The organism is Lysinibacillus mangiferihumi (assembly GCF_003049665.1).
GTDB lineage: Bacteria > Bacillota > Bacilli > Bacillales_A > Planococcaceae > Lysinibacillus > Lysinibacillus mangiferihumi.
Window position 1 is genome coordinate 1 of sequence record NZ_PYWM01000001.1, and the last position, 230686, is coordinate 230686.

Genomic DNA, 230686 nt, shown 5'->3' on the forward strand with positions numbered 1-230686 from the left:
ACAACATTAAATCCATTGATATTCGAAGAAAAATTGAGCAAGGGGTAATTTAAATGTCAATTGAAGATGAAATTTTAGCTAATCCAGTGTTACGAGAGATTCAAAATTCACTAGAATTACAGACTGCAAAAGGTTTAGCAAAATACGGTACAACGGTCAATCCGATGGATTACACAACAATTGAATGGATTGAGCACGCATTACAAGAGTCGATGGACAAAATTGTTTATTTGACAGTACTAAAACAGAAGTTGGAGGAAATGCAGAATGCGAGAGATTAAGTTTAGAATATGGTGCAAACAAAATGAATCAATGCAAAGAGTTTCAAAAATTGGATTTGACGAGGGTAAGTTATGGTACGTATTAGATGAGGACCACGAAACCCAACCGCCATATTTCGAGGATGATGATGATTGGGTGTTAATGCAATACACAGGCTTAAAGGACAAGAACGGCAAGGAGATTTATGAGGGTGATATTTTAAAAACTCCTTCAGTAAGTGGAAAAGGAGACATTATAACAACTATAGAGTGGAATGAATTTAGTTGGAAAGAGAAATTAATTTATTCACCTATTCACCAATTTTACGAGTATTTTGATTTCTCGGATGAAACTGGTGAAGATTCCGAAGTAATCGGCAATATTTACGAAAACCCCGAACTACTGGAGGAATCACAAAATGAATCTAAATAAATTTCAAGAGTTGTCAAAACGAACAATGCCATTACAAGGTGAGCCGAAAAACCATATTCATAAAGAACATGGCATAACTAATTATGCTTTAGGCTTGATTGGTGAGTGTGTCGAGGTATTGAGTGCTGCTAATGATCGTGAAGCAATTCTAAAGGAAATTGGTGATGTATCGCATTACGCATTTGGACTTTTAACCTTCCTAGGAGAAATATACGAACCACTTGCTAATTATACTGTGGAAGGCACAAAAGAAAGCATAATCAATAAAATCATTATCCTATCCGGTGAGATTTCAGAACAAGTAAAGAAATTCGTGTTTCATCGTCATGAATTAAATTCAAGTAAGATGATATTAGCATTAAAAATGTTAATTCAAAACTTGGTTGCATTAGCTGGATTTTACGATTCATCACTAGAACAAATTTGCAAAATGAACATTGATAAATTGAAATTGCGTTATCCAGATAAATTTAATGTTGAGGATAGTAAAAAGCGTGTTGATACGGTGCAGTAGAAAGATATTTTAATCTTGCTGGAAAGAGAAGTGATTTAATTGCCAACTGTTAAACGAGTTATTGAAGAATTACAGAAATTAAAAGAAGAATACGATAATTTGCGAGTGAACATTGCAGATGATTTCAATGACGATTGGATTGATAAAGCCTTAGTTAAAGTTGAAAAATTAAAAGAGTTACGGAAAGCGATTGAACAAATGGAGAACTTAAAAGTACAAGTATCAAACAATTAGTCATTATTACTGAAAAACAAACAAGGTAGGTGCTGCACATGCCTACGTTATTGCGTAGTAAAGCACAAAATGCCATTTATAAATTGTGGAGGGCATATGAGTAAATTATCAGCAGTACAAAATAAAACTATCGAAGAATATTGGTCAAGTTTAGATGAACTCAAAAAGCAGTTGCGCTATCGTGAATGGGAATTATTAAATGCACACCAAGAAACAGATACGAATATTGGTGGTGGCAAATCTAATCGTATTTCTGACACAACAGGTAATAAAGCTATTATTCTTGCAGAAGATAAAAACTATCAGCATTTAAAAAATGTTATTACAACACTAGAACAACTTTACAAAGAATTAGATCATGATCAAAAAACAATTGTGGACATGCGATATTTCGATAAACAAGAAGCATATGAATGGTCCCATGTAGCTGATAAATTATATATGTCAGTCCAACGGGTATTGCGTAAGAGAAATATGCTGATTGATGAAACTGCTAGAAGATTGGGGTGGGTGTGAGTGATTATATTAATCTCGTTATATCTGATAAGAATGGTAGCGACATATTTTATTTTACGTAAGATTTATATAAAAAGACCTCATATGGTAGGTGGTATTGATATTTTATTTTGTTCAATACCTTTTGTTGGAGTATTTATTTTAAGTACATTACTTCCATTTGTCTTTGATGTATCAACGAAATCTCGAATGTTGGATTTAATTTTCTTCGTAAAGAGATAGCGTAATTGTGCCATATAGCGAATTACGCAAAAATCTGTAGTAAATTGATATTGTGATAAGTTTTCAAAAGCGCACGGAAATGCGTTAAAAAATATTGCTTACAATAATAAACACGTTCGCTTGTACGTGTGTTGCTAAAAACAAGCATTCAACTTAATAAGACGATTGCGGAGTCGTCAACACTATGGAGAGGCTACTATATTGGTAGTCTCTTTTTATGAGAATAATGTATCTCCTATGTATGCAACAGCAAATAAAAACGCCAAAGCAATAATGATTGTTATAATAGGTACTATAATTTTGTTTCGAATAAATTGCATGATATCACTCCTATTAATTAGTTGAGTTTTTATTATGCATCAAATTTCTTATAATGACAATACATTCCATTTACTCTATCATTGTAGGTAGATGGGAGGTTTTTTTATGACAGATACAGAAGAAAAACTTATTCAAATTATTCAAGATATGTCTGAAGAAGAAGTTAAGGCTAAATTTACTGAATTAATGTGGAACTATTATAGAATTAAAAACAGTCCATATTCTGAAGAAGAATGTATGAATGATTATGTAAGTATGTATAAAACTACTATTTTAAGAAAACTAAAAGGTAAGTAATTTTACGATAGGTCACATCTAACAAGGTGTGGCTTTTTATTATCAAAATTATATTAGTGCTATCTATTTCCATTTCATTTACAATTGTAGGTGGATGGGAGGTGTAGAAAATATGGGTACTATAAGCTTTTTTGTCACTGGTCCTAATGAGACTTTGCAAGATAAAATCGATGAAATTGTAAAAGAGCACGAAAGACTTAACCCAAAACACAAGGTTGTTTTGAAAATCTTGGAGTCAACAACTGAAGGTTGTGCGTTTGGTACAACTCAACATGTGTACAGTTTAGATTTGATACATGTTGACGATTTGAAAGAAGAATAATACATAAAAGTCGCACTCACTACGAGTTGTGGCTTTTTATTATGCCTTGAGAGGTGGTGTACGAATGGCTAAATCATTGTTATGGATTTATGTAATATTGAACGTAGTTGTTAATATGATGGGAGTTTACCAAGGTTATGAACGTGATGTCTTCTCGATTACATCGGTGTGGATAGCCATTGCTGTTATTGCAGTATGTGAGTCAATTGAAAAGGTAAAGAGTAAATGAATTGTGGAGGGCAGAGAGAAAATGAAATATAAACATAAAGCTATATGTTTAGTGTGTGGTCATAACGATATGGTATTTCATGATAGCAAAGATGATTATCAAGAAGTACGTGTTTGTCCAAAATGTAACGGTGCGTATGTAGATATTTGGAAGAAACATAAATATTTAAACGATACAAATAATCAAATCGAAATTACAATGACCAACCCAAATGAACCACCAAAGATAATACTTAACGGCAAGAAGATTAAAGGAATCGTTAGTCTTGAATATAAATTTGATACACGCACTGATGAAACATATGGTCAACATAACTTTTCTGTTCAATATTGCGATAAGGATACTATGACCATTAGAACAGCTAAAGTGCAAACGATAATGGAGGGATGAACAATGGGAAGTGTTAGAGGAATCACTATTGAATTAGGATTCAATGACAAATCTAAATTAAAGCTACGAGCAATCGCAAAGCATGTTGGTGCGTTGGCGGATGAGTTAGATGCTATTGATAAAAAACAACCATGTGAAAGGTGTGGTTCTTATTATGGCTATGTGCAAAAATATTTTCATGGCGATGAGGTTGTTAGTCAACAATATCGATGTCATGAATGTTTAGCAGAGTATGAACTACCAACACGATTAGAAGGTACTGACTAACAACAATGCAAGAATACAAATCAATTGAACAAAAGCGTAAGTTCTATGACAGTAGTGACTGGAAACAAATGCGTGCTGAAGTAAGGAAACGAGACAACAAGGAATGCCAAGAATGTAAACGTAATGGTCTTGTTCAAATCGATGATGCAAACCAATTAAACAATGATGGCACACGAAAGAAGATTCAACTTGTAGTCCATCACATCAAAGAACTAGAAGACCATCCAGACTTAGCACTCGATATTAACAATCTTGAAACACTTTGTGTCGATTGCCACAATCGCATTCATGGTCGAGTGTTCAGTAAACCAAACAAATGGAGAGATGATGAGAAATGGTAATACCCCCGGGTCAAAAAGTTTGCGATTTTTTAAATCATGGGCACCGGGGAGGGGGTGTTCTGTCCAGATTTTTTTAATATAGCTATTTCCACGCGAGAGGGGGGAGGGGGTTAAATTATGGATTTAGAAAAATTGAAAGCACAGCTGATGAGTCGAATCGATACAGACGATTTACTCGAAGTGAAAAAAGTGGAGCGGTATATTGAACTGCTTAAACTTGATTCGCAATGTGATGAAGTCTTAGCGCGCGATGGCTCAACCGTCACTATTGAAAATGGAAAACAACGATTCGTTAAAAGTCATCCGGCCATGACTGATAAAACAAAAATAAACACGCAATTAATCGCTTTGGAGAAGTCATTTAACTTTGTCGATGAAGGATTGCCCCCTGCTGCATCAACTGTGGAAGGTAAAAGCAAAGAAGAATACTCGGAAGATGATTTAATTTGATTAGTAATAAGTATGTGGATGAATATATCCAACTTTATGAATCTGGACAAATCAAACTGAATAAAGAACGAATCATGTTGATTGAATATTTGCGAGAGCATGTATTAAGTCGAGATGATTTATATTTTGATGACGATATGATTGAAAAATGTATCCGATTCGGTGAGAAGTGGTATTTCCCTTTACAACCGTTTCAGAAATTTTTAATCGCATTCGTCTTTTTATTTTTCAAAAAGAATGACCGTGTGTTTTATCGAAAGCATTTATGGATGCTTGGTCGTGGTGGTGGTAAGAATGGTTTGATTTCAGTTGTTACCCATTTCTTGATTGGACCGCATCATGGTATTAGAGAATACAACGTTTCGATTGTAGCCAACAGTGAAGAACAAGCAAAAACATCCTTTGATGAAACCTACAATGTCATTGGACGGAACAGCATTTTAAAATCAATGTTTTATCGAACAAAAGAAAAGATTACAAGTAATAAAACTGATTCGATATTAAAGTTCCGTACTTCCAACGGTGAAACAAAAGATGGTTTACGTGATGGTGCTGTTGTATTTGATGAAATCCACCAATTTGAGAGCAATAAAGATGTTCGTGTTCATATTTCAGGGCTAGGTAAAAAGAAAAACCCACGCGAATTCTACATTGGTACAGATGGTTATGTACGCGATGGATTTTTAGATGGTCAAAAATCTAAGGCTCTTAAAGTATTAAAAGGTGAAGCACGGCCAAATGCATTGTTTCCCTTCATCTGCAAATTGGATGAGGAAAAAGAAGTTGATGATATTGAGAGCTGGGAAAAAGCAAATCCGATGCTTTGTCATCCACGAAGTGAATATGCTCAAGGGCTATTCGATACGATTTATGAAGAGTATGAGGATTTAGAAGATGATCCTACAAATCGTGAGGAGTTCATGACAAAGCGTATGAACTGTCCTGTGACCGATTTAGAGCGTTCTGTTGCTAAGTGGGAAGAAATACTAGCAACTAATAGAGAGATGCCTAATTTACACGGTAGAGAGGCTATAGGAGCCATTGACTTTGCAAGTATACGAGACTTCGCAGCATGTGGTTTGTTATTCCGTGAGAACAGTGATTACGTTTGGAAAACTCATTCTTATGCCAGAAAAGAGTTTGTTGATAAATACTACAGCTACAGCAAAAAACAAGATGCTGAAATGGCTGGCAAACGTAAATTTGCACCTATTAGAGAATGGGAAGAACAAGGTCTTTTATCAGTTGTGGAAGGCGAAACGATTGACCCAAATTTAGTTGTATCCTGGTTTGTTGAAATGCGAAATTATTACGACATCAAAAAAATAATCGGTGATAATTTCCGAATGGAAGTGTTAAAGCCTTTATTTGAAGCAGAAGGATTTGAAGTTGAGATTATTCGTAATCCGCGGGCCATCCACAGTTTATTAGCTCCACGAATCGAGCTTGCTTTTGCCAATCGTCAAATTATATTTGGGGACAATCCTCTAATGCGTTGGTACACAAACAATGTGCTAGTTGTTATCAAAAAAGATGGCAATAAAGAGTATCAAAAGAAAGAGCCTATACGTAGGAAAACAGATGGCTTCCAAGCATTTGTACATGCCATATATCGAGCTGATGAAGTAGCCGGAACGGATATAGGTAGCTCATTGGATGCACTTAACGCATTGAATTTCTAGAGAGGGGGTGAAAGCATGGGATGGTTACAGGATGTGCTCAATAAAAATAAAGAAATTGGCAAGATGTTTGATGAATTTGATTTCTTTGGTATTGAAACAAGCCAACGAGCTTATTTAAAAAAGATAGCTTTAGAAACCTGCATTAACTTTATTGGCAGGACTATTTCACAGTCCGATTTTCGGTTTTTGAAGGATGGCAAAAGACAATTAGATGATTGGCATTATCTTCTTAATATAAGACCTAATACAGATCAAAGTGCTTCAGACTTTTGGCAAGATTTCGTTTATAAATTGCTTCATGAAAATGAAGTGTTGGTTATTCTAACTGACAATAATGATTTATTAATAGCAGATAGCTTTGATCGAATAGAGTATGCAATTTATCCAGACATTTTTAAAAGCGTGACAGTAAAGGATTACACATTCCAACGATCTTTTAATATGGATGAGGTTATCCATATTAGTTACAACAATGAAAAGTTGACAAAGTTCATGAATGGCATGTTTGAAGATTATACAAATCTATTTAGCCGTATGATTGAAACCAATATGTTTGCAAATCAAATTCGCGCAACTGCCGAAATGGATTCCACTCAAAAACTTGATGATGAAAATTTAGGTAAATTGCAGAATTTCATTAACAAACTATTTGGTGCCTTTCGACAGAACGCTTTTGCGATTGTACCTAAGCTAAAAGGTTTTAACTATGAAGAAATTGTTGATGGTTCAAATGGTGGTAGGTCTGTTGAAGAATTATCAAAGGTTAAACGTGATCTGATTGATGACGTTGCTAACATTCTAGGCATTCCTACATCTTTAGTTCATGGAGATATGGCTGAATTTGAAACAGCTATTAAAGCATACATCAAATTTTGTATTGCTCCTTTAGTCAAAAAAATCGAAGATGAGCTCAATGCAAAGCTAATTGATAAAAAGGAATTCTTAAAAGGCTCCAGGATAGAAGTAAAGGGTGTCACAGAAACGAGTGTAATCGAAAACTCCGAAGCTGTAGACAAATTAGTTGCTTCAGGGGCATTTACTCGAAATGAGGTGCGTGAATTGTTTGGGGCTGAACGTTCTGATGATCCAGAGTTAGATAAATTTGTTATTACGAAGAACTATCAATCTACTGATGCAGTTGAAGGAGGTGAAAATGAATGAGAGGAATGACTAAAGAAGATTTCTTTAAAATGTTTAAGAATCAATCTTATGTTAATCAGTTAAAAGAAATCCCACAAAAATTTAATGCGGTTCATAATGAAGAAACAAATACTAGTGAAATCACTATCTATGGTGTAATCGGTTCTTCATGGTGGAATGATAGCTTTTCTGCTAGTGATATTGATCAGGCAATTAAAGATGCAGGTACCAATGACATTATTATCAACTTAAACAGTCCTGGTGGTGATGCGTTTGATGGTATTTCTATTTTTAATCGCTTGAAACGTCATCAAGGAAAGGTGACGATCCACGTTGATGGTTGGGCATGTTCGGCAGCGTCTGTAATTGCAATGGCAGCAGATGAATTAATTATGGAACTAGGCTCAATGTTTATGATTCATGAAGCCAGCAACATAATTTGGGGCACTAAAACTGCCATGCGAAAAGAAGCTGATGTACTTGAAGAATTAGAAGAAGGCATTATTGATATTTACATGACAAAAGCGAATGTAAGTAGAGAAGAAATTCGACAGAAGGTCGATGCTGAAACTTGGTTTAGTGCTAAAAAAGCAGTAGAAATTGGTTTTGCTACTAAAGCTGAAGGTACCGTAGAGGATCCTGTCGAGCCAACCAATTCAATTGAACAGAAACAACAAATCATGAATGAATTGAAAAATATTTTAAAACCAAATAATCAAACGCAAGAGCCTGTTCCTACTTCTGCCACATCATCAACTGTGGATAGCCAGAAGAAGCGAAAAAGGTTCTTTTAATTTACAAAAAAACGGAGGTAATCATAAATGGTTATTAAATTAAATGGAAAAATGGAAAATTACAAAGAAAAACTAAATGCATATATGACAGTTCGTGATGACGAAAATTCAACACAGAACCAAATCGACAATGCTTTTACTGATGCTATGAATGCATTGGCTGAAGATTTAACAGTTGAAATTAAAAATCAAGCTGTAAGTGAAGCAGCGAATAAAAGTTTAGACTCTCAAATTCTACTATCACGTGGAAATGATGTTTTAACATCAGAAGAAAAGAAATTCTTCAATGCAGTAGTTCAAGACGGTGGTTTTAAAGACGAAACAATCTTACCAGAAACAACTCAAGAACGTGTATTTCAAGATTTAACGAAAGCTCATCCTTTACTAGATGCAATTGGTATTCAAGATTTAGGCGCAGCAACTAAATTTATTTATTCTGATCCAACAAAGGCTTACGCATGGAAAGAACTATTTGGTGAAATCACTGGGCAAGTAAATACAGCGTTCCGTGAAGAAAAAATTACTCAATTAAAACTAACTGCTTTTGCAGCTATTCCAAATGATATGTTGGAACTGGGACCAGAATGGGTTGAGCGTTATGTTCGTGAATTATTAGTAGAATCATATTCAGTAGGCTTAGAGTATGGCTATGTAAATGGTCGTGGTTCAGCTCATAGTGAGCCGGTTGGATTAATGAAAAATGTTGATGCAAATACAGGTGCTGTAACTGACAAGACATCATCAGGCACATTAACATTTGCTCCATCACAATATGGTGAAACAGTTACAGGTGAGCTTTACAATGTTGTAAAAGCTTTATCTACAAATGAAAAAGGTGAATCACGAAAAGTAATGAACAAAATCGTGATGGTTGTAAATCCAGTCGATGCAATTGGTGTACAATTCCGAAACACAATTCAAACAGCTAATGGACAATGGGTAACTTCATTACCTTATAACATCCAAACTGTTGAGTCGGAAGAGGTTCCAGTAGGAAAAGCACTATTCTTTATCAAAGGAGAGTACATTGCTGCAGTAGCTGGTGGTTATAAACTTAAAAAATTCGACCAAACATTAGCTATTGAAGATGCGACTTTGTATACAATCAAACGTTTTGCAAACGGCCGTCCGCGTGATAACAAAACAGCTTTAGTATACGACTTGGATATTAAATTCACTGCTAGTGCACCAGAGACTCCTTAATTAAAGGGGTCTTAATTCTTTATGAGGAGGGATAGAATGGCACAACATAAAGTGGTTCGCCGTTTTAAGGAATTAAAACATGAAGGACATATTTATGAGGTTGGTGATAATTATCCTGTGGAGGGCAAGAAGGCGACTAAAGCACGACTTGAAGAATTATCGACCACAAAGAATAAATATCAAAAAATATTCATTGAGGAAGTCACAGAAACTCCTAAAGATAAGGAGTGATGAATGTGGATGTTATTACGCAAAAAATCATAGAAGAGTTCAAACTACGAATGCGTTTAGGTGATGATGAAGACGACAATTTGAAGCGCATATTAAAGGCATCTCACGATGATTTACAGCGCATTTGTGGTGACTATGATATTAACACTCATGAAGTCTTTAAAGAGCTTGTATTCGAGCGTTCTCGCTATGTTTACAATGATGCACTTGAATACTTCCACAACAATTTTCTAACGCAATTAAACAACCTTAACATTGCAAAAGCACTTGAAAGTAGTGAAGTCGATGAAACAGTTTAAATACAACGAAAACAATCACAGCGGTTTGTATCGTCATCGAATTTTAATACGAAAACGTACTTTGACTACAGATGAATTGCTACAAGAAATCGAAACGTTTGAGGACTACGGAAGCTATTGGGCCATGATTAAAACGCTAAAAGGTAGCGAAATAATGGATGCCGGAAGAGAGCAAACAAAAGTCGAGAAGCGTTATGTGTTAAAGTATGCAAAATCACTAGATGAATTTATTGATAGTGAGCATACGAGTTTTGAAGTGATCCAGAATGGTGTTGTGTACGATGTTAAAAGTGCGCTTAATGATGATGACATGAACATTACTGTCACAATTGTTGTAGAAGGGCGGTCATCAAATGGCAACAAATATAAATAACCTTGCTGCTGAAATTAATCGCACTTTAAGAAACTATGCTCATGGTGTTGGAGAAGATATAGAAAAGGTTGCTGAAAAAGTAGCTAAAGAAGGCGCACAACAACTTAAAGCACGTTCTCCAGTTGGAGTAAGACATCGTTATGCTAAAGGTTGGAAAGCTAAAAAGATAGGTAAACAATGGGTCGTCCACAATATTGAATATCAGCTTACTCATTTACTTGAAAAAGGCCATGCAAAAGTTAGTGGAGGTCGTGTTCCAGCAAAAGTGCATATAGCACCAGTTGAGGATGAAATGATTGATGAATTTGTTCAAGGAGTAGAGGAGGCGATACGAGGGTGACATTAACAGAACTTGCACGGAAATTAAAAGCACTTGGTTATCCTGTTACTTATTCACATTTTAAATCAGTACAAGCGCCTCCCTTCATCTGCTACTTAGTTGTGGACGGCGACACATTTAGTGCAGACAATACAGTTTTATCCAAAGTTACTTATGTAGATATAGAATTATATGTAGTAGATAAAGATTTGATTGCTGAGAAAAAAATAGAAGATATGCTAAAAGAAAATGAACTCCCTTGGTCTTATGATGAAATATTCATCAAAGATGAGGGAGTTTTTAAATGCACATATTCAATTACTTTAATTAATTAAAAGGAGCGATTAACACTATGAAAGAAAACAAATACCCAATGTTAATGCCACTAGATATTCAAATGTTTGGTGAAAATAAAGTACGTTTTGGCTTAAAGAATGTTCACTATGCGGTAGCTACAGAAGGAGCCGGTGGGAAATTAACATACGGAACACCAGAACGTTACCCTGGTGCAGTTTCATTAAGTCTGGAACCGCGAGGAGAAACATCGGAGTTTTATGCTGATGATCGTGTTTATTACGCAACAACGGTAAATAACGGATACGAAGGCACATATGAAGCTGCTGAACTACCTTTGAAGTTCCGTGTAGATGTAATCGGAGATCAATTAGATGAAACTACAGGTGTACTTACTGAAACGGCAAATTCAAAACCGAAAACAATTGCGTTAATGTTTGAGTTTGATGGTGATGTAAAAGCTACACGTCATGTATTATATAACGTTACTGTGAGTCGTCCTGGTACATCAGGTGAGACAAAAACAGAATCAACAGAGCCAACTACACAAGAATTATCATTCATTGCTGCACCAACTGTAGATGGTGTCGTTAAGCGTGCTACAACTGGCACAACAACACCTGAAGTTTATGATGCATGGTATACAAAAGTATTTGAACCGACAGTAGTACCAACACCTTAATAAATTGTGGAGGGCAAATAGATGGAAATTACATTAACGATAGATGATAAACAAGTGAAATTTAAATCAAATGGCGCTGTAACTAAACGCTATAAAATGCAGTTTCAGCGTGACTTTTTTACAGATATAACAAGTTTCGGACTTGCTATTGCAAATGAAGATATTAAGTCTAAAAATGATGGAATTTCAATGGAAATAATGCGTAAGATTGATTTTGATTTATTCCTAGATATTGCTTGGGTTTTTGCTAAAACAGCAGATAATACAATCCCAGACCCATTAACTTGGCTAGATGGATTTGACACATTTCCAATTATGGAGATTTTTCCAGATTTACAGGATCTAATCGCAAGTACAATTAGTTCTAAAAAAAAATAGATGATGAGGGTACGTCTTCAAGGGAACCAATATCCACAGAAACGTACCTTTATTTATGCAAAGAATGTGGGCTAGAACACGATGACTTAGAAACGATGACCATAGGTATGACACTTGATTATATTGAATCATACTTAGAAATGAAAAATCCAAATAAAAAGGAAAAGAAAACTGTTCGTAAAGCATCACAATCAGATTTCGATTCTTTCTAACACTTGTCTTTTGGACAGGTGTTTTTTATTTGTTCAAAAGGTAGGTGAAGTTGATGGCAAACGGCCGCATTAAAGGAATCACGATTGAATTAAATGGTGATACAACAGGGTTAACCGACGCCTTAAAGGATGTTAATAAAGAAAGCAGTAAAGTTACAAGTGAATTAAAAGAAGTAGAAAGAGCATTAAAATTTGATCCAAGTAACACGGAATTGATTGCACAAAAACAACAACTCTTAGCGGAACAAGTTCAAAATACAAGTCAGAAATTAGATGTATTAAAGCAAGCACAGCAACAAGTAGAACAACAATTTGCTAATGGTGATATTGGTGCTGAACAGTATCGAGCATTTCAACGTGAATTAGCAACAACAGAGGCATCACTTAGATCATTACAAGGCCAAATGGATTCAACAACTCAAAACTATGATAGTTTGAGAAATGCTAATAGAGATTTACAAACGTTTTTTGACGCTACAGGTACAACGGTAAATGATTTCTCAGATGTATTAGGTACTCGTTTAACAAATTCTATTCGTGAAGGTACAGCAAGCACAGATCAAATTAATAGAGCGTTGCAAATAATGGGTAGACATGCATTAGGTGCCGGTGCTGATATTGAAAGGATGCAAGACTCATTAAGAAATGTTAATGAATCTGGATTACAGGGTGTTAGAAATGAATTTGCTCAAATTGCAAATGCTGCTGATGACGCTGGAGATTCAGTAAATGGCTTCGGAGAGAAGCTTAAAGGAGTTGCCGCAGGATTAGTTGTAGGTGGTGGACTTGTTGTTGCAATCCAAGAAGCTTTAGATGTCGCGAGTTTGAATACCAATATTGAAATCTCAATGGGTATTAAAGGTGGAGATGCTGAAGCAGTAAGAAAAAGCATTAATGATGTAACGGCAGCAATTGGAGATGAAGAAGCTGCTTATGAAGGTGTCAGAAGACAAATGACTCTTAATAAAAACGCTTCTATGGAAACTAACCAGAAGATTATCGAAGGTGCTTCAATGATTAGTCGTGCCTATAAAGAGGTTGATTTCAAAGAGCTCATTCAAGAATCACATGAAATTGGTAAAGAGTTAAAAATATCTCAACAAGATGCATTAGGTTTAGTTAATCAATTGCTTAAGATTGGATTTCCTCCTGAACAATTGGACATTATCGCTGAATACGGAGCGCAACTTCAAAGAGCAGGATACAGTGCAGAAGAAGTACAAGCAATTATGGCTGCAGGCGTTGATACTGGAACTTGGAATATTGATAACCTTTTAGATGGTCTGAAAGAAGGTCGTATTAAAGCGGCTGAATTTGGTCAAGGCGTAGATAAGGCTACAAAAGAAGCAATTGCAGGCACTAATATCTCAGCGAAAGAGTTAGAAAAATGGGGGCAAGCAGTAGCCAAAGGCGGAGAACAAGGGAACAAAGCGTTTCAAGATATGACCAAAGAGTTAATGGCCATTGAGGATAAAACAAAACGCAATGAAATTGGTGTGAAACTATTTGGTACTATGTGGGAAGACCAAGGAGAGAACATTGCCGCAACTATTCTTAACATGAGTAACCATTTAAAAACTGCTAATGATATGCAAAAGCAACTTAATAGCGATACAGATAAATTAAAAGCTGATCCTGCTTATAGATTAGCTGAAGCGATGAACAGTATTAAGCAATCGTTAGCTCCTGTATTAGCAGATTTAGCAGAAATGGTCGCAACTACAACCGACTGGATAGCAGAGAACCCCAAAATTACGGCATCTCTTGTTGCTATCGCAGGTGTTATTGGAACACTAGTTGCCGCATTCGCTACATTAATGCCTGCCATAGGGTCACTAATAAGCATACTAGGTGGTGGCGCTACAGCCGCGGGATTATTTGGTGGGGCACTTACAATTTTAACAGGTCCAGTAGGTCTTACAATCGCTGCTATAGCAGGTTTTACAGCTGGTGTAGTTTTGTTATATAAAAAGTGGGATGAATTTAGAGAATTATCTCCAGCTATACAAGGAGCAATTGCTATGATTGCACCGGGAATTGTTGCTGTTACAGGTGCAATAAAGGCTGTTCAAGGAGCAATGAGTCCAGCTATAGAAAGTGTAGATTTGTTTGGAACAGGGGTTTCAGAAGCTACTCAAAAGGCCCTTGGTGCATTTATGAACTTATCTGAACAAGCTACAGTTTCACTTAATCAATTAGCATGGTCAGGCGCAATAGTAACGCAAGATATGGCAACAAACATTATAGGAATCTATAATCAAATGGGGCAACAAGTTCTTGCAGAAATGCAAAAAGATCATGCTGAACAACTCACTACTATGCAAAACCACTTTGCTAATTCAAAAGCTTTAACAGAGCAAGAAGAACAGCAAATTTTAACTAATATGCAAATGAAGCAAGCTGAAAAAGAGCAACAAATTAGTGAAGGTCAAGCACGAATTACCGAAATCTTAAATACTGCAAAAGAACAAAAACGAGCTATTACTGATGCAGAACAGCAAGAAATTAATCGAATTCAACAAACTATGACAACTAATGCAATTAGATATCTTACAGAAAACGAACAAGAACAAAAAGTAATATTAGAGAGGCTTAAAAATGATGCTTCAAATATAACTGCTGAACAAGCTGCTGAGGTTGTGCAAAATTCAAAAAAACAAAAAGATGAAGTTGTACAGGAAGCAGAGGATCAGTATAACAAAACACATGCAGAAATTACGAAACAACGAGATGAACTAGGTACTATTAGCGCTGAACAAGCTGATAAGTTAATTGCAGAAGCTGAAAGGCAACGCGAGGAAACAGTAAGGAATGCAGAAGATATGCACTCTAAAGTTGTTTCAGAAGCTAAAACACAAGCTGGAGAACATGTTGAACAGGTCAACTGGGAGACGGGTGAAATATTATCTAAATGGGAAGTATTTAAAAATGATGCAACAAAAAAATGGGATGAAATAAAAACTAACGCATCGAAAAAATGGAACGAAATAAAAACTGATACTATTTCGAAATGGGAAGAAATAAAAGCTTGGCCGGGTAAGAAAATAGAAGAAATGAAATCAGCAGTTGAAAAGAAAATGGTAGAAGTCAAAACTACGATTGAAAAAAAGTGGGATGACGCTAAAAAAGTCTTTAAAGCTGATAGTCTACTCCAAATAGGTAAGGACATCATCAACGGGCTAATAAAAGGTATCGGTGATAAATTCGGTGGCGTACAAACTAAAATTGAAGAATTAGCTAGTAAAATTCCTGATTGGGCTAAAAAGATATTAGACATTCATTCTCCGTCCCGTGTTATGGCTGAAGTAGGTATGTGGACAGGTGAAGGTCTAGCGCAAGGTATCGAATCTACTTATGGTCGTAATGAAAGCGCGATGAAAGAACTTGGACAACTACTAATTGATACAACAAAGTCTAACCAAGCTGAAGTAACTAAGATAGCAGATGAAGCTGAAAAAGAGCGGACTAAAATTCAACAAGATGCGGCTAAAAAGAAACTTGAAATTGAAAATAAATTAGGTGTAGATCTTAAAAAAGCAAACAACGCAATAAGCGCTAAGAAAAAAGGTGCTACAGCAAATGACAACATCAAGATTCAACAATTAAAAGAAAATGCGAATGCAAAACTTTTAAAGCTTGAACAAGATACACAAGAAAAATTAAAGAAGGTCAATGACAAAGCTTGGTCTGATATGGTCAAAAAAGAGGAACAAGCGTCTGGTGAGCGATTGAAGGTTCTTAAACAATACATTGCTGACAAAGATTCATCAAACGAACTTTCATTAGCTACTGAACAACACATTTTAGAACAGTCATTAAAGCTGTTTAAAGATGGAACAGCAGAGAAAATCGAAGTTCAAAAAATGTATAAAAAAGTGACAGAAAGTATCAACAAGGAAAAAGAGTCCATTGATAAAACTTACGTTGATAATGTTAAAAAATTAAATGATGATTATATCAAAGAAGAAGAACGATTAACTAAGGTTTATGAAGACGAATTTCAAAAACGAAGAAATGCGTACTATTCATTTGCAGGTTTATTCGATGAGGTTCAGAAACGAGATGTTACTGGTGCCACTCTTATTGCTGCTTTACAGTCGCAAGTTACGGCTTTTGAAGATTGGCAGAAGAATATAGCGAGTCTTGCTTCAAAGGGCATTAATGAAGGGCTACTGGCTGAACTACAAGCAATGGGTCCTAAAGCCGGTGCAGAGATAGCAGCATTAAATACTTTGACAGAGGAACAATTAGCCGAGTACACAGGACTGTGGAAGACAAAGAATGAACAAGCGCGGATACAAACTGAATCAGAGCTTACAGAACTTAAACAAAATACAGAAAAACAAATCAATGAGTTAAAAACAAAAACTGCCGAACAGTTACGTATTTATCAAAATGAGTGGCGTAACAGCATGATTGCATTAAAAGGAAATGTAAAAACGGAAATGGCTGAAATGCCTAACATTGGTGTTTATGCTGTCAGTGGTTTAATTGAAGGAATGATGTCTAAGCAAGGGGATTTGTTGAATGCTGCACAATCACTTGCTGCTATTGTTTCAAGTGCATTTGCGTCTGCATTAGATATTCATAGTCCATCACGTGTTATGCGTGGTTATGGTGTGAATATTGGTGAAGGGCTTGTATTGGGTATCAATGATATGGTTGGTAAAGTTGAAGGAGCTACTAGACGATTAGCTAAAGCTGTAACTGACAAATCAAATAGTCCATTACCAAACAATTCAGTGTCATCCACAACAACAAATAAAACAGAGAACAATACAGAAAACCATTACAACTTTACTGTAAATAGCCCTAAACCACTTGATCCATACGAAACATCTAGATTAAATAAAAATGCATTAAAGGAAATGGGATTACAGATTTAAAAGGGGGCTAGAACATGATTGAATCTTTCCAAAGTCGAGAAAGATTAATATTCGATAATCACCGAGGGCAGACATTCGAAATTTCAGTGTCTAGCCCTTTTTATTTAGACAAGGCAGACGGACTAGAAGCAATAGAAAATGAATTTTATAACGTAAAAAATTACAACGAAGATGGCACCAATATAAAGGGGTCTAGCGTAAGAGAAAGAAACATTGTGATTAATGGACGTATTCGATTAGATAAAGAAATTAATAGACAAAAAATTATTCGGTTCTTTAATCCAAAACATCACTTCACATTGAAATATGAGAATGGAGATGTAACTCGCTATATTGATTGTAAGGTAGAGAAATCACCAGTAGTTAGTAGGCATGTTATTCCTGAATTTATAATCTCGTTTTTATGTCCCAATCCTTGGTGGTACACAGAAGAACAAAAATATGAAATTGCTATGTGGGTAGCTGCCTTTGAATTCGAGCTTGAAATTGATGCGGAAGGAGACGGTATTGAAATGGGTTATCGTGAGCCGAATAACGTGGTTAATGTATTCAACGATAGCGATACAGCCTCTCCTTTACGTATTCAATTTAAAGCCATCGGAAGTGTAGTTGACCCTTATATTGAGTTAGTAGATACAGGTAGTGTTATCAAGATAGAGGCTACGTTAAAAGGTGGAGACGTGGTTACTGTTAATACAAAGCGTGGAGATGAATATGCCATTCTAGAAAGAAATGGAACACAAATAAACTATTTTAACTATCTTTCGCATGACTCTAATTTACAACTAAGTGTAGATGTTGGCGACAACTTGATTCGTTATGATGCTGCTGAATTTGTATCTAATTTAGAGGTGTCTATTTACTTCACACCTCAATTTGTGGGGGTGTAGCGATGCTTTATGTATGTAATGAGAAATTTGAACGTTTAGGGTACATTGGCAACTTCTCATATTTACTGTGGAGGAAAAAGTATGGTCCTGGTAGTGAGGCGGAAGTACATGTAGATGTAACACCTAAAAATATTGAGTTGTTGAAAAAGGGTAATATTATTTTCCGCCAAGATGATAATGAGGCTATGTATATTTATTATCGCCAATTTGATGACAGTAATGGTGTAGATCAGTTAGTTATTAAATGCTTCTCTCTTACACGATGGACAGACCGAAGAATCCTGTGGAAGCAATATGACTTTTACACAACTCCGGAGTTGATTATGAGGCAACTAATTAACGAAACGATGATTAGCCCTGCTGACCCAACTCGGAAAATTGCCCAGGTGCAACTTGCTACAGTAAAAAACATCGGCAAAGCCATTCAACAGCAAATATCCTATAAGCAAGTTTTTGAGGTGTGTGAAAATTTATGTACCACTCATGATATTGGGATGCGCTGTATATTCGATGGACGAACACTCAAATATGATTTTTACGAAGGGACAGACAGAACGATTAATCAAAGTTTGAATCCTCGTATTATCTTATCAAAGAATCGTAGTAACTTGCTTAAACGTACGTACGAGGACGCAGACAATGATTTAAAAACAACAGCTCTAATAGGCGGTGCTGGCGAAGGTACAGTGCGTAAGATGGCGAGTATCGGGGCATCTATTACAGGGTTAAATCGACGGGAAATATTTATTGATGCACGAGAGATTTCGGATACAAGAGATGGTGACGGCGAGCAGATACCGATTCCAGACGGTGAATACAACAATTTACTTGTAGCTAAAGGCAAAGAGAAGATTGCTGAATACACAGAGTTCATCGGCTTCGATTGCGAGCTAGATGTGACCAAAGAAAATACAAAATACAACGAAGATTTCTTCTTAGGTGATTTAGTCACGATTAAAGATGATGACTTAGGAATTTTAATGAATAGCCGTGTGATGCAAGCGGATGAAGTGTTTCAGGAAGATGGTAAATCAATCTATGTGACAGTTGGTAAATCAGTACCTACCCTTCCACAGGCTATAAAAAGGATGGTGAAGTAGTAATGATGAAATTTGGAATGTTTAACTCCATTAATGGAGATAGACGATATAAAGCAGAGGATTTTGCTCGGTACTTTGCGACGTTTATTGGTAATGGTATTTTCGTTAAGCCTTCCGATTGCTTACAAATTAAAGCAAATGGAGATTCAATGAGTGTAATTGTTCGCCCAGGTAAAGCATGGGTCAATGGTTATTATTTAATTAATGATGAGGATTATAATATACCTCTTTCTGTTGGAGATACAACACTTAACCGTATTGATCGTATTGTCATTCGATTAGATTTTATTCAAAGAAAGATGAGTGTGGAGGTCAAGAAAGGTGTGCTATCTGCTTCACCTGTTGCGCCAACTTTAAAACGTGATGCAGATGCTTATGAATTGGCTTTAGCTGATATTTATATTGCTAAAGGAGCATTAACAATTACACAAGCTTCTATTACAGATACACGATTAAATAATAGCCTTTGCGGTATGATGCATGCAGTTGTAAATCAAGTAGATACAACTACAATCTTTAATCAATATCAATCATGGTTTAATAGCTATAGTGTCACTAAGGCAAATGAATTTGCAGAATGGCAGACCAATGTAACAACCGCCTTAGAAGCTTGGATTGATGCACAAGAAAAAGATTTTATAGACTGGAGACGTGCGGAAGAAGCACTATTTCTTGCTTGGTTTGAAACTATAAAAGGTAAATTAAGTGAGGATGCAGCAGGAAATTTATATAACATGATTGAGGAACACAAAAATACCGCACTACCTCATAAGTTTTTAGATACAACAGATAACAAAAATTACAAATATGGATTTAAGACCAATCAAGCAAAGGATGGTCTTATTTTTGTTTATGAGGAGGTTTTATAATGCCAGAAATTAATTTACCAACACAAGCTGTTCAAGCACAAATCAAAGCAAAGGTTGACAATATAGACAACACAACTAAAGATATCCAGACTAAAGTCACAACCATGAATAACACACTACCCACAATCGGAAAAAAACTAAGAAGTAGAGTATACACTGTTAATGGAACTTTTGTTGTACCCGCAGGTGTTACCGAGGTTTATTTGACTGGTGGTGGTGGCGGAGGTGGAGCTGGTGGTCCTTCGTCATCTTACGGTTCAGGAACATCAGGAGGTGTGACGTCTTTTGGGACTCTAAAAAGTATGTCAGGCGGGCGTGGAGGTGATGTTGCAGGCTCTAACCCGAATCAAGGCGGTGGTGCTGGAGGTCCAGGAGGGGGTGTGGGCGGCGGAGGTAGTAACATTACGGTAGCTATGATATCTGGAGATGGAGGTAATTCAGGACCATACACTGGTGGTAAAGGGTCATGTTACGAAAGTTCTAATACTCCAGGTATGTATTGTTCTGGAGGCGGAGCACCTAGAGCAGGTGATGTTAGATATGCCCCTGCAGGTGGTGGAGGTGCTGAATTCATCTACGACTTTCCAGTAACGGTGACTCCTGGCGCTACCGTGAATGTGACTATAGGTGGACCTGGTAGATGTCCTTTCGGCGGTAATGGCGATGGCGGTTCAGGAATTCTAACAGTAAAATGGTGGGAGTGATTAAAATGAAACGATTTGCCCAAATATTATATGAACAAGCACATTGGATTTTTGAAGCAGACGAAAAACCGGAGTTTGCGCCTGATATTGTTTTAGTTGATATTACAGGTAGAAACGATATTCAAGAAGGTTGGGATTATAATCGAGAAACAGGTGAGTTTACGGCTCCTATCGTTCCTGAGCCAACACCAATCGAACCACAGCCGACAGTTGAAGAAATGCAGGCGCAAACATTATTAAACACTGAATACCTAGTATCTCGTAGTGAGCTAGGATTGGGAGGAAACTAAAATGACAGTATTTGAATTATGTATGTTTTTGATTAAGCGTAAACGTTATGAGCAGGCTACTATGCAGAATAAAGTGAATGTTTTTTATGCTAATAACCAATTGAAAGATGATGAATACACACAGCTATTAACAGAAATTGACACACAGCAAACGCAAGCATAAGCTTAGCGTTATTTTTTATGCCTTCCACAGATAATTGTGGAGGGCTTTTATTATATGAAAAGGAAGGTGTCAGATGAAAACAGACACACTATATACATCAATCGTAGGCGGCTCCATGGCATGGGTCGCTTATTTTGTTGGCGGCGTTGACCACTTAATCAAAGCGTTAGTTATATTCATGACAATCGACTATGCATTAGGGTTTATGGTGAGCTTAGTCTTCAAGAAAACTGAAAGCAAAAAGATGTTTAAAGGCTTAATCAAAAAGACAGCAATGGTACTGATGGTCATTGCTGCGGTGCAATTAGACTTAGCAACTGAAAGTGGGAACTTCATGCGTAATGCCATGATTCTTTTCTTAATCGGTATGGAAGGTATCAGTATGATTGAGAATCTTGGCAAGTTAGGAATCAAGGTGCCTAAGTTTTTATCTAACGCTTTTACACAACTTCAAATTGACAATGATGAAAAAAAGGATGATGGAAAATGACAAGCGTTACAACTACATGCCGAGACTTATCCGAGCTTTTACCTGGTGCACAAACAGCATGTCGGTTGCTTTTTCAAGAGTGCTACAAGGCTGGCATTAAGAACATCTTCATCACTGAAACATATCGCTCACAAGCACGGCAAAAGTACCTGTATGCACAAGGACGAACGCGTCCAGGACAAGTTGTAACTTGGACACTAAACAGTAACCATAAATCACGTCTAGCATGGGATATTGCGGTTTGTCCTCCACAATCATTGTATGATGTCACTACATTAAGTCGAGTAGGAGCCATTGCGAAAAAGCTAGGTATTGAATGGGGCGGAACATGGACAAAAGCAATCGACCGTCCACACTTTGAAGTAAAAGCTAATTGGAAGATGCCTAAAGGCTATAAGTTAGAAGGACAAGTAATTGTACCAAGTAACAGCAAATTGAAAGTCCAATTAATTGTGGAAGACAAGAAGGAGGAAATTACAGTGGCAAATACAAATTGGAATCCGGGTTCACCGGCTATGAAAACTGAAACAGAAAACTTCATTGCACAGGCTGTGAAGGATGGTATTATTCAGGAATCACACTTGAAGGATTTACAAAGTGGTACAATGACAACGGATCGTTTGGTTGGTTTATACATTACAATCCAGCAACGACGAAACAAGTAGTATTGTTCAGTGTTTGTTCAGAACACTGTAATAATCTATTAATGTCATTGTAAACAAACGAAAGAACACGCATATACCAATGACGAAGCCCAGGTACTCAATTAATTTTGAGCCTGGGCTTTTTTGTTTATTCACCTTGTAATTCTTTCTCACGCTCTGCAATCCATTGTTTCACTTCGTTTAAATCATTTAAATCACAATACTTATTAATGTAAGATTTAGCGCTACTTTTAGCTGATTGCTTACGTGTCTTTTCACGATTCTTTTCACGATATGCTTGGGTAGCCTTTTTTTGGGCTTCAGATGTTTTTTGTTCAGTCATATTATCACGTCCTTTTATTTTTGAAGTAAATCACGATGTTGAAAATTGCAAGTATTGCGCAAAGCGAATAGATGACAATCATGAAGTAATCAAAGAATTTTGGTTCACTCCAATTTACCATGTCAGTTAAGATGTAAAGAGCAAATGCGAAAGCAACAATATAACCAATGTTTTTCATAGTCAAGTGAATATGATAAGATAAGGTGGAAGGAGGGGCTAACCTCCTTCGGGATATTACTTGCGACGTTTCTTCTTTGCGGGAGGGCGTCGCTTTTTCTTTTGCTTATTTTTCATATCGTGTATATTCTTTAATCCACCTGTTAGCTGATTGAAGAATGTTGCGATACCTACTAGATAAGCTATTACCTTATCATAATCCACTTTGTTCACCTCCTTTCTTATATATTTATTATATACCACGGTATATATAATTGCAATAGTTTTTTATGAATTTATTTACTATTTTTGAAATAAATTGTTTTTGAAACAAATAAAAAAGCCACTCGATTGAGTGACTATTTTAATTTAGCTTGCAATATTACAGAATCGTTTTCAATGCTACTATGGTATGTGTATGTAACATTATTAAGAGTATAGGCTTTAGTGTGGTCAACTAATTTTCCGTTATTTTTAAAGCCAAGTTCTTCTAAAATAGCAGATTGTTGTGGAACACTTAAAGTCTTATCTACACTTTGTAATAATCCTTTAAACGCTATTTCCACTTCTTTATTTTGTGTTGCAAGTGCATTTGATGTAACGGCTACTCTAATTACTTCAATACTATCTTCTTTATTCACATCTATAAAGACAATAATATCACTTGTTAATTCAATACTATATCTATTAGCTTCGATTAATTCTTTATCTTTCATATTGATAATAGAATTGCCCTTAATATTGTTAATGATTTGTTTTAGTGTAGATACGTATTCATCAACAGCGCCCGTTGAAGATTTATACATTAAATTCGCTGTGTTTTCAGCAATTCTTTCTTTTTCTTCTTTTGTTAATTCTTTTCTTTTCGTTATTAATCCATCTTCCATAATAACGTCTAATTTTCCATCATTGAATAGAAGTTCCGCAGAAGATTCTTTTTCTACTCCATTTTCTCCTTCAAATCTTAAAGTCACTAACAAATCATTAAATTGATTTTCCTCTTCAACTTTAGCTTCGCCACCTACAATTTCTTTTACCTCATCAGGACTCATTCCGTTTTCTAACTTTTTAAACTCATCTGGAGTAATAGTAGCTGTTTTTTCTTCACTACCACATGCAGTAAGCAAAAGTGCTGATATAGCACCAATATAAATTAACTTCTTCATTTATAAAACCTCCCTTTATATTTCCATTTTAGGAAACTTGGAGATGAAAGTACATAAAAAAACAGACAACCATAATTAGTTATCTGCTTAAAATAATTTTTTAATAGCACTTTTTAAAGATGGTTTACGTTTTTTCTTAATCAATGGCTTTGGCTTTTTAATCTTAATAGGTTTAATTCCAGTTGCTTCGTATACTGCCTTTTTAGCTTGTTTCTTTAATTGTCGCTTCTTTTTGCTAATCAACTTTTTAAACATGCTAGCCCTCCACAGATGATTACTTCACTTCGAATATTTCGTTCATGTCTGTAATTTCTAATGCTTGAATAACCTTTGTGATATGTTCACGGTTTACTGATGTACGTCTATTAGTAGCAAGTTCACTAATGACAGTGCGTGTTAAACCTGTCTTTTCAGCTAGTTCTATTTGAGACATTCCTCTAGCACTTAACACTTCTTTCAACTTTACTGTTAATTCCATCGTATCACCTCATTCAACATTAATTGTTATTTCTTATTATAGCTTATATTTGCAAATAAATAAATAATTTTATAAATAAATACTTGAATTATTAAATTTAATAATTTATACTCAAATCAATAAATAATTAAATTATTATATTTAGTAACAAAAGAGGTGAACGAATTGAAAACAATTCAACAACGCAATGAGTACCTTCAATCAAAGATGAAACAACATGATGCAATATCTGATGCTCACAAGTATCAGCGACGTTTGAAATGGATTATAAGGTATCACAGTCTGTTGACTGATTTAGAAGTAAAAGAGATACGTGAGAATTTACGAAAAGCATTTAAGTAATATAAAAACGAGGTGAAAACAATGGCATTCGAATACTTAGCACAATACACAACATTTGATTCAGTAGCGGATATGGATAAGAGTGTGGAGGACCACATGGCGGTTCATTATTATGACTTAACAGAATCAGAGCGTGCCATCGTTTATAAACTTGCTTCTCACAGCTTAGAACATACTGGAGCATGTCATTTAAAAGCATCTACAATTGCTGAAGCATTGGAGATTAGCACAAAGACAGTTTATCGTGGTATCAAAAAGTTAGAATCGTTAGGCATCATCAAAAAAGAAACGACTGTAAAAGGTAAAGGTGGACAAGGTGCAAGCATTTATATTATTTTGCCTTACAATGTCTCACCGTCAATGTCCGACCGTTCAAAAGCTGAAAAGCCTTGCGAGAGTAACGTTTGCCCACCACAATCTCAAGAGCTACCATCTAGTTCTTTTTATCTTTTACAAACAAGCAATATACAGGAAGTATATGAATCAGCACACGCTGAAAAAGAAGCTCGTAAGGAATACATGAACGAATATCAAGTCATGCTATTTGATTTCATGAATAGCTTACCGTTAGCAGATAACTTAAAAGATGAACTGCATAAGGTTGTATTGGCTACACAGGTTCAAAGTGCACCTGACTTCATTAAAGCTAAAAATGTTCTATTCAAAATTGCTATGGATATTAAAGAAGGTACGTTAACTGTAGCAAGTACATTAAGAGCCGTATTTGTAGGGGCGTATAACAAGGTTGTGGAGCGTTCTAAATTGAACATATATAAATCATCTTCTATAGAAGAAACTCCATATAAAGAACGTCCAGTGCCTTTCTATAATTGGTTAAATGAAAGGGATAGCCTTCCTCAATCAATGGTGCATAGTGAACCATCGTTAGATAATTGGCTGGAATGGTAATTAGTTAGGTACTGACGGAAAGGGAAGTACCTGAATACATTTTGTAGGTGCACATTTATTAACCGCACATATATATCTAAATCATCACGTTTCAACTACGGACAAATCGTCAGTACTTGAATATAGCTACCTTGATTTTTTAGCACATAAAAAGGAGATGTATATATGACTCATTTCGAATACATGGAACAACAAGGACAGTTAACGATATTTGATTTAATAGACCAATATGAAGAAATGCAATTTAAAAAGTCTTCCACAAATGTTAATAAGCCTGTTAATAAAAAGAAATTAAAAGGTCCTCGTGTAAGAGGGTATATTGTGCGGAGATGAATATAAAAAAGACCACCTGAGAGAGGCGGTCTATATAATAGAAGGAAATTTAATGTTGATAAAAGTTTGTATTTATATGAGGTTAGGAGTCCTTTTCCTTAATGTCAAAAATCAAATTATGCATAAGCAAACGATATTTATTGGGAGCCTAAATGCCTCCATTGTGCATCCGAGAGAAATCTTCCGTGAGGCTGTCAAGCGTTCTGCCGCTTCTATTATTTGTGCGCATAATCATCCAAGCGGTATACCTACCCCAAGTCCAGAAGATATTGAGGTAACGAAACGAATTCAGGAGGCTGGCTATATTATTGGCATTGAGTTACTGGATCACGTCATCATCGGCGACCATCAATTTATTAGCTTAAAAGAAAAAGGTTATTTTTAGTTTTAATAAAGTAAAGGCTTTCCTACATACGTTTGTGCATTGAACTGGTGTTGGATGAAGTTGTAGGCATGTCAAATCCAGCGCGAAACGAAATGAAGGTAAGTTAAGGGCGTTAACATCCTCCGTAGCGCGTGCAATATGTAACGGGACAGATTAAGAAGAGGAAGTGCAACGAACCCAAGAAAGCGCTTGACGCGGCTCGTTGGTTTTTTCATTTAGATACATCATAATGCGCATTGAAGTTATTTGGACAAGCTTAAGCTCTGCATATATTTGCAGAGCTTTTTAGATTTCTGCAGAAGGTCTCAAAGCCTTTAAGTGGTTGTAAATACTTCCAAAGAAGATATCAGTTTTTAAAAGATAAAATTTTTATAGTATAATCTAGAAGTAGTATAGTTGTAGCAAATTTAAAAGTGGATTAACTCAAAACGAACCTTTTTAAATGGATGACGTTATTGTATTCATAGAAATGTCTATAGCATTCACAAAAATTGGTAGCCTATAATGCGTTGTCTTACATGAAAAAAAATAATATGCTAATCTATACGTACTATTTTTAGTTTACGAGGGAATTAAAATAGTAAGTTTTCTGCAAGAAGCGGTATGTGGCACTACAAATTCTTGCATTTATCCGTTATAATGAACGGTATGATTTTATGTCAACGATAGTATGGCTTAAATAGAAAGGGAGTACACAATTTGTTTGGATTAGGTAGTAAAGATGTCGGGATTGACCTTGGCACAGCGAATACATTAGTTTTTATTAAAGGGAAGGGCATCGTTTTACGCGAACCTTCTGTAGTAGCAAAGAATACAAAAACAGGAGATATCGTTGCAGTTGGTAATGATGCAAAAAATATGATTGGCCGTACACCTGGATCTATCGTGGCGATTCGTCCGATGAAAGATGGTGTTATTGCTGATTTTGATATTACAACAGCGATGATTGAATATTACTTAAAAGAAGCTTGTAAAAATTCTGGCGGTAATTGGAAAAAACCGAATGTGATGATTTGTGTGCCATATGGTATTACATCGGTTGAGCAACGTGCAGTTATCGATGCTTCTCGTCAAGCAGGTGCAAAAGAAGCGTTTACAATTGAGGAGCCTTTTGCAGCAGCTATTGGAGCGAACTTACCTGTTTGGGATCCAACAGGGTCTATGGTAGTTGATATCGGTGGTGGTACAACAGAGGTAGCAGTTATTTCTTTAGGTGGTATCGTAACAAGTGAGTCTGTACGTGTCGGTGGGGATGCAATGGATCAAGCGATTATTTCATATATCCGTAAATCGTATAACTTAACGATTGGTGAGCGTACGGCTGAAGCAGTAAAAATGGAGATTGGTACAGCATTTGCTGAAGGTCCAGATGAAAAAATGGAGATTAGAGGACGTGACCTATTAACGGGCTTACCAAAAACGATTGAAATTTCATCTCAGGAAATTTCAGAATCATTGCGTGAAGCGGTATCGTCAATTATTGACGGTGTGCGAAAAACGTTGGAACAAACACCTCCAGAGCTATCTGCTGACGTAATGGAGCGAGGTATCGTGTTAACAGGTGGTGGCGCGTTATTAACGAACTTAGACAAAGTTATTAGCCGTGAAACCAATATGCCTGTGTTTATTGCTGAAGATCCATTAGATTGTGTAGCTATTGGGACAGGTAAAGCATTAGATCATATTGATTTAATTCGTCAACAACAAGTAAAAGGGTAAGGAGGTTTAGGCAATGCCACAGTTTTTTTTCAATAAGAAAGTAATACTGCTACTTGTGGGCATGGTTTTTCTTGTGGCATTGATTAGCTTCTCATTACGAGATCGGACGAATGCAACTTTACCAGAGCAAATTATTAAAGATACAGTCGGCGTCGCACAATCTATTGTTGCGAAGCCGGCAAATTACATAACTGGTATTTTTAATAATATTGACTCCCTCTTAAACACGTACGAAGAAAATAAACGTTTAAAAGCACGCTTAGAAGATTTTGCAGCTGTACAAGCCGAAGCATTGGTTTTAAAATCTGAAAATGAAAAGCTAATGGAACTTTCTAAAGCGGAAAGTTTAAAAGCTTTTAATCCAATTCAAGCAACGGTTATTGCTAGAAATCCTGACCAATGGGAAGAAAAAATTATTTTAGATAAAGGTTCTTCTCATGGGGTAGAAAAAAATATGGCAGTTATGACAGCGAAAGGGCTAGTTGGTAAAATCACGCTAGTAACCCCTTTCACATCTGAAGTAGAGCTTTTATATACAAACAATCCTAACTACCGTGTTTCCGCGATGGTTTTAGGAGAAAAAGAGGCATACGGTTTAATCGAGGGCTTTGATAAAGAACGAAATGAACTCATTATGAAGCGAATCGATTCTAGCTTAACGGTGAAAGAAGGAGAAAAAGTAGTTTCTTCTGGTCTTGGCGGTATTTTCCCTAAAGGTGTACCAATTGGAGAAATTACAGAAGTAAGTACAGATGATTTTGGCTTAACCAAAATGGCTTATGTAAAACCATCTGCTGATTTTTCAATTTTAGAAAATGTTGTGATAGCTAAACGAACATTGACAGTTATTGATGGTTCAGATGGTGACGCGACAAATGTAGATTTATCAAATCCACAAAAGGCTACTGTAGAGGGGGAAAAGTAATGGTTCGATTTCTTATTCCCTCTGTTGCAGTATTGCTATTTTTACTAGAACCAGAGTTTGCTATGCTTTCACCGATTGAAGTAAGTGGACATATCTATTATCTAGTACCCCGATTTTTAATTTTATACTTAATATTTATATCCATCTATTACAGCCGTCAACGTGCGGTAATGTATGGACTTTTTTTTGGTGTCTTGTATGATGTGTTTTACATTGATATTATTGGATTATATTCGGTACTCTATCCACTTATTTGTTTTTTAGCAGGGTCTATCGTGAAAATAATTCATCAGCACTTAGTTGTGACAACAACTATTTCAGTTGTTTTAGTAGCAATTTTAGAATTCGTACTCTATCAATTCTTCTATCTAATCGCTTTTACAACAATACCGTTAACGGAATTCTTACAATCACGACTGCTACCAACAATCATTGCTAATACATTATTTTTAATGATTCTTGGTTGGGCCTTCAAGTATCTAATTAATGCGCGTGTCTTACAGAGAGCACGTGAAGTTTCTTAATAACAAGAGCAACGTGAGGTGAGGCATTCATGAAAAAACAATTAGTTAATATGAAGGGAACAAAGGACGGTTTTGTTCTTCGTTTAGACGATCAATGTTCGTATGCCGATTTAGTAGAAGAGCTAAAACGAAAAGTTTCAGAAGGCGGTATCGATGGCAAGGTAGATGTTCAATTACATTTAGGCTATCGATACTGTTCTGATGAACAAGTAAAAGAGCTAGTAAAAATTGTTCAAGAATCGGAACAGCTAATTGTAGCAAAAGTGCAAAGTGAAGTACTGACTGTCCATGAAAGCAACCAGAAAATGATAGAAAGCCAACAAGATACATATGTAGGAGTGGTCAGGTCGGGACAAATTCTACGTGCCTCGGGGGATATAGTAATTGTGGGGAATGTGAATCCGAATGGACGTGTAGAAGCTGGTGGTAATGTATATGTCCTTGGTAGGCTAAAGGGAATTGTGCATGCAGGTGTACATGGCAACAAGGAAGCGATTATTGCGGCATCTCGTTTGGAAGCCACACATATAATGATTGCCGATCAAGTTGAGGCAATGTCAGATGAACATGTAAAAGCGATTAATCAAGCAGACATGGCTTGTGCATTTATCGGCTATGATGGGCGTATTACGTACGATCAAATTCATGCGTTAAAAAATATTCGACCATTGTTAAATGTGTCTAAGGGAGGAAGCTAGTGTGGGAGAAGCAATCGTCATAACCTCAGGTAAGGGCGGTGTCGGTAAAACGACAACAACGGCTAACCTCGGGACTGCATTGGCTCTACAAGGGAAAAAAGTATGTTTAGTAGATACAGATATTGGCTTAAGAAATTTAGATGTTATTCTAGGTCTCGAAAACCGTATTATTTATGATTTAGTTGATGTTGTTGAAGGACGCTGTAAAATCCATCAAGCGTTAATTAAAGATAAACGTGTAGATGATAAACTATTTTTATTACCTGCTGCTCAAACGACAGATAAGAACGCTGTCACACCTGAGCAAATGGAGAGCTTAATAGAGGAATTAAAAAGAGACTATGATTATGTTTTAATTGATTGTCCAGCTGGAATTGAGCAAGGCTATCGTAATGCAGTAGCTGGTGCTGACCATGCTATTGTCGTGACGACACCAGAAATTTCTGCTGTTCGTGATGCGGATCGAATTATCGGACTGCTTGAGCAGGAAGAAATTACTGCGCCAAAACTTATCATTAACCGTATTCGTCAGCATATGATGAAAAATGGCGATACGCTAGATGTCAATGAAATTACGACACACTTGTCAATTGACCTGTTGGGGATTATCGTTGATAGTGAAGGTGTTATCTCTTCCTCAAATAAAGGTGAGCCAATCGTAATGGATCCATCTAATAAAGCATCTTTAGGATACCGTAATATTGCGCGCCGTATTTTAGGTGAATCTGTGCCACTAATGGCTATTGAGGATGAGCAAAGAGGCATGTTCTCAAAAATTAAAGCATTGTTTTCAAGATAATTTAAACCTTTTCGTGCGTATGCGCGGAAAGGTTTTTTCTGTTCCGTTGAATTGTGTGAGAATTGTGTGAGTGACTGGCACGTTTTTTGTGCATGAATGGACATGCTGCCTCATATAGTGTGAAAAAAGGATGAGAGCTTGTTTAAAAAATGGAAATGGGTTGTTATGATCTTGCTTGTGGCTACAATCATACTAGTGATTCGATTAGAAGACCAAGGTGTAATAGAAACACCGGTGCGAAAGCTTGTAACAACATCAGCAGATATGACATATTTAAGCGAGCTCGGAAAAAGTTGGCTTAAAAAAGAGGATGAAACGATAATGGTTTCAAGTGATGTAGGGCAAACGGAGCTATTAACATTCGCCAATGCGCAAGTTTTTAAAGAAGGTTTTTTGTTGCAATATGAAGTGGGCCTCCCTGTTTATACGGGGCAAAGTGGACTCGTTGTTTTTACAGGTCATACAAAATATACAGGTAAAACGATGACGATTAGCTATGAGGATGGTACAACGGTCACTTACGGCATGCTTGATAGTTTAGCACAGCTTCCATATACGACTGTACAGGCAAATGATTTAATTGGCATGAAGCACACTGGACAACTCTATATTTCGATTGAAAAGGAAAAAACTCATTATAATTTAGAACAAATTGTACAGTGGCTTGAATCGACGGAGACCGATGAAAGTTAAATTGCACTTACTATGTATTCCTCTGATCTTATTCATGATTTTTAGCGGCCAAATTGCTTACTATGCAATTATTTTAACTTCGTTGCTTTGGCATGAAGCGGGCCATTTATTGGTCGCAATGCTTTGCGGCGTTAAGATAAAATCATGTGTTATTTCACCTTATGGAGGGGAAATTGAATTTGAAAATCCAGCAGCTGTGCAGACATCTTCACTACTTTGGATTGCACTAGGAGGACCAATCGCCACAATACTGGGGATTGGCCTTGCTTTTTTCATGCCAGAGTTAATTGCAACACGATTAATTAATGTACAATTGGTGTTGCTTGCAATCAATCTCTTACCAATCATTCCACTCGACGGTGGAAGAATAGTGCTAGCATGGTTATTTTTATTTTATCCAAGCGTGCGATTAGTTGAATATTATTATTCGCTTTCTCTTATTTTTGCCTCTATACTATTCATAATAACTTTAGTAAATTTACCACAATCCATTTTTTTAGCTGTTCTTTTCCTATTTATATGGCTACAAGTACTAAAAGAATGGAAATATCGCAAGTATCGTGTAGCCTTTGAGAAATATGTAATGAACAGGTTGACTTGATAGAATTCGTGTGGTAGTATTTTAATGTTATTGTTTGTAGCACCCGTGCTACTACAACCGCTCTGGGAAGGTTTAAGTATCTTTGGATCACCTTCATATACAGGCGAGTCTGAGTCTAAGAGGAGGTGCAGTAAAATGTACGCAATTATTGAAACTGGTGGTAAACAAATCAAAGTAGAAGCTGGTCAAGAAATCTATGTTGAGAAATTAGGCGTAGAAGCTGACGAGGTTGTAACTTTCGATAAAGTTCTATTCGTAGGTGGCGAAAACGTAAAAGTTGGAGCTCCATTCGTAGAAGGCGCTACAGTAACAGCTAAAGCTGTGAAAGAAGGCCGTCAAAAGAAAATCGTTGTTTTCAAATTGAAAGCTAAAAAGAACTACCGTCGTAAACAAGGTCACCGTCAACCTTATACAAAATTAGTTGTTGAATCAATCAATGCTTAATTGTGAGGTGTAACATGATAAAAGTTACGATACATCATGATGAAAATAGACATGTGTCTGCATTTGAATTTTCAGGACATGCTGAGTACGATGAATCAGGTAAAGATTTAGTATGTGCAGGAGCATCTACCATTGCGATTGGCACGGTAAATGCGATTTATGCTCTACTACAATTACAACCAGAAGTTGAACAAGCAGCTGAAGGTGGAGGCTACCTGAAGGTAGATTTACCAACAGATTTAGAACCTGAAATTGATACAAAACTACAATTAATTGTCCAAGTAATGACTGCTCAAGTGTATTCTATGGTGCAAAATTACGGACAATATATCCAAATCAACTACAACCAAGTAGGAGGTGGAACAGAATGAAATTGTTATTAGCATTAGACCTTCAACTTTTCGCATCGAAAAAAGGGGTAGGTTCTACTAAAAACGGACGTGACTCTGAGTCTAAACGTCTTGGCGCTAAACGTGCTGATGGCCAATTCGTAACTGGTGGTTCTATTCTTTACCGTCAACGCGGTACAAAAATTTACCCAGGTACAAACGTAGGTCGTGGTGGTGATGATACACTATTTGCTAAAGTGGACGGCGTTGTTAAATTCGAACGCTTAGGTCGCGATCGCAAACAAGTATCAGTATACCCAGCTACACAAGAAGCTTAATTTTAATAAAGTAGACATAAAGCGGAGGACTGCATTTATTGCAGTCCTTTTTTTGGCTAAATTTCAATGAAGAATTAAGGGAAAAATACATCAAAACTTGTTATACTAGTTAAGATAACTTTATTGGAGTGAATGGGATGAACAATCAATCACTAACCATTAGTGAGGTACTACGTTTTGCAAATCATGATTTTGTGAATCAACTTCAACTGATTCGCATGAATTTAGATTTAGGTAGAATTGATGAATCGAAAGAACTTATTCAACATTATTCGGAACAGCTACGAGTATTGTCTATCATGAATCGTCTACAATTACCACAAACAATGGAGTGGCTACAAACAGCAGGATGGCGCTATCCGGCGTTACCGCTGGAGCTTAATGGTGAGATCAAAAAACCAGTCACAAATAATATTGACAAGGATGTTGTAGAGTACTTAAACAAAACAGTTATGCATGTTTATGATACATTAGATCCATTTACGGAGCACAGCTTAGCGATTGATGTACGTGTTGACGATCATACATTTGTTTTGGCATTTACGCTAAATGGACTGTGGAGTGCAGACGCATTCACCGAAAAAGGTTTGAAACAATTCGACATTCAAACAATTGTGCAGACAAATACGTGCTGGCAATATGTGTTGAGTGCAAATAGGGAGTGAATTAAATGTTTGTCGATCACGTAAAGATATATGTAAAAGGTGGCGATGGCGGTGATGGAATGGTTGCCTTCCGCCGTGAAAAATATGTGCCAAATGGTGGTCCAGCTGGAGGCGATGGTGGTCACGGAGGGAACGTTGTATTTGAAGTAGAAGAAGGTCTACGTACGTTAATGGATTTCCGTTATAAACGTCATTTCAAAGCTGATCGTGGAGAGCACGGGATGAGTAAAGGGATGCACGGAAAACGCGCTGAAGATTTAATTGTTAAGGTGCCACCAGGTACAGTTGTAATGAATGAAGAAACAGGGGCTGTTATCGCGGATTTAGTTGAGCATGGTCAACAAGCCATTATAGCAAAAGCAGGTCGTGGTGGACGTGGGAATTCTCGCTTTGCAACACCGGCAAACCCTGCTCCTGAACTTTCTGAAAAAGGTGAGCCAGGACAAGAATTAAATGTTATATTAGAGTTAAAAGTGCTAGCAGATGTTGGGCTAGTAGGTTTCCCAAGTGTTGGTAAATCAACACTGTTATCAGTTGTGTCTGCTGCAAAACCCAAAATTGGTGCTTATCATTTTACAACAATCGTACCGAATTTAGGCATGATTGAAACAGAAGATCACCGAAGCTTTGCCATGGCGGATTTACCTGGGCTTATTGAAGGAGCGCATGAAGGGGTAGGATTAGGGCATCAATTTTTACGTCATATTGAGCGTACACGTGTCATTGTGCACGTAATCGATATGTCAGGTATGGAAGGTCGTGACCCTTACGAAGATTATTTAACAATTAACGAGGAGTTAAAACAATATAACCTTCGTTTAACGGAGCGTCCTCAAATTATTGTAGCAAATAAAATGGATATGCCAGAAGCACAAGAAAACTTAGTGGAATTCCGCAAAAAGGTGGGCGAAGATGTGCAAATCTTCCCAATCTCAGCGATTTCACGCCAAGGCTTAAAAGAATTGTTATTTGCTATTGCCGATTTACTTGAAGTAACGCCAGAGTTCCCTCTATTTGATGATTTAGAGGAACAGTCGGACGCGACAGTAATGTACAAGCATGAATCACAAGGGGAAGATTTCGAGATTACACGTGATGATGACGGCACATTTATCATTAGTGGTTACTCGATTGAACGTCTATTTAAAATGACTGACTTTAGTCGTGAAGATGGTATTCGCCGTTTTGCTCGCCAATTACGAGGTATGGGTGTGGATGAGGCATTGCGTGAACGTGGTGCACAAAATGGTGATACAGTTCGTCTGCAAGAGTTTGAGTTTGAATTTGTAGATTAAGACAGGTGTTTTAGGGGGAAGCGTATGAAGAATGTTGCGAATCAGCGATATTATTTAGTTCGTGAAGATGTATTAACGGATGCTATGCAAAAAACGTTGGAGGCGAAGCACTTACTTTCGAGTGGTTCAGTATCCTCCATTTGGGATGCGGTCAAGCAAGTGGATTTATCGCGCAGTGCGTTTTACAAATATCGTGATGCTGTATTTCCTTTTCACTCCATTGTACAGGAGCGCATTTTAACAGTCTTTTTACAGCTTCAAGATCGAAAAGGAACATTGGCAAAGCTATTAGAAACTGTGACAAATTCGCATTGTAATGTACTGACAATTCATCAAACAATTCCAATTCAAGGACGTGCAAATGTTACATTATCATTGGATGTGACGAGCATGACTTCTGAACTTGATGACTTAATACAGCAGTTAAAAAGGTTAGATTTCGTAGAGTCAGCTGAGGTCATTAGTTCTGGTGCGTTGTAAAGGGGCAGTTTGTAAAGCCCCTTTGTCTTTTAGTAGTTCATGCTGGTAGATGTTGATACAAAATTTCGCTTCCTTTCCGCATGCGATGAGCAAGCCTCGCCGAAGTAAAAAACCTCAGTGGGGTTTCGCTTAACTCGCTATCCTGCAGAAATACTGCGAAATTTGTAAAAGCTGCTATAGAAATGCACAATTCCATTTCAAACAGCTAGCAAAAGCAGTACGTATTTTCACAATACTTTTTAGAGAAGGCTGTTTTACATAGCCTCTTCTTTTTTAGCAAGAGTTTTCCAAACATTATAAATGTTTAATATACTACGAATTGTAGCGGAGGAGGTCATTTTGATGACAGAGCAACAGTGGGAAAAGCGTATTGCATATTTAGGACCAGAAGCTTCATTTACATATTTAGCAACAAAATCTATTTTTCCAACTGACTGGCTTGTCCCATGTGCAACAATTCCAGAATGCATTGAGGCAGTGGCAGAGGGGAAAGTTGATTTAGCAGTAGTACCATTAGAAAATGCGCTAGAGGGCTCAGTTCCGCTGACGCTGGATTATTTATTCCACGAGGCAACGCTTTATGTAACAGGTGAACTACAGCTAAAAATTCAACAACATTTAATGGTCAATGAAGCGCAGAAGAACAATTGGGAATCGATTGAAGGTGTTTATTCGCACCCGCATGCATTAGCTCAATGCCACAAATATTTATTTTATCGTTTTAGTGATGTGCCGTTACATCAAACAACATCAACAGCAGCCGCTGCAAAATTTGTATCCGAAAATCCTGATAAATGTATTGCTGCAGTTGGTAATGCAGCAGCCGCAGCAAAATACGGTTTAACTATCGTGCAAGACAATATTCATGACTTTCATTTTAATCATACTCGTTTCTTTGTATTATCAAAGCAAAATAAGCGGTTACCACAGGAATTATCAGAAGGGCAAGCAAAGACAACTTTCATGATTACATTACCGACAGATCGATCAGGGGCTTTGCACCAAGTTTTATCGGTATTTGCATGGCGACAATTAAATTTAAGTAAAATTGAATCACGTCCATTAAAAACAGGTCTTGGAGATTATTTCTTCATGATTGATGTTTTAGCAGATGAAAAAGACCCGATGATGCGTGGAGCTATGGAGGAACTGGCGGCGCTTGGTTGCAAGGTGAAGTCACTTGGTACATACTTTACGTATTTAACAACATCTGACGAAGAATAACAGCAACTTAGGGGTGATTGATGTGGGTGGCATTATATTATTTGATGGCATTTGTAATTTTTGTAATAGTAGTGTGCAATTTATTATTAAACGTGACCAAGCGGCGTTTTTTAAATTTGCTTCGATTCAAAGTGAAGTTGGTCAAGCACTTCTTGAACAATACAAGGTACCAACAAATATAAATAGTGTGATTTACATTGAGCAAGGAAAAGTATACGTTGAATCAACGGCAGCACTTAACATTACTAGACACTTAGATGGCTTATGGCCTGTGTTCTATGTGTTGATTGGTATACCACCTTGTATACGAAATACTGCCTATCAACTTTTTGCTAAAAATCGCTATCGTCTTTTTGGTCAAAAGCAAGCTTGTTTATTACCTTCACCATCACAACGCGAGCGTTTTCTGGAACAACGATAAACAGCAAAAAAAATCCACTACGAATTCTACGGGAATCGGAGTGGATTTTTGCGTTGAAATTTTCAGAATTGTTTGCGTGACTGGCACGCCGGTTATTGATCTGTGATTAGATAGCCTTTTTTTTGTAAGGACTGCTCTATTAAGTCTAAAATTTCCATGGATGGAGCGGAAATAACATGAAGGTGTGTGCCGCCTGTAAGTGCAGATAAGTAATTGGCTTGTGTGTCGTCTACACGTTGTACAAATTTATCGACATCATGACGGTTGGAGACCATTAAAGAAGCGGTAATTTCTCCGTAGATGGGGTGCTCAACAATCACATTTTTAACCGTACCACCGCAGTCCACGATTGTTAACAATTCGTCTTTGGCGTCTTCAGGTGTGTGAAAACAAGGAATTGTGCGTTCAACAGTTTGACTGAGTTGCTCTTGGTGCATATAAATATAGCCTTGGCTTGTTGCAATGATTGGTTCGTTTCTAGCCTTTAATAATGTCATATCATTCACAATAACTTGTCTAGAAACATTTGCAAATTTAGCGAAGTCTGTCCCAGTAATAGGTGTGTTGCTTTTTTTTAGCAGTTCTAGAAGTTGCAGTCGGCGTTCCTCGCCTAACATTTTTTTCATAAAAGATCACCTCTGCCGTGTAATAAAGGAAGTAGTATTCCTTATGCATTAGTGTACCATGAAGCATTTCTGCCATGCGTGAATTTTTTGTATCCAAATGAAACATTGAACATATGATACGTAGAGAGGAAGGGAGGAAAAAATTGCGTATTCATATTGTTCAAAAGGGAGATACATTGTGGAAGATTGCGAAGGAGTACGGTATTTCATTTGAGGATTTAAAACGACTCAATGCCCATCTTGCCAACCCTGATTATATTGTTCCGGGCATGGAAATTATTTTGCCTGAAAAAATAAATAAGGAAACTCATAAAGAAACACATAAGGAAACACAAGTTCATAAAGAGATGCCTACTACTCAAACAAGGCCAAGTAAAGAAAGTGTAAAAAAAGAGGTGCAAAAGCCGATGCCGGCACCACCTCCGATTGTGGTTCAACCACCAGCACCGATGCCGATGCCAGAGCCGCAAATGATACCAATACCATTCCCAATGCCGATGCCAATGCCGATGCCGCAACCACAGCAACCGATGTGGGTGCCACAGCCAGTAGAACTTAGCTGGAACCAACAATTAGTGATGCCGCAGCAACCGGCACCTATACCAGCACCACCAGTAGCACAACCAGCACCGCCGCCACCACCACCGCCAGCACCAGCACCCGCGCCACCAGTTCAACATGTACCGCATATGCCGATGGTGCCTCATTGTTCTAGTTGCCATCAGCCAGTGCATCATCAAATGTGGTGGCATATGCCAATGCAACCACAAATAGAGGCTTACACAATGCCGCAGCAACCGATGCCATGTGCAATGCCTCAGCAACAACCGATGCATTGTGCAATGCCTCAGCAACAACCGATGCATTGTGCAATGCCAGCTAATGCGGTAGGAGGAGAAAATTTCCTGGAATCGAGCACATCACCATTCTTTAATCCGAATGCCGGACAAATGCAACCTCAATTTGAGCAAATGCCAATGATGCCAACGATGCCAATGAATCAATCTTGTGGATGTGGCTCACAGCACGGAATGGGGCAATCTTGTGGATGTGGCTCTCAGCCGGTAATGATGCCAAATTGGCAATTTGACCCATGCCATTGTCCGCCACCATGTTCAGCTGGACCATGGATGTCACCGCACTTTTTCCCAGGCGGGATGACGCCTTATCGATGGTAAAAAAGCCTATATTGTCGAGGAAGTAAAGCCTAATATTTGGAAGTATAAATATCAATCTAATCATTATTTTGTAAAACGAGCAAAGCAGTTAGAAATAGCAGATAAAGTGAGGGCAATTCATCGCCATCTGGGACGACTAGAACCCTCACTCGTCCTGCCGTTAGTAAAAAGTGATGATGAACAACTCATTGTTCAAATGTGGCAAGAGGGAAGCCATAGTGCGAATTTTGCTTATAAAAAAGATAGAGAACAATCTTTAAAGCTACTAATCGATTTGCATGACACGAACCAAAAAATTGCGTGGCAACGAGTACCAGGTTTGCATACCTTTTCTCAGCTTTTAAAATGGCAGATGCGTCATATGCGTTTTAAAAGTAGGCGAAATGACTTGCGAGCATTTTTAACGAGAGAAGAAGTGGAGCAAATTATTCATTTTAGCGAAAAGGCTTTGCAGTTAATGGAACTAGAAGATGTGCCGGAAAAAGACATCACGCTATTGCATGGTGATGTTGTGCACCATAACTTTTTATGGTGTACAGATGGTGAATTACGTTTAATCGATTTTGACTTAGCCCATCTCGGAGAAGCGGATGATGAGTATATATTATGGCTGCATCGCGTGTTGCCCGCAGTAGATTATGATCTTGCTAGTATTTTAAGAGAATTACCAGCGCTTGAACGGTTAGATAAAAGAAAGTTCCATCGCTTAAAGTTTCCAAATGAGCTGTTGCGAGAATGGTTATTTGCTATAGATTTACCTTTAGAACAACAGCTAGTATTTTTAGATTATTTAATACCATTTACTAAGCGAGCGCTAACATACTGGCCGAAACTGTGGTACGATATTGATAGAGTGATGAAGAGATGACCGTCCCCGAGGCGGTCATTTTTGCATGGAATCGGCACTATTGCTATTGAATATAGTCGAGCATTCGTTCGCTATATGCTATAATCGAAGACGATGAATGTGAGGGATATACTATGTATGATTATTTAAAAGGTCAAGTAGTGCGTATTACGCCAGAGTATGTCGTACTTGAGCAACAAGGGATAGGTTGGCAATTGAATACACCGAATCCATTTGCATTTCGTGCGTCAGCAGTTGAACAACAAATTTACGTACACTTGCATGTTCGGGAAGATGCACAAGTGCTGTATGGTTTTCCGAATTTAGACCAACGTGAGTTATTCCGAAAATTAATTTTAGTGTCAGGCATTGGACCTAAAGGTGCACTAGCAATCTTAGCGACTGGTAACCCGCAACAAGTTATCGGTGCCATTGAACGAGAAGATGAAACGTTTTTAGTGAAATTCCCAGGTGTCGGTAAAAAGACAGCACGGCAAATGATTCTAGATTTAAAAGGTAAACTGGGATCTTTACTAGACACAATGGAACTACCTAGTTCGGAAGATGAGCTGCCTTTATTCGGCGTTAATCCATGTAAACATGAACTAGAAGAAGCCATACTAGCATTAATGGCTCTGGGATACTCGGAAAAAGAACTCGATAAAATCCGACCACAACTAGAAGATAATGACAAGCTGGAAACAACGGATGCGTATATGAAGCAAGCATTGCAGTTGTTATTAAAGCTGAAATAATAGAAGGGAGGCAGGTACATGTCGGAACGTATGATAGCAAGTGAAGCTGGCCGTTATGATGAACAATTTGAATTATCTCTTAGACCTCAAAGATTAGCACAATATATTGGGCAGCATAAGGTGAAAGAAAATTTACAAATTTTCATTGAAGCGGCAAAGCTTCGGCAGGAAAGTTTAGATCATGTACTATTATATGGTCCTCCTGGATTGGGAAAGACGACATTAGCCGCGGTTATTGCAAATGAAATGAATGTTAATGTTCGTATGACGAGTGGTCCTGCCATTGAACGTCCAGGAGATTTAGCAGCCATTTTAAGCTCGTTGGAGCCTGGGGATGTATTGTTTATTGATGAGATTCATCGTCTTCCACGTGCAATTGAAGAAGTGCTATATCCAGCTATGGAGGATTTTTGCTTGGATATTGTTGTTGGAAAGGGACCGGAAGCGCGTTCGGTTCGTCTTGAGTTGCCACCGTTTACGCTCGTTGGTGCAACGACAAGAGCCGGTGCGTTATCGGCCCCGCTACGAGATCGATTTGGTGTACTGCTACGTTTAGAGTATTACGATAATACGTCACTTGCTGAAATTGTCGTTAGAAGTGCCCATTTATTTGATGTGGATATTGAGCAAATAGCGGCAGGCGAAATGGCGAGACGTTCTCGTGGTACACCACGTATTGCTAACCGTTTACTGAAACGAGTGCGAGATTATGCACAAGTGCTTGGAGATGGTATGATAACGGAGGACCTTGCTAAGCAAGCGCTAGAGCTTTTACAAGTGGATCCCAGAGGGCTTGACCATATTGACCATAAGCTTGTGACCAATATGATTGAGCGCTTCAGTGGTGGCCCAGTAGGCTTAGATACACTTGCTGCTTCCATAGGTGAAGAACGTGTGACGATAGAAGATGTGTACGAGCCATATTTAATGCAGATTGGCTTTATTCAACGTACACCACGTGGACGTGTCGCAACGCATCTGGCTTACGAACATTTTGGATATGATTATCCACAACAAACATAAAAAAAGGAAGTTTTTTTCATGCGTGTAGAAGATTTTGATTTTGAATTACCAGAGGAGCTTATCGCACAAACGCCCCTTGTCGATCGTACGGCAAGTCGGTTAATGGTTGTGACACCGGGCTCAGAGAAAGTCGAGCATCATCATTTTGCTCATATTTTAGAGGAGTTACATGCTGGTGACTGTCTAGTACTAAATGATACAAGAGTATTACCTGCTCGTTTAATGGGTGTAAAAGAAGAAACGGGTGCCCATATTGAAGTATTGCTCTTAAAGCAAACGGCTGGAACGGATGAATGGGAAACACTTGTAAAACCAGCGAAACGTGTTAAAGTAGGTACCGTTGTCACATTTGGAGACGGTTTACTAACAGCAACTTGTACAGCAGAGTTAGACCACGGTGGTCGTATGTTTAAATTCAAATATGATGGCATTTTCTATGAAATTTTAGAGCAACTTGGCGAAATGCCATTACCTCCATATATTCGCGAAAAATTAGATGATAGTGAGCGTTATCAAACTGTCTATGCGAAAGAACGTGGCTCGGCAGCAGCACCTACGGCTGGTCTTCATTTTACACAAGAATTATTAGAGCAAGTACGAGCAAAAGGTGTCGAAATTGTTTTTATTACATTACATGTTGGACTTGGAACATTCCGTCCAGTAAGTGTGGATTCGATAGAAAACCATGAAATGCACGCTGAATTTTATAGTGTGACAGAAGAAGCTGCGGCTACGATAAACCGTGTAAAAGCAAATGGCGGACATGTCATTGCTGTTGGTACAACATCTACTCGAACGCTCGAAACAATCGGCTCAAAATATGGAGAAGTGCGCGCAGAGCAAGGATGGACATCTATTTTTATTTATCCAGGCTATCAATTTACAGTGGTGGATGGTTTAATTACAAACTTCCATTTACCAAAGTCAACATTAGTAATGCTTGTCAGTACACTTGCGACGAAAGATACGATTTTAAGCGCCTACCATCAAGCAGTAGAAGAAAAATATCGCTTCTTTAGCTTTGGTGATGCTATGTTTATACGTCCTAGTTTACAAAAATAATTCACTTCTGTTGCATCATCATAAGAGATGCAACAGGATTTTGATTTGTTCAATAGCATAATCAAGCAAGAAATCGGAGTACTGTTTTTACTTTAGATAAGAGAGGATTTAACATTTTATGACACAACCAGCAATTCGTTATGAACTACTTCATACATGTAAGCAAACAGGAGCACGTCTTGGCATTGTCCATACACCACATGGCTCTTTTGAAACACCAGCATTTATGCCTGTAGGGACACAAGCAACTGTTAAAACAATGTCTCCTGAAGAATTAAAAGAAATGAATGCAGGCATTATTCTTTCGAATACGTACCATTTATGGCTGCGTCCAGGTAATGATATTGTGAAGGAAGCAGGTGGCCTGCATAAATTTATGAACTGGGATCGTCCAATCTTAACGGATTCAGGTGGCTTCCAAGTATTCTCGTTAAGTCAATTCCGTAAAATTGAAGAGGAAGGTGTGCACTTCCGTAATCATTTAAATGGGGATAAGCTGTTTTTAAGTCCAGAAAAAGCGATGGAAATTCAAAATGATTTAGGCTCGGATATTATGATGGCGTTCGATGAATGTCCGCCTTACCCGGCAACATATGACTATATGCTCAAATCAGTTGATAGAACGACTCGTTGGGCAAAGCGATGCAAAGAAGCACATGCTCGTCCAGAAGAGCAAGGATTATTTGGTATTATTCAAGGTGGAGAATACGAAGAATTACGACGTCGTTCTGCGGAAGCGTTAGTAGAACTCGATTTTCCAGGCTATGCAATAGGGGGCCTATCAGTAGGCGAACCGAAAGATGTGATGAATCAAGTGCTAGAGTTTACAACACCGTTAATGCCGACAAATAAGCCGCGCTATTTAATGGGTGTAGGTTCTCCAGATTCTCTAATTGACGGCGCTATTCGAGGCATTGATATGTTTGACTGTGTATTACCGACAAGAATTGCCCGTAATGGTACATTAATGACGTCTGAAGGTCGTTTAGTTGTTAAAAACGCTAAATATGCCCGTGATTTTGGTCCAATCGATCCAAATTGTGATTGCTATACTTGTAAAAACTATTCTCGTGCATATGTGCGTCATTTAATTCGCACGGAAGAAACATTTGGTATTCGTTTAACTTCTTATCATAATTTACATTTTTTACTGAAGTTAATGGAGCAAGTGCGTGAGGCCATTCGTGAGGATCGTCTAGGTGATTTCCGAGAAGAATTTTTCGAAAAATACGGTTTTAATGGACCAAATGCAAAAAACTTCTAAAATTGGAACGACACTTAGCGAAAATTTACCTGTTATAGAAAAACTATTGATAATATAGAAAAATTTTGGGCTTGTTCATCGCTTTTTTAGGGTGAAATAGTCTATACTAAAAAAGTGAGATTTGGAAAGGGGGCTAGCATTTTGAATATGGAATCAATAGTAGGATTTGCACCGATCATATTGATGTTCGTGGCGATGTGGTTCATTTTAATCCGTCCTGCAAAAAAAAGACAGCAGGAAACGCAAAATATGCAAAGTAGCTTACAGCGTGGAGATAAAGTTATTACAATCGGTGGCTTACATGGTGTTATCGACGCAATTGAGGACACAGCTGTCACTTTAGTAATCGCTGATAATGTGCGCGTTAAATTTGACCGTCAAGCAATCGGACGTGTCGTAAATGATCAAGTTTAATATGATTAGGCGTTGTCCCAAATAACCTTTGGACAACGCCTTTGCCATTTTAAAGGCTATGTCGAAATGCGTATAATTTTGCCATACTTTTTTGTATAAAAAGCAACAGATACGGTCACCTTGATAGAGTGGGGGTGTTCGTATGGAAGAATATTTAGCAATTATTTTTAGAACATGCTTTTTATATGTTTTTATACTTATTGTTTTTCGATTAATGGGCAAGCGAGAAGTCGGTGAACTATCTGTTATCGATTTAGTCGTTTTCGTCTTGATTGCAGAAGTAGCTGCCTTTGCGCTAGATGATTATGAAAACCCATTATTTAATGCTATTTTACCGATTATTATTTTGCTCTTTATTCAAATATTGAGTGCTTATTTATCGTTGAAGAATAAGAAAATACGTGATTTAGTTGATGGCGATCCAGCTCTGCTTGTCAAAGATGGAATTATCCAAGAAAGCGAGATGCGAAAACAGCGCTATAATTTAGATGACCTTTGCCAGCAACTACGTGAAAATGGCATCTCCTCTGTTACGGAAATAGCTTATGCCTATTTAGAGCCTTCTGGTAATCTTTCCGTTTATAAAAAAGATGAAAAGGCCTTTGTCTATCCGCTTATTATCGATGGTGATATCCAAGATCGACATTTAATGCTTATCCATAAAGATGACAAATGGTTAATGGATGAGTTAGCTAAAAGTAATATTCATGATAGTAGTACCGTGTTCTTTTGTATATGGGAGGACAATCGACTTCATATTCAATTGAAGGAACATTAGACCTTCTTCGCTAATTTCCGAATATAGTGGAAATCTGTAAAACGTAATTGATTGGACATTAACAATAACGTAAATAGTAAAAATAATGTGACACAACTACTTAAAATAAATGGTAGTGGCAGTATTTGCATAAAGAAATATTGGGCAATACAAACGGCAATGAAGCAACTATAAGGGACAACAAACATACGGAAGCCGGCGCGTAAATTTTTGCGCTGTCTGACCGTAGCGATATGCAAGAATGATGTAAGTAAAACGCCGAAGCCAATGGCTACAACAGCCCCTTTTTCTTGGATGCCAGGTTGAGAGGCCAGTACAAACATAACGAATAGTTTACCGAGTCCACCGTAAATGGAGTTCATCATTGCAGCGCGCGCCTCACCAACGGCCTGCAAAATGGAATGTAATGGACTTTGAATATAATAAAAATAAAATATAGGTGCTAAAATTTTCACATAGCCTCGATTTTCTTCTAAGTGAAATAATTTCATGGCTAGCTCGTCACCGTGAACGAAAAAATATGTGGCGGCAATGCAGCCTACTAAAGAAGATAAGCGCAACGAAACGGAAATACGTTCCTGTAAAAGCGCATTGTGTTGACGTGCAACAGCATCACTAACAGCAGGAATAAGGACAATAGAAAGTGCTGTAGAAACAAAGGCTGGGAATAGTAGCAAGGGCACTAAAACACCTGAAATGACCCCATATAAAATAGTTGCGGCAGAGGCCGTTAATCCTGCCATCGTTAATGCTTTTAAAAAAATAATCGGTTCTAAAAACCAAGTGAAGGAGCCAAATAGTTTGCTTCCTGCAGACGGGATGGCTACCCGAAGCATTGGTGAAGCCGGATAAGACTCCACTTTGCTTTTCTTTGGTAATAATCTCTTCTTTGAAACGGCGTAATGGAGCCATAAATACAGGAACGCAACAACTTCAGCTAAAAGTGTGATACCCATAGCAGAAGCCGCGGTTATGGCGGCATTATTATAAGCTGCAACTAATGGTAGCATAAAGGTAATAAAGCCGATGCGGACAACTTGTTCAAGCATTTGTGCCCAAGCAGTTGGTGTAATTTTAGCAACGCCCTGTAAATAAGCGCGGAGCAATCCTGAACCGACCGAAACAGGCACGGCAAACAGTGCAATCCAAAGTGTAATTGTTGTTTGTTCATTATGTAATAGTGTAGTAGAAATATAAGGTATTGTTAGTGCTACAAGTGGCATAAAAACAATCATGCCAATAAATGACCAAATGATTGCCGTACGCATCACGCCAAAAATGCTTTCACGTTTATTTTTTGCTAGTAATTCTGCTACAATTTTTGCTACAGCGATAGGTAGTCCAAGTTGAATGAGTGAGATGAAGAAAATAAATGCAGGATAGGCGGTCATATAAATACCGACTGCTTCTTCACCAGCAATGCGCATAAACTGCATTCTATAAAAGAAGCCAAAAAGTTTAGATAAAAAAATAACAAACATTAAAAATAGTGTACCTCGTACAAAAGAACTCATGCCATCCGTCCCTTCTCAAGCCGCAAAAATTCATTTACACTATTTGTATGCAAACACTTCTTACGATACAACTTTGATTGGAGATGATTCAAAATGAGTATGCAACATGCACAACTATTTGAAAAAATTCGTCCGGCAATTGATAGTAAGATTGCAGAGTTTAAGTATTATAAATATGATGCGATTTCCGCAGAAGAATTATGGCGTTATTGTGTAGAAAAAAAATGGCGCAAAAAAAATGTTGAGCAATTACGCTTATATGAAATTATCGCTACTATATTTGCAGTATCGCCGTCTGATATTGTATCATTCAATCAAGTAGAGTTTTTACAAAGTGATAATTGGTTTGCGGAAATAAACACCGAGGAATTAAAATCATTGCTTGGGCCATTAAAAACACAAGAAGAATATGTCGTTTCTGTAAAAGATTAAAAAGAATACTACAGTGTTGAATTGACACCAAGCGCAACGTGTTTCATAATAAGTGTGTTGCGCTTTTTTACTTTGTACAAGCCATGTCGAAAAATAGGCTGTAAAAGATTGTAAGGGACTTTGCTTTCCCTACATAATTGTTCCGCTTACTATTCATAATGAAATGGAAGACGCATCTTCTATTGGTACGGAATTTGCGCGTTATTGAACGATTGAAATAAGTAAAGCAAACCTTTTGAAGCACGAGCTACATAATTCTAAAGGAAAAGGAGGAATACACGCTTCAAAAGGTATTGCTAGTATACTTGTTTGCAGTGTAAGGGATGCCCTTGCACCAATTCGAGGAGGATTTATAGATGAAATTAAGAAGTCGAATTGTTGCATTCGTGCTACTTATGGTGCTGTTTTTTTCTACCATGGGTACGACTGCACAAGGCATCTTAAAGGACATTAAGCTTGGTCTTGATTTACAAGGCGGGTTTGAGGTACTTTATGAGGTCAAAGAATTAAAAGAAGGACAAAAAATTACACCGGAAGTTGTAACCGCAACGTCAACTGCACTTAATAGACGTGTCAACGAGCTTGGCGTAAGTGAACCAAGCATTCAGGTTGAAGACAAAAACCGTATTCGTGTGCAATTAGCGGGGGTTGAAGACCAAGAATCTGCTCGTAAAATGCTATCTACTTCTGCGAATTTAACATTCCGTGATGTGGATGATAATTTACTACTAGATGGTGATGATTTAAAGGCTGATGGTGCGACGGATTCCTTTGACCAACAAAACCGTCCAATTGTTTCGCTAACGTTAAAAGATGCGAAAAAATTTGCTGATATTACAAGTAAAATTGCGGCCAAACCACAAGGTCAAAATTTACTTGTTGTATGGCTAGACTTTGAAGAGGGTGTCGATTCTTATAAAGCGGAATCGCAAAAAGCAAAGCCTCGCTATGCATCTGCAGCAACAGTTAGTCAAACATTAAATACAACTGATGTTATGATTAGCGGTAATTTTACAGTTGAAGAAACAAAAAATTTAGCAGACATTTTAAATGCAGGGGCACTTCCTGTGAAGCTTGTTGAGATTTATTCTACATCAGTGGGCGCACAATTTGGTGACCAAGCATTGAAAAGTACAGTGTTTGCAGGTATTGTGGGCGTAATCGTTATTTTCCTATTTATGCTATTCTACTACCGTTTACCGGGCTTTATCTCAATTATTACACTTGCTATTTTTACATTCTTAGTTCTTCTTGTGTTCGATTGGATTAATGCCGTATTGACATTGCCAGGTATTGCAGCGATCGTGCTCGGAATAGGGATGGCCGTGGATGCGAATATTCTAGCGGCAGAACGTATTCGAGAAGAGCTTCGAGTAGGCTATTCTACTAAACAAGCCTTTCAAATTGGTTCTAAACAATCGTTATCAGCGATTATCGATGCACAGTTAACAACATTATTAGCTGCAGCAGTACTGTTTCATTGGGGAACAAGCTCTGTTAAAGGATTTGCAACAACATTAATTATTAGTATCCTACTGAGCTTCTTAACAGCAGTTTGGGGTTCTCGTGTACTACTAGGGTTACTTGTAAACAGTGGTTACTTCAATAACCCAGCATGGTTTGGTATCCCAAAATCGAAACAACATAGCTTGGATGAAAAAATTAGTACATTAAATTTATCAACTAAATTTGATCGTTTTGACTTTGTACACAACCGCAAAAAATTCTATACATTCTCTATGGCTATTTTTGTTGCGGGAATTATCGTTCTTGGCCTTTTCCGCTTAAATCTTGGTATTGACTTCGTAAGTGGTACGCGCGTGCAAATTGAAGCAGATCAAACTTTAACGAAAGAAGAAGTTTCAAAATATGTGACTAGCATCGGTTTCCCATCTGATGATATCGTGCTTTCAGGTGAGAAAAAGAACATGGCGGTTATTCGCTATAAAGATGACTTATCACAAAGTGACATTTTAAAATTCAAAAAGGTAGCAGGAGAAAAATATGGTCATGAGCCTGGGGTAAGTACTGTATCTTCAACTATTGGTGAAGAGCTAGTGAAAAATGCTATTAAAGCATTATCACTTGCTGCACTTGGGATTATCATTTATGTAGCCATTCGATTTGAATGGCGTATGGGTGTAGGTGCAATTGTATCGCTTCTACATGACGTATTCTTAATTATTGCTGTCTTTAGCTTTATGCGCTTAGAAGTGGATATTACGTTTATTGCTGCCGTACTGACAATTGTTGGTTACTCCATTAACGATACAATTGTTACATTTGACCGGATGCGTGAAAACTTAGCGCAATATGATACAATTAAAGACCGTGAAGTATTAGCGAACATTGTTAATAAATCGTTGCGTCAAACGATGGGACGTTCGGTGAATACGGTGTTAACTGTCATTATCGTAGTCGTGTCACTTCTTATTTTCGGTGCACCATCTATTGAAACATTCTCTATCGCATTATTAATCGGTTTAATTACAGGTATGTATTCTTCTATCTGTATCGCAGCCCAAATCTGGTACTCATTAAAAGTACGTGAGATGAAAAAATCGGATGGTCAACTGCGTAAAAAAGAGAAAAAACAATGGGGAACAGACGAGCCTACTGTTTAATAAATACTTAAAAGAGCCATCTCAACTGATGTTGAGATGGCTCTTTTTTTTTGGCATTTTACATTGATTTTCATTCATTCTTAATTTTAAAAATTATATAATACAGGCAATAAAATAAACAAAAAGTGATTTTATAGGAGGGATTTTCGATAAAATTGCTGAAAATCTTATTAAGTTAATTGATTGTACTGGTGGGCTCTTTCTTTTTAACTACAACAGTAATAGTTTAAATGTTTAAAAATATTGTATTGGATATTTTAGGGTTATATTTTTGTTGTCGGTCTGTTCTATCTCGTTAAAACAATGAAAGTGCCTCGGTGATTTTAAGAAAGTTATGAAATTAACGAAATACTATTGGGATCCTAACAGAACCGCTCAAGCAAAAGTATATGTTGGATAAATTAGAAAAAATCTCATAGCCTTTCTGTTATATACGGAAAGAGGGTGAATTTATTATAAAAGCAAACTTTTTTATGACATTTTTAGGCATAATGATTGGGTTAACAACCGGTTTTCTAATCATTAATAATGAAATAGAGGTAACTACAAACATATTTCTAATAGTATTCTTGATATTGGCAGTGCTCATGTTAATGGCTCTGTTATATAAAAATTATAAAGTTAAACTTCAAGAAAATAATCAAGACGACTAGTAAAACTGGTGGCTTCGGGGTGTAGACAAACTCCAAGGTTTTCATGTTTGTCTACAGTCCGTTTTATTTTAATTATTGAAAATGCTTCTGTTGATTTTACCTGCGTGCTGAAGCTTTATGCAAAAAAGGGCTTGTAAAAAAGGTAAAATGTTACAAACAGGAGATTTTGTTGATCAATATCAACTCCTACTTAATAGATTGGAAAAGTTTAAATGAATTGAAGTGAAGATTTGCTCGACTCTTGCAAAACAACATGACACGTAAGACACCAAACGCAACGGAGGAGTGCCCAAAGGAAGCAAGCAGCGCAGTAACACAAATCAATAAGTCCTATAAAAATTGAAGTGATAGAGCTTATAATTTACTAACAAATGCGAATAGAAATAAGCTGCTTTTTAATCTTTTTATCAGAATTGGTTGACAATTATTGTAGGTTGGCATAGAATAAGGCTAACTTTTCGTTCGGTATATGGTAGAAGGTCTCGGGAGCGAGATCGACCTTAGAACAGATGAGCAGAGCATAGACGAGAATAGCTGAGAAATTGTTGAATAAGAGTAGTAGCATAAGTGTGCAATGTAGAGAGTCAGTGGTCGGTGTAAACTGATTTGTAGCTTATGTGAATGGACTTATGAGAGTTGCTATGTATAATAGCAAACGGATTCCCCACGTTATCGGGGGTGCTTCCATCATAGCGGTTGTGTCTTACACAACTGTTGATTAGGCGCATGCCTGAAAATCCTTCGCCTGAAACCACAGCGATTGATTTAATTTACGATAAAAAGGTTGAAGCACATAAGTGAGAGCTTTTTAGCTCTAATATGAGGTGGCAACGCGGTCATGATCGTCCTCTGTAATTAGGAATTTTCCTTTTTGCAGAGGGCTTTTTGTTTTGTTTTGATGCTTTTCCCAACTCGTATATGCAAATTTATTTAATAAAGGGGTTTTGTCGATATGCAAACAACCAGTTCAAGAACAAAGATGAAAACAATCAATGGGGATTCATTAACACCAATCTTAATTTTTAGACGCTTGCAAGGCACCCATAAATTTTTACTGGAGAGTTCAGCACAGCATGAAGGCGCAGGCCGTTATTCTTTTATCGGCGCTAATCCACGAAAAACCTATAAAGGCGTGGGCGATGAGATAGAGGAATATTCCTATAAAACAGGAAAAACGTATACACATAAAGGTGATCTTTTTGTACTGTTGAAGCGCTTGATGCCACGTATTTCTAATACAACCGAATTTCCTTTTTCAGGTGGTGCCATTGGTTATATTGGTAGTAATGCAACGAACATCGTTTTAAATCATCAAGGAATGTTAGAGCTACCAGATGTTCATTTCCATGTCTATGAAACCATTATTGTTTTTGACCATCTAACGGATGAGGTGACTTGCATTCATACGAACATTGATGCTGAAAAAAAAGAGCCAAATTTAGAGGAGCTAGCTCAACAGTTGTTAACGGGCAATGAAGGGGAGGATACTACATGGAGTTATGATGGACTAACAACGCAATCAGATCAAGAACTTGAATCCACTGTGACATCGTTAACTAAGACGTTAAGCGAAGAGCATACACGTGTTGTCCTGTCCAAACGCTTTATTGCCAATATACAAGGAGATGCATTGGCGCTCTATCGCCAATTACGTAAAAAAACGCCTGCGCCGTATATGTATTTTGTCACTTTCGATGATCATATTGTGCTGGGAACATCACCTGAAAGTTTAGTTCGAGTACAAGATGAACACGTCATTGCGACGCCAACGGAAGGCTCTTGTGCACGAGGTGCAACAAACGTAGAAGATTTAGATAATGAACGTCAGCTATATGAAAATGCTGAGGTAAAGAAATCACATGCAAGTCTTGTTTCGGCTGTACAACAAAAACTAGCCACTGTCTGTTTCCCTAATTCTATCAAGCTAGTTGAAACGATGAAAATTGAGCGGTCAAAGCAAGCAATGCATATGACATCACGTCTGGAGGGGCAGCGGTTACCGATGCTTCATGCAGTAGATGTATTGGCTGCTATGATGCCAACATTCATATCTATTAATATCGCAAACGAGCAAACAGCAGAAAAAACAGCTAAAACAGCAGGTGTTTTTGGTGGAGCTATTGGATTTATAGGGTTTAATGGGCATTTAGATTTTTCATTAACAGGCAAATCCATTGTAGTGGAAAACGAAAGGATGCATACACAATCCACTGTTATGGTAACTAAATATTCAAATGTCGGCAGTGTATTGACACAAGTAACAGCAGAACAACAGTTGTTTTTACAACATTTAGAAAATGAAAGTGAGGCTAAATGATGGACAGCATACAACGAAAGGTACAGCAACGACAGCATTTAATGTATGAGGAAATGATTGAAGCAGCACAATGGATGTTCCAACAGGAGACGCCAAAAGATGCTATCGCCCAATTTTTAATAGACTTATCTGCAAAGGGTGAAACGGCACATGAAGTTGCAGCATTAGCCAATGTAATGCGTTCGTTTGCGCTCCAAGTGCCAGCAGAAGCTGGGGTTTATATGGATAACTGTGGTACAGGTGGAGACGGCTTAAATACATTTAATATTAGTACTGCATCAGCCTTTGTCTTGGCAGGAGCAGGCGTTAAAATGGCAAAGCACGGGAATCGCAAAATTTCTTCTGCATCAGGTAGTGCAGATGTGTTAGAGGCTTTAGGTATTCATACGAATATATCGATTGAACAAACACTGACACTTTTAGAGACAGAAGGAATTGCCTTTTTATATGCTCCAAATGTCCATCCGAAATTAAAACGCATTGGGGAAGTACGACGTGCCTTAGGAAAGCCCACTATTTTTAATCTTGTCGGCCCACTGACCAATCCAGTCCCTTTAGCAACGCAATTTACGGGCATTAATCGTCCCAACTTTGTAATGGAATATGCTTCTGTTTTACAAATGCTTGGACGGGAGCGGGCGATTGTCGTTTCTGGTCCGAAAGGGTTAGATGAAGCATCACTTGCTGGTCAAAATACAGCCATCTTAGTAGATAAAGGTGACTTAATTCCATTTGCCTTAACAGCAGAAGATGTCGGGCTACACTATGCACCCCTAGAAGCGATACGCGGTGGCAATGCTGATGAAAATGCAACTATTATGCGTAAATTACTCGCTGGTGAACAAAGCGCCTATTTCGATACGGTATTGTTAAATGCCGCAATAGGTTTGTTCAGCCAAGGAACAGCACAAACCGTTCAAGAAGGTGTTGAAATGGCAAAAGATAGTATTTTCAGCGGCCGTGCATTGCAGAAATTAGAGGCAGTTGTTGCCTTTAGTGAAAAAATAAAAGAAGTGGAGATTGGGCTATGAATATATTAACAAAAATAATTGAACAGAAGAAAATAGAAGTAGATGTATTGCTTACACAGCCAGATCCATTAGCCAATTGCAACGAGATAAAACGTAACGCTCTTTTTGCAACGTTAAAGTCTGCTGATACTTTGCAAGTCATCGCCGAAATGAAACGCGCATCTCCATCCAAAGGTCTTATTGCAGAGGGCGCTAATCCAGTAAAACAGGCAAAAATTTATGCACAAGCTGGTGCAGCCGCCATTTCGGTTTTAACAGATAAAATGTTTTTTCAAGGCTCGTTTGAAGATTTAGCAGCCGTTGCGAAGGCGGTTCAAACGCCACTTCTGTGTAAAGACTTTATGATTGACCGTGTGCAAATTCGCTTTGCGAAGGCTGCTGGTGCATCAATCATTTTACTTATTGTTGCAGCACTTGACGATGCAATGTTACAAGATTTATATCACTTCGCCACAAGTTTAGGTCTTGAAGTATTAGTCGAAGTGCACGATATTGAAGAGCTTGAACGAGCACTCGCTGTTGGGGCAAAACTAATTGGGGTCAATAACCGAGATTTGCGTACATTTGAAGTGGATTTAGAGCGAACAAGGGAAATTGCAGAGGCTTTTCCATTTGGGGAGCAACGTGTGCTTATTAGCGAGAGCGGAATTTGGCATAGTGATGATGCCAAAAAGGTTGCAGCGATGGGAGCAAGTGCTGTTCTTGTAGGAGAGTCATTAATGCGCAGTGGCGATGCAGGTGTAGCACTTCAACAATTACAAGTAAATAAAGCAGGTGCATCGCTATGACGAAAGTGAAAATTTGTGGTTTGAAAGAAGTCCAGCATGTGCAAGCCGCAGTGCTGGCAGGTGCAGATGCCATCGGTTTTGTCTTTGCGCCAAGCAAACGTCAAGTAACCATTGAACAAGCGCAACAATTGGCCAAACATGTACCCGATGGAATAAAGAAAATTGGTGTCTTTGTCAATCCAACGCCTGAAGAATTACGTTCGGCAGTATTAACTGTGCCATTGGATTATGTACAGTATCATGGTGAGGAATCTCCTGCGTTTATTATTCAACAAGGCTATCCATCAATTAAGGCTTTGTCTGTCCGTTGCGCTGAAGATGTGCAGGCGGCTACTAACTACGATGTGGACTATTACTTATTTGATGCACCTGGCACAGATTATAAAGGGGGTAGTGGACATACGTTTGATTGGACATTACTCGAAGCTGCTGGTATTCCACAACATAAGCTAATTTTAGCTGGTGGTTTAAAATTAGACAATATTCAGGAGGCACTGTCACTCGTATCACCCTTCATGGTAGATGTTTCAAGTGGTGTCGAAACAGAGGGTAGCAAGGATACAGCAAAAATAGCAGCATTTCTACAAGCAGTAAAGAGGGGGAGAGTATAATGCATTCATTGGCAAATAGCGTACCAACAAAGGAAGGGCGCTACGGAAAATTTGGTGGGCAGTATGTCCCGGAAACTTTAATGACAGCATTAATTGAATTACAAGCAGCATTTGATGAAGCGATGGCGGATCAGGTATTTACGAACGAGCTAGCATATTATTTAAAGGAATATGTAGGACGTGAGACACCACTGTACTTTGCTGAAAATTTAACGAATGAGCTAGGCGGTGCCAAAATTTATTTAAAGCGTGAAGATTTGAACCATACAGGCGCACATAAGATTAATAATGCGATTGGCCAAGCACTTCTTGCTAAGCGTATGGGAAAAAAGAAAATCGTCGCAGAAACAGGTGCAGGGCAACATGGTGTAGCGACAGCGACTGCTTGTGCTTTATTAAATTTGGAATGTGTCGTATTTATGGGTGCAGAAGATATTAAACGACAGCAATTAAATGTTTTCCGTATGGAGTTACTTGGCACAAAGGTAGAGTCTGTAGAGACAGGGTCAAAAACGTTAAAAGATGCTGTCAATGCTGCACTACGTTACTGGGTGACGAATGTTGAAGATACACATTATATTTTAGGTTCAGCTCTAGGTCCACATCCATTCCCAAAAATTGTACGTGATTTCCAACGTATCATTGGTGTGGAGACAAGAACGCAAATACTGGAAAAAGAAGGGCGTTTACCTGATGCAGTAGTCGCATGTATAGGCGGTGGAAGCAATGCAATTGGCATGTTCCATCCATTTGTAGATGATGAAGCGGTCGCATTATATGGTGTCGAAGCAGCTGGCAGTGGTATTGACACTGGAAAGCATGCAGCAGCTATTGCCGGTGGGCAGTTAGGCGTTCTGCACGGAGCGTATATGTATTTACTGCAAGATGACAATGGTTTTGTGCAGGAGGCTCATTCCATTTCGGCTGGGCTTGATTATCCTGGTAAGGGGCCTGAACATTGTTATTTGCATGATATTGGTCGAGCAAAGTTTGATTCGATCACAGATACTGAGGCGCTTGAAGGTTTACAATTACTAAGTCGGACGGAAGGGATATTACCTGCATTAGAAAGTGCTCACGCCATTGCCTATACTGCGAAGATTGCACAAGAAATGGATGCAGATGATATTATTGTTGTTTGTTTATCGGGTCGCGGGGATAAGGATGTCCATACGGTACGTGCAGTACTTGGAGGTGAGCAATCATGACAACTTTACAACAGGCAATTGAACAAGTAAAAAATGCAGGGAATAAAGCTTTTGTGCCCTATATTATGGCGGGGGATGGAGGACTTAGTACAGTAAAGCCCACAATCTTGTCGCTACAAAAAATGGGGGTAACAGCGATTGAAGTTGGAATTCCTTTTACCGATCCTGTTGCAGACGGTCCTACTATTGAGCAGGCTGGTGAGCGCGCATTAGCAGAAGGGGTAACATTGCGCAATGTTTTAGAGACACTTGCATCATTCCGTCAAGAAATTGCTGTGCCATTAGTCGTAATGACTTATTTTAACCCTGTTTTAGCTTATGGCTTAGAGCAATTTGCTAGTGCTTGTGTGGCAGGGGGTGTCAAAGGGTTAATCGTCCCTGACGTACCACTTGAAGAAAGTGCCATACTGCGTCAAACGTTAAATCCCCATGGTGTGGATATTGTGCAGCTTGTATCATTAACAAGTCCACCAGAGCGAATTGCTCGTATTGCAGCGGCTAGTCAAGGCTTTGTCTATGCTGTAACGGTGAACGGCATTACGGGAGCACGTGCAAGTTTTGCGACTGATTTAGAAGGTCATTTTCAACGTTTGCGAGAGATGTGTCACATACCGGTATTAGCTGGCTTTGGTATTTCAACACCACAACAAGTTGTGAGCATGGGGGCACTTGGGGACGGCGTCATTGTAGGTAGTACAATAGTAGAGGCTTTGCATAAAGGCAACGTTGCGAAGGTCGAAGCATTAGTCGCTGCCTCAAAAGGAACGATTGAGACCTCAACGCCATTATAGCAAATTGTGTGAGAATTGTTTGCGTGCCTGGCACCGAGTCTACTCTTTTTTTAGAGTAGGCTTTTTATTATGGATGCAAAATAACGTTATCCTAGAACATTGATGCAATTAGGATAAAACTAGTAAGCTAGTGAATAGTGCGTATAGGCGCGATTTTCGGTATAATAGCTTTCGTGAGGAAGTGAGAAAAATGATTTTATCGAAAAAAAGATGGCAGGTCGAGCGTCCAGACGCACAACTTGTCCAAACATTACAAAATGACTTACAACTTTCTGCTATTGCGGCAAAAATTTTAGCAGCACGAGGCTGTACAACATCAGCTGATGCAGAAAGCTTATTAAATATGACAGAAGCAAATATTCACGACCCATTTTTAATGCATGGTATGGCAGAAGCAGTAGCGCGCATTCAACAAGCGCTTGAAAAAAACGAGAAAATATTAGTGTACGGAGATTATGACGCGGGTGCGACACGTTTTTAAGTGAAAAGCTTAAACACTAGGGAGTCGTATAATTTCCCTAGGAGAACTGATTTCTTGATAGGTGGAATGATGGAGTAACGCCCTGAAACGCCTACTCTGATACTCCGACATGCTTTCTCTAAGGTTAAATAGAAAAGTATGAAGCTCGGTGAAGTCGGCAGAGAGATACCGTAAGTTTATTTATTATAAGTAAATACGAAAGCTGTCCAGAGGTGGATGGTGTATCCTATATGCCGGGAGTCTATAAAATATCTATGGTTAGAATGTGCTGCATAAGCACTGACGAATCTCTGAATGTACGGGTCTAGACGTAGACATTGTAGAAATGCAATGGATGGCAGTGCCATCGTATGTGTGGGTAAGTAAGAATCTGGCGTTATGAAAGCCCATAGCTTGTTAAAGGCAAGTTCAAGCATACAGGACTATAGGAGAAACCTAAGGATAAATGAATGGATAGAGAAATCGGAACGTGGAAAGCGAAGGATGTGGAGGTATTAACCAACCTATGAAACAGTTCAGTATATAAATGGGCAACCTATTAAAACTGATTAACCTATCGTGAGAGTGGAGCCACAGTACCTTTGAAACCGTGATAATAAGTGGTGGAGGGATAGGCTCTAGTCGGAAATTTCAAAGACTTATAAGTGCATAACAAATCACAGATTCGAGTATGACTAATAGAATCACCACTTGAGAGAGGGGTTGATGTCTGTGGCAAATTCACGAATCGTACAACATGTTAAAAAGTCCAAACTTAGAAATGCTGAGTATTATAGTATGCAAACCTCGTTTGACATGCTATATGAACAAAGCAAAAATGGTAGTAAATTTAAAAACTTAATGGGTATGATCAGCTCTACGGAAAACATTAAGTTAGCTTATCGAAACATTAAGAAGAATACAGGCAGTAAAACGGCTGGCGTTGATGGTCGAACAATCGAACATATATCAAAGCTAAGCGAGGAACAATTTATTCGTTATGTTAGAAACAAATTACGAGATTATAAACCGAAAGCAGTAAGACGGGTTGAAATACCCAAGCCTAATGGTAAAACAAGACCACTAGGAATTCCTGCAATTTGGGATAGAATAGTCCAACAATGTATTTTACAAGTTCTTGAACCTATAGCAGAGGCAAAATTCTCAGGTAGAAGTCATGGATTTAGACCAAACCGTTCAGTAGAAAATGCAATTGCACAAAGTTATCGGTTAATGCAAAATTCTAAAATGTCTTATGTCATTGATATAGATATTAAAGGATTTTTCGATAATGTCTCTCATGCTAAATTACTAAAGCAAATGTGGACATTAGGTATACAAGATAAAAACTTACTCACGATTATTTCTAAAATGCTTAAAGCCAAAATCAAAATGCCAGACGGAAAAATTATTGAGAATGAGAAAGGTACACCACAAGGAGGAATTCTCTCTCCTTTACTATCTAATATTGTTCTCAATGAATTGGATAGATGGATTGAAAGCCAATGGGAAAACACTCCGATTTGTAAAGATAAAATAATTATTCGAAAAGATAGAGGGAATTCAACAGATAAAGGAAATCAATATTACCATCTAAAGAAAACCCAATTAAAGGAATGTTACATTGTTCGATATGCAGATGATTTTAAAATATTCTGTAGTAATCCTAATCATGCAAAGAAGTTATTTATCGCAGTCCAAAAATGGCTAAAAGATAGACTTGGCTTAGAAATTAGCGAAGAGAAATCAAAAATCGTAAATCTTAAAAAGGACTATTCTGAATTTCTAGGAATCAAAATGAAATTAATTTCAAAAGGTCAGAAATGGGTAGTTAAAAGTCATATGTGTGATAAAGCAGTACAGCGTACGAAGAATAACCTTAAAGAAATTATTAAAGGTATTCGATATGATAGTGGCTCAAATGACCAAGCAAGAAAAATAGCACGATATAACTCAACTGTAATAGGACTTCATCAATATTTCCGTATAGCAACAATGATAGCCGAGGATATGGGAAACATCGCATATGAAGTAAATGCGTGTTTGAAAGACCATCGAATGAAACGGCGAATAAAGAAAACGGGTGTTATCACTTCTGATTTCATTCGAAAAGAATACGGAAAAAGCAAGCAACTTAGATTTATATCACGAGAACCGTTTCTACCTATTGGCTACATTAAACACAAAATTCCAATGATGAAACGAAATGTAGTAAATGCATATACAAAAGAAGGTAGAGAAGAAATTCATAAAAACCTTTCTACTATTGATGTTGGCATACTTCGTTTCTTAATGGAACACCCAGTTCCACAACGAAGTGTTGAATATAACGACAATCGTATCGCATTATACTGTGCTCAAAGAGGTAATTGCCATGTAACAGGGCAAGAACTAAACCCGATGACGATTCACTGTCATCATAAAGTACCACGATTGCAAGGTGGTACTGACGAATATAAAAACCTCTGTCTCGTCGATAAAGAAATTCACATTTTGATTCATGCAAAAGATGAAGAAGTAATCTCGAAATATAAACATCTTATAACGAATGTTGGAAGCCTAAACAAACTTAATAATTTACGCAAAAAATTAAATTTAAAAGAACTAGCAATTTAATTGGACAAATAAACATACGCTTAGTGAATACTGTTAAGTTATGTAGATTAACAAAGTTCTGAAATTATTCGATGGAACGCCGTGTGAGGTGAAAATCTCACGCACGGTGTGAAGTGGGGGAAAAGCTGGAGATGATATCAAATGCTTACCTATCACTATATGGTGTAACAAGTACGACAGTAATGCTCCATGTCTTACTAGACCTTGGCGCAGATGTGTCCTTTAAAATACCGAACCGCTTTTTACATGGTTATGGTCCGAGTGAAGCATTATTTCGTGAAGCCCATGAAGAGGGAGTTCAATTAATACTAACGGTTGATAATGGTATCTCTGGGATTGAGCCAATCCGAGTGGCCAAGGAACTTGGAATGGATGTCATCGTGACAGATCACCATGAGCCAGGGGAGGAGTTACCGCAAGCAGATATCATTTTACATCCGCGCGTACCTGAAGGGCATTATCCGTTTGGTGAGCTGGCAGGTGTTGGCGTGGCGTTTAAATTAGCGCATGCCCTCTATGGCGAGCTGCCAACCCATTTATTTGAATTTGTAGCAATTGGTACGGTTGCAGATTTAGTTCCTTTAGTGGACGAAAATCGTTACCTTGTCAAACGGGGCATGGAGGAAATGCGTCATTCACTTAGCCCTTGGATACAGGCGATGTGTGAAGTGGCAAGTGCTGAGCAAGCCACGATTAATGAAGAGACAATTGGCTTTTACTTTGGGCCGCGCTTAAATGCAGTTGGTCGGCTAGGCGAAGCATCGCCAGCCGTTGAGTTGCTCATGGCAGAGGATGCAGCAAAGGCGACAGCGTTAGCCAAACAGCTAAACGGATGTAATACAGAGCGCAAAGATATCGTGAAAAGTATTACAGATGAGGCGATTGCTCTTATCGAAGCAGATAAAAAAATTGGCGATTCACTTGTGTTAGTTGTTGCAGGGGAAGGATGGAATGCTGGTGTTGTAGGGATTGTCGCATCTAGACTTGTTGAACTTTATTATCGTCCAACAATTGTTCTTTCACTAGACTTTGAGAAAGGGACAGCAAAGGGGTCTGCCCGTAGTATTGAAGGGTTCCATTTATACAATGAATTGGCGAAAAATAGAGATATTTTACCGCATTTTGGCGGACATCCGATGGCAGCGGGGATGACATTGCCATTAGAGCACGTTGATGAACTGCGCAAACGCTTGGATGCGCAAGCAAGAGCTTGTTTAACCGAAGAGCAATTAACACCAGTTCTGTCAATTGATATTCCACTTAAAATTGATGAAATCTCCGTGGATGCCATTGAAGAGATTGCAACGCTTGGCCCATTCGGTACAGATTTCCCAAAGCCCGTGTATGTGCTTGAAGATGTGGAAATTGCAACAATGCGTAAAATTGGTGCCGCTGAAAATCATATTAAGATGGAACTTACAGACGGCTTAGAGAAATTAGACAGTGTAGGTTTTAATAAAGGGCATTTGTACAATGAGCTGACATATGGCATCAAAGTGTCGTTTACTGGCGATCTTCAAATTAATGAATGGCAAGGACGTAAAAAGCCACAGTTTATGATTGAAGATGTTCAAACGACAGAGTGGCAATTATTTGATATTCGTGGCATACGTCAAACATCTCGATGGTTACACACGGTACCAAAAGAGGAAGCAGTCTTTTTTGCGTTTCGTCCTGAGACAATCAGCTATTATCATTCATTGCTTGGTGTGTCAATTCAATTAGTAGATGCAGAGCTGTCCAATGTAGAGCAAACAGATTATATTGTGTTGCTGGATTTACCGCACAATGTTCAATTATTAGAAAATGTGTTAAGCAAAACAGCACCTACACGTATTTATGCCCATTTCTATATGCCAGATTCGCAGTATTTTAATGGCATACCGACACGTGAGCAGTTTGCGTGGTACTATAAATTTTTAAAGCAACGTCCAGCATTTCCACTAGATATGCATTTATCGGATTTAGCGAAACATACTGGTTGGCCATTAGAAGCGTTAAAATTTATGACACAGGTGTTTTTTGAGCTTAATTTTGTTAAAATGGAGAGTGGACTGACGACTGTCAACGTGAATGCGCCAAAAACGGCATTAACTGAGGCACCGTCTTACAAACAACGTTCTGAACAGATTGAAATAGAGCAAAAACTTGTCTATGCGCCATATATAGAGTTAAAGCAATGGTTTGATGAACGATTAAATTTATATGCGAATACAGTTTCGTAGGAGGAGCAAGAACTATGGATTTAAAGCAATACGTGACAACAGTTGAGAACTGGCCAAAAGAAGGCATCAGCTTCAAAGATATTACAACAATTATGGATAACGGTCCAGCTTACAAATATGCAACAGATCAAATCGTAGCTTATGCTAAGGAAGTAGGCGCAGAAATTATTGTAGGTCCAGAAGCACGTGGTTTCATTATCGGTTGCCCAGTTGCCTATGCGCTTGAAATTGGCTTTGCGCCAGTTCGTAAACCAGGAAAATTGCCACGTGAAGTCATTAGTGCAGATTACGGTTTAGAGTATGGTAAAGATACTTTAACAATGCATCAAGATGCCATCAAACCAGGTCAGAAAGTACTTATCTGTGATGATTTACTAGCTACTGGTGGTACAGTTGAGGCAACTGTACGCTTAATTCAACAATTAGGTGGAGAAGTTGTTGGCTGTGCATTCCTAATCGAGCTAAAAGAACTAAATGGCCGTGCAAAACTAGGCGATCTAAGCGTAAAAACTTTAATTCAATATTAATACTAAAAAAGCTGTCCCCTATAATTGGGACAGCTTTTTTAAATAATTAATAAAAAGCTGTTAATCTATTTCGACGAACACCATCGTCTCTATGAGCTAGTTTATGAGCATTTCAATCCTGCTCTAATCATCAAAAATACTGAATATTACGAAAAATAACTTTAATATTAGTTCATTTATATATACTTAAATATTTATTTATGTTATATTTTACCATATAACTTTCGCGATAGATAATTAGGGGGAGAAAAAATGAAGAAGATAATCTTTTCAATACTATTTTTAGTAAGTTTTTTTGTAATTTCGACGGAACACAAGGTTTTAGCAAATGAATTACCAGTTGATTCATTTATTAATGAGAATACCGAGATTATTTATGCTGATCAGATAGAAATTCCGAATAATGGGATTTCCCCTAATGCTGTAGAAAATGAAAATTACTATCCTGGCACAAAAACATTAATGAAAATAGGGGATGTTTTATATTCTTCAAAATCATTAGTGACGTCTACAAAAATTGTTGGTCATGTAGGTATTGTCGGTCCTGACTATAGAATATATCATGTTAATCCTGTAGATGAAGTGGCTGGGAAGAGAGATACAGTCGAAACGTATAGTAGTCGACATGGAGCAAATGAAACAATTTATATTTACCGACCTCGTTCAGGAGGACAAGGGGCTGCGGATTGGGCAGCGTATGCTTATTCTTATGCTAAAGTTTATGATATTATTAATTTACAGCCTTTGAACACACTTTCTCCTAATTACTGTTCTAAGTTTATTTGGCAAGCATTTTTTTATAGCAATTCTGGAGATATTACTAATTTAAGTCTAACAGGTTCTAGTACAGCCTTCGTAACACCTGGTCACATTAAAAATGCTAGTATTTTTACTAATGTAGGTTCGTTCAACACTAAATAAAACAAGCTTTCACTATATTAGGGAGAGTGGTTATTATTAAAAAATTTTTAATTATCCTGTCTATTGTACTTCTATTATGTTTAACACCTTTTGTGTACATTCAAGTAAAAAAGCACATTGCACTTAATAAAGTAATGGAGTATCTAATTGAGGAAAAAGGTTACGATGAATCTGATATTTTTATGATTGAAAGTAAATGGACTACCGGGATACCTAATTATTATGTAAAAGTAACTTTTCAAAATGAACCTAATATAGTATATCTTTATTTTGCACATGATATTAAAGGACAGTTTGAGTATTATGATATTCGCGGAATAAAAGTCCCAATAGAAGATTTGAAAAATTATGACCCTTATAAAAACAATCGTTCCTAATTCATGGTATATAAAGGTTTTAAAGTTTTGTATACGACTAAATAGCACTAAATAGCACTAAGTAACATTATTAACATGAGCCCGTGATATTTCTAGTAGAAATACCATGGGCTCTTTGTGATTTAACGACGAATTGTAGGAATTTTTGTGCATTTACCTCAAAAATACCATCCAAGTGCCAGGTACTCAAACAATTCTGATAATTACTCGTAGGATTTCACTACTTGTTGTATTTTTTTTAGCGTTTCATAAAAGTCTTTATATTTTTCGGGTCCAATATCATGGATGATTTTCTCCTGAATGTCCATCCAAATAGGAGCTGCTTCCGTTAATTTTTGCATGCCTGTAGCCGTTAAAGAAATAATTTTTGTTCGGCCATATTGGGAATCTTTGGTAAAAGTCACATAGCCATTTTTTTTCAAAAGATTGACATTGCGGGTGATCGTCGTCTGATCAAGTGAAAGAATAATGCCTAGTTGACTAACTGAAACGGCTTTATGCTTTGCTATATTGGCTAACATAGCGTATTGCGTAACTTTTAAATTAGTAGGTTCAAGTACTTTATCATATAGTTGCGTAACGACCCTAGTTTTTTTTCTAAGATTTGCACATACGCAAATTTGAGTATAGTCAATGTCTTTGTGTATTTTCTCCATAATGAGCGCTCCTTTTAGTTTTTTTGATTATGTATATTATATTACTTAAATGGTAAAATTTTCTTGACATAAAAAATTATAAGTCATTATTATATATGTACATACAATTATTTTAATTCATGTAAAAATTCCCTTAAATTGTTACATTATCGAGAATGTAGGTGGCATATGAAACGTATTCATTACAGTTGGTTTGTTTTAGCGATTACATTTTTCTCCATTATTGTAGCGGGTATCACCTTATCTTCTTCAGGTGTTTTTCTCGGCCCATTTGAACATGAATTTGGCTGGGATCGATCTGTTATCGCAATGGCATTTGCTATTAGTCTTTTTTTATATGGGATTTCAGGTCCATTTATGGCAGCGTTACTTGAAGTTATTGGCTTAAAGAAAATGATGTTAGCTGCTATGGCGATTTTAATAGTGGGCATAGCACTGACGTTATTGATGCAGCAAGCATGGCAATTAATGATTATTTGGGGCTTTATTATTGGTTTAGGAGCTAGTCTCTTTTTAACAGTATTAAGTCCTTTTGTAGCGAATCATTGGTTTGAGAAAAAAAGAGGGCTTGCATTAGGGATACTAACAGCTAGTACGGCAACAGGGCAATTAATACTGCTTCCAATTTTAGCGATGATTATCGAAAATTACTCATGGCGTTGGGCAATTGCATTAATCATCATGTTAAGTTCAATCATGTTAATAATTATTATTCTGTTTATGAAAAATAAACCGATGGATGTGGGGCTTCTTGCATATGGTCTTGAGGAAGAACGATTGGAGGAAGCACTAGAACATAAGAAAAATCCAATCGTTATTGCCTTTAATGGTTTAGTTGAGGCTATGAAAGTGAAAGCGTTTTGGCTTTTGGCTGGTAGTTTCTTTATTTGTGGATTATCAACAAATGGCTTAATAGGTACACATTTTGTATCGTATTGTATTAGTTTCGGTATTCCATTAGTAACAGCAGCATCCTTTCTATCCTTCATGGGGATTTTTAACCTAGTAGGAACAACATTATCAGGCTGGTTATCCGATCGCTTTGATAATCGTTGGTTACTATTTTGGTATTATCTTTCAAGGGGTGCTTCCTTAGTTTTACTACCGTATGCATTAGTGCAAGGTTCCCTTACATTGCTCATCATGTTTACTGTGTTTTATGGACTAGATTGGATTGCAACTGTACCGCCAACTGTTAGTATTTCAAGGCAAATTTTTGGTACCCAAAAAAGCGGGATTATTTATGGCTGGATATTCGCCTCCCATCAGGCAGGTGCAGCAGTAGCAGCATATGGGGGAGGTCTTATCTATAAACTTTTCAATTCTTATACTTGGGCATTTTTCTTGGCTGGCGTTTTTTGTGTTTTAGCTGGTTTGTTTGTCATCATTGTGAAAAAACAAGTACCGAATGTCATGCATAATGCTGATGCAGCATAATAGTATAAACAATATGGAACGGACAAATAGTACGCTAGAAAATTAATCTAGCGTGCTATTTTTTATTGAAAATTATCTGCATTTCACTTGAAGGGAAAATATAGAAGTGGGGAGCGTTTAGCAAAACGTATGAAATGTTTTGACTTCGTTCAAACAAAAGTTTATAATACAAACAAATATAATAAAAGGTGATGCTATGAATGAAAGAGAACAAGCGGTACTGGCTTTAATTCGCAAAAATCCGTTTATGTCTCAGCAAGAGATGGCAGATAAGATGAATCTGTCCCGTCCAGTACTTGCAAACCTAGTGTCGAGCTTAACGAAGCAAGGGAAAATTGTCGGTCGTGCTTATATTTTACCTGAGGAAAATGAAATTATTTGTATCGGTGGCGCGAATCTCGATCGCAAATTTCATGTAAAAGGGACTGTTCAATTAGGTACTTCCAATCCAGCTAGTTCCTCATTCAGTGTAGGTGGGGTTGGACGCAATATTGCGGAAAATTTAGGCCGACTTAATCATCAGGTGACGTTATTAACGACAGCGGGTAAAGATGCGGATTGGCAAGTAATCCAAGAAGCATCAGAATCATTTATGAATTTGCGCTATGTCGAGCAGTTACCCGATGCTTCAACTGGTTCTTATACTGCGATTATGGACGAGCAAGGTGAGCTTGCACTAGCTGTGGCAAACATGGAAGTTTATGATTTATTGTTGCCGAGTTTGTTAAAGAAATACGAGGCAATGCTTATGAATGCTGGCTGCTTTATTATGGATTTAAATTGTCCGAAAGAAACAGTAGTGTATATCCAACAAGTCGCGATTGCGCGCGCTATTCCATTTGTTATCGTTCCGGTATCTTCTCCCAAAATGAATCGATTACCGGATACATTGCAAGGTGTTACATGGTTTATATGTAATACGGACGAAGCAGAAACGATTGTTGGTCATACAATTAATAACGAGGCAAACTATGACAAAGCGATTCAAAAGCTTCTACAATTAGGAGCAGAGCATGTCATTATTACGGCAGGTAGCAAAGGGGTCTATGCTGCCTCTACCACTAGTCCACCACGTCATTTTGCTGCGAAGACAATAAAGAAAATTGAAGATGTAACGGGCGCGGGTGACGCTTTTGTAAGTGCTGTCATTCATAGTTGGTTAAGGGGGCAATCGTTTGAAGTTTGCATAGACGCAGGCTTAACGAATGCCAAAAAAACACTGGCATCCCCATATACAGTAAGACCTGAATTATCAGAAGAATTGTTGAAAAGTGAAATGGAGGAATAACATCATGAAAGAATTCATCGTATTATCAGAAGAAGTAAAAGTTGGACAAGCAAAAGGACTACCAATTGTTGCATTAGAGTCAACAATCATTTCACATGGTATGCCATATCCTCAAAACGTACAAACAGCACGTGAAGTAGAGCAAATTATTCGTGATAACGGTGCGGTGCCTGCAACAATCGCGCTCATTGATGGGAAAATTAAAATCGGTTTATCTGACGAAGAACTTGAAATGTTTGGGAATGCACAAGGTGTTGCAAAAACTTCTCGTCGCGACTTAGGCTATTTATTGGCTACGAAAAAATTAGGTGCGACAACAGTTGCTGCAACAATGATTTGCGCTGAGCTTGCAGGTATTGACATTTTCGTTACAGGTGGTATCGGAGGCGTACACCGTGGTGCTGAAACAACAATGGATATTTCAGCAGACTTAGAAGAATTAGCACAAACAAATGTAGCTGTTATTTGTGCAGGTGCGAAATCTATTTTAGATATCGGTTTAACATTAGAATATCTTGAAACAAAAGGTGTTCCAGTAGTTGGATATGGCACGTCTGAGCTTCCTGCATTTTACACTCGCCAAAGTGGATTTGATGTCAACTTTAAACTAGATACACCAGAAGAAGTTGCAGCAATGTTGCGTGCTAAGTGGGATTTAGGCTTACAGGGTGGCGCAGTTATTGCAAACCCTATCCCTGAAGCGGATGCACTAGAGCATGAATTTATCACAAGCATTATTGAAAAGGCTTTACAAGAAGCTGAAGAAAATGGTATCCAAGGTAAAAATGTAACACCATTCTTACTGGGTAAAGTAAAAGAGTTAACAGCAGGTAAGAGCCTTGATGCCAATATCGCATTAGTGAAAAACAATGCAGTAGTTGGTGCGAAAATTGCAGTGGCTTACAACAAAGCAAACTAACAAGTAAATGAAAGACTCTTTGCGAAGCAAATCAGCCTAGCAAAGGGTCTTTTTATTTATAATAATGAATATTTTTTCCATTAATGAAACCTGTTCACGATATTATCTAAACTATATGACACAGTCCCTTTACAATCGACCTCTATTTTTTATACAATTAAGTTTATATCTAATCTGAAAAATTTGACGAGCAAGGTGGACATGTTATGGCGAAAGAGCAAATTTTGACTCCTGAGGACGTTTTTGAGTTAGTCAAATCCTACATGAATGAGGAAAATGTCGCATTCGTGAAAAAAGCATATGAATTGGCAAGAGATGCGCATATTGAGCAATTCCGTAGCTCTGGTGAACCGTATATTATTCACCCAGTGCAAGTTGCCGGTATTTTAGCTGAATTACAAATGGATCCAGAAACTGTGGCAGCAGGCTTTTTACACGATGTTGTCGAAGATACGGAATTTACACGTGATGACCTAGTCCGTGAATTTGGCGAGGAAGTAGCAATGCTCGTTGATGGTGTGACGAAGCTGGGGAAAATAAAATATTTATCGAAAGAAGCACAGCAGGCGGAAAATCACCGTAAAATGTTTGTCGCTATGGCACAGGATATTCGTGTTATCTTAATTAAGCTTGCGGATCGTTTGCACAATATGCGTACCTTAAAGCATTTACCTGCTGAAAAACAACGCCGTATTTCGAAAGAAACGCTTGAAATTTTTGCTCCCCTTGCACATCGTCTAGGAATTTCGACAGTAAAATGGGAGCTGGAGGATACTGCACTACGTTATTTAAATCCACAGCAATATTACCGTATTGTCAGTCTAATGAAAAAGAAGCGAGATGAACGTGAGGCTTATTTAGACAATGTTATGGGAGAAATGAAATCTCAGCTTTCTGAAGTCGAAATCGATGCGGATATTTATGGTCGTCCGAAACATATATACAGCATCTATCGTAAAATGGTGCTCCAAAAAAAGCAATTTAACGAAATTTATGATTTGTTAGCCATTCGCGTTTTAGTTGATAGCATAAAAGATTGCTATGCAGTGTTAGGTATTGTGCATACATTATGGAAGCCGATGCCTGGGCGTTTTAAAGATTATATTGCAATGCCAAAGCAAAACCTATATCAATCGTTGCATACAACGGTCATTGGTCCATACGGTGATCCACTAGAAGTACAAATCCGTACAAAAGAAATGCATAAAATTGCCGAATACGGGATCGCAGCTCACTGGGCTTATAAAGAAGGTAAAAAGATTGATATTGAAAAACAAAATGTCGATCAAAAATTAACTTGGTTTAGAGAAATATTAGAATTCCAAAACGAGTCTTCAAATGCCGAGGAGTTCATGGAATCTTTAAAATTCGATTTATTCTCTGATATGGTGTACGTGTTTACACCTGAAGGGGATGTAATAGAATTGCCAGCTGGTTCTGTACCTATCGATTTCGCATACCGTGTGCATTCAGAAGTCGGTAATCGTACAATCGGTGCAAAAATTAATGGCAAGATGGTGCCGCTCGATACACCATTAAAAACGGGTGATATTATTGAAATATTAACATCAAAACAATCTTTCGGCCCGAGTCGTGACTGGCTAAAAATTGCTCAATCATCCCAAGCAAAAAATAAAATCAAGCAATTTTTCAAGCGCCATCTTCGTGAAGAAAATATCATCAAAGGTAAAGAGATGATTGAAAAAGAAATTCGCGCGCAAGATTTCGACATGAAAGAAACAATGTCAGCGGAAAACTTAAAACGTGTCTGCGATAAATTTAATTACACGAATGAAGAAGATTTATATGCCGCAGTTGGTGTAAATGGTATTACAGCGCAACAAGTTGTTAATCGTTTAGCCGAAAAACGTCGTAAAGAGCGTGAACAAGAAGAAGCACTTGAAAAAATTGAGCAAAAAATGAAAAATCCAATTCCGCAAAAGCGCACAGAGTCTGGCGTTATTGTAAAAGGAATTGACAATATGCTCATTCGATTGTCTCGTTGCTGTACACCAGTGCCGGGTGATGACATTGTCGGTTTTATTACGAAAGGACGAGGTGTTTCCGTACACCGAGCAGATTGTCCAAACATCCAAATAGAGGATGAGCAGGAACGTATTATCGAAGTTGAATGGGAGAATGGGCTTACACCTGAGAAAAAAGAGTATCCTGTCGATATCGAGGTATCTGCCTTTGATAGACCTGGTATTTTAAATGAAATTATGCAAATCGTCAGCGAGACGAAAACGAACATATTGGCTGTGAGCGGCCGTGCTGATCGTGATAAAATCGCCACTATTCATCTAACGATTTCAATTTCAAATATTTCTCATCTGCATAAGGTTGTTGAACGTATAAAACAAACACCTGATATATATTCTGTGCAGCGTGTAATTAACTAAAAGCTGTAGCAAATAACAAGTGAAAAGAATAGTGTAGATTTTGATAGATTGAGGGGTTTAACATTATGAAAGTAGTTTTACAGCGGAGTAAGGCTGCATCTGTTACGGTACAAGGAGAAGTAACAGGTGCTATTGATAGCGGCTATGTGCTTCTTGTAGGCATTACACATGACGATACAACTGAAGACGTGGCCTATCTAGCAAAAAAAATCGCTAATCTACGCTTGTGGGAAGATAGTGAAGGGAAAATGAATCACTCTATTTTGGAGCATGGAGGGGCAATCCTATCAGTTTCTCAATTTACATTGTATGGAGATACGAAAAAGGGCAATCGTCCAAGCTTTACAAGTGCGGCAAGACCAGAAATGGCTGCCCCTTTGTGGGAGGCATTTAATGATGCACTACGAGGATATGGTCTACAGGTTGAGACAGGAATTTTTGGTGCTATGATGGATGTTGCATTGACAAATGATGGACCTGTTACAATTCTACTTGAGTCAAAATAGAGGTACATTCCCTATCTTTCCTTCATATACTAAAAAGAATGGCTAAATGTGGGAAGGAAGTGTAATTTCGATGACGCAAATAGGAAGGATGTCGAATCCTTATTTATATGAAACACTGAAAATGATGATTGGCCAAATGATAGTTGTTCAAACGAAGAAGAATATTCAGCAAGGTAATTTGACCTCCATATTACCTGACCATATCGTTATCGAAATTAATCGCACACCTTTCTTTATTCGTATGGAGGAAATTGTATGGGTCACATTGGCGATAACATAAGTAAATCACATATAAAAACCTTCATTTTCTTAAGCATATAGAAAATGAAGGTTCTTTTTTATTCGTTTGCATCAAAATAATCTAAAATGCCTTGATAAATGCCAAGTGAGGCTTGTTCTCGGAATTTAGCTGTTGTAATAACTCTTTCTTCATTGGCATTGCTTAAAAAACCGAGTTCAATCAGCACTGCTTTTTGTCGATTTTCACGCAGTACTAAATAATTTCCTTGTTGTGTACCACGATCTTTTAAGTTGATTTTGCTGGCTAGCCCATTGTGTATGGCTTCAGCAAGCCCTTTTTGATTATTGTTTAAATAATAGGAAGTAAAGCCAGAAATTGAGCTATTGTCAGTCGCATCATAGTGAATACTGATAAAAGCGTCTGCATCATGCTGGTGAGCAATAGACACACGTTTGCGAAGTGCAACATATTCATCTGATTCACGTGTCATAACAACATTTGCACCTGCTGCACTTAACTTGGAAGCAAGCAGGGATGCCGTTTTCAAAGTAATGTCTTTTTCATCAGTACCGCGCTGTCCAGTCGTCCCATGGTCATTACCACCATGCCCAGGATCTACGACAATAGTTAGTCCATTTAAAGTACCGTTTTTTCGAGGCTCAGACTTTGTTTTGTTAGTTGTTTTTGTCGCTGCATTATTGTGTGAAGTGGTCACAACCCAAGTGGCAACGAAAGCGGTTTTATCGCCTAATTGAATTTCATAAAAATCATCTTTAGCACCTACAATGGGAAAAGTTTCACCTGCATCTACACGTTGCACAACTTCCGCAGTGGTTGTCGCATCTGTGCGTAAGTTGGTGCCATTATAAATAATTGTGACAGATTCAAGTGTTGATGATGAAGATGATGTTGTTGTTTTCGAAGTCGTTTTCACCGCATCTGAAAATGTGCCATAGAAACTATATACCCAACCGGCTTTTTTGTTACTATACTGAATTTGCACCCAATTGTGCTCTTGAGCAAGCACCTTATAAGATTGTCCTTTGGAAACAGTCCCTAAAATTTTGGATGTTAAATCAGCTTTTTTTCGGACATTTAACGTATCGACTAAAATCGTAAAAGTAGTCCCTTTCGATTCGGTTGTTGTAGACACTTCAACTACTGGTTTAGTAGTTGTTTTTTCCGTTTTTTCATTAATCGTCACATAGTCTGAAGATACCCAACCAATTAATCCATTCCAATTAATCTTTGCCCATTCACCATTTTCTGTTATTAATGTGGCTTGATTACCTGTTGACAGTTGTCCAAGAACAGGGGACGCAATATCTGGTTCCGTACGTATGTTTAGACGTTCAACTTGGGAAATAACAGTTTTATCTATTGTTTGTTGCTCATTTATGGATGCTGTTAGCCATGAAGCTACCCATCCTTCGTAATCGCCTATTTTTACTTGAATCCAGTCTCCCTCGCGACCGATAGATGTTAATGAATCGCCTTCTTCTAATGTGGTAATAATGGGGTAAGAGAGCCCAGGTCCTTCGCGTAAATGGAGTATGGTTCCAGTTACTTTTAAATCACTTGTATCGGCAAGCGCTAGTTCTTTGTCGTTGATATGTGGTATCATAAATGCTAATAATAGGACAAAGATAATAGTTTTATGTATAAGTTTTGTCGTCATCGAACCTCTCCTTTCCTTGTGCTATTTTACCATGTTTTTATGCTAAAATTCGAGGGAAAAAGGTAACGGAAATCGTTTTTTTAACAACAGTACGATGAAAAAAAAGAAAACAGTTGACATTACCTTATGTTGTGACTAACATAAAGGGTAATCAAAAAATGATTAACCGCTTATGACCAAGCAAGTAGCGTATACCTCTATTGGAAAAGAGAGGGAAAGACTTAGGCTGCAATCTTTCCTACAAAAATGTATAAGGCGAATAACACTTGAGAGGCTTTTTTCTGAAAAGGAATACTTAGTAGGAAAAAACGGAATCGGCCGTTACCCGATTATGAGGAGGACGCAATATACGTTATGCGTCAACTAGGGTGGAACCGCGGAAGCATACACAGCTCTCGTCCCTTGCAATTATGCAAGGTGACGAGGGCTTTTTTTGTTGGATTTCTTCTGTACAAGGTCGGTCTATCTACAGTATGTTCGTATTTTACATACGAAGGCTAGCTCATAAGCAATTGAAAAGGAGGTATTTTCATGACTTTTAAAGTGCCACGAGGAACACAAGACATATTGCCAGGTCAATCAGAAAAATGGCAAAAGGTCGAATCGATTATTCGTGATATATGTCGTGTCTATCGATATAACGAAATTCGTACACCGATTTTTGAACAAACAGATTTATTTGCACGCGGTGTTGGTGAAACAACGGATGTTGTCCAAAAGGAAATGTATACATTTGAAGACCGCGGGGGTCGTTCATTAACATTGCGCCCTGAAAATACAGCCGGCGTTGTACGTGCCTATGTAGAACATAAAATGTTTGGTGCACCTGATCAGCCTGTCAAGCTATCTTATATTGGACCAATGTTCCGTTATGAACGCCAACAGGCTGGTCGTTACCGTCAATTTGTGCAATTCGGTGTTGAAGCAATTGGCTCAGCGGATCCTGCAATTGATGCTGAAGTCATTGCGCTAGCTATGGACATCTATGAATCAACAGGCTTAAAGGATTTAAAATTAGTAATCAACTCTCTTGGGGATAAAGAAACACGTGATGCCCATCGTACAGCGTTGATTAATCATTTCGAGCCACATATTCACGAGTTTTGTGCAGATTGCCAAAATCGTTTGCAAAAAAATCCGTTACGTATTTTAGATTGTAAAGTAGACCGCGAGCATCCATTAATGGCTTCTGCACCGGCATTAACTGATTTTTTAACAGACGATTCAGCGGCATATTTTGCTCAAGTTAAATCGTATTTAGATACACTTGGAATTACGTATGAAGTAGATCCAAACTTAGTACGTGGCCTTGACTACTATAACCATACAACATTTGAAATTATGTCTACTGCTGATGGCTTTGGTGCTATCACAACACTTTGTGGTGGCGGTCGTTATAATGGGTTAGTAGAGGAAATAGGTGGTCCCAATGTACCAGGTATAGGCTTTGCGTTAAGTATTGAGCGTTTACTATTAGCGCTTGAAGCTGAAGCAGTGGAGTTAGATACAGAATCTGCTCTAGATGTTTACATGATTGCCATGGGTGCTGAAGCGAAGCTAAAGGCAGTAGAGCTAACAAGTTCATTCCGTGCAAAAGGCATTGCAACCGACATGGATTACCTAGATCGTAAAATGAAAGCCCAAATGAAATCTGCAGACCGATTAGGTGCTCAATATACAATCGTCTTAGGTGAAACAGAAATGGAAGAACAAGCAGCGACAGTCAAACATATGGCAACTGGGGAGCAACAAAAAGTCGCTTTCTCAGAATTAGTGAACTACTTACTTAAATAAATGAAATAGATGTTGGAGGAAATACAAAATGGCAAAAAGAACTCATGCTAGTAACGAACTTTCTGAAACGTTACAAGGCGAACACGTTGTATTAAAAGGTTGGGTGCAACGCCGTCGCGATTTAGGTGGTCTAATTTTTATCGACCTACGTGACCGTACAGGTATTACACAAGTAGTATTTAGCCCAGATGTAGCAGAAGCACATGCTTTAGCTGATAAAGTACGTAGCGAATACGTAATCGAAGTTGAAGGGAAAGTTATTCTTCGTGCAGAAGATCAAATCAACCCAAATGTGCCAAACGGAAAAATCGAGGTTGAAGCAACAAGCCTAATCGTTATTAATACAGCAAAGACGCCGCCTTTCCAAATTGAAGATCGCACTGACGTTTCAGAAGATTTACGATTAAAATATCGTTATCTAGATTTACGTCGTCCAGTGATGTTTGATACGTTCAAAATGCGCTCAGACGTAACACGTACAATTCGTAACTTTTTACAAAATGAAGGTTTCTTAGAAGTAGAAACGCCAATTTTAACAAAATCAACGCCAGAAGGTGCTCGTGACTATCTAGTACCATCACGTGTACATGAGGGAGAGTTTTATGCATTACCGCAATCTCCACAACTATTTAAACAATTATTAATGGTAGCAGGTTTTGAGAAGTATTTCCAAATTGCTCGTTGTTTCCGTGACGAAGATCTACGTGCGGACCGTCAACCTGAATTTACTCAAGTGGACATTGAAACAAGCTTCTTAACACAAGAAGAAATTTTGGAAATGAATGAACGTTTAATTCAAGCTGTTATGAAAGATGTAAAAGGCATCGACATTCCTGCACCGTTCCAACGTATGAAATACCAAGAAGCGATGGATCGCTATGGCTCAGATAAACCAGATGTTCGCTTCGGTTTAGAGCTAGTAGCATTAAATGATATTTTTGATGGCTGTGATTTCAAGGTGTTTGCTGATACAGTAGCGCAAGGCAAGCAAGTGAAAAGTATTAACATCAAAGGTGCGGCTGATAAATATTCACGTAAAGATATGGACGAGCTGACAAAATTCGTTGGTATTTACGGGGCAAAAGGTCTTGCTTGGTTGAAAGTAACAGAAGAAGGTTTAAATGGACCTATCGCAAAATTCTTCGATGAAGCGTTAGCAGCTGCTTTAATTGAGCGCATGGGTGCTGAAATTGGTGATATTTTAGTATTCGTAGCTGACAAAGCGCCTATAGTGGCGGCATCTCTAGGTGCTCTTCGTACAAAATTAGGTCAAGATTTAGGCTTAATCGATGAATCTCAATTTGCCTTCTTATGGATTACAGACTGGCCATTATTTGAGTACTCTGAAGAAGATGGTCGCTATTATGCAGCCCACCATCCATTCACACGTCCATTTGACGAAGATATCGAGTTAATGGATACAAATCCTGCTGCAGTACGTGCACAAGCTTACGATATCGTGTTAAACGGTTATGAGCTTGGCGGTGGTTCACTACGTATTTATGAGCGTGATTTACAAGAAAAAATGTTTAAACTACTTGGTTTCACGGAAGAAGAAGCTCAAGCGCAATTCGGCTTCCTATTAGAAGCGTTTGAATACGGCGTTCCTCCACATGCAGGTCTTGCATTTGGTCTTGACCGTTTCGTTATGCTACTTGCAGGACGTACGAATTTACGTGATACAATTGCATTCCCGAAAACGGCAAGTGCAAGCTGCTTATTAACGGATGCGCCAAGCGAAGTATCTCCTGAGCAATTAAGCGAATTAAGCCTCGCGATTAAATCTTTTAAAAGATAAAAATAATGCGGAATACCTAGATTCTCTAACAAAAAATGTTGGGAATCTAGGTATTTTTTGTTTATTTCGAAAGAATTTGTTTTTTTGCTAGAAATCGTTTGAATTATCTGAAATATGGTGTTATGATATCTGTAATACGAATCCTGATGTGTTTGTCTAACTGCTAACTCTATTTAACAGTTTTGACCGAACACTATATCGTCGGGAGCCATCTAATTTTGTAGTGGCAAACAAGCCCCATATGGAGAGGGACGTTTAAAGCTATGAAGCGGGCACCCACCTGCAAATTGCGGGTTCAAAACGAATGTTTCATTGGCATTACGGCACTATCGGGATTCGTCCATACATAGAGTGCTAGAAGATGGATAGAGCAAAGTTGTAAATTGTGCTTGTTCTTTCTTTTACATTTACCCAACTTAAAAGAGTGCATTCGTTGATGGAAGCGAATAGCGACGTTTAAAAAGTGTTAGGTCGACATCGGAACTGACCCCAATAGGTATAGACAAATAAAAAAAGCAACTTCGATTGAAATCGGGTATAGATACCTAAACTTCAATTAGGAGGTGTTTTTTCTATGGGAACAAGAGTGAGTTATCCATATGATGTAAAAATGAAAGCGATTGAGATGCGATTAGCAGGTGTACCTATCAAACAGATTTTATTGGAATTAAATATACGCCATAAAACACAGGTGGAAACATGGATGCGCTGGTATAGAAATGGCGAAATGAATCGTTTGAAACAACCAGTAGGCAAACAATATAGCTATAATAAAGGTCCTGAATCTGACAACGAACAAAGGAGCGCTTAAAATGGCACACGTTCCATTGGATAAGTCGTTTATAGAAGTGTTTCAGGCTAACTATGCAACATGGCATGTTGACTAAATCGGCTAAATTACTATGCTCTTTAGATGTCTATAGGAATTTTTATTTATAGTTATACGACAGCATATTACTTTTGAGAATTTTCACTTGAACAATATCGTGATAAAATGTAATATAGGTTTGATTTTATCTTAGTATATAACTAGGTTTACTAATAAAAATTCAATAGATGGAGAGTGTAAGGATGTTACATCAATTTTCTCGTAACGAGCTCGCGATAGGTACTGAAGGACTCGAAAAATTAAAAAATACAACCGTAGCCATTTTAGGTGTAGGTGGCGTCGGCTCATTTGCTGCCGAGGCATGTGCTAGAAGTGGTATTGGACGCATTATTTTAGTTGATAAGGATAATGTAGATATTACAAATGTTAACCGTCAATTAGTAGCGTATCTTTCAACAGTAGGAAAATCCAAATCTGGTGTGATGAAAGAGCGAATTGCAGATATTAATCCAGAATGTGAAGTGATTGATATGCATATGTTTTACACAGAAGAAACGTATGAGCAATTTTTTGCACAAGGAATCGATTATGTTATCGACGCGAGCGATACGGTAATTTATAAAATTCACATTATGAAAGAATGCTTAAAGCGTAACATTCCTATTATTTCAAGTATGGGTGCCGCCAATAAAATGGACCCTACACGCTTTAAAATTGCTGATATTTCCAAAACACATACAGACCCATTAGCAAAAGTGATTCGTACAAAATTACGAAAAGATGGTATTCATAAAGGCGTAACCGTTGTATTCTCGGATGAAAGCCCAATTGTTGTACGTCCAGATGTCGTAGAGCATGTGGGAAAACCAGATGCAGCTATCCGCAAAGCGAAAATGCCACCATCTTCTAACGCGTTTGTACCCTCTGTTGCAGGTTTAATCGCGGCAAGTTGGGTAGTCAATAAAATTGTGGAAGACGTGAAAATTACCCGCGTGCAAGGATAAACCCCGTTTAAGCAACATGTAGTTTATATTTAGCAATTTAAAAATGCTAATTACAAGAGGAATCTGTAAAGTTTTCCATTAGGAACAGTGAGCTTACATGGGCACAGCGTGTCTGTGAATACGAGTTTGGCTGGCTTTTTCCTAAAATGGCTTGCAGATTCTTTTCTTTTACGGCATGACTATCAGTAGGAGAAATGACGTAAAATGCTCCCTTATGTTATTTATGCGGCTGATGCTCACTTTTTCTATGATACAATAGGGCTGTTAAAAAAGAGGGGGCATTCATTAATAATGGAGCAAATTTATCAAATGGAATATAGAGGCTTAAATCTATTCGATGAAATTAGCACAGTGGAATTAGCGATTGATGAGGCGAACAAGACGATACATATTTATGATGTTGGACAGGTTGTGACACCTGTTTTTAATTTTGATGTATCTGCTTATGAATTATCAGATGGTTTTTACAAAATGGCGGATATACTTCGCCACAAAAGGATTTTAACAGAACAGCAACCAGCAACGGAGCTGACGTTAAGCCAATGGTTAATTACAAATAATGTGTATTTTTATAGTCCGAAACAAAGAATAAAAAAATATGCCAACGGTTGCATTATTGAAATAATTGATCGAGACAAAGAACAATTTTTGTTTGACTACTATTTACAAAGAGTTTAATTTTACCAAAATAATTAATCTTACGTACACAAAATGCTAACAATTCACGAAATTGCCTTATTTTTTTCATGAGCTCACTTCTTCTTTTGGTTTATTGCTATAATTTGAATAATTCCAATATATATATACAAAAGGTCGCTTTGTTTGGAATGTTCAAATCTGCTTAAGGGGAGTAGAAATGGCGTTTGCCAAAACAAATGAGAACATGGGAGAGTGGAAAATGGAAATACAAGTAATTCGTGATCACTTAGATATTGTAAAGCTTCAAGAAAAAATGAATAGTATTGTATTTGACTATTTGGATACGTCTAATAATTACACAAAGGCTATGCGATCTTTAACGCCTTTATATACACAGGTTACTACGTTTTATAAGGAATACTTAGGGGCAAGAGCAGGAGAACTTCCGAAAGCCAATACATATTGGCATTTGTTTATAGATTGCAGTGCAAAGTTATGTTATTTCTTAGCTGCATCCATTTTTTATGCGTCCAATGAGCTACAAAAAACACCAGAAAAAGTAGAAAGTTTATTAACGATTGCGGCCTATTCTTTACCGAGTATTGAACAGGAAGAGAATGAGGAATTTTTAACGGCCATTTTTGCGTTGTACGGGGATGTCGTAGAAGATCATGAGAAAGTATCTGCTTTAAGAGATGAAGTGCTTGCTCAACAAGGTGACGCTAAACAGTGTTTACAACGCTTTAAATTGTTTGTAGAGAAAGAAATAGCTTAAAAAATATATTAAGAAATAACTATCTACCATTGTCGAACTTTAAAACGACAATGGTTTTTAATATTGTGAAGATGTTTAGGAAGAAGCCTGACAGGCAAACTGTAGACAAACAAAGAATGTCCTGTTGTCTACAGTTTTTCTTTTGAGAGAAGCCGATGACTGCTTTGAAGCCTTGCAGGCATGGCTTCAACAAATTTTCATAATTGTTTGATTTGTTTGAGTGCCAGGCACTAATTATGGAATGATTTAAGCTTGTTGTATATACTTGCCATCCGTTTTTCCTCTCCTGCAATAACGGGCTTATAAAACTCTGTCCCTACAAGTTCATCTGGTAAATATTGCTGGTCTACCCAGCCACCAAATGTCCCAATAGGGTTGTTATGCGGATATTGGTAGCCTACATGCCCTAAATCTTTGGCACCTTCGTAATGTGTATCGCGTAAATGTAGCGGAATCTCTCCTGTTTTACCTGCATGGATGCTTGCAATTGCAGCGTCTATTGCGGCAATTGCTGAATTTGATTTGGATGCAAGGCACATTTCAATAACAGCGCTAGCAAGTGGAATCCGTGCTTCAGGTAACCCTAGACGCTCTGCCGCCTGTACAGCTGCAAGCATATGTGCACCAACCTGAGGGTTAGCAAGACCAATATCTTCGTACGCCATAACAAGGAGTCGGCGACTTACGGCAACTAAATCACCTGTTTCAAGTAAATGTGCTAAATAATACAACGCTGCATTCGTATCACTGCCACGGACGGATTTTTGTAAAGCCGAGAGCAAGTTATAGAAATGTGAACCATTCTTATCTCCGTAGACACCAATTCGACCAATCAAATGTTCTAAAATATGGTCAGAAGCACTCGTTTGTCCGTTCACTTCATCACTTGCATAATAAAGCGACTCTAGCAAAGTTAATGCCTTGCGTGCATCTCCGTGAGCTGCAGTGGCGATTTGCTCGATTTGAGTTGCTGTCAGTACAAAATGATATTTCCCTAGTCCACGTTTGTCATCAGCAAGTGCTTTTTGAATAAGTTCTACTAAGTTAGCTGTAGTTAATTTTTTTAACTGATGAATTTCACCGCAACGCGAACGAATGGCTGGGTTAACATCATGATAGGGGTTTTCTGTTGTAGCCCCGATTAAAACGATAGAGCCATTTTCTACATGTGGTAACAAGGTATCCTGCTGTAATTTATTGAAGCGATGAATCTCATCTAAAAACAATAAGACTTTTCCTGAAATTCTCGCTTCTTGTACAATATCTTCAACGTCCTTTTTCCCAGCGCGTGTTGCATTGAGTGAAAAAAAAGGGAGTTTTGAGCTACCTGCGATGGCATTGGCTATCGATGTCTTACCTATACCTGGCTCACCGTACAGTAGCATAGAAGGAACATGTCCATTTTGAATCATTTTATATAAAGCCGTATCAGGACCGACAAAATCTTGTTGACCAACGATTTCATCAAGCGTTAATGGACGCATCCGATAAGCGAGTGGTTCGTTATGCAAAACATTATCCCCTTTCGTACGTTTGTTCTAAATTATAGTATATCATAACCTTCCAAGAGTATTTCCGAGTTCTTCAAGAGGAGATTATGATATACTGTTGGTAGTATTTTGACTAGACTAATTGAGGGTGATAAAATGAAAATTTCTACAAAGGGCCGTTACGGTCTCACGATTATGATTGAATTGGCAAAACATTATGGAGAAGGTCCAATTCCGCTTCGTAAAATTGCTGCTGAAAAAGAGCTTTCTGAAGCGTACCTAGAGCAACTTGTGTCTCCATTACGTAATTCAGGTTTGGTAAAAAGTGTACGTGGAGCGTATGGCGGTTATATGCTAGCGAATCCACCTAGTGAGATTTCAGCAGCAAACGTCATTAGTGTATTAGAAGGGCCAATCCAGCCTGTAGAAGGCATTGAAAATGAGGAAGCACCTCAACGAGAGCTATGGCTACGAATTCGTGATGCTGTAAAAAATGTATTAGATACAACGTCAATTGAAGATTTAGCACAATATACAGAGGAAAATGTCGTAGACGGCTATATGTTCTATATTTAATTTTATTAGACTAAAGCACCTCCAACGGTTTATATGCTGCCATGTTTTCGCCACTCTGCATGTTGTGCAAAGATGGACCCTTTAACATGCAGCGTTTTCGCCACTTGGGAAAAGACAGTACTTTAGTGTTTTTGGATAAAGGAGTTTTCAACATGAATGCAAACATCTATCTTGATCATGCGGCTACATCTCCGATGAATGACAAGGTAATAGACGCCATGACTTTAGCGATGCGTGATGTATATGGCAATGCATCGAGTATTCACGGAGCTGGGCGTGAGGCGCGGAAATATTTAGATCAGGCACGTGATATATTGGCACAATCCATTGGAGCAAAGCCAACGGAAATTATTTTAACAAGTGGCGGTACGGAAGCGGATAATACGGCAATTATTGGCACAGCTAATGCTCGTGCTCATGAAGGTAAGCATATTATTACAACTCAGATTGAGCATCATGCGGTGTTACATACTTGTGAGAAGTTGGAGAAAGATGGCTTTGAAGTGACCTATTTACCAGTAGATGCCAACGGGCGCATAACTGTAGAAGCGGTGCGACAAGCGCTACGTGAAGATACAATTTTAGTAACCATTATGTACGGGAATAACGAAGTGGGTTCAATTCAACCAATTGCTGAAATTGGTCAGTTGTTACGGGAACATAAAGCGACGTTCCATACGGATGCCGTACAGGCTTACGGCTTAGAAAACATTGATGTAGCTGCTTTGCAGGTTGATTTATTAAGTGTCTCAGCGCACAAAATTAATGGACCAAAAGGAATTGGTTTCCTTTATCAAAAGACAGGTACACCACTTGCAAGCTATGCATTTGGCGGTTCACAAGAGAAAAAACGTCGTGCAGGTACGGAAAATATTCCTGCTGCTATTGGCTTTGCTACAGCTGCTCAAAATGCAAGTGAGTTGCGCGAAAGTAAGCGAGCACTGTACAATCGCTTTAAACAAATTATGTTGGATGTTTTTTCACATGAAAAGTTAGTATTTCATGTCAATGGTGATCCACAAAATGTCCTGCCGCACGTATTAAATATTAGTTTTGCTAATATGGAGGTAGAGTCATTTTTAGTGAACCTAGATATGGCTGGTATTTACGCATCCAGTGGCTCTGCCTGCACAGCAGGTACAATTGATCCTTCACATGTGTTAGTAGCGATGTATGGAAAAGGGGCAGATGAGTTGCGGAACTCTATTCGCTTTAGCTTTGGCCAAGGACTAACTGAAGAAGATGTACGTCAAGCAGCAGAAAAAACAGCTACGATTGTGAAAAGATTGGCAAAATAATTTGCTGCAAAAGATAACTTTAAACCCTTATAAAGAAGCTTTTACTATAAATAAAGCCACAAAGTAAGGTTTAAATGAATTGAATAAAAGAAAAGGTGACCACAATGATCGAAACACGTGACCCATCAAAAATCCGTGTCGTCGTCGGCATGTCAGGTGGGGTAGACTCTTCCGTTGCTGCCTATTTATTAAAGCAACAAGGGTACGAAGTAATTGGTATTTTTATGAAAAACTGGGATGATACAGACGAAAATGGCGTTTGTACCGCGACAGAAGATTACGAAGATGTGATTAAAGTATGTAATCAAATCGGTATTCCTTATTATGCTGTCAATTTTGAAAAGCAATATTGGGATAAAGTCTTCACATACTTTTTAGAAGAATATAAAGCGGGACGCACACCAAACCCGGATGTAATGTGCAATAAGGAAATTAAATTTAAAGCATTCCTAGAGCATGCCATGAATCTTGGGGCAGATTACTTAGCAACAGGACATTATGCACGCATTGATCGCAGTGGTGATGGCGAGGTACGTATGCTTCGTGGTGTTGATGATAATAAGGACCAAACGTATTTCCTTAATCAATTATCACAGGAGCAACTAGCGCATGTCATGTTCCCAATTGGGGATATTGAGAAAAAAGAAGTGCGTAAAATTGCTGAAGAAGCAGGGCTTGCTACAGCTAAGAAAAAGGATTCAACAGGTATTTGCTTTATCGGAGAGCGTAATTTCAAAGAGTTTTTAAGTCAATATTTACCTGCTCAACCTGGCAAAATGGAAACGATGGATGGCGTAGTAATGGGGCAACATGATGGGTTAATGTATTATACATTAGGTCAACGTCATGGTCTTGGCATAGGTGGAGACGGTGAGCCATGGTTTGTCCTTGGGAAAGATTTAGAACGTAATGTGTTACTTGTCGGTCAAGGATTCCACCATGATGCTTTATACTCGACATCGCTAACAGCAGTGAAAATGGGCTATACTTCGACAAAAAAATTGCCCGGGAAATTTTCTTGTACTGCGAAATTCCGCTATCGTCAAACAGATACTCCTGTAGAGGTAGAAATTTTAGAAGACGGTCGTACACATATTGTGTTTGCAGAACCTGTACGTGCTATAACACCTGGACAGGCTGTTGTGTTATATGACGGTGAAGTTTGCTTAGGTGGCGGTACAATTGATGAAGTTTATAAAAACAATGAAAAACTAACATACGTTGGATAACTCGCGAAAAAGACTGCGACTCTAAACTTTAAAGTGTATCGAGCAAATAACCTTGGTGTACACGAAAGAGCGATCAGATGTGCAGTCTTTTCGCTACATAGAGGTGAAATGATTTGGATTTTAACGAGCAAGGAATACTAGCGTTCCAAGAGAAACGTTATGAGGATGCTGCACAGCTTTTTACCAAAGCAATTGAAGCAGAGCCTGAAAATGCAATTGGCTATGTGAATTTTGGGAATTTATTGGCGGTCTTAGAAGATACAGAACGAGCAGAGCGTTTTTTTCAAAAAGCAATTACTGTAGATGAAACGGCAGCTACAGCCTATTATGGTTTAGCTAATTTATATTATAATGCGGAACGCTATGCCGAAGCGTTAAAACTTTATGAGCAAGCTGTGAAGCATAAAATTGCAGGTGCGGATGTTTATTATATGATGGGCAAATGCTTTGAACGAATGGAAAATCCGAAGCTGGCTTTGCCATACTTACAACGTGCGGCAGAAATTGCACCAGAGGATACACAAATTCGCCTAGCATATGCAATTGTGCTCTGTGCATTAGAAATGTTTGTGGAAGGCAAGAAGGAGTTAGATTATTTAATCGAACAGGATTGGAATAATGCAGATGCTCATTATAACTTAGGTGTGCTGTATGCTGTATCCACTGAACAAACAGAAGATGCGATGTACCATTTAAAGCAGGCATTTACGATTCAACCAGAATATGACCAAGCGCGTTATATTTACGATATGATTGCCCAACGATTTAATTAAAGCTGGTGGGACAAAACTTGAAGATATGAAACAAAGACAAAGTTGTCAGCTATTCTTTCTTTTGCAAGAATAGAACGCTAGTTGATGGTAGCGAAGGCGGTGACTCCTGCGGCTTACTGTGCTGAGCGGAAAGCAAGACCGTAGAGGATATCAACGGTAACAAAAAAAGTGATAGATTGATCGCAGTCAATCTATCACTTTTTCTCTTTACTTGAGTCATTATTTGCTGTCTTTAACTGCACTGTCAAATGTCAGTTGTGATAAATATTTTGCTAAATACGCAATGGGTGTTGTGTCTAACAGGGACGATTCAGTATCGTTAGCCTTTAAAATATTGATTTCTTTATTGAGCCGTTCCATTTTACGATCTAATTCAGCAGCTTGTAGCGCCGCTTCTTTTAGTTCCTTACGAATATGTGCAGGCACTTCCTTATTGTATTTATAGTAAATTTTATGTTCGAGACTTGCCCAAAAATCCATTGCAATCGTTCGTATTTGAATTTCCGTATAGACCTTTTCCATTCGATCGGACATAAAAATCGGAATTTTAATAATAAGATGTAGGCTTTGGTAGCCATTCTCTTTTGGATACGTGATATAGTCTTTTACGTCCACTACTTCAATATCATTTTGTGCTTGCAACATCGCACTTACTTTATAAATATCTTCTACAAAGGAGCACGTAATACGGACGCCTGCTATATCCCGAATATGTTCGCGAATACTATCGATGGCAGGTGTCAGCTCCTTTTTCTTCATCTTTAATAAGATGCTTTTTGGTGATTTTACTCGAGTGGACACATGTTCAATGGGATTATATTCGTGCATAAGCTTAAATTCTTCTTGTAAAATATTGATTTTTGTTTCCACTTCATTTAACGCAAATTTATAAGCTAAAAAGAAGCGAGTAAGTTCTGTTTGGAGTGTTTTAATAGTTGTGGCTTCAAGTTCATTTGTCATCTTAAAAAATCCTTTCTTCCGAAAAAATTGTGTACCTTCAGTAAGATGTACTTGGACACTTATCAGTTAATTGGCTACCAACATATGTATATCTCCTTTTAAGCTTAGCAAAAAGGAGGGGAAATTAGAAATTTACACGCTACTAAAAGGTGCGATTTCTTGTTAGTATGCCCTGTTTCCACTCATTGCTGTGCAAGATGCATTTTCTTCAAAAAAAAGACAACATACTTTAAGAGAAAACACTCAAGTATGTTGTCTAGAGTTTGGGCCATTATACAATAATTTTTGCATTTAAATTGTAACGCTTATTGAATTCTTCAACAAAAATTTGTAAGTCGATATAAGTGCCAATATATGGCTCATTTTCTTGATCGCGTAGGAAACTACAAGTTGCTTTTAATGATTTTGAAAACTCAAGTAGCATTTGTTCATTATCAAGTTGAATCTGTAATGATAAGGAATCATCTATCGTGTTGACTTTAAAATATTTGCCATCAATAATGCGCTCTAAATTGGTTTCTTTAAATGGAAAAACATAATCTTTATAGATAAGTTTCACAGTATCCCGCCTTTTTTACAATAATTCACAACTTCCGTATAAGGTAAATCTCCACCGAAAATAGAAAGTGAGCTACCGATTGTGACATGTAGCTTTCCATTTGAAATGGCTCTGAATTTTTCTAAGTCCTCTAAAGAACGAACACCACCTGCATAGGTTGTTGGAATAGATGTCCAAGCTGCTAAATCTCGCACTAAGCTTTCCTGCATGCCACCTTTTTTTCCTTCAACATCCACTGCATGAATCAATAGTTCATCACAAAATTCTTCAATATAGGAAATGTTTTGTGGATTGACTTCAAAATCACTAAATTTTGTCCATTTATCTGTGACTACAAACCACTTTCCATCACGCATCCGGCAACTTAAATCGATTACAAGATGTTTTTTACCGATTAGCTTAACGAGTTGCTCTAAGCGATTGACGTCGAGTTGTCCATCATGAAAGATAAAAGATGTCACGATAACATGCGAAGCACCTGCATCTATGTACTTTTTAGCGTTTTCAGTCGTAATGCCACCTCCGACTTGTAAACCTCCTGGGTAAGCTGTTAAGGCTGCTAGTGCGGCTTGTTCATTGCCACTACCAAGCATGATAACATGCCCGCCTACTAATTGATCTTTTGCAAACATGTTGGCATAATAACTAGGCTCGTATTCTGAAATGAAGTTTTCGATAACTTCTTGATTTTCATATCCTAGCGTGCTTCCAACAATTTGTTTTACTTTGCCATCGTGTAAATCGATGCAAGGTCTAAATTCCACTAGCTTCACAATCCTTCCAAACAACAAATTCTTACTGTATATCATAGCATGCTTAGTGTTAAAATAGCCGTAATTCATCATTTGTCAAAATAATGTTAAAAAATTTGAGGATTTTCTAGATAAAACGATTTTTCTTCATGTGCTGTGGTAAAATAATAAGATTGAAATATACAAGTAAGGAGACGAATCGATAATGACAGAAAATCTAGATTTATTTGAACTGAATAAGCTATTTATTCTCGGACGTCCGATTGTCTCTATTTTCCACAATGTTCAAAATATGTATTCTATCGTACGCGTGAAAATTCAAGAAACAAATTTGCAATATGATGATAAGGAAATTATTGTCGTTGGTTATTTCCCTCAATTGCAAATGGACGAACAATATCGTTTTACGGGTACTATGAGACAGCATCCAAAATATGGTGTACAATTTCAAGTTGAGACGTTTACAAAAGAAGTGCCCGCAACTGAGCAAGGTATCGTTCACTACCTATCAAGTGATTTATTTGTTGGTATTGGTAAAAAAACGGCTGAAACGATTGTGGAGAAACTTGGTCCCAATACAATCCGTCTTATATTAGAAGACCCGAATGTCCTTGATGATGTACCACGACTATCTGCCGAAAAAAAGGAAGCCATTCATCGTACCATTGAGCAAAATCTTGGATTGGAACGTATCATGATTCAGTTAAATGAATGGGGATTTGGACCGCAGCTAGGCATGAAAATTTACCAAACATACCGCACAGAGACGATTGATTTATTAACTGAAAACCCTTATCGACTCATTGAAGATGTGGACGGTGTCGGTTTCTTTCGGGCAGATGAGCTTGGTGCAAAATTAGGCATCACAGGCAATCATCCTGACCGCATTAAGGCGGCTATTTTACATATTCTAAATACAGCCGCGTTATCGGATGGACATGTATTTTTAGATGCGGAACATGTATTACCACAAGTGAAAGATATGTTGGAGCAAAGTCAACGCCAAGAAATACCATATGAAGCAATTTCTAAGGCATGTATCGAATTGCGTGAGGAAAATAAAATCTATGGTGAAGAAACGAGACTATATTTGCCATCTCTATATTTTTCGGAGATTGGTATTGCCTCAAAAATAATTGCGCTAACGGAACGCAATAGTCAGGCGAAGCATTTTAGTAAAGATGAAATTCGCAAGTCAATCGGCGATACAGAAGCGTTATTAAGTGTCACATATGCAGAAACACAAGCTTTTGCAATTGAACAAGCACTTAATTCAGCTGTCATGATTTTAACGGGTGGTCCTGGTACAGGAAAAACGACGGTTGTTAGGGGCATTGTAGAAGTATATGCAAAACTTCACGGGCTTTCACTTAATCCAAAGGAATATGCGCAAAAAGAAGAGCCGTTTCCTATTATTTTATGTGCACCAACAGGTCGTGCAGCTAAGCGTCTAGCTGAGTCTACGGAGCTACCTGCGATGACCATTCACCGCTTATTAGGTTTTACAGGTCAGGAGAAAGAGGAAGAAACGGAGCGAGAGGTTACTGGAAAACTAATCATTGTTGATGAAATGTCCATGGTAGATACATGGCTTGCCCATCAATTATTAAAATCATTACATGAGGATGTGCAAGTTGTTTTTGTTGGCGATCAAGATCAGCTACCACCAGTAGGCCCAGGACAAGTGCTCAAAGATTTACTTGCCTCGCAACAAATACCGACTGTTGAACTGACAGATGTTTATCGTCAGGCGGAAGGTTCAACCATTATTGAACTCGCCCATCAGATTAAACGTGGTACAATTCCAAATGATCTAACGATGAAAACATCGGATCGTTCCTTTATTAAAGCTTCTTCAGAGCAAGTGGCGAACGTTGTAACACAAGTTGTGAAAAGTGCAGTAGCAAAAGGGCAAGAAATCCGAAATATCCAAGTTTTAGCACCGATGTATAAAGGGCCAGCCGGAATCGATAACTTAAATAAATTGATTCAAGCACTTGTCAATCCGAATGATACTGGTACAAGAAAGGAACTTGTCTTTGGTGATGTAACGTATCGCATAAAGGATAAAGTATTACAGCTTGTAAATCAGCCAGAAAGCAATGTTTTTAATGGGGATATGGGCGAAGTCATTAGTATTATCAAAGCAAAGGAAACGGTGGAGAAGCAGGATTTACTTGTCGTGTCTTTTGATGGAATTGAAGTAACTTATCAGCGCAGCGATCTTAATCAATTAACCTTGGCTTATTGTTGCTCCATTCATAAATCACAAGGCTCAGAATTTCAAACGGTGATTATGCCAGTGGTGCGTGGCTATTCGAAAATGCTACGTCGTAATTTATTATATACTGGTATTACACGTGCGAAAAATTTCTTAATTTTATGTGGTGAACCAGATGTGCTAGCTAGCGGTTTACAACGAACAGACGATTTACAACGTTTCACGTCTCTGCGCGCACGACTTAACCCAATGGAAGCATCTAATGAGGTTATACTAGTGGAGGAGACGCTAACGCAACAAAATGAAGAGAACAATCAACAAGAGGATGCTCCGACTGTGCTACAGCTAACGGTCGAAACCTTACCATACATCCATCCAATGATTGGAATGGATGGCATATCTCCATATGATTTTATGGATGAATCATAAGAAAAATTAGTTTTATGAGGTGAAGAAATTGAAACGCATTGTGTACTTGCTCCTATTCATGCTGCTATTACCATTCGTGCAGAAGGTACATGCCAGTAATATAGTTATTCAAGTGAATGAGGAAGCAACTGTCTTTGATAATCGTTCAGGCTCACTTGAACAAGTAGGAACATTATCAGCAGGACAAACATTTGAAGTGACAAAAGATTATGGGCCTAACTGGTGGCAAATTCGTTGGGGAGGTAACTACGGTTATGTAGATAAACGATACACGACTGTTGTTCCATCCAAGACATATCAAAATAACGTACCTTCTGTTGTCAAAGTAAAAGATTACATTGTAGCAACAAAGGTAACGCCTGTTTATGATAATACCGGTAACAAACTAGTGCAATTTGCAACATTATCGGAAGGTGTTCGTTTCCCCTTATATAGTAAAATGGGCAGTTGGTACGGAATTGCTGTGAACGGACGACTGGGTTTTGTACATAGTAATTTTGTTACAGAAGAAAAAGGGCAGGACACCACTGATCCATCAACAAAGCCGGTTGAAAAACCTACGCCGACACCACCAACATTACCAACAACCCCGCCAAGTAAACAAAATGGCTATATTGAAGCGTTGGAAAATGCTGTTCTCTATGATCTTCGTCGAGAACAACCAATGTCGATTGCGACACTGTTAAAAGGACAACAGTTAGAAATTGCCAATGTTATAGATGAAATGTATGTTCAAGTACGGTGGGGCAAAACGTTCCTTTATGTGGAAAAATCAAAAATAAAATTTGTCAATACGCCGTCTTTTAAAAATAGCGGTAATGATAATGCAGTAAAAAATCAATATTTCATTCCAATATCAGGGAATAATGAAATTTATGATCGAACAGCGAAAAAATTACAGCCGTTTGCAAAGTTGGATGTAAATCGACGCTACCCCATTTTACGAAAAGAGCAGAATTGGTATGTTACGACAATAGGTGGACGTGAAGGTTATATTCACAGTTCTAAGGTAGCATTAGATCGTGGCGTACCTGTTATGATGTACCATCATTTCTTAAAGGAGAATGAATTAGGGCGCTTTAAAAATGTAAGTACAACGATAACAGATACCCAATTTGCTAATGAAATGAAGTATTTGAAAGATAAAAAATATGAAACGGTTAGTACGAATGATTTATTGCGCTTTATGCGCAATGAAATTACATTGCCTGCTTATTCCATTGTTTTAACATTTGATGATGGTTTATTATCTACAAGAGAATATGCCTATCCAATATTAAAAAATTATGGATTTCAAGCAACTCAATTTTTAATTACGTATCGCAATGAATATTCACCTGCAGAACAACTGTTTAATTATAATGATTTACAAGCACTGTCGAAACAGGATATGGATTATATGCAAGATGTCTTTACGTTTGAATCGCACACCTATAATTTACACGATATGATTGGCAATAAAGGGAAAATGTTGTTGATTCCTTACCATGAGGTCGTAGAAGATTTAAAGCGCAGTTTAACATTCATACCGAATGCAAAAGCCTTTGCATATCCATTTGGTCAATATAATGCCAATACGATTTATGCGGTGAAAGAAGCTGGGTTTACAATGGCTTTTTCAACAAAGCCTGGCTACAACAATCCATATGATGATATCTACCAAATTAAACGCCTTTACAGCGATCAACAAACGAGCTTAGCGCAGTTCAAAAAAATGGTTTCACCTTTTGCTCAATAATGGAACGTGGACTGACTAACTGCTTTTCGACGAAAAACTATATGTACAAAAAACAAACCCGCATCTTCAGGGAAGATGCGGGTTTGTTTTGTAGTAGATTTTATTTCAAAAGGATGGGATTAATGCAAGCCGATTAAGTGATGTTTTACCACTTCATACGCTTGGCAAACATTTTCGTATTGATCTTGTTCTTTTGCAATCATATCGGAAGCAATAGAGAACAATAAATTTTCTTCATTATGATCTTCCATTTGGTTCATTAAAGCTGCTTCCATTTGAGCTACATAGGAAATAATTTGTGTATTCATTTTTTTATTTTCTCCTTTATTGGACAAATGATGTTTTTCTTTTCTTGATGACTATATCTTACTCCAGTTAGTCAAAAGAAATCTAGAAAGTTGTACTAATGAAATGAGGTATTTTGATGAATGTGACACAAAAATGAACTTGTTTGAAAAGTGCTTTTTGAAACCGTTTTTATCTAAAATCACTGATAATTCAAGCTTTATCGTCAATTTTGTTGTGTATTATTAAACTAGTACAGTTGGCTGTGAAATAGCGTTTGATATAGTACAGATAAGTAGTTATGGAACGAAAAAACGTAAAACTTCATATACTACATGGAATGAAAACATAGGTAACTTTTTTAGGGGTGAATGTATGCCAGTAATAACAGGCCAGCAGTATATTAAGCGCATCGATGCATTGCAAACGCATATCTCAATAGATGGCGCAGTCGTTACGGGAAAGGTTTCAGAACATCCAGCATTTAAAGGCGTAATGCAAAGTCAAGCAAAGCTCTTTGATTTGCAACATGATGAGGCGTTACATGATAGCTTGACCTATGTATCACCAAAGAGTAATGAGCGGGTAGGTATGTCTTTTCTACAAGTGACAAAGGTTGAAGATTTAGTAACAAGACGTCAAGCTGCACGTGAGTGGGCTTTATCTAATCATGGCTTAATGGGAAGAAGTCCTGATTATATGAACACTACTTTAATGGCATTAGCATCTGCCGCTGAATATTTAAAAGATAAGCCAAATTGTTTTCCAGATCATCTGCTAAATTTTTATGAATATGCACGTGAAAATGATTTGACGATGACGCATACGTTTATTGAGCCACAAGTAAACCGTCAACGATATCATTATGAAGATGAAGAGGTCATCATTGCGGCTAAAATTGTAGGGAAAACGACTCAAGGACTGGTAATTAAAGGGGCAAGATTGCTTGCCACACAAGGTGGCATTACAGACGAACTGCTTGTTTTATCAACAAATGGCTTTGATAAGGAAAAAGGGTTTGGTTTTTCCATACCAAGTGATACGAAAGGATTGAAATTTTTATGTAGACAGTCATTTGTCGGAGGGGAATCAACGTTCGATCATCCTTTAAGCGCCCGCTTTGAGGAAATGGATGCGATTGTTGTCTTTGATGATGTCGTGGTACCGTGGGAGCGCGTTTTTTATTATGAAAATAATGAGGTTGCCAATAACTTCATGAATGTGAGTGGCTTCCAAGCGTATACTTTACATCAAGTATTGTCCCGACAAATTGCTAAAACAGAATTTGTTTTAGGTGTTGTCCAATCAATTGTTAATACAATCAATATTGGCGAATACCAACATGTACAGCAAAAAGTAGTGGAAATCATTGTAACATTAGAAACGATGAAAGCTTTATTGCTCAAATCCGAACTAGAAGCTAAAAGAGACGACTTTGGTTATATAAGACCTGACCATCCAACATTACAGGTAGCCATTCAAATTTTCCCTAAAGTCTATCCAACCTTTACAGAAATCATTCAATTATTAGGTGCAAGTGGCTTAATGTCTATTCCGAGTGAAAAAGCATTTGGCGCAGATGATGGGGATTTGGAGCATTATTTACAATCATTTAGGGATGGTGGAGAAGAGCGTGTCAAAAAATTCCGTTTAGCATGGGATTTAACGATGAGTAGTTTTGGCACGAGACAAACGCTATATGAGCGATATTTCTTTGGAGACCCAGTACGTTTATCGAGCTTACTCTACCAATCGTATAATCGGGAGCCATTTATACAAAGAGTAGAAAATTTCTTAAAAAATAAAGATTAAGCGCTATTCGAAATGTTGTACTTTGGTTAATTTTAGATAGCTGACATATTTTTTAGCTGACTGCCATCATTTCATATCAATATAGAAATGCAATGATTGACAGAAGGCCATAATTTTTTTATAATGTGCGTTAGAAAATAGAAAAAACGATGATGGAACAAGTACGTATTTGTGCGTGTAGAAGAAAGGGATTTCTAGGCTGAAAAAATCCTCACGTCAACAAGTGCCGAAAGCTACTCCAGAGTGCAGCTAATCCCTGCCGTTCACTTACGTTACAAGTGCTAAAGAGGTAAGTATACACAATACTTACAACTAGGGTGGTACCGCGAGACAATATACAGAGTCCTCGTCCCTTTTTGGGGATGAGGGCTTTTTTATGCGTATAAGCGGCTTCATATCGTAATTTTACACTATTAGAGGAGGAACTTTTCACATGAAAGCAGTAGAAATTCGCCGTATGTATTTAGAATTCTTTAAAGAAAAAGGACATCACCATGAACCATCAGCACCTCTTGTGCCAATTAATGACCCTTCATTACTTTGGATTAACTCGGGTGTAGCAACATTAAAACCTTATTTTGATGGTCGTATTATTCCTGATAATCCGCGTATTACGAATGCACAAAAATCGATTCGTACGAACGATATTGAAAACGTAGGGAAAACAGCACGTCACCATACATTCTTTGAAATGTTAGGTAACTTTTCTATTGGTGATTACTTCAAAAAAGAAGCAATTCATTACGCTTGGGAATTTTTAACGGATAAAAAGTGGATGGGCTTTGATCCTGAACTTTTATCGATTACCATCCACCCAGAAGACCAAGAAGCATATGACGTATGGCATAACGAAATTGGCATTCCAGAAGAACGTTTAATTCGATTAGAAGGGAACTTCTGGGATATCGGGGAAGGTCCATCTGGTCCAAACTCTGAAATTTTCTACGATCGTGGAGAAGAATATGGTGCAGATGAAAATGATCCAGAAATGTATCCTGGCGGAGAAAACGAACGTTATTTAGAAGTTTGGAACTTAGTGTTCTCTCAATTTAACCACAATCCTGATGGTACTTATACACCATTACCAAAGCAAAACATTGATACAGGGATGGGACTAGAACGTATTGTATCAGTTGTACAAAATGTTCCAACAAACTTTGATACGGATTTATTTATGCCAATCATTGAAAAAATTGAACAATTTGCTAATCGCAAATACAAGCGTCCTGGTGAAGTCTCGTTAAGTGAAATCTTCGGTTCAGAAGAAGACATTAATACACCATTCAAAGTGATTGCAGACCATATCCGTACTGTGGCATTTGCTATCGGTGATGGCGCTCTTCCTTCAAATGAAGGTCGTGGTTATGTATTGCGTCGTTTACTACGTCGTGCAGTACGTTACGCTAAACAAATTGGTATCGAAAAACCATTTATGTTTGAATTAGTACCAACAGTTGGACAAATTATGGTGGATTTCTACCCAGAAGTTACGGAGAAATGTGAATTTATCCAACGTGTGATTAAAAACGAGGAAATTCGTTTCCATGAAACATTAGATGGTGGTCTTGCTATTTTTAATGAAGTTGTAGAAGCACAAAAAGCAGCGGGTCATGATTATATTCCTGGAGCAGATGCATTCCGTCTTTACGACACATATGGCTTCCCAATCGAGTTAACAGAAGAATATGCAGAAGAAGTAGGCATGAAAGTGGATCATGAAGGATTCGAAGTGGCAATGAATGAACAACGTGAACGTGCGCGTGCAGCTCGTCAAGATGTGGATTCAATGCAAGTACAAAATGAAGTGCTAGCAAACTTAACCGTTGCAAGTGAATTCGTTGGCTATGATACATTATCAGTAGAAACGGAAGTTGCAGCAATGATTGTCAACGGACAAGTCGCGAAGGTCGCTTCAGAAGGTCAAGAAGCTTTAGTTGTCTTAGCAAAAACACCGTTCTACGCTGAAATGGGTGGACAGATTGCTGATAGTGGTGTAATTTCCAATGACGGCTTTACAGCAATCGTTAAGGATGTTCAAAAAGCACCAAATGGACAACCGTTACACACAGTTCTTGTTGAATCAGGTGAAATGCATGTTGAAGATGCAGTAAAAGCGGTAGTTAATCGCAGTGAACGTAATCTCATCATTAAAAACCATACAGCAACGCACATTATGCAACGTGCGTTAAAAGACGTATTAGGTGACCATGTTAACCAAGCAGGTTCTTATGTTGGTCCTGATCGATTACGCTTCGACTTCTCTCACTTCGGTCAAGTAACAAAAGAAGAGTTACAACAAATTGAACGTATTGTAAATGAAAAAGTGTGGGAAGATATTGAAGTCGTGATTGAAGAAAAGGCGATTGATGAAGCGAGAGCAATGGGAGCAATGGCATTATTCGGCGAAAAATACGGTGATATCGTGCGCGTCGTTTCCATTGGCGATTATTCAATCGAACTTTGTGGCGGTATCCATGTAAAACGTTCTTCTGAAATTGGCTTCTTTAAAATTGTATCAGAAGGTGGTATTGGCGCAGGAACGCGTCGTATCGAGGCTGTAACTGGAAAAGTGGCATATGAGGCGGTCAAAGAAGAAGAGTCGCTATTAAATGATGCAGCAGCATTATTAAAAGCAAATCCGAAAGATATTGTGACAAAAGTTCATGCACTACAAGCAGACTATAAAGAATTACAACGTGAAAATGAAGGATTATCACAAAAAATTGCCAATGCACAAGCAGGTGCTATTGTAGATGCAGCCCAAACATTTGGTGATGTGACAGTACTTTCAACGAAAGTTGAAGCGAAAGACAATAACCAACTGCGTCAAATGATGGATGACCTAAAAGGTAAAATGACAAAAGCTGTTGTTGTCCTAGGTGCTATTGATGGCGATAAAGTCATGTTATGCGCAGGTGTCACGAAAGATTTAGTTGGTGGCAATTACCATGCAGGAAATATTGTGAAAATGGTGGCAGAAGCTTGTGGCGGTAAAGGCGGCGGTCGTCCAGATATGGCGATGGCAGGTGCTAAAGATGCTTCAAAACTTGATGAAGCGCTACTTTCTGTGTATGATTACGTTAAATCCATTTAATTAATACGTCAAATCGGTTATAATAAAGAGAAATCGGAGATGAGCTTCTTTGCACATCTCCTTATTTCTGAAAGCGAGGTGCTGGTCATGAGTTCATTTGATCAAACGATGAAATTTAATTTTCCAGAAGAATCAATGGAACAGGAAGTCAAGCAGGTAATGTTGAAAGTACATTCTTCATTAGAGGAAAAGGGATATAATCCTATCAATCAGATTGTCGGTTACTTACTTTCTGGTGATCCGGCGTATATTCCTCGCCATCAGGATGCTCGTAATTTAATTCGCAAGCTAGAGCGTGACGAAATTCTAGAAGAGCTTGTTAAATTTTATATTAAAAAGAATAACGAGGGCTAGAAATGAGAATTATGGGATTAGACGTTGGGTCGAAAACAGTCGGTGTTGCCATTAGTGATGCACTTGGCTGGACGGCTCAAGGTATTGAAACCGTAAAAATTGATGAAGCAAATGGCGAATTCGGCATCGACCGTATTGCTGAGCTAGTGAAGGAATATACTATCACTGAATTTGTTGTAGGATTCCCGAAAAACATGAATAATACGGTAGGACCACGTGGTGAAGCTTCTGAAAACTATAAAAAGTTATTAGAAGAGACATTTTCACTGCCGGTTAAACTTTGGGATGAGCGTTTAACGACGATGGCTGCCGAGCGCATGCTAATCGCAGCGGACGTAAGTCGCAAAAAACGCAAGCAAGTCATCGATAAAATGGCTGCTGTGATGATTTTACAAGGCTATTTAGATAGCAAAAACTAATTAATGAGGTGGCAAACATGGCTCACGAGCATAACCATGAAGAAGAATTACACGTACAACACATTACAGTGATTGACGAAAACGGAAACGAGCAACTTTGCGAAGTAATTCACGTACACGAGTCTCCTGAATTCGGTAAATCTTACGTATTTTACTCAATGGTAGGAGCAGAAGAAGATGAAGACGGCTCTGTAGAAATCTTCGTATCATCATTTGTACCTTCTGAAAACGGTGAAGATGGCGAATTAACACCGATTGAAACAGAAGCAGAGTGGGACATGGTAGAAGACGTTTTAAACGCTTTAGAGGACGAAGACGAAGAATAATTGTTTTCATTTTAAAGTGTAAAGAACAAGGATGGCAAAAGCGGTCCTTGTTCTTTTTTTACGCCAATCAACTTGGACGTACAAGGGCAAGAACTAATCAGCTCATTTGTAAGGAGGAAGTTAAATGAACGAGGAAACACAAGAATTTATTATTATCGGAGAAAATGGTCAAGAGCAAACATGCCGAGTTGTATTTACATTTGATGCCGAGGAGAAATCATATGTATTGTTCTCACTGATTGATGAAAAGGGGCATGAAATCCCTGGTGATATTTCAGCGATGACATTCGATTATGATGATAACAGCGGGGAAATGATTAATTTGCAACCTGTGGAAACGGATGCTGAATGGGAAATGATTAATGAAGTTGTATTAACACTGCTAGATGAATTTCAGGAGGAACCACAGCTTATAACCGTGACGAATGAAGATGGCACAGACCAGGTGTGCGAGGTTATTCATACATTTGCTTCTGAACAATTTGGTAAATCATATGTACTTTATGTTGCTGTTTCAGACGAACCAATGGAGGAACGTGATATTTTCGCCGCTCAATATGTACCTGGACCAGATGGAACGATTGAGGATTTACTACCGATTGAAACAGATGCAGAATGGGAGTTCGTTGAAGATATTTTAAATGACTTATAAAAAAACATACTCAAAGTATAACTTTGAGTATGTTTTTTTATATATGAGTGCCAGTCACTCAAACAATTTGCTACGATGTCTAATAGAAAATTTCTATCTGAAGCTAAAAAGGATTCTATCGTCCAACGAATATTGTGTTTAGTAGAGAGAAAAACGTGTGTAACGTACAGAAAAACAAGGAAATCTTCCTAGCAAAATTACATAAAGATTGATACATGGGAAAAACAAGAAAAAATGGCATTGACCAATTACAAGTAAACGGATAAGATTTGTTGTAATAAAAATAGAAAATTTCAAATAGTTTATTTTAAGAGAATTATTCAACTGTACATGAAATGCTCTATATTTATTTGCAATTAAACCAAGTAAATTAATAAAAATAGGAGGATATAGTATGAAAAAATTATGGTTATGGTTTGCTAGCGTGTTAATCATTGTCCTTGCTGGCTGTACAGATTCGAAGCAGGTAAAACAAGACGACGTTGTTACATTAAATGTAGGGGCTGCAAGTGTTCCTCATGCGGAAGTATTAGAATATTTAGCGGAAGATCTTGCACAAGATGGTGTGAAGTTAAATATTTCCATATTAAAAGATGCTGTCCAAACCAATCAACAAACAGCGGACGGTGAACTGGATTTCAACTATTTTCAGCACATTCCGTTTTTAGAACAGACGAATAAAGAAAGTAATCTAGATTTGGTAAGTGTCAAAGGTATTCATATTGAGCCATTCGGAGTCTATTCAAAAACAATTCACGATATCAAGGATTTACCACAAAATGCAAAAGTAGCTGTGCCAAATGACATTGTCAATTTTTCACGCGCATTACTACTGTTTGAACATAATGACCTTATCCAATTAGATGATGCAAAGGACAGTGATTTCACAGTTGAGGATATTACAAAAAATGAAAAGAACATTCAGTTTATAGGTGTTGATCCATTGTTATTAGTGCGCTCGTTAGATGATGTAGACGCGTCTGCTATCAATACGAATTACGCATTAGAAGGAGGTTATAATCCACTTGAGGATGCACTTATTATTGAAGGGCCGGAGTCACCTTATGTCAATATTATTGCAACGACGAAAGAAAAACAGCAGGATGCTGCCATTCAAAAAGTAGTGAAATGGCTGACAAGTGAAAAGGCAAGAAAATTTTTTGAAGATCAATATAAAGGAGCTGTCGTTCCAGTATTTTAGCATGTTGAACAGATTATACGGATTCAAGTGCATAGGAGGGAAATAGGAATGATTGAATTTATAAATACGACGAAGGAATTTCATGTTGGGCAAGCGACTGTGAAGGCGTTAAATCACATTAATTTAACTATTCAGAAAGGTGATATATTTGGCGTAATTGGCTTTAGCGGCGCTGGGAAAAGTACTTTACTTCGCACAGTGAATTTATTAGAAGAGCCGACATCTGGTGAAGTGCTTGTCAACGGTAAAAATTTAACCAAACTAAGCAAAAAACAATTGCGGGAGGAAAAGAAAAATATTGGAATGATCTTTCAACACTTTAATCTCCTCCACTCTAAAACGGTTTTTGATAATGTGGCAATGCCTTTAGTGTTAAGTGGTGCTAACAAATCGAAAATAGCAGCTCAAGTGCAAGAGGTCTTAACATTTGTCGGCTTGCAAGATAAAGCGCATCGCTTTATTGATGAATTATCAGGTGGTCAAAAGCAACGTGTAGGGATTGCAAGAGCACTAATTACAAAGCCAACAATTTTATTATGCGATGAAGCGACATCTGCTCTGGACCCCCAAACGACAAAATCTATTTTAGCGTTGCTCAAGCGTGTCAATAGTGAATATGGCATTACCATTTTGATGATTACACATGAAATGGAAGTGATTCGAGATATATGTAATCGTGTGGCGGTAATGGAGAACGGGCAAATAATAGAAGAAGACAATGTCCTACACATTTTTTCTGCACCAAAGCAAGACACAACGAAAAACTTTGTGCAATCAGTTGTTCGAAATGAAATACCGCAATCTGTTTATGAGCAATTGAATGTCATCGATGGTTCGAAACGAATTTACAATATGAAATTTATTGGGGTGGATGTCGGTCAGCCTGTTGTATCACAAGTAGCCAAGAAATTCGCGGTCGATGTCAATGTACTATTTGGCAATATTACGGAGCTTCAAGGCATTCCATTCGGTCATTTAATTGTAGAGCTAGTTGGTTCAGCAACAGAGATTCAAAAGGCGTTTTTATATATTCAAAGTAAAAATATTCATATGGAGGAGGTCGTTGCACATGAAGGTGAGCACACAGATTATCATCAACGCACTGTTGGATACGCTGTACATGGTTAGTATTTCATTAATTTTTGGCGCTATTTTAGGATTTATATTAGGCATTGTTTTAGTTGTTACGCGCAAAGGGCACATACTTGAAAATAAAATTATTTTCTCGATTGTCAATCCAGTTGTCAATACGTTACGATCTATTCCTTTCATTATTTTATTAGTAGCTATCATTCCATTTACACGTCTACTTGTTGGGACAGCGATTGGCACAACTGCTGCTATCGTACCACTTGTCTTGCATATTGGACCGTATATTTCAAGATTAATTGAAAATTCTCTGCTTGAGGTAGATGAGGGCATAATTGAAGCGGCTAAAGCAATGGGAGCTTCTCCATTTCAAATTATTCATAAGTTTTTACTTCCTGAAGCCTTTCCATCTTTAATTTTAAGCGTCACAACAGCAACCATTGGTCTTATCGGGGCAACAGCGATGGCAGGAGCAGTTGGTGGAGGAGGTCTTGGGGATGTTGCCATAACTTATGGCTATCAACGCTTTGATAATGTAACCATTCTCGTGACAGTTGTACTATTAGTCGTTCTTGTTCAAATTATTCAAAGTATCGGCAATACCATTGAAAGAAAGCTGCGAAGAGTAGCTTAAAAGGAGAGCTAGCAATGAAGAAAATACAGTATATTATCGGACTCTTGTCATTATTATTTTTACTTGTAGCATGTACAAAAGCTGAGGAAAACGATGTTGTGAAGGTTGGCATTCGCAGCTCGGAAATCAAAACGTGGGAATATATAAAAGAACAAGCAGCAAAGGAAAATATACATTTAGAATTAGTGACATTTTCGGCACAGTACGATCCCAATCAAGCATTAGCAGAAGGTGAAGTCGATATAAATGCTTTCCAACATGTCGCCTATTTAAATTTATTTAATGAGAATAACGGCACAGATTTACAAGCGATTGGCACAACGATTATGGCGCCCATCGGCTTGTATTCGAACAAATACAAACGGATAGAAGAGATAAAGGATGGGGCCAAAATTGCAGTGCCAAATGATCCTTCCAATTGGGGGCGAGCATTGTTACTGCTGCAAGAATATGACCTGTTAACGGTTAGCGATAATTTTGATGGCAATGGTGGTGAAGATCGTATACAAGACAATCCTAAAAATTTAACGATTGTGCCAGTGGATGGGGCGACGACGCCTCGTGTCATGGAGGATACTGATTTTGCGGTTATTAATAATGGAGTAGCTGTTGAAGCAGGCTTGCTTTTAAAGGATGCGATTATTCATGAAAATGAAACAGCGAAGCCTTTTATTAATGTCATAGTGGCAAAGCCTGAAGATAAGGACAACGCAAAATTGAAAAAAATTGTGGAGATATATCAGCGTAAAGAAACAGCAGATTTTGTCTCTAACATTTCAAAGGGGAACTATATTCCTGTCAACATGCCATTGGATGAACTAGCAACATGGAAGACGTTTTATTCATATTAAAAGGAGAGATGATGAAAAATGGCGGAGAACAAACAATTAAAGTTAGCTTTATATTTAATCGGGGCAGGCATGCATGTTGCGGCATGGAAGCATCCTTTAGCACAGGTCGATGCAAGCATTGATATAAAAGCATTACAAAAAGTAGCACAACTTGCCGAAAAAGGTAAATTCGACATTGCCTTTGTGGCGGATAGTTTAGCCATTAATCACGAATCCCATCCACATATTTTAAATCGTTTTGACCCACTGATTCAAATTACAGCGCTAGCTGCAGCGACATCCAAAATAGGGCTTGGTGCAACAGCTTCGACTACTTACAGTGAACCGTATGTATTAGCAAGACAATTAATGTCCATTGATCATATCAGTAATGGACGTGTTGCATGGAATTTAGTGACAACGGCAGATGCAACCGGCCAAACAGCTTTAAACTTTAGTCGTGATCAGCACTGGGAGCATGACCATCGCTACGAACGAGCGGAAGAATTTATTGATGTCGTGCAATCATTATGGGATTCTTGGGAAGATGATGCCTTTGTCTATGATCGTGAAAATAATATTTTCTATGACCAAAAGAAAGTGCATGAAACAGCATTTAAAGGTAAATATTTATCTGTGAAAGGTCCGCTAAACATTGCGCGTTCTCTACAAGGGCAACCCGTTATTATTGAGGCAGGAGCATCTAAGCCAGGACAACAATTAGCTGCACGAACAGCGGAAGTTGTTTTTGTCCATTGGGATGATATCGAAAAAGCCAAAGCACATTATCGCACTTTAAAGGCACAGCTAGCGTCGTTCGGTCGAACGGAGGAGGAGTTGCTTGTTTTACAAGGTATATCGCCAATAGTAGGTGATACTGAGGAAGAAGCCATTCGTCAATACAATGAATTGCAATCATTGGTAGACCCATATGAAAGCTTGAAGTTTGTTTCAGGTTATATGGGCAATGTTGATTTTTCGAAATATTCACTAGATACGCCAGCTATTGAAGTTGAGTTTCCTGCTGTCAACAGTATTCAAAGCCATTTTGACGAGCATTTAGAGATTATTAAAAAAGAAAATTTAAAGGTCGGTGAGTTGTATGCCCGCCTGTTTGGACCTGCTAGACGTGATGCCTTTGTTGGAACAGCGGTGCAAATTGCTGACGAAATGGAACGATGGTTGAAGGAGGGGGCAGCTGATGGATTTATGCTGCAATTTCCGTTGTTACCACGTGATTTAGAAAACTTTGTAGAGAAGGTTGTACCAATATTACAAGAGCGTGGCATCTATCGTGAAGATTATACAGGGGCAACATTGCGTGAGCATTTAGGGCTAAAGAAACCTCAAAACCGATTTACGAAAAGTAAGGTGATTGATTGATGCGTGATGTTTTTATCCGGAATGAGCGAGAACAACAGCTCGTTAAATATGCCCGTAAACTTGCTGGGCAAATTGAAGAAACAGCTGCTATTTATGATGAAAGTGGTGCGTTTCCTTTTGACCATTTTAAATTGTTGGAGGAGGCAGGTTATTTTCGATTGACTGTACCGAAAAAATACGGCGGCGAGGAAATTTCCCTCTATGAAATGCTATTAGTGCAAGAGCAGCTTGCTAAAGGAGATGGGTCAACTGCTTTAGCGGTTGGCTGGCACTTATTAACGTTTTTAAATGTAAGAGAAGCGAAGTTGTGGCCGCAGCATATTTTTGCAGAACTAAGTCGTAAAGCTGTGGAGGAAGGTTCCCTGTTAAATATTATTAATAGTGAACGAGGAAAGGGCAATATTTCACGGGGAAGTTTGCCTGGCACGACTGCCAAAAAAGTTCCAGGTGGTTATATCATTACCGGCGAGAAAGCTTTTGCTTCACTAGCACCAATTTTAAAGCAATTCACGATTATTGCATATTTAGAAGATGAAAATGTAACTGCCGAGTTTCTTATGACAAAAAATGAGCAGGTTGAAGTGGTGAATACGTGGGATGCAATGGGCATGCGAGCAACAGGTAGTCATGATATCATTTTCCACGATACTTTTGTGCCAGATGAGGCATTATTATATCGTCACCGTCCGAATGAAGTGAATCGATTTTTAGCAGATGGACGTGTCTATTCTTTAGAAATTCCCGCGGTCTATTTAGGAATTGCAGGTGCGGCGAGGGATTATGTAGTCGAGTTTGCGAAAAATACGTATTCTTATAGCTTGGAAAATACAATTGCACAAGCTAGCCATGTGCAACAAAAGATTGGAGAAATGGAGGTGTTGTATCAAACAGCACGTCGTACGCTTTACAGTATTGCTGCACAAGCAGAACAGCACCCGACAGGTAAACAGGATTTAGCGCAGGATGTTAGTATTGCAAAATATGTGATTTGTCAACATGCCATAGATATTGTGACGAAAGCGATGCAAGTTGTTGGGGGCCGAAGTTTGTCGAAGTCTAATAAATTGCAACGACTTTTTCGAGATGTTCAGTGTAGCCGCTTTAATCCACCAGCTGATGATGTTGTTATTGCTCAACTAGCGCAAGGTTTGTTAGTAGAAGAGAAAAAGCAAGGAGCGCTGCAATTATAAAGGTAAAAATCTGCTAAAGAATGTGTTAGCAGATTTTTTTATGTGTGCAATTTCTCCTGAATTGTCATTTCTGTTTGTCGAAAAAGTTGATTTCTAGTATGATATTGGATAGTGATAGGGGGGAAACCCGTGGATAACGGTTCTAAAAAACAAGAAATGTTTTCAAAAATGGAAGAAAAAAAATCTGAGGTAAAAATCGTGAGAAAAATCGTAGCTATTATAGCCATTACGTTTTTATTATTATTTGGCATTATCGGTTTAATTGGGTACAACTACGTAAAAAGTGCGCTTAAACCGGTGAATCCGGATGCGACTAAAACCATTGCTGTTGAAGTACCAATTGGCTCCAGTTTAAGTTCGATTTCGGCTTTGTTAGAGAAAAAGGGCATTATTAAAGATGCGAAAGTCTTTAAATATTATGCCAAGTTTAAAAATGAATCTCAATTCCAAGCAGGAAATTATGATTTAACCCAAGCGATGACATTGGACGAGCTGATTGAGAGTTTAAAAACAGGCAAGGTGTATCGTGAGCCAATCTTTACGATGACGATTCCAGAAGGTCTAACACTTGATCAGATTGGTAAAATCGTTGAAAAGAAAACACCTTATACTCAAAAGGAGTTTATGGATTTAGTAACAAGTGAAGCATTTGTTCAAAAAATGATGGCCAACTATCCAGAACTTATTACAGATGCGGTTTTAGCTGATAATATTCGCTATGACTTAGAAGGTTATTTATTCCCAGCAACATATTCTTATTTTGAAGAAAAGCCTTCGTTAGAGTCAATTGTTGAAGAAATGATTGCAGCGATGAATAATGTAGTGAAAAATTATAGTGAAGTGTTAGTTGAAAAACAAATGTCAGTCCATCAACTTTTAACGTTTGCATCGTTATTAGAGGAAGAGGCAACAGCACAAACAGATCGTGAAACGATAGCGAGTGTATTCTATAATCGTATAGAGAAAGGCATGCCACTACAAACAGACCCAACTGTTTTATATGCCCTTGGTTCACATAAAGACCGCGTGTTATATGAAGATACGGAAGTAGAAAATGCTTATAATACTTACAAAAATAAAGGATTACCGCCAGGGCCAATTGCTGGTGCTGGAAAAACTTCGATTGAAGCTACGTTAAATCCAAGCAAAACAGATTATTTCTATTTCCTTGCGGATAAAGAGGGTGTCAACCACTTCTCAAAAACATATGATGAGCATTTGCAAAAGAAAGCACAATATATTAAGTAAATCTCAGTAATTTGAGGCAAAAAATAGCACAATAAAATAGATAGAAGGAAAGAAAAATAGCTTTCCTTCTATTTTCGTGCTATTATAAATTGTGATTTTTAATCAATTATACGTGGTGGCAATTGTTTCGTGCATATCGACTAACAATTGCTCATTTTTGTATGGCAAAGTACCAAGACATCACGTTTGGTCTTTTTCTTTTTGTAGCAAAGTGATGATGAAGTTTGGATAACGGGAGTGCTCGTTTCCTTTTAAATGAGGGTGAATTTTACAATGGAATTATCGGATGCATATATACAATCATTTATTCAACCACGTAATGACTTGCTTTTAGAAATGGAAGCATATGCGGAAGAAAATCATGTACCGATTATGCAGTTAGCAGGAATAGACGCACTGAATCAGTTGCTACGTATTCAAAATCCGTCAAAAATTTTAGAAATTGGCACGGCAATTGGTTACTCAGCAATACGGATGGCAGAAGCTTTGCCAAATGTGCAGATTGTTACGATCGAACGTGATGTAGAACGTGTCGCTCGTGCAAAAGCTTATATTGCAAGATCGACTGTGTCCAATCGTATTACGGTTATTGAGGGAGATGCTTTAGAGGTAGACGATAAGGCAATTCACACAACTTTTGATGCGATTTTTATTGATGCAGCGAAGGGACAATACCAACGATTTTTCGAAAAATATGCCCCTCTTGTCAACTCGGGAGGCGTCTTGTATATCGATAATATGTATATGCATGGCTTGTCCGATTTGGACTTAAAAGACGTACCACGTCGCAAGCGCACAATGATTCGGAATTTAAAAAACTTTACCGATTGGATTATGCACCATCCTGACTATACAAGTGCATTTTTACCAGTCGGGGATGGCTTATTATTATGTTTGAAGAGGTGACGACTATGAAAAAACCTGAATTGCTTGTTACACCGCAATCAGTGGACCATGTAAAAGCACTGTTAACAGCTGGAGCCGATGCTTTTGTCATTGGAGAACAACAATTTGGTCTTCGTCTTGCAGGAGAATTTTCAGTGAGCGAAGTAGAAGAAGCAACGAAGCTAATACACGCAGCAGGCAAAAAGGTGTATGTTGCAGTGAATGCGCTTTTCCATAACGAAAAACTAGATGCATTAGGTGACTACTTAAAAGAAATGCAACGCATAGGTGTAGATCGTTTAATTTACGGCGACCCTGCGGTTATTATAGTGCGTCGCGAGCAAGGTGTAACCATTCCGCTGCACTGGAATCCGGAAACGACGGCTACCAACTGGTTTACTGCGAATTATTGGGGTAAACGTGGTGCAACACGTGCTGTGCTAGCGCGTGAGCTTTCATTAGATGAAGTAATAGAAATTAAAGAAAACGCAGAAGTAGAAGTGGAAGTACAAGTACATGGCATGACTTGTATGTTCCAATCGAAGCGTCCATTACTAGGTCATTATTTCTTATATCAAGATAAAGTAATGACAATTGAAAATCGTCAAGAAAACCGTAATATGTTCCTTCATGATGATGAGCGTAACAACAAATATCCAATTTATGAGGATGCAAATGGGACACATATTTTCAGTCCAAATGATATGTGCATTATTGATGAGCTAGGCGAGTTATTTGAAGCAGGCATCGATGCGCTAAAAATTGAAGGTGTTTTACAAACGCCGGAATATGTAGTGACAGTTACAGAAGCATATCGTCGAGCAATTGACACATATTTTGACGAATCAGAAGATGCATATGACGATATTAAAGATGATTTACTGGCTAAAATTGAAGAAATTCAACCTGCTATTCGACCACTCGATACGGGCTTTATCTTCAAGGAAACAGTTTACTAGGAGGTGGCAAGAACATGGCATTGGCATTAGAACAAAATGACAAAATCCGTGAAATGATAAACGGTAAACGCGTCATTACAAAAAAACCTGAACTACTTGCCCCTGCAGGTAGCTTAGAAAAACTAAAAGTAGCTGTCCATTATGGTGCGGACGCAGTATTTATCGGAGGTCGAGAATTCGGTCTTCGCTCAAACGCAGATAATTTTTCTATCGAAGATATGCGTGAAGGTGTAGAGTTTGCAAATAAGTATGGATCAAAAATTTACGTGACAACGAATATTTTCGCTCATAATGAAAATATGGATGGTTTAGAGCAATATTTAAAGGATATTGAATCAGCAGGCGTTACTGGCATTATTGTAGCGGACCCACTTATTATCGAAACATGTCGTAGTGCTGCGCCGAAGCTAGAAATCCATCTTTCTACACAACAATCTTTATCAAACTGGAAAGCAGTACAGTATTGGAAAGAAGAAGGCTTACACCGCGTTGTTCTAGCACGTGAAGTGGGCGGCGAAGAAATGAAGCTAATGAAAGAAAAGGTCGATATCGAAATTGAAGCATTCGTTCATGGTGCAATGTGTATCGCCTATTCAGGTCGTTGTGTGTTATCAAATCATATGACAGCACGTGACTCCAATCGTGGTGGCTGCTGCCAATCTTGTCGTTGGGATTATGATTTATACGAGTTGGAAGACGGCGAGGAAAAAGCGCTCTTCGATGACAATCATGCACCTTTTGCGATGAGTCCGAAAGATTTAAAGTTAATTGAAGCGATTCCACATATGATTGAGCTTGGCATTGACTCATTAAAAGTCGAAGGCCGTATGAAATCGATTCACTATGTGGCAACAGTAGTTTCTGTCTATCGTAAAGTCATTGATGCATATTGTGCAGACCCTGACAATTTTAAAATTAAACGGGAATGGCTAGAAGAGTTAGATAAATGTGCAAATCGTGACACTGCTGAGGCGTTTTTCCATGATGCACCAGGTCATGAAGAGCAAATGTTTGGCGTTCATGGTCGTAAAACAACATATGAATTTGCAGGGCTTATTTTAGAGCATGATCCTGAAACAAAAATTGTAACGATGCAACAACGTAACTATTTTAAACCAGGTGATGAAGTAGAATTTTTTGGGCCAGAAATCGAAAATTTCCGCATTACAATGGGGGAAATTTGGGATGAGGACGGCAATAGCTTAGATGCGGCACGTCATCCATTGCAAATTGTTAAGTTTAAATGTGAAACACCACTTCAACCGCACAACATGATGCGAAAGGAGAATAATTAATGGCAATCAAGCGTCCAGTTGTCATCGGAATCGCTGGTGGCTCATGCTCAGGTAAAACGAGTGTGACCCGTGCTATTTATGATGTTTTCCGTGAGCATTCTGTCGTAGTCATTGAACAAGATTACTACTATAAAGATCAAAGTCATTTAACATTTGAAGAACGACTAGGAACGAATTATGACCATCCACTAGCGTTTGATAATGATTTATTGATTGAGCATATAAAAAAATTATTAAAGCGTCAGCCAATCGATAAGCCGGTTTATGACTATGTACAGCATACGCGTGCCAAGGAAGTTATCCATGTAGAGCCAGTAGATGTTATTATACTAGAAGGAATTTTAGTATTAGAGGATGCAGACTTACGTGGTTTAATGGACATCAAATTATTTGTTGATACGGATCCGGATTTACGTATTATTCGTCGTATTCTACGTGATATTAAAGAGCGTGGACGTACTACAGATTCTGTAATTGACCAGTACCTATCTGCAGTACGACCGATGCATAATATGTTTATAGAACCGACTAAACGTTATGCTGATATTATTATTCCTGAAGGTGGAGAGAATGGCGTAGCGATTGATTTGATGGTAACGAAAATTAAAACTATTCTTGAAACTGACAACGTATTGTAATAAGATAGAGTGGTATTGACAATATTTACATGCTTTATAAAGCATATTTTTGTAAGGCATGCATACTATTAGGTCAAAGCGTATTTTGAAATGGATTAAAAATAATAAAATTCGATTAAATGCATTTTTCAAAGCATTTGGTCGAGTTTTATGTTTTTATATTGATGAAATAAGGAGTGAAGTACTTTGTCAAACGAAAAACAGTACCCAATGACTGCAGAGGGTAAAAGAAAATTAGAAGAAGAATTAGTGAAATTAGAAACAGAAACGCGTAAAGAAATTGTAGAGCGTATTAAAATTGCACGTGACTTCGGAGACCTTTCTGAAAATGCCGAGTATGACTCAGCAAAAGAAGAGCAAGCCTTTTTAGAAGGACGTATTTCTACATTAAAATCAATGATTCGTAACGCAGTAATTATTACTGAAGATGAAACGGACAACAGTGTAGTTTCGCTTGGGAAAACGGTTACATTTGTAGAAATTATTAACGGTAAACCATCTTCTGATGAAGAATCTTATACGATCGTTGGTTCTGCCGAGGCTGATCCAATGGAATTCCGAATCTCAAATGAATCACCAATTGCAAAAGGCTTACTTGGAAAAGCAGAAGGTGAAGAAGTAGTTGTACAAACCCCTGGTGGTGAAATGAAAGTGAAAATTCTTTCAATTAAATAATCACAGATGTACAAGCAGTTAGCTCTTCTTTCTAGAGAAGAGCTAACTGTTTTTATTTTGCAAGTCGTGTGGAACTTGATAAAATATTGGCTAGAGAGGGGGAGACTTCATGGGTGAACGACAAACACGAAGCAGTCGTCATTTGCAGCCATCTCACAATAAAAAGCTAGATAAAATGTTAAATATTTTAATTGGCATTGTCATTATATTAATTGTGATAGTGGCAACGTATGTGTTTAAGTGGCAAGATGACGCACAAGAAGCTGTTAAAGAGGAACCAGCTCAAGAGCAAAAGAACGATGAAAGTGAGAAGGAGCCTTCAAAAGAGGAAGACATAGCGAGTAACGACGAACAGTCACAAGATGAAGAACAGACGAAAGATTCAGACGAGTCGAAAGATGCAGAACAGCAACCAGAACAAAATACGGCAGTTGAAACGACGTCAGACAATCCAATTGTTGACCGTGTTGTCACAGATAAAAGTTGGAAACCGACGCCGACAACGCAAACTGGAGAGCATGTGTCATCCTACGATGATCAATCTGTAGATTGGGCAGAAAAAATTGCGACAGTGACAGCCGTTACTGGCATTACAAATGACAATATGATTGTTTGGCGCTTGCAAAATAATGGTGGTGCCAATAAAGCCATTGCAACGGTTTCGACAAAAGATAAAAGTGAAAAGTATCGTGTCAGCATGGAATGGGTTGATAACGAAGGCTGGCTTCCTGTAAAACTAGAACAGTTGAATACATTAGAAGGTGCCTATTGACGAAAACTGCTGTATTGATTATTTTTAAATCTATTGGGTAAAAACATAGCTCAATAGCACAATGTTTGTTGACCAGAACCATTATCCGTAGGTAATGGAAAAGCGTCAACGGATGTTGGGGATTTGTGGCGGGTGCTTGTTACAATACGGATGCCAAAGCCGACACATCGTTGTTTAATAGAGTTGGATAAAAGAAGGGGAGTAATGAATTCATGAAAATCGCAGTTATCGGTGCAATGGAAGAGGAAGTAGAGTTATTACGCGCATCTTTAGAAGGTGCTACTAGTACAACAATTGCTGGTAGTGAATACACAACAGGGACATATGAAGGAAAAGAAGTAGTGCTATTAAAAAGCGGTATTGGTAAAGTCAATGCAGCAATGTCGACAACAATTTTATTACATGAATTCAAACCAGATGTAGTCATTAATACAGGGTCTGCTGGGGGTTATGATGAGGCCCTTGAAGTTGGAGCTGTTGTTATTTCAGATGAAGTACGTCATCATGATGTAGATGTTACAATTTTCGGTTATGAAATTGGTCAAATGGCAGGTATGCCTGCTGCTTTCCAATCAGATTCAAAATTAATAAAAGTTGCCGAAGAAGCTGTAAAAGCAGTTGGTGAACATCAATACGGTATTGGCTTAATTTGCTCTGGTGATGCCTTTATGAATGACCCAGTACGTGTGGAAGCAGTGCGTCAACATTTTCCTCAAATGAAAGCTGTTGAAATGGAAGCGGCAGCTGTTGCACAAGTATGCTATCAATTCGGAACACCTTTCGTGGTTATTCGTGCACTATCTGATATTGCTGGCAAAGAATCAAACATCAGCTTTGATGAGTTCTTACCAGTCGCTGCAAAACATTCAACACAAATTGTATTAAAAGCAATTACGGCTCTATAAATCTACATGTAATAGACAAAGTGAGCAGTGAAAAAGTGAGAAAAATCACAGTCGTAAATAATCTTCAATGCTACAATGGCATTATATTCTCTTCATAGTACGATGGGAGGTATTCAATATGCTATTTTTAACAGCAGGTGTCGTGATAATTACAATGTTAATCGGCACGCTTATTTCGGCAGATCTGACAGAAGCAACGCATTAATACTTTATAGAAAGCTCCTTTGTGGCTGTTAAAGTCAAAAAGGAGCTTTTTATTGTTCGAGGAAACAACGGACTCCTCAATGGACACCAGCCACGCTAAAGTGTGTTAGCAACTAATGAAAATCGTTATGCAAAGAGCATCAATAAAACAAGTACTGCTATGTCAAGATTGAATTTTTATCAATAACAAATTACAATAAATTACTCAATAGACTTTTGATCTCTTTTATAAAATTGATAGAGTTTAATGAGTGCTCGCTTTTCAATGCGAGATACATAACTACGAGAAATATTTAAGCGGGCAGCAATTTCTTTTTGTGTCAGTGCATCATGCTGATTTAGCCCATAACGGAGTGTGACAATTTCCAGCTCGCGTTCATCGAGCATGTGCAAATAATGGTACAACTGGGCAACATGTTCTTTATGTTCGATTTTTTCGGTTGCACTTTCTTCATCGCATTGTAGCAGGTCGCGAATTTGTAATGCATTGCCATCTTTGTCTGTGCCAATTGGTTCAAATAAGGATACATCTTTTTGTACTTTTTTCTGGGTCCTTAAATGCATTAAAATTTCATTTTCAATACAGCGTGCTGCGTACGTTGCAAGGCGCGTCTTTTTATCGGGTGTATAACTTTCAACAGCTTTCATTAGACCGATTGTTCCGATGGAAATATAATCATCGAGTTGTTCATGTTTTGGATGGAATTTCTTTACGACATGTGCAACAAGTCGCATATTGCGCTCAATTAAATCGAGACGCGCTTGCTCATCACCACCTAAAAATCGTTCAATACAAGCAGCTTCCTCTTCTTTAGAAAAGGGTTTATGGAATGTTTGCCCTTTTAAATAACCGAATAATGCAGGGATTTCAAACCATAACTGCAACATAGAAGTAAAAATTCCGCTCATTGAATGATTTCATCCTTTCCCCATTTTTCGACAGTATATGTTAAGAAAGGTCGTTCAATGAAAAAAAGTGCAACAGCAATTACGCTGTTACACTTTTCTTAACGTGAATGTACTAATCATTAGTAAAGCTAAAATCGGTAATAGGAAAAGATAAAAGGCTGGATGGAACGTAGTCGACGCAAAATACGTTAATGTTAATAGCGTACCAGCAGCTGTTATCGGGAGCCCAGTAAAATAACCGTTTGCTTCACTAATATTGAAGCGAGCTAATCGCATCGCACCGCAGACGATATAAAGAACGGTCATCATCATGCCCGCGAAACCAAAATCAACTAGGACAACTTCATACATTAATAATGCAGGTGCTACACCAAATGATATAATATCACTCATAGAATCTAATTGTTTACCTAACTCAGATACTTGTCCGAGCGCGCGTGCCACTTTCCCGTCATAGCGATCGAGAAGAGCAGCAATAAAGATAAACAAGACACTATAGCTATAATATTCATGTAAAGTGGCCATTATGGCCGCGCCACCAAAGGACATATTACTAATTGTGATGAAGTTTGCTGCGTGCGATTTCATTTTCTTAACCGTCGTATCCACCAACTTGTGATAAAAAAACAAGGCGGATCACTCCTTTGCACTTAAGATATTGTACCATTATACTTCGGATGAGAAAAAATTGACAGTCTAATTTAATGGATAGGGGTTTTGCTTTATGAAAGAAAAACTATACCAACGCTTAATAGAATTAACGAATGGCAAACAATCTTCCCAGCTTTTACAAACTATTGCTAAAGCGAAGTGGAGTAAGCGAATAATTCCAAGCTATATGAAATTATACGATATTAACCTTGAAGAAGTTTCAAAAAAACCACAACAATTTTCAAGTTTGCATGATTTTTTTACAAGAGAGCTTTTAACAGATGCACGACCAATAGACCAAAATCCTACTGTTTTTACAAGTCCAGTGGATGCAAAAGTGGAATCCTTTGGCCGCATTGAATGGGATATGACTTTTCTTGTAAAGGGCAAACCTTATGCTTTACAGGACTTACTAGGGAATAAAGATCGTGCTGCGCAATATGCAGATGGACATTTTATCGTATTTTATTTAAGTCCTGCTGATTATCATCGAATCCATAGCCCAATTGATGGCGATGTGTTAAGACAATATACACTGGGACAATCATCTTTCCCGGTCAATCAGCTAGGACTCACTTATGGCAAAAAGCCAATTTCTCATAACTATCGTCTTGTAACGGAGTTAAAAGTGGCAAATGACCAGCATGTGGCATTTATTAAAGTCGGTGCTACTTTTGTCAATTCCATTGTGTTAACAAATACAACAGCCCAGTGGCAAAAGGGAGAAGAAGTTGGTTATTTTTCATTTGGTTCGACAGTGGTCATGCTATTTGAGAAAGATACCATTACATTTACGGACAATGTTGTACAAGGAAGTCCAATTCGCATGGGTGAAGCCTTTGCAAATATGCTATAATGGTCGAATAATACGTTTAGATTAGGGGTCGCTATTTTGTATAATTTTTTATTACCAGATGAATTTGTGACAAGCATTTTTGAAATAACACCAGAAAAGCTTCAAGAATTAGGCATTAAAGGAATTATTACAGATTTAGATAATACGCTTGTGGAATGGGACCGTGCAGATGCAACGGAAGAGCTAATTATCTGGCTACGTATTATGAAGGAATCTGGCATTCGTGTAATTATCGCTTCAAATAATAAAGAAGCACGTGTAAAGCATTTTGCTGAGCCACTTAACATTCCATATATTCATAAGGCAAGAAAGCCACTTCGTAATGCTTTTTATAGTGCTGTTATTCAACTAGGCTTACGTCCTAATGAAGTAGTAATGGTAGGAGACCAGCTACTTACAGATGTGATGGGCGCCAAACGTTTAGGCTTGCATACTGTTTTAGTAAAACCAGTTGCACAATCAGATGGGCTCGTAACAAAATTTAATCGTTTCGTTGAGCGTCGTGTGTTCAATGATTTAAAACGTAAAGGAATAATTACTTGGGAGGAACAAGAATGAACGAAATGCCAAATTGTATTGGCTGTGGTACGACAATTCAAACAGAAGATAAAACAGCAGTAGGGTATGCACCCCCATCATCATTAGAAAAAGACGTAGTCATTTGTCAACGTTGCTTCCGTTTGAAAAATTACAATGAAATACAATCTGTGTCATTAACAGATGACGATTTTCTGCGTATTTTGAATGGCCTTGGAACACAGCAAGGCTTGATCGTGAAAATCGTTGATATTTTTGACTTCAATGGTAGCTGGTTGCCAGGGCTTCATCGCTTCGTTGGCAAAAATCCAGTGCTATTAGTAGCGAATAAAGCTGATTTACTGCCAAAATCAGTAAAGCCTAAAAAAGTGATTAATTGGCTCAAACGTGAAGCGAAGGCACTTGGTCTACAACCAATTGATGTGCTGTTAGTTAGTGCACATAAGGGCCAAGGAATGGCTGAGGCAATGGAAGCTATAGACCAATATCGCAACGGCCAAAACGTGTACGTAGTAGGTTGTACTAATGTTGGGAAATCCACGTTTATTAACCGCGTTATTAAGCAGGCTACGGGTGAAGGAGAAGTCATTACTACCTCGCATTTCCCTGGCACTACATTGGACATGATTGAAATTCCACTCGATGATGGTAGTGCATTATATGACACACCTGGGATTATTAATCACCATCAAATGGCACATTATATTGATGCAAGCGAATTAAAGTATATTATGCCCAAAAAAGAAATTAAGCCGAAAGTGTATCAGCAAAATGCAGGACAAACATTATTTATTGGTGCACTTGCGCGATTTGACTTTATTCAAGGGGAACGTTCAGCATTTACAATTCATGTGGCAAATGATTTGCCAATCCACCGTACAAAGCTTGAAAAGGCAGATACGCTATATGCTGAGCATAAGGGGGAATTACTGGCACCTCCGACTGCAGACTTTATCGATAAGCTTCCAGAGTTAGTCCGTCATGAGTTTTCAATCAAAGAAGCAAAAACAGATGTGGTCTTTTCGGGACTTGGCTGGATTACGGTACAGCATGCGAATGTGGTCATTGCTGCTTATGCACCAAAAGGTGTACAAGTATCAATTCGTCCATCGCTCATTTAATATTAGTAAAGAAGAGAAGAGGAACTAGGACATGAAGAAGTGGTTTGCAGTAATTGGTGATCCGATTGAGCATTCAAAATCACCAGCCATGCATAATGTTTGGTTTGAAGAAATGGCAATCGATGCAGCCTATATTCCAGTGCACGTACCATCACATCAGTTAGAGGCAGCGATTGCTGGTTTTAAAACATTAGGTGCTAGTGGTTGGAATGTGACGATACCGCATAAGACAGCAATCATTCCTTATTTAGACGAGCTAGATGAGTTAGCAGAAAAAATGGGTGCGGTGAACACCGTTGTACGAACAAAAGAGGGGAAGTTAAAAGGATACAATACAGATGGGCTTGGTTTTGTACGCTCATTAGAAGAAGCTGTCGGCAAGTCACATAAAGATAAGCATGTGCTTCTAATTGGAGCGGGCGGAGCAGCTCGTGGCATCGCATTTGCCATGCAACAACAAGGATATATGAATTTAACAATCGCCAATCGTACAGTTGCCAATGCACAAGCAATTATCGATGAACTCGGAACAGGGCGTGCAATTTCTTTAGCGCAAGCGGAGGAATCGTTGGCTGACTTTGGCATTTTGGTGCAAATGACGTCAGCTGGGCTTGTAACGGGTGACTTTTCGATGCCATTTTCATTGAATCGACTAGCGAAAGGCGCAATTGTTGCAGATATTGTGTATAATCCATTAATGACGCCTTTTTTACAAGCGGCTGTGGAAAAAGGAGCGACCGTTGTAACTGGTCTTGGAATGTTCGTACATCAAGGTGCGATTGCGTTCCAATACTGGCTCGATGAATATCCAAATACAAATTCAATGATTGCGCGATTAAATGCGCAATTAGGAGGACAATAATTTTTATGTTAACAGGTAAACAAAAGCGTTTTTTACGTGCAGAAGCACATCATTTAACACCGATTTTCCAAGTAGGAAAAGGCGGCGTGAATGACGAAATGACAAAGCAAATTCGTGAAGCATTAGAAGTACGTGAACTAATTAAAGTGCGTATTTTAGATAACTGTGAAGATGACAAAAACGAAGTGGCAGAGGCTCTTGCAAAAGGTGCACATGCTGAACTTGTTCAGTTAATTGGCTTGACAGTTGTTTTATATAAAGAATCACGTAACAACAAGAAAATTGTGTTACCAAAAGCAGCGAAATAAGGTGAAACGATGAAGAAGGTCGGTTTACTTGGAGGTACGTTTAATCCACCGCATATTGGACATCTAATCATGGCAAACGAAGTCTTTCATGCATTAGAATTAGATGAGGTACGTTTTTTGCCAAATGCTCTACCACCCCATAAACAAGCTCCGCATGATGCGAGTGATGACAAACGCCTAGAAATGGTGAAGCGCGCCATTCAACCTTATCCGCATTTTCGTGTTGAGTCGTATGAGGTTGATAAGGGCGGTGTATCCTATTCCTATAACACACTTGCTGCATTATGTGAAAAGGAGCCTACTGTGAAGTTTTACTTTATCATTGGTGGCGATATGATTGATTCACTCCATACGTGGTATTGTATTGATGAGCTAGTGGAACTTGTTCAATTTGTCGGCGTAAAGCGTCCAAAGACAGAAGCGCTTACGGAGTATCCTGTATTAATGGTGGAAGTACCGCAAATCGATTTATCGTCGACACTGATTCGTGAGCGCCTTGCTACTGGTAGAACGGTAACCTTTTTACTGCCAGAAGCGGTAGAGACGTTTATACGAGAGGAAGGTCTTTATGGAACGCGAACAGTATTTAGCAGCGATTAAACCTCGCATGCCTGAGAAACGCTATATCCATACACTTGGTGTAATGGAAACAGCCATACAGTTAGCAAAAATCTATGGTGAAAACGAGAGCAAAGCAGAAACAGCTGCCATTCTTCATGATATTGCAAAGTATGCCGATATCGAATGGATGGAGGAAATCGTTAAAACACAACAGTTAGATCAACAACTGATTGGCTGGGGCAGTGAACTACTACATGGGCCTGTTGGTGCGTATATTGCTGAAAGTGAATTCGGCATAACGGATGAGGAGATATTAAATGCAATCCGTTTCCATACGACAGGACGTGTAGCGATGAGTAATTTAGAAAAAATAATTTTTGTTGCAGATATGATTGAACCGAATCGAAAATTTGATGGTGTAGAACGTCTGCGAAAAAAAGCGCAAAAGAATTTGGATAAGGCTATGAGTGCCTGCATACGTCATACATTGGCGTTTTTAATTGATAGTAAACAGGCCATCTATCCATTATCTATAGCATGTTATAACGATATGATGAAAAGAGAGGACAGTGAAGGATGACTTCAACTTTATTACAAGCAGCTTACAAAGCAATCGACGACAAACATGGCGAGGATATTGTCGTTTTAAATATGCGAGGTATTTCACTTTTAGCAGATTATTTCATCATTGCACACGGGAATTCAGATCGCCAAGTACAAGCGATTGCGCGTGAATTACAAGAGGTAGCAGTGAAAGAGGGACACGAAATTCGTCGTGTTGAAGGCTTCGATGGCGCACGCTGGATTTTAGTAGACCTTGGTGATGTTGTAGCACATATATTCCACAAGGATGAGCGTGCTTACTATAACTTAGAGCGTCTATGGGGCGATGCACCACAATTAGACGTATCAGAGGCGTAAGTGAGTAGCTACGAACGTTTTGCCCATGTATACGATGAGCTCCAAACGGATATTCCGTATGATCGTTATGTGAAGTGGGTAGAGCAACATGCGCCGAGCAAACAATTCCCGAAGCTTTTAGATATTGGCTGTGGCACTGGTGTGCTTGGCCTGATGCTAGCAAAGGCTGGTTATCAGGTAAGTGGTATTGATTTGTCAGAAGATATGCTTGCTATAGCCGCAGAGCGTTTTGCAGAGGCGGGTTTACAAGTGCCGCTGTTCTGTATGTCGATGCATGAATTGGACGGCTTTGAGGCACTGGATGTTGTCACGATTGCCATTGATTCACTTAACTATGTGGTGGAACAAGCAGACGTTTATTCGACGCTAGAGCGTATTTTTCATACGTTACGACCAGGTGGTCAACTGTTCTTTGATGTCCATTCATTATTTAAAATGGATGAAATCTTTTTAGATGGACCATTTACGTATGATGATGGAGATATTAGTTACGTATGGCATACAGAGCCTGGGGACTATGAACATTCGATTGTCCATCAAATGACGTTTTATGTTCGAGATGCTGGAAGTGATTTGTATGAACGTTTTGATGAGGAGCATTTCCAACGTACATTTGCTATTGAACACTATATGACATGGCTTCGTGAGATTGGCTTTACAGATATAGAAGTAACAGCAGATTTTACAGAGGAAGCACCAAAATACGAAAGTGAACGCATTTTTATACGTGCGGTGAAATGATAATTGCAACAGGTACTCCTGAAAGTTTGATAAGATGGAGGCCAATACTTAGAAAAGTTCGGTATTATACCGAACTTTTTCTGATTAAATATAAGGTTTTAATAATATATGGCTTGAACAATTTTGTTTTGGATAGAAAGCATCTATCTACTTTTCTCCATCAGAACGATAGTATATGATTAAAACAGACTCCATATGATTACCTTTTGCATAGAAAGGATGGTTTGCATGATCCAATTTTTATGGCAAAAGTATAAGAAAAGTGTGTTGCTCCCCAGCATACTAGTAATCAGTGGACTTTGTTACTTCTTTTTCTCGAAATTTGACTCTTCACCTCCCCAAGAAGAGCTCATCGAAACAATCCAACCGACAGAACAGCTAGCAATAATAGAAGAACCTGTTGAAGAAGCGGTCGTACAGCAGGTGCTCATTGATATAAAGGGTGCTGTATTGCATCCAGGTGTCTATGCACTTAAGCCAGATCAACGTATGATAGATGCAGTCCAGCTTGCAGGCGGCTATAGTGAGGACGCTGATACACGGTACATTAATCATGCGCAAAAGGTGCAGGATGAAATGGTTATTTATATTCCTGTAAAAGGTGAAAAACTTGATGACGTAATGTCCAGTTTCAACATTGCCACAGCAAATGAAAGCAACCTGACAACGAATAATAAAATCAATGTCAATAAGGCAGATCATACAGAGCTGGCAACATTAGTTGGGATAGGTCCTTCTAAGGCACAAAATATTATTGCCTACCGTGAGGAACATGGACGTTTCCAAACAATAGAAGATGTAAAAAAGGTGGCAGGTATCGGTGAAAAAACATTTGAAAAGTTTAAGGATGCCATTACGGTTAACTAATTTTACAAATAATGTGAAGTTGACGACCCTTTTCTAAAAGGGCTACACTAGAGTAGAAAAGTGACTGTGGCATGGAAGCGCAGTTTGTTATTAATGTAAGTAAATTTAGGAGGTAGTCATATGGAGCGTATTACTTGGGATCAATTTTTCATGGCACAAAGCCATTTACTCGCGTTACGTAGTACTTGTACAAGACTAGCAGTAGGCGCAACAGTTGTACGTGATAAACGCATTATAGCAGGAGGCTATAACGGCTCAATTACAGGTGATGAACATTGTATTGAAGAGGGTTGCTATGTTGTTGATAACCATTGTGTACGTACGGTGCATGCAGAGATGAATGCTCTTCTACAATGCGCCAAGTACGGTACACCGACCAAAGGAGCAGATTTGTATGTGACACATTTCCCTTGTTTGCCATGTACGAAGTCCATTATTCAAGCAGGAATTGAACGTGTCTATTATGCAACAGATTATAAAAATAATCCATATGCTCAAGAGTTATTTAAAAAAGCAGGTGTAGAAGTATTACATGTACCCTTTGATGAGCGCAAAATTGATTTTTTAAGAAATGAAAAATTAGCCTTGTACATAGATATGCTACATGCATTACGTGAAAGCGGCATGCCAGCAGAAAAATTGCTCCCTTATGAACAGAAGGTGAGTGCATTATTTGGCAAAATACAATAAAGCATAAATGGATTTATGTAGCACTAGCTGTACTTGTTGCTTCGCTTGCGGCACACAAGTCAGCTTGGCTACTTGTTGGTGTTCTGTTATTAGCATCATGGCTTATTTTAAAAGGTGAGGCAATGATGATACCAGCACTTGTGATAGGTGTTGGACTGCTTTCTTTCTTCTTTTTTTCCACCATTCGATTGACGGAACCTTCCCCCTTACCGTCAACTTTTCAATTAACATGGACGAGCGACTATAAAATTAATGGGCAACGGCTTAGTGGTTTTGCAAAAACAGAGACAGGTGAAACACTCTATGTGATGTATACATTGTCCTCAGAGCAAGAAAAACATTTTTATGAAACGACATCGATTACAGGTTTTACCTATGTCGTTCAGGGAGAACTGGTAGCACCGAATCCACCAGCACATGCTTACGCTTTGTCCTTTGATAAATATTTAGTGAGCAAAGGCGCAAGGGGCATTTTTGAAGTCAAGAGCTGGTCGTTGATAGCAAAAGAAAAATCATTAGGCATAGTGCTTGCAAAGTACAGATTCCACCTAAAAAAGCATATTGAAACTATTTTTCCTGCCTCCCTTGTAGCTGAGGCACAGGCGTTGCTTATTGGTTTACGGGATCATGTAGACGATGAGCATCAGCGAGCATATCAGAAGCTAGGCATTACGCATCTATTTGCTATCTCTGGCTTACATGTCGCACTCGTTTCATGGTTGTTTTATGAAGGATTACTACGAGTGGGTATACGAAAAGAAATAGCGACAATTGTCCTGCTCGTTGTGTTACCTCTGTATGGTGTGTTAGCCGGTGGAGCGCCTTCTGTAGTTCGAGCTGTTTCGGTTGTAGAACTGGTAATGTTAATGCGCTTTGCGAGGTGGCAGTTGCCAGTTGATGACGCACTAGCCATTAGTTTTATTGGCTTTGTTTTACTGGAGCCTGGGGTAATATTTCAACTGGGCTTTCAGTTTTCTTATCTTGCAACAATGAGCCTTTTATACTCGAATGCAATCTTGCAGGGCAGGCACTGGTTGTTCAAATCTTTGTTAGTCACGTTTGTATGCCAACTACTTGTGTATCCGCTATTACTTTATCACTTTTATGAACTATCAATCTCATCGTTTATTGCAAACATTGTTTTTGTGCCATTATTTTCGGTTGTTATTTTACCGACAAATCTGACGTTGCTCATTGTCTCGTTCATCTCGATGCCTTTAGCTAAGCTATTTTTCAAATTTTATGAGCCTTTGCGTGCTTGGCTGTCGGAAGCCATCATATATTTACAAGCTTTGCCGATGCAACTATGGACGCCTGGAAAACCTGCATTATGGCTAGTATGTCTAGCGTTTGTTAGCGTGCTTAGTAGCTTGTATTTTTTAGAAGCGAGACGCTATGGTAAAGTTGCCATGATTCTTTTAATACCTGTTCTTTGTATTGAATTTGCACCTAAATTATATAGCGAAACGAGAATGACATTTTTAAATGTAGGGCAGGGTGATTGTACAGTCATCGAATTACCGTTTAGAAGGGCCGTATACGTGGTAGATGCTGGAGGTGTACTTCGATTCAAGGAAGAGGATTGGAAGGCTCCTAAGCGCCCCTATGAGGTTGGTAGGCAGGTTATTGTCCCGTTTTTAAAAGGAAAAGGTATTCGACAGGTGGATATAATGATTATGACACACCCAGATGCTGACCATGTAGAGGGGGCAGAAGAAGTGCTAGAGGAGATTAGGGTGCGTGAAATTCATGTAACACCTAGCTCCCTCGATAAACCAGTAATGCAAGACTTATTAGCGGAAGCGGCGAAACAAAAAGTTCCTGTAAAAGAAAAAATGAAAGGTACTTCATGGCGTGTGGGGTCGACAAATTTTCACTATTTATCACCGGATGATACACATTATGAGGGCAATAATGATTCCCTTGTGTTATTTGTACAACAGGAATCGTTTCGTGCATTGTTAACAGGCGATTTGGAGGAAGCTGGTGAACATCAGTTAATAAAGCAATATGGACCACAATTGGCAAACATAACGCTTTTAAAGGCGGGGCATCATGGTAGTAAAACTTCAAGCATTGAGCCATTTGTAGAGCTTCTACAGCCTAAATTAACCATTTTTAGTGCAGGACGTAATAATCGCTACAATCATCCGCATGAAATAGTAGTCGAACGTTTTCGACGGCGTGAATTAGCAACGATGATAACGGGTACAGATGGGACGATTGAAGTGGTAGCACATAAAGATAGATGGCATGTGCGTACTGAAAAAGACCTTGTCCAAAACTGAACAAGGTCTTTTACATTGGTATAAAAGGTAGCTTACATTGCTGCGTAGTCTACTATTACTGCGATGATAAACATAATAGTGAAAACCCCAAAAGACACGCCGAAACCAACGCCAGAATCAATAGCATCGTTACGTTTGCATTGTATATTTTTACCTTCAAATGGATTCATTGTCATCCCTCCAATTCTGTTATTTATTATAAGACATCATTTTCATAAAAGCTATATCGAAAAGACGAATTACCAATGTGGCAAGGAATCGACACAATTTAGCCCAAAGTCACAACAGAAACTAAATCATGTATACTAATAGTATTGCTAGATGGAGGTAAAAATATGATATCAACGGTTTGGAACAATATAAAAAAAGGTCAGCTTGCACCTGTATACTTAATCATTGGTGAAGAAAGCTATTTTATAGACGAAACAGTGAAACGTTTAAAGGAAGCACTCGGCACAGAAGAAGAAATTGAAATGACTGCTTTTGACTTGGAAGAATTACCGGTAGATGTCGTAATGGATGAAGCGGATACGATTCCATTTTTTTCAGAGCGTAAACTGGTGATTGCTAAAAACGCATCGTTTTTAAAGGCAACTGAAAAGGGAAAAGAAAAAATCGAGCATGATGTGAAACGTTTGGAGGCATGGCTTGCAAATCCTTCAGATTTTTCTGTAACAGTTTTTATTGCACCATACGAAAAGCTAGATGAACGTAAAAAAGTGACAAAAATGATGAAAGAGCATGCGCTCATTGTCCAAGCCGAAACGCCGAAAGAACAAGATTTAGCAGTATGGATTCAAGGACTTGTGAAAGCACAGGGCAATACGATTACACAAAGTGCTATTGAGCAGCTTGTATCAATGGTTGGACCGAATATGCTACAGCTACAGATGGAAATGGAGAAACTATCTCTCTATGTAGGTGAGGGCGGAGAAATAACAACGATGCTCGTAGAAGATTTAGTAGCAAAAACGTTAGAACAGGATGCCTTTAAAATGTTAAACGCATATTTTGGACATGACCCTGTAGCGGCATTGTCGATTTACCATGATTTATTGCGCCAAAAGCAGGAGCCGATTATGCTTGTCGGGCTTCTTGCTTCGAATGTACGGACGATGTCGAATGTGTTTTATTTGCTGAAAAAGGGCTATCATCCACAGCAAATTGCAAAAAACTTAAAAATTCACCCATATCGTGTCAAGTTAATGGTTGAGCAACGCAACCGTCCATCTGAAGAAAGTTTACTGAAAGCTTTATATCAGTTGGCAGAAGTCGATTTACAGTTAAAAACAGCAGGAGGAAACCGCGAGCGATATTTAGAACTATTTTTACTACGCCAACTGTAAAAAACATTAACTAGTTGGACATGAATGGTTGTATAATGTCGTGGGGGGTTTTTGAACGTGCATACACGAATTCAGTACATGGACAGCCTTAGAGCCATTGCGATTCTAGGCGTATTACTTTTGCATGCTGCGACTCCTTACGTCGTGCTTTATGACAAAATTGCTTTATTTGACTGGCAAACAGGCATTGTTTATAATGCATTATCGCGCTGGTGTGTGCCCATTTTTTTAATGATTAGTGGGGCACTGTTACTTGGGCGGAAAGAAGAATCGCTGCGTACTTTTTTTAAAAAACGTGCGAATAAAATTTTACTACCTTTTATTGCTTGGTCGATAATCTATTATGCGTGGGCAACGTATATGTGGAATCCTGGGTATTCGTTGAAAGAGTTTCTAATCATGTTTTTTAATAATCAGATATATTATCATTTGTGGTATTTTTATGCGCTTATCGGTATTTATTTACTAGCGCCCGTCTTTAATATTTTCGTTAATCATGCCTCGAAACAAATGATAGCCTATGTGGTTGTTCTCTGGATATTATTTTATGGAGGTTTCCGTTATTATTCATATATTGTGAGTAATGAATTTACATTGTTTTTCCCTTTAAGTGAGTATATCGGTTTCTTTATACTGGGCTACTATTTAGCGACATTTGAACTATCGAAAAAATGGCGTGTGGGCATTTACATGCTAGGGATAGTTGGAGCACTTGAAACAATCCTACGTACTAATGTTTTAACAGAGCAGCAAGGACAATTTACAAGCTATGCTTTTTCCTATTCTAGTCCAAATGTTATTGCGATGAGTATCGCTCTCTTTGTTTTTGTGAAATATTGGGTCAATCGTAAAGTGGCAAGCGGAAGCTATGAGACAAGTAGAATTGTTAAGTTAATTGGGCAAACAAGTTTTGGTGTGTACTTAGTACATGCAATGATCTTAGATAAAGTCCGCCCGTACTTTTTTGATGAAAATGAGCTTTTTGTCAAACCGCTAATTGCTATTCCATTACAAGTACTCATTATTTTAGTGCTTTCCACAATAGTTGTGTGGCTTATGCAGAAAATACCATATCTAAAAAGAGTGATTTAGTTAAGGAAGATTCATACATAATAACAAGTATGAATCGTTTTCCTGATAAATAAAATCCGCTGTGCCTTTCCGAGGGGAAGACAAGGAGCACCTTTAAGGGTCTCATGTTTTTTCGAAGAAGCATAGCGGATTTTTTATTGGGCAATCCTATAATTGTTGAAAAACGAAAAAAGACCAGTTACTCAAGAAGAGTAAACTGATCCTTTATAAACACTTACGCTTTTTTAGCTAGGCGAGACTTTTTACGAGCCGCCGCGTTTTTGTGGATAAGTCCTTTTGAAGCTGCTTTATCTAAAGATTTGTAAGCTGCTTGTAAAAGTTCTTGTGCGTTTTCAGCGTTAGCAGCAACAGCGTTTTCAGCTTTTTTCACTGTAGTACGCATTGCAGATTTAGCTTGAGAGTTAGCAACGTTTGCTTTTTCGTTAACTTTTACGCGTTTAATCGCAGATTTAATGTTTGGCATATCTTTCACCTCCTAAAATAGGTACGAGATGATATCTTCTCATTGATTTCTTGTGTCAATACAACAAAAATCATTTTAACAAACGCTAGGCTAAATTGCAATAGATAAATGCAAAGAATATTTACTTGACAGTTTGAACAAACTACTAATTGAGGTGAGCTGAATGCAAAATTTAAATTGGCAACGGACTGATTTAATTGATGAATCTGAAGAGGTCGTTTTACATCAAACGAAGGAACAAAAAGAAACACTTGAACAATCATCTGGGGTTCAAATCGAAGACCGCACTGCAGGACGCGTGAAAATAACCGATGTCCAAGTGAACGCAGAAGGCAAGAAACAAATAGGCAAAAAAGAAGGGAAATATATAACCCTTTCCGTACCAACGCTTACATTAGAAGATGAGGATGGATTTGAACAACTTGAAAAAGCCTTGCTAGCAAACTTTAAAACGTTACATGAATCAATTTCTTGGCAGAAGGATGACAAAATATTAATTATAGGGCTTGGCAATCGAACGATAACACCAGATGCCATTGGACCATATGTTATCGATCACTTGCATAGTCTAGATAAAATCGATGACAAATTTGTCATGTATGCACCAGGTGTGACAGGGCAAACAGGCTATGAAACAGGTGAATTTGTAGCAGCATTAGCTGAGCGTCTACAACCAAAACTCATCATCGTCGTAGATGCCCTCGCAACAAGAGCAAGCGACCGCTTATGTAAAACCATCCAACTTACCGATACAGGCATTCACCCAGGTTCAGGTGTCGGCAATCAACGCAAGGAAATTTCCTTAGAAATGCTTGGTATCCCTGTCACGGCTATTGGGATTCCAACAGTTGTTGATGCACCCGTGCTAATTGCTGACGCAGTAGAGGTGATGTTACGCACGATTGCAGCGCGAGTTGCAGAGAGAGGAAAACCGTCGTCTAAATTATCATTATCTTCATGGCGTCCAGATATTAATAAAGAACTTGATATGTCCCTCGTTACACCCATTTTCGGTGAATGGGCAACATGGTCAAAAGAGGAGCGTCAACAGCTTTTTGAAGAGACTTTTGCTGCTTCGCATGCACAGTTAATGGTCACACCGAAAGAAGCCGATTATTGGATAGATCGGTATGCAACACTCATTTCAACTATGCTTACAAAATGGGCAAACGATCTATAAATTCATCGTTCTAAAAGACACATCCCCTCCATACGATAAGGGGAGGAGGGTGTGACTTTGCTAAAAAAACTACAATGGTCAATTGGTCTATTATTGTTCTTTTTCGTATTACCAGTCATTGCTGGGCAACTTCCGTTCAACAAGCAAGCATCGACTCCGATTAAACAACCAGAGGATAAACAAGTCGTGTTTGCCGCTACTAATTTAGAAGAAGAAAGTGAACTAGAGAAGACGAAAGAGCAGACACCAGAATCGACACCAAAATCAACGTCAGAGCCGACAAAAGAGCAGGATCCATTTAAAGTATTATTATTATTTACACATTCACAAGAAGCCTATCAACCGATGGTAAAAGCAGTTAAAGGAAAAGTGGACGTTTATGATGACAAAACAAATATTTATAACTTACAAGGCGCCATTTCCAAGCACTTTAGCATGAACGGTATCCAGACGGATGTATTAGATGTTGATGTGATGAAGGTAATGAAATCCGAAGGCAAAACTTTTCCACAAGCTTATAACACAGTACGTCCCTATTTATCTAATCGTTTACAAGAGCAATCCTATAATTTAATAATTGATTTGCATCGAGATTCGGCCAAACGGAATGCGACAACTACTATGCATAACAATCAATCATATGCACGTATTGCCATAGTCGTAGGCGCAGAACATAAAAATTACAGATGGAATACGGCTTATGCAGAAAGTCTTTCTGCTGCCATGAATGACATTGTGCCAAAGGTTTCAAGAGGGGTTATATCGAAAAGTGGTGATAATGTAGATGGTCGCTACAATCAAGATTTAGCTAAAGAGATGATTTTAATTGAATTAGGTGGCATCGATAATACAGAAGATGAGTTAAATCGTACAATTGCTGTTATTGGAAAAGCAATTGCAAAAACCTTTGTAACGGAATCTAAAAGTTAAACAGTTATTAACTATATTGAATTTTTCCTATTCAAGTTCAAGCGATTTTTTCATCGCTGTCCACTTTAGAAAATAGTTTGATGCCATCAATAAAGGGTAATGAATGGTATGTAAGGTGCCAATTGAGAGAATTACCTAAAAAAATTTTTTACTAGGTCTTTCAATTGTTGATACCTTGCATTATACTTTTCAAGTCAGCTCATACGCCTTATTGAATCGGGCGATTTTCGATTGTGTTCATCAATGAAAAAGCCGTTTCAAAAGCATCTTCCATTATGGGCAGATGCTTTTTTTGTTGTTTGGTTGCAACATTACAAATTTTTAATATAAAAGTGACTTTAATGATGTTTTATACATATGATTTGTAAGAAATATAGTAATTTTTTATACTCTTTGGTAGCGAAAATAGAGTTGAAAAACGAATGAACATGGTATAACCAAAATCCCACCGTGGAAAATTTTTTTGCTTAAGAAAATGATCAACCTTTTAGGTGGCTCATACGTCTTTAATATTATAAGTAAGTAAAGAATAAAGCGTAGAAAAGGAGCAGAGGCTAGGCAATATACTCACATTTTGTAAATAACATAATAAAGGGAACGACGTTTTATATTTTATTGGAGGAAACAGTATGTTAGGCAAGACATTGAATCATCGTTATATCCCAGGATTAGATGGGATAAGAGCTTTAGCAGTACTAGCAGTCATTGCTTACCATTTTAACTTTCGATGGGCCAGTGGAGGGTTCCTCGGAGTTGATATCTTTTTTGTTTTATCAGGTTATTTAATTACTTCAACCATTTTACCGATGAAAGGGAATCAATTAACAGTCAGTTTGCGACAATTTTGGATTGGTCGCTTTCGACGTCTAGTGCCCGCTGCCTATGTTATGATTATGACCACTTTTGTGTGGGTCATGTTTTTTCATAAAGAACTTTTAAATACTATGCGTGGAGATGCGCTATCTTCCCTTTTCTACTCTAGTAATTGGTGGTTTATTTATCATAAACTTTCCTATTTTGATAGTTTCGGGTCGCCTTCCCCATTGAAAAATTTATGGTCTTTGGCGATTGAAGAACAATTTTATGTTATTTGGCCGATTGTATTGATGATTGGTTTAGCTCTATTTAAAAAACAAAGTAAATTTTCAACAATTATTTTCATTGGCGCAATTTGTTCAGCAATTCTCATGGCCTTTTTGTATCAGCCAGGAGCTGACCCAAGCCGAATTTATTATGGGACAGATACACGTTCCTTCGAATTGTTAATAGGCTGTTGGTTAGCATTCGTTTGGCCGATGAAAAGACTTTCTACGAAAAAGCTTTCTACTAAGCATGTTTATGAACTTAACAGTATAGGTTTCATTACCTTTAGTATTTTTATTGTCAGTATTTTATTCGTAGATGAATACCAAGCATTTTTATATAGAGGTGGTATGTTCATATTTTGTTTAAATGCAGCGCTATTAATAGCCTGTGTTTGTCATCCAGCTAGTTTTTTAGGCAAACTACTTGCATGGAAGCCGCTTCGTTGGATTGGTTCTAGATCGTACGGAATCTATCTTTGGCATTACCCTATTATTGTGTTAGGTACTCCTGTTCATGAAATTGGAAACCCTGTCTATTGGCGTGTTACTATACAGTTATTGCTCATATTACTGCTCGCTGAATTATCTTATCGCTTTATTGAAATGCCTATTCGTAAAAAAGGATTCCGATTATATTTCCGACAATATTTAATCATCCATCCGAACAAATGGCGTGATTTTTCAATTGCAAGAAAAATTGCAACTGCTGTTATCCCACTTTTCTTACTCGTGTTTTTTACTGGTATAACAGGGGTAGTAGGAGAAGCACCACAGGACACAAAGGAGTCTTACCCAACAAACATTAAAATAAATGGTGGGCAACATGCTTCTGCAAAAGATCAGGATACAGTAGAGCAAGATTCCATAGATGAACAAGTAGAATCACCTGTTGACAATAACGAAGCAACGTCAAAAACGGAGAAAGATGATGTAAGTGACATTGCTAAGAAAGGACCGTATAAAGAACTACTAGCTATCGGTGATTCTGTTATGATTGATATTGCTACAAGTTTACATACGCTTTACCCTAACATTACAATAGATGGAAAAATCGGGAGACAAGTTTCGCAAGCGGTCAAACTGATCCCTAGTTACGCACGCTTTAATCAACCAGATAAAGCGGTCATTATTCAACTTGGCACAAACGGTTACTTTACAAATGACCAGATTGACACGCTTCTTGGTGCTTTTTCTCAAGCAGAAATATACTTAGTGAACACACGTGTACCACGTCCATGGGAAGCAAAAGTAAACAATGCTTTAGCGAATAAAGCGCAAGAGCGTGAAAATATTACGTTAATTGATTGGCATTCTACAGCCTTAAACCATCCCGAATATTTTGCACCGGACGGGGTACATTTGGAGCCAAAAGGGGTAGAAGCTTTATCGAGTCTAATTCAGCAAGCAATTGATGCTCGTATGAATGAAGTTTAATAAGCATACTGCTGTCGCTAGATAGTCTCCCTGAGACGAGTCACTTAATGGAGTGACTCGTCTTTTTATATGAAAGAACAGGGATTTTTTCTTATGCAGAAAAAATAATTTGATTCTAATTTAATATATTTATACCAATTATAATCCATTTATGTATAATATTTAGTGGGAGGAAGGATTGATGGATACAGTGCATCCACTAGTTACCAAAGCGGTATAAGAATATTGACACCTATGATAAGAACTTTCAAGGATTACATAAAAAGGTTATTTATAACAAATAACAAAAAGGGAGACTCAAAAAATGAAAAGTAAAACACTTGTATTAGTATTGACACTAATGTTAGCATTTGCATTCCATGTCAACATTGCAAACGCTAGTACTTTTAAAGAAGTAAAGGTAACAGACTCTTCATCTAAGATATATGAAAAAACTGATACTAATTCAAAAGTAATTGGAACTGTGGAAAAGGGGAAATTTGTTATTTCAATTAGTGAACATAATGATTTTTCTCGTATAATGTATTTAAATAACGAAAATAAAATGATTGATGGTTATATTATTGAAGATGCACTTGATGATGCGCCATACACAATTAAAATTGCGAGTTCGAAAAGTGGGTTGGTCGTAAAAGAAACGCCGTCTTTAAAAGGTAAAACTGTTGCGACATTACAAAATAAAATGGTTGTCAAAGATTACGGATCAGTTGGTGATGGTTGGTCCTTTGTCCAGTATGGTAATGTTATTGGCTATGCTGCTACTAATTTTATGAGCAATTCACAGCCAACAACTAAATATGTGCTAGCAAGCAGTCTTATTGTTAGAAATATTGCAAGCCCTTCAGGTGTTCAAGTAGGGGAGCTAGCGAAAAATGAACAAGTAGCTGTTCATTCTACAATTGCTGGCTGGTCGTTCGTAACAACTGCTGATTACGAGGGCTATGTAGTAGATACTTACTTAAGCTCAAAAAATCCAGCTGCCGCGAGTAAACCAAGTGGCTCTTCAAATGCTAGTAATTCAAATAGCAGTAAAACCTATAAAAATTGTACGGAGCTTCGTAAAGATCACCCAAATGGTGTAGGAGCTGACCACCCTGCTTATGCGCCTAAACATGATCGAGACAAAGATGGATGGGCTTGTGAAAGATAATTTTACTTTAATGAGTAGTAAATAATAGGATTAAAAAAGCGCCTGCCAACATGCAGGTGCTTTTTTAGCTCTACAGTTCGGTATTGAATTATTTAGTGCCTTCCTGTACACACACTTGTCATATTTTATGTACTTTTTGAAAAGCACCTTTTGGGCCTGATTGCCTGAATTGGGTGCTTTTTGATGCATTGAATTGCAGAAAATAACAAGCATAAATAAGAGTAACCATTGATTTAACAGCATTTATCCCGTTCTAATGTTGTGGTTTGTATATGGTTCATAGTATAATTCATTATAGTTTAATTAGGAGTGGAAGAGATGAACCGAGAAGCACGATTAAAAAGACAAGAGAACATACGAAATTTCTCTATTATTGCACATATTGACCACGGGAAATCAACGCTTGCTGACCGTATTTTAGAGCAAACGAAATCACTGACATCCCGTGAAATGAAAGCACAGCTACTCGACTCAATGGATTTAGAGCGTGAGCGAGGCATAACAATTAAGTTAAATGCAGTCCAATTAAAATATGAAGCCAAAGATGGCGAAGTGTATACGTTCCATTTAATCGACACACCAGGACACGTCGATTTCACATATGAGGTATCACGTAGTTTAGCTGCTTGTGAGGGCGCTATTTTAGTTGTGGATGCAGCACAAGGCATCGAAGCACAAACGCTGGCTAACGTTTACTTAGCACTTGATAACGATTTAGAAATTTTGCCAGTTATCAATAAAATTGACTTACCAGCAGCAGATCCAGAACGTGTGCGTCAAGAAGTTGAAGACGTTATCGGTTTAGATGCTTCAGAAGCGGTATTAGCTTCCGCAAAGGCTGGTATCGGTATTGAAGATATTTTAGAACAAATTGTTGAAAAGGTTCCTGCACCAACAGGCGATCCAGATGCACCATTACAAGCACTTATTTTTGACTCTGTATATGATGCCTATAAAGGTGTTATTATTTCCATTCGAATTATGAATGGTACGGTTAAACCTGGCGATAAAATTCGTATGATGGCGACAGGTGCAGAATTTGATGTTATTGAAGTTGGCGTACATACTCCGAAAAGTGTGCCACAAAGTGAATTAACGGTTGGAGATGTTGGTTACTTAACAGCATCTATTAAAAATGTTGGTGATACGCGAGTGGGGGACACTGTGACATTTGCTAATCGTCCGGCAACAGAGCCATTAGCAGGTTATCGCCGTTTAAATCCAATGGTGTACTGTGGATTATATCCAATTGATACAGCTAAGTATAACGATTTACGTGATGCATTAGAAAAATTAGAACTAAATGACTCTGCATTACAATATGAACCTGAAACATCACAAGCACTTGGTTTTGGTTTCCGTTGCGGTTTCTTAGGGCTTCTTCATATGGAAATTATTCAAGAACGTATTGAACGTGAATTTAACATTGATTTAATTACAACAGCACCATCGGTAATTTATGATGTTTATATGACAGATGGTACGTCCATTAAAGTCGACAACCCATCCTTTATGCCAGACCCACAAAAAATTGACCGTGTTGAAGAACCATATGTCAAAGCGACAATTATGGTACCGAATGATTATGTTGGTGCGGTAATGGAGCTTTGCCAAATGAAACGCGGTAATTTCATGACGATGGATTACATTGATACGTCACGTGTCAGCATTATTTATGAAATGCCATTATCTGAAATTGTCTACGACTTCTTCGATTATTTAAAATCAAATACGAAAGGCTATGCATCATTTGATTATGAGCTAATCGGTTATCAGCCTTCAAAACTAGTGAAGATGGACATTCTACTAAATGCTGAGCAAGTCGATGCACTAAGCTTTATCGTGCACCGTGACTTTGCTTACGAGCGTGGGAAAGTAATCGTAGAAAAACTTAAAGAATTAATTCCACGTCAACAATTTGAAGTACCAATTCAAGCTGCAATCGGTCAAAAAATTGTCGCACGTTCGACAATTAAAGCGATGCGTAAAAATGTATTGGCGAAATGTTACGGTGGGGATATTTCTCGTAAACGTAAACTTCTTGATAAACAAAAAGAAGGTAAAAAACGTATGAAACAAGTCGGTTCAGTCGAAGTTCCTCAGGAAGCGTTTATGGCTGTGCTGAAGATGGACGATAGCAAATAGTAGGTGTATCAAAGGGTTGAACAATTACAATAAAGCCCATCACCTGTTTTGCCTGCGAATTGCTTGCGAAATGATTTTGCTTGCGAAAAAAACTTGCCGACCAGCGGCAACTGATCGGCAAGTTTTTATTTAATATCATCCAGTGCTCGTTCGAAAATATCGACGGATTCTTTTTGCATCTTTTCTGTGAGGTGCGAATAAGTGTCGATAGTAATAGCTGACCGGCTATGACCAAGACGAGCCTGGATGTCTTTTATTTTTGCACCGTTTTCCATTAACATTGTGGCGTGCGTATGTCGTAATGAATGGAAGTTAAACGGAATTTCGAGTGTTTCTTGTAATTTTCTTGTGTTATATTTCATGCTACTGGGCGTAAGAGGTTCGCCACTTTCTTTTACACAAACATGATTACTATCAATATAATTTGGTCCATAAAATAATTTATTTTTCTTCATCCAAATATGATGCTCTTTTAGCAATTTAATAATTGTTGGACCGAGTGGAATAGTTCTTTCACTTGATGTCGTTTTTGTTGAATCGAGTATCCATTTCCCCTTAGAATTTACCATTGCACGCTCAACTGTGAGTGTACCTTCGTCAAAATCAATATCTCGCCATAATAAGCCACAAACCTCACTCACACGTAAACCCGTATGTAAACCAATGTGAAACGGCATATATAATGGCATATCAATCTTTAAATAACCCATTATTTTAATAAGATCGTCACGCTTAATAATTTTCAGGTCTTCTTTAGATACTTTTTTTCGTTGACGTTTCGGCATAGCTATATATTGCATGGGATTTTCTTTTAGTAACCCCCAGGGATGTACAGCGTGGCGTAAAGCACTATTCATAACACATCGGAAAATTGACATAGATTTTTCGGAATATTCTTCGCGAAATTTATCATTAATCCATGTTTGTAATATCGCTGGTGTTAAATCGCATAATGCTATATCTCCTATTTTGGGAGCGATATGATTTTTAATAACCATACGATAGTTTTCCTGTGTATTCTCTTTTAAATTAAGTAATACATGTTCAGTAAACCAATACCACATATAATCCTCTAAAGGCGACTTTGAAGATTCAAAAAAGCGTCCTGTTTCGTCATATTCAGCAAGTGCGGCTGTCAATGCCACTTCTGCTTCGGCCGATGTATCTCCACCAACACGTTCTATTCTTTTTCTGTTTCTACCTTTTCGAGCAGGTAAATCAAAGGCATAGTACCATTTGTGGCCACGTTGCCTTACCGATCCTCTTCGTCTTTTCTTTGTTTTTGATTTTTTCCCCATACAAATCTCCTTCTGGAGGGAAGAGCAAGACGGCCATCTTGCTCCTTTTTAATTAATTTGCAATTAATATCTCAATCCAATGAATTAGGAGATATTTGTTGTTGTTCTTTATTCACAAAGCGTTGTAACCGTTGCTGTTCTTCTGTTAATGCTGATTCAATAAACTTGCTAAAGCCTATTGCATCTTGTTCCGCAAGGTAACGTAAGTAAGTTGCTTTCTCTTTGCTGTTAATAATAAGTGGAGCAAAACCGTGTTGTAATAAAGAATAATTAAGGATCATACGTCCAGTACGTCCGTTGCCATCAGCAAAGGGGTGAATACGTTCAAATACAATATGAGCTTCTGCAATACTGACTAATTTTTCTTGTTCAGTAGCAGCTACCTCTAAACGATAATTCAAATTATCTATCCATTGTTGCATAAGAAGCGGTGTTTCTTGTACGCTGGCTGTCATAAAATCAGCCCCTAGTATGGCGTTGTCTACCGACTTGAATTGTCCTCTATCATATTGCAAGCGATCCATTAATAAAGCATGAATTTCCTTGATTGTTTGCAAACGAAGTGGTGAATCCTGTTCAAGTTCTTGTATTAAGTATTGAAAAGCTTGTTCGTGGTTTTTAATTTCGTAAACTTCTCTCAAATCAATACTACGATTGCTTGAAACTTGATTGTGTAAAATAATCGAGATAGTTTCAGCTAATGTAATCGTATTCCCTTCTAATGCAGACGAATGGTGAGCCAATCGAACAAGAATATCGTCTAGATATTCATTAGGTAATTTTTTCATGCGATTCACTTCCTTCTTGTCTAATCGACTCTTATCAAAGATTAAAGTCAAAGTCTTTTAAAGTTTCACGTATCGTTTCTTCAGTTGATGGTTGGTCTAAATTAGACTGACGATTAACTAAAAACTCTGTGAAGTCGAATACAGACTTTTTATCGCTTTCAGATAACTGATTAAATAACTGTAATAATCTGAAATCTTCACTCATTGCAATTTAATTCCCTTCTTATTTCCAAGTTTGAATTTCCTTAACTTGTTTCGCGCCTTTGTAAAGCTGATAACGTTTGTACCTTTTTCTCTGCTTCCAGCTCTTGTCGGTAACGTTCTAGCTCTGCATCGATTTCATCTTCATCAGTAGTAGAGGCTATTTCAGAGCGTTGTTGAATAATACTCTCTATTTTTTGTACAATAGCTTTTCGCACTTCCGAATCAAGCTCCATATATCCACGCATGATAGCAATCTCTAATTCACTGAGATTGCTTTTTTTAATTTGTTCATCAAATGAAAAAGTAGCAGGCTGGATAAAAATTTCCCCTTCGCCCGTACGTAACCAGTGTTCGTTAACGTTGAACTCTGCGCAAATGATTTTAATTGTACGCTCGCTAACAACACGATTCCCTTTTTCCATATATGATATGGCCCCTTTGGTCATTTGTATGTGTTGACCGAAATCTTCCATAGTCATATCAAATTCATGCTTGCGTAAATAATTAACCCTTTCATTGATAGACAATTCCTTGTAATCCAATACTATCCCTCCTTTCTTAATAGTTATATTAGCGTAAAAAAGTAATCTGTGCAAACATTTTAAGAAACATTTTGTTGACTTAGATTAAAAAATGGTGTTATTATGTAATCACAGTAAACAATGAAATTTATTAGGATTTATAGCTAAACACAACGGTAGCGACGTTAATTGAATTTGAAAGGTGGTGGCGAACATGGCAGACATCATATACAACATGGATGAAAAAACTGATTGGGAACAATTAGAGGTTTTGTTGAAACAATTAGAACCGCACGAAAAAGAGCGAGTTTTCGGTTTTGTTGAAGGGGCTTTATTCCTAAAACAATTCAAACAAGAGCAGAAGAAAAACGAAACTGCATAATGAATGGGATACGAAGCTGTTACGCCTAGCATTCGGAAAAAGGGGGGCAAATATGGAACTGTTAACAATAAAAGAAGTTGCTGGTCAATTAAAAACTAATCCAAATACTGTCTATACACTGATTAAAGCGGGCTTAATCCGCCCGTTGAAGTTAGGTCGATTAAAGGTAAGTGAAGCGGAGTTAGTCTCGTTTATTAACCGAAATGTCGGAATGGATATTACTGATCCCTTTAATCCAAAAGAGATAGATATTGCAACAGAAGCTGTGGAAGGCGCTGAAAATTGAAAGTGCATAGTGGTAAATGAACGAAATGGAGAAGTACAAGCACATAAGACGTTTGCGAGTACGAAAAAAGCTCGCTCACGTCAAGCGGTTTGTAATAGTAAGGGTTGGTTAGCCTAGTCCTCTAAGTGGGGAATTTACAAGCTGCTTGATGTGAAGTCATTACATAAAGAACATCATAAGAAATTTCACATACATAAAAAACACAATAAAGCGCTGTGATACCGAGCCAATGACGGTATAGTCGGAACTTATAGCTGATATGACGGTAGCAACGTTAATTAATCAAATATTTAATATTCAGAATGGAAGGTGAATTGTCCAAATGGAAGGCAATGTGCAAATTTCAATTAAAGATTTTGATGATTTACGAGAAAGAGCTGATGGATTTGAAAGAAAATTTAAGAATTTAGTGAAATCGCTTAATGCGTGTACGGTTGAGGTTCAAGATCATGAAGTTGATGCTGATTCAGATGAGTGGATACAAATTATCTCAATTGATGCAGAAAGAGCTTTGAAACTAGTAGCTCCATATGGTGTTGAGTTTATAGATGAAAAAGATATATTGCAGTTTGTCAATATGGATAACGTAAAGATTGGAGCGGAGCCAGAATGATTGAACAACTACAGCGAGCTTACACACAAGGCTTAAAAAATCTAGTATTCGTGGATTTCGAAAATAAAAACATTATTGGAAGCGTAGTGACATTGGAATTAGAGCTAAGTAAAGAAAGAGCCTGTGGACAGGACTTAATAACAGCTATGAATCTACATTTTTCCAATGAGGATTACGATTCAGCACAAGAGTGTGCAGAGGTTTTAGTAGAGAGAATAGATTACATCAAACGCTTAGAGGGTCAAATAAAAGAACAGCGTCGAAACAAATTATTTGATATTGCTAATCAATTAAATAAGCAAGGGAAAATCGGAGAGGTTGTGCATTTTAATGCAAATCAGAGTTTATGACATAAAAAAACTGCTTAATCGTTGGAGCGACTAAACAGCACTTTAAACCTAGGAAATTTATCTTATCGACATTATATCAAGAAGTGGAATGTGTGTCTAGCAAACTCAACAAATAAAAAAGGGGGAAATTTTGTGAAACAAGGTCGCAATTTAACAAGACAGCAAAAAATCTATATAGCAAGTTTTCGTTTTAATCCTAATAACTGGCTTATAAGTAAAAAGGAAGCTGATAGATGGTTGATTATTCATCGAGAAACAGGTCGATCTCGAACTATTCCAGCACCATAAACAAGCTTCCTAATTGAAAAAAGCACGACAAAAAAGGAAGCCTTTGTGGGAAGTCACAAGGGCTTTTATAAAGACCAATAAAAAAAAGCCGTATCAACTCTGAACAGTTAAAACGGCTCGTTTGACTATTGCCAAACACCTTATTGCTAGTATAGCAACCTTCATGGCAAACAGTCAATTAGCGTCCTTGTAATGAATATTAGATTTACGACGAAACTCTAAATTTAACAAGGATACTAGATTATTAACACATCGGGAGAGAATAGCCATGAAGAATAAACAGCATAAGGTAAGACATGTATTAGCTTCGTATGAAGAAGCATTTAGTGAGTCGGAAATTAGCAAAATACATGAAGATAGTTTATTAGATAGAGCAATTGCAGGCTATCGTGTGAAAAGCATTTGGAGTGGTTCGGTTTTAGAGGTAGAAGCATACCCATATTGGAAAATACCACAAGGTAAACGTACAAAAAGAGATAAAAATAGCAGCAAAGCACAAGAAAAGTTAAATGAAAAGAATAGGCAGAAGCATGTAGCAAGATTAATTAATACAAACTTTCGTGAGAATGATTTGTACGCAACATATACGTATTCTGATGCATATTTACCAAAAGACTATGACCAAGCAAAAAAAGATATGGTTAATCTCATCAGACGTATGAAGCATTGGTTAAAAAAGCAGGAGAAGTATGCGGATTTTGAATTGAAATATATTTATTCAACTGAACATACAAGGGATGGAAAAAAAGTACGAGCACATCATCATATGGTGACAAATTTTCCCAATCGTGAAGTAGCGGAGAAGTTATGGAATAGAGGTCGCGTTAAGTCGCAACGTCTGGAAGAAGATGATCTTGGATTTACAAAGCTAGGAGAATACTTGGTAAAAGAAAAGGGACATAAAACAGCAAAAGGCTATACTCCTAGCCGTAACCTAAAACAACCAAAAGTGACGGTATCAGACACGAAATTAACTCGTAGACGTGCTGCTAAAATTGCGACAGAAGAAATAGGTGCGCAAGAAATTTTTGAAAAAATGTATAAAAATTATCAGTTCAAACAAATGAATGTGTCATTTTCGGATTACGTAAGTGGGGCATATCTATATGTGCAAATGAAGCGGATTGACACACCAATAAATCGTAAAAGGAGAATAATAAATGACGATGAAGACAATCAGCATTATTAATCTAAAAGGCGGGGTATCTAAAACAGTTTCAGCTATCAATATAGCTTATACACTGGTGAAATTACATGGGAAGCGTGTATTACTCATTGATAACGACAAGCAGGGCAACACATCTAAATTTTTCGGGCTTTATGATCCTGAAAGTAAGTGTGGATTATCAGAGTTATTAACAGTGAAGGAAATAGTTGTGGATAACGTTATTCAGCAAACAAGTTATGAGGGGCTAGATATTATCACAGCCAATATGAATTTGCTACGTGCTAATAAGGAAATCTTGATGGATGTATCACGTCCACAGCAAACACGACTTCGTAAAAAGCTAGTGTCTGTAAAAGAGCGTTACGACTACGTGATTATTGACAATGCACCAGATATTAATATGACAGTGGTAAATGCATTAGTAGCGTCTGACGATGTGCTAGTGCCAATTAAAATAGATCAATTTAGTTTTGATGGATTAGAACAAATCCTAGAGCAGATTGAAGATGTAAGTGAGTTCAATAGTGATATTCGTTTTGCAGGATGCTTTGTCACAATGTATCAGCGTAACAATGTGAATCAACAAGGGGCTGAATTATTAGAAAAGCAAGGTTATCCAATGTTTTCAACACGTATTAGAAAGACAGTAAAAGTAGATGAAATGACGTTCGTTGGAAAGCCGTTATTAGAATATGCGAAGCGGTCTACAGCTTGTGTGGATTATGTAGCGCTAGTAAAAGAATATCTAGGATTGTGTTAGTTTCGGGCACATTTTCAAAGAAAGGAGCGGAGTAAATGTCGAAATTCAATCTATCACAGCTTATGAATACAGAATCCAAGAAGCAAATTGTGGCATTTAAGATTGAGCACATACCATTGGATAACATACTGCCATCACCAAAAAATAACTACAGTGTGGATGATGTTTCAGAGCTTAAATCGAGTATTGAACTATTGGGACTTCAACAAAACTTAGTGGTGCGTATAAAAGATGATGGGGCATACGAGCTAATTAGCGGTCATAGACGCTTAAAGGCTATGCAAGAGCTACGCAATGAGGGAAACAAAGATTTTGAAAAAGCGCCTTGCAAAATTGTTAAATCGACAGACGACATCCAAGCAGAATTACAACTCATACTAGCAAACTCAACCACTCGTGTGTTAACAGATGCTGAAAAAACTAAACAGGCAGCACGATTACATGAATTGTTACAAGAATTACAAAATAGTGGTAATCAACTAAAGGGACGCAAACGCGAGATTGTAGCGCAACTTATGGGCGTGTCACCTTCCCAAGTGCAACGGATGGACAGCATTAACAAAAAATTAGCTCCTGAACTAAAAGAAGCATTTAGTGAAGGGGAAATAAATATCACTGCTGCCTATGAAATGTCGAGGTTGCCAGAAGAAACGCAAAAAGAGGTTGCCCAAGAATACAGAGAGGGTAAACCGCTAACTCCGTCCTTAGCAAAAGAAAAGCGACAGGAAATCATTGAGTCAGAGCAAAAAGAAAAGCCGATGACGCATGAACTAGATAGCTATCCTGAACAGTTTGAGGCGATAGTGCAAGGCTTGAAAACTTTTATGTGTGGTTTCAATAATCAGAGTTTTCGAGTGGGCGATAAATTGAAAATTAATGAATTTAATCCTGAAACAATCTTGTACACTGGCAGATTTGTAGAGGTTAGAATCATTTACCTGCAAGAAGGGGGAGCAAATGACATTCCCGTAGATTACGTGATTATGAGCATTAAAAAAATTAGATAAAAGCAATTTCGGAAGGAGGAGAAGCTGTTGGAAAGTAGCTTACGCCAGTTAAGTCTATTTGATGATTATTCACAATCGTCTCGTGCATTTTTTAGAGTGCATGAGACGGTGAAAGTCATTGAAGTAAAGAATAATCCTGAAATCTATGAATATCGCAAACATTATTTTGGTTATGTGATAGGTAAAAAGGGAGTTGTCCAGAAAGTAGATGGTCATTCCGTGTTAGTACGTATCGGGAATGAATCCATACTTTTTGATGCACAGGAGCTAGAGTGGATTGCGTAAAAACGCAAATTTATAAGGGGGCAGAAATAGAATGAGAACACAGAAACGACAATATTCAAGAAGCCATGCCAATAGAGGGCAACTTTTCGAAAATTTAATTGATATGACAAATAATCAATACCGCAATAACAATTTTGCAGATATCCGCAAAGTACCTTCGCCTGTGAAAATATTAAAAGTCACTGGGAATAAGGTGGATGGAAAATTAGAAAGTGCTACATGGGTAGATTATAGCGGTATTTACCGAGGTCAAGCTATTATCTTTGATGCTAAGGAAACAAAACAAAAAAGATTCCCATTGAACAATTTAACTGACGATCAATATAGGTTACTTCGTTCATGGCATTACATGGGGGCAAAAGCGTTTTTATTAGTTTGCTTTAGGATTGAAGGTAAAAACGAGCCAGAGATTTATTATCTCAAATTTGAACAATTAGAAACTGCTTGGACAGCTCAAAATAATGGCGGTGCTAAATCAATTCCACTTCAATTTTTCCGAGATCACTGTACTCGAATTAAATCAGGAATATATACAGTCCATTACTTGGAAGCGGTAGGAGGTGCTTCTTGTTGACTGAACCTTATTGGAATGCTAAACATGGCGAATACATCAAATGCCCTGTAGAGGGCTGTAAACACTTCGGTATTATCATAACAAAAGCTCATTGTCGTGTTGAACATCAAATGAGTCGTGAAGAAGTGCGTCAGAAGTACGGTTTACCTAAAACTTTTTCATTTTCAAAGTCTAATAGAAAACAAGTAGAGGATAGAAGACACGTTGATGAGGAGGAGCATTGATGCTGGAGATAAGAAAAAAACAAATAGTCACAACAAGAAAGAAGCATGAATGTTACGGGTGCGTAGAAGAAATCGAAAAAGGCAAAAGTGCAGTTTATGTTTCCGCTAAAGAAGATGAAAAACATATACAGTTTCATCTACATGAAGAATGCAACAAAACAATTGCAAAAGATAAATGGTTTTCTGGAAGCGGTCTTTATCGTGGTTGTATCAAAGAAGCAGTGAAAAATTCCGAGGAATTGAAATCAATTAATATTTCATCGTTGGATGAATTGCCATTTGTTTTAGGACTACAAAAGGGCTTGGGAGGATGAATGTACATGAAAATGGTTGTATCAAAAGAGCAATATAAGCAGGTACGTCAAGTAGAGAAAATGTTAGGAGTAAAGATTGCATTAGCGCCAGAAGAACATCAGTTACGTGTAGTTGATTGTTTAAATGGTCAGTGGGGCATCTATCAAATAAAACGCTGTTATAAAAGTGCGACGAAATACTTTGCTGAATTGAAATTAATTGAGCCTGCTACAACAGAGCAAGAAGCGATTATGAAGTTTTTGGCAATACAGCAAAAAAAGGCGAACGAAGGGAAATTAAAAGTAGTGATTTATTGATTGGAGGTATCGGCATAAACGTCGCAGGAAGGTGAAAGTATGTTACAAACTGTTATTACTTACGAAAAAACTACTTTAAAAGTCATTTCGGCAATGCAAATAAACACCATAATTTCAGAAGCAAAATTTCATAAAATCCATGATAAGTGTTCAGAGGACGATTAAACACAAGAAAGAAATTGTGTAGGAGTGGTGTGAATGTTATGTGTGAAAAAGTTTGCTGGACTTGCGGACACTTTGCTTTTGGTTGTTTTGTAACAGGTGAATACAACAATACAGTTAAAGTAGATGACACATAAGAAGTTTTAAATAAGGCAACAAATGATACTCCAGAAAAGCAGATTGACTATGTGATTGGCACGAAAATCATTTTAGGTTATGAGTCTTTTTTAAATGCTCTGGTAGAGCAGAAGCAAGGTTGCAAGCACCTTCAAAGAAAAGCTTGAATGCAATGAGTAACGACAGCGTTTATTAATTAATTGAAAGAAAATGTTCAGTAATTGAAAGGGGAAAATATGATGGGAAAAATATTAAGATTCAAAAAAGCACCTACTCTTAAAGATTTTGAGGGGTTGAGTGTTAACGGTGGAACTTTTGAAAACGGAGATGGGTTTATTCAAAAAAATACAATTGTAATGAAAGTACCCAATACTTTTAGATTTTCTACAGCAATAGAGATTTATAGCAACGGTGAAGGCATTTGTGATTTAATTATGGCGCAGTTTTTAACGAGAGGTCCTGATTTGTGGGAAATGGGTGATGCTTTTTATCGTATTGGTTTCAATGATGAAGGTGATACAGAACAACAATTACGTAATTTATGTGACGAATTAATAAATCGTGGCTTAGTAGATTGGGTTGAATAGATTACCTGAACACTTTGAAGATTTCGTTCAGAAACAATCAAATAAATATTCGGAGGTAACAAGTATGCAATCAATTGATAAACAAGCAATCTTAGACGTTTTAAACAGTTTAGAGGTTATTGAACAGGAAGGTGGGGAAAGTGCCTATTTGCTAGTTGAAAATAATGTAGAAAATCATAAAAAATTAAATGCTGTAGGTGTTCCAAGTAAAACTATTAATAATTACGGTGATAAAGAAACGTTTTGTATTCTTGCATTAGCATTAAGTGAAGGTTATGCAGATCATTACAATGCTTTTAAAGGTGGATTAGTTTTAGAGCCAGAGAATCGTATAGAAATAGAAACAAGTAGTGCGAGTGGAATTAATGTTTTATGTAAACAAGCCTATGAAACGGCAGTTTCTAAAGGTTGGCACGATCAACCAAGAGAAACAGGTACATTGTTAGCATTAATACACAGTGAAGTAAGCGAAGCGCTAGAAGCGGATCGTAAGGGAGATACAGAAAATTTCACAGAAGAATTAGCCGATGTATGTATCCGTATTTTTGATTTATGTGGCTCAAGAAATATTAATCTGGAACAAGCGATTATTAAGAAAATGGAGCGTAATAAAAGTCGTTCATATAAACATGGCGGAAAAGCTTACTGAACAATATAAGTATAAGATTGTGATAAAGTGAAGCGACAAACAATTGAAAGACTTAAAGAAGTAGAGAATGCAATTTTGTTAATAGATGTAAGTAAAGGAGATACATTAAATCAAAAATCAAAAAGACAAGCATTGGAACTATTAAGAGAAGTTATTCAGGAAGTGGGGCGTGCTAATGAGCGGTATTGCACAAGATCAAATAACAGCAATAGCAGAGGTAGCCATTGCGAAGTTTAATGAGCTTCAACAAGAAGAAAAAACTAAAAAGCAAGACAGACGACTTTTTAATACAAGAATATTGTTGAAGAATTACCGTCATTTAAAAGTTTACTGTAACGAAATGAAAGAGAGCATGGATTTAGGGGATGAAGAGCAAGAGGAAATAATAACTCCTGATAAAGAATACCTTACATTGGAATCCATAAAAAGAAGTGAAGCTCGTACACTTGCTATGATGCGGTTCATCGATAATATGATTAAAGTTTACGAAATGGATTGTAAACACTTGGGTACAGAAGCGGTAAGAAGGTATGAAACGCTATTGCATTTTTATATAAATGACGAAAGAAAGACTTATGCTGAAATTGCGAAGCTGCATAATGTACATGAACGTACAGCGCAAAGAGACTTGAAAGAGGCAGTTCATGCTATGTCAGTTCTTTTTTTCGGTACAGATGGATTGCGGTTACAGTTATAGTCGTGTCGTAAAGTTGTCGTTTTAAATGTTTTTTAAATATTATATAGTGTAAATGTAGAGTAATTGGATTTACTTTACATCAAGAGTCTTCCAACTCACACGAAAAGCCCTGATTATTAAACAGGCAAAACAACATAATAGACGATTGCAAAGTCGTCAACACTAAGGAGAGGCTACTAAATTGGTAGTCTCTTTTTATAATGACAAAATACCCCATTTATTCTATGATAGATTAGGTAGATGGGAGGTGTTATTAATGCTAATTAATTTGATATTAAAGTTTAGTGAGAATTTTACATTTACTGATTTCGATGACAATAAAAATTTCTCTCTATATAAAACTCTTGAAACCGATTTTATACCAAGAAAGAATGATTATGTTTATGATTCTGGATTCAAAAAGGACTTTTTAGTTACCAGTGTTGTATGGAATTACGAACATGAACAATGTAATATTTATTTAGATCGTTCTGGTATTGGTAATTTTGAAGAAGTAAAAATCCAAGCAATGGACGCAGGATGGAAAGCAAGACAAGGTCACATCTAACAAGGTGTGGCTTTTTTATCGGAGGGTAAGAATGTCTCAAAATGAAAGATATTACTTAATTTATAACTATAAAAAAATTCACTCAGAATTTAAATCTCATTTAAATCAAAAAATCTATGTGGATTCACATATAAACAACTATGTTCAAAACTCAATGAACGAATTTTCTGATGAAGAACTAGAAGTTATGAGAGAAAGCACATTAAAATATAAAGAACGAAATTCCTTAGAGGCTACTGTTGGAATTTCAGCTTTAACAGCTATCTTTACTCTATTCGCAATTCTAGTAGCTATTTCAGAATCTAATGGAGTAGAGGTGATTTTTATTATCTTAGGTTTTTATGCGTTAATGGTAGGGTGTATGACTACTTATATTTTTAAGAAAGATTCTCAAATTATTAGAACAGCAAATTTACTGGATATTGCAATTAGATTAAGAAAGCAAAAAAACTATTGTTAAATACATAGAGTCTGCATTCATTTGAGTGTAGGCTTTTTATTATGCCTTAAAGGTGGTGAGTACATTGCTAAAGAGTTGTACTTATTGTGGCGGTATTCATAAGCGTGGTCAACGATGTGCGTCTAAGCCAATAGCTAATAAGAATACTACATACATTGATAGATTCAGATGGAGTAGAGCATGGAAGAATAAGCGTGCACACATAGCAGACCGTGACAAACATCTGTGTCAGTTGTGCTTACGAAACCTATACAATACACAGACACAGTATAACTTCACAGACTTAGAGGTGCATCACATAGAGCCTATAGCTAATGCATGGGATAAGAGGCTAGAGGATGACAATCTCATATCATTGTGTCGTTATCATCATGAGCTAGCGGAGAAGGGGTCAATACCTGCAAATGAATTAAAAAATATTATCTTGGAGAGTACCCCCGGGGTGTTTGGTTAAAAATCGGTAAATCACTGTACACCGACTGCCCCTATTTGCTCTAAAAAAATTCCCTAAATGAAAATTTTTAAGGAGGTGAGGAAATTGGCTAGACCGTCTAAAAGTGTCAAAACAATGAGTAAGAATTTAACGAAGGAAGAAATCGCAATTCGTACTCAAACAGAAGAAAAATTAAAAGGTGCTGCCGATGAAATCTTGCCTCCTACACATTTGAATGCACGGCAAAAGAAAATTTTTAATTTCATTGTGAAGGAGTTACAAGCAAGTGGGATTCTTGGAAATATTGATATTTATATTCTAAGTACCTGCGCAGTAGCCATTGACCGAGTACAGCAAATTGAACGAATCATTAACAGGGACATCGAAAGGCTTTTAGATCGTAACTTATTGAGTGCAAAAGATAAGTATTCAAAAGAATTTTTCCGTTGTTGTAATGAATTAAGCCTGTCGCCACAAAGCCGAGCTAAGCTAGGTAATATTAATTTCCAAGTTCGTGTGGAAGAAGATGATCCACTGTTAAAAGTATTGAGTGGTGGTAAAAAATGATATTTGATAAGGCGGTAAAATACGCTGAAAGGGTTGTAAAAGGTAAGGAAATTACAACAAAAGAGGTCATTATCCAGTGTAATTGGTTTTTACGAGACTTAGAAAAGCAATATGAAGATGAGTTTGATTACTATTTTGACATGGACGAAATAGAAAAAATCGAAGGACTATTGGAATTACTTAATTTTGCTACAGGTTTAGGCGTTGCAGGAAAAACAATATTAGAGGGCTTGGAAGGTTTCCAGGCTTTTTTTCTTGTCAATATATTCGGATGGCGCTTTAAAAGCGATAAAGAAAAGTTTAGATACCGTGATATTACGCTGTTTATTCCTCGTAAGAATGCGAAGACGTTCATTTGTGCTTTAATCATTATCATCTTAATGCTAACGGAAGATGACTACTCAGAGTTCTATTCTATTTGTTTGGATCGTGAGCTTGCAGGTGAAGTTAAAAAGGCTATGACACAAATTATTATGGCAAGCCCAGGCGTTGCTAAATACTTTGTGATTCCAAAAACGTTAAGTGGAAAAATTGTATGTACTTTAACAAATAGTTTTTACCAAGCACGTACTGCAGAGGCGAATAGAAACAACTCAATTCGTCCATCTGCTTTTATCGCTGATGAAGTGGGTGCATTTAAAGATTACAAGAATATAAACGCCATGAAGTCAGGACAATTAAACGTTAAAAATCCATTACGCTTTAAATTAACAACTGCCTACGCTGAGGATAAATCGATCATGCTAGAAGAATTGGCGTATGCAAAGAAAGTATTTAATGGATTTATTGAAGATGACCGCATGTTTGCGCTGCTTTATTATGCTGAGGACGAGCATTTATGGGACGATACGGGGCTATTACAGGCGAATCCATTAAGAGTTGAGGAAAACTATAACGAGATACGAGATAGCCGTAAATCAGCCATAGAAAAGCCCTCAGAACGTGAAGAATATCTTTGTAAACATATGAATCACTTTTTACCTTCTAATAGTGGCGAAGCGTATGTAAATGTGGAAGACTTGCGGAAATGTAAAATGGATGATTTCGATTGGTCAGGCCGTCAAGTTTGGCTAGGTTTAGACTTGGCCATGACGAATGATAACTGTTCATTCTCGATAGTGACAGAGGAAGACATGCAAATATATGCGGATTCCTACGCATTTGTACCGACTGAGCGTATCCCTGATAAAAACCGAGTGGAGAAGATTAATTATTACGATCACATTAAGTCAGGTAAATGTTTTTCTTGTGGTGATATGACTGTAGATTATGGCTTTATTGAACAAAAGGTTCTGGAAGTAGAAGAACAATTCAATGTCATTGTTATGGGTGTAGCGTATGACCGTTATAACTGCCTTTCTACAGCTCAGAAACTAGAAAAGGAAGGTTTAGTTACTGTAGAAGTAAAACAGCATTCAAGCGTATTACATCCAGCTACAAAGCTATTACGAGAAAAGATTATGAACAAAGAGTTCCATTACACTGAAAATGAATTACTAGAAGAAAATTTCCAAAATGCAAAAGTTACAGAGGACACCAATAAAAACATTTACGTTAATAAGAAAAAATCAACTGGCAAAGTGGACATGGTTGTAAGTCTAATCAACGCAATCTACTTACTGCAGCATGATGTCATCTTTAATCCTGATGCTGATTGGGGCGCACAAATCATTTAAGGAGGTGAGATTGTGAGATTAATTAAAGAGTGGCGCGAATGGCGTAATTATAGACGAATTCAGGAATTTCGTGAGAGTGGAATGGATGAATTATTGCTGCAGGCAGGGTTAGCAAATGCTGTTTTAACAAAGGAAGAAGCGCTAAGTATACCTAGTGTTGGCACCTGTGTAGATTTAATTTCGGGTCTTATTGCTACTCTACCTATCAAATTGTACAAAGAAAACAGCGGTAAAGTTGAAGAAATGGAAGAAGATAGACGCATCATTTTGCTTAATGATGAGACACACGATACACTAGATGGCTTCCAATTTAAAAAAGCTTTAGTAACTGATTATTTATTGGAAGGTGCAGGGTACGCATATATCAACCGGAGAAGAAATGATGTTGAAAGTCTCCATTATGTTGAGAATCGAAATGTATCGGTGCTAGTTGGCGTTGATCCAATATTTAAAAGCTATGATATATCCGTTAATGGTGTGAACTATCGCGAATTTGAATTTATTAAAATCGCTCGAAATTCTAAAGATGGTGTGACAGGTAATGGAATCATAAAGGACCATAATAAAATATTATCTGTTGCATACAATACGCTAGATTTTGAGGATTCACTTGTTAAAACAGGTGGAAATAAGAAAGGGTTTTTAAAATCATTAGGCCGATTGTCAAAGGATGCAATTGCAGAATTAAAAACAGCCTGGAATAATTTATACAAGAATAATACAGAAAATATTGTTGTATTGAACAATGGCTTAGATTTCAAAGAGGCATCGAGTACATCGGTTGAAATGCAGCTGAATGAAAACAAAAAGACCAATTCAAGTGAAATAAATAAACTTTTCAAAGTACCCGACAGCATTTTGGATGGTTCGGCCAATGAAGAAGTGCATACAAACTTTATTAAAAATTGCATACTGCCGATTATTCGAGCAATTGAAACGGCATTGAACAAGGACTTGCTTCTTCCGTCGGAAAAAGAGCAGTCTTTTTATTTTGCTTTCGATATGAAAGAGCTTGTCAAAGGTGACACCGAAAAACGCTATAAAGCTTACGAAATTGCCCTTAAAAATGGGTGGATGCAGGTAGACGAGGTTCGTTATTTAGAAGATCAACCACCACTTGGTTTAGATTTCATTAAGTTGGGCTTGCAAGATGTCTTATATGATCCGAAAACAAAGACAATTTACACGCCAAACACGAATAAAACCGCTGATATTTCAGATGGTGGCCCAGAAACTGAGAAGGGAGGTGAAGAAATTGAGGATTGAAATTAGAGAAAATCAAGTGTTGCTCGATGGTTATGTGAATGCTGTAGAGCGTGAAAGTCGTATTTTACCTTCACCAAGAGGTCGATTTAAAGAAAAAATCCGTGCTAAAACGTTCGAAAGAGCTTTAGATAAGGCGGAAAACGTTGATTTATTATTTAATCACGATAAAAACCGTAAGCTTGGATCATTACAAGAGGGCAATTTACAACTGTATGAGGATAACATTGGTTTACGCGCTATCGCTCATGTATCTGATGAAGAAATCATTCAAAAAGCAAAAGATGGAAAGTTAAAAGGCTGGTCATTTGGTTTTGTTGATAACAAGCCATCGTGGGAAGACGGAGAAGACGGCATTCAGAAACGTACATTAGAGGACATCGAGCTATTAGAGGTGTCTATTTTAGATAAAACACCAGCTTACGTTGCTACTTCAATTGAAGCTCGTGGAGAAGATCAGACGATTTCAGAAACTCGCGGAGCAGATTTTAAAGCTGAGATTGAAAATCGCTCAGAAGATACACGTAATAAAAAAGATATTGATTATTCAATGTATGAAAAACAAATTGAGCTTTTAAAATTGAAAGGTGGAAAATAAACATGGGAAAATTATTAGAAATGAGTAATGTACTTGCTACACCAGTAATTGAATATCGTTCAATGCCTACTCTAGTAGAACAACGAAACAACTTACTAGATGAAATGGACGGGTTATTAAAGAAAGCGAAAGAGGAAACTCGTGCTTTTTCAGATGAAGAATCAACACGTTTTGAAGAAATCAAAACAGAGATTTCTAAAATAGATAAAACGATTAAAGCTGAGGAAGAAGCACGTTCTTTGGATAAAAAAGTACCTGCTAAACAAGCTGAACAGCGCACACAAGAAGAAGCTGAAACACGCGCTTTCGATAACTATATTCGTGGTTTAGTAGAGGAAAGAGCAGATGTTAATTTAACAGTAGGTGCAAACGGGGCCGTAATTCCTTCTAGTATTGCAAACAAGATCATTCAAAAGGTATACGACATTTCACCAATTTATCAATTGGCAACTCGCTATAATGTAGGCGGTACATTAAGTATTCCATACTATGATGAATCTGCAGGAACTATTGAAATGGCTTATTCTGATGAATTTGTGGATTTGGAATCTACTAGTGGTAAGTTTGGCTCAATCGAGTTAAAGGGCTTCTTAGCAGGTGCCTTAAGTAAAGTATCAAAATCACTTGTTAATAACTCACAATTTGATCTTGTTTCGTTTGTAGTTGGGAAAATGGCTGAATCAATTGCTAAATGGATTGAAAATCAATTGTTAAACGGTACACCTAACAAAGTAACAGGGCTTTCAACAGTTACGCAAAGTGTGACTGCAGCAGCTGCAACAGTTTTAACAGCTGATGAATTAATTGATGTACAAGAAGAAGTACCTGATGCTTTCCAGGGCAATGCTATTTGGATTATGAACAAAACAACGCGTAAAGCTATTCGCAAATTGAAAGATGGACAAGGTAACTACCTATTAAACAGAGATGCTACCGCACGATGGGGCTATACTTTATTAGGAAAAGATGTGTATACATCTGATAATATGCCAGGAATGGAAGCAGGTAAAACGGCTATTTTCTACGGTGATATGTCAGGGCTTGCAGTTAAAATTGCTGAAAATGTTTCAATCGAAATTCTACGAGAAAAATATTCTACTCAACATGCAATTGGTGTTGTAGGGTGGATTGAAATTGATGCTCAGGTTGAAAATGCTCAAAAAATCTCTAAATTAGTTATGAAATCAGCGTAGGGGCTATACTCTACGCTTCTTTTATTGGAGGTGACAGGATGAAAGTAAAAGCACTTGTAAGTTTTTCAGGTAGCGTCACAATGTCAAAGGATGAAGTTAAAGTGCTGCCAAAGAATGTGGCAGATGATTTGTTACAAGCTGGCCACGTAGAGGAAGTTGTTGTGAAAAAGCAGGTGAAAACTGATGCAGGTTAGTGAAATTACGCCAGTTGAACTGGCTAAATATGCGCGAGAAGACGAAACAGAATCAGATGTTATTTCGACTTTTACACTTATTTTATCCGCTGTAAAAGCTTATATAAAAGGATATACAGGGCTATCAGATGAACAACTGAACACAAAAGAAGACATTTCAATCGCTGTTTTTGTGCTTTCGAATGAAATGTATGAAAATCGCATCTTTACGGTGAAGGATAACAACGTGAATAAAGTTGTTCAATCTATTTTAGATATGCATTCGATCAATTTACTTTGAGGTGAGATTATGAATCCTGGAGATTTAAGACACAGAATTGAAATCCTCACTAATCAAAAGGCTAAAAATGAGTTAGAAGAAACCATTTATAAATTTATACCTGTAAAAAAATTATGGGCAGCTATCATTCCACAAACTGGCTCGTTACAAAAACAGGTAGCTGATACGATCCTAACAAATGTTACACATAAAATCATTGTTAGATATAACGCTGGAAAAGACATTACAAAGGATATGCGTATCAGATATAAGGGCCATGAGTTTGAAATCAAATATGTTCTCAATCCTTATTTCAAGAATGAAACTCTTGAAATCTTTGTCCAGGAGGTGTTGAAGTGAGCATTCAAATGAACGGTTTAACTGACTTTCAACGTGATTTATTTGATGTAGCAACAAAAGATTTGCCTAATGAAACTCCAAAACTGATGCGTAAAATTGGTTCAAAAGCAAGGACTACTGTAGCGAAAAAGGCGCGCAGTCTAGTAAAGAAAAAGACAGGCAACTACCATAAAAAGTGGAAGCGAGGAAAAGTCTTTGTTGGTTATCATGGTGAATTAGTTGCCCGTGTTTATAATTCGTCACCACATGCACACTTAGTAGAAGATGGGCATTGGATGGTAGACCATGAGGGCAATAAAACAGGCGATTTTGTGCACGGCAAAAAACCATTAGACAAAGGTATGCGTGAATTTGAGTCCTCCGGTGATGTAGAAAAAGAAACAGTAAAATGGCTAGATGAATTGTTGAGGAAAAAGAAACTATGATTACTTTTAAACAAATTAAAACGACAATCAATAAGAAATTGCAGTCTAATTTTATTGATATCGATGTTTCTAGTAAATCAGCTAATGAAGGATTTACACGGCCATCGTTTAAATTGGAATTAGATAATGTGAAGCGTGAGGGCTATTTGACACAAGTTGAAAAGTCTTGCACGGTTCGCATTTTTTATTTTCCTACAGATGAAAATGATAATGCGATTGAATTGCTAGATGTTCAAGAAGCACTTGGTAATTTATTTGACCTTAAATTTTCTGTAGGAGATCGCCATTTAGATATAGTCGAACCAAACTTTGATGAGATAGATGGTGTATTGCAATTTGAATTTGACCTTCAATTCTTTGACGGCCGTGAATACGGTGAGGGAAGTTCAAGTTCAAATACTGATATTGAGGATGAAATTAAAAACGGGAAAGAATGGTATGAGAAACATCCAATTGAGCTTATGGGTGAGTTGGATGACGAGGAAGGGGATTAAACAATGGGCCTACCACAAATTATTATTGAGTTTAATGGGAAAGCCGTTACAGCTATTAAGCGTAGCCAGCTTGGAATTGTTGCATTGATACTAAAAGACGACGTGCAAACGGCTGATACAGTAACGTATAAAAGCATAGAGGAAGTAAAAACCGATGCATGGTCAGCAGAAAACTTAGATTACATTCAAAAAACTTTCATGGGTACACCAAGTAAAGTCATTATTGAACGCTTGGCAACAACTGCAGTTGATTATAATGCCGCATTAACACGCTTAAACAATAAGCGATTTAACTACTTGGCCATTCCAGGTATCGAAGACAAGGATACAACAACTATTGCAACTTGGATTAAGACTAAACGTGACAATGATAAGAAAACATTTAAGGCAGTTTTACCAAACTGTGATGCAGATCATGAAGGAATCATTAATTATACAACAACAGGAATTAAAGTTGGCGAGAAGGATTATACAACTGCAGAATACACAGCGCGGATTGCTGGCATCCTGGCAGGGTTGCCATTTACACGTTCATCTACTTATTACGAGTTGAATGAAATAGATGCTATTACAGATATTGAAGATCCTGACACAGCTGTTGATAATGGTGAGCTTATTCTTATCAATGACGGCGAAAATATTAAAATCGGACGAGGTGTTAACAGTCTGACAACAACAACAGGTAAAAAGACAGAAGACTTTAAATCAATCCGTGTTATGGAAGTGCAGGACTTAATAAAAGACGATATTCGCACCACATTTGATAAAAATTACATCGGTAAACACAACAACACCTACGATAATCAAGTGTTATTTATTCGTTCAATTAACGCTTACTATGACGGCTTAGAAGGAGAAGAAATTCTTGATTCGAACTATGACAATAAAGCTGAAATAAATGTACAAAAACAACGCTCAGCGTGGGAGTCAACTGGTGTAGATACTACGGATTGGGATGACCAAAAAGTAAAAGAAATGTCCTTTAAAAAGAATGTATTCTTAGGTGGCAACATTAAGATTGTAGATGCTATTGAGGACTTAGATATGGATATTGCGATTTAAGGAGGGATTGACAAATGTCAAAATTAAAAGCTAATCGCGTTATTAACGGCACATATGGCAGCGTGTGGGTGAACAACGAAAAGTGGCTCGATATTGAGGAATTTGAAGCCAAAGTAACCATTGATTATGAAGATGTAAATATGGCCGAAGATCCAGCAACTCATAAAAAGATGCTTGGTTGGTCAGGTGAAGGAACATTAAAAGTTAAAAAGGTTTATAGCCGAGGCGCAAACTTGTTGGCTGATGATGTGAAAAAAGGAATATTGCCCGACGTGAATCTTGTCGGAAAATTAGCTGATCCTGGAGCATTTGGTTCAGAACGTGTAGCCATTAACGAGGTTACATTTAATGAATTTATGCTTATGCAATTTGCACAAAAAACAGCAGGAACAGAGGAATTACCATTTAACTTTGCTGATTATGATTTCATCGATCGCATTAGTGCTTAAGCAAATACAAACATTGGAGGAATTCGAAATGACAAATAAAGAACTCAAACGTTTATCAGTTGTAGATTTAATGAAAGAGAAAGAAAAATATCAAGTGAAGGATGATGTCACAGAGGAAGTAGTTGTTGAGCGCTTAGGTGTTGTAGTAGTTTTGCGTAAACCTGAAAAGTCATTATGTGTAGATACAATGAAAATGGCGCGAGATGAAAACAATGACACGGATGCTGATGAATACATTGTTTACAACACAATGATTGAGCCAAATTTAAAAGATCCTGAATTATTAGCAGCATATGGCTGTAAAACAATACCTACTGAAATCGTCTCAAAAATCTTTGATCCAGGGGAAATTGCCCAATTATCAGAGGTGGCGTTTGAATTAGCTGGATATAAAAAAGGCGGAGTTAAAGCTATAAAAAACTAATTGATAGTGATGATGATTTTTATTTTCTTCATCACTATAATCAAAAAGGCTTTAAGCTTGAATATTTATTAAATCTTGATTACGATACCAAGCTATTTATGACAGCAAGTTTGGACAAGGAGTTAGAAGAAAGAAACAAACATATGCAAGCTGGAGCGATGAAGACAGTCTCGTTCTAGCTTTTTTCTTTTGCTAAAGGCGGTGAGAATATGGGCAGAAGGGTTATTTCAGCAATCTTATCATTACAAGACCGTGATTTTTCTAGTAATTTAAGGCGTGCTAGTGAGAGAGCTGATGATTTTGGGCGAGGTGTCACAAGAGTCGGCAATCAAATCCAACGCTTTGGACAAGGAGCAACTAGAGTTTTTAAAGGAGTCGCAATGGGAGCTGGTGCCATAGGTGCAGCAGGAGTTGCGGCATTAGGAGCAGGCGTTGGAAAATCTATCTTGGATATGAACAGCGCGTTAAACACTTTACAAGCCCAAACGGGTGCAACTGCCTCTGAAATGGAACAGTACGGAAGTGCTGCCAAAGAAGTATTTAGTAAAGGGTACGGTGAAAACATCGATGAAGTTACAGGTGCATTAGCGCGTGTAAAACAAAACATGAAGAATATCGATAATGGAGAATTAAGTAAAGTTACTTCTAATGCGATGTTTTTAGCTAAAACGTTTGATGGTGACGTGAACGAAGTCACACGTGGCACGAATAACATGATGGAGGCTTTCGGTATATCTGCAGATAAAGCATTTGATTTATTTACTGCAGGTGGTCAACGAGGGTTGAATTTTTCAAACGAAATGTTTGATAATGTCGCAGAGTATTCGTCCTTATTTGGCACAATGGGGTATAGCGCAGAAGAATATTTCGGCATCTTAGAAAGAGGCGCAAAAGCAGGCGTTTACAACTTAGATTACGTCAATGATGTTATGAAAGAGTTCCAAATCCGTGTTAAAGACGGCTCAAAAGGCACAAGCGATGCTATGGGCGATTTATCACAAGGAACGCAGAAAGTATGGAAAGATTTTTTAGATGGTAAAGGAACCGTATCCGATGTAGCAAGTAAAGTAGTTGGCGAATTAAAAGGAATGGATGACCAAGTAGTAGCCAATCAAATAGGTGTAGGTTTATTCGGTACTAAGTGGGAAGACCTCGAAGCAGGAGCCATGTACGCAATGCTAGGTTCAAAAGAAGCTATGAAGGATTTTGAAGGAGCAACGGATTCTGCATCTGCCAAAGTGGAAGGGAGTCTTAAAAATAGGTTAATTTCATCATGGCGAGAGCTACAGGTGGGAATAGCCGATGTTGTAAACGGTGCAGGTGCACAAGAATTTTTACAAGGAGTTGCTCAAAAAGCGGATGAATTAGTACCGAAAATTCAAGGTATTGTGGAAAAGGCTTTTGAATTTGGTAATACAGTGAGAGAGAACTGGGGACCAATTAAAGAAACGCTCATTGGAGTGAGCACAGCAGCTGGTGTACTAGCAGTTGGAATAGGCACTTTAAAAGTGATTACTACTGTTACCACGATGGTGCAAGGCTTTAAAACAGCTATGGGACTTGCCACTGCAGGACAATGGGCAATGAACACGGCCATGCTTGCTAGTCCACTTACTTGGGTAGTAATCGGAATTGCAGCAGTAATTGCTATAGGTGTTTTACTATATCGAAATTGGGACGTTGTAAAACAAAAAGCAAGTGAATTGTGGCAAAGATTACTCGATAATCCAATGCTAGCACTTGTAGCTGGTCCAATCGGAGCACTCATTGCTGCAGGAATCACGCTTTATCAAAATTGGGACAAGGTTCGCGCTGGTTGGGATACAACGTGGAACACTATTAAAAGCGCGGCTGGAAGTGGTGTTAATTTTGTTATCGATAAGCTCAATGGGCTTATTAAGGTAATTAATAAAATCCCTGGTGTAAACATCCCCATTGTCCCTAAAGTCAGTTGGGGAGATGTAAAAACGGGTGTGGACAGTATTAATAAAGCCTCAGCGGGTGGTAAAGTACCGCAGTATGATGTTGGTTCTAACCGCATTGAGGAGGATCACCTAGCACAAATCCATAAAGGCGAAATGATTATTCCAGCTCGACAAGCTGAACGTGTACGTGCTGCAGGTGGGAATATTGATAACATAGATAAAATGGTTCAACCGTCACCTGTTGCTGTAGCAACGCCTACAACTACAGGAAGTACCCCTCAGCCTGCAACTGCAAATAACGGCAATGTACAGGTTATTATTCAAAACTTAAATGCTAAAGGTGTTACACCTATGGAAGTCGCGAATGAACTTGTGCCATTACTAAAATTAAGATTGGCCAATTTATAGGGAGGTTGAATAGATGGATATTTTTTTAAGTACGATGGATAGAAAACAAATTATTCAACTTCCTATAGTGCCAGCTGAATTTAAAATTCCTAGCCCTGTGAACAATGAAGTTTTCACTACGATTAATCAAGGTGACATTAAATTACTTGGTCGTAGAGGATTGAAATCTCTTACGATTGATTCTTTTTTTCCTTCAAAGGTGTATCCATTTTCACGAAACAATAAATATTTTGGGTGGGAGTATTACGAGATCATTGAGGGCTGGATAGATAAACGAATGCCAATTCGACTGATTATGTCAAACACACCTATTAATATGCTAGTGACGATTGAAAACTTTGAACCAGGGTTACAAGATGGTTCAGGTGATGTTTATTATTCATTGGCTCTATCAGAATTTAAAGAGATTATTTTAGAAACAAAGAAGGTGAAATAATGGCCCATGAATTATGGTTAATCAAAGGAGAAACCATGACAAACATTACGCCTATGCTGGGTACACTGACATGGCGTAGTAACATGGATGAATTAGGAGACGAAATTAATTTTAGTATTGCTTTTAATGATACAAATTACTTCCCTGTGAATCCATGTGATATTGGTGATATGGTGGCTCTATACAACAATGGTAAGGAAATAACGCGAGCTATTATTGTGGACGAGTTGAAAAATGGAAGATCACCAATTGCATATGTTGCCTTTGACTATGCCTTTTACTTAAATAAATCTACAGCTGTATATCAGTTTAATAAATTATCTGCAGACGCTTGTATCAAGAAAATAGCTAAAGATTTTAATATCCAAATAGGTAACATCGTATCTATTCCAAAAGCTATTACGAAAATATTCAATGATAAAAAAGTAAGCGAAATTATCAAAGAAATTCTAACGACAGCAGAACAATCATTAGGCGTAAAATATCTCATGGAAATGCGCCAAGGTAAACTATACATTGAAAAACAAAGTGATGTAATAGTAACCGGTACATTTCAATTATTCGAAGGTGGTCCACAATACGATATTCATTCCGCACTTATGAATCCTTCTAAAAGGCGTAGCATTACAGAAATGGCTAATACAATCCAGGTTGTAGGAAATAATGACAAAGTAGTTTTAACCAAGTCGGATAATAAAATGGCTGAGAAGTTTGGCCGTATTACTAAAGTCGTGAAGCTAGATCAGAATGAGAAGAAAAGCGCTAAACAAGTAGCTGAAAATGAATTAAAGCAGTTATCAAAAGTGTCAGAAGAAAATAGTGTTGATTTGATGGGCCACGATGATTTTAGGGCTGGTCGACTGTTTGCATTAGAAGAACCGACCACGGGAATTAAAGGCACTTTCTTGATTAAAGATGTGTTGCACACGATTAGTAAAGGTATTCATACCATGAAGCCTACATTAGAGGTGAAATAAAATGGATGCAGTAACGGATCTTGCAAAAATGTTTAAAAATAATGAAAATCCTAAGCAAGTTTCAATGTCTACAGGCATTGTCATTTCGCCACCACCTAATGCTCAAATACGCTTGAATGAAAAAGTTATTTTATATAATAATCAATTAGTGTTTGCAGCTCATGTTTTAGGAGATTATGAACGTGACATAGAGCTAAAAGGTGAAATTAGATTCACTGAAAGCACATTTCAAGCCTTTGAAGCGAAAGAAGTGAAATCTAAAACAAAAGATACACTCAAAGAAGGTGATGAAGTGATTCTACTACCTACTCATGACGAGAATTTATATTATGTTGTAGGTAAGGCGGTGAGGTTCGAATAATGTTACCTAAGATTGCTCAACTAGAATTTAATACGCAAGAAATTGAAACGGACTTACCACCACTTGGTAAGTCTTTTTTGTATGACTTTGATAAAGGTGATTTTGTATTTAAAAATGGGAAAATGGTTGAGATTCATGGCTTGGAAACATTAAAGCAATGGATTTTAAAAGTGTTAAAGACAGAACGCTTTCGCTTTAGGATTTATAAAGATATTCCTTATGGCGTGACATTAGAGGATTTAATAGGGTCTAGCCTACCACGTGCCTTTATCGAAGCAGAAATTAAACGTGAGGTTACGGCTTCATTGTTAGAACATACACACATTCAAGAGATCCAGGAATGGCAGTTTAGCCATGATGGAAAATGGATGCGGATAAAATTTAGAGTCGTCACGGTAGAAGGTGCATTCGAAATTGACGAGCCAATAAAGAAGGTGGCAGCGTAGATGGAAGATGAAAAAATCATTCATGATCGAATGATGACCAATATTAGTAATGATTACGATAAGTCAAAAGGTAATTTTGTTTATGATGTGACAAAGCCAGTGGCCGTTGAATTTGCTGAACAACAAAAGAAGATTGCTGCAGTACAAGAAAAGCTGGATGTTGAAAAGTTAACCGAAGACGAGCTTACTCGGTTTGTTTATCAACGCACAGGAATTAGCCGTAAACCTGCTACCCAAGCAACAACAACCGTCATTGTTTCTGGTACAGCTGGCATACTTGTTAAAGTTGGCGAGCTAGTTGGTACAGACACAATTTTATACACAGTGCTTGAAGAAGCTGTTCTAAATGAAAGTGGGTTTGCTCATGTTCGAGTGCAATGTAATGAGTTTGGCCAAATAGGAAACGTGCCAGCGAACACCATTGTAAATTTCCCTGCATCTATCAATGGCTTGGTGAATGTGTACAATCCTGATGCTGTTGTTGATGGTTACGATGAGGAAACAGATCATGATTTACGCCAGCGCTATTATGATAAGCTACAGCGTCCGGGTAAAGCAGGAAACAAATATCAATATCGTGAATGGGCATTAGAAGTAACTGGTGTTGGGGATGCAAAAGTATTTCCGCGCTATAATGGTCCACTGACAATGAAAGTGGTCGTGATCGATGCGAACAAATTACCTGCAACGAGTGAATTAATTGAAGATGTAAAAACGCACATTGAAGTAGAAATGCCTTTTGGTGTTGAAGACTTGAATGTTATATCTGCAGAAGCACTATTAATTAATCTGTCAGTAGCCTTAACTTTGATGCCAGGATACACAGAGGAAGTAGTCAAAACAAATATTAAAAAGAACATTACAACGCATTTGAAAGAGATAGCTTTTAAGACTTCATTTGTAAGTTATGCAAAGATTGGGGCGCTCATTATTGATAGTGATGGCGTTTTAGATTATCAAAATCTATTAATCAATGGATCAACTGCTAATGTGGTTATTCCTGATGATGGGGTGCCAGTAATGGGAGGTATTAATGAATGAATCACATGACAGTGTATTTAAAAAATAAAGTTCTAACGGACAATTTACGAACAACGCCAGTCTTTGTTGCCTTGTTCAATGGAGACATTGAAGTAACTACAGCAAGCTACTCACGACAACCAGGTGTATTTGCATCACCTACAGATGGCCAAACATCCAACAGCGCTGATATTCTGTTTCCTATTGCTGCAGAGTCATGGGGAGATATTACGCACATTGGGATTCTTGATGCTAAAACAGGTGGTAATTTGCTGTTTAAATCGCAAGCAGAGTTTACGAAAAACATCGATATATCTAGCCAATACAAGATTCCTAAAAACTATTTAATTGTCCGATTGAGGTAGGTGATAAACCATGCATGCAATACCACAATCTGAATGGGGCCAAGTGTCAGTGTTTACCTGGGGCGATCTAACACCGCACCAATGGGAGTGCTTTAGACTTGCCTTGATGATTATTGAAACAGAGCTACAGACGCAAGGTGTTTCAATTGCTTCAACCGGTGCAACAAATGAGATCATCACAGAGCAGATTACCCAAGGTGTTAAGGTGGTTCAATCACCTATTATCATGCAGACAAGAGCTGAAATGATTACAAGTATTGTTGTTTCCACAAAAGATTATCTATCGGACATGATGAAGTATTTACCTTTGTATGAGCGTAAATCCAATACCTTTAGAACGATACTTACAGCCGATGATCGGGAGCTTCGAAATACAGAACAACAGCTTGAAATTGTAAATAGAAACATTTTTATCGATACGGCCATTGAAGCCTTGCCTATTTATGAACGTGATCTTGGCATTAAACCAAATAACACACTACGCTATGACCAACGTAGGGAACAGATTTCTTCAAGAAATCGCGCAAGCTTTGACCAAACGACTAAAGAAACAATTAAAGCCGTGGCTTCTGCTTATAGTAATGGTGAAGTAGACATTAACCCAACAAATATACCTGGCGTATATGAAATCAAATTTGTTGGTACAAAGGGCATTCCTGATAACTTGGAAGGTCTTATGCAAGCAATTGAAATCATTGTGCCAGCGCATTTAGAATTTGGCTATGCATATACCTTCAACGTTTGGGAATTTGTCAGCAATAGAACCTGGGGAAGTGTAACAAACATGACATGGGATGAAATTAAGATATATGAAAATGAGGTGATCTGATGGAACATACACCAAATTTAGGTTTAAAGAAGCCTGGACCTACCGATAGTATTTTAATATCAGAAATCAATGAAAATATGGATGTCTTGGATGCTGCAGTTAGTGAATTGCAAAAGGGTAGTGCGTCAATTCCTGACCTAGAAACAGCAGATAAAACATTGGCAGGGGCTATTAATGAGGTCAAGCAAGAATCAAGTACAGTGAAACAAGAACTTGATACACATTCGGGAGATATGGCTAAACATAATCAGTTTATTCATGAAGGTAAACTGCATCAAATTGGCTTTGGTTACAATCCAACATTAGGATGTTTTACATTTAGCATACGAGAGGTGATATAGATGAATTTAGATGGGAATTTCCCTAGTTACGAAAAGCAACAAGAAATTAAAACTACAGTCGATGATATTAAAAATACTACGGACTCAACGAAAACAAGTGTAGACCAAGTTAAGCAAGATGTAGCTAATGTAAGCACACAAATCGCAAACAAAAATGCAAGCAAAGTTATGAGATCAAAAGTTTATACATCTAACGGCACTTTCACAGTACCTGCAGGAGTTACTGAAGTTTATATTACTGGCGGTGGTGCTGGAGGAGGTGGTGGCGGTGCAGGAAATGCCTCCGGTAACCCAGGAAGTGCGGGTGGTGTTTCAAGCTTTGGAAATGTATTAACGCTTAACGGTGGGAGTGGCGGTTATGCAACCACAGGTGGAGGTATTCCTACACCTACGCCTTCTGGTGGTCCTGGAGGAAGTCAGGGTTCTAACGCCTTCAACAGCGCACATCCACCAAATGGTGGTAATGGTGGATGGTTTTCTGGTGGATATGGTACTACTGGAGGAAGTGGTACAAATTTAAAAGCTGGCGACGGTGCCTACTGTTCCGGAGGAGGAGGAGCAGGTGCTAACGGTGGGGGTGCCGGGGACTTCGTTATTAAAAAAGAAGTTGCTGTGGCACCAAACACAACTCACACCATTACTGTAGGTGCTGGAGGTAGGGGTGGAACTGGAGGTAGTTCTGGTGGAGCTTCTGTACTTGGTGGCAACGGTGGAAATGGCTTACTAATTATAGAATGGTGGGTGTGACTAGATGAAATTTACACAAATTTTATACGACAAAGCACATTGGATATTTGAAGCAGATGAAAAACCGGAGTTTGCACCAAATATTGTTTTAGTTGATATTACAAGCAAACCAGATGTACAAGAAGGTTGGGATTACAACCGAGAAACAGGTGAGTTTACGGCCCCTATCATTTCAGAGCCAACACCAATTGAACCACAGATAGACGAAATACAAGCTAAGATTCTAGTCAATACAGAAACACTTCTTGCTATAAAAGAGTTGGAGGTATGAACATGAACAACATTACTTATCGAGCGTGCAAAAAATTAGCGGAGCAAGAAAATATGACAGAAAAACAAAAAGATGAATTGCTATCAAGTATGGATTTATTTGTTTTATCAAAACGTATCTCACAAGATGAATATAAAGAGCTATGTACATTAATTGAAACGCAAGCAAAAGCTTAGCGTAATTTTTATTGTCTAAATTAGCAGGAAATACTTTCCTTTTGTCGAAATACAGTAGGTGAAGGGAGTGATAACGAATGACAGATAGAATTTCAGTTCAGCCTACACCTATTCAACGCAATTCTAAAGATGTTGCTATTGAATTATTAAAATTACATGTATCGAGAGGACCAGTAGAACCTGAACATATCGAAGAACTTTATACAAAATATTATTCATTAGCTGAAACATTAAGTAAAACACCGGCAAGTAAATTATTGAAATTCATTCCAACTGAAACAAAAGAAATACTTATAAGTAAGTAATAAAAAAAGGATACGCAATTGCGTGTCTTTTTTTATTACGTAAAGGAGCGTGTAAGATGAGTGATGAGTTAGTAAGAGATGTATATGAGCGCCTGGGTGCAATAGGAGAAAAATTAGATGGTATTAACTACATCCGTGATACTGCTAATCGAGCAGAAGATAAAGCAGATGAAGCTTTAGCAAGTACAAAAAGTGCACATCATCGTTTAAATAAAATCGATAAAATTGTTTGGTGGGCATCTACAACAATTATTGGAGCAGTAATTTTGGCGTTATTGGCGCTTGTCATTAAAACAAATTAGGGGGAATATTTCTGATGAAAATTAACTGGAAAGTACGTCTACAACATAAGCAATTTTGGGTGTCATTAATTGCATTACTACTTGTGCTTGCGAATCAGATCGCAGGCATTTTTTATTTCGATATTACAATTTACAACTATCAAGTTACAGCCGTTTCAGAGACGGTATTAAGCATTTTGGGATTGCTTGGTATTATTATCGACCCAACTACTAAAGGAGCTTCTGACAGTGTGAACGCACTAAAATATAACAAGCCAAAGGATGATGAGAAATGAGTTACAAATTTAAACAAAACCCATTACCATCCAGAAAATATACAATAAAAGCACCTTACTCTATGGCACCGCAGTATATTACGGTACACAATACCGCAAATGATGCTTCTGCAGGCAATGAAATTAAATACATGATTACTAACAACAATCAGGTATCCTATCATGTAGCTGTTGATGATAAAGAAGTGATGCAAGCCATTCCATTTAACCGTAATGCCTGGCATTGTGGTGATGGTCAAGGTAATGGTAATCGTAAATCAATTGGTATTGAAATTTGTTACAGCAAAAGTGGCGGTGCCCGTTATGCTGCGGCAGAGGAAAATACAGTACAATATATCGCAAAATTACTTAATGAGTTTGGGTGGGGAATTGAGCGAGTTAAAAAACACCAAGATTGGAACGGAAAATACTGTCCGCATCGGATACTAAGCGAAGGTCGCTGGAATAGCTTCTTGAAACGAATTGAAGAAGCAATGAAGCCAAAAAATACGGTTCGACAAAAGGAGGAAACAAAGGTGTCAATTTGGAATCCGGGTTCACCTGCTATGAAAATTGAAACAGAAAACTTCATTGCACAGGCTGTGAAGGATGGTATTATTCAGGAATCACACTTGAAGGATTTACAAAATGGTGTGATGACAACGGATCGCTTGATTGGGTTGTATATTACGATTCAACAAAGACGAAGTAAATAAATTAGACAGGGTAGTATAATTTGCTTTTATTCTTTTTAGTTTATTCAAGTTAAATATTCACAAAAAAATCGGGCTTACTAAATTGATTTTTTAACCTAACTCCTTAAAATATAGTTAATATGGTATAATTTATCAAAAAAAGGGAGTGGTAGTGTGGGAACTAAAAAAGCTTTTTATGCTTACCCTGGTCATAAAATAGATTTATTAGAAGATATTCACGAAGCAGTAAAGGTGATTAATAATTCTAGTGAAGAGATAGAAATAACTACATGGCAAGATTTATCTATTTCAGGAAAAAAAATAATTGATGGGATACTAAAATCGATTGATAACTGTGATTTATTTATGTGTGATCTTACATATCTCAATTTTAATGTACTTTATGAACTTGGCTATGCAATTTCAAAAGGGAAAAAAATTTGGATTACATTAAATTCTACACACCATAAAGCTATCTCAAACTATAAAATGTTTAATTTGCTAAAAACTATAGGATATGCTGAATATAAAAATTTTCAGGATCTTTCTGAAAAATTTTTCTCTGATATCCCTCATATACATTCTAAAACCATTGATATCAAAGGGAGATGTGTTGATTTAGATAGAAACTTAATATATTTAAAGTGTAGTGAAAATACAAGCGCCTCTAATAGAATTACTTCAATAATTGATAAATCACAAGTTCCTTGCAAAATGGATGACCCATATGAAGGTAATGAAACTATAGAATGGTATTTAAATTTATTACCAAATTCTTTAGGTGTAATTATACACTTCCATACTAGAGAAAATGAAGAGGAAAACCCTATTGATACTGCAAGAAAAGCTTTTGTTGCAGGCTTAGCAAGAGGTCTTGATTTAAGAGTTATAATACTAGCTCATAAACCTTTTGAGGCGCCTTTAGATTATTATGATTTATTAAAGGTTCATGCAACTGCAAATGATTGTGAAACTTATTTTAATGAATGGTTCACACCATTGCTTACTGAGTTTAGAGAGATGGAAGAAAAATATGGTGATTATCGAGCAGAACAAAGAGCATTAGGGAAATTATCTAATCTAATTGTTGGAGACTATGTCGCAGAAAATGAAAATCATGATTTGGTGGAATATTTTTTAGAAACAGCAGAATATAGAGAAGCTTTGAATTCACAACAAGTTTTATTTGTGGGTAGGAAAGGTACTGGAAAAACTGCTAACTTGATTAAAATCAAAAATGAATTGTCTTCGGACAAAAGGAATTTTATTGTACCTATTCAACCACAGGGGTATGAGATAGAGGGAATACTAAATACATTCTCTAAATTAAAAAAAGAGTCAGAGCAAGGGCATTTAATAGAAAGTATATGGAAGTATCTTATTTATACTGAAATTGCGAGGCATTATTTTGAGCATATTGAAAACCGTCCTCTACATTACTATTTGACTAAGGAAGAAGAAGAGTTTTGTGATTTTGTTACAAAAAATAAAAGATTAATACATGCAGACTTTAGCTTAAGATTAGAAAACGTTATTTCAGCACTCAGTTCAATGAATCGTGCAGAAACAGTAGAAGAGCAAAGACTGAAAGTTAGTGAAACTTTGCATGATTCTATGATTAAGAATTTAAGGAGCTACCTAGGTAGAGTTTTAGAAAATAAAGAGAAAGTTACAATTTTAATAGATAATTTAGACAAAAATTGGAATGATAAAGCGGAAATAAAAGAGTTGAGTAGTATTTTATTTGGACTATTAAACGTTATTCATCAAATTACTGAAGAATTTCATAAGAGTTCGTATAAGCATAAAAGAGTTAATCTCTCATTAATAGTATTTATTAGAAGTGATATCTTTTCTAGAATTATGAATTTTGTAGATGAGAGAGATAAAATTCCTACAAAGCAACTTTCTTGGTCAGAACCTTCTTTACTATTTCGAGTGATTGAAAATCGAATCCAATACAGCCGGAATGGAGTTACAAGTCCAGAAGAACTATGGGACCAATATTTTTGTAAAGAAGTTGATGGTTTACCATTAAAAGATTATATTAGTCAACTCATACTTCCTCGCCCGCGCGACATCATATATCTAATTAAATCTGCTCTTCAAGAAGCAGTTAATAGAGGACATGTAAAGGTGGCAGAAGAAGACTTTAAATCTGCCGAGCTTTCATACTCTGAGTATGCATTGCAATCATTGCTACCTGAAAATGGAGGAAGAATTGATGATTTAGAATCGATTTTTTATGAATTTGCAGGAGTTAATTCTGTAATCCACCAAGAACAATTAGAAGAATGCTTACAGGAGAGTAGTTCTCAAGAGGTTGAACATTTAATAGAAATACTATGTGAGATGACTTTTCTAGGAAAAGAAATACAAGAAAATAAATTTGAATATTATGGAGATAAAAGACCTGCAAAAATAACTGATAGGCTTGCAGAAAAATACGCATCTCGTAAAGCACAATCTAAAAGATATCAAATAAATCCAGCATTCCATGCTTATCTTGGAATAGAAAAATAAGTTACAAAAATAAAAGCCAGATACTCATTAGAAGGTGAGTACCTGGCTTTTTATATCCCTAATAATTTCTTTTTCTTCGCGTTAAATTCTTCTTGCGATAATATTCCATCATCCAATAAATCTTTCAACTCACGTATTTCATCTGCCACATCAAACATATCCTTTTCCTGTTTAGCTGCAGGAGCAGATGATGTTTTGGCCATTGTTTTTAAGTTCTCAATACCTGATTTAATTTCAAGTGCAATATGTGCTGGCACGTCGTCAATAATTGCTTTGTTTCCAGTAGATACGATTTCAATTTTTGAGTAAACAAGCTTATTAGAAATGTTAATGCTGCTAATAGATGATAAAGGAATGCTTCTTTCATCATTTGAAACAATACCTTTGATTTCATGTAAGATAATACGTTTGTCCGTGACATAAAGCTGTTTTGTACCTTTTACGGATGCACATACAGCAAGTAGTGTTTCACCTTGATCTGTGAGCTTATCATCAAATAGTTGAATCTGTTTAGCCATTGCTTTCTTCTTACCAAAACCTGCAAATTTTATTGTTTCTGCTATTGTACCCATGTCATGCACTCCTTACAAATAATTTTAATTCAATCGTATACATTAATAACAGTCAAAAGTGGTTATAAAAATAGAATAACTTTAATGTTAATTTTTAGTGTATTTGTAGGTTTTTAAAATCCTATCAAAAAAGAGTCTTTCCAACTTAATTTGTTCAAAATACAAATCTCTTTTATTTAGTTTTTCTCCAATTATTACATCATCAGCACATGATACTTCTAATAGATGCTTATACCAAAATTCTCTACTTTCTTTTGCAAATAAACTAACAGACATTTTCGTGCTGTTTTCCAAATCTCCTAATAATATCAAATGTTTATCTATGTCATTAATCAACGTGGCTTTCTGAAATTCACCATTTTCGAAAGATTTAGAAGCAGAAATTCCTAATATAAATATTTCAAATTTATATGAAGAGTCACATATGTCTAGATGGCTTTTTGCTATTTTATTAAATTGTTTTCGTATATAACTGCTTGGCTTACTGCGTAAATAACTTAAAGAAGCTACACTACCAAATATAGCAGCAAAAGCTATTGAAAGAACATTTAATAAACCTGATGCGTACATACAACTTATTTGAATAACTGGCTTTTCGCAGAACCCTCCTAAATTATTAGTGGCCTTACCTATTTCTACATCGATTAGCGCCTTCATAAAGGAAACTACCATTGTTAAAATAAGAGTAGTGAAAATTATTTGAAAGTTACTCCATTTAATTTTTGTATTTAAAATATACATATTTTTAACTCCCTAAAATAGCTCATTCATTAAAATGCTATCCAAATATAAGTTCACGAGATAATCAACTCATTTTATTTCTTTAATAGCTTTGTTCATTTGTTCTTCATTTGATTTTACAGCTTCACTATCTACAGTATCGACACCACGATATGTATATTTCATGTTTTGGAAGTAGTCAAAAGCAAAGTCTTTTAGAGCACCATCGCTATTTTTCTCAACGAAATAAGATTTTAAAATGTTAGCCAACATTCGCTCATGGTTTCTGATTTCACTTAAATAGTTACCCGATTTGTAGTCATTAAGAATGTAAGTTGAAAATTCTTTAACTTCTGTTTCTGTAGGCTCATACGCAATCAAGAATTTTTCGAGTGCATAAAATTTATCAGATGCTGTATCAGAATTTGTAGCTAACTTTTTAATTTCCTCTTGCCATTTCAGTGTTTCCATAGTAACAGGCTCTTCTTTAACTTCTGCTTGTTCACTAGCAGGAGCTTCCTCTTTAGGTGCAGCTTTTTCCTCACCACACGCTGTAAGTAATAAAGCTGATAGTGCTCCAACATAAAATAGTTTTTTCATTTCAAAATTCCTCCCTTTGTATTTCCATTTTAGGAAATTAAGAGCAAAAAGTACAGATGAATAAAGACAAACGTAATCTTTAAAATAATTTTTTAATTGTTCGTTTTAAAGATGGTTTGCGCTTTTTCTTAATTAATGGCTTAGGTTTTTTAATCTTTATAGGTTTAAATCCAATAGCTTCATATATTGCTTTTTTAGCTTGTTTCTTTAGTTGACGTTTCTTTTTGCTAATTAGTTGTTTAAACATGGTTAGCCCTCCTAATAGGTGATTAACAACAGGGAATACAATAACAAATAGATAAAAATGGAAAGGATTCATAAGTAAGTATACTCTTTTTAAAAGTACTATGTGCAATGAAAAGATGATTGCAACTAAAGATATGATTTGCCGACATTTTGCTTGCGGAGGATAAAAAAACAATATGTTTTATAAAGATTTAATTTATTACAAAAAGAGTTCAAGAAACCTTGTGAATTAATGGTTTCAGGGCTTTTTATAAGTTATAAAAACGGAATAGAATTCAAAAAATTACGTTTATGAATTAAGAAGCATTTATGGCTGTATTGAAGATGGACGATACGAAGTAATGTTGATATAACAACGTTTGTAGAGGTTGTTTATTAGTAATTTTATATCCTTAGGGTGGAGGATGCCACCGATTCGCCACCGTTATAAATATGATTGAGAATTAGCCTTCCACAGATGATTGTGGAGGGCTTTTATTATACAAAAAGGAAGGTGTCAGATAAAAATAGACACACTCTATATCAATCGTAGGCTGCTTCATGGCATAGGTCGCTTATTTTGTTGGCGGCGTTGACCACTTAATAAAAGCGTTAGTTATATTCATGACTGTAGATTATGCATTAGGATTCATGGTTAGTTTAGTCTTCAAGAAAACTGAAAGTAAAAAGATGTTTAATGGTTTAATCAAAAAGACAGTAATGATATTAATGGTCATTGCTGCGGTGCAATTAGACTTAGCAACCGAAAGTGGAAACTTCATGCGTAATGCCATGATTCTTTTCCTTATCGGTATGGAAGGAATCAGTATGATTGAGAATCTAGGTAAGTTAGGAATCAAGGTGCCTAAGTTTTTATCTAACGCATTTACACAACTTCAAATTGACAATGATGAGAAAAAGGATGATGCAAAATGACAAGCGTTACAACTACATGCCGAGACTTAGCTGAGCTTTTACCTGGTGCACAAACTGCGTGTCGATTGCTATTTCAGGAGTGTTACAAAGCAGGCATTAAGAACATCTTCATCACTGAAACATATCGCTCACAAGCGCGGCAACATTACCTGTATGCACAAGGACGAACACGACCAGGGAAAGTTGTTACATGGACACTAAACAGTAACCATAAATCACGTCTAGCATGGGATATTGCTGTTGGTCCTCCGCAATCATTGTATGATGTCACTACATTAAGTCGAGTAGGAGCCATTGCAAAAAAGCTAGGTATTGAATGGGGCGGTACATGGACAAAAGCAATTGACCGTCCACACTTTGAAGTGAAAGCGAATTGGAGGATGCCTAAAGGCTATAAATTAGAAGGACAAGTAATTGTACCGAGTAACAGCAAATTGAAAGTTCAATTAATCGTGAAAGACAAGAAGGAGGAAATTATAGTGGCAAATACAAATTGGAATCCAGGTTCACCAGCTATTAAAACTGAAACAGAAAACTTTATTGCACAGGCTATGAAGGACGGTATTATTCAGGAATCACACTTGAAGGATTTACAAAATGGTGTGATGACAACGGATCGTTTGATTGGGTTGTGTATTACGATTGAGCATAGACGTAGTAATAAGAAATAATAAAAAGTAATCAAAATCAGTACGGTACCTGTTGAAATTAATCATAAAAATACCGAAGACCAAGATAGCTTAATTGCCATCTTGGTCTTTAGTGTTACAGGTATTGAAGAATTAATTATATATTTAAGAAGTAATTTTGCTCTAAATATGAAATAACAAACTAATTCCAAGTTACCTTTAAATCAAAGTATGATGCATTAAGGGATGGTCTTGTATCTACTACTTCAATATAATTCCAACCGTAAGTTAAATCTTTAGCTAATACACCAGGATCTGAGCCTACTTCGATAAAGTTTCCGTTTAATATACTCAATTTATGAGATCCATAACTCTCGAATTTTACAGAGACTCCGCTATAACCATCGAAATAAAATTTATAATATTTTATAGCACTATAACGATCAGTATAAGAGTTCCCAATTCCTCCATTTTTTAATTCATAAGCTTTGTCATGAATACCATATGTACTTACTGTCGAATAAGTTTGATTTTCGTTTAAAGTCTCTGTTTCAGCAGCTGATACGTCACCAGTTATCCCACTGAATAATCCAACTGATAAAGCAGGGACAAGTAGTAATTTTTTCTTCATAACAAATACCTCCAAATATGTTAATGTATTACAAATAAATATTAACATATTTTAAGATTTAATTATGTTAAATTTTTGTGAATATTTACCAAAGTGAATTTTTCCTTTTTAAAAAATGAGATGTGAGTGCTAATGGAACTCTAGTTGAATTTATAAGGTTTATTTAATCTGAAAAAGTTTATTTTTTATGTGATCCTAAAAAAACTAAATATACATCATAGGAACTGACCCCAATAGGTATAGACAAATAAAAAAAGCATCTTCGATTGAAATCGGGTATAGATACCCAAACTTCAATTAGGAGGTGTTTTTTCTATGGGAACAAGAGTGAGTTATCCATATGATGTAAAAATGAAAGCGATTGAGATGCGATTAGCGGATGTACCTGTCAAACAGATTTTATTGGAATTAAATATACGCCATAAAACACAGGTCGAAACATGGGTGCGTTGGTATAGAAATGGTGAAGTGAATCGTTTGAAACAACCAGTAGGCAAACAATATAGCTTTAATAAAGGTCCTGAATCTGATAACGAACAAACGAAATTAAAAGAATGTTCCAGCTCTAAAAGGCTACTGGCTAAAGATAAAATCAGAGTCGTGAAATGGGAAAAGATAGACGAATACTTTAGTGATTTAACCGTTGCTACAGCTGGTGAGGATTTAGTCTTAACGTATGCAAATATGGCATTGAAAACGCAGGTTGAAAAATTACTATTAAGTCACCAAAATAAATAAACAGGCGCTCATATGAACTGCACCCCAATTGTTATGATATGCTCCTCATTAGGTAGACAGATTAAAAAATAAAATCTGTTTATCAAATGGGGGTTTTTATGAGGAGGCATTCCTTTTCTAAAGAAGAGAAGTTAGAAATTTTAAAGCTGTATCACGAAGGTCCACTTCCATTAAATGAAGTAGCGAAAGTATTTAATGTTCATCGAGATACAATAAAAGATTGGCAAAATGATTATCTTCATTTTGGAGAAGAGGGCCTTGAACGATTAAACCAGCATAATAGTTATTCTAAAGAACTAAAATTTGCGGCTGTCCAAGATTATCTTTCGGGCGAATTCTCCTTAAGAGAGGTTGTAAGAAAGTATAGACTTTCTAGTAGATCTGTTTTAGAAATTGGATTAAAAAGTATACTAGTCAAAGTGAATTAAAAGATTCGGGTAAAGGAATGAGCCAAACTATGACCAAAGGAAGAAAAACTACTGTAGAAGAGCGCGTTGAAATTGTAAAAACTTGTATAGCTAATGAGAAAAACTATCAAGAAACCGCGTCAAGATACGAGGTTTCTTACCAACAAGTATACCAATGGGTGAAAAAATATGAGGAAAGGGGTGAGTCTGGTTTACTAGATCGACGTGGCCATACAAAGCCAGTAGAAGAGTTAACCGCTGAGGATGAGTTACGTTTAAAAATCCAACGTATGGAACGTGAAAATGAACGATTACGTGCAGAAAATCTGTTTTTAAAAAAGTTAGAGGAAATCGAAAGGAGGCATCGTTAAGTAAAATTCGTATTCAAAGTCGTTACATCGCTATTCAGGAATTAGCAACGAAAGAAGCATTGCCGATCATTTTATTATGTGAGATCGCTGGTGTTTCGCGTGCAGCTTATTATAAATGGTTGAACCGTAAACCATTCCCACAAGAAAATGAGAATGAACAACTCTTACAATCGATTCAACTTCTCTATAAACAAATAGATGGGATTTATGGCTATCGTCGCATTACACTGACAATCAATCGTCAACGTGAGAAAGATAATTTACCAAAAGTGAATAAAAAACGCGTGTACCGTTTAATGCAAATCTGTGGATTGAAATCTGTGATTCGTCGAAAGCGAAAACAATATCGTAAATCAAAGCCAGATTATGTAGCAGAAAATATACTAAATCGTGATTTTAATGCAGATAAACCAAATCAAAAATGGTGTACAGATGTGACCAAATTCAAGTATGGCAATGGGAAGAAAGCTTATTTAAGCGCTATTATTGATTTACATGATAATTCGATTGTGAGTCATATATTAGGGCATTCGAATAATAATCAACTTGTTTTTAACACGATGATACCAGCTATACAAGGTTTAAAAAAGGACGAACAGCCACTTATACATAGTGATCGTGGCTATCAATATACATCAAAATTCTTCAAACGGATGATTGAAGATGCGAATATGGTACATAGCATGTCAAGAGTTGGACGTTGTATCGATAACGGACCAATTGAGGCTTTTTGGGGTACGCTAAAAACAGAAAAATATTATCTCAATAAATATGATACATATGAAGCCTTAGAAGCAGCAATTGATACATATATTTCGTTCTACAATTCAGAGCGTTATCAAGAAAAATTAAACGGCTTGAGTCCCTTGGAGTTTAGGAATCAAGCCGCATAAAGCATTTTTATTATTTCCGCTGTCTACTTGACAGGGAGCAGTTCAATTTTAATTGAGTACCTAGTTTTTTTATTATTTACCTTTTTATATTATTCTAACCCTAATTGAGTCTTGTTCATCAATTTACCACCTTGGAACATTAAAGAAGCATTTGCCCCTAAAGTCTTACCATTATAACTGTACATCACTACATCGCCAGATTCAGAAATAACCGCACCTTCACCACCAAGGATCTCAAATACTTGTTCTTTTGTCATGCCATTCTCTAATTTATTGAATTGGTCAATAGTGATTTCAATGTCAGATGATTCAACACCAAATTGAGCCTTATTGATTAGTTTGCCACCTTGGAAAGTCATTGTAGAAGCAGCTAGGGCACCATCCGTCTCAAATTCATACATAACAATATGATACGGTTCACCAGCTGAACCTGTTTCAGACATAATTTTACCTTCACTACCAATAATTTTAACTACTTCTTCATATGTCATGCCATCTTTAATTTGTTTGAACTTTTCCTCAGTTAATTTTCCATCATCGTTAGAAACGGGTGCTGCTGTTTCTTGTTTAGAATCATTCGATGTTTCAGCAACCGATTTTTCCTCTTTTGCTGATTCGTCCTTTGTAGTTGTCTCTCCACAGCCTGCTAGTCCAAGACTTAATACTAATGCTGCACTAAATACTAATTTTTTCATTTGTGAATTCCTCCCTCTATATTTCCATTTTAGGAAAATGATTATAAAAAGTACAGATAAAAAAACAGATAACCGTATTTAGTTATTTATTTAGAATAATTTATTAATTGTTCGTTTTAAAGATGGTTTACGTTTTTTCTTAATCAATGGCTTTTTCATCTTAATAGGCTTAATTCCAGTTGCTTCATATACTGACTTTTTAGCTTGCTTCTTTAATTGTCGCTTCTTTTTGCTAATCAACTTTTAAACATGTTAGCCCTTCGCAGATTATTTATATCTTCGTACCTTCTTCTAACACAAAATGAGCTTCAAACTTAATCCCTAAAATATCAGCTACTTCTTGTAATTGTTTTTCACTGAAATTATCACGTTTTTATTTTTAGACAAATTTAATTGTAAAGTTCCCATTTTTTCAGCTAATTACGTGATGTTCAAAGTCTTTAGCAGCCATTACATAGCTTCAAAGTGCACCTGACTTCATTAAAGCTAGTTATTCAAAATAGCTATGGATATAAAAGAGAACTGGGTAGAATGGTAGATGGGAGAAATAATGTTTTGGAAAAATACTATACTTTTGTAGGGTTTTTAACAACCGTTGATAGAATATTAAGTTACTGGTATATAATACTAAGAAATTATGTTTTTATAACTGGGTAGGAGGAGAATAATGAAAAAATTATTTATTGTGTTACTAGCTGCATTCGTATTTGCAGTAGTAAATCCAACGAAATCAGAAGCGAAAGTGATGTATGATGGAGCGGAAGTTGTAAAAGGGCAAACAGGGAAAATGACCTTTAAAAAAGACATTAAGGTATACAAGAAAAATTCAGATGGTACGTTTGAATCTTTAGTGGTAAAGCGAAATAACTTCTTTAGAACATATGATATTGAAAAATATGATAACAAAATATTCTATCAAATGGGGCAATACCGAGTACAAGCAACCGATTTGGTAGTTTTCAAAGAAGTGCCAATAAAAATTCGTTCATCTTTTTATAACGAACCAACTTATATTATTATTAATCGTGATGGTATTTATAGGGTCGGATCATACGGATTTAATTTCAGAAGTAGATGGGGTATTTCTTTCTTGGATACAAATAGTGGACAATTGCTGGAGTATTGCCAAAGCGATGATGGTAGTTGGATGGCGTGTTATCAGTATCCTGGTACAGACCTTAAAATCGCTGAGACTATACATAGTAAATCCGGAGAGCGTTTTGAGTTAACAAAAGATGCAGGTGGGAAAAGAACACCATTGGATGAAGCTAAATCTGAAACAATGTATGATAAGGGAAGTGTTTTTCAATCGCAAGGTACTGAAGTTAATGGTTATCTAGAAGTATTTAGTGAATCCGACTCAAAAAGTTCATGGCTTCCAGCGAATTTATTAAAGCCAGTTGGAGATAAGTGATAGATTAAGAATTATATAAAGCCCTCTTATTTTATTTGATAAGGGGGCTTTTTTTATGGTTGTGGACATGCGAAATAGGCTGATTATCGATGTCTTATGCTTAGCTGAATAATCCATAAAAAACCACTCTGTGATGGGTGGTCATTTTGTTATTTTCCACATCATATCCCCAACAATGATAATAAATAAGATTTATCAATATAGGTTGTAAACAAAAACCATGTAAAAAGCTCAGGTACTCAATTAATTTTGAGCCTGAGCTTTTTTCCATGACAAACATATTGTTTTGCCTTTTGTTAATCAGAGACTATCAAAACATTAACTGATTTCGTTTCTATAAATGATCTTATTTACATCGTGTCTTACTGTTTTATGACCGGCTTTCGTACCTTTCCCAACAGCTATGAGCATGACATCTAAATACCTGTCAGAAATATGCAAAATGTCTTTTAATTTTTTAGAATCATAGCCTGACATAGTAATCGTGTCAAAACCCGCTTCGTTTGCTAATAAAATAAATGACATGGACGCAAGACTTACATCTCTAGTTAATTCAAGCTTTAAATCTTCCTTGGATTGGTGTTTGTAATAATTGATTGCAGCATCCGCTAGATAATCCCTTAGCGATTCATCGTAATACCCCGCTTGGAAGCCTTCCTCATGTATGTCGATAATATTCTCTTTGTCAAATGCCTGATAATCACCCAACATGACAATTAAAGTTGAAGCTTCTATTACTTGTTGCTGATGAAAGGCTATAGGTAGTATTAAATTTCTTAAGTCCGGATTATCAATAATTAAGTATCGTGCAGCTTGAATATTATTTCCATTAGGTGACTTACTTGCACTTTCAACTAATGAACTTATTTGTTCTGAACTTATATTATAATTTGCATCATAATGTCTAACTGAACGTCTTTTTTCCAAAATATTTTTTACACTCATGCTATCAGCTCCGAAATTCTTATTGTCTTGCAGCTTTAATTATAGTAAGCAATAATATAGAAGAAAATAACGCACTTTAAAGTGGTATAGCCACTTAAAGGTGCCTATTTAGCGTTAGGAGGAAACTAGATGGTGAACTATAATACAGGAATTAATATTTTTATGAATATAGCAGGTGGTAAATGGAAATGTTTAATTCTTTTTTTCTTAAGTCAAAAATCAGTAAGAACAAAAGAGTTTTATGAGTTAATACCTGGCATTACACAAAAAGTTTTAACAGATCAATTGAAACAGTTAGAAAGAGATGGCCTTGTACGAAGAGAAATATTTAAAGAAGTACCGCCAAAAGTAGAATATAGCTTAACCGATTTAGGAAAATCTTTTGTACCAGTATTAAACACAATGTGTGAATGGGGAAATACATATGCAGGTATAAAAGGTCTAGATAAAGATCAACAAATTGATTGTGATTTGTTCCGCGGTGCTCAAAATAACGTGTAATGGCAACTCTTCTTGCTTCTATAGGTACTGTAAATAATGAATCAAACATTTATTTAAAAAGTGAGTGGCTGTTTTTTCTAGATTGAGGCAATATTAGGTTTAACTAGATTTCATTTAAAATGCCAAAAAATTGTCGATATAGATTATGAGGTGGTAAAATATGAAAATAATGCGTGATAGTAATTCTACGAACTTCATTAAACTGTCAAATGTATCTTCCGATAGACCTAAAACGATTCAGCAAAATGCTCTAATTCGTAAAGATACATTAACAATAGGGCAACAAGCACGAAATTTATTTAAAGGTCAGCAAGCTAAAACGAGTCTGATTGAAAGTTTAATGAAGCAACGTGAGAGCATTCAACAAATGAAAAGTGATTTAAGCGAACGGACGTTAGAAAACGGAGGCGACTTATCGTCTATTAAAGAACAGCTAAAGGATTTTGAAAAACAAATAGCTGAAATTGATGCCCAAATAGCTGAACAGCAGATGGAAGAGCAAAAGAAAGCGACAAACCAAAAGGATCAAGAAATAAAGAAAGAACAACCTGCCAATTCAATGGAGGATATTTTGGGCAAATCTGTTTCATTAGAACAAATGGAAACATTAGAATTGTCGAGATATTCATTAGGACGCGAACAAAATCGTCTTGCGAGTGAAGTAGCGTTAGATGCAAGCAGGGGTACTTTTATTGATAAAAAATATGAAAAACTTTCAGATTTAGAGGATCGGATTCAAACTGTGCAAGAAAAAGTAGCCGATCACCTTCAAAATGCTGAAGATAAAGAGTTACATAAAGAAGCATCTTTAACTACTCTTATTGATGAGCTTAAAGAATCTAAAACCGAACAACAACAGGATAAACTGACAGCGGAAGAAGGCAGTTAAAGTAACTAGCCCATCACCATATTGAGCTAATTTGACAGATTAACTGTCATTGTGAAGATTGAAAAAAGCCCAGTTCTCAAAATTTTGAGACTGGGTTTTTGGGCGCGATCTAATAATTATGGACATAGCAAAAGGATCGTAGCCATATGCATGGTAGCAAAATAGCTATTAATCACATGTGTATTTATATTCAGGGTTTGTTTGAATAAAATAGCCACTTCGTACTTGCCCTGCCCAGTTTTGTAATGCTTCTTTCCAAGCTATACTATCAAAAAATTCATCTACTGTTGTCGTTTCAGAAAACCATATTAATGGGGTATAAGGGGCAAGTGGACCTGCATCTCCCCAGATACCACCTGCTTTGATTGTACTTTGTTTTACAAGAAGTAAAGGAAGTCCGCGTTGTAGAGACATGGATGGTTCTATTTGTAAGAAAGGCGAATAAGGTTCAAGTTGATCCGTTCGCCGAGTTGGTTTTAATAGAGCCGCAGCTGTTCCATAACTAGAGTTTACTATTGTCCGGACATTCTCTATTGTAGTATTGGGATATTGGTCTGTATTCGGAATGGTTCTTGGGAAAAGAAGCACCTGTTTAATTTCGTTAAACATCCGAATAATAAATCGTTGCTCATTAGATAGTGGTGGTTGTGCTGATCCTAAAGTAAAAAGGTTTTGATGGCTAAAAAAAACAGGAATGCGGAAAAATGCACCTGCTGCATCATTTAAATCTTCCACAGCTTTATAAAATTGATTGATTTCAGTGTTCGTATTTCTAGTTTTATTCTCACTCAAGTTTTATCACCTCCTTACGCTAACTTATTCAAAAGTTAGAAGGAAAGGCTGTGTTTACATACAATATAGCTATTCATTTTATTTCTTGTAAATTATCACCTATATATTGCGAGTGAAAAATTATGAAATATAGTTACTAGATAAATAAATTAGGCTGCATTAGTTTAATTTTCGAATACACATTTTTATTCTCTCTACATACAGTGTAAAAAGGAGTGGTGTGTATTTGAAAAATCATGACCGTTTTATTAAGGCTGTTAATATTCCTAATCCATTGTATCAATCCATACAAGGACGATATTTTGTTGGTCAAACAGAACCGATTTGTTTAGGGAAAGGGAAAAATGCCTGGGGAAGCTTGAGTAATCCGCATTATTCAAATGTAGATTTATATGTAAATGCGTTTACCATTACAAATCATTCGAATCAACCGTTTGTTGCTGAAATTTGGTTTAATGCAATAGCTCCTGGAAATGCGATGATTTCTAAAAACGTAACATCTGCAAATCAGGCCATTTCGCCACTTCCAAAGCCAGAAGTGAAAATTGAGTTTGCTGAACATGTAAGTGGATTTCCAAAACAGGGCGTAAATGCATTTAAACGCATTGTACCTCCACAAAGTACATTGGCAAGTGATGAAGATGGAAAATTTATATTTCCATCAGGAGAATCCTTTGTAATTTTTTTAGTTTCACCCAATGATGAATATATCGAAGCAGAAGTGGCATTTGGATGGTTTGAAAAAAAGATTAAGAAATAAATACATCTGGGCAAAAGAAGAATCGCTTGTGAACATCCGAATTGGGTAATGCCAGCGGACATCGTTAATTGTTGACGATATTATATGTGTTGAATATTTTTTATGGGGAGATTACTTTATTTTACAATAGCTAAATGCAATGATAGTCACAATTTAAAACCTCTTATACACATTAAGTTACCACTTACTGTATGAATTACAAATCTTCTAAAATGGCGTGTTACATTAAGAATGTAGCACGATATTTTTTGATAAATCATTTTTAGGGGACTGTAAAATGAAAAAACTTACGTTACTATTTAGTTGCTTAGCTATTGGAATAGCTGGATACTCCATAGTTCAATATTTAATAATGGATGCCCATCAGGCAGGCTTTGTTCGGATGAAACTGATGTTTATTGATACATTGGATTCGCACTGGTATACCTTGCTTTATATCCATATTGTATTTAGTATAGTGGCTTTAGTAATAGGACCCTTTACGCTATCTTCAAAGTTTAGAGAAAAAAATAGGAAGCGTCATCGTATAGCAGGGAAGGTCTATGTGATAGGCATTTTATTCGGCAGTATTGCAGGTCTTTATTTAGCGTTTTATGCTACAGGGGGATTTGTGTCACAGCTCGGTTTTAGTTTGTTAGCTATTTTCTGGATCATTACCGGCTATCAAGCGGTTACGAAAATTAAAAAACATAATGTTTATGAACACCAAAAATGGATGATACGCAATTATTCATTAACTTTTGCTGCAGTAACTTTAAGAATCTGGCTACCATTATTTACTGCATTATTTGGATTCGAAAATTTTATGATTAGTTATCCTATTATTTCGTGGTTATGTTGGGTGCCAAATCTTATAGTTGCGCAGTGGATTATTGGGCGGACACTTCAAGAAAGAAGCACAATAGTTAAATAGGTTAGGATAAATGCCACTCTATTTAGGGTGGTTTTTATTGTCTATTCGTATCAAAATGCTGTCAAATTGGGAGGGTAGAATTAAAAAAAGAAAAATAAAAGCCATCGGAAAGATGATATTTTTTATGTAATACTAAAATTATTATTAAAAAAATGTCTAAATTTTTTAAAAAAATAAAGTAATTTGACTATTGCGTGAGAATCATTATCAATGATAAATTATTGTTAACTCGGGTCTAGCTATAGTTACTAAAAAATTTATACAAATAAAATAAGAAGGTTCATTATGAAATTTAAACGAGTAATATTGGTATCATCTTTAACATTATCAATGATGTCGTTGTCTAATGTCCATGTATCAGCTTCAGAAATGAGTATTACAAATGTATACACTACAAATCAATTGATTTCTTCTAATGATATAGAGGCGAATGCCAGTAAATTTGATGTTGATATTATTAAGTTAAATGATAGTATGTTACAAATTGATATCATAAATGAAAATGTAAAAATTGCATTTAATGAATCTGGTGAAGTGACACTATCTAATAATGATAAATCAGAAGTTCTACCTACTTATGCATTTGATAAAAATAATGAATATGTAAAATTGGTATATAAAAAAACAGACATTGGTTTGATTGTTGAATTACATAAAAATGAAATAATGTCATACAGTAGATCGAAAAAGTCAAAATGGAAATGTGCGCTAGGAACATTAGGTGGTTATTATTCTGGAGCAGTCATTGGAGGTACTTCTGGAGCTGCTGCAGGGTCTATTATTCCAGGATTAGGGACCGTTGCAGGTGGCGTTGGTGGAGCAATTTTTGGAGCAATTGGTGGTGGAATGACTGGAGCTGCTACCTTTTGTTTTGATTAATGGAGTGAAGACATATGGAAATGGGCGATTGGTTTAGTATACCAATGATATTAAGTCAAATTGTTATTTGGATTTTATGGATTCTATTACAACTTGCTTTAGAAGCCAATGTAATGTGGATAGTTTTTAATCCATTTAATTTTCTTTTTGTTGCAAATGTAATTATTGGCGTCGTCTATCAAATTAAAAAGTGTAAAAAGACAACGTGTTAATATACGGGTATAAGATGACCAAGTAAGCATACGATGTGACCTTGGTCATTTTTTATTGTGCAACGAATCCTGAAATAATGGAAAAATATAACTGAAGAAATACCATATAGCGTTTTATGCTACAGGGGGATTTGTGTCACAGCTCGGTTTTAGTTTGTTAGCTATTTTCTGGATCATTACCGGCTATCAAACGGTTACGAAAATTAAAAAACATAATGTCTATGAACACCAAAAATGGATGATACGCAATTATTCAGTAACTTTTGCTGCAGTAACTTTAAGAATCTGGCTACCATTATTTACTGCATTATTTGGATTCGAAAATTTTATGATTAGTTATCCTATTATTTCGTGGTTATATTGGGTGCCAAATCTTATAGTTGCGCAGTGGATTATTGGGCGGACACTTCAAGAAAGAAGCACAATAGTTAAATAGGTTAGGATAAATGCCACTCTATTTAGGGTGGTTTTTATTGTCTATTCGTATCAAAAAGGCTGCCAAATTGGGAGGGTAGAATTTAAAAAAAGAAAAATAAAAGCCATCGGAAAGATGATATTTTTTTATGTAATACTAAAATTATTATTAAAAAAATGTCTAAATTTTTTAAAAAAATAAAGTAATTTGACTATTGTGTGAGAATCATTATCAATGATAAATTATTGTTAACTCGGGGATAGTTTAGGACTAACCAATTAGCTAATCGAGTAGAATATCATAATGGAAATACAAATAGAGGTATTAGAGCAGATTTATACTGGGTTTTAGTTTTTAATATCGAGCCTCAATAATAGTATTTATTAAATTAATAAACAGCTATAAAGTAGGTGCTTTTATTGAAAAGATTATTAACTAAATTAATTTGGATGATTTTTATATTTGTTGGATTATCCTTGACAATCTATACCGTATTTTCGTCTAATTATGAAAATAATGATGAGCATGCTACACCTTGGGAATTTGATTGGCTAGATTATAAAGAGCTTCATAAACTTTCTACAGGTAGGTCCCAAATAATTGCTATCATTGATAGTGGTATAAATCCTCTATACAGTGAAAATTTAAAATTTGAAAAATCTTTAGTTGATCAATCTATCCAAGATACAAATGGTCATGGTACTATGATGTACTCCATAATTAAAGGAATTAATGGGCATATAGAAGGGATAAGCCCTAATGCGCAAATAATCGTCATTAAAGTGATGAATAAAGATGATTCAGTTACACCAACAATTATCAAAGATGCAATTGAATTGGCGATCCAAAAAGATGCTTCTATTATTAATTTAAGTATGGCTAGCCATTTTGAAGATACAGATATTACGGAAATGATAAAATTAGCAGTAAATAAAGGTGTTACAGTAGTAGCTTCCTCAGGAGATTATGGAAATACTGAATTGATGTATCCTGCAATTTTGGATGAAGTTATTTCGGTTGGGGCAATTGATGCTTCAGGAAATGTACTTGATTTAACAAGCGGTTCGCAAAAAACAACGATTAATGCACCTGGTCATGAGATAACAGCAGTTGATTCCGATGAAACAGTGATTACAACAAGTGGTACATCGCAAGCAACTGCATTAATATCGGGCTATATTGCTCTGTTAAAAGACTATGCATTTTCGAAAAATAAAGAGTTGAACAATGATAGTATTATCTCGTTACTAGAGTCTATTAATAGTCAAGAATTAACCTATTTTCAAGCATTGAAGAAGATAGATTCTCTTTAAAGGAGGACGCCAAGAGACATGGGAGGGTACGTCGTCATAAGCATCGCAGAGATCCAATAGTGCATTACATAATGGATTATTAAGTTAATTTTATCCAATTAACTTTAGCGAAGCGTGCTCACCAAATGACTATGTATTGAAGACCTAGAAAAGACTATATGTAATATGCGGTGAATAAATATTTTTACCACTTTAAAAATGGGTCGAACCGTTGATATATCAACATTTATAGAGGGAGGCTAGTTAATATGAGATTAAGACCATATCATTATTTAGGAATATTACCAGTCAGTATTAGCTGTTTTGCATCATATTTATCTATATCTTCAAATACCAAAACTATTATTAATCTTATTGCGGCTTTGTTAGTAATTACATCTATTCCTTTGAGCTATAGAGATTACAAAAAGTCAAAAAGAGAATCTAGACTTTAGATTAATGGAGTGATGGCAAGTGGAATTACGTGATTTCTTTAGTATACCAATGATATTAAGTTTGTCATTTGGATTTTATCGGTTTTCTTACAAATTGCGCTAGAACTCAATTTAATTGGGATTATTTTTAACCCAATTAACTTCCTAGCTATAGCAAATTTAATTATTGGTGTTGTCTATCAGATTAGACAAAGTAATAAGACAACATATTACAATGGCCGGTTGCACAAAAAAAGCGTGAAGCTGGTCTTTTTTTATTGCTGAAAAAATCATAAAAATTGGAAATGTGTGCGTATTGAAATTACATTTAGTGTATTCTTAAAATAGGAAAGTTAAACCATCTTCGTCGAAGTGCGAAGACGTTCAGAAGTTTAGTAAACTTAAACATTAGTATTGTAATACAGTAATGGGAAACGTTAAAAGGAGTGACTATTATTGTACGAAGAACAACTAGCAAGAGCCATTCAATTACGCACAGAAAATAAGAAGCAAGAATCCAATCAATTACTTGTAAAAATGGTAGAGCAATATGCGGACGATGCAGTCGTTAATTACCAATGCGCATGGAGCTTTGACGTTTTAGGCGAAGAATTAAAAGCAGTTCCCTACTATGAAAAGGCCATTCAGCAAGGGTTATCTGGAACAGATTTAGAAGGAGCAATATTGGGACTTGGCAGTACATATCGAACATTAGGTGAATATGAAAAATCAGAAAAGGTATTTTTACAAGGAATAGCGTTATTTCCAACAAATAAAGCATTGCAAGTGTTTTATGCGATGACTTTATATAATTTACAAGAACATAACAAGCGATGGAGCTCTTACTAAAATGCCTGACAGATACGACAACAGATGCCGAAATACTAAGTTATCAAAATGCGATTAATTTCTATGCAGATCAATTAGATAGGGAGGGGGACAAATGTGTGTATGTCACGTAGAATAAACGTGACTTTTTTTGTTGAAGTAAATTGCCACACAATGAGTACGGTATTTAGATTATTGCGCTTGACCTTGCTTCCAATAACTTAGTAAGCTAGCATAATTAAAACAAGCATTATGAAAAAATAAAGGAGTTGCTGTCGTTGAAAATCAGTAAAGAACATGCGGAGCATTACATTTGGGGTAAACAATGTGATGGCTGGCATTTAGTTAAAAATAATGAATTAAGTATTATTCATGAACGGATGCCTGCCAATACAACGGAAGTTTGTCATTACCACCATCAAGCACAACAATTCTTTTTCGTGCTATCAGGTATAGCAACAATGGAAATAGGCGAAGATCGGATTATATTATTGCCTCATGAAGGGATTGAAGTACCACCATTTCAACCACACCAAATGCGCAATGATTCACAGGAGGATGTGGAATTTTTAGTTGTTTCACAGCCAAATAGTAGAGGAGATCGTACTCCGATATAAGGTTATATAAGAACCTAAAGTATATTTTCTAAATCTTCATTCTTTTGCATGAGGAACATTCATCTGCTATTTAGTACAGTAAATGGTATCAATAGCTAAGGGGATGAGTGATTTATGAAAATTTCTAAAATAAAACTTTATGCGTATGATTTACATAAAATGAGGGAATTTTACTGTACCTTATTAGGATTTGAATTATTAGATGAGGGGACCCATTTTTTTGTCATAGCTGCTGGGGAGAGCAAAGTTCGATTCGAAAAAATAGAGGCTTCTGTTGCAAAGCAATATCATTTCGCCTTCAATATCCCTAGTAATTTATTTCAGTTAGCGAAAAAATGGGCAAAAGAGCGTGTAGACATATTAAGTTTGGACGGAGTCGATGAAGTGTATTTTAAAACAATCGATGCCTATTCATGCTATTTTTATGATGCTGAGAACAATGTAGTAGAGTTGATAGCACGGCAGCAAATCAATCCGAGCGTTAATGCTGATACATTTTCTATTCAACATATACTGAATATAGCAGAAATAAATTTAACCACAGATGCGATTGCAGACGTCGTAGACCGTTTAAAGGAATATGATATAACACCATTAAAGGGAGAAGATATTCACCCAGATGCGCTAACCTTTATGGGAAATTACGAAGAGGGTGCCCATCTATTAATTGGTCCAAGTGAACGTCTTTGGTATTTCTCTACGCGTAAAGCGATTATCAGCCCTATTCAAATAGAGGTAAATAAAGAGATTGTGATATCTATGACAGCTAAAGGCAATTTTGCTATTTCAGAACAAACGAAGGATAGATAACAAGGCTATCCTTCGTTTTATCGTTAAAATAAATCGGTAGATAAATAGCGCAATCCTGTATCTGGAAAGAGTACGACTATACGTTTTCCTTTGTTTTCGGGACGTTTAGCAAGAGTTGTTGCAACAAACAATGCCGCACCAGAGGATGTACCTACTAAAACACCATCTGTTTGCGCTACAGTGCGAGCAGCTTTATAGGCCTCATCTGTTTCTACTTCTAACACTTCATCAATCCGATCAAGATGAACATTAGACGGAACGCGCGCTTCCTGTGCATCTGAAAAGCGATGCACACCTGTAATTTCAATAATATCAGGCTGTTCAACTGTAGCGATAGAATTAATAGCGGGTTCTACGCCTATAATTTGTATGGCTGGATTTTTGGATTTTAAATAAGCACCTACACCACTAATGGTGCCTCCTGTACCAATTGCAGCAACAAAAATATCAATTTGTCCTGCTGTGTCTTCCCAAATTTCTGGCCCAGTAGTGCGTTCGTGAATGTTAGGATTGGCTTCATTATCCAGTTGATTTAGAAAGACGACATTTTCCTCCTTATCAATGACAGTTTCTCTAAATACTTTAATAGTTTCAACAAAATCGCCATCAGTTTCTTCAAATGCCGCTACCATCTCTGGTACATCGGAAAATGGCACAACCTCGGTTCCATATGCTTTCACAACCTTTGTTCGTTCTTCGCTTACACCATCTTGCATGTAGATACGTAATTTATAGCCCTTTGCTGCTGCGATAGCTGCAAGCCCAATACCAGTATTACCACTTGTTGTTTCAATAATCGTTTTGTCTTTTGTTAAAACTCCACGTGCTTCAGCATCCTCAATCATCGCTTTAGCAATACGATCTTTTACACTATTCGCAGGATTAAAATATTCTAGCTTCGCAATAATTTCCGCTTCCAGTTGTAGTTTTTTCGTGTACTGATTTAACGCTAATAGTGGTGTATGCCCTACTAACTCCGTTATCGACTGCTTTATGGTATTGGCAATAATTTGACCCATATCATCATCCCCTTTGTTTTACCTACTTAACAAATTAGTTTTGTAGGAATTAATGGCATCTTAGCATGATAAATCCTTATGAGCAATACATTTTCTGATAGAAAGAATGGTTCGATTAATAGAAAAAAGTAATCAGTTTAGTTAAATTTAAAGTTTTAGCTGTTTTAAAGAGAAGTGGCGGGTAAGGTCAATTATTTGCGTTGTGAACATTTTAGAAAAAACATGAATTGCGCTATGATAAGAGAAATGGGAATGCTGTTATGATAGTAACCAGAAAAATGAATGGTGGAGAGGATTTGAATGGAATGTTGGAAGATGTAAATCGATTAAAAGAAAGAATCAATCAACTAAGTGAAGCGGAAGCAAAGTCAATGCTTTTCTTATCTCTATTAAATGAAAAGTCGAGTGAGGACATGCAGCAAATACTCCTACATATGACAGAAGATAAGGAACAAATGGATAAAGCGCAGACAATACATATTGTTTTTGGTGATTCGCCAGCCGGAAGTCTAAAAGCAGCATTTAGAACGTTGGAATATCGAAAGACAGAGGATATGATTGTTTGGCCAGATAATTTATCGATTGGGCCAGTAAAAGATATACATCTAGCTTCGGGAATAGAAGCGAGACTTGAGTGGTTCCACAAACGATACAATATGGAAGAAGATGAACGTGAGCATTATCGACAATGTATGCGAACTGCTATAGAGAAAATAAACAATATATTTCCGCATCAAAAAATCGTTATTTGGACATGCCAAAATGCACATGAGCAAACAGGGTTACGACTTGTGCTAGCCATGCTAGAAGGCAAAGCGAATACAGTGCGAGTCATTGATACGTATAGAGCTTTTCATGAAAAGGAGATGCATCCACAAATAGCGGATTATCCACGAACTTCAGGAGAATTGAATGAAGAAAACCTCCTGTATTTTTATGAACAGTTTGCTATGGATGAACTAATGAATGAAGCAAGAGAAGCCTTAATGAAGGAAGGTAAAAGCTTATTAGCAGATAAAGTCCATCTGTTACGAACATGGACATGTGATGGGCTATTACATAGCCTACATGAAAATCGAGATGATGATTTTATTATTGAATGTGCCAAGCGGATGTATCAAGAAGAGGGTACCGTAACGTTTAAGAAAGCGGCACGTTTAATAGGTGAAGTATACGGACATATGCAACAATTTACAGGAGACGAGTGGATTGAGTATCGTTTACGAACGTTAATCAAGCAGGGGGTTTTTTCATATCAAGGAGATTTGAAGGCAATGCGATTTTATGAAGTGAAATTGCAAGACGAATTCTTGACAAATTGAAATTTTTGATGTTTTGACTTCATTAAAAAGCATAGATAGAATAGTGTAGTAGAGTTTGAATAACTCTAGTCGATTAGCAACTTTTATCAGTGAACATAACGAGTGAATGAATAGATTAATTTAAAGAAAGGAAGTCGATTATGAATTCTGAAATCAATCAAAATGCGATTCTTCAAGCTATTTTGGAGCTTTCTACACAAGTGCAGGGCGTGAAAACAGAGATTCAACAACAAATCGAAGCGCTAGACAAAAGACTAGATTCAGTTGAAACGAGACTAGATTCATTAGAAACAAGACTAGATTCAGTAGAACAAAATCTTAGTGCAAAAATAGATAAAGTGGATGCGAAGATGAACGTGTTAACACTTGACATATTAGAAACAAAGGCCGATGTGGAAATGTTAAAGAAAGCAAAATAATTTGTTTTGGTCGTCACAATGTGCAATAATCATTGACAATTAGCAATGATAGAGGAGTGAGTTGGATGTTAAAAACAGCAGTATTTGAACAACTAAAAACAGCAATGAAGGAAAAGGATGTCTTAGCAAAAGGTGTGCTAACACTAGTTAAATCAGCATTAGATTTAGCAGAGAAAGAAAAAGGGGAACCTCTAACTCAACCAGAGGAGATGGCCATTATTAATCGTGAAGTAAAACAAACGAATCAGGCATTAGAAGGCGCGCAAAATGCTGGCCGTGCAGATTTAATTGAAAAAGAAGAAGCAAAATTAGTGTTATTAAAATCCTTCCTTCCTAAGCAATTAAGCGAAGCGGAAATTGCTGAAAAATTACTAGCAGCAGGCGTTAATAAAGGTATGAATATGGGTGAAGCGATGAAGATTGCAAAACCATTATTATCTGGTCAAGCAGAAGGTGCCGTTATATCTAAAGTAGTAAAAAGTTTAATTTAATAATAAATTGAAGGATCGCTGACGAAGTAGTGTTGGCATCCTTTATTTATTGTCTGTGCAAGTTTTCACCATTTAATCACTGTCAGAAAATAGAGGTTTTGCTTAATACAATGTTTAGAAGAGGAATCGTAAAATGATTTCTATTAAAATTAAGGTTTGCCAAATAAATGAAAACATTTTATACTATTAATTAACCACTGGTCAGTTAAAGGAGGATTCCATGTCACCACGTAAACCATCAGCACAAGAATTGACACTCAAGATGATTGTTGACGAAGCTCATAAACAGTTTATTGAAAAGGGTTTTCACCAAGTGTCCATGCGTAGTATCGCGAAAGAACTTGGATGTAGTCATGGAGCAATTTACTATCATTTTAAAAATAAAGCGGAATTATTTTATTGCATTATAGGTGAGTATTTTACTGAATTAAATCAAATGTTAGATGATATTGTAAATGGAACAAGAGAGCATCAAAACAAACTTTACGATGTCTTTGTTGGCTTTATGAAATTTGGATTAAACCATCAAAGCCAATATGAATTGATGTTTATGACGAAAGAACTTCATAACGATGGATTATCGCAAGAGGCTGCTAATCTTAGCTATCAAAAGTTTGCGCAATCGGTTCAAGCGTTATCTCCAAAGACATTGTTAATTTCGGATATTCATTCAACATTTCTTGCATTACACGGTTTTGTTTCACATTATCACCATTATGTGATGAACTATGACGAAGCGCAAGAGGCGGTAGATGTCCATGCTAAATTTCTTGTTAAAGCATTATCATAAATAAATTATGTTGCTCTAGATGCGAAGATGAATCTAGAGTTTCCTTTTAACATCTATTGACCAGTGGTTAATTAAAAGGAGGAATAGATGATGAAGAAAGCATTAGTAATGGGTGCTTCAGGTGGAATAGGTTTTGCGATAGTTAGTGAATTAGCAGCAAGAGGTATACAAGTTGTGGCTTTTGCTAGGGGAAAAGAGAAGTTGCAAGCGCTTTTTGAAAATTACCCGAATGTGTCGATTTTTCCTGGTGATGTCTTTAATGAAGAGCATGTAAGGAAGGCATCTGATGGGATTGATGTTATGTTTCATGCAATTAGTTTTCCCTATCAAGAATGGGAAGAAACACATATTCAGTGTATCCATACAATTATCAATGTCGCACAAACGCAACAAGCGAAGATTGCACTAGTGGACAATATTTACGCATATGGAAGGCAATCTTCTATTGTAACAGAGGAGACAATCAAAGAACCTCATACTAAAAAAGGGAAGATACGATTAGCGATGGAAAATGAATTGAAGGCCAGTAGCGTGCCTTCATTAATCGTCCATATGCCTGATTTATATGGACCAAATGCAGAAAATACAATCCTAAATGAAACATTAAAAAGTGTTATCAGTAATAAAAAGGCAAACTTCGTTGGGCATATGCATGTGGCTAGAGAATTCCTCTATACATTCGATGGAGCTAAAGCAATCGTTGAATTGGCATTGCGATCAGACACATATAATCAGAATTGGAATGTGCCAGCAGTGCATCCCATTACAGGAGAACAATTAGTGGAGATAATTCGAGATATTACGGGCTATAAAAAGAAAGTACGAACGGTTTCCAACGCAATGATTGGTATTTTAGCACTCTTTTCTCCATTTATGAAGGAAATGAAGGAGATGATGTATTTAACAGAAGAGCCTGTTATTTTGAACGGGGCGAAGTATGAAAGCGTGATTGGCACTCTGCCACAGACTAGTTATCAGGAAGGTTTACAACAAACGTTGTTATGGTTGAAGAAGAGGAGATAAAATCAGTTTTCCGAAAGTATAAAAATCCACTTCGCTTTCTGCGGGTACAGAGTAGTTCGCAGAAATCTACGTGGATTTTTATTAAATTGTGTGAGTGACTGGCACTTATTTAGTTATATAATGCCTAGCTCGTTATTACAATGAATCATAGGCAAGTACCCGTTGATAGATTTTGAAAGGGATTGGGGGTGTTTTTTTGTCAGTTGAATCGCATGTGCATGAAGTGTATCCCGAAAAAAGTGGAAAACGTAAGTGGGTAATAATTGTAGTAAGTGTTTTAATGGTTACCTGTGTATTAATGGTAGGTAGCCGCGTTGTCTCATCTATTTTTAGTGATGATAAGTCGGATTTTGCAGCTTATAAAACACTTGTTGGCCAAACAACTGAAAATGATTTTGGGACATTGACTTTAAACGAGGTGATGGTTGATGATAATCAACTTTTGTTAAATGCAACTTTTGAACCGGCGAAAGATGTGAATTTCGACTATCAAATTTTTTTCTTTCCGCAAGTACTCGTGAACGGTCAAAATTATACCGTTCGAAATGGTGGTCAGACCATTGCCCAATCAGAAAATACTTATACAATATATAGCAGTGTTAAAATGCGCGATTTACCTCAAGATGAACTGTTGCAACTGAATATCCTCTATAACGATTGGAATTGGGATAAGCCTATACCGGAACCTTGGGCATTTAAGGTAGAAGCATCTCAAAAGCAACTACAAGCAGATCGAAAAGTAATTGCAGTTAATAAAACCATCAAGCTTAGTGATGGTCAGGAAATTAAGGTGGAAAAAGTTGTATCTACACCGATTTCAACTACGGTATACGTTGAGACACAAGAAACAACAAATGAATCGTTAAATTTTAATATTGTATCGGAGTCAGGCAAAACATGGCGTCAAGATTCTTCTTACACATTAAATGAAGAACATACAAAGTGGGGGATTCGCTTCGATGCACGCTATCTAACAGATAAAACATATAAACTGATTCCTGTTACTGCAAGTGATGTTAAAAGCGGCCCAGCTATCAAAATACGTGAGAAATGAATATTCGATGCTTTAAGTAAATTTTACAATATCTTAATCTAGTATGAGACATTCTCCGTGTAATATGATTGTATATCACATGGAAAGTAGTGAACAGTTTGCCAAAGTTGTTAGAGATTTTTCTTATTTCCTTTAAATTAGGTTGTACATCTTTTGGGGGTCCAACAGCTCATTTAGGTTTTTTTCAAATTGAATACGTGCAAAAAAGAAAATGGTTATCAGATAAAGAGTACAGTAACTTAGTAGCACTTAGTCAATTTCTCCCTGGGCCTGCATCCAGTCAGGTTGGCATGGGCATTGGTTTACTACGTGGCGGACTGTTGGGAAGCTTAGCCTCCTTCCTTGGTTTTACGTTACCATCGGTATTGCTATTAACTCTATTTGCCTATTTTTTCTCGCATATAAAGATGGATATGGGCTGGATTCATGGCTTGAAATTGGTTGCTGTTGCCATCGTTGCGCAAGCCATTTGGGATATGTCCAAAAAGTTAATTCCTAGCATAGCACACTTGATAATAGCAATTTTGGCGCTTATAACGCTGCAATTTTGGGGAAATCCATTTGCACAAGTTATTGTCATTGTATTGGCAGCTTTAATAGGTGCACGCCTGTTTAAGCAAACGAACGGTTTAGAAGATACCGCGCAAAAAAATTTACCCATTTCTAAAACAACAGGTGGCTTGCTATTAGCATTATTTGTCACATTAATGATTGCTTTACCAATAGCTAATTCATTTTTAAAAGATGACTTACTAACAATTATGGAAAAATGTTATCTAGCAGGTGCCCTAGTATTTGGTGGCGGCCATGTAGTATTACCGTTACTGGAAACGCAGTTTGTGCAAAGTGGCTTAATGAGCGCATCTGACTTTATAGCAGGCTATGGTCTTACACAGGCAGTTCCAGGTCCATTGTTTACATTTGCTTCTTATATTGGGATGGTCATTGCTGGCGTGCCAGGAGCAGTGGTTGCGACGGTTGCAATTTTCCTACCAGCATTTCTTTTAATCGTTGGGGCTATGCCTTTTTGGCTTACTATGAGTAGGCATATAGCTTTGAAAGGTGCAATGGCTGGTGCTAATGCAGCGGTTGTTGGGATTTTAGCTAGTGCTTTTATCCATCCAATTGTGACGCAAACAATGCAAAGTGGATTAGATATTCTTTTAGCGGCTATATTTTTGTTGCTATCCTTGCGCTGGGCAGTCCCTCCTTATATACTGGTCCTGCTGGGCATTTTAGTGGGACTTCTATGTTATTAAGAGCAAACATAATAAAATCAAAACTACACATGATGGTAGTTTTGATTTTTTTTGGATAAATTGTTCCTCTATTGTAGAAGCAAATGAAACCTTTTCATTCCAAAGATCGGTTCCGCGAGCGGTGTGTTATCATGTTAGCTGAATTGTCATGTTCTATCTATATTGCGTACGTATCTTGATACTAGTTTTTGCTTTTTTGATTTTTGCAAAGACGTTATGAGAGTTCCCTTTTATAAAACAATGTTTTTACAGTTCTTTTATTTATCTGGATGGATTCATAGCGTTCTTTATTTCGTTTGTTTATAATGAAGAAATGGAAAAACTCAACATGAAAGAAGGGATAGCTATGGCACGAGGTGTTTACATTCATATTCCTTTTTGTCATCAAATTTGCAATTATTGCGATTTCAACAAATTTTACTTTAAAAATCAACCTGTCGATGAATATATAGAATCACTTGGCAAGGAGATGGCGCTTGCTACGGAAAAATATCCACAACATTTTCAACAAATTGAAACGATATTTCTTGGCGGTGGAACACCGACAGCTTTATCTCCAGAACGATTGACGAGATTGCTCAACATGATTCGCATGTATATTCCAATGGATCGTGTGACAGAATTTACATCAGAGGCGAATCCAGATGAATTATCAGAGGCGAAAATGCATGCCTTGTTTGATGGAGGCGTCAATCGTTTAAGTATGGGCGTTCAATCATTTAACCAAGAATTATTGAAAAAAATTGGTCGCACACATAGCAATACGCACGTCTACGATACAATTGCACTCGCTAAAAAGGTCGGTTTTCAAAATATAAGCATCGATCTAATGTATGGTTTGCCTGGTCAAACGATGGCGCAATGGAAAGATTCACTCGATAAAGCGTTTGCGCTTGAGCTACCACATTTCTCAGCTTACTCTCTTATCGTAGAACCAAAAACAATTTTTTATAATCAATATGCGAAAGGGAAACTGAGCTTACCAACGGAAGATTTAGAAGCGGATATGTATGAAGTGCTAATGCAAGAAATGAAATTGCATGGTTTTATGCAATATGAAATCAGCAATTTTGCGAAAGCAGGCTTTACTTCAACTCACAATAAAATTTATTGGGAAAATGATGAATATGCTGGTTTTGGCGCAGGTGCACATGGCTATATCAATGGCACACGTTATTCAAATTATGGTCCTTTAAAAAAATATATGGATGCTGTAAATGCGGGTGACTTACCTATCATGCAGGAGCATGTTGTAACAGCAACTGAACAACGCGAAGAACAAATGTTTTTAGGGCTGCGTAAAACGGATGGAATTACACACAATATATATGAAGAAAGATTTAATGAGTCAATGATGGACCGTTATGGACATGTCATTGATAAGCTAGTATCAGAAGGGCTTTTGGCACATGATGCTGTAGGCATTCGGCTTACACGCAAGGGACGATTTGTCGGGAATGAAGTTTTTCAACAATTTTTGCTAGAAGATTGAGCGATATCGTTGACATAAAATGTGGGATTTGATAACTTAATAATAGTATTAGCACTCCTCTTAGTTGAGTGCTAACAGAGGTGATAATCATGCTAACAAATCGGCAATTACAGATATTGCAAGTAATCGTAGACGATTTCATTATGTCTGCACAGCCGGTAGGTTCTCGCCAAATCTCAAAAAAACAAGAGATTACATTTAGTCCAGCCACTATTAGAAACGAAATGGCGGATTTAGAGGAATTAGGGTTCTTAGAAAAAACCCATACGTCCTCTGGTCGAGTGCCTTCGGAAAAGGGGTATAGATTTTATGTAGATCATTTGTTGAGTCCACAGGGCATTAATTCACGGGATATTCAGCAAATTCAATCGATTTTCAACGAACGTCTAGTAGAAGTAGAGCACATTATCCGAAAATCAGCAAATATTTTATCTGAGCTGACATCTTATACATCGATTCTTTTAGGACCAGATGTCCAAAGACATCGAGTAAAGCGTTTTTCTATCGTGCCACTCTCAAGCGACGCGGCAGTAGCGATTATCGTAACGAATAACGGACATGTTGAGAACCGCATGTTTAGTTTACCACCTAATTTTACCGCTGCTGAACTAGAAAAAATGGTGAACATTTTAAATGACCGCTTAGTCGGTGTTTCGTTAGATGAAATCCATAAAAAGCTGGAAATTGAAATTCTGGCTATCTTGCAGCAACATGTTCGATCGGCGGATGATTTTATCCATTCGCTCGTTTCAGCTACGATGCAAAATTCGGAAAGTAAAATTTTCTATGGTGGTAAAACAAATATGTTCAACCAACCGGAATTCCACGATTTAAATAAAGTCCGAATGATTTTGGACTTAATGGAAACGACTAGCCAAGTGCAGTCGCTTTTCCATCCGAACGAATCGGGTATTCATATTCGTATAGGCTCGGAAAATCAGCAGTTAGAAATGGAAAACTGTAGTGTCATCACGACGACTTATTCAATAGGTGAGGATCAACAGGGGGCCATTGCTATTATTGGTCCAACGCGCATGGATTACAAGCGTGTTGTTGCTTTGCTTGAAGTAATGCGCATGGACTTATCTCAAGCCTTTACGAAGAATCGTAGTGATTGATAATGAGGAGGATTTAAGTGACTGAAACAACAGAAAACAAAGACCTTGTACAAGAAAATGTACAAGCTGAAAATGAGGCAACTGTAGAACAAACAGAAACGCCAGAAGAAGTGAAAGAACTAACGATTGAAGAGCAGTATGAAGCGAAACTAGCAGAATTACAAGCAAAGCTAGATGATGAGGAAAATCGTCATCTACGCCTGCGTGCTGACTTTGACAATTTACGTCGCCGTACACAGCTTGATCGTGAGGCGGCTGAAAAATATCGTGCACAAAGTCTGTTATCGGATTTATTGCCGGTATTAGATAATTTCGAACGTGCTTTACAAATAGAGCCAACTTCTGAAGAAGCAGTCTCAATTGTAAAAGGTATTGAAATGGTCTACCGTTCACTATTAGAAGCAACTGAAAAAGAGGGCTTACAAGTGATAAAAGCTGAAGGAGAGCAATTTGATCCAAATGTTCACCAAGCTGTTATGCAAGAACAAGATAGTGAAAAAGAACAAGGTGTTGTATTACGTGAGCTTCAAAAAGGGTATATTTTAAAGGACCGCGTATTACGCCCAACTATGGTATCTGTAAACGAATAGTCACCGCACTATTCGCTAAAATAATTAGTTAATTAACGCATTTGCGTTTTAATAATAGGAGGAAATTTTACTATGAGCAAAATTATCGGTATTGACTTAGGAACAACAAACTCTTGTGTATCTGTACTTGAAGGCGGAGAGCCAAAAGTTATTCCAAACCCAGAAGGAAACCGTACGACACCATCTGTAGTAGCATTCAAAAATGGTGAAAAACAAGTCGGGGAAGTAGCAAAACGCCAATCAGTAACAAATCCAAATACGATTATTTCAATTAAATCTAAAATGGGTACAGCTGAAAAAGTAAAAGTGGAAGATAAAGAATATACACCACAAGAAGTTTCAGCAATGATTCTTCAATACTTAAAAGGCTATGCAGAAGATTACTTAGGTGAAAAAGTAACGAAAGCAGTTATTACTGTACCTGCTTACTTTAACGATGCGCAACGTCAAGCTACAAAAGACGCTGGTAAAATCGCTGGCCTTGAAGTAGAACGTATCATTAATGAGCCAACAGCTGCTGCACTTGCTTACGGTTTAGATAAACAAGATGTAGACCAAAAAGTATTAGTATTTGACCTTGGTGGTGGTACATTCGACGTATCAATCCTTGAATTAGGTGACGGTGTATTCGAAGTATTAGCTACAGCTGGTGATAACAAACTTGGTGGGGACGATTTCGATGACGCAGTAATCGAATATCTAGTTGCTGAATTTAAAAAAGAAAATGGCATTGACCTTTCTAAAGACAAAATGGCTATGCAACGTCTAAAAGATGCTGCTGAAAAAGCGAAAAAAGATTTATCAGGTGTAACGTCTACACAAATTTCATTACCATTCATTACGGCTGGTGAAGCAGGTCCATTACACTTAGAAATCTCTTTAACTCGTGCGAAATTTGATGAGATTACATTACCATTAGTAAACCGTACAGTAGGTCCAGTACGTCAAGCATTATCTGATGCAGGTCTATCTACTTCAGAAATTGACCAAGTAATTTTAGTTGGTGGTTCTACTCGTATTCCTGCTGTACAAGAAGCTGTACGTAAAGAAACTGGTAAAGAGCCTCACCGTGGTGTAAACCCTGACGAAGTAGTAGCAATGGGTGCTGCAGTTCAAGGTGGCGTATTAACAGGTGATGTGAAAGACGTAGTACTTCTTGACGTAACACCACTTTCTTTAGGTATTGAAACAATGGGTGGCGTGTTCACAAAATTAATCGATCGTAACACAACAATTCCAACATCTAAATCACAAGTATTCTCAACTGCAGCAGATAACCAACCAGCAGTAGATATTCACGTATTGCAAGGTGAGCGTTCAATGGCAGCGGATAACAAAACATTAGGTCGCTTCCAATTAGCGGATATCCCACCAGCTCCACGTGGTATTCCACAAATCGAAGTAACATTTGATATTGACAAAAATGGTATCGTGTCTGTTAAAGCGAAAGATTTAGGTACAAATAAAGAACAAACAATCGTTATCCAATCTGATTCTGGTTTATCAGATGAAGAAATCGAACGCATGGTAAAAGATGCTGAAGCAAATGCAGAAGCGGATGCAAAACGTAAAGAGGAAGCTGATCTTCGCAACGAAGCAGACCAATTAGTGTTCCAAGTTGACAAAACAATTGCTGATTTAGGTGAGCAAATTACAGAAGATGAGAAAAAATCTGTAGAAGATGCTCGTGATGAGCTTAAAAAAGCGCTTGAAGCTGGCGAATTAGAAGGTATTAAATCAGCGAAAGAAAAATTAGAAGGTGTATTACAGCCTCTAGTAATGAAAGTTTACGAACAAGCTGCAGCAGCGGCTCAAGCTGCTCAAGGTGGCGAAGCAGGTCCAGAGGCTGGAACTGACAAAAAAGACGATGGTATCGTTGATGCTGACTTTGAAGAAGTAAAAGACGATAAATAAGATATTATCAACAGCACAGTAAAGTGAAGAAGCCAAAGACCGCTTGCGGCTTTGGCTTTTCTCTTTCTATTCTTTATAGAAAAAAGAATGGGCATGTCAGTGACATTTCTATAATGCTAGAGATATCATAGATACAATGATAGTAATGAGAAAATTATGGCGAAAATTAAAGCAGTTTTTTAATCTGCATGTTACAATAGATTTTATGCAAAAAGAGCGGAGTGTGAATCATGGAGAAACGCGATTACTACGAGGTGCTTGGTTTAACGAAATCGGCTTCTAAAGATGATATTAAAAAAGCATATCGTAAATTATCAAAGCAATACCATCCTGACTTAAATAAAGAGCCAGGTGCAGATGAAAAATTCAAAGAAATTGCTGAGGCTTACGAAGTACTAAGTGACGATCAGAAAAAAGCGCGCTATGACCAATTTGGCCACGAAGATCCTAACGCAGGCTTTGGCGGCGGTGGCTTCGGAGGCGGCGGTTTTGGCGGCTTCGAGGATATTTTCAGTTCATTCTTTGGTGGCGGTGGACGACGTCAAGATCCGAATGCACCACGCAAAGGTGATGATTTGCAATATCGCATGAATATTAAATTTGAGGAAGCGATTTTCGGGAAAGAAACAGAAATCGAGATTCCAAAAGATGAAACATGTGATACTTGTCATGGCTCTGGAGCTAAACCAGGGACATCACCAGAAACATGTTCGACATGTAAAGGTGCAGGGCAAATTAACCAAGCAGTCGATACACCTTTTGGTCGCATGATGAATCGTCGTACTTGTTCAACATGTCAAGGAACAGGTAAAATCATAAAAGAAAAATGTTCAACTTGTCGTGGAGAAGGGAAAATTCAAAAACGTAAAAAAATCAAAGTGTCTATTCCAGCAGGTGTAGATGACGGTCAACAAATTCGTGTATCGGGTCAGGGTGAACCAGGTATTAATGGTGGTCCAGCTGGTGATCTATACATTATGTTCCGTGTTCAAGGGCACAATGAATTTGAACGTGATGGAGATGATATCTACTACGAATTAAAATTAACATTCCCTCAAGCAGCACTAGGTGATGAAATTGAGGTACCAACTGTGCATGGAAAAGTGAAACTACGTATTCCTGCAGGCACACAATCAGGTGCTCAATTCCGCTTAAAAGATAAAGGCGTTAAAAATGTGCATGGTTATGGAACAGGTAACCAATATGTAACAGTTAAAGTTGTAACGCCAGAAAAACTAACAGAGAAACAAAAACAATTACTACGTGAATTTGCAGAAATCAGTGGTGATATTCCAGAAGAACAAGGAAGCTCACTATTTGATAAAATCAAGAAAAAATTCCAAGGTGAATAATTAGAGGAGCTGAAGAGCTACGTGAAGTGGTCAGAATTATCCATTCATACAAAAAATGAAGCGGTGGAAGCAATTTCAAACATTTTGCATGAAGCAGGGGCTAGCGGTGTTGTTATTGAAGATTCAGCTGAATATGCGAAGCCACGTGAAGATCAGTATGGAGAAATTTATGCGCTAAATGAAGATGATTTTCCAAAAGAGGGAGTCATCGTTAAAGCTTACTTATCAGAGTCTAGCTTTTTAAATGAAACAGTCGAAGAGATTAAGGCGGCCATTACAAATTTAACGAAATTTAACATTGATATTGGCGAAAATGTTGTTTCGATTGTAGAAGTGAACGAGGAAGATTGGGCAACAGCGTGGAAGCAATATTATCACCCTGTTAAAATTTCGGAACGCTTTACAATTGTACCGACATGGGAAGACTATTCACCCGTTTCAACGGATGAGTTAATCATTGAGTTAGACCCTGGCATGGCATTTGGAACAGGAACACATCCAACGACAGTAATGTGCTTACAAGGGCTCGAAAAGGTCGTGAAAGAGGGCGACACGGTTGTTGACATTGGCACTGGTTCAGGGGTGCTGTCAATTGGTGCTGCAATGCTGGGTGCAAAAAGTGTGCATGCCCTTGATTTAGACGAAGTTGCTGTACGTTCTGCTAAAGAAAATGTTGCGTTGAACAAAGTAAGCGATACAGTGCAAGTTTTCCATGGTAACTTATTGGATACTGTCAAGGAGCCAGCAGATGTTGTCGTTGCCAATATTTTAGCGGAAATCATAATGTCCTTTACTGACGATGCATTTACGATTGTCAAACCGGGTGGATTATACGTCACTTCAGGCATCATCGGAGCGAAACGAGATGATGTAAAAGCAGCACTAGAGGCTTCTGGCTTTGTTATTGAAGAAGTATTATTAATGGAAGATTGGGTAGCGATTATCGCCCGTCGTCCACTATAAATGAACCGAGGAAGCGCAAATTGTGAGCCGAGTGCTGACGATTTGGCGCTTCTTCTATTGAGAGGAGTGAGCAGTATGCAACGCTATTTCATTGAGACGGCCATTAATAATGAAGCGCGCATTACAGGTGAAGATGCCCGTCATATTATGCGTGTTATGCGGATGAAAGAAGGTGCTGAAATCATCGTTGTGGCACAAGACACAGCTTATATTTGTACGATTACGGCCTTTGAAGATGAGGATGTCTTAGTGCAAGCGACGGGACAAACCATTCCATCCCCTGAACTACCAGTGCGTGTAACAGTGGCGTGTGGGTTGCCTAAAGGCGATAAACTAGAGCTTATCACGCAAAAGGCAACGGAGCTAGGAATGTATGCTTTATTACCATTTGAAGCGGAACGTTCCATTGTGAAATGGGATGTGAAAAAGGGTGCGAAAAAACAAGAGCGCTTGCAAAAAATTGCAAAAGAGGCAGCGGAACAATCACATCGCACACATATTCCCCGAATTTATGAACCGATTCACTTTAAGCAGCTTGTGTCACAAATTGGAGATTTCGATGCGGTTTTTATTGCAGATGAAGAGGATGCCAAAGTCGAAAAACGAACAAGGTTTGCGGATAAGCTAAAAAACATGGTTGACAAGCAAGCGAAATCAATCCTTATCGTCTTTGGACCAGAAGGTGGAATTGCGCGTAAGGAAGCTGAAATGCTAATGCAAGCAGGTGCACAAACAATGTCTCTAGGGCCAAGAATTTTACGAGCAGAAACAGCGCCTCTTTATGCATTATCAGCAATATCATATGAATTTGAATAAAACTGCGGTTTAGCCTTGGGGTGTTGCTATTTTTTGCAAGTGGAACTGTCACAGAGTAAAGCATTTTACCAGTGTGTAAATCCCTTTGTAGAGCGCGTTTTAAGAAAGCTGCTGTCTGCACATGCAGGTGGCAGTTTTTTAGTGCAATTGCTGTCGATAATGGTTGTAGGGGATTACTGCTAGATAAGAAACTCATGATGCAATCGAGCGAATTTACTGTAGTAGCAAATTTTAAAGTAGTGCTGAGAAGGGGAGAAAATTTTTGAAAAGATAGATTGGTTAATGTCAAAGGATTACAGGTTTGTAGGGCAAGTTCTAGTAAACAACTTTTAGTCAGTTAAGGATTCAATAAAAAAGCCCAATTGTTAGCTTTATCTAACAATTGGAGCGATTACAGTGCTTGAAAGTTACCTGTTAGAGCACGTTATTTATTTTAAGGCTTCTTGCATAAAAACTTTCATCTTGCTACTTAATACTGTTAATTCACCAATAATTTCGCTGAAATCTTGAACTAGTTGAGCCTGTTCATTTGTTGCACCATTAATTTGCCCCATGTTTTGTTTCAGATTTTCAAGGCTACTATTAATATTTCGTAATGACGTTTCAATACTTTCTGTCGCGTTCGATGTTTCAGAAGAAAGTTTTCTTACTTCTTGTGCCACAATATTAAAACCAGCGCCATGTTGGCCAGCACGAGCTGCTTCAATTGATGCATTTAAGCCAAGTAAATTTGTTTGACGCGAGATGCTTTTTATTAAATTTGTTACTTCGTGTGTTTTTTTAGCATCATCTAGTGCGTGCTGTGCTTGCGTGTTAATTTCGTCACTAGTGGCTGCTAGCTCCTCAGAATGAGAAGCTACGTTATGTACTTTATCTTGTAAACTGTTAATAATAGCTTCCATTTTATTCATATATTCTTCAAGTTTAAGTTTGTTGTCGATTGGTAAACCAAAAGCAAGTGCTCCCACAACTTTGCCATGTTCACGAATTGGAAAAGCAAATGCATAAATGAAAATTCCGTAAACATCTTCAGGGATAATGATATCTGAATTTTGTCCTTTTAAAGCAGTGTAAATATTCTCATCGTTAGCGTTTACTTTGTGCCCGTCTTGATAACCTACATCGATGCGTTTACCAGCTAAACATTTTACAACAGTTTCAGTTTCTTTATCAATAACCGCTACTATTGCTTCTTCTTTTAATGCTAAGTGAATATAGGGTACTGAAAGAGATAATGCTTCAAGAATGTTCATACTAATTCCTCCGTTTTTTGTAAACCGTTTAAGGGCACTATTAGTTTTGTAATCATACAATTACATTGAAAGTATATCATTTCACCAGCTTTGTTGCTATATTGGAAAAAAGAAATGTATTTTATAATATGACAATAAAAAACAATTAAATGATAAAAGAGGATGGCAATTACTTATAGAAGGTTTCGTTTTCAAAGGTGATATTATATTGAGATAATTGATATCAGACGTGTAAAAGTTGGGCAGTAGCTATTTGTTATGCTTAGTTATTTTATAAAAAAACCTAATAAGTACTGATTTTAAAAGGTTTGTGTTATTATAGTTCTCGTATCTAAAATAAGAACACAAAAAAATACTTATAAATACGAAACACAATGTTATGTGATGTTGAAAGGATGAAATTAATTATGAGTTACGCGCCTCCAAAAACCGTATCTCTATATACGCTAGGTTGTAAAGTAAATCATTATGAAACAGAAGCTATTTGGCAACTGTTTAAAGAAGAAGGCTATGAACGTACGGAGTTTGATCATAAAGCAGACGTTTATGTTATTAATACATGCACAGTAACAAATACGGGTGATAAAAAATCACGTCAAGTTATTCGCAGAGCTGTCCGTCAAAATCCTGATGCAGTTATTTGTGTAACAGGCTGTTATGCGCAAACATCGCCAGCAGAAATTATGGCTATTCCTGGTGTTGATATTGTGGTAGGGACACAGGACCGTACAAAATTACTAGGCTATATTGAACAATATCGTAATGAGCGTCAACCGATTAATGCTGTACGCAACATTATGAAAAACCGTGTATATGAAGAGTTGGATGTACCGGCATTTACAGACCGAACACGTGCATCGTTAAAAATACAAGAGGGTTGCAATAACTTCTGTACGTTTTGTATTATTCCTTGGGCTCGTGGTTTAATGCGCTCTCGTGATCCACAAGAAGTTGTCAAACAAGCCCAACAGTTAGTAGATGCCGGTTATCTTGAAATTGTGCTAACAGGTATTCATACAGGGGGCTATGGTCAAGACTTAAAAGACTATAACCTTGCACAGTTGTTACGTGATTTAGAAGCGAATGTAAAAGGATTGAAACGTTTACGTATTTCTTCTATTGAAGCAAGCCAACTAACAGATGAAGTCATTGAGGTTTTACGTGACTCAAAAATCGTTGTCAATCATTTACACATTCCAATTCAATCTGGTTCGGATACGGTTTTAAAACGTATGCGCCGAAAATATACGATGGCATTTTTCGGTGAGCGCTTAACAAAATTACATGAAGCCTTACCAGATTTAGCTGTTACTTCTGATGTAATCGTTGGGTTCCCAGGTGAGACAGAAGAAGAATTTATGGAAACCTACAACTTTATTCGTGACCATAAGTTTTCTGAATTACATGTTTTCCCATTCTCACCTCGTACAGGCACGCCGGCAGCACGTATGGAAGACCAAGTGGATGAGGACATTAAAAATGAGCGCGTGCATCGTTTAATCGCTTTAAACGACCAACTAGCAAAGGAATATGCTTGTCGTTTTGAAAATGATGTGTTAGAAGTAATCCCAGAGGAATTTGTTCATGATGGTAGTGATGAAGAAGGTTTATTAACAGGTTATACTGATAACTATTTAAAAGTAGTATTTGAAGGACCTGAAAACCTTATTGGCCAACTTGTAAAAGTAAAAATTACACAAGCAGGCTATCCACATTCTAAAGGGCAGTTTGTACGCTTACTAGAAACGGTAAAATAATTGATAAAGGATGAGGCTGGGACATAAGAGAAAAAGTGTTAGATTGACTGCCATCAATCTAACACTTTTTTGCTATGCCGTTGTTGTCCGCTACAGCTGTGCTTTCCGCGGGAACACACGTAAGCCGCAACCCTCGCTAACGCGCGGAATGCCCGCGTCTTACATTGTGTGCGTTCTGAGCAGGAGTCACCGCCTCCGCTACCAACAACTAGTGAACCCTTCTAATTTTTTTTGCAAAAGTAAGAATAGCTAAGTTCTCCATATAGCAAAAAATTATGAACACCTTTCCTCTGTTCTTTAAATTTTTTTAGTTATGTCCCAGCCCCATCCTTTTTACTTCATAATAATGAGCTTGTATGGACATGATAAAAATTAATAATTTATACAATTAGTGTTTGTAGCACATATTTTTATTGGCTAGACTGGCTCTCGTGTAATGATTATTAGACGGAAACGTGAAAACATGTTATCATTCCAAAGAGGTACGGACAACTTAAGTTAGAAGGAGCGCTTGTTAAATGAAAACAAATTATGCAAGTATGATTGATCACACGTTATTAAAGGCTGAGGCAACGAAAGAGCAAATTGAAAAGTTATGTGCTGAGGCTAAAGAATTTGGCTTTGCATCAGTTTGCGTAAATCCAACTTGGGTAAAATATTGCAGCGAGCTATTACAAGATTCAAATGTTTTAGTTTGTACAGTTATTGGTTTTCCGTTAGGTGCTAATACAACCGCTGTAAAAGTATTTGAGGCAAAAGATGCAATTGCTAACGGTGCACAAGAAGTAGACATGGTTATTAATATTGGGGCATTAAAAGACCAAAACTTTGAATTAGTGCAATCAGATATTGCCGCAGTGGTGGAAGCGGCTAAAGGCAGTGCAATTGTTAAAGTGATTATCGAAACATGCCTACTAACTGAAGAAGAGAAAGTAAAGGCATGTGAACTTTCAGTGGCAGCCGGAGCAGATTTCGTCAAAACGTCAACTGGTTTTTCTACAGGTGGAGCAACAGCAGAGGACATTGCCTTGATGCGCAAAACAGTTGGTCCAGAGCTAGGTGTAAAAGCTTCTGGTGGCGTTCGCAGTTTAGAAGATATGCAAAAAATGGTCGAAGTAGGTGCTACCCGAATTGGGGCAAGCTCTGGTGTAGCGATTGTGAAAGGCTTAATTGCAGATTCTAATTATTAATTTTCACATAGCATTTAATAGCGGTCTTAAGAAAAATAGTGTACTGGGAATTTCTCCGGTACACTATTTTTTTGATTTTCACGAATGACAGTACATAGAAATCAACCATCTACATTACGCTCACTTTGTCTGTAGAATAATTGATTTTTCCTTCTCATATACTCGAATGACGTAAATGCGTTTTGAAAGGAGGATTTTATGTTTACGCAATTTAAATATTGGCGGCCTTATATCAGTCCATTCGACCCCTGTAAACCGATCGAAGTCAAGAGTTATTCAACACCTCCGCAATTGTATATAGGCTTTCAACCACCTGGACTACCACAATTTCAAACTGCCAAGGAAGCGCTGAAATTTGGCACTTTATGGCCTCAATTTTTTAGCCCATATCCGAATCCAGAGAGGTGAGATGAAAGGTGAGTAAAAAAATGCCGCCAGAATTTTATGAGCTTCTCGAGGAAATTCAGGCCATTGATTTTGTTCTAGTTGAATTAAATCTTTATTTAGATACACATCCTCACGATTATACAGCGATCACACAATTTAATGAAAATGCTGAAAAAAGTATGCGCTTAAAAATTGATTTTGAGCAAAAATTTGGACCACTCATGAACTTTGGAAGAAGCTATTCGAATTATCCGTTTAATTGGGTCGACACGCCATGGCCTTGGCAAGTGTAACATCTTATGAAAAACGTTTGGATTAGGGGGAAAGATGTTTGTGGTATTATGAAAAAAAGCTCCAATATCCAGTGAAAGTTAGTACATGTAACCCGGTGCTTGCTAAATTTTTAATAGAGCAGTACGGGGGTGCTGATGGGGAGCTGGCTGCAGCACTTCGGTATATGAATCAGCGTTACACTTTACCTGATAAAGTAGTTGGTTTGCTGACGGATATAGCGACGGAAGAGTTTTCACATCTCGAAATGATTGCGACGATGATTTATAAATTAACGAAGGACGCCACGCCACAGCAGTTAAAAGAAGCGGGAATTGGTGATTATTATGTGAATCATGATAAAGCTTTGTTTTATCAAAATGCAGCCGGTGTGCCATTTACCGCAAGCTACATTCAGGCAAAGGGGGATCCCATTGCTGATCTTTATGAAGATATTGCTGCAGAAGAAAAGGCACGTGCCACATACCAATGGATTATCGACTTATCGGATGACCCTGATTTGAATGATAGTTTAATTTTCCTAAGAGAAAGAGAAATCATCCATTCCCAACGCTTTAGAGAAGCGGTGGAACTATTAAAAGAAGATGGCAGCACGAAGAAAATTTTTTAAAATACGACATAAGGGGAAAATATTCGTACAGGTTTGCTTCTATAAAAAAACGTAGATTAAGATAAAACTTAGCCGATAAGGCGATAACGCTCGTGGACAACAACCACCGTAGCAAAAATCAATGTTAAAGCAATAAAGTGTTAGATTGTTGGTAGTCAATCTAACACTTTTTCTCATTTTGCTAATTAGCCTATTCAATATTGGAAAATTGCGCAATATCTTTACGATGACCAATCATGACTAAAATATCTTCTTGTTCAATTAATTGTTCTGGAGATGGAGAGATAATGATATCTACTCCTCTTACAATGGCAATAACACTGACATTGTATTTAGCGCGTAGATCTAAATCGCGTAAATTTTTATTAGCCATTTTGGGAGGAATCATTATTTCTTCTATACTATAGTCCTTCGATAACTCAATATAATTTAACATATTAGGGGAGAGCAACTGATTTGCTACTCGTTCACCCATATCGCGTTCAGGATAAATAATCCAATCTGCGCCTACTTTATCTAATACTTGCCCATGTCTTTTCCCAAGCGCTTTAGCAATAATTTTTTTTATGCCAAGTTCTTTTAGCAATGAAACAGTTAAAATACTGGATTGCATATCGTTACCAATGGCAACAATGACACAGTCGAAATTTCCTATTCCAATGGAGGTTAGCGCCTTCTCTTCAGTCGTATCCGCAACGACTGCATGTGTTACATAAAGCTCGGCATCTTCAACCCTCTCCTCGTTAATATCGATTCCAAGCACTTGTTGGCCAGCTTCGTGTAATCTTCTAGCCACACTTACTCCAAATCTGCCTAAGCCGATGATGGCATATTGATTGATGGTCATAGTCGTTAGCTCCTCTTGAATTTAGTTAACCAATCATTATATTTCCTTTTGGATGATGGAAAGCTTCTGGCTTTCGTCGTTTTGTAATAGCAAAAGCAATCGTTAGAGGACCGAGTCTACCAGCAAACATTGTTAAAATAATGAGTATACGACCAGCAGGCGTCAACTCAGGAGTTAGCCCCATGGAAAGTCCAACAGTACCAAAGGCAGAAGTAGCCTCAAACAAATACATCATAAAACTATGTTTTTGTTCGGTAATGCTAAGAAAGATGGTGACAAACACCACAATGACCATCCCACACATTGCCACGGTTAATGCCTTTAAAATGGTTTCAATCACAATTCTACGACGAAATAACACGACATCTTCCTTCCCTCTAATTTGCGCCCAAAGCGTAGCAGCTAAAACGGCAAACGTTGTTATTTTAATCCCACCAGCGGTAGAACCAGACCCCGCTCCGATAAACATCAATAAAATAGTTAAAAACAATGTAGAGTGAGTCAAATCCCCAATAGGTAAAGTATTCGATCCAGCAGTCCTTGGTGTAACAGCCTGATAGAAAGAGCCTAAAATTTTACCCAATCCCGTTAAATCACCAATTGTTTTACTATTGGTATATTCAAATAAAAATATTAAAAGGGTAGAACCCACTGTTAAAATAACTGTGGCTGATAATACAATTTTAGAATGGACCGAAAGACGTTTTGTTTCACGATATTCATATAACTCATTCATGACGATAAACCCTAACCCACCGATTGTAATCAGCGCACAAATTGTTAACACAACAAATGGATCAGCTACATACGCTGTTAAACCTTGAAACCCTCCCATTAAGTCAAAGCCAGCATTGTTAAAGTTAGAAATCGAGTGGAAAAAACCAAAGTAAATGGCTTTGCCAATCGGCATATCAAATGAAAAACGAATCGATAAGATAAGGCCTCCAATTAGTTCAATAAGTGCAGTAAATAACAAAATTCTTTTCACCAATTTAACAAGACCAGCCATCGAAATATTATTAAAGGCTTCTTTTAACAATAGCCTTTCTTTTAAAGAGATTTTTTTCCCTAACAACAAAAATAATAATGTTGCAAAAGTCATAAATCCTAAGCCCCCGATTTGAATAAGAGCCAGAATAACGATTTCACCAAACATTGTAAAGGTGTCTCCTGTATCAACTACAATTAACCCCGTTACACATGTGGCAGAAGTAGCAGTAAATACTGCATTTAAAAAAGGTAGGCCATTTCCATCCTCTGTAGCAAACGGCAAAGTGAGCAAACATGCCCCAATAAAAATAATAATGGCAAAACCAAGTACAAGAATTTTTGGTGGACTTAAATAATTTATCAATTTTTTCATCGATGTCTCCTAACTGTTTACAAAACATGTGAGCCTTTCATATCCATATTTGGGCATAAGAAAAAGACCCTCATGGTTAGAATGTTGGATTGGGCATCACAAAAAAACTAATGAATGGTGGTCTTTATGACCTCCTTCGCTTTAGCCGACGAAGTTAGCTGACGGGTAGGATGGCGAAAGAGAAGTCATCCCTTCTACATATGCAGAATTAACCCCAAAATATTGGGTCCTCCGTACTCACAAAAAATTTGAGATTTGGCTGTTATGAAATTGAATGGGATTATTTTACGCCCAACTAATATTTTTTGTAAAGCCCTTATTTAAAATAAATTTTCTTCACCTTATTGTTTACGTAAAAGCGCTATAAAATTCGGACAAAGTGGGTGTGAAAAATTCTCTGCGCTATTTCGAATACTTTCTATTGACCGTTAAAAGACAATACGGTATAATTTTTTAGTACACAACAGTTAGTTATTAGCCTAATTCGATTGTGTATTGACGTGTGTTCGGAGGGAGGGAAAGAGAGATGTCAAAAACTGTCGTTCGCAAAAACGAATCGCTTGAAGATGCTCTTCGCCGCTTCAAACGTACTGTATCAAAAAGTGGTACAATTCAAGAAGTTAGAAAGCGCGAGTTCTACGAAAAACCTAGCGTAAAACGTAAAAAGAAATCAGAAGCTGCACGTAAACGTAAGTGGTAATTTAATTTCCCATTAAAAATCCCTACGTTCAAAACACGCAATTGTATGATTCACTGAGCAGACAATGATATACCTGGAATTAATTGCACTAGCGATTAATTCCAGGTATTTTGCATGATGCTCCATTTTGCGGTACATATTCGAAAAAAAGGCCGAATGAAGTCACTCAAGATTTCATTCGGTTTTTTCATAGCCAATGTCAAAGCAACGATTAAATCCATCCAACAGGAGATAAAAAACAACCTTTCATTCAAATTTCACTGTATAATAAAAATAAACAAGATTTTGTGAAACTTATTACAAAGTCTCTCGTATATACAGTAGAGAAGCATGTTAGAAGGGAGGGAAAAAGATGCGGCAAAAAAGGAGAATACTAAGCTATATCATCGTCATTTGGATGACAGTTTTGGTAGCGTTTCCATTGACTACAGCTTTCGCGAGTAGCAAGGTTTACCACGTACCGATTCATGATGAAGTAGAACGTGGACTTCACGCATTTTTGGAACGAGCTTTTAAAGAGGCAGAAGAAAATTATGCAGAAGCGATTGTACTAGAGATACATACGCCGGGTGGATTTGTCAATGCAGCTAGTGACATCGCCATGCTTATGGATGCCACAAAAATTCGTACAATTGCTTTTATAAACAAAGATGCGCATTCCGCTGGTGCTTTTTTAGCCTTACATGCAGATGAAATATACATGGTACCAAATGGAACAATTGGCGCAGCAGCTGTCATCGATTCAGTGGGTAATGCAGCGGACAATAAAGCGCATAGTGCGTGGTTAGCACAAATGCAGGCAGCAGCCGAAACATCTGAACGTGACCCGAAATATGCATTAGCGATGGCTGATCCAAAGATTAATTTGCCAGAATATCGTGCTGGGGGAGATAATTTATTAACATTATCTGCTGCAGAAGCAAAAAAGGTGGGCTATTCTGAAGGAACGGTTGCTAACTTTCAAGAGCTTTTGGCGGAAACGGGGTTAAAAGGTAGTGATATTGTACCGATTGAGCCAACATTCGCTGAAAAAATCGCTCGTTTTATTACAAACCCGCTAATTATACCTATTTTGTTGTCCGTTGCTAGTTTAGGGCTTGTTATGGAGCTCTATTCGCCTGGATTTGGCGTTCCGGGTATAATGGGGTTGTCAGCTCTCGGATTATTTTTCTTCGGTCATATGGTGGCAGGCTTTGCAGGATACGAAACATTGTTACTTTTCATCGCAGGGCTAGCCCTCGTTATCGCAGAATTTTTTGTCCCCGGAGGCATTGTTGGTATTTTAGGTGGTGTGCTTATAATACTTAGCTTGCTGCTAGCAGGTGCGAATATAACGCAAATGATTATGGCGATTGTTATTGCACTTGTAGTAGCCATAATAGGAATGGTGGTCCTGATGAAATTTTTCGGTAAAAAAATGCATGTTTTAAACAAGTTAGTGTTGATGGATGCAACAACAACGGAAGAAGGCTATGTGTCTAACGTTAATCGCACAGAGTTGTTAGGAAAAGTGGGGGTAACCATTACACCGCTTCGTCCGGCAGGGACAATTCGTATTGTTAATGAGCGTATTGATGTAGTATCAGAAGGTGGCTACGTTGATGTAGGCAAAAATGTAGAAGTGATTAAAGTAGAAGGCTCACGCATTGTCGTGAGACAAACAGAAAAAGAGATGGAGGAATAACAACATGGGATTTGATTTAGCTCTAATGGGTCCAATTGTCGGGCTAGTCTTATTATTTATTGTAGTCGCTGTATTCTTTACTTTTGTACCAGTGGCGCTGTGGATTTCAGCTCTTGCAGCAGGTGTCCGCGTTAGTATTTTCACATTAATCGGAATGCGCTTACGTCGTGTCATTCCATCGCGTATCGTCAATCCGTTAATTAAAGCCCATAAAGCTGGCTTACCTGTAACTATTAATCAGTTAGAAAGTCACTATTTAGCAGGTGGTAATGTAGACCGTGTCGTAAATGCACTAATTGCTGCTCACCGTGCGAATATTGAACTAACGTTTGAACGTTGTGCTGCGATTGATCTTGCGGGTCGTGATGTATTAGAAGCGGTACAAATGTCGGTTAACCCAAAGGTAATTGAAACACCATTTATTGCAGGTGTTGCAATGAACGGGATTGAAGTAAAAGCGAAAGCACGTATTACTGTGCGTGCTAACATCGAACGTTTAGTCGGTGGTGCAGGTGAAGAAACAGTTATTGCCCGTGTAGGTGAAGGGATCGTTTCTACAATCGGTAGTGCAACAAGCCATACAACAGTCCTTGAAAATCCGGATATGATTTCGCAAACCGTGTTATCCAAAGGTTTAGACTCAGGAACAGCATTTGAAATCTTATCGATTGACATTGCGGATGTAGATATAGGTAAAAATATCGGTGCGGAATTACAGATTGAACAAGCGCAGGCGGATAAAAACATCGCACAAGCGAAAGCAGAAGAACGCCGTGCGATGGCGGTTGCAAATGAGCAAGAAATGATTGCACGCGTTCAAGAAATGAAAGCGAAAGTAGTGGAGGCAGAAGCAGAAGTTCCGCAAGCGATGGCAGAAGCTTTACGCTCTGGTAATCTTGGTATTATGGATTACATGAATTATCGTAACATTCAAGCGGATACAGCTATGCGTGACTCCATTTCAAAAGTAAGCCTAGATAAATCAGAACCAAATGAACCGAACGTATAACATACGGAAAGGAGCGAGTGCTAACAAATGGAACAACTCATTATTATTGCAATTATTGCCATAGTCAGCTCGCTTTTCGGAAAATTAAAAAACCCAAAAGAACAAAAGCCAATGCCCCCTTTCAATAAATCTGCGCAACCTTCCGCTCATATGGAGGTAAATGAGCCGATGCAACATCAGCCAACGACTAAAAAGCAGAGCTTCGAGGATTTTGCACGAGAGTTTTTAGGGGAAATGAAAGCGGAAATGACGACAGATGTTCCGGAAAAACGAGTGGAACCAAGAGAAGAAAGTGTGAAGGAACACATTCCTAGCTATGTAGCACCACCGTTAATGCCGACTGAACCTTCTAGTCGTAAAATTGAACGACCTAGCCTTGGTCGTTTAGCTGCAGGGAAAAAAGATAGACCAGTTGCAGCCTCCAAAAATGGTTTTCAACTACCAAATTCTCAAAAGGCAATCGTGCAAGCAGTGGTAATGGCTGAAATTTTAGGTCCACCAAAAGCAAAACGAAAATAACTAGCATGTCCTCCTTTTTTGGCGCATATATTGCCGAAGAAGGAGGCATTTTTTATGAAAAAATTATTTCAATTAACGCCACTACTTGAATTAACACAGTATGAAACATTAAAAATAATCGGTCCATATCGCTTTTTACATGCGGATGCTACATCGTGCTCGTTTATTTATGCAGATTATCATATTATTGTGCGTGGAAAATCCGTTGCTATAAATGCAATTAAAGAAGAAATGCTTCATCTTTCAGTAGAGGATTTGCAAGAATTACATGTGAAGATGACTAAAGATTTGGGTGTGAGCAATCATGTGGAATAATCGACCGATCATCATACGTATAAAGCGTCATGAAAATGTTCATCCTTTTATTCAAGCATTGCATGCGCAACACATACCATTAAAGCGTGTTGTCTTTCGAGAGCAAGAAGTGACATTTGAAACGCATATGGGGTACTTGTCTAAAATTCGCCGCATACGCAGTCGCTATCGGCTTAAAATGACTGTTCATTATGCAGATGAACAACATGTTTTTCGAGCTCAACTTTGGACATTGCTTGGTTTGTTTATTATGATTTTAATCCCTTTACTATGTGCGCAAGTAGTTTGGCGCGTCGATATTGAAGCGGCTACACCAGAATTGCAACAACAAATAGAGCGAACGTTTCAAGAAACTTTTAGGCTAGAAACACCTATGACGAAAAAAGTGTTACCGTCAGATGCAGTAATTCGGCAAAGTCTGTTAGAAAAGCATCGAGATTTAGCATGGGTGCATATTGAAAAACACGGTGGTCGAGTTATTTTAAGACCACAGGAATCGCCTAAGAAAACGGAGCTGACAACAGAAAAACTTGCCACGCATTTAGTCGCTACAAAAAGTGGTGTTATTACACACTTTAATATTCAACATGGTGAGCGGAAAATTTCTGTAAATGATACAGCGTATGATGGGGACGTTCTAGTTAGTGGTGTCATTGAAAGTGGGGATGATCATGTTTTTGTTGGGGCAAAGGGAGAGGTATTTGCTGACTATTGGCTTGAATGCACATTTAAAATACCAACGAAGCTAACGCTCCAATCTTTGCAACAAAAGCAATGGCGTGTAGTCGTGAAAGGTATTCATAAAGAAGCGGTTGATTATGTACAAAAGAAAGACTTACCAAGTTGGCTAGATCCTTATGTTTCCATTGTGGAGGAACAGCAAACAAAAACGATGGAAATTACATTAGATGAATCTAAAATAGACACGTTGTTAATGCCACTACTTCATGAAAAGATGTTGCAATCCCTTCCTGCAAAAACAGTTATTAAGAAAGAAAACCTTTTACAGGCGAAGTGGGGGAATGGTACAGTTGAAGGGAAAGTTCTATTTTTAGTCAATGAAAACATTGCAAGTCCAATACAAGGGCCACAAGGAGAATGATTATGTCAGAACATTTAACTGTATTACAAGTGGATAATCCAAATGAAGCGGTCATGTTACTAGGTATATCTGATGCGAATATGAAATTGATTGAAGAGGCACTTCGCGTTCATATTATTACGCGCGGTGAGCAAATTCAGCTTGCAGGTGAAGAAGAGGCAAAAGAACAAGCGACATATCTTTTACATGCATTATTAAAAGTTATTCGCAAAGGCATTAATATCGACCAACGGGATGTAGCAACCGCAATTGAAATGACACAAAAAGGAACAATTGAATATTTTGCAGAACTTTACGATGAAGAAATTGCACGCACGACAAAAGGGAAACCAATTCGTGCTAAGACAATTGGTCAACGAGAATACATACAAGCGATTCGTCACAAAGACGTTGTTTTCGGTATTGGTCCAGCAGGTACCGGAAAAACGTATTTAGCGGTAGTAATGGCTACACAAGCGCTTAAAAATGGGCATGTAAAGCGTATCATTTTAACTCGTCCTGCCGTAGAAGCAGGAGAGTCATTGGGCTTCCTTCCAGGCGATTTAAAGGAAAAGGTGGATCCGTATTTACGTCCACTCTACGACGCATTAAACGATATTTATGGCTCTGAACAAACTCAACGTCTAATTGAGCGAGGAACGATTGAAATCGCGCCTTTAGCGTATATGCGAGGACGTACATTAGATGATGCTTTTGTTATTTTAGATGAAGCACAAAATACAACACATATGCAAATGAAGATGTTTTTAACACGTCTTGGCTTTGGTTCAAAAATGGTTATTACTGGCGATAAAACGCAAATTGACCTTCCTAAAAATACAGAGTCAGGTTTGATTGTTGCGGAACGCACGCTAAAATATGTCAAACCAATACATTTCCAAATTTTAGAGCAAGGCGACGTTGTCCGCCATCCAGTCGTAGCAAAAATCATCCAAGCTTATGAGGAACAACAACTTTAAAATAACCGCCTAAGGCGGTTATTTAAAAGTCTGTACCGAAAGCGAAGCGGCAGGTACAACGATAGAAAAAGTCTGTACCGAAAGCGAAGCGACAGGTACAACGATAGAAAAAGTCTGTACCGAAAGCGAAGCGACAGGTACAACGATAGAAAAGTCTGTACCGAAAGTGAAGCGACAGGTACAACGATAGAAAAAGTCTGTACCGAAAGCGAAGCGACAGGTACAACGATAGAAAAGTCTGTACCGAAAGCAAAGCGACAGGTACAACGATAGAAAAAGTCTGTACCGAAAGCGAAGCGACAGGTACAACGATAGAAAAAGTCTGTACCGAAAGCAAAGCGACAGGTACAACGATAGAAAAGTCTGTACCGAAAGCGAAGCGACAGGTACAACGATAGAAAAGTCTGTACCGAAAGCGAAGCGACAGGTACAACGATAGAAAAGTCTGTACCGAAAGCAAAGCGACAGGTACAACGATAGAAAAGTCTGTACCGAAAGCAAAGCGGCAGGTACAACGATAGAAAAGTCTGTACCGAAAGCGAAGCGACAGGTACAACGATAGAAAAAGTCTGTACCGAAAGCGAAGCGGCAGGTACAACGATAGAAAAGTCTGTACCGAAAGCGAAGCGGCAGGTATAACGATAGAAAAGTCTGTACCGAAAGCGAAGCGGCAGGTACAACGATAACCCGGTACACAGCGTAGCGGAGGAGGAGACTTAAGCCACGCCCGCGGAAAGCGAGCAATCCGTAACGGAAATCAATGGCAAAAGTCTGTGACCAAAGAGAAGCGACAAGTCAGCGAATTATGCATATATAAGGTTAAATGTGACGGCTATACATATACGTATAGCTGTTTTTTTGCTTTCTTTATACATTTTTCGGGAAAAATGTTTTTTGAATTGGTATGATAGAAGATAGATAGGGGAGGTGCCAAATGGAGAAACAACTTCAGAAAATTACGGAGCTTATTGGATTCCGCTACTTTTTGATTGTCGTTCTCATCCTTACAGGAGCATTACAATTTACATTTATGTATGGCAATGTAAAGGGTGTTACATATGATTTTAAACCGTTGCAACTTGCGTCAGAAACAGTAAGATCAACGAAAACCATCGAGGATACCGTGAAGACACAGCAGGAACGAGAAAAGGCTGCTAACGCAGTTACGCCCGTCTATCAATTTTCTGAAGACGTCGCTAAGCAACGTGTAGCAATCGTGACGTCTTTATTTGATTATGTCCTCGAAGTGAAAAAGGATGTCGAAAGTAGTAAGGACCCTGTTGCAACTGTCGACCAAGTGGCAAAGCTCCGGAAAAAATTAGAATCCATTGATGTGGATCAAATGCCTGTCGTCTTTACCGATGCACAGTTAGAAGGCTTATTACAACAAAGTGAAGCAGATTTAAAGCGAACAAGCATACAACTATCAAAACTTGTACAAGAATACCTAGAAAAATCAATACGAAAAGAAAATGTGTTAGCTGCTCAAAATGATTTTGAAACCAAAATACGTGGACAGCGTGGCTATCCTGATAGGATTTTAAGTACCGTCGTATCAATTGGACGTGCTAGTATTATCGAAAACGAAACCATTAATGAGGAACAAACGAAAGTTAGAATAGAACAAGCAAAGGAAGCCGTAGAACCAACACGTATTCTACAAGGTCAAATCATCGTACAAGAAGGTCAGATTATTGATAATGAGGCTTATCGCCAGTTAGAGCTACTGGGTATGGTGAGTAATAAAGCATCACTGAAGCCGATTGCAGGGCTAATTATTTTAACGTTCATTCAAATGATATTTATGTATATTTATTTTGATCGCTGGGAAATCGAAGAACAGAAAAAGCGCAATGCACTGCTCGTAACAGTTATTGTGTATAGTTTTTCAATCCTGCTAATGAAGTTTATAAGCTTAGTGGCAGATGGGTTTGATGTGACAATTGCCTTTTTATTCCCAACAGCGTTAGCTACAATGCTTGTACGTCTACTCGCTGATGATCGAGCTGCAGTCCTTATTACTGTCATGACAGCTGCTTCAGCAGGGGTTATTTTCCAAGAAGGATATTCTTCTGTAATGCAGATGGAAATTACTTTGTATATCATATTTGGTGGCTTTGCGAGTCTATTCTTTATGCGTAGTGTAGAAAAACGCTCGCATATTATGCAGGCGGTTGCCGTGATTTCTGTTGTAAATATGGGCTTTATCGCATTTTATTTATTAATGACACAATCATCTTATGGTTTATCTGAGCTATTGTTTTACTTTATAGCCGCGATATTATCAGCACTACTATCTGGTGCGCTAACGATGGGACTATTGCCATTTTTTGAGTCAGCCTTTAGTTTGCTCTCCACATTACGTCTCATTGAGCTATCCAATCCAAATCATCCATTGCTGAAAAAGCTACTAATGGAGACACCGGGAACATATCATCATAGTGTAATGGTAGCGAATCTAGCTGAAGCGGCATGCGAAGCGATAGGTGCGGACGGATTGCTCGCACGTGTAGGTTGTTATTATCATGATATTGGCAAAACGAAACGACCAGCTTTCTTCATTGAAAATCAAATGTCAGGTATGAATCCGCATGATTCCATGCCTCCAGAAACAAGTGCTGAAATAATTATTGCGCATACAACTGATGGCGCAGAAATGCTAAGACGTTATAAAATGCCACAAGAAATTATTGATATTGCGCTACAACATCATGGTACAAGTCTACTTAAATTTTTCCTTTACAAAGCGAAGGAAGAAGGAAAAGTAATAGATGAGGCAAAATTCCGTTACCCAGGACCAAAACCTCAAACGAAGGAAGCAGCGGTAATAAGCGTTGCTGATAGTGTGGAAGCGGCGGTTCGTTCGATGAAAGAGCCAAATGCTGAGAAAATTCATAAACTCGTTCGAGCAATTATTGATGACCGTGTACAAGATCATCAGTTTGATGAATGCGATATTTCGATAAAAGAGTTAAAATGTATAGAGCAAGTACTTTGTGAGACGTTGAATGGGATTTTCCATTCCCGTATTGAATATCCAAAGGCAGATAAGTAGGAGGCACTAATGATTTTAACGATTGATTTTACAGATGAAACAAATGAAGTGACAGCACAACATACGGAGCTTGTAGAAAAGCTTTTACAACATGCTGCAAAAGTGGAAAAGATTGAACCTGAAACAGAAGTATCAGTAACTTTTGTCACAAATGAGGCTATCCAAGAAATTAACCGAGAATACCGCGATAAAGATCAACCTACAGATGTGATTTCCTTCGCGCTAGAAGAATTAGGCGAGGGAGAAATGGAAGTAACATTTGAAGGCATGCCGCGCATTTTAGGTGATATTATAATTTCCACGGATCGCACTAAGGAACAAGCAGAAGAATATGGACATTCATTTGAACGGGAATTAGGCTTTTTAGCTGTCCATGGCTTCTTGCACTTATTAGGTTATGACCATATGGTACCTGAAGATGAAAAGGTGATGTTCGGCAAACAAGAGGAGATTTTACAAACTTTTGGCTTAGGACGTGACTAAATGAACTTACGCAAATATTTACGTTCATTTGGATATGCTTTTGAAGGAATAATCACAGCATGTAAAGAGCAAAATTTTCGATCTCATTTGCTTAGTGCGTGCATTGTTATCATTGCAGGTTATTTCACAGGTTTATCACGAGTTGAATGGTTGATTGTGCTATTATTAATAGCACTGATGTTTGCGCTTGAAATGATCAATACTGCGATTGAGCGAGTTGTAGACTTAGCATCAACAGACATTCACCCACTCGCTAAGCAAGCTAAGGATGTTGCAGCGGGTGCGGTGCTTGTATTTGCGGTATTCAGTGCTATAATCGGTTTACTTATCTTTATACCGAAATGGTTTTAGTTTTGTTCCATTACAAGCTACCACTTCGCTATGTGAGGATAAACGCCAACTATGCTCTTATGCATGTGTGGTTTAAACGCTGGCAAAAATCAATTGAAAACCCCAGCAAATGTCACAGATTTTGGAGAGGCGCTTTTCATGCAGGCTCGAAAAAATCTAGACGCAATTACGCTGTGGCGTAATGGATAGTGCCTAGTCAAAGAGGCATATTTGATTTTTATGTAGAGGAGAATTAGCATAGATGAAGATAGATATGCATGCATTACTAGAAGAGTCAAAAAAAGCACGCGAGAAGGCATATGTTCCCTATTCAAAATTTAAAGTGGGAGCTGCGCTTTTGACTAAAAATGGCGATATCATCCACGGCTGTAATATTGAAAATGCTGGCTATAGTATGACGAATTGTGCGGAGCGTACGGCGTTTTTTAAAGCCATTTCAGAAGGTGTTTATGATTTTGAGGCAATTGCGATTGTAGCGGATACGGAAGGCCCCTGTGCGCCTTGTGGAGCTTGTCGCCAAGTGATGGTGGAGTTTTGCCCACCAACAATGCCTGTCTATTTAACAAATTTAAAAGGTGATGTCACGGTAACGTCAGTTGGCGAATTAGTACCGTTTGCATTTACAACGGAGGATTTAGAGAATGCTGGAAAATAATATTGGCTATAAGTCAGGCTTTATCTCAATTATTGGAAGACCAAATGTCGGGAAATCTACATTTTTAAACAGAGTCATTGGTCAAAAGATTGCCATTATGAGCGATAAGCCACAAACAACACGAAATAAAGTACAAGGTGTACTAACAACAGATGATAGCCAAATGATTTTTATTGATACACCAGGAATCCATAAGCCAAAGCATAAGCTAGGCGATTTCATGTTAAAAGTATCTAAAAATACATTGCGTGAAGTGGACGTTATCATGTTTATGGTAAATGCGGAGCAAAAGCTAGGAAAAGGTGACGAATTTATTTTAGAAATGCTCGAAGGTAATCCAACGCCTGTGTTTCTAGTAATAAATAAAATCGACCAAGTTCACCCAGATGAATTAATGGGTATTATCGACAGTTATAAGGAACGTTATGACTTTGCGGAAATTGTGCCGATTTCAGCACTTCAAGGTAATAATGTTGAAAACTTACTAGCAACACTTACTAAATATTTACCTGAAGGCCCACAATATTATCCTGCCGATCAAGTAACAGACCACCCCGAGCGCTTTATCATTTCCGAGTTGATTCGTGAAAAAGTGTTACATTTAACACGTGAGGAAATTCCGCATTCCATTGCAGTAGTCATTGATAAAATTCGTCGTGATGAAGAAAACGAAGGGAAAATTCGTGTAGCCGCGACAATTATTGTAGAGCGTGATTCTCAAAAAGGCATTGTGATTGGGAAGCGTGGAGCACTACTGAAAGAAGTAGGAATTCGAGCTCGTAAAGATATCGAAATGTTATTGGGTTCTAAAGTGTATTTAGAGCTATGGGTAAAAGTGCAAAAAGATTGGCGTAATAAATCGACACATCTTCGTGATTTTGGATTCCGCGATGATGAATATTAATTTTCTTCGCAGGGCTTAATTGTTTCAACTGAAGTCTACCATATCGAGTTATTGCAGTGGACAAATATTAGTTGAAGTAATCCTTGATTCAGAAGAAGGAAAAGTGGAGCTGTCCAAATATGTTTGGAGAGCTCTATTTTCATGGAAAACTAGAAAAAAAGGAGGGGGATGGATGCTTTATAAATGGGAAGGTATTGTGCTAAAGGTGCGTGCATACGGGGAATCCAATAAGATTGTGACGCTACTAACGCGAGAGGCTGGTAAAGTAGCAACGATGGCGCGAGGGGCCAAAAAGCCTTCAAGCAGATTATCAGCTGTGACACAGCCCTTTACATATGGCATGTTTATGGTGCAGCATCATACAGGTATGGGCACTTTGCAACAGGGAGAGCATCTCAATTCAATGCGTCATATACGTGAGGATATTATAGCGACAGCCTATGCGAGCTATATTATGGAACTAGTGGAACGTGTAGTGGAAGAGGGAAAAGCAGAACCTTTTGCATTTGAAGTACTCTTGCAAGCATTACAAGCAATTGAAGATGGCTATGATCCAGAAGCTATTACCCTTTTTGTAGAGTGGAAAATGCTCCCTTATACGGGTGTGCAACCGATACTCCATGCTTGTGCTTCTTGTGGTGCAGTGGATGGAGAATTTGCCTTTTCTTTTGCACAAGGAGGTTTCCTATGCCACCGCTGTTATCAGCATGATCCATATATTATTCGCCTAACACCAACACAGTTAAAGTTAATCCGAATGTTTTATACCGTGTCAATTGATCAAATTGGTAAACTGGAATTGAAAAAAGAAACAAAATATTTCATAAAAAAAATTATTACAACGATTTATGAAGAACAAACTGGGATCCGCTTTAAAACAAAGAAATTTATTGAGCAATTAGAAAGAACACCTGAATTACAGTTAAGACCATCTACAGATAAAACAGAAATGCCAGAGGACAATTAATGTACCCTCTGGCATTTTTACATGATGAATTAGTAGTCTTCCATATCATCGTATAAATCGTAATAAGTTGCCCATTTACCTGCAATTTTCATAAATTCAACATTTAAATATGCAGTTTCTCCATTTTTTCCAGTTACATGTATCATGGCATTGCCCTCTGCTAACGGTGTTACAATCAATTTGTTTCCATTAAGTACTGCTTTGACTGGTACTTTGTAAGTTGGATCAGAACCATCATCTAAATCTTCTAATGCAACTTGCACTGGTTCAAATGGTAAATAATCGCTTGTAAATGTTAGTTCGTCCGTTAATTCGTAAAGGTCAATACTGCGTACAAAATCATACGTATATACATCAGCCGCCATTATTTGTTGTTGGGTACCATTTGTGAAAGTTAATAAGTATTGTCCATCTTTAAAAATCGATAGTGTTGTATCATTATCTTTCGTTTCTAGTGCATAGGAATCTGAAGATAAAGCTTGTCCATCCGCTGTTTGTATACTTACTGCTGTAGGTGTGAACGTTAAATCCGTTTCATTTAAGTTAAGCGGTAGATGTTCTAAATAGTCTTCTTCCTTTACTTCTTCAAGCGTTGTTTGTAGCTTACCGTCTACAGTTTTTACATGAACTAAGAAAAAGAAATCTGTGAACTCTTCTGTCTCTTCGCTAAAACCAGAAATGACTAATTTACCAGTACCTTCTTTTAAAGGCTTAATCGTAATGGTATTTGTCATCATCTCTTCGTCATCCCATGTGAAAATATCCTCTGCGGGTTCAATTCCACCATAAGAAGCGAAAATATAATCTTGGTTAAAACGACTTGCAGAAATCGTAGCATTATGTTGAGTGTTTTCTGCTCTTACTACAAAAGAAGCCAGTTGAGAACGTTTTACATAGCTTTGAGGGCCAAAGGTAGTCGGTGTCGTGCCTTTTGTAATGTTATTAGAAAATAATGTTTGAATATATGGCTCATATTCACTGCCAGCTTCTACATCTGTAAAGGGAATATCGATATCATCAGTAATTGTTAAATCAAAGCCCTTGACAATCATTTTCGACAATTGACCACGTGTAATTTGTTTCGTTGGGTTGAAATAACCATTAGAGCCTCGGATGATCCCTGCTTCTGCTAGTGCAGCGATGGCACCATAGTTTTCATTGTCAGGAGTAATGTCCTTAAAGTTAGGATTTTTTACATGAACAGTATCAAGATGTAAAATGCCTGCTAAAATTTTGGCAGCCTGTGTACGGGTAATAAAATTTGCGGGCTTGAACGTGCCATCTGGGTAGCCGGATATAATTCCACGCTCTGCTAAGTTTATGATTGCTTTCCCTTCCTCTGTTGAGGGATTTATATCGGGGAATGATGAAGCAGCATATGCTGGGGGTGCTATGACAATGGCGCTCGTTGCGATAGTTGTTGCCATAACCAGTTGATAAAAACGATGTGTATTCAATTTGTTTCCTCCAATGTCCATTTTTATAGCTTGCTTTTTTCTAGTAAAAATCCTTCCTATGTACAGTTTCAAACTTCCGGACGATTGATTGCGAATGGTTGGTATTACTATGTATTGTTAAAAATACGTACTTTAACACAAAAGATTAACTATAATAATATATTTATAACAAATTATTGGAGGTGAGAATAGAGGGAATATTATCCACTATAAAATGGGAATTATGAGATATAAATAGCAATGAGCTTATGCTACTAGGAAAAAAAGATTAGTAGATAACATTTAGCGAGAAATTTTTTGTTTTTTAAGCCATTCTTAATATTAATAGAAAAATGGATAATTTTTATAAATATACATTTATCTATATTTTTAAATAGGTCAAATGAAATATTGAATTACCTTGATATAGATCAATGCAAATAAAATAAATGAGAATAAATAACTAATTTTTAAATAGTTTATAATATATGCATAGTATTAACTGATCATTTAAGCCCCATATACTAGTTGAAAAGGCATTTTAACCTATGATATTGTAAAGATACAAAGAAATGTCATATTAATTATTCTTGTATAATTATACGAATTAAAGTTTAGGGATGTAATTTCAAACTATTTTAAAACCATGCCTCTATCAGCAAAACGTACTATTGTACGTTATTAGATTAATGCAGTCCTATGGAAAAGGGAGGGAGGTCACATAATGCTCTAACCATGCGTGTGTGGCTGATAAAATGCTAAAAAAAGTGATATTATGTATTGATGAAGTAGAAGCCGGTGATATTTTAGCAGAAGATATTTTTTCCGAGTATCGCCTATTAGCTAAAAAAGATTTAGTGCTAACTGAAAGAATTATTGCATTACTTAAACTTAGAAGAGTAGAAGAATTGTCAGTTTACCTATCATCAGATTCAGTAAGAATTGTTCATGATTTAAGTATACAACGTACAATGGAGTATGAAGATATTTTTGCACCACTGTTGGAGAAAAATGAAGAGATAGATGAATATCAAGTAGCGGTCAGTAATCTATTTATGTCAACGTTAGAAAATGTTGTACATGAATTACGTTATGGTCAAATATTAAAAAGTACGCAGGATACGGCATATGTCAGAGGTATATTTGAACGGATTTTAACAGAAAAGAGTCGCTACGATTTGCTTATGCGTTTAAAGGAGTGGGATGAATACTCATTTGTCCATTCATTTGATGTTTTTGTTCTTGGAACAATTTTTGCAAGACAATTAGGCTTAACGGACATTGAGATACTTGCACGGGGTTATTTATTTCACGATATCGGCAAAGTTTTTATTCCACAAGAAATCTTAAGTGTAAAAAGAAAGTTGTCCGAAGATGAATTTGATATAGTCAAAACACATACGACGAAAGGCTATGAGCTTCTTATAGAAAATGGTGAAGCAGATATTGCCTATTTGGCACGCGATCACCACGAACGCTTTGCTGGAAAAGGGTACCCTAACCAACTGTGTGCAGATGATATGAGTGAAGGTGTTCAGTTATTACAAATTATTGATGTCTATTCTGCAATGACCTCAAAGCGTGTATATCATTCTGGATATGGTGCGACGGATGCTTTAGCAGTTCTATATCGTGATCGGCATTTATATAATGAAAAGTTTATGAACAAATTTGTAGAATGTCTTGGCATCTATCCTGTAAACTCAGTTGTGTTACTATCAGATAATCGTAGTGCTCAAGTAGAGCTTGTCTATGATATGTTCCCAACATTGCCGAAAGTAAAGTTACTAGATGAACAAACGTCCATGAACTTACCGCTGAATTATAGTGTCAAGATTGTTAAAATGATTGATTATCGTGCCAATAGTTTTGAGGAGATTTTTAATTTATTTATCGAGCAGTTGATACGTAATGATGAAAATTCTTTAAGGGTACATTTCAATAAATTGATTGACCATTTACATCCGAAAGAAATTGTTTTAAAAATTTTTCTCCCAGCTTTTCGTATTCTTCGACTACTAACGAGAGAAATACAAACCGATATGAAGAAATATAAAAATTCCATACTCATATTAAATAAATTGTTGGAAGAACAATTAAATGTTTTGTACATGGATTATCAGCATGAGCAAACAACTATTTTAGTTGTTGAAACGGCTGTTCGAGAAAATTTTTTCATCAAACTTGTTCAGAGTATTTTGTATATTGACGAAATTGTACCATTCTTTATTAATCCGGGAGATGACCAGCGCATTACGCAACTAATGGAGCATTGTGGAGTCAATGTTGCCTATTTTATTGAGGAAGAATTGACGATAGACAGACGAGTGCGTCCTATGCGTGAAGGGACATTTCTCTATTACTCTCTAAGTGATATTGAGGAACTTTTAGTAAACTTAGTAGGGATGAGTATGAAAAAGTTTCTATTTGAAGAAAAAATGCAAGAGCGATTATTTATATCGTTAAAAGCATAAAGCAAGATATTTATGACGACCAAATTAACTGTTAATTTGGTTTTTTTGTAAGCTTGCAAGAGGGATTAGATAAGGCTGTTGCAATTTTAAAGGGGGAGTTCGATTGGCAATTGATAGTATCATCGAATTGAATGAACAAAATATTGTTCAAAGTGGATGCTTTTGTCTACGCAGTAATCCGCATGCTACAGGATATATAAATAAAAGTAACTGGCTTTATGAAAGATTTCATGAAGGATTAAAGTATATAAAAATAATGGACAATAATAAGCAGGCAGGTTTTATTGAGTATACACCGATTGAGTATTCTTCAAGGGTTGTTTTTGGTGAAAACTATGTTGTGATTCATTGTTTGTGGGTAAGTATTACTGGAAAGGGCTATGCTTCGAAATTGATTGATAGTTGTATAGAAGATGCAAAGAAACAACAGAAATCAGGTGTCATTGTCATTACAAACGCAAATAGTTCGTGGGTTCCGAGTAAGCAAATTTTTTTGAAACATAACTTTAAAGAATTAGAGCAGGCACCAAATGGATTTGAATTGCTCGTTTATAAGTTCAAAAATGCACCAAATCCATATTTTCCGAACGATTGGGATAAGCGGCTAGCATCTTATCAGGAGCTAACAATATTCCGAACCCCTCAATGTCCCTTTGTAGATATTGCAACGGATAATGTTGTAGAGGCTGCAAAAAAACTAGGTATTCATGCTGAAATCATTGATGTGCAAAATAGAGAAGAATTAGTCAGACTTTCTCCTACGCCTTATGGTGTCTATGGAGTCATTTATAAAGGGAAATTACTAGCCTTTCATCGACTTACTGTGCATTCGGCGATAAAGCGTTTAAAAGCCTTTCATCCAATTGATGGTAAATAGAGGGCTAGTTTTAAAAGCGAAAGTGGGCAGTGACTCTTGTAAACAACTAGACATACACTAGTGTTACAGCTTACGTGTATGCCCACAAAAAGCATCGCCGAAGCAAAAACGTGTTAGATTGACTGTAATCAATCTAACACGTTTTCTTTGCTTAAAACCTAACTAATCGTTTGAATTAAAATTGAAGATGCTTTTCGATATATGCTTTCACATCAGCGATTGGCATACGTACTTGTTCCATTGAATCACGATGACGAACAGTTACTTGACCATCTTCTTTTGAATCGAAATCGAATGTAATACAGAATGGCGTACCGATTTCGTCTTGACGGCGGTAGCGTTTACCGATTGATTGAGACTCATCAAAATCAACAGGGAATGATTTGCGTAACGCTGACCATACATCTGCAGCTTCATCAGATAATTTTTTAGAAAGTGGAAGAACAGCTGCTTTAAATGGTGCTAAAGCAGGGTGGAAACGTAATACGGTACGTTTGTCATCACCTTCAAGCTCCTCTTCATCATAGGCGTCACATAAAAATGCTAATGTCACACGGTCAGCACCTAAAGATGGTTCGATACAATATGGTACATAGCGCTCGTTTGTTACAGGATCAATATAAGTGAAATCTTCGCCTGAATGTTCCATATGTTGTTTTAAGTCGTAGTCTGTACG

259 protein-coding genes, 1 other RNA gene, 7 pseudogenes, 1 riboswitch and 3 other annotated features (1 of these 271 cut by a window edge) are annotated in these 230686 nt (G+C 37.4%); of the genes and pseudogenes, 231 read left to right on the plus strand and 36 right to left on the minus strand.

Annotated elements, in window-relative coordinates; all coding sequences use genetic code 11:
• The first annotated feature begins 53 nt into the window (after positions 1–53).
• The 32 genes from C9J37_RS00005 (at position 54) to C9J37_RS00160 (ending at position 22460) form a co-directional block, all read left to right on the plus strand.
• Positions 54–281: a hypothetical protein gene (locus C9J37_RS00005; RefSeq protein WP_107893719.1), complete on the plus strand. Its 228-nt coding sequence runs from the start codon at positions 54–56 to the stop codon at positions 279–281.
• Entirely contained in the window at positions 268–693 is a 426-nt protein-coding gene (locus C9J37_RS00010) for a YopX family phage-derived protein (protein ID WP_107893720.1), read from the plus strand. The genes C9J37_RS00005 and C9J37_RS00010 overlap by 14 nt, the downstream gene beginning before the upstream one ends.
• Entirely contained in the window at positions 680–1207 is a 528-nt protein-coding gene (locus tag C9J37_RS00015) for a nucleoside triphosphate pyrophosphohydrolase family protein (RefSeq protein WP_107893721.1), read from the plus strand. Before C9J37_RS00010 ends, C9J37_RS00015 begins: the two co-directional genes overlap by 14 nt.
• A gap of 39 nt (positions 1208–1246) precedes the next feature.
• Positions 1247–1441 (plus strand): hypothetical protein, encoded by a 195-nt coding sequence (locus C9J37_RS00020; protein ID WP_107893722.1) that lies wholly within the window; start codon positions 1247–1249, stop codon positions 1439–1441.
• A 96-nt stretch (positions 1442–1537) separates the two neighbouring features.
• Positions 1538–1957, plus strand: coding sequence for a DUF722 domain-containing protein (locus tag C9J37_RS00025; RefSeq protein WP_167397224.1), 420 nt, complete (start codon positions 1538–1540; stop codon positions 1955–1957).
• 648 nt (positions 1958–2605) lie between these two features.
• Positions 2606–2797, plus strand: a complete 192-nt coding sequence (locus C9J37_RS00035) for a hypothetical protein (RefSeq protein ID WP_107893725.1) — start codon at positions 2606–2608, stop codon at positions 2795–2797.
• Between the two features lie 94 nt (positions 2798–2891).
• Positions 2892–3119 (plus strand): hypothetical protein, encoded by a 228-nt coding sequence (locus C9J37_RS00040; RefSeq protein WP_137067720.1) that lies wholly within the window; start codon positions 2892–2894, stop codon positions 3117–3119.
• 64 nt (positions 3120–3183) lie between these two features.
• Positions 3184–3348 (plus strand): hypothetical protein, encoded by a 165-nt coding sequence (locus C9J37_RS28085; protein WP_167397225.1) that lies wholly within the window; start codon positions 3184–3186, stop codon positions 3346–3348.
• A 3-nt stretch (positions 3349–3351) separates the two neighbouring features.
• Positions 3352–3738, plus strand: coding sequence for a hypothetical protein (locus C9J37_RS00045; RefSeq protein ID WP_137067721.1), 387 nt, complete (start codon positions 3352–3354; stop codon positions 3736–3738).
• Positions 3739–3741: 3 nt separating this feature from the next.
• Positions 3742–4005 carry a hypothetical protein gene (locus tag C9J37_RS00050; RefSeq protein WP_107893728.1) on the plus strand — a complete coding sequence of 88 codons (264 nt, stop codon included), beginning with the start codon at positions 3742–3744 and terminating at the stop codon, positions 4003–4005.
• Between the two features lie 5 nt (positions 4006–4010).
• Positions 4011–4346, plus strand: coding sequence for an HNH endonuclease (locus tag C9J37_RS00055; RefSeq protein WP_107893729.1), 336 nt, complete (start codon positions 4011–4013; stop codon positions 4344–4346).
• 117 nt (positions 4347–4463) lie between these two features.
• The gene (locus tag C9J37_RS00060) at positions 4464–4796 is read left to right on the plus strand and encodes a hypothetical protein (RefSeq protein WP_107893730.1); all 333 of its coding nucleotides are present in this window, start codon (positions 4464–4466) and stop codon (positions 4794–4796) included.
• A complete protein-coding gene (locus tag C9J37_RS00065) occupies positions 4793–6478 on the plus strand; it encodes a terminase TerL endonuclease subunit (RefSeq protein WP_107893731.1) in 1686 nt (561 codons plus the stop codon). Before C9J37_RS00060 ends, C9J37_RS00065 begins: the two co-directional genes overlap by 4 nt.
• A 15-nt stretch (positions 6479–6493) precedes the next feature.
• Positions 6494–7639, plus strand: coding sequence for a phage portal protein (locus C9J37_RS00070; RefSeq protein WP_107893732.1), 1146 nt, complete (start codon positions 6494–6496; stop codon positions 7637–7639).
• Positions 7636–8412, plus strand: coding sequence for a head maturation protease, ClpP-related (locus C9J37_RS00075; RefSeq protein ID WP_167397226.1), 777 nt, complete (start codon positions 7636–7638; stop codon positions 8410–8412). The genes C9J37_RS00070 and C9J37_RS00075 overlap by 4 nt, the downstream gene beginning before the upstream one ends.
• 27 nt (positions 8413–8439) lie before the next feature.
• Positions 8440–9615: a phage major capsid protein gene (locus tag C9J37_RS00080; RefSeq protein ID WP_107893733.1), complete on the plus strand. Its 1176-nt coding sequence runs from the start codon at positions 8440–8442 to the stop codon at positions 9613–9615.
• Positions 9616–9651: 36 nt separating this feature from the next.
• The gene (locus tag C9J37_RS00085) at positions 9652–9846 is read left to right on the plus strand and encodes a termination factor Rho (protein WP_107893734.1); all 195 of its coding nucleotides are present in this window, start codon (positions 9652–9654) and stop codon (positions 9844–9846) included.
• A 50-nt stretch (positions 9847–9896) separates the two neighbouring features.
• The gene (locus C9J37_RS00090; protein ID WP_403026719.1) at positions 9897–10145 is read left to right on the plus strand and encodes a hypothetical protein; all 249 of its coding nucleotides are present in this window, start codon (positions 9897–9899) and stop codon (positions 10143–10145) included.
• Positions 10132–10518: a phage head closure protein gene (locus C9J37_RS00095; RefSeq protein ID WP_025219669.1), complete on the plus strand. Its 387-nt coding sequence runs from the start codon at positions 10132–10134 to the stop codon at positions 10516–10518. Before C9J37_RS00090 ends, C9J37_RS00095 begins: the two co-directional genes overlap by 14 nt.
• The gene (locus tag C9J37_RS00100) at positions 10499–10858 is read left to right on the plus strand and encodes an HK97 gp10 family phage protein (protein ID WP_107893736.1); all 360 of its coding nucleotides are present in this window, start codon (positions 10499–10501) and stop codon (positions 10856–10858) included. Before C9J37_RS00095 ends, C9J37_RS00100 begins: the two co-directional genes overlap by 20 nt.
• Positions 10855–11172, plus strand: coding sequence for a hypothetical protein (locus C9J37_RS00105; RefSeq protein ID WP_107893737.1), 318 nt, complete (start codon positions 10855–10857; stop codon positions 11170–11172). The genes C9J37_RS00100 and C9J37_RS00105 overlap by 4 nt, the downstream gene beginning before the upstream one ends.
• 17 nt (positions 11173–11189) lie before the next feature.
• Complete coding sequence (locus C9J37_RS00110) at positions 11190–11813, plus strand: major tail protein (protein WP_235616973.1); 624 nt, start codon at positions 11190–11192, stop codon at positions 11811–11813.
• A 21-nt stretch (positions 11814–11834) separates the two neighbouring features.
• Positions 11835–12191 (plus strand): hypothetical protein, encoded by a 357-nt coding sequence (locus C9J37_RS00115; protein WP_107893738.1) that lies wholly within the window; start codon positions 11835–11837, stop codon positions 12189–12191.
• A 265-nt stretch (positions 12192–12456) separates the two neighbouring features.
• Entirely contained in the window at positions 12457–17289 is a 4833-nt protein-coding gene (locus C9J37_RS00125; protein WP_107893740.1) for a hypothetical protein, read from the plus strand.
• A 14-nt stretch (positions 17290–17303) separates the two neighbouring features.
• Complete coding sequence (locus C9J37_RS00130; protein WP_107893741.1) at positions 17304–18179, plus strand: phage tail domain-containing protein; 876 nt, start codon at positions 17304–17306, stop codon at positions 18177–18179.
• A 2-nt stretch (positions 18180–18181) separates the two neighbouring features.
• Positions 18182–19279, plus strand: coding sequence for a siphovirus ReqiPepy6 Gp37-like family protein (locus C9J37_RS00135; protein WP_107893742.1), 1098 nt, complete (start codon positions 18182–18184; stop codon positions 19277–19279).
• A gap of 2 nt (positions 19280–19281) precedes the next feature.
• Complete coding sequence (locus tag C9J37_RS00140; protein ID WP_107893743.1) at positions 19282–20148, plus strand: hypothetical protein; 867 nt, start codon at positions 19282–19284, stop codon at positions 20146–20148.
• Entirely contained in the window at positions 20148–20852 is a 705-nt protein-coding gene (locus C9J37_RS00145; RefSeq protein ID WP_107893744.1) for a hypothetical protein, read from the plus strand. Before C9J37_RS00140 ends, C9J37_RS00145 begins: the two co-directional genes overlap by 1 nt.
• A 5-nt stretch (positions 20853–20857) precedes the next feature.
• Positions 20858–21142 (plus strand): hypothetical protein, encoded by a 285-nt coding sequence (locus tag C9J37_RS00150; protein WP_107893745.1) that lies wholly within the window; start codon positions 20858–20860, stop codon positions 21140–21142.
• A gap of 1 nt (position 21143) precedes the next feature.
• On the plus strand, positions 21144–21305 hold the full coding sequence (locus tag C9J37_RS28090) for a hypothetical protein (RefSeq protein WP_167397227.1): 162 nt from the start codon (positions 21144–21146) through the stop codon (positions 21303–21305).
• 73 nt (positions 21306–21378) lie between these two features.
• Positions 21379–21795, plus strand: a complete 417-nt coding sequence (locus tag C9J37_RS00155) for a phage holin family protein (RefSeq protein WP_107893746.1) — start codon at positions 21379–21381, stop codon at positions 21793–21795.
• A complete protein-coding gene (locus C9J37_RS00160) occupies positions 21792–22460 on the plus strand; it encodes a M15 family metallopeptidase (protein WP_107893747.1) in 669 nt (222 codons plus the stop codon). The genes C9J37_RS00155 and C9J37_RS00160 overlap by 4 nt, the downstream gene beginning before the upstream one ends.
• A gap of 127 nt (positions 22461–22587) precedes the next feature.
• On the opposite strand, the gene C9J37_RS00165 is transcribed toward C9J37_RS00160, so the two are convergent.
• From C9J37_RS00165 to C9J37_RS00175, 5 genes are all read right to left on the minus strand, one after another.
• Positions 22588–22782, minus strand: a complete 195-nt coding sequence (locus C9J37_RS00165) for a hypothetical protein (RefSeq protein ID WP_107893748.1) — start codon at positions 22780–22782, stop codon at positions 22588–22590.
• A gap of 234 nt (positions 22783–23016) precedes the next feature.
• Complete coding sequence (locus C9J37_RS28095; RefSeq protein ID WP_167397223.1) at positions 23017–23163, minus strand: hypothetical protein; 147 nt, start codon at positions 23161–23163, stop codon at positions 23017–23019.
• Between the two features lie 134 nt (positions 23164–23297).
• The gene (locus C9J37_RS00170; protein WP_107893749.1) at positions 23298–24104 is read right to left on the minus strand and encodes a hypothetical protein; all 807 of its coding nucleotides are present in this window, start codon (positions 24102–24104) and stop codon (positions 23298–23300) included.
• Positions 24105–24191: 87 nt separating this feature from the next.
• Entirely contained in the window at positions 24192–24359 is a 168-nt protein-coding gene (locus C9J37_RS28100) for a hypothetical protein (RefSeq protein ID WP_167397228.1), read from the minus strand.
• 19 nt (positions 24360–24378) lie between these two features.
• Positions 24379–24582 carry a helix-turn-helix domain-containing protein gene (locus C9J37_RS00175; protein ID WP_107893750.1) on the minus strand — a complete coding sequence of 68 codons (204 nt, stop codon included), beginning with the start codon at positions 24580–24582 and terminating at the stop codon, positions 24379–24381.
• A gap of 165 nt (positions 24583–24747) precedes the next feature.
• Here C9J37_RS00175 and C9J37_RS28105 point away from each other — a divergent pair, with 165 nt between their 5' ends.
• From C9J37_RS28105 to C9J37_RS00260, 19 genes and pseudogenes are all read left to right on the plus strand, one after another.
• Positions 24748–24924, plus strand: a complete 177-nt coding sequence (locus C9J37_RS28105) for a hypothetical protein (protein ID WP_167397229.1) — start codon at positions 24748–24750, stop codon at positions 24922–24924.
• Between the two features lie 21 nt (positions 24925–24945).
• Positions 24946–25833 (plus strand): helix-turn-helix domain-containing protein, encoded by an 888-nt coding sequence (locus C9J37_RS00180; protein WP_107893751.1) that lies wholly within the window; start codon positions 24946–24948, stop codon positions 25831–25833.
• A 165-nt stretch (positions 25834–25998) separates the two neighbouring features.
• Positions 25999–26166, plus strand: a complete 168-nt coding sequence (locus tag C9J37_RS28110; protein WP_167397230.1) for a hypothetical protein — start codon at positions 25999–26001, stop codon at positions 26164–26166.
• Between the two features lie 91 nt (positions 26167–26257).
• Positions 26258–26551: pseudogene (radC, locus tag C9J37_RS00185) on the plus strand (RadC family protein); the annotation flags it as partial.
• A gap of 699 nt (positions 26552–27250) precedes the next feature.
• Entirely contained in the window at positions 27251–28270 is a 1020-nt protein-coding gene (locus C9J37_RS00190; protein WP_069513296.1) for a rod shape-determining protein, read from the plus strand.
• A 13-nt stretch (positions 28271–28283) separates the two neighbouring features.
• Complete coding sequence (gene mreC / locus C9J37_RS00195) at positions 28284–29195, plus strand: rod shape-determining protein MreC (RefSeq protein WP_024363188.1); 912 nt, start codon at positions 28284–28286, stop codon at positions 29193–29195.
• On the plus strand, positions 29195–29719 hold the full coding sequence (gene mreD / locus C9J37_RS00200; protein ID WP_024363187.1) for a rod shape-determining protein MreD: 525 nt from the start codon (positions 29195–29197) through the stop codon (positions 29717–29719). The genes mreC and mreD overlap by 1 nt, the downstream gene beginning before the upstream one ends.
• Positions 29720–29748: 29 nt before the next feature.
• The gene (gene minC, locus C9J37_RS00205) at positions 29749–30417 is read left to right on the plus strand and encodes a septum site-determining protein MinC (RefSeq protein ID WP_025220120.1); all 669 of its coding nucleotides are present in this window, start codon (positions 29749–29751) and stop codon (positions 30415–30417) included.
• A 1-nt stretch (position 30418) separates the two neighbouring features.
• Positions 30419–31216: a septum site-determining protein MinD gene (gene minD, locus C9J37_RS00210; RefSeq protein WP_107893752.1), complete on the plus strand. Its 798-nt coding sequence runs from the start codon at positions 30419–30421 to the stop codon at positions 31214–31216.
• A gap of 138 nt (positions 31217–31354) precedes the next feature.
• The gene (locus C9J37_RS00215; RefSeq protein ID WP_107893753.1) at positions 31355–31909 is read left to right on the plus strand and encodes a M23 family metallopeptidase; all 555 of its coding nucleotides are present in this window, start codon (positions 31355–31357) and stop codon (positions 31907–31909) included.
• Positions 31899–32510 (plus strand): site-2 protease family protein, encoded by a 612-nt coding sequence (locus tag C9J37_RS00220; RefSeq protein ID WP_107893754.1) that lies wholly within the window; start codon positions 31899–31901, stop codon positions 32508–32510. Before C9J37_RS00215 ends, C9J37_RS00220 begins: the two co-directional genes overlap by 11 nt.
• A gap of 45 nt (positions 32511–32555) precedes the next feature.
• Positions 32556–32631 (plus strand) — a sequence feature (ribosomal protein L21 leader region).
• 14 nt (positions 32632–32645) lie between these two features.
• The gene (rplU, locus tag C9J37_RS00225) at positions 32646–32954 is read left to right on the plus strand and encodes a 50S ribosomal protein L21 (RefSeq protein ID WP_010860053.1); all 309 of its coding nucleotides are present in this window, start codon (positions 32646–32648) and stop codon (positions 32952–32954) included.
• A gap of 14 nt (positions 32955–32968) precedes the next feature.
• On the plus strand, positions 32969–33325 hold the full coding sequence (locus C9J37_RS00230; RefSeq protein ID WP_024363182.1) for a ribosomal-processing cysteine protease Prp: 357 nt from the start codon (positions 32969–32971) through the stop codon (positions 33323–33325).
• Positions 33322–33621 carry a 50S ribosomal protein L27 gene (rpmA, locus tag C9J37_RS00235; protein ID WP_024363181.1) on the plus strand — a complete coding sequence of 100 codons (300 nt, stop codon included), beginning with the start codon at positions 33322–33324 and terminating at the stop codon, positions 33619–33621. Before C9J37_RS00230 ends, rpmA begins: the two co-directional genes overlap by 4 nt.
• A gap of 137 nt (positions 33622–33758) precedes the next feature.
• A complete protein-coding gene (locus tag C9J37_RS00240; RefSeq protein WP_107893755.1) occupies positions 33759–34286 on the plus strand; it encodes a Spo0B domain-containing protein in 528 nt (175 codons plus the stop codon).
• A 5-nt stretch (positions 34287–34291) separates the two neighbouring features.
• Positions 34292–35581, plus strand: coding sequence for a GTPase ObgE (obgE, locus tag C9J37_RS00245; protein WP_107893756.1), 1290 nt, complete (start codon positions 34292–34294; stop codon positions 35579–35581).
• Between the two features lie 24 nt (positions 35582–35605).
• A complete protein-coding gene (locus C9J37_RS00250; RefSeq protein ID WP_024363178.1) occupies positions 35606–36061 on the plus strand; it encodes a transcriptional regulator ThrR in 456 nt (151 codons plus the stop codon).
• Between the two features lie 342 nt (positions 36062–36403).
• Positions 36404–37285 carry a prephenate dehydratase gene (pheA, locus tag C9J37_RS00255; RefSeq protein ID WP_107893757.1) on the plus strand — a complete coding sequence of 294 codons (882 nt, stop codon included), beginning with the start codon at positions 36404–36406 and terminating at the stop codon, positions 37283–37285.
• Between the two features lie 22 nt (positions 37286–37307).
• Positions 37308–37706: a thiol-disulfide oxidoreductase DCC family protein gene (locus tag C9J37_RS00260; RefSeq protein ID WP_107893758.1), complete on the plus strand. Its 399-nt coding sequence runs from the start codon at positions 37308–37310 to the stop codon at positions 37704–37706.
• A 92-nt stretch (positions 37707–37798) separates the two neighbouring features.
• Here the strand turns inward: C9J37_RS00260 and C9J37_RS00265 are convergent, their stop codons facing one another.
• Positions 37799–38332, minus strand: a complete 534-nt coding sequence (locus C9J37_RS00265) for a transcription repressor NadR (RefSeq protein ID WP_107893759.1) — start codon at positions 38330–38332, stop codon at positions 37799–37801.
• A 143-nt stretch (positions 38333–38475) separates the two neighbouring features.
• Here C9J37_RS00265 and C9J37_RS00270 point away from each other — a divergent pair, with 143 nt between their 5' ends.
• From C9J37_RS00270 to C9J37_RS00305, 8 genes are all read left to right on the plus strand, one after another.
• On the plus strand, positions 38476–39510 hold the full coding sequence (locus tag C9J37_RS00270) for a LysM peptidoglycan-binding domain-containing protein (RefSeq protein ID WP_107893760.1): 1035 nt from the start codon (positions 38476–38478) through the stop codon (positions 39508–39510).
• 34 nt (positions 39511–39544) lie between these two features.
• Entirely contained in the window at positions 39545–40378 is an 834-nt protein-coding gene (locus tag C9J37_RS00275) for a phosphotransferase (RefSeq protein ID WP_107893761.1), read from the plus strand.
• Between the two features lie 113 nt (positions 40379–40491).
• The gene (gene ruvA, locus C9J37_RS00280; protein WP_107893762.1) at positions 40492–41112 is read left to right on the plus strand and encodes a Holliday junction branch migration protein RuvA; all 621 of its coding nucleotides are present in this window, start codon (positions 40492–40494) and stop codon (positions 41110–41112) included.
• A gap of 18 nt (positions 41113–41130) precedes the next feature.
• A complete protein-coding gene (ruvB, locus tag C9J37_RS00285) occupies positions 41131–42135 on the plus strand; it encodes a Holliday junction branch migration DNA helicase RuvB (RefSeq protein WP_107893763.1) in 1005 nt (334 codons plus the stop codon).
• 18 nt (positions 42136–42153) lie between these two features.
• The gene (gene queA / locus C9J37_RS00290) at positions 42154–43197 is read left to right on the plus strand and encodes a tRNA preQ1(34) S-adenosylmethionine ribosyltransferase-isomerase QueA (protein WP_107893764.1); all 1044 of its coding nucleotides are present in this window, start codon (positions 42154–42156) and stop codon (positions 43195–43197) included.
• Positions 43198–43315: 118 nt separating this feature from the next.
• Positions 43316–44461 (plus strand): tRNA guanosine(34) transglycosylase Tgt, encoded by a 1146-nt coding sequence (tgt, locus tag C9J37_RS00295; RefSeq protein WP_107893765.1) that lies wholly within the window; start codon positions 43316–43318, stop codon positions 44459–44461.
• A gap of 147 nt (positions 44462–44608) precedes the next feature.
• Positions 44609–44875 (plus strand): preprotein translocase subunit YajC, encoded by a 267-nt coding sequence (gene yajC, locus C9J37_RS00300; RefSeq protein ID WP_107894012.1) that lies wholly within the window; start codon positions 44609–44611, stop codon positions 44873–44875.
• A 142-nt stretch (positions 44876–45017) separates the two neighbouring features.
• Positions 45018–45653, plus strand: a complete 636-nt coding sequence (locus C9J37_RS00305) for a DUF421 domain-containing protein (RefSeq protein ID WP_107893766.1) — start codon at positions 45018–45020, stop codon at positions 45651–45653.
• Here C9J37_RS00305 and C9J37_RS00310 read toward each other — a convergent pair.
• A complete protein-coding gene (locus tag C9J37_RS00310; protein ID WP_107893767.1) occupies positions 45650–47167 on the minus strand; it encodes a putative polysaccharide biosynthesis protein in 1518 nt (505 codons plus the stop codon). The genes C9J37_RS00305 and C9J37_RS00310 overlap by 4 nt on opposite strands.
• 93 nt (positions 47168–47260) lie before the next feature.
• Here C9J37_RS00310 and C9J37_RS00315 point away from each other — a divergent pair, with 93 nt between their 5' ends.
• The 14 genes from C9J37_RS00315 to C9J37_RS00385 all read left to right on the plus strand — a co-directional run bounded on the left by C9J37_RS00315 (position 47261) and on the right by C9J37_RS00385 (position 64748).
• Entirely contained in the window at positions 47261–47599 is a 339-nt protein-coding gene (locus C9J37_RS00315) for a post-transcriptional regulator (RefSeq protein WP_024363165.1), read from the plus strand.
• Positions 47600–47955: 356 nt separating this feature from the next.
• Positions 47956–50223, plus strand: coding sequence for a protein translocase subunit SecDF (gene secDF / locus C9J37_RS00320; RefSeq protein ID WP_107893768.1), 2268 nt, complete (start codon positions 47956–47958; stop codon positions 50221–50223).
• 1189 nt (positions 50224–51412) lie between these two features.
• Positions 51413–51729 (plus strand) — a binding site (T-box leader).
• 99 nt (positions 51730–51828) lie between these two features.
• Positions 51829–53193: a chorismate-binding protein gene (locus tag C9J37_RS00330; RefSeq protein WP_107893770.1), complete on the plus strand. Its 1365-nt coding sequence runs from the start codon at positions 51829–51831 to the stop codon at positions 53191–53193.
• Entirely contained in the window at positions 53193–54224 is a 1032-nt protein-coding gene (gene trpD, locus C9J37_RS00335) for an anthranilate phosphoribosyltransferase (protein WP_107893771.1), read from the plus strand. Before C9J37_RS00330 ends, trpD begins: the two co-directional genes overlap by 1 nt.
• Complete coding sequence (gene trpC, locus C9J37_RS00340; protein WP_107893772.1) at positions 54221–55012, plus strand: indole-3-glycerol phosphate synthase TrpC; 792 nt, start codon at positions 54221–54223, stop codon at positions 55010–55012. The genes trpD and trpC overlap by 4 nt, the downstream gene beginning before the upstream one ends.
• Positions 55009–55623, plus strand: coding sequence for a phosphoribosylanthranilate isomerase (locus tag C9J37_RS00345; protein ID WP_107893773.1), 615 nt, complete (start codon positions 55009–55011; stop codon positions 55621–55623). The genes trpC and C9J37_RS00345 overlap by 4 nt, the downstream gene beginning before the upstream one ends.
• Positions 55623–56831, plus strand: a complete 1209-nt coding sequence (gene trpB / locus C9J37_RS00350) for a tryptophan synthase subunit beta (protein WP_107893774.1) — start codon at positions 55623–55625, stop codon at positions 56829–56831. Before C9J37_RS00345 ends, trpB begins: the two co-directional genes overlap by 1 nt.
• The gene (gene trpA / locus C9J37_RS00355; RefSeq protein WP_107893775.1) at positions 56828–57622 is read left to right on the plus strand and encodes a tryptophan synthase subunit alpha; all 795 of its coding nucleotides are present in this window, start codon (positions 56828–56830) and stop codon (positions 57620–57622) included. The genes trpB and trpA overlap by 4 nt, the downstream gene beginning before the upstream one ends.
• A gap of 190 nt (positions 57623–57812) precedes the next feature.
• Positions 57813–58103, plus strand: a complete 291-nt coding sequence (locus C9J37_RS00360) for a DHH family phosphoesterase (protein WP_107893776.1) — start codon at positions 57813–57815, stop codon at positions 58101–58103.
• 705 nt (positions 58104–58808) lie between these two features.
• Positions 58809–60698 (plus strand): group II intron reverse transcriptase/maturase, encoded by a 1890-nt coding sequence (gene ltrA / locus C9J37_RS00365; protein ID WP_201262113.1) that lies wholly within the window; start codon positions 58809–58811, stop codon positions 60696–60698.
• Between the two features lie 131 nt (positions 60699–60829).
• Complete coding sequence (gene recJ / locus C9J37_RS00370) at positions 60830–62923, plus strand: single-stranded-DNA-specific exonuclease RecJ (protein WP_107893778.1); 2094 nt, start codon at positions 60830–60832, stop codon at positions 62921–62923.
• Between the two features lie 14 nt (positions 62924–62937).
• Entirely contained in the window at positions 62938–63450 is a 513-nt protein-coding gene (locus tag C9J37_RS00375) for an adenine phosphoribosyltransferase (RefSeq protein WP_107893779.1), read from the plus strand.
• Between the two features lie 252 nt (positions 63451–63702).
• The gene (locus tag C9J37_RS00380; RefSeq protein ID WP_025220102.1) at positions 63703–64371 is read left to right on the plus strand and encodes a hypothetical protein; all 669 of its coding nucleotides are present in this window, start codon (positions 63703–63705) and stop codon (positions 64369–64371) included.
• Between the two features lie 26 nt (positions 64372–64397).
• A complete protein-coding gene (locus C9J37_RS00385) occupies positions 64398–64748 on the plus strand; it encodes a DUF3139 domain-containing protein (protein WP_069513325.1) in 351 nt (116 codons plus the stop codon).
• 203 nt (positions 64749–64951) lie between these two features.
• Here the strand turns inward: C9J37_RS00385 and C9J37_RS00390 are convergent, their stop codons facing one another.
• Positions 64952–65404 carry a MarR family winged helix-turn-helix transcriptional regulator gene (locus C9J37_RS00390; RefSeq protein WP_107893780.1) on the minus strand — a complete coding sequence of 151 codons (453 nt, stop codon included), beginning with the start codon at positions 65402–65404 and terminating at the stop codon, positions 64952–64954.
• Positions 65405–65572: 168 nt separating this feature from the next.
• Between C9J37_RS00390 and C9J37_RS00395 the strand changes: the two genes are divergently transcribed.
• From C9J37_RS00395 to C9J37_RS00420, 6 genes are all read left to right on the plus strand, one after another.
• Complete coding sequence (locus tag C9J37_RS00395; protein WP_107893781.1) at positions 65573–66841, plus strand: MFS transporter; 1269 nt, start codon at positions 65573–65575, stop codon at positions 66839–66841.
• A 196-nt stretch (positions 66842–67037) separates the two neighbouring features.
• On the plus strand, positions 67038–68129 hold the full coding sequence (locus C9J37_RS00400; RefSeq protein WP_107893782.1) for a carbohydrate kinase: 1092 nt from the start codon (positions 67038–67040) through the stop codon (positions 68127–68129).
• Between the two features lie 4 nt (positions 68130–68133).
• Complete coding sequence (locus C9J37_RS00405; protein ID WP_107893783.1) at positions 68134–69048, plus strand: pseudouridine-5'-phosphate glycosidase; 915 nt, start codon at positions 68134–68136, stop codon at positions 69046–69048.
• Between the two features lie 206 nt (positions 69049–69254).
• On the plus strand, positions 69255–71450 hold the full coding sequence (locus C9J37_RS00410) for a RelA/SpoT family protein (RefSeq protein WP_024363150.1): 2196 nt from the start codon (positions 69255–69257) through the stop codon (positions 71448–71450).
• Between the two features lie 65 nt (positions 71451–71515).
• Complete coding sequence (dtd, locus tag C9J37_RS00415; protein WP_107893784.1) at positions 71516–71956, plus strand: D-aminoacyl-tRNA deacylase; 441 nt, start codon at positions 71516–71518, stop codon at positions 71954–71956.
• Positions 71957–72026: 70 nt separating this feature from the next.
• Positions 72027–72236: a DUF2642 domain-containing protein gene (locus C9J37_RS00420; protein ID WP_107893785.1), complete on the plus strand. Its 210-nt coding sequence runs from the start codon at positions 72027–72029 to the stop codon at positions 72234–72236.
• Positions 72237–72294: 58 nt separating this feature from the next.
• Here C9J37_RS00420 and C9J37_RS00425 read toward each other — a convergent pair whose 3' ends face one another.
• Positions 72295–73875, minus strand: a complete 1581-nt coding sequence (locus C9J37_RS00425; protein WP_107893786.1) for an N-acetylmuramoyl-L-alanine amidase family protein — start codon at positions 73873–73875, stop codon at positions 72295–72297.
• Between the two features lie 163 nt (positions 73876–74038).
• Positions 74039–74281 (plus strand) — a binding site (T-box leader).
• A 125-nt stretch (positions 74282–74406) separates the two neighbouring features.
• Between C9J37_RS00425 and hisS the strand changes: the two genes are divergently transcribed.
• The 7 genes and pseudogenes from hisS (at position 74407) to C9J37_RS00460 (ending at position 80714) form a co-directional block, all read left to right on the plus strand.
• Positions 74407–75669, plus strand: coding sequence for a histidine--tRNA ligase (hisS, locus tag C9J37_RS00430; RefSeq protein ID WP_024363146.1), 1263 nt, complete (start codon positions 74407–74409; stop codon positions 75667–75669).
• Between the two features lie 28 nt (positions 75670–75697).
• A complete protein-coding gene (gene aspS / locus C9J37_RS00435; RefSeq protein ID WP_107893787.1) occupies positions 75698–77467 on the plus strand; it encodes an aspartate--tRNA ligase in 1770 nt (589 codons plus the stop codon).
• A gap of 137 nt (positions 77468–77604) precedes the next feature.
• Positions 77605–77807, plus strand: a non-coding RNA gene (gene ssrS, locus C9J37_RS00440) — 6S RNA.
• A 234-nt stretch (positions 77808–78041) separates the two neighbouring features.
• A pseudogene (locus C9J37_RS00445) lies at positions 78042–78263 on the plus strand (helix-turn-helix domain-containing protein); the annotation flags it as partial.
• Positions 78264–78538: 275 nt separating this feature from the next.
• Complete coding sequence (locus tag C9J37_RS00450) at positions 78539–79300, plus strand: tRNA threonylcarbamoyladenosine dehydratase (RefSeq protein WP_024363133.1); 762 nt, start codon at positions 78539–78541, stop codon at positions 79298–79300.
• Between the two features lie 291 nt (positions 79301–79591).
• Positions 79592–79978 (plus strand): hypothetical protein, encoded by a 387-nt coding sequence (locus C9J37_RS00455; protein WP_024363132.1) that lies wholly within the window; start codon positions 79592–79594, stop codon positions 79976–79978.
• Positions 79979–80156: 178 nt separating this feature from the next.
• Entirely contained in the window at positions 80157–80714 is a 558-nt protein-coding gene (locus C9J37_RS00460) for a hypothetical protein (RefSeq protein ID WP_235616975.1), read from the plus strand.
• Between the two features lie 230 nt (positions 80715–80944).
• Here C9J37_RS00460 and C9J37_RS00465 read toward each other — a convergent pair whose 3' ends face one another.
• Positions 80945–82225, minus strand: a complete 1281-nt coding sequence (locus tag C9J37_RS00465) for a replication-associated recombination protein A (protein ID WP_107893789.1) — start codon at positions 82223–82225, stop codon at positions 80945–80947.
• Positions 82226–82360: 135 nt separating this feature from the next.
• Here C9J37_RS00465 and cymR point away from each other — a divergent pair, with 135 nt between their 5' ends.
• From cymR to C9J37_RS00485, 4 genes are all read left to right on the plus strand, one after another.
• Positions 82361–82780, plus strand: coding sequence for a cysteine metabolism transcriptional regulator CymR (gene cymR / locus C9J37_RS00470; RefSeq protein WP_107893790.1), 420 nt, complete (start codon positions 82361–82363; stop codon positions 82778–82780).
• A gap of 152 nt (positions 82781–82932) precedes the next feature.
• On the plus strand, positions 82933–84078 hold the full coding sequence (locus C9J37_RS00475; protein WP_107893791.1) for a cysteine desulfurase family protein: 1146 nt from the start codon (positions 82933–82935) through the stop codon (positions 84076–84078).
• A 104-nt stretch (positions 84079–84182) separates the two neighbouring features.
• Complete coding sequence (gene mnmA / locus C9J37_RS00480) at positions 84183–85307, plus strand: tRNA 2-thiouridine(34) synthase MnmA (RefSeq protein WP_107893792.1); 1125 nt, start codon at positions 84183–84185, stop codon at positions 85305–85307.
• A gap of 113 nt (positions 85308–85420) precedes the next feature.
• Positions 85421–86080 carry a tetratricopeptide repeat protein gene (locus C9J37_RS00485; RefSeq protein ID WP_107893793.1) on the plus strand — a complete coding sequence of 220 codons (660 nt, stop codon included), beginning with the start codon at positions 85421–85423 and terminating at the stop codon, positions 86078–86080.
• Between the two features lie 219 nt (positions 86081–86299).
• Here C9J37_RS00485 and C9J37_RS00490 read toward each other — a convergent pair whose 3' ends face one another.
• From C9J37_RS00490 to hisA, 3 genes are all read right to left on the minus strand, one after another.
• Positions 86300–87040, minus strand: coding sequence for a GTP pyrophosphokinase (locus C9J37_RS00490; RefSeq protein ID WP_107893794.1), 741 nt, complete (start codon positions 87038–87040; stop codon positions 86300–86302).
• 271 nt (positions 87041–87311) lie between these two features.
• Positions 87312–87599, minus strand: a complete 288-nt coding sequence (locus tag C9J37_RS00495) for a hypothetical protein (RefSeq protein ID WP_107893795.1) — start codon at positions 87597–87599, stop codon at positions 87312–87314.
• Entirely contained in the window at positions 87596–88363 is a 768-nt protein-coding gene (gene hisA / locus C9J37_RS00500; RefSeq protein WP_107894014.1) for a phosphoribosylformimino-5-aminoimidazole carboxamide ribotide isomerase, read from the minus strand. Before hisA ends, C9J37_RS00495 begins: the two co-directional genes overlap by 4 nt.
• 193 nt (positions 88364–88556) lie before the next feature.
• On the opposite strand from hisA, the gene recD2 reads away from it, so the two are divergent.
• Positions 88557–91001, plus strand: a complete 2445-nt coding sequence (gene recD2, locus C9J37_RS00505; protein ID WP_107893796.1) for an SF1B family DNA helicase RecD2 — start codon at positions 88557–88559, stop codon at positions 90999–91001.
• Positions 91002–91029: 28 nt separating this feature from the next.
• Positions 91030–92739 carry a polysaccharide deacetylase family protein gene (locus C9J37_RS00510; RefSeq protein WP_107893797.1) on the plus strand — a complete coding sequence of 570 codons (1710 nt, stop codon included), beginning with the start codon at positions 91030–91032 and terminating at the stop codon, positions 92737–92739.
• Positions 92740–92858: 119 nt separating this feature from the next.
• On the opposite strand, the gene C9J37_RS00515 is transcribed toward C9J37_RS00510, so the two are convergent.
• A complete protein-coding gene (locus tag C9J37_RS00515; RefSeq protein WP_024363120.1) occupies positions 92859–93047 on the minus strand; it encodes a hypothetical protein in 189 nt (62 codons plus the stop codon).
• Positions 93048–93399: 352 nt separating this feature from the next.
• Here C9J37_RS00515 and hpaB point away from each other — a divergent pair, with 352 nt between their 5' ends.
• The 20 genes from hpaB to mtnN all read left to right on the plus strand — a co-directional run bounded on the left by hpaB (position 93400) and on the right by mtnN (position 113385).
• Complete coding sequence (gene hpaB / locus C9J37_RS00520) at positions 93400–94836, plus strand: 4-hydroxyphenylacetate 3-monooxygenase, oxygenase component (protein ID WP_107893798.1); 1437 nt, start codon at positions 93400–93402, stop codon at positions 94834–94836.
• Positions 94837–95269: 433 nt separating this feature from the next.
• On the plus strand, positions 95270–97930 hold the full coding sequence (gene alaS / locus C9J37_RS00525) for an alanine--tRNA ligase (RefSeq protein ID WP_107893799.1): 2661 nt from the start codon (positions 95270–95272) through the stop codon (positions 97928–97930).
• An 87-nt stretch (positions 97931–98017) separates the two neighbouring features.
• Entirely contained in the window at positions 98018–98284 is a 267-nt protein-coding gene (locus C9J37_RS00530) for an IreB family regulatory phosphoprotein (protein WP_024363117.1), read from the plus strand.
• Positions 98285–98286: 2 nt separating this feature from the next.
• A complete protein-coding gene (ruvX, locus tag C9J37_RS00535; protein WP_107893800.1) occupies positions 98287–98703 on the plus strand; it encodes a Holliday junction resolvase RuvX in 417 nt (138 codons plus the stop codon).
• Between the two features lie 17 nt (positions 98704–98720).
• Positions 98721–99029, plus strand: coding sequence for a DUF1292 domain-containing protein (locus tag C9J37_RS00540; protein ID WP_024363115.1), 309 nt, complete (start codon positions 98721–98723; stop codon positions 99027–99029).
• Positions 99030–99153: 124 nt separating this feature from the next.
• Complete coding sequence (locus C9J37_RS00545) at positions 99154–99681, plus strand: DUF1292 domain-containing protein (protein ID WP_107893801.1); 528 nt, start codon at positions 99154–99156, stop codon at positions 99679–99681.
• A gap of 394 nt (positions 99682–100075) precedes the next feature.
• Positions 100076–100882 carry a MetQ/NlpA family ABC transporter substrate-binding protein gene (locus C9J37_RS00550; RefSeq protein ID WP_107893802.1) on the plus strand — a complete coding sequence of 269 codons (807 nt, stop codon included), beginning with the start codon at positions 100076–100078 and terminating at the stop codon, positions 100880–100882.
• Positions 100883–100930: 48 nt separating this feature from the next.
• A complete protein-coding gene (locus C9J37_RS00555; RefSeq protein WP_107893803.1) occupies positions 100931–102010 on the plus strand; it encodes a methionine ABC transporter ATP-binding protein in 1080 nt (359 codons plus the stop codon).
• Positions 101952–102605: a methionine ABC transporter permease gene (locus C9J37_RS00560; protein WP_107893804.1), complete on the plus strand. Its 654-nt coding sequence runs from the start codon at positions 101952–101954 to the stop codon at positions 102603–102605. The genes C9J37_RS00555 and C9J37_RS00560 overlap by 59 nt, the downstream gene beginning before the upstream one ends.
• Before the next feature lie 14 nt (positions 102606–102619).
• Entirely contained in the window at positions 102620–103456 is an 837-nt protein-coding gene (locus C9J37_RS00565; protein ID WP_107893805.1) for a MetQ/NlpA family ABC transporter substrate-binding protein, read from the plus strand.
• Between the two features lie 18 nt (positions 103457–103474).
• The gene (locus C9J37_RS00570) at positions 103475–104818 is read left to right on the plus strand and encodes an LLM class flavin-dependent oxidoreductase (protein WP_107893806.1); all 1344 of its coding nucleotides are present in this window, start codon (positions 103475–103477) and stop codon (positions 104816–104818) included.
• Positions 104818–106008: an acyl-CoA dehydrogenase family protein gene (locus tag C9J37_RS00575; protein WP_107893807.1), complete on the plus strand. Its 1191-nt coding sequence runs from the start codon at positions 104818–104820 to the stop codon at positions 106006–106008. The genes C9J37_RS00570 and C9J37_RS00575 overlap by 1 nt, the downstream gene beginning before the upstream one ends.
• Positions 106009–106137: 129 nt before the next feature.
• The gene (gene mltG / locus C9J37_RS00580) at positions 106138–107256 is read left to right on the plus strand and encodes an endolytic transglycosylase MltG (RefSeq protein WP_107893808.1); all 1119 of its coding nucleotides are present in this window, start codon (positions 106138–106140) and stop codon (positions 107254–107256) included.
• Between the two features lie 273 nt (positions 107257–107529).
• Positions 107530–108162, plus strand: coding sequence for an O-methyltransferase (locus tag C9J37_RS00585; RefSeq protein ID WP_107893809.1), 633 nt, complete (start codon positions 107530–107532; stop codon positions 108160–108162).
• 5 nt (positions 108163–108167) lie between these two features.
• The gene (locus C9J37_RS00590; RefSeq protein ID WP_024363105.1) at positions 108168–109100 is read left to right on the plus strand and encodes a peptidase U32 family protein; all 933 of its coding nucleotides are present in this window, start codon (positions 108168–108170) and stop codon (positions 109098–109100) included.
• Positions 109101–109114: 14 nt separating this feature from the next.
• Positions 109115–110395, plus strand: a complete 1281-nt coding sequence (locus C9J37_RS00595) for a peptidase U32 family protein (protein WP_107893810.1) — start codon at positions 109115–109117, stop codon at positions 110393–110395.
• Positions 110395–111033, plus strand: coding sequence for a uridine kinase (gene udk, locus C9J37_RS00600; protein WP_024363103.1), 639 nt, complete (start codon positions 110395–110397; stop codon positions 111031–111033). The genes C9J37_RS00595 and udk overlap by 1 nt, the downstream gene beginning before the upstream one ends.
• 186 nt (positions 111034–111219) lie before the next feature.
• Positions 111220–111708: a transcription elongation factor GreA gene (gene greA / locus C9J37_RS00605; protein WP_024363102.1), complete on the plus strand. Its 489-nt coding sequence runs from the start codon at positions 111220–111222 to the stop codon at positions 111706–111708.
• 109 nt (positions 111709–111817) lie between these two features.
• The gene (locus C9J37_RS00610) at positions 111818–112480 is read left to right on the plus strand and encodes a YrrS family protein (RefSeq protein ID WP_107893811.1); all 663 of its coding nucleotides are present in this window, start codon (positions 111818–111820) and stop codon (positions 112478–112480) included.
• Positions 112481–112692: 212 nt separating this feature from the next.
• Positions 112693–113385 (plus strand): 5'-methylthioadenosine/S-adenosylhomocysteine nucleosidase, encoded by a 693-nt coding sequence (gene mtnN, locus C9J37_RS00615; RefSeq protein WP_107893812.1) that lies wholly within the window; start codon positions 112693–112695, stop codon positions 113383–113385.
• Between the two features lie 405 nt (positions 113386–113790).
• Here mtnN and sigK read toward each other — a convergent pair whose 3' ends face one another.
• On the minus strand, positions 113791–114498 hold the full coding sequence (sigK, locus tag C9J37_RS00625; RefSeq protein ID WP_024363098.1) for an RNA polymerase sporulation sigma factor SigK: 708 nt from the start codon (positions 114496–114498) through the stop codon (positions 113791–113793).
• Positions 114499–114585: 87 nt separating this feature from the next.
• Positions 114586–115086 carry a CDP-diacylglycerol--serine O-phosphatidyltransferase gene (gene pssA, locus C9J37_RS00630; RefSeq protein WP_051147750.1) on the minus strand — a complete coding sequence of 167 codons (501 nt, stop codon included), beginning with the start codon at positions 115084–115086 and terminating at the stop codon, positions 114586–114588.
• A gap of 136 nt (positions 115087–115222) precedes the next feature.
• Here pssA and C9J37_RS00635 point away from each other — a divergent pair, with 136 nt between their 5' ends.
• The 12 genes from C9J37_RS00635 to C9J37_RS00690 all read left to right on the plus strand — a co-directional run bounded on the left by C9J37_RS00635 (position 115223) and on the right by C9J37_RS00690 (position 124901).
• Entirely contained in the window at positions 115223–116005 is a 783-nt protein-coding gene (locus C9J37_RS00635) for a phosphatidylserine decarboxylase (RefSeq protein ID WP_107893814.1), read from the plus strand.
• Positions 116006–116038: 33 nt separating this feature from the next.
• Complete coding sequence (locus tag C9J37_RS00640) at positions 116039–116563, plus strand: YqeG family HAD IIIA-type phosphatase (RefSeq protein WP_231786343.1); 525 nt, start codon at positions 116039–116041, stop codon at positions 116561–116563.
• Positions 116560–117663: a ribosome biogenesis GTPase YqeH gene (gene yqeH, locus C9J37_RS00645; protein ID WP_107893815.1), complete on the plus strand. Its 1104-nt coding sequence runs from the start codon at positions 116560–116562 to the stop codon at positions 117661–117663. Before C9J37_RS00640 ends, yqeH begins: the two co-directional genes overlap by 4 nt.
• A 31-nt stretch (positions 117664–117694) precedes the next feature.
• Positions 117695–118525 (plus strand): shikimate dehydrogenase, encoded by an 831-nt coding sequence (gene aroE / locus C9J37_RS00650; RefSeq protein WP_107893816.1) that lies wholly within the window; start codon positions 117695–117697, stop codon positions 118523–118525.
• Between the two features lie 5 nt (positions 118526–118530).
• Complete coding sequence (yhbY, locus tag C9J37_RS00655; RefSeq protein WP_025220069.1) at positions 118531–118833, plus strand: ribosome assembly RNA-binding protein YhbY; 303 nt, start codon at positions 118531–118533, stop codon at positions 118831–118833.
• 9 nt (positions 118834–118842) lie between these two features.
• Positions 118843–119433, plus strand: a complete 591-nt coding sequence (locus tag C9J37_RS00660) for a nicotinate-nucleotide adenylyltransferase (protein ID WP_024363091.1) — start codon at positions 118843–118845, stop codon at positions 119431–119433.
• Positions 119402–119974 carry a bis(5'-nucleosyl)-tetraphosphatase (symmetrical) YqeK gene (yqeK, locus tag C9J37_RS00665; RefSeq protein WP_024363090.1) on the plus strand — a complete coding sequence of 191 codons (573 nt, stop codon included), beginning with the start codon at positions 119402–119404 and terminating at the stop codon, positions 119972–119974. The genes C9J37_RS00660 and yqeK overlap by 32 nt, the downstream gene beginning before the upstream one ends.
• Positions 119971–120315 carry a ribosome silencing factor gene (gene rsfS / locus C9J37_RS00670; RefSeq protein WP_107893817.1) on the plus strand — a complete coding sequence of 115 codons (345 nt, stop codon included), beginning with the start codon at positions 119971–119973 and terminating at the stop codon, positions 120313–120315. Before yqeK ends, rsfS begins: the two co-directional genes overlap by 4 nt.
• Positions 120316–121056, plus strand: coding sequence for a class I SAM-dependent DNA methyltransferase (locus tag C9J37_RS00675; RefSeq protein ID WP_107893818.1), 741 nt, complete (start codon positions 120316–120318; stop codon positions 121054–121056).
• A 228-nt stretch (positions 121057–121284) separates the two neighbouring features.
• Complete coding sequence (locus C9J37_RS00680; protein ID WP_107893819.1) at positions 121285–121923, plus strand: helix-hairpin-helix domain-containing protein; 639 nt, start codon at positions 121285–121287, stop codon at positions 121921–121923.
• Between the two features lie 120 nt (positions 121924–122043).
• Positions 122044–122613, plus strand: a complete 570-nt coding sequence (locus tag C9J37_RS00685; RefSeq protein ID WP_024363086.1) for a ComE operon protein 2 — start codon at positions 122044–122046, stop codon at positions 122611–122613.
• Between the two features lie 122 nt (positions 122614–122735).
• Entirely contained in the window at positions 122736–124901 is a 2166-nt protein-coding gene (locus tag C9J37_RS00690; protein ID WP_235616976.1) for a DNA internalization-related competence protein ComEC/Rec2, read from the plus strand.
• A gap of 32 nt (positions 124902–124933) precedes the next feature.
• Here the strand turns inward: C9J37_RS00690 and C9J37_RS00695 are convergent, their stop codons facing one another.
• Entirely contained in the window at positions 124934–125071 is a 138-nt protein-coding gene (locus C9J37_RS00695) for a YqzM family protein (protein WP_024363084.1), read from the minus strand.
• 165 nt (positions 125072–125236) lie between these two features.
• On the opposite strand from C9J37_RS00695, the gene holA reads away from it, so the two are divergent.
• Positions 125237–126247: a DNA polymerase III subunit delta gene (gene holA / locus C9J37_RS00700; RefSeq protein ID WP_025220064.1), complete on the plus strand. Its 1011-nt coding sequence runs from the start codon at positions 125237–125239 to the stop codon at positions 126245–126247.
• A gap of 57 nt (positions 126248–126304) precedes the next feature.
• Positions 126305–127339, plus strand: a complete 1035-nt coding sequence (locus tag C9J37_RS00705; RefSeq protein ID WP_107893821.1) for an acyltransferase — start codon at positions 126305–126307, stop codon at positions 127337–127339.
• Positions 127340–127553: 214 nt separating this feature from the next.
• On the opposite strand, the gene rpsT is transcribed toward C9J37_RS00705, so the two are convergent.
• A complete protein-coding gene (gene rpsT / locus C9J37_RS00710) occupies positions 127554–127802 on the minus strand; it encodes a 30S ribosomal protein S20 (RefSeq protein ID WP_024363081.1) in 249 nt (82 codons plus the stop codon).
• A 163-nt stretch (positions 127803–127965) separates the two neighbouring features.
• Here rpsT and gpr point away from each other — a divergent pair, with 163 nt between their 5' ends.
• From gpr to lepA, 5 genes are all read left to right on the plus strand, one after another.
• Positions 127966–128982, plus strand: a complete 1017-nt coding sequence (gene gpr / locus C9J37_RS00715; protein WP_025220063.1) for a GPR endopeptidase — start codon at positions 127966–127968, stop codon at positions 128980–128982.
• A gap of 51 nt (positions 128983–129033) precedes the next feature.
• A complete protein-coding gene (gene spoIIP, locus C9J37_RS00720; RefSeq protein ID WP_235616977.1) occupies positions 129034–129912 on the plus strand; it encodes a stage II sporulation protein P in 879 nt (292 codons plus the stop codon).
• 629 nt (positions 129913–130541) lie between these two features.
• Positions 130542–132431 (plus strand): acyltransferase family protein, encoded by a 1890-nt coding sequence (locus C9J37_RS00725; RefSeq protein ID WP_107893823.1) that lies wholly within the window; start codon positions 130542–130544, stop codon positions 132429–132431.
• A gap of 304 nt (positions 132432–132735) precedes the next feature.
• The gene (locus C9J37_RS00730) at positions 132736–133581 is read left to right on the plus strand and encodes an excalibur calcium-binding domain-containing protein (protein WP_235616978.1); all 846 of its coding nucleotides are present in this window, start codon (positions 132736–132738) and stop codon (positions 133579–133581) included.
• 318 nt (positions 133582–133899) lie between these two features.
• On the plus strand, positions 133900–135726 hold the full coding sequence (gene lepA, locus C9J37_RS00735) for a translation elongation factor 4 (protein ID WP_107893824.1): 1827 nt from the start codon (positions 133900–133902) through the stop codon (positions 135724–135726).
• 125 nt (positions 135727–135851) lie between these two features.
• Here lepA and C9J37_RS00740 read toward each other — a convergent pair whose 3' ends face one another.
• The 4 genes from C9J37_RS00740 to C9J37_RS00755 form a co-directional block, all read right to left on the minus strand.
• Entirely contained in the window at positions 135852–137024 is a 1173-nt protein-coding gene (locus C9J37_RS00740) for a tyrosine-type recombinase/integrase (protein WP_107893825.1), read from the minus strand.
• 71 nt (positions 137025–137095) lie between these two features.
• Entirely contained in the window at positions 137096–137812 is a 717-nt protein-coding gene (locus C9J37_RS00745) for a Fic family protein (protein WP_201262114.1), read from the minus strand.
• Positions 137813–137846: 34 nt separating this feature from the next.
• On the minus strand, positions 137847–138017 hold the full coding sequence (locus C9J37_RS00750) for a DUF2281 domain-containing protein (protein ID WP_107893827.1): 171 nt from the start codon (positions 138015–138017) through the stop codon (positions 137847–137849).
• 40 nt (positions 138018–138057) lie between these two features.
• Positions 138058–138558, minus strand: a complete 501-nt coding sequence (locus tag C9J37_RS00755; protein ID WP_107893828.1) for a helix-turn-helix domain-containing protein — start codon at positions 138556–138558, stop codon at positions 138058–138060.
• A gap of 193 nt (positions 138559–138751) precedes the next feature.
• Here C9J37_RS00755 and C9J37_RS28115 point away from each other — a divergent pair, with 193 nt between their 5' ends.
• The 49 genes and pseudogenes from C9J37_RS28115 to C9J37_RS28845 all read left to right on the plus strand — a co-directional run bounded on the left by C9J37_RS28115 (position 138752) and on the right by C9J37_RS28845 (position 170082).
• Positions 138752–138919: a hypothetical protein gene (locus C9J37_RS28115; protein WP_167397232.1), complete on the plus strand. Its 168-nt coding sequence runs from the start codon at positions 138752–138754 to the stop codon at positions 138917–138919.
• A gap of 52 nt (positions 138920–138971) precedes the next feature.
• Positions 138972–139205: a helix-turn-helix domain-containing protein gene (locus C9J37_RS00760; protein ID WP_107893829.1), complete on the plus strand. Its 234-nt coding sequence runs from the start codon at positions 138972–138974 to the stop codon at positions 139203–139205.
• Between the two features lie 322 nt (positions 139206–139527).
• A complete protein-coding gene (locus C9J37_RS00765) occupies positions 139528–139818 on the plus strand; it encodes a hypothetical protein (protein WP_107893830.1) in 291 nt (96 codons plus the stop codon).
• Entirely contained in the window at positions 139815–140168 is a 354-nt protein-coding gene (locus C9J37_RS00770; protein WP_107893831.1) for a hypothetical protein, read from the plus strand. The genes C9J37_RS00765 and C9J37_RS00770 overlap by 4 nt, the downstream gene beginning before the upstream one ends.
• Positions 140169–140300: 132 nt before the next feature.
• Positions 140301–140456 (plus strand): DUF6906 family protein, encoded by a 156-nt coding sequence (locus C9J37_RS28120; protein WP_167397233.1) that lies wholly within the window; start codon positions 140301–140303, stop codon positions 140454–140456.
• Between the two features lie 268 nt (positions 140457–140724).
• A complete protein-coding gene (locus tag C9J37_RS00775; protein ID WP_107893832.1) occupies positions 140725–141645 on the plus strand; it encodes a rolling circle replication-associated protein in 921 nt (306 codons plus the stop codon).
• Positions 141617–142384 carry a ParA family protein gene (locus tag C9J37_RS00780; RefSeq protein WP_235616979.1) on the plus strand — a complete coding sequence of 256 codons (768 nt, stop codon included), beginning with the start codon at positions 141617–141619 and terminating at the stop codon, positions 142382–142384. The genes C9J37_RS00775 and C9J37_RS00780 overlap by 29 nt, the downstream gene beginning before the upstream one ends.
• 35 nt (positions 142385–142419) lie before the next feature.
• Positions 142420–143391 (plus strand): ParB/RepB/Spo0J family partition protein, encoded by a 972-nt coding sequence (locus C9J37_RS00785; RefSeq protein WP_107893833.1) that lies wholly within the window; start codon positions 142420–142422, stop codon positions 143389–143391.
• Between the two features lie 27 nt (positions 143392–143418).
• Positions 143419–143676: a hypothetical protein gene (locus tag C9J37_RS00790; RefSeq protein WP_107893834.1), complete on the plus strand. Its 258-nt coding sequence runs from the start codon at positions 143419–143421 to the stop codon at positions 143674–143676.
• A gap of 31 nt (positions 143677–143707) precedes the next feature.
• Positions 143708–144250, plus strand: a complete 543-nt coding sequence (locus C9J37_RS00795) for a Holliday junction resolvase RecU (RefSeq protein WP_107893835.1) — start codon at positions 143708–143710, stop codon at positions 144248–144250.
• A complete protein-coding gene (locus tag C9J37_RS00800) occupies positions 144247–144474 on the plus strand; it encodes a hypothetical protein (protein WP_107893836.1) in 228 nt (75 codons plus the stop codon). Before C9J37_RS00795 ends, C9J37_RS00800 begins: the two co-directional genes overlap by 4 nt.
• Positions 144471–144788 carry a hypothetical protein gene (locus C9J37_RS00805; protein WP_153063478.1) on the plus strand — a complete coding sequence of 106 codons (318 nt, stop codon included), beginning with the start codon at positions 144471–144473 and terminating at the stop codon, positions 144786–144788. The genes C9J37_RS00800 and C9J37_RS00805 overlap by 4 nt, the downstream gene beginning before the upstream one ends.
• A 6-nt stretch (positions 144789–144794) precedes the next feature.
• Entirely contained in the window at positions 144795–145085 is a 291-nt protein-coding gene (locus tag C9J37_RS00810) for a hypothetical protein (RefSeq protein WP_107893838.1), read from the plus strand.
• Positions 145086–145603: 518 nt separating this feature from the next.
• Positions 145604–145951 (plus strand): hypothetical protein, encoded by a 348-nt coding sequence (locus C9J37_RS00815; protein WP_107893839.1) that lies wholly within the window; start codon positions 145604–145606, stop codon positions 145949–145951.
• A gap of 64 nt (positions 145952–146015) precedes the next feature.
• Complete coding sequence (locus tag C9J37_RS00820; RefSeq protein ID WP_107893840.1) at positions 146016–146600, plus strand: MazG nucleotide pyrophosphohydrolase domain-containing protein; 585 nt, start codon at positions 146016–146018, stop codon at positions 146598–146600.
• A 175-nt stretch (positions 146601–146775) separates the two neighbouring features.
• On the plus strand, positions 146776–147297 hold the full coding sequence (locus tag C9J37_RS00825) for a hypothetical protein (protein ID WP_137067739.1): 522 nt from the start codon (positions 146776–146778) through the stop codon (positions 147295–147297).
• Between the two features lie 256 nt (positions 147298–147553).
• Entirely contained in the window at positions 147554–147844 is a 291-nt protein-coding gene (locus C9J37_RS00830; RefSeq protein ID WP_107893842.1) for a hypothetical protein, read from the plus strand.
• A 31-nt stretch (positions 147845–147875) separates the two neighbouring features.
• Positions 147876–148304 (plus strand): hypothetical protein, encoded by a 429-nt coding sequence (locus C9J37_RS00835; protein WP_107893843.1) that lies wholly within the window; start codon positions 147876–147878, stop codon positions 148302–148304.
• A gap of 55 nt (positions 148305–148359) precedes the next feature.
• On the plus strand, positions 148360–148758 hold the full coding sequence (locus C9J37_RS00840; protein ID WP_235616980.1) for an HNH endonuclease: 399 nt from the start codon (positions 148360–148362) through the stop codon (positions 148756–148758).
• 84 nt (positions 148759–148842) lie between these two features.
• Entirely contained in the window at positions 148843–149304 is a 462-nt protein-coding gene (locus C9J37_RS00845) for a P27 family phage terminase small subunit (protein ID WP_107893845.1), read from the plus strand.
• Entirely contained in the window at positions 149301–150980 is a 1680-nt protein-coding gene (locus C9J37_RS00850) for a terminase large subunit (protein ID WP_107893846.1), read from the plus strand. The genes C9J37_RS00845 and C9J37_RS00850 overlap by 4 nt, the downstream gene beginning before the upstream one ends.
• Before the next feature lie 12 nt (positions 150981–150992).
• Positions 150993–152246: a phage portal protein gene (locus C9J37_RS00855; RefSeq protein WP_107893847.1), complete on the plus strand. Its 1254-nt coding sequence runs from the start codon at positions 150993–150995 to the stop codon at positions 152244–152246.
• Positions 152236–152841, plus strand: coding sequence for an HK97 family phage prohead protease (locus C9J37_RS00860; protein WP_137067738.1), 606 nt, complete (start codon positions 152236–152238; stop codon positions 152839–152841). The genes C9J37_RS00855 and C9J37_RS00860 overlap by 11 nt, the downstream gene beginning before the upstream one ends.
• A gap of 2 nt (positions 152842–152843) precedes the next feature.
• Positions 152844–154034, plus strand: a complete 1191-nt coding sequence (locus C9J37_RS00865; RefSeq protein WP_235616981.1) for a phage major capsid protein — start codon at positions 152844–152846, stop codon at positions 154032–154034.
• Positions 154035–154072: 38 nt separating this feature from the next.
• Complete coding sequence (locus C9J37_RS28125) at positions 154073–154228, plus strand: hypothetical protein (RefSeq protein WP_158694844.1); 156 nt, start codon at positions 154073–154075, stop codon at positions 154226–154228.
• The gene (locus tag C9J37_RS00870) at positions 154218–154508 is read left to right on the plus strand and encodes a head-tail connector protein (RefSeq protein WP_024360937.1); all 291 of its coding nucleotides are present in this window, start codon (positions 154218–154220) and stop codon (positions 154506–154508) included. Before C9J37_RS28125 ends, C9J37_RS00870 begins: the two co-directional genes overlap by 11 nt.
• 9 nt (positions 154509–154517) lie before the next feature.
• Positions 154518–154847, plus strand: a complete 330-nt coding sequence (locus C9J37_RS00875) for a phage head closure protein (RefSeq protein WP_107893849.1) — start codon at positions 154518–154520, stop codon at positions 154845–154847.
• Positions 154844–155272: an HK97 gp10 family phage protein gene (locus C9J37_RS00880; RefSeq protein ID WP_107893850.1), complete on the plus strand. Its 429-nt coding sequence runs from the start codon at positions 154844–154846 to the stop codon at positions 155270–155272. The genes C9J37_RS00875 and C9J37_RS00880 overlap by 4 nt, the downstream gene beginning before the upstream one ends.
• Positions 155269–155766: a phage tail terminator family protein gene (locus C9J37_RS00885; protein ID WP_107893851.1), complete on the plus strand. Its 498-nt coding sequence runs from the start codon at positions 155269–155271 to the stop codon at positions 155764–155766. Before C9J37_RS00880 ends, C9J37_RS00885 begins: the two co-directional genes overlap by 4 nt.
• A 3-nt stretch (positions 155767–155769) precedes the next feature.
• Positions 155770–156828, plus strand: a complete 1059-nt coding sequence (locus tag C9J37_RS00890) for a phage tail sheath subtilisin-like domain-containing protein (RefSeq protein ID WP_107893852.1) — start codon at positions 155770–155772, stop codon at positions 156826–156828.
• 14 nt (positions 156829–156842) lie between these two features.
• Complete coding sequence (locus tag C9J37_RS00895) at positions 156843–157277, plus strand: phage tail tube protein (protein WP_107893853.1); 435 nt, start codon at positions 156843–156845, stop codon at positions 157275–157277.
• Between the two features lie 28 nt (positions 157278–157305).
• The gene (locus tag C9J37_RS00900; RefSeq protein ID WP_167397234.1) at positions 157306–157701 is read left to right on the plus strand and encodes a phage tail assembly chaperone; all 396 of its coding nucleotides are present in this window, start codon (positions 157306–157308) and stop codon (positions 157699–157701) included.
• 209 nt (positions 157702–157910) lie between these two features.
• Positions 157911–160034, plus strand: a complete 2124-nt coding sequence (locus C9J37_RS00910) for a phage tail tape measure protein (protein WP_107893855.1) — start codon at positions 157911–157913, stop codon at positions 160032–160034.
• Positions 160035–160047: 13 nt separating this feature from the next.
• Entirely contained in the window at positions 160048–160470 is a 423-nt protein-coding gene (locus tag C9J37_RS00915) for a hypothetical protein (protein WP_107893856.1), read from the plus strand.
• Positions 160470–161447, plus strand: coding sequence for an XkdQ/YqbQ family protein (locus C9J37_RS00920; protein ID WP_107893857.1), 978 nt, complete (start codon positions 160470–160472; stop codon positions 161445–161447). Before C9J37_RS00915 ends, C9J37_RS00920 begins: the two co-directional genes overlap by 1 nt.
• Before the next feature lies 1 nt (position 161448).
• Positions 161449–161808 carry a DUF2577 domain-containing protein gene (locus C9J37_RS00925; RefSeq protein ID WP_107893858.1) on the plus strand — a complete coding sequence of 120 codons (360 nt, stop codon included), beginning with the start codon at positions 161449–161451 and terminating at the stop codon, positions 161806–161808.
• Positions 161808–162254, plus strand: coding sequence for a DUF2634 domain-containing protein (locus C9J37_RS00930; protein ID WP_107893859.1), 447 nt, complete (start codon positions 161808–161810; stop codon positions 162252–162254). Before C9J37_RS00925 ends, C9J37_RS00930 begins: the two co-directional genes overlap by 1 nt.
• On the plus strand, positions 162255–163295 hold the full coding sequence (locus C9J37_RS00935; RefSeq protein ID WP_107893860.1) for a baseplate J/gp47 family protein: 1041 nt from the start codon (positions 162255–162257) through the stop codon (positions 163293–163295).
• Positions 163292–163639, plus strand: a complete 348-nt coding sequence (locus tag C9J37_RS00940) for a phage tail fiber protein (RefSeq protein ID WP_107893861.1) — start codon at positions 163292–163294, stop codon at positions 163637–163639. The genes C9J37_RS00935 and C9J37_RS00940 overlap by 4 nt, the downstream gene beginning before the upstream one ends.
• A 10-nt stretch (positions 163640–163649) precedes the next feature.
• A complete protein-coding gene (locus tag C9J37_RS00945) occupies positions 163650–164468 on the plus strand; it encodes a putative phage tail protein (RefSeq protein WP_107893862.1) in 819 nt (272 codons plus the stop codon).
• Positions 164468–164809 carry a hypothetical protein gene (locus C9J37_RS00950; RefSeq protein WP_107893863.1) on the plus strand — a complete coding sequence of 114 codons (342 nt, stop codon included), beginning with the start codon at positions 164468–164470 and terminating at the stop codon, positions 164807–164809. Before C9J37_RS00945 ends, C9J37_RS00950 begins: the two co-directional genes overlap by 1 nt.
• Positions 164810–165556 carry a hypothetical protein gene (locus tag C9J37_RS00955; protein WP_107893864.1) on the plus strand — a complete coding sequence of 249 codons (747 nt, stop codon included), beginning with the start codon at positions 164810–164812 and terminating at the stop codon, positions 165554–165556.
• 4 nt (positions 165557–165560) lie between these two features.
• The gene (locus C9J37_RS00960; RefSeq protein WP_107893865.1) at positions 165561–165827 is read left to right on the plus strand and encodes a hypothetical protein; all 267 of its coding nucleotides are present in this window, start codon (positions 165561–165563) and stop codon (positions 165825–165827) included.
• A gap of 2 nt (positions 165828–165829) precedes the next feature.
• Complete coding sequence (locus C9J37_RS28130; protein ID WP_158497861.1) at positions 165830–166003, plus strand: hypothetical protein; 174 nt, start codon at positions 165830–165832, stop codon at positions 166001–166003.
• A 77-nt stretch (positions 166004–166080) separates the two neighbouring features.
• A complete protein-coding gene (locus C9J37_RS00965; RefSeq protein ID WP_107893866.1) occupies positions 166081–166308 on the plus strand; it encodes a hypothetical protein in 228 nt (75 codons plus the stop codon).
• Positions 166309–166364: 56 nt separating this feature from the next.
• Entirely contained in the window at positions 166365–166610 is a 246-nt protein-coding gene (locus tag C9J37_RS00970; RefSeq protein ID WP_107893867.1) for a hemolysin XhlA family protein, read from the plus strand.
• Positions 166611–166624: 14 nt separating this feature from the next.
• On the plus strand, positions 166625–166885 hold the full coding sequence (locus C9J37_RS00975; protein ID WP_107893868.1) for a phage holin: 261 nt from the start codon (positions 166625–166627) through the stop codon (positions 166883–166885).
• Positions 166882–167364, plus strand: a pseudogene (locus C9J37_RS29520) (peptidoglycan recognition protein family protein); the annotation flags it as partial. The gene C9J37_RS00975 and the pseudogene C9J37_RS29520, both read left to right, overlap by 4 nt.
• A gap of 369 nt (positions 167365–167733) precedes the next feature.
• Complete coding sequence (locus tag C9J37_RS28845) at positions 167734–170082, plus strand: P-loop ATPase, Sll1717 family (protein ID WP_235616982.1); 2349 nt, start codon at positions 167734–167736, stop codon at positions 170080–170082.
• Positions 170083–170132: 50 nt separating this feature from the next.
• Here C9J37_RS28845 and C9J37_RS00990 read toward each other — a convergent pair whose 3' ends face one another.
• The 4 genes from C9J37_RS00990 to C9J37_RS28135 form a co-directional block, all read right to left on the minus strand.
• Complete coding sequence (locus tag C9J37_RS00990) at positions 170133–170654, minus strand: SHOCT domain-containing protein (RefSeq protein WP_107894019.1); 522 nt, start codon at positions 170652–170654, stop codon at positions 170133–170135.
• Positions 170655–170741: 87 nt separating this feature from the next.
• Positions 170742–171395: a hypothetical protein gene (locus C9J37_RS00995; protein ID WP_107893870.1), complete on the minus strand. Its 654-nt coding sequence runs from the start codon at positions 171393–171395 to the stop codon at positions 170742–170744.
• Between the two features lie 69 nt (positions 171396–171464).
• Positions 171465–171974, minus strand: coding sequence for a hypothetical protein (locus tag C9J37_RS01000; RefSeq protein WP_107893871.1), 510 nt, complete (start codon positions 171972–171974; stop codon positions 171465–171467).
• Positions 171975–172053: 79 nt separating this feature from the next.
• On the minus strand, positions 172054–172221 hold the full coding sequence (locus tag C9J37_RS28135; RefSeq protein WP_167397235.1) for a hypothetical protein: 168 nt from the start codon (positions 172219–172221) through the stop codon (positions 172054–172056).
• Positions 172222–172781: 560 nt separating this feature from the next.
• Between C9J37_RS28135 and C9J37_RS01005 the strand changes: the two are divergent.
• Positions 172782–173135, plus strand: a pseudogene (locus tag C9J37_RS01005) (phage holin family protein); the annotation flags it as partial.
• Positions 173132–173806 (plus strand): M15 family metallopeptidase, encoded by a 675-nt coding sequence (locus C9J37_RS01010; RefSeq protein ID WP_107893872.1) that lies wholly within the window; start codon positions 173132–173134, stop codon positions 173804–173806. The pseudogene C9J37_RS01005 and the gene C9J37_RS01010, both read left to right, overlap by 4 nt.
• Before the next feature lie 160 nt (positions 173807–173966).
• On the opposite strand, the gene C9J37_RS01015 is transcribed toward C9J37_RS01010, so the two are convergent.
• Positions 173967–174395: a hypothetical protein gene (locus C9J37_RS01015; RefSeq protein ID WP_107893873.1), complete on the minus strand. Its 429-nt coding sequence runs from the start codon at positions 174393–174395 to the stop codon at positions 173967–173969.
• 315 nt (positions 174396–174710) lie between these two features.
• On the opposite strand from C9J37_RS01015, the pseudogene C9J37_RS28850 reads away from it, so the two are divergent.
• Together C9J37_RS28850 and C9J37_RS01025 are read left to right on the plus strand one after the other, a co-directional pair.
• A pseudogene (locus C9J37_RS28850) lies at positions 174711–174947 on the plus strand (helix-turn-helix domain-containing protein); the annotation flags it as partial.
• A 284-nt stretch (positions 174948–175231) separates the two neighbouring features.
• Positions 175232–176804, plus strand: a pseudogene (locus tag C9J37_RS01025) (IS3 family transposase).
• Between the two features lie 89 nt (positions 176805–176893).
• Here the strand turns inward: C9J37_RS01025 and C9J37_RS01030 are convergent.
• Positions 176894–177499, minus strand: a complete 606-nt coding sequence (locus tag C9J37_RS01030; RefSeq protein WP_107893874.1) for a DUF3862 domain-containing protein — start codon at positions 177497–177499, stop codon at positions 176894–176896.
• A gap of 667 nt (positions 177500–178166) precedes the next feature.
• Here C9J37_RS01030 and C9J37_RS01040 point away from each other — a divergent pair.
• Positions 178167–178913, plus strand: coding sequence for a hypothetical protein (locus C9J37_RS01040; protein ID WP_107893875.1), 747 nt, complete (start codon positions 178167–178169; stop codon positions 178911–178913).
• A 318-nt stretch (positions 178914–179231) separates the two neighbouring features.
• On the opposite strand, the gene C9J37_RS01045 is transcribed toward C9J37_RS01040, so the two are convergent.
• Complete coding sequence (locus tag C9J37_RS01045; RefSeq protein WP_107893876.1) at positions 179232–179858, minus strand: nitroreductase family protein; 627 nt, start codon at positions 179856–179858, stop codon at positions 179232–179234.
• 129 nt (positions 179859–179987) lie between these two features.
• Between C9J37_RS01045 and C9J37_RS01050 the strand changes: the two genes are divergently transcribed.
• Together C9J37_RS01050 and C9J37_RS01055 are read left to right on the plus strand one after the other, a co-directional pair.
• Entirely contained in the window at positions 179988–180359 is a 372-nt protein-coding gene (locus C9J37_RS01050) for a winged helix-turn-helix transcriptional regulator (RefSeq protein ID WP_107893877.1), read from the plus strand.
• 160 nt (positions 180360–180519) lie between these two features.
• Entirely contained in the window at positions 180520–181248 is a 729-nt protein-coding gene (locus C9J37_RS01055; RefSeq protein ID WP_107893878.1) for a coiled-coil domain-containing protein, read from the plus strand.
• Positions 181249–181416: 168 nt separating this feature from the next.
• Here the strand turns inward: C9J37_RS01055 and C9J37_RS01060 are convergent, their stop codons facing one another.
• Positions 181417–182040 carry a hypothetical protein gene (locus C9J37_RS01060; protein WP_024363069.1) on the minus strand — a complete coding sequence of 208 codons (624 nt, stop codon included), beginning with the start codon at positions 182038–182040 and terminating at the stop codon, positions 181417–181419.
• A gap of 226 nt (positions 182041–182266) precedes the next feature.
• On the opposite strand from C9J37_RS01060, the gene C9J37_RS01065 reads away from it, so the two are divergent.
• The 10 genes and pseudogenes from C9J37_RS01065 to C9J37_RS01105 all read left to right on the plus strand — a co-directional run bounded on the left by C9J37_RS01065 (position 182267) and on the right by C9J37_RS01105 (position 189200).
• Entirely contained in the window at positions 182267–182800 is a 534-nt protein-coding gene (locus tag C9J37_RS01065; protein WP_107893879.1) for a DUF6143 family protein, read from the plus strand.
• Between the two features lie 277 nt (positions 182801–183077).
• Complete coding sequence (locus C9J37_RS01070; RefSeq protein ID WP_107893880.1) at positions 183078–183713, plus strand: DUF2306 domain-containing protein; 636 nt, start codon at positions 183078–183080, stop codon at positions 183711–183713.
• Between the two features lie 285 nt (positions 183714–183998).
• Complete coding sequence (locus tag C9J37_RS01075; protein ID WP_107893881.1) at positions 183999–184592, plus strand: Pathogenicity island protein; 594 nt, start codon at positions 183999–184001, stop codon at positions 184590–184592.
• A 14-nt stretch (positions 184593–184606) separates the two neighbouring features.
• Positions 184607–184804: a hypothetical protein gene (locus C9J37_RS01080; protein ID WP_107893882.1), complete on the plus strand. Its 198-nt coding sequence runs from the start codon at positions 184607–184609 to the stop codon at positions 184802–184804.
• Between the two features lie 106 nt (positions 184805–184910).
• A complete protein-coding gene (locus C9J37_RS01085; protein WP_268807968.1) occupies positions 184911–185240 on the plus strand; it encodes a DUF2306 domain-containing protein in 330 nt (109 codons plus the stop codon).
• Positions 185241–185695: 455 nt separating this feature from the next.
• A complete protein-coding gene (locus C9J37_RS01090; RefSeq protein WP_167397236.1) occupies positions 185696–186532 on the plus strand; it encodes a S8 family peptidase in 837 nt (278 codons plus the stop codon).
• 248 nt (positions 186533–186780) lie between these two features.
• Entirely contained in the window at positions 186781–186966 is a 186-nt protein-coding gene (locus C9J37_RS27955) for a hypothetical protein (RefSeq protein WP_137067737.1), read from the plus strand.
• 435 nt (positions 186967–187401) lie between these two features.
• Positions 187402–187907 (plus strand): annotated as a pseudogene (locus tag C9J37_RS01095) (tetratricopeptide repeat protein).
• Between the two features lie 144 nt (positions 187908–188051).
• The gene (locus C9J37_RS01100) at positions 188052–188390 is read left to right on the plus strand and encodes a cupin domain-containing protein (RefSeq protein WP_107893885.1); all 339 of its coding nucleotides are present in this window, start codon (positions 188052–188054) and stop codon (positions 188388–188390) included.
• 114 nt (positions 188391–188504) lie between these two features.
• Entirely contained in the window at positions 188505–189200 is a 696-nt protein-coding gene (locus C9J37_RS01105) for a toxoflavin lyase-like VOC family protein (RefSeq protein ID WP_107893886.1), read from the plus strand.
• Between the two features lie 23 nt (positions 189201–189223).
• On the opposite strand, the gene C9J37_RS01110 is transcribed toward C9J37_RS01105, so the two are convergent.
• Positions 189224–190219: a PLP-dependent cysteine synthase family protein gene (locus C9J37_RS01110; protein WP_107893887.1), complete on the minus strand. Its 996-nt coding sequence runs from the start codon at positions 190217–190219 to the stop codon at positions 189224–189226.
• Positions 190220–190479: 260 nt separating this feature from the next.
• On the opposite strand from C9J37_RS01110, the gene C9J37_RS01115 reads away from it, so the two are divergent.
• The 14 genes from C9J37_RS01115 (at position 190480) to C9J37_RS01180 (ending at position 204822) form a co-directional block, all read left to right on the plus strand.
• Entirely contained in the window at positions 190480–191541 is a 1062-nt protein-coding gene (locus C9J37_RS01115; protein ID WP_235616986.1) for a DUF1835 domain-containing protein, read from the plus strand.
• Positions 191542–191681: 140 nt separating this feature from the next.
• Positions 191682–191960 carry a BAR domain-containing protein gene (locus tag C9J37_RS01120; protein ID WP_107893888.1) on the plus strand — a complete coding sequence of 93 codons (279 nt, stop codon included), beginning with the start codon at positions 191682–191684 and terminating at the stop codon, positions 191958–191960.
• Positions 191961–192025: 65 nt separating this feature from the next.
• Positions 192026–192451 (plus strand): GatB/YqeY domain-containing protein, encoded by a 426-nt coding sequence (locus C9J37_RS01125; RefSeq protein WP_107893889.1) that lies wholly within the window; start codon positions 192026–192028, stop codon positions 192449–192451.
• A 220-nt stretch (positions 192452–192671) separates the two neighbouring features.
• A complete protein-coding gene (locus tag C9J37_RS01130; protein WP_107893890.1) occupies positions 192672–193241 on the plus strand; it encodes a TetR/AcrR family transcriptional regulator in 570 nt (189 codons plus the stop codon).
• A gap of 90 nt (positions 193242–193331) precedes the next feature.
• The gene (locus C9J37_RS01135; RefSeq protein ID WP_107893891.1) at positions 193332–194264 is read left to right on the plus strand and encodes an SDR family NAD(P)-dependent oxidoreductase; all 933 of its coding nucleotides are present in this window, start codon (positions 193332–193334) and stop codon (positions 194262–194264) included.
• Between the two features lie 196 nt (positions 194265–194460).
• Complete coding sequence (locus C9J37_RS01140; protein ID WP_235616987.1) at positions 194461–195318, plus strand: DUF4179 domain-containing protein; 858 nt, start codon at positions 194461–194463, stop codon at positions 195316–195318.
• A gap of 89 nt (positions 195319–195407) precedes the next feature.
• Positions 195408–196577 (plus strand): chromate efflux transporter, encoded by a 1170-nt coding sequence (chrA, locus tag C9J37_RS01145; RefSeq protein ID WP_235616997.1) that lies wholly within the window; start codon positions 195408–195410, stop codon positions 196575–196577.
• Between the two features lie 346 nt (positions 196578–196923).
• Positions 196924–198069, plus strand: a complete 1146-nt coding sequence (gene hemW, locus C9J37_RS01150) for a radical SAM family heme chaperone HemW (protein WP_107893893.1) — start codon at positions 196924–196926, stop codon at positions 198067–198069.
• Positions 198070–198158: 89 nt separating this feature from the next.
• Positions 198159–199187: a heat-inducible transcriptional repressor HrcA gene (hrcA, locus tag C9J37_RS01155; RefSeq protein WP_107893894.1), complete on the plus strand. Its 1029-nt coding sequence runs from the start codon at positions 198159–198161 to the stop codon at positions 199185–199187.
• Positions 199188–199204: 17 nt separating this feature from the next.
• Complete coding sequence (gene grpE / locus C9J37_RS01160; protein ID WP_107893895.1) at positions 199205–199777, plus strand: nucleotide exchange factor GrpE; 573 nt, start codon at positions 199205–199207, stop codon at positions 199775–199777.
• 72 nt (positions 199778–199849) lie between these two features.
• Entirely contained in the window at positions 199850–201691 is a 1842-nt protein-coding gene (gene dnaK / locus C9J37_RS01165) for a molecular chaperone DnaK (RefSeq protein ID WP_025220034.1), read from the plus strand.
• A gap of 230 nt (positions 201692–201921) precedes the next feature.
• Positions 201922–203043 (plus strand): molecular chaperone DnaJ, encoded by a 1122-nt coding sequence (gene dnaJ, locus C9J37_RS01170; RefSeq protein ID WP_107893896.1) that lies wholly within the window; start codon positions 201922–201924, stop codon positions 203041–203043.
• A gap of 21 nt (positions 203044–203064) precedes the next feature.
• The gene (gene prmA, locus C9J37_RS01175; protein ID WP_024363048.1) at positions 203065–204006 is read left to right on the plus strand and encodes a 50S ribosomal protein L11 methyltransferase; all 942 of its coding nucleotides are present in this window, start codon (positions 203065–203067) and stop codon (positions 204004–204006) included.
• 75 nt (positions 204007–204081) lie between these two features.
• A complete protein-coding gene (locus C9J37_RS01180) occupies positions 204082–204822 on the plus strand; it encodes a 16S rRNA (uracil(1498)-N(3))-methyltransferase (protein ID WP_107893897.1) in 741 nt (246 codons plus the stop codon).
• Positions 204823–205250: 428 nt separating this feature from the next.
• Here C9J37_RS01180 and C9J37_RS01185 read toward each other — a convergent pair whose 3' ends face one another.
• A complete protein-coding gene (locus tag C9J37_RS01185) occupies positions 205251–206075 on the minus strand; it encodes a methyl-accepting chemotaxis protein (RefSeq protein ID WP_025220032.1) in 825 nt (274 codons plus the stop codon).
• A gap of 407 nt (positions 206076–206482) precedes the next feature.
• On the opposite strand from C9J37_RS01185, the gene mtaB reads away from it, so the two are divergent.
• From mtaB to C9J37_RS01210, 5 genes are all read left to right on the plus strand, one after another.
• A complete protein-coding gene (gene mtaB / locus C9J37_RS01190; RefSeq protein WP_024363045.1) occupies positions 206483–207832 on the plus strand; it encodes a tRNA (N(6)-L-threonylcarbamoyladenosine(37)-C(2))-methylthiotransferase MtaB in 1350 nt (449 codons plus the stop codon).
• Positions 207833–208350: 518 nt separating this feature from the next.
• Positions 208351–209022 carry a deoxyribose-phosphate aldolase gene (deoC, locus tag C9J37_RS01195; RefSeq protein ID WP_107893898.1) on the plus strand — a complete coding sequence of 224 codons (672 nt, stop codon included), beginning with the start codon at positions 208351–208353 and terminating at the stop codon, positions 209020–209022.
• A gap of 198 nt (positions 209023–209220) precedes the next feature.
• The gene (locus tag C9J37_RS01200) at positions 209221–209430 is read left to right on the plus strand and encodes a spore coat associated protein CotJA (protein WP_107893899.1); all 210 of its coding nucleotides are present in this window, start codon (positions 209221–209223) and stop codon (positions 209428–209430) included.
• A gap of 20 nt (positions 209431–209450) precedes the next feature.
• Positions 209451–209702: a spore coat protein CotJB gene (locus tag C9J37_RS01205; RefSeq protein ID WP_167397242.1), complete on the plus strand. Its 252-nt coding sequence runs from the start codon at positions 209451–209453 to the stop codon at positions 209700–209702.
• A 38-nt stretch (positions 209703–209740) separates the two neighbouring features.
• Positions 209741–210310: a manganese catalase family protein gene (locus C9J37_RS01210; protein ID WP_107893901.1), complete on the plus strand. Its 570-nt coding sequence runs from the start codon at positions 209741–209743 to the stop codon at positions 210308–210310.
• Between the two features lie 190 nt (positions 210311–210500).
• On the opposite strand, the gene C9J37_RS01215 is transcribed toward C9J37_RS01210, so the two are convergent.
• Positions 210501–211157: a potassium channel family protein gene (locus C9J37_RS01215; RefSeq protein WP_024363040.1), complete on the minus strand. Its 657-nt coding sequence runs from the start codon at positions 211155–211157 to the stop codon at positions 210501–210503.
• Positions 211158–211182: 25 nt separating this feature from the next.
• Positions 211183–212520, minus strand: a complete 1338-nt coding sequence (locus C9J37_RS01220; protein WP_107893902.1) for a TrkH family potassium uptake protein — start codon at positions 212518–212520, stop codon at positions 211183–211185.
• A 128-nt stretch (positions 212521–212648) separates the two neighbouring features.
• A riboswitch (cyclic di-AMP (ydaO/yuaA leader) is annotated at positions 212649–212791 on the minus strand.
• Positions 212792–213046: 255 nt separating this feature from the next.
• On the opposite strand from C9J37_RS01220, the gene rpsU reads away from it, so the two are divergent.
• The 13 genes from rpsU to recO all read left to right on the plus strand — a co-directional run bounded on the left by rpsU (position 213047) and on the right by recO (position 225223).
• On the plus strand, positions 213047–213220 hold the full coding sequence (gene rpsU / locus C9J37_RS01225; RefSeq protein WP_004227078.1) for a 30S ribosomal protein S21: 174 nt from the start codon (positions 213047–213049) through the stop codon (positions 213218–213220).
• 352 nt (positions 213221–213572) lie between these two features.
• Entirely contained in the window at positions 213573–214904 is a 1332-nt protein-coding gene (locus C9J37_RS01230) for an NfeD family protein (protein WP_407656224.1), read from the plus strand.
• A 25-nt stretch (positions 214905–214929) separates the two neighbouring features.
• Positions 214930–215913: a flotillin-like protein FloA gene (floA, locus tag C9J37_RS01235; protein ID WP_370510659.1), complete on the plus strand. Its 984-nt coding sequence runs from the start codon at positions 214930–214932 to the stop codon at positions 215911–215913.
• 27 nt (positions 215914–215940) lie between these two features.
• Positions 215941–216432, plus strand: a complete 492-nt coding sequence (locus C9J37_RS01240; protein WP_107893903.1) for a YqfB family membrane protein — start codon at positions 215941–215943, stop codon at positions 216430–216432.
• A gap of 54 nt (positions 216433–216486) precedes the next feature.
• Positions 216487–216747, plus strand: a complete 261-nt coding sequence (locus tag C9J37_RS01245) for a hypothetical protein (protein ID WP_024363035.1) — start codon at positions 216487–216489, stop codon at positions 216745–216747.
• A complete protein-coding gene (locus C9J37_RS01250; protein WP_024363034.1) occupies positions 216737–217849 on the plus strand; it encodes a sporulation protein YqfD in 1113 nt (370 codons plus the stop codon). Before C9J37_RS01245 ends, C9J37_RS01250 begins: the two co-directional genes overlap by 11 nt.
• A gap of 2 nt (positions 217850–217851) precedes the next feature.
• Positions 217852–218808: a PhoH family protein gene (locus tag C9J37_RS01255; RefSeq protein ID WP_024363033.1), complete on the plus strand. Its 957-nt coding sequence runs from the start codon at positions 217852–217854 to the stop codon at positions 218806–218808.
• 934 nt (positions 218809–219742) lie between these two features.
• Positions 219743–221863 carry an HD family phosphohydrolase gene (locus C9J37_RS01260; RefSeq protein ID WP_024363032.1) on the plus strand — a complete coding sequence of 707 codons (2121 nt, stop codon included), beginning with the start codon at positions 219743–219745 and terminating at the stop codon, positions 221861–221863.
• A gap of 9 nt (positions 221864–221872) precedes the next feature.
• Positions 221873–222346 carry an rRNA maturation RNase YbeY gene (ybeY, locus tag C9J37_RS01265; RefSeq protein ID WP_024363031.1) on the plus strand — a complete coding sequence of 158 codons (474 nt, stop codon included), beginning with the start codon at positions 221873–221875 and terminating at the stop codon, positions 222344–222346.
• Positions 222347–222697, plus strand: coding sequence for a diacylglycerol kinase family protein (locus C9J37_RS01270; RefSeq protein WP_024363030.1), 351 nt, complete (start codon positions 222347–222349; stop codon positions 222695–222697). It abuts the gene before it with no gap.
• A 241-nt stretch (positions 222698–222938) separates the two neighbouring features.
• Complete coding sequence (locus C9J37_RS01275) at positions 222939–223352, plus strand: cytidine deaminase (RefSeq protein WP_029747264.1); 414 nt, start codon at positions 222939–222941, stop codon at positions 223350–223352.
• Positions 223339–224256 (plus strand): GTPase Era, encoded by a 918-nt coding sequence (era, locus tag C9J37_RS01280; protein ID WP_107893904.1) that lies wholly within the window; start codon positions 223339–223341, stop codon positions 224254–224256. Before C9J37_RS01275 ends, era begins: the two co-directional genes overlap by 14 nt.
• 172 nt (positions 224257–224428) lie before the next feature.
• Positions 224429–225223, plus strand: coding sequence for a DNA repair protein RecO (gene recO / locus C9J37_RS01285; RefSeq protein WP_107893905.1), 795 nt, complete (start codon positions 224429–224431; stop codon positions 225221–225223).
• Between the two features lie 29 nt (positions 225224–225252).
• On the opposite strand, the gene C9J37_RS01290 is transcribed toward recO, so the two are convergent.
• Positions 225253–226680 (minus strand): S-layer homology domain-containing protein, encoded by a 1428-nt coding sequence (locus tag C9J37_RS01290; RefSeq protein WP_107893906.1) that lies wholly within the window; start codon positions 226678–226680, stop codon positions 225253–225255.
• A 734-nt stretch (positions 226681–227414) separates the two neighbouring features.
• On the opposite strand from C9J37_RS01290, the gene C9J37_RS01295 reads away from it, so the two are divergent.
• Together C9J37_RS01295 and C9J37_RS01300 are read left to right on the plus strand one after the other, a co-directional pair.
• Positions 227415–229133, plus strand: a complete 1719-nt coding sequence (locus tag C9J37_RS01295) for an HD-GYP domain-containing protein (RefSeq protein WP_107894024.1) — start codon at positions 227415–227417, stop codon at positions 229131–229133.
• A 109-nt stretch (positions 229134–229242) separates the two neighbouring features.
• Positions 229243–230010 (plus strand): GNAT family N-acetyltransferase, encoded by a 768-nt coding sequence (locus C9J37_RS01300; RefSeq protein ID WP_107894025.1) that lies wholly within the window; start codon positions 229243–229245, stop codon positions 230008–230010.
• A 175-nt stretch (positions 230011–230185) separates the two neighbouring features.
• On the opposite strand, the gene C9J37_RS01305 is transcribed toward C9J37_RS01300, so the two are convergent.
• Positions 230186–230686, minus strand: the final stretch of a protein-coding gene (locus tag C9J37_RS01305; RefSeq protein ID WP_024363023.1) for a glycine--tRNA ligase. The gene runs 885 nt beyond the window's last position; the window shows 501 of its 1386 coding nt (coding positions 886–1386); the start codon falls outside the window, past its right edge; its stop codon occupies positions 230186–230188.

Excerpts from the sequence above, each read along its gene's own strand:
- C9J37_RS00005 (WP_107893719.1), top strand. The coding sequence starts at position 54 with ATGTCAATTGAAGATGAAATTTTAGCTAATCCAGTGTTACGAGAGATT.
- C9J37_RS00010 (WP_107893720.1), top strand. The coding sequence starts at position 268 with ATGCGAGAGATTAAGTTTAGAATATGGTGCAAACAAAATGAATCAATG.
- C9J37_RS00015 (WP_107893721.1), top strand. The coding sequence starts at position 680 with ATGAATCTAAATAAATTTCAAGAGTTGTCAAAACGAACAATGCCATTA.
- C9J37_RS00025 (WP_167397224.1), top strand. The coding sequence starts at position 1,538 with ATGAGTAAATTATCAGCAGTACAAAATAAAACTATCGAAGAATATTGG.
- C9J37_RS00035 (WP_107893725.1), top strand. The coding sequence starts at position 2,606 with ATGACAGATACAGAAGAAAAACTTATTCAAATTATTCAAGATATGTCT.
- C9J37_RS00040 (WP_137067720.1), top strand. The coding sequence starts at position 2,892 with ATGGGAGGTGTAGAAAATATGGGTACTATAAGCTTTTTTGTCACTGGT.
- C9J37_RS28085 (WP_167397225.1), top strand. The coding sequence starts at position 3,184 with ATGGCTAAATCATTGTTATGGATTTATGTAATATTGAACGTAGTTGTT.
- C9J37_RS00050 (WP_107893728.1), top strand. The coding sequence starts at position 3,742 with ATGGGAAGTGTTAGAGGAATCACTATTGAATTAGGATTCAATGACAAA.
- C9J37_RS00055 (WP_107893729.1), top strand. The coding sequence starts at position 4,011 with ATGCAAGAATACAAATCAATTGAACAAAAGCGTAAGTTCTATGACAGT.
- C9J37_RS00060 (WP_107893730.1), top strand. The coding sequence starts at position 4,464 with ATGGATTTAGAAAAATTGAAAGCACAGCTGATGAGTCGAATCGATACA.
- C9J37_RS00070 (WP_107893732.1), top strand. The coding sequence starts at position 6,494 with ATGGGATGGTTACAGGATGTGCTCAATAAAAATAAAGAAATTGGCAAG.
- C9J37_RS00075 (WP_167397226.1), top strand. The coding sequence starts at position 7,636 with ATGAGAGGAATGACTAAAGAAGATTTCTTTAAAATGTTTAAGAATCAA.
- C9J37_RS00080 (WP_107893733.1), top strand. The coding sequence starts at position 8,440 with ATGGTTATTAAATTAAATGGAAAAATGGAAAATTACAAAGAAAAACTA.
- C9J37_RS00085 (WP_107893734.1), top strand. The coding sequence starts at position 9,652 with ATGGCACAACATAAAGTGGTTCGCCGTTTTAAGGAATTAAAACATGAA.
- C9J37_RS00090 (WP_403026719.1), top strand. The coding sequence starts at position 9,897 with ATGCGTTTAGGTGATGATGAAGACGACAATTTGAAGCGCATATTAAAG.
- C9J37_RS00095 (WP_025219669.1), top strand. The coding sequence starts at position 10,132 with ATGAAACAGTTTAAATACAACGAAAACAATCACAGCGGTTTGTATCGT.
- C9J37_RS00100 (WP_107893736.1), top strand. The coding sequence starts at position 10,499 with ATGGCAACAAATATAAATAACCTTGCTGCTGAAATTAATCGCACTTTA.
- C9J37_RS00110 (WP_235616973.1), top strand. The coding sequence starts at position 11,190 with ATGAAAGAAAACAAATACCCAATGTTAATGCCACTAGATATTCAAATG.
- C9J37_RS00115 (WP_107893738.1), top strand. The coding sequence starts at position 11,835 with ATGGAAATTACATTAACGATAGATGATAAACAAGTGAAATTTAAATCA.
- C9J37_RS00125 (WP_107893740.1), top strand. The coding sequence starts at position 12,457 with ATGGCAAACGGCCGCATTAAAGGAATCACGATTGAATTAAATGGTGAT.
- C9J37_RS00130 (WP_107893741.1), top strand. The coding sequence starts at position 17,304 with ATGATTGAATCTTTCCAAAGTCGAGAAAGATTAATATTCGATAATCAC.
- C9J37_RS00135 (WP_107893742.1), top strand. The coding sequence starts at position 18,182 with ATGCTTTATGTATGTAATGAGAAATTTGAACGTTTAGGGTACATTGGC.
- C9J37_RS00140 (WP_107893743.1), top strand. The coding sequence starts at position 19,282 with ATGATGAAATTTGGAATGTTTAACTCCATTAATGGAGATAGACGATAT.
- C9J37_RS00145 (WP_107893744.1), top strand. The coding sequence starts at position 20,148 with ATGCCAGAAATTAATTTACCAACACAAGCTGTTCAAGCACAAATCAAA.
- C9J37_RS00150 (WP_107893745.1), top strand. The coding sequence starts at position 20,858 with ATGAAACGATTTGCCCAAATATTATATGAACAAGCACATTGGATTTTT.
- C9J37_RS28090 (WP_167397227.1), top strand. The coding sequence starts at position 21,144 with ATGACAGTATTTGAATTATGTATGTTTTTGATTAAGCGTAAACGTTAT.
- C9J37_RS00155 (WP_107893746.1), top strand. The coding sequence starts at position 21,379 with ATGAAAACAGACACACTATATACATCAATCGTAGGCGGCTCCATGGCA.
- C9J37_RS00160 (WP_107893747.1), top strand. The coding sequence starts at position 21,792 with ATGACAAGCGTTACAACTACATGCCGAGACTTATCCGAGCTTTTACCT.
- C9J37_RS00165 (WP_107893748.1), bottom strand. The coding sequence starts at position 22,782 with ATGACTGAACAAAAAACATCTGAAGCCCAAAAAAAGGCTACCCAAGCA.
- C9J37_RS00170 (WP_107893749.1), bottom strand. The coding sequence starts at position 24,104 with ATGAAGAAGTTAATTTATATTGGTGCTATATCAGCACTTTTGCTTACT.
- C9J37_RS28100 (WP_167397228.1), bottom strand. The coding sequence starts at position 24,359 with ATGTTTAAAAAGTTGATTAGCAAAAAGAAGCGACAATTAAAGAAACAA.
- C9J37_RS00175 (WP_107893750.1), bottom strand. The coding sequence starts at position 24,582 with ATGGAATTAACAGTAAAGTTGAAAGAAGTGTTAAGTGCTAGAGGAATG.
- C9J37_RS00180 (WP_107893751.1), top strand. The coding sequence starts at position 24,946 with ATGGCATTCGAATACTTAGCACAATACACAACATTTGATTCAGTAGCG.
- C9J37_RS28110 (WP_167397230.1), top strand. The coding sequence starts at position 25,999 with ATGACTCATTTCGAATACATGGAACAACAAGGACAGTTAACGATATTT.
- mreC (WP_024363188.1), top strand. The coding sequence starts at position 28,284 with ATGCCACAGTTTTTTTTCAATAAGAAAGTAATACTGCTACTTGTGGGC.
- mreD (WP_024363187.1), top strand. The coding sequence starts at position 29,195 with ATGGTTCGATTTCTTATTCCCTCTGTTGCAGTATTGCTATTTTTACTA.
- minC (WP_025220120.1), top strand. The coding sequence starts at position 29,749 with ATGAAAAAACAATTAGTTAATATGAAGGGAACAAAGGACGGTTTTGTT.
- C9J37_RS00220 (WP_107893754.1), top strand. The coding sequence starts at position 31,899 with ATGAAAGTTAAATTGCACTTACTATGTATTCCTCTGATCTTATTCATG.
- rplU (WP_010860053.1), top strand. The coding sequence starts at position 32,646 with ATGTACGCAATTATTGAAACTGGTGGTAAACAAATCAAAGTAGAAGCT.
- C9J37_RS00230 (WP_024363182.1), top strand. The coding sequence starts at position 32,969 with ATGATAAAAGTTACGATACATCATGATGAAAATAGACATGTGTCTGCA.
- rpmA (WP_024363181.1), top strand. The coding sequence starts at position 33,322 with ATGAAATTGTTATTAGCATTAGACCTTCAACTTTTCGCATCGAAAAAA.
- C9J37_RS00240 (WP_107893755.1), top strand. The coding sequence starts at position 33,759 with ATGAACAATCAATCACTAACCATTAGTGAGGTACTACGTTTTGCAAAT.
- obgE (WP_107893756.1), top strand. The coding sequence starts at position 34,292 with ATGTTTGTCGATCACGTAAAGATATATGTAAAAGGTGGCGATGGCGGT.
- C9J37_RS00250 (WP_024363178.1), top strand. The coding sequence starts at position 35,606 with ATGAAGAATGTTGCGAATCAGCGATATTATTTAGTTCGTGAAGATGTA.
- pheA (WP_107893757.1), top strand. The coding sequence starts at position 36,404 with ATGACAGAGCAACAGTGGGAAAAGCGTATTGCATATTTAGGACCAGAA.
- C9J37_RS00265 (WP_107893759.1), bottom strand. The coding sequence starts at position 38,332 with ATGAAAAAAATGTTAGGCGAGGAACGCCGACTGCAACTTCTAGAACTG.
- ruvA (WP_107893762.1), top strand. The coding sequence starts at position 40,492 with ATGTATGATTATTTAAAAGGTCAAGTAGTGCGTATTACGCCAGAGTAT.
- ruvB (WP_107893763.1), top strand. The coding sequence starts at position 41,131 with ATGTCGGAACGTATGATAGCAAGTGAAGCTGGCCGTTATGATGAACAA.
- queA (WP_107893764.1), top strand. The coding sequence starts at position 42,154 with ATGCGTGTAGAAGATTTTGATTTTGAATTACCAGAGGAGCTTATCGCA.
- tgt (WP_107893765.1), top strand. The coding sequence starts at position 43,316 with ATGACACAACCAGCAATTCGTTATGAACTACTTCATACATGTAAGCAA.
- yajC (WP_107894012.1), top strand. The coding sequence starts at position 44,609 with ATGGAATCAATAGTAGGATTTGCACCGATCATATTGATGTTCGTGGCG.
- C9J37_RS00305 (WP_107893766.1), top strand. The coding sequence starts at position 45,018 with ATGGAAGAATATTTAGCAATTATTTTTAGAACATGCTTTTTATATGTT.
- C9J37_RS00310 (WP_107893767.1), bottom strand. The coding sequence starts at position 47,167 with ATGAGTTCTTTTGTACGAGGTACACTATTTTTAATGTTTGTTATTTTT.
- C9J37_RS00315 (WP_024363165.1), top strand. The coding sequence starts at position 47,261 with ATGAGTATGCAACATGCACAACTATTTGAAAAAATTCGTCCGGCAATT.
- secDF (WP_107893768.1), top strand. The coding sequence starts at position 47,956 with ATGAAATTAAGAAGTCGAATTGTTGCATTCGTGCTACTTATGGTGCTG.
- C9J37_RS00330 (WP_107893770.1), top strand. The coding sequence starts at position 51,829 with ATGCAAACAACCAGTTCAAGAACAAAGATGAAAACAATCAATGGGGAT.
- trpD (WP_107893771.1), top strand. The coding sequence starts at position 53,193 with ATGGACAGCATACAACGAAAGGTACAGCAACGACAGCATTTAATGTAT.
- trpC (WP_107893772.1), top strand. The coding sequence starts at position 54,221 with ATGAATATATTAACAAAAATAATTGAACAGAAGAAAATAGAAGTAGAT.
- C9J37_RS00345 (WP_107893773.1), top strand. The coding sequence starts at position 55,009 with ATGACGAAAGTGAAAATTTGTGGTTTGAAAGAAGTCCAGCATGTGCAA.
- trpB (WP_107893774.1), top strand. The coding sequence starts at position 55,623 with ATGCATTCATTGGCAAATAGCGTACCAACAAAGGAAGGGCGCTACGGA.
- trpA (WP_107893775.1), top strand. The coding sequence starts at position 56,828 with ATGACAACTTTACAACAGGCAATTGAACAAGTAAAAAATGCAGGGAAT.
- C9J37_RS00360 (WP_107893776.1), top strand. The coding sequence starts at position 57,813 with ATGATTTTATCGAAAAAAAGATGGCAGGTCGAGCGTCCAGACGCACAA.
- ltrA (WP_201262113.1), top strand. The coding sequence starts at position 58,809 with ATGTCTGTGGCAAATTCACGAATCGTACAACATGTTAAAAAGTCCAAA.
- recJ (WP_107893778.1), top strand. The coding sequence starts at position 60,830 with ATGATATCAAATGCTTACCTATCACTATATGGTGTAACAAGTACGACA.
- C9J37_RS00375 (WP_107893779.1), top strand. The coding sequence starts at position 62,938 with ATGGATTTAAAGCAATACGTGACAACAGTTGAGAACTGGCCAAAAGAA.
- C9J37_RS00380 (WP_025220102.1), top strand. The coding sequence starts at position 63,703 with ATGAAGAAGATAATCTTTTCAATACTATTTTTAGTAAGTTTTTTTGTA.
- C9J37_RS00390 (WP_107893780.1), bottom strand. The coding sequence starts at position 65,404 with ATGGAGAAAATACACAAAGACATTGACTATACTCAAATTTGCGTATGT.
- C9J37_RS00395 (WP_107893781.1), top strand. The coding sequence starts at position 65,573 with ATGAAACGTATTCATTACAGTTGGTTTGTTTTAGCGATTACATTTTTC.
- C9J37_RS00400 (WP_107893782.1), top strand. The coding sequence starts at position 67,038 with ATGAATGAAAGAGAACAAGCGGTACTGGCTTTAATTCGCAAAAATCCG.
- C9J37_RS00405 (WP_107893783.1), top strand. The coding sequence starts at position 68,134 with ATGAAAGAATTCATCGTATTATCAGAAGAAGTAAAAGTTGGACAAGCA.
- C9J37_RS00410 (WP_024363150.1), top strand. The coding sequence starts at position 69,255 with ATGGCGAAAGAGCAAATTTTGACTCCTGAGGACGTTTTTGAGTTAGTC.
- dtd (WP_107893784.1), top strand. The coding sequence starts at position 71,516 with ATGAAAGTAGTTTTACAGCGGAGTAAGGCTGCATCTGTTACGGTACAA.
- C9J37_RS00420 (WP_107893785.1), top strand. The coding sequence starts at position 72,027 with ATGACGCAAATAGGAAGGATGTCGAATCCTTATTTATATGAAACACTG.
- C9J37_RS00425 (WP_107893786.1), bottom strand. The coding sequence starts at position 73,875 with ATGACGACAAAACTTATACATAAAACTATTATCTTTGTCCTATTATTA.
- hisS (WP_024363146.1), top strand. The coding sequence starts at position 74,407 with ATGACTTTTAAAGTGCCACGAGGAACACAAGACATATTGCCAGGTCAA.
- aspS (WP_107893787.1), top strand. The coding sequence starts at position 75,698 with ATGGCAAAAAGAACTCATGCTAGTAACGAACTTTCTGAAACGTTACAA.
- C9J37_RS00450 (WP_024363133.1), top strand. The coding sequence starts at position 78,539 with ATGTTACATCAATTTTCTCGTAACGAGCTCGCGATAGGTACTGAAGGA.
- C9J37_RS00455 (WP_024363132.1), top strand. The coding sequence starts at position 79,592 with ATGGAGCAAATTTATCAAATGGAATATAGAGGCTTAAATCTATTCGAT.
- C9J37_RS00460 (WP_235616975.1), top strand. The coding sequence starts at position 80,157 with ATGGCGTTTGCCAAAACAAATGAGAACATGGGAGAGTGGAAAATGGAA.
- cymR (WP_107893790.1), top strand. The coding sequence starts at position 82,361 with ATGAAAATTTCTACAAAGGGCCGTTACGGTCTCACGATTATGATTGAA.
- C9J37_RS00475 (WP_107893791.1), top strand. The coding sequence starts at position 82,933 with ATGAATGCAAACATCTATCTTGATCATGCGGCTACATCTCCGATGAAT.
- mnmA (WP_107893792.1), top strand. The coding sequence starts at position 84,183 with ATGATCGAAACACGTGACCCATCAAAAATCCGTGTCGTCGTCGGCATG.
- C9J37_RS00490 (WP_107893794.1), bottom strand. The coding sequence starts at position 87,040 with ATGACAAATGAACTTGAAGCCACAACTATTAAAACACTCCAAACAGAA.
- recD2 (WP_107893796.1), top strand. The coding sequence starts at position 88,557 with ATGACAGAAAATCTAGATTTATTTGAACTGAATAAGCTATTTATTCTC.
- C9J37_RS00515 (WP_024363120.1), bottom strand. The coding sequence starts at position 93,047 with ATGAATACACAAATTATTTCCTATGTAGCTCAAATGGAAGCAGCTTTA.
- hpaB (WP_107893798.1), top strand. The coding sequence starts at position 93,400 with ATGCCAGTAATAACAGGCCAGCAGTATATTAAGCGCATCGATGCATTG.
- alaS (WP_107893799.1), top strand. The coding sequence starts at position 95,270 with ATGAAAGCAGTAGAAATTCGCCGTATGTATTTAGAATTCTTTAAAGAA.
- C9J37_RS00530 (WP_024363117.1), top strand. The coding sequence starts at position 98,018 with ATGAGTTCATTTGATCAAACGATGAAATTTAATTTTCCAGAAGAATCA.
- ruvX (WP_107893800.1), top strand. The coding sequence starts at position 98,287 with ATGAGAATTATGGGATTAGACGTTGGGTCGAAAACAGTCGGTGTTGCC.
- C9J37_RS00540 (WP_024363115.1), top strand. The coding sequence starts at position 98,721 with ATGGCTCACGAGCATAACCATGAAGAAGAATTACACGTACAACACATT.
- C9J37_RS00545 (WP_107893801.1), top strand. The coding sequence starts at position 99,154 with ATGAACGAGGAAACACAAGAATTTATTATTATCGGAGAAAATGGTCAA.
- C9J37_RS00550 (WP_107893802.1), top strand. The coding sequence starts at position 100,076 with ATGAAAAAATTATGGTTATGGTTTGCTAGCGTGTTAATCATTGTCCTT.
- C9J37_RS00555 (WP_107893803.1), top strand. The coding sequence starts at position 100,931 with ATGATTGAATTTATAAATACGACGAAGGAATTTCATGTTGGGCAAGCG.
- C9J37_RS00560 (WP_107893804.1), top strand. The coding sequence starts at position 101,952 with ATGAAGGTGAGCACACAGATTATCATCAACGCACTGTTGGATACGCTG.
- C9J37_RS00565 (WP_107893805.1), top strand. The coding sequence starts at position 102,620 with ATGAAGAAAATACAGTATATTATCGGACTCTTGTCATTATTATTTTTA.
- C9J37_RS00570 (WP_107893806.1), top strand. The coding sequence starts at position 103,475 with ATGGCGGAGAACAAACAATTAAAGTTAGCTTTATATTTAATCGGGGCA.
- C9J37_RS00575 (WP_107893807.1), top strand. The coding sequence starts at position 104,818 with ATGCGTGATGTTTTTATCCGGAATGAGCGAGAACAACAGCTCGTTAAA.
- C9J37_RS00585 (WP_107893809.1), top strand. The coding sequence starts at position 107,530 with ATGGAATTATCGGATGCATATATACAATCATTTATTCAACCACGTAAT.
- C9J37_RS00590 (WP_024363105.1), top strand. The coding sequence starts at position 108,168 with ATGAAAAAACCTGAATTGCTTGTTACACCGCAATCAGTGGACCATGTA.
- C9J37_RS00595 (WP_107893810.1), top strand. The coding sequence starts at position 109,115 with ATGGCATTGGCATTAGAACAAAATGACAAAATCCGTGAAATGATAAAC.
- udk (WP_024363103.1), top strand. The coding sequence starts at position 110,395 with ATGGCAATCAAGCGTCCAGTTGTCATCGGAATCGCTGGTGGCTCATGC.
- C9J37_RS00610 (WP_107893811.1), top strand. The coding sequence starts at position 111,818 with ATGGGTGAACGACAAACACGAAGCAGTCGTCATTTGCAGCCATCTCAC.
- mtnN (WP_107893812.1), top strand. The coding sequence starts at position 112,693 with ATGAAAATCGCAGTTATCGGTGCAATGGAAGAGGAAGTAGAGTTATTA.
- sigK (WP_024363098.1), bottom strand. The coding sequence starts at position 114,498 with ATGAGCGGAATTTTTACTTCTATGTTGCAGTTATGGTTTGAAATCCCT.
- pssA (WP_051147750.1), bottom strand. The coding sequence starts at position 115,086 with ATGAAATCGCACGCAGCAAACTTCATCACAATTAGTAATATGTCCTTT.
- C9J37_RS00635 (WP_107893814.1), top strand. The coding sequence starts at position 115,223 with ATGAAAGAAAAACTATACCAACGCTTAATAGAATTAACGAATGGCAAA.
- yqeH (WP_107893815.1), top strand. The coding sequence starts at position 116,560 with ATGAACGAAATGCCAAATTGTATTGGCTGTGGTACGACAATTCAAACA.
- aroE (WP_107893816.1), top strand. The coding sequence starts at position 117,695 with ATGAAGAAGTGGTTTGCAGTAATTGGTGATCCGATTGAGCATTCAAAA.
- yhbY (WP_025220069.1), top strand. The coding sequence starts at position 118,531 with ATGTTAACAGGTAAACAAAAGCGTTTTTTACGTGCAGAAGCACATCAT.
- C9J37_RS00660 (WP_024363091.1), top strand. The coding sequence starts at position 118,843 with ATGAAGAAGGTCGGTTTACTTGGAGGTACGTTTAATCCACCGCATATT.
- yqeK (WP_024363090.1), top strand. The coding sequence starts at position 119,402 with ATGGAACGCGAACAGTATTTAGCAGCGATTAAACCTCGCATGCCTGAG.
- rsfS (WP_107893817.1), top strand. The coding sequence starts at position 119,971 with ATGACTTCAACTTTATTACAAGCAGCTTACAAAGCAATCGACGACAAA.
- C9J37_RS00680 (WP_107893819.1), top strand. The coding sequence starts at position 121,285 with ATGATCCAATTTTTATGGCAAAAGTATAAGAAAAGTGTGTTGCTCCCC.
- C9J37_RS00685 (WP_024363086.1), top strand. The coding sequence starts at position 122,044 with ATGGAGCGTATTACTTGGGATCAATTTTTCATGGCACAAAGCCATTTA.
- C9J37_RS00690 (WP_235616976.1), top strand. The coding sequence starts at position 122,736 with ATGATGATACCAGCACTTGTGATAGGTGTTGGACTGCTTTCTTTCTTC.
- C9J37_RS00695 (WP_024363084.1), bottom strand. The coding sequence starts at position 125,071 with ATGAATCCATTTGAAGGTAAAAATATACAATGCAAACGTAACGATGCT.
- holA (WP_025220064.1), top strand. The coding sequence starts at position 125,237 with ATGATATCAACGGTTTGGAACAATATAAAAAAAGGTCAGCTTGCACCT.
- rpsT (WP_024363081.1), bottom strand. The coding sequence starts at position 127,802 with ATGCCAAACATTAAATCTGCGATTAAACGCGTAAAAGTTAACGAAAAA.
- gpr (WP_025220063.1), top strand. The coding sequence starts at position 127,966 with ATGCAAAATTTAAATTGGCAACGGACTGATTTAATTGATGAATCTGAA.
- C9J37_RS00725 (WP_107893823.1), top strand. The coding sequence starts at position 130,542 with ATGTTAGGCAAGACATTGAATCATCGTTATATCCCAGGATTAGATGGG.
- C9J37_RS00730 (WP_235616978.1), top strand. The coding sequence starts at position 132,736 with ATGAAAAGTAAAACACTTGTATTAGTATTGACACTAATGTTAGCATTT.
- lepA (WP_107893824.1), top strand. The coding sequence starts at position 133,900 with ATGAACCGAGAAGCACGATTAAAAAGACAAGAGAACATACGAAATTTC.
- C9J37_RS00740 (WP_107893825.1), bottom strand. The coding sequence starts at position 137,024 with ATGGGGAAAAAATCAAAAACAAAGAAAAGACGAAGAGGATCGGTAAGG.
- C9J37_RS00745 (WP_201262114.1), bottom strand. The coding sequence starts at position 137,812 with ATGAAAAAATTACCTAATGAATATCTAGACGATATTCTTGTTCGATTG.
- C9J37_RS00750 (WP_107893827.1), bottom strand. The coding sequence starts at position 138,017 with ATGAGTGAAGATTTCAGATTATTACAGTTATTTAATCAGTTATCTGAA.
- C9J37_RS28115 (WP_167397232.1), top strand. The coding sequence starts at position 138,752 with ATGGCAGACATCATATACAACATGGATGAAAAAACTGATTGGGAACAA.
- C9J37_RS00760 (WP_107893829.1), top strand. The coding sequence starts at position 138,972 with ATGGAACTGTTAACAATAAAAGAAGTTGCTGGTCAATTAAAAACTAAT.
- C9J37_RS00765 (WP_107893830.1), top strand. The coding sequence starts at position 139,528 with ATGGAAGGCAATGTGCAAATTTCAATTAAAGATTTTGATGATTTACGA.
- C9J37_RS00770 (WP_107893831.1), top strand. The coding sequence starts at position 139,815 with ATGATTGAACAACTACAGCGAGCTTACACACAAGGCTTAAAAAATCTA.
- C9J37_RS00775 (WP_107893832.1), top strand. The coding sequence starts at position 140,725 with ATGAAGAATAAACAGCATAAGGTAAGACATGTATTAGCTTCGTATGAA.
- C9J37_RS00780 (WP_235616979.1), top strand. The coding sequence starts at position 141,617 with ATGACGATGAAGACAATCAGCATTATTAATCTAAAAGGCGGGGTATCT.
- C9J37_RS00785 (WP_107893833.1), top strand. The coding sequence starts at position 142,420 with ATGTCGAAATTCAATCTATCACAGCTTATGAATACAGAATCCAAGAAG.
- C9J37_RS00795 (WP_107893835.1), top strand. The coding sequence starts at position 143,708 with ATGAGAACACAGAAACGACAATATTCAAGAAGCCATGCCAATAGAGGG.
- C9J37_RS00810 (WP_107893838.1), top strand. The coding sequence starts at position 144,795 with ATGAAAATGGTTGTATCAAAAGAGCAATATAAGCAGGTACGTCAAGTA.
- C9J37_RS00815 (WP_107893839.1), top strand. The coding sequence starts at position 145,604 with ATGGGAAAAATATTAAGATTCAAAAAAGCACCTACTCTTAAAGATTTT.
- C9J37_RS00820 (WP_107893840.1), top strand. The coding sequence starts at position 146,016 with ATGCAATCAATTGATAAACAAGCAATCTTAGACGTTTTAAACAGTTTA.
- C9J37_RS00825 (WP_137067739.1), top strand. The coding sequence starts at position 146,776 with ATGAGCGGTATTGCACAAGATCAAATAACAGCAATAGCAGAGGTAGCC.
- C9J37_RS00830 (WP_107893842.1), top strand. The coding sequence starts at position 147,554 with ATGCTAATTAATTTGATATTAAAGTTTAGTGAGAATTTTACATTTACT.
- C9J37_RS00835 (WP_107893843.1), top strand. The coding sequence starts at position 147,876 with ATGTCTCAAAATGAAAGATATTACTTAATTTATAACTATAAAAAAATT.
- C9J37_RS00850 (WP_107893846.1), top strand. The coding sequence starts at position 149,301 with ATGATATTTGATAAGGCGGTAAAATACGCTGAAAGGGTTGTAAAAGGT.
- C9J37_RS00865 (WP_235616981.1), top strand. The coding sequence starts at position 152,844 with ATGGGAAAATTATTAGAAATGAGTAATGTACTTGCTACACCAGTAATT.
- C9J37_RS28125 (WP_158694844.1), top strand. The coding sequence starts at position 154,073 with ATGAAAGTAAAAGCACTTGTAAGTTTTTCAGGTAGCGTCACAATGTCA.
- C9J37_RS00870 (WP_024360937.1), top strand. The coding sequence starts at position 154,218 with ATGCAGGTTAGTGAAATTACGCCAGTTGAACTGGCTAAATATGCGCGA.
- C9J37_RS00875 (WP_107893849.1), top strand. The coding sequence starts at position 154,518 with ATGAATCCTGGAGATTTAAGACACAGAATTGAAATCCTCACTAATCAA.
- C9J37_RS00885 (WP_107893851.1), top strand. The coding sequence starts at position 155,269 with ATGATTACTTTTAAACAAATTAAAACGACAATCAATAAGAAATTGCAG.
- C9J37_RS00890 (WP_107893852.1), top strand. The coding sequence starts at position 155,770 with ATGGGCCTACCACAAATTATTATTGAGTTTAATGGGAAAGCCGTTACA.
- C9J37_RS00895 (WP_107893853.1), top strand. The coding sequence starts at position 156,843 with ATGTCAAAATTAAAAGCTAATCGCGTTATTAACGGCACATATGGCAGC.
- C9J37_RS00900 (WP_167397234.1), top strand. The coding sequence starts at position 157,306 with ATGACAAATAAAGAACTCAAACGTTTATCAGTTGTAGATTTAATGAAA.
- C9J37_RS00910 (WP_107893855.1), top strand. The coding sequence starts at position 157,911 with ATGGGCAGAAGGGTTATTTCAGCAATCTTATCATTACAAGACCGTGAT.
- C9J37_RS00915 (WP_107893856.1), top strand. The coding sequence starts at position 160,048 with ATGGATATTTTTTTAAGTACGATGGATAGAAAACAAATTATTCAACTT.
- C9J37_RS00920 (WP_107893857.1), top strand. The coding sequence starts at position 160,470 with ATGGCCCATGAATTATGGTTAATCAAAGGAGAAACCATGACAAACATT.
- C9J37_RS00925 (WP_107893858.1), top strand. The coding sequence starts at position 161,449 with ATGGATGCAGTAACGGATCTTGCAAAAATGTTTAAAAATAATGAAAAT.
- C9J37_RS00930 (WP_107893859.1), top strand. The coding sequence starts at position 161,808 with ATGTTACCTAAGATTGCTCAACTAGAATTTAATACGCAAGAAATTGAA.
- C9J37_RS00935 (WP_107893860.1), top strand. The coding sequence starts at position 162,255 with ATGGAAGATGAAAAAATCATTCATGATCGAATGATGACCAATATTAGT.
- C9J37_RS00940 (WP_107893861.1), top strand. The coding sequence starts at position 163,292 with ATGAATCACATGACAGTGTATTTAAAAAATAAAGTTCTAACGGACAAT.
- C9J37_RS00945 (WP_107893862.1), top strand. The coding sequence starts at position 163,650 with ATGCATGCAATACCACAATCTGAATGGGGCCAAGTGTCAGTGTTTACC.
- C9J37_RS00950 (WP_107893863.1), top strand. The coding sequence starts at position 164,468 with ATGGAACATACACCAAATTTAGGTTTAAAGAAGCCTGGACCTACCGAT.
- C9J37_RS00955 (WP_107893864.1), top strand. The coding sequence starts at position 164,810 with ATGAATTTAGATGGGAATTTCCCTAGTTACGAAAAGCAACAAGAAATT.
- C9J37_RS00960 (WP_107893865.1), top strand. The coding sequence starts at position 165,561 with ATGAAATTTACACAAATTTTATACGACAAAGCACATTGGATATTTGAA.
- C9J37_RS28130 (WP_158497861.1), top strand. The coding sequence starts at position 165,830 with ATGAACAACATTACTTATCGAGCGTGCAAAAAATTAGCGGAGCAAGAA.
- C9J37_RS00965 (WP_107893866.1), top strand. The coding sequence starts at position 166,081 with ATGACAGATAGAATTTCAGTTCAGCCTACACCTATTCAACGCAATTCT.
- C9J37_RS00970 (WP_107893867.1), top strand. The coding sequence starts at position 166,365 with ATGAGTGATGAGTTAGTAAGAGATGTATATGAGCGCCTGGGTGCAATA.
- C9J37_RS00975 (WP_107893868.1), top strand. The coding sequence starts at position 166,625 with ATGAAAATTAACTGGAAAGTACGTCTACAACATAAGCAATTTTGGGTG.
- C9J37_RS00990 (WP_107894019.1), bottom strand. The coding sequence starts at position 170,654 with ATGGGTACAATAGCAGAAACAATAAAATTTGCAGGTTTTGGTAAGAAG.
- C9J37_RS00995 (WP_107893870.1), bottom strand. The coding sequence starts at position 171,395 with ATGTATATTTTAAATACAAAAATTAAATGGAGTAACTTTCAAATAATT.
- C9J37_RS01000 (WP_107893871.1), bottom strand. The coding sequence starts at position 171,974 with ATGAAAAAACTATTTTATGTTGGAGCACTATCAGCTTTATTACTTACA.
- C9J37_RS28135 (WP_167397235.1), bottom strand. The coding sequence starts at position 172,221 with ATGTTTAAACAACTAATTAGCAAAAAGAAACGTCAACTAAAGAAACAA.
- C9J37_RS01010 (WP_107893872.1), top strand. The coding sequence starts at position 173,132 with ATGACAAGCGTTACAACTACATGCCGAGACTTAGCTGAGCTTTTACCT.
- C9J37_RS01015 (WP_107893873.1), bottom strand. The coding sequence starts at position 174,395 with ATGAAGAAAAAATTACTACTTGTCCCTGCTTTATCAGTTGGATTATTC.
- C9J37_RS01030 (WP_107893874.1), bottom strand. The coding sequence starts at position 177,499 with ATGAAAAAATTAGTATTTAGTGCAGCATTAGTATTAAGTCTTGGACTA.
- C9J37_RS01040 (WP_107893875.1), top strand. The coding sequence starts at position 178,167 with ATGAAAAAATTATTTATTGTGTTACTAGCTGCATTCGTATTTGCAGTA.
- C9J37_RS01045 (WP_107893876.1), bottom strand. The coding sequence starts at position 179,858 with ATGAGTGTAAAAAATATTTTGGAAAAAAGACGTTCAGTTAGACATTAT.
- C9J37_RS01050 (WP_107893877.1), top strand. The coding sequence starts at position 179,988 with ATGGTGAACTATAATACAGGAATTAATATTTTTATGAATATAGCAGGT.
- C9J37_RS01055 (WP_107893878.1), top strand. The coding sequence starts at position 180,520 with ATGAAAATAATGCGTGATAGTAATTCTACGAACTTCATTAAACTGTCA.
- C9J37_RS01070 (WP_107893880.1), top strand. The coding sequence starts at position 183,078 with ATGAAAAAACTTACGTTACTATTTAGTTGCTTAGCTATTGGAATAGCT.
- C9J37_RS01075 (WP_107893881.1), top strand. The coding sequence starts at position 183,999 with ATGAAATTTAAACGAGTAATATTGGTATCATCTTTAACATTATCAATG.
- C9J37_RS01080 (WP_107893882.1), top strand. The coding sequence starts at position 184,607 with ATGGAAATGGGCGATTGGTTTAGTATACCAATGATATTAAGTCAAATT.
- C9J37_RS27955 (WP_137067737.1), top strand. The coding sequence starts at position 186,781 with ATGAGATTAAGACCATATCATTATTTAGGAATATTACCAGTCAGTATT.
- C9J37_RS01105 (WP_107893886.1), top strand. The coding sequence starts at position 188,505 with ATGAAAATTTCTAAAATAAAACTTTATGCGTATGATTTACATAAAATG.
- C9J37_RS01110 (WP_107893887.1), bottom strand. The coding sequence starts at position 190,219 with ATGGGTCAAATTATTGCCAATACCATAAAGCAGTCGATAACGGAGTTA.
- C9J37_RS01115 (WP_235616986.1), top strand. The coding sequence starts at position 190,480 with ATGATAGTAACCAGAAAAATGAATGGTGGAGAGGATTTGAATGGAATG.
- C9J37_RS01120 (WP_107893888.1), top strand. The coding sequence starts at position 191,682 with ATGAATTCTGAAATCAATCAAAATGCGATTCTTCAAGCTATTTTGGAG.
- C9J37_RS01125 (WP_107893889.1), top strand. The coding sequence starts at position 192,026 with ATGTTAAAAACAGCAGTATTTGAACAACTAAAAACAGCAATGAAGGAA.
- C9J37_RS01130 (WP_107893890.1), top strand. The coding sequence starts at position 192,672 with ATGTCACCACGTAAACCATCAGCACAAGAATTGACACTCAAGATGATT.
- C9J37_RS01135 (WP_107893891.1), top strand. The coding sequence starts at position 193,332 with ATGAAGAAAGCATTAGTAATGGGTGCTTCAGGTGGAATAGGTTTTGCG.
- hemW (WP_107893893.1), top strand. The coding sequence starts at position 196,924 with ATGGCACGAGGTGTTTACATTCATATTCCTTTTTGTCATCAAATTTGC.
- hrcA (WP_107893894.1), top strand. The coding sequence starts at position 198,159 with ATGCTAACAAATCGGCAATTACAGATATTGCAAGTAATCGTAGACGAT.
- dnaK (WP_025220034.1), top strand. The coding sequence starts at position 199,850 with ATGAGCAAAATTATCGGTATTGACTTAGGAACAACAAACTCTTGTGTA.
- dnaJ (WP_107893896.1), top strand. The coding sequence starts at position 201,922 with ATGGAGAAACGCGATTACTACGAGGTGCTTGGTTTAACGAAATCGGCT.
- C9J37_RS01180 (WP_107893897.1), top strand. The coding sequence starts at position 204,082 with ATGCAACGCTATTTCATTGAGACGGCCATTAATAATGAAGCGCGCATT.
- C9J37_RS01185 (WP_025220032.1), bottom strand. The coding sequence starts at position 206,075 with ATGAACATTCTTGAAGCATTATCTCTTTCAGTACCCTATATTCACTTA.
- mtaB (WP_024363045.1), top strand. The coding sequence starts at position 206,483 with ATGAGTTACGCGCCTCCAAAAACCGTATCTCTATATACGCTAGGTTGT.
- deoC (WP_107893898.1), top strand. The coding sequence starts at position 208,351 with ATGAAAACAAATTATGCAAGTATGATTGATCACACGTTATTAAAGGCT.
- C9J37_RS01200 (WP_107893899.1), top strand. The coding sequence starts at position 209,221 with ATGTTTACGCAATTTAAATATTGGCGGCCTTATATCAGTCCATTCGAC.
- C9J37_RS01205 (WP_167397242.1), top strand. The coding sequence starts at position 209,451 with ATGCCGCCAGAATTTTATGAGCTTCTCGAGGAAATTCAGGCCATTGAT.
- C9J37_RS01215 (WP_024363040.1), bottom strand. The coding sequence starts at position 211,157 with ATGACCATCAATCAATATGCCATCATCGGCTTAGGCAGATTTGGAGTA.
- C9J37_RS01220 (WP_107893902.1), bottom strand. The coding sequence starts at position 212,520 with ATGAAAAAATTGATAAATTATTTAAGTCCACCAAAAATTCTTGTACTT.
- rpsU (WP_004227078.1), top strand. The coding sequence starts at position 213,047 with ATGTCAAAAACTGTCGTTCGCAAAAACGAATCGCTTGAAGATGCTCTT.
- C9J37_RS01230 (WP_407656224.1), top strand. The coding sequence starts at position 213,573 with ATGCGGCAAAAAAGGAGAATACTAAGCTATATCATCGTCATTTGGATG.
- floA (WP_370510659.1), top strand. The coding sequence starts at position 214,930 with ATGGGTCCAATTGTCGGGCTAGTCTTATTATTTATTGTAGTCGCTGTA.
- C9J37_RS01240 (WP_107893903.1), top strand. The coding sequence starts at position 215,941 with ATGGAACAACTCATTATTATTGCAATTATTGCCATAGTCAGCTCGCTT.
- C9J37_RS01245 (WP_024363035.1), top strand. The coding sequence starts at position 216,487 with ATGAAAAAATTATTTCAATTAACGCCACTACTTGAATTAACACAGTAT.
- C9J37_RS01250 (WP_024363034.1), top strand. The coding sequence starts at position 216,737 with ATGTGGAATAATCGACCGATCATCATACGTATAAAGCGTCATGAAAAT.
- C9J37_RS01255 (WP_024363033.1), top strand. The coding sequence starts at position 217,852 with ATGTCAGAACATTTAACTGTATTACAAGTGGATAATCCAAATGAAGCG.
- C9J37_RS01260 (WP_024363032.1), top strand. The coding sequence starts at position 219,743 with ATGGAGAAACAACTTCAGAAAATTACGGAGCTTATTGGATTCCGCTAC.
- ybeY (WP_024363031.1), top strand. The coding sequence starts at position 221,873 with ATGATTTTAACGATTGATTTTACAGATGAAACAAATGAAGTGACAGCA.
- C9J37_RS01270 (WP_024363030.1), top strand. The coding sequence starts at position 222,347 with ATGAACTTACGCAAATATTTACGTTCATTTGGATATGCTTTTGAAGGA.
- C9J37_RS01275 (WP_029747264.1), top strand. The coding sequence starts at position 222,939 with ATGAAGATAGATATGCATGCATTACTAGAAGAGTCAAAAAAAGCACGC.
- era (WP_107893904.1), top strand. The coding sequence starts at position 223,339 with ATGCTGGAAAATAATATTGGCTATAAGTCAGGCTTTATCTCAATTATT.
- recO (WP_107893905.1), top strand. The coding sequence starts at position 224,429 with ATGCTTTATAAATGGGAAGGTATTGTGCTAAAGGTGCGTGCATACGGG.
- C9J37_RS01295 (WP_107894024.1), top strand. The coding sequence starts at position 227,415 with ATGCTAAAAAAAGTGATATTATGTATTGATGAAGTAGAAGCCGGTGAT.